The organism is Qipengyuania sp. JB2-7 (assembly GCF_055693485.1).
Genome location: NZ_CM146335.1, coordinates 2487843 through 2718528 on the forward strand (window position 1 = coordinate 2487843; position 230686 = coordinate 2718528).

General features: G+C 57.0%; 189 protein-coding genes, 4 tRNA genes, 31 pseudogenes and 2 riboswitches (1 of these 226 running past the window's edge). Of the genes and pseudogenes, 98 read left to right on the forward strand and 126 right to left on the reverse strand.

Translation table 11 applies throughout. The features are described 5' to 3' along the window. A pseudogene (gene lysA, locus ACZ1GM_RS12540) lies at positions 1-995 on the forward strand (diaminopimelate decarboxylase) (it extends 268 nt beyond the left edge of the window). After that, the gene (locus tag ACZ1GM_RS12545) at positions 992-1783 is read left to right on the forward strand and encodes a precorrin-2 dehydrogenase/sirohydrochlorin ferrochelatase family protein (RefSeq protein ID WP_472676755.1); all 792 of its coding nucleotides are present in this window, start codon (positions 992-994) and stop codon (positions 1781-1783) included. The pseudogene lysA and the gene ACZ1GM_RS12545 overlap by 4 nt, the downstream one beginning before the upstream one ends. A gap of 25 nt (positions 1784-1808) precedes the next feature. Here the strand turns inward: ACZ1GM_RS12545 and ACZ1GM_RS12550 are convergent, their stop codons facing one another. The 3 genes from ACZ1GM_RS12550 to ACZ1GM_RS12560 form a co-directional block, all read right to left on the reverse strand. Further along, entirely contained in the window at positions 1809-2801 is a 993-nt protein-coding gene (locus ACZ1GM_RS12550; protein WP_472676756.1) for a winged helix DNA-binding protein, read from the reverse strand. Positions 2802-2923: 122 nt separating this feature from the next. Continuing rightward, positions 2924-3439 (reverse strand): L,D-transpeptidase family protein, encoded by a 516-nt coding sequence (locus tag ACZ1GM_RS12555; protein WP_472676757.1) that lies wholly within the window; start codon positions 3437-3439, stop codon positions 2924-2926. Positions 3440-3484: 45 nt separating this feature from the next. Further along, positions 3485-4774, reverse strand: coding sequence for an adenylosuccinate synthase (locus ACZ1GM_RS12560; RefSeq protein ID WP_472676758.1), 1290 nt, complete (start codon positions 4772-4774; stop codon positions 3485-3487). A 462-nt stretch (positions 4775-5236) separates the two neighbouring features. Here ACZ1GM_RS12560 and ACZ1GM_RS12565 point away from each other — a divergent pair. Beyond that, positions 5237-7029, forward strand: a pseudogene (locus ACZ1GM_RS12565) (DUF1800 domain-containing protein). 75 nt (positions 7030-7104) lie between these two features. Continuing rightward, positions 7105-8244, forward strand: a pseudogene (locus tag ACZ1GM_RS12570) (DUF1501 domain-containing protein); the annotation flags it as partial. Positions 8245-8466: 222 nt separating this feature from the next. On the opposite strand, the pseudogene ACZ1GM_RS12575 reads toward ACZ1GM_RS12570, so the two are convergent. From ACZ1GM_RS12575 to ACZ1GM_RS12585, 3 genes and pseudogenes are all read right to left on the reverse strand, one after another. Beyond that, positions 8467-9601: pseudogene (locus ACZ1GM_RS12575) on the reverse strand (ATP phosphoribosyltransferase regulatory subunit). A gap of 28 nt (positions 9602-9629) precedes the next feature. Next, entirely contained in the window at positions 9630-11213 is a 1584-nt protein-coding gene (serA, locus tag ACZ1GM_RS12580; RefSeq protein WP_472676759.1) for a phosphoglycerate dehydrogenase, read from the reverse strand. A 57-nt stretch (positions 11214-11270) separates the two neighbouring features. Further along, positions 11271-12401, reverse strand: a complete 1131-nt coding sequence (locus ACZ1GM_RS12585) for a phosphoserine transaminase (protein WP_472676760.1) — start codon at positions 12399-12401, stop codon at positions 11271-11273. 170 nt (positions 12402-12571) lie between these two features. Here ACZ1GM_RS12585 and ACZ1GM_RS12590 point away from each other — a divergent pair, with 170 nt between their 5' ends. After that, positions 12572-13729, forward strand: coding sequence for a glycosyltransferase family 4 protein (locus ACZ1GM_RS12590; protein WP_472676761.1), 1158 nt, complete (start codon positions 12572-12574; stop codon positions 13727-13729). A 2-nt stretch (positions 13730-13731) separates the two neighbouring features. Here the strand turns inward: ACZ1GM_RS12590 and ACZ1GM_RS12595 are convergent, their stop codons facing one another. The 3 genes from ACZ1GM_RS12595 to ACZ1GM_RS12605 all read right to left on the reverse strand — a co-directional run bounded on the left by ACZ1GM_RS12595 (position 13732) and on the right by ACZ1GM_RS12605 (position 14872). Next, on the reverse strand, positions 13732-13887 hold the full coding sequence (locus ACZ1GM_RS12595) for a hypothetical protein (protein WP_472676762.1): 156 nt from the start codon (positions 13885-13887) through the stop codon (positions 13732-13734). Positions 13888-13956: 69 nt separating this feature from the next. Continuing rightward, complete coding sequence (locus ACZ1GM_RS12600) at positions 13957-14160, reverse strand: hypothetical protein (RefSeq protein ID WP_472676763.1); 204 nt, start codon at positions 14158-14160, stop codon at positions 13957-13959. Between the two features lie 76 nt (positions 14161-14236). After that, complete coding sequence (locus ACZ1GM_RS12605) at positions 14237-14872, reverse strand: PadR family transcriptional regulator (RefSeq protein WP_472676764.1); 636 nt, start codon at positions 14870-14872, stop codon at positions 14237-14239. Positions 14873-14975: 103 nt separating this feature from the next. On the opposite strand from ACZ1GM_RS12605, the pseudogene ACZ1GM_RS12610 reads away from it, so the two are divergent. Next, a pseudogene (locus ACZ1GM_RS12610) lies at positions 14976-16293 on the forward strand (replication-associated recombination protein A). Further along, positions 16290-17176 (forward strand): annotated as a pseudogene (locus ACZ1GM_RS12615) (hypothetical protein). Before ACZ1GM_RS12610 ends, ACZ1GM_RS12615 begins: the two co-directional pseudogenes overlap by 4 nt. 10 nt (positions 17177-17186) lie before the next feature. On the opposite strand, the gene ACZ1GM_RS12620 reads toward ACZ1GM_RS12615, so the two are convergent. Further along, the gene (locus ACZ1GM_RS12620; protein ID WP_472676765.1) at positions 17187-18395 is read right to left on the reverse strand and encodes an NF038122 family metalloprotease; all 1209 of its coding nucleotides are present in this window, start codon (positions 18393-18395) and stop codon (positions 17187-17189) included. 308 nt (positions 18396-18703) lie between these two features. On the opposite strand from ACZ1GM_RS12620, the gene ACZ1GM_RS12625 reads away from it, so the two are divergent. Next, positions 18704-18780: transfer RNA gene (locus tag ACZ1GM_RS12625), tRNA-Thr, on the forward strand. 23 nt (positions 18781-18803) lie between these two features. On the opposite strand, the gene ACZ1GM_RS12630 is transcribed toward ACZ1GM_RS12625, so the two are convergent. Next, positions 18804-19610, reverse strand: coding sequence for a DUF1499 domain-containing protein (locus ACZ1GM_RS12630; RefSeq protein WP_472676766.1), 807 nt, complete (start codon positions 19608-19610; stop codon positions 18804-18806). After that, positions 19607-20080, reverse strand: a complete 474-nt coding sequence (gene queF / locus ACZ1GM_RS12635) for a preQ(1) synthase (RefSeq protein ID WP_472676767.1) — start codon at positions 20078-20080, stop codon at positions 19607-19609. The genes ACZ1GM_RS12630 and queF overlap by 4 nt, the downstream gene beginning before the upstream one ends. A gap of 160 nt (positions 20081-20240) precedes the next feature. Here queF and ACZ1GM_RS12640 point away from each other — a divergent pair, with 160 nt between their 5' ends. The 9 genes and pseudogenes from ACZ1GM_RS12640 to ACZ1GM_RS12680 all read left to right on the forward strand — a co-directional run bounded on the left by ACZ1GM_RS12640 (position 20241) and on the right by ACZ1GM_RS12680 (position 28662). Continuing rightward, complete coding sequence (locus tag ACZ1GM_RS12640) at positions 20241-21362, forward strand: hypothetical protein (protein WP_472676768.1); 1122 nt, start codon at positions 20241-20243, stop codon at positions 21360-21362. Positions 21363-21392: 30 nt separating this feature from the next. After that, positions 21393-22073, forward strand: a complete 681-nt coding sequence (locus ACZ1GM_RS12645; RefSeq protein ID WP_472676769.1) for a sulfurtransferase — start codon at positions 21393-21395, stop codon at positions 22071-22073. A 251-nt stretch (positions 22074-22324) separates the two neighbouring features. Next, positions 22325-23530: a cystathionine beta-lyase gene (gene metC / locus ACZ1GM_RS12650; protein ID WP_472676770.1), complete on the forward strand. Its 1206-nt coding sequence runs from the start codon at positions 22325-22327 to the stop codon at positions 23528-23530. Then, complete coding sequence (locus ACZ1GM_RS12655) at positions 23527-24639, forward strand: mechanosensitive ion channel family protein (protein ID WP_472676771.1); 1113 nt, start codon at positions 23527-23529, stop codon at positions 24637-24639. The genes metC and ACZ1GM_RS12655 overlap by 4 nt, the downstream gene beginning before the upstream one ends. Positions 24640-24736: 97 nt before the next feature. After that, positions 24737-25507 carry a uroporphyrinogen-III C-methyltransferase gene (gene cobA, locus ACZ1GM_RS12660; protein WP_472676772.1) on the forward strand — a complete coding sequence of 257 codons (771 nt, stop codon included), beginning with the start codon at positions 24737-24739 and terminating at the stop codon, positions 25505-25507. Beyond that, complete coding sequence (locus ACZ1GM_RS12665) at positions 25504-25800, forward strand: DUF2849 domain-containing protein (protein ID WP_472676773.1); 297 nt, start codon at positions 25504-25506, stop codon at positions 25798-25800. The genes cobA and ACZ1GM_RS12665 overlap by 4 nt, the downstream gene beginning before the upstream one ends. A 2-nt stretch (positions 25801-25802) precedes the next feature. Continuing rightward, entirely contained in the window at positions 25803-27437 is a 1635-nt protein-coding gene (locus ACZ1GM_RS12670) for a nitrite/sulfite reductase (protein WP_472676774.1), read from the forward strand. Continuing rightward, entirely contained in the window at positions 27430-27879 is a 450-nt protein-coding gene (locus ACZ1GM_RS12675; protein ID WP_472676775.1) for a DUF934 domain-containing protein, read from the forward strand. Before ACZ1GM_RS12670 ends, ACZ1GM_RS12675 begins: the two co-directional genes overlap by 8 nt. Then, positions 27876-28662: pseudogene (locus tag ACZ1GM_RS12680) on the forward strand (phosphoadenylyl-sulfate reductase). The gene ACZ1GM_RS12675 and the pseudogene ACZ1GM_RS12680 overlap by 4 nt, the downstream one beginning before the upstream one ends. Before the next feature lie 84 nt (positions 28663-28746). On the opposite strand, the gene ACZ1GM_RS12685 reads toward ACZ1GM_RS12680, so the two are convergent. The 28 genes and pseudogenes from ACZ1GM_RS12685 to ACZ1GM_RS12820 form a co-directional block, all read right to left on the reverse strand. After that, a complete protein-coding gene (locus ACZ1GM_RS12685) occupies positions 28747-29697 on the reverse strand; it encodes an NAD-dependent epimerase/dehydratase family protein (protein ID WP_472676776.1) in 951 nt (316 codons plus the stop codon). Then, positions 29694-30818: a glutamate 5-kinase gene (gene proB / locus ACZ1GM_RS12690; RefSeq protein ID WP_472676777.1), complete on the reverse strand. Its 1125-nt coding sequence runs from the start codon at positions 30816-30818 to the stop codon at positions 29694-29696. Before proB ends, ACZ1GM_RS12685 begins: the two co-directional genes overlap by 4 nt. A gap of 4 nt (positions 30819-30822) precedes the next feature. Further along, positions 30823-31881 carry a GTPase ObgE gene (gene obgE, locus ACZ1GM_RS12695; protein ID WP_472676778.1) on the reverse strand — a complete coding sequence of 353 codons (1059 nt, stop codon included), beginning with the start codon at positions 31879-31881 and terminating at the stop codon, positions 30823-30825. 105 nt (positions 31882-31986) lie between these two features. Further along, positions 31987-32781: a hypothetical protein gene (locus tag ACZ1GM_RS12700; protein WP_472676779.1), complete on the reverse strand. Its 795-nt coding sequence runs from the start codon at positions 32779-32781 to the stop codon at positions 31987-31989. Positions 32782-32965: 184 nt separating this feature from the next. Continuing rightward, complete coding sequence (locus ACZ1GM_RS12705; RefSeq protein ID WP_472676780.1) at positions 32966-33709, reverse strand: Bax inhibitor-1/YccA family protein; 744 nt, start codon at positions 33707-33709, stop codon at positions 32966-32968. 110 nt (positions 33710-33819) lie between these two features. Beyond that, complete coding sequence (locus ACZ1GM_RS12710; protein ID WP_472676781.1) at positions 33820-34623, reverse strand: pyrroline-5-carboxylate reductase family protein; 804 nt, start codon at positions 34621-34623, stop codon at positions 33820-33822. A 44-nt stretch (positions 34624-34667) separates the two neighbouring features. Continuing rightward, entirely contained in the window at positions 34668-35168 is a 501-nt protein-coding gene (locus ACZ1GM_RS12715; RefSeq protein ID WP_472676782.1) for a type III secretion system chaperone family protein, read from the reverse strand. A 164-nt stretch (positions 35169-35332) separates the two neighbouring features. Beyond that, positions 35333-36808, reverse strand: a complete 1476-nt coding sequence (locus tag ACZ1GM_RS12720; protein WP_472676783.1) for an SPOR domain-containing protein — start codon at positions 36806-36808, stop codon at positions 35333-35335. A 135-nt stretch (positions 36809-36943) separates the two neighbouring features. After that, positions 36944-38857 carry a cell division protein FtsZ gene (gene ftsZ / locus ACZ1GM_RS12725; protein ID WP_472676784.1) on the reverse strand — a complete coding sequence of 638 codons (1914 nt, stop codon included), beginning with the start codon at positions 38855-38857 and terminating at the stop codon, positions 36944-36946. A gap of 136 nt (positions 38858-38993) precedes the next feature. After that, positions 38994-40275, reverse strand: a pseudogene (gene ftsA, locus ACZ1GM_RS12730) (cell division protein FtsA). Beyond that, positions 40275-41204, reverse strand: a complete 930-nt coding sequence (locus tag ACZ1GM_RS12735; RefSeq protein WP_472676785.1) for a cell division protein FtsQ/DivIB — start codon at positions 41202-41204, stop codon at positions 40275-40277. Before ACZ1GM_RS12735 ends, ftsA begins: the two are co-directional and overlap by 1 nt. After that, complete coding sequence (locus ACZ1GM_RS12740) at positions 41197-42168, reverse strand: D-alanine--D-alanine ligase (RefSeq protein WP_472676786.1); 972 nt, start codon at positions 42166-42168, stop codon at positions 41197-41199. Before ACZ1GM_RS12740 ends, ACZ1GM_RS12735 begins: the two co-directional genes overlap by 8 nt. Beyond that, on the reverse strand, positions 42165-43022 hold the full coding sequence (murB, locus tag ACZ1GM_RS12745) for a UDP-N-acetylmuramate dehydrogenase (protein ID WP_472678571.1): 858 nt from the start codon (positions 43020-43022) through the stop codon (positions 42165-42167). Before murB ends, ACZ1GM_RS12740 begins: the two co-directional genes overlap by 4 nt. 116 nt (positions 43023-43138) lie before the next feature. Next, positions 43139-44580: pseudogene (gene murC, locus ACZ1GM_RS12750) on the reverse strand (UDP-N-acetylmuramate--L-alanine ligase). Next, positions 44577-45865, reverse strand: a pseudogene (gene murG, locus ACZ1GM_RS12755) (undecaprenyldiphospho-muramoylpentapeptide beta-N-acetylglucosaminyltransferase). Before murG ends, murC begins: the two co-directional pseudogenes overlap by 4 nt. Next, positions 45862-47124, reverse strand: a complete 1263-nt coding sequence (locus tag ACZ1GM_RS12760; protein WP_472678572.1) for an FtsW/RodA/SpoVE family cell cycle protein — start codon at positions 47122-47124, stop codon at positions 45862-45864. Before ACZ1GM_RS12760 ends, murG begins: the two are co-directional and overlap by 4 nt. A 47-nt stretch (positions 47125-47171) precedes the next feature. Next, on the reverse strand, positions 47172-48521 hold the full coding sequence (gene murD / locus ACZ1GM_RS12765) for a UDP-N-acetylmuramoyl-L-alanine--D-glutamate ligase (protein WP_472676787.1): 1350 nt from the start codon (positions 48519-48521) through the stop codon (positions 47172-47174). Further along, complete coding sequence (gene mraY, locus ACZ1GM_RS12770; RefSeq protein ID WP_472676788.1) at positions 48518-49588, reverse strand: phospho-N-acetylmuramoyl-pentapeptide-transferase; 1071 nt, start codon at positions 49586-49588, stop codon at positions 48518-48520. Before mraY ends, murD begins: the two co-directional genes overlap by 4 nt. Before the next feature lie 11 nt (positions 49589-49599). Next, positions 49600-51080, reverse strand: a pseudogene (locus ACZ1GM_RS12775) (UDP-N-acetylmuramoyl-tripeptide--D-alanyl-D-alanine ligase). Continuing rightward, the gene (locus ACZ1GM_RS12780) at positions 51077-52567 is read right to left on the reverse strand and encodes a UDP-N-acetylmuramoyl-L-alanyl-D-glutamate--2,6-diaminopimelate ligase (RefSeq protein ID WP_472676789.1); all 1491 of its coding nucleotides are present in this window, start codon (positions 52565-52567) and stop codon (positions 51077-51079) included. Before ACZ1GM_RS12780 ends, ACZ1GM_RS12775 begins: the two are co-directional and overlap by 4 nt. Further along, positions 52564-54264 carry a peptidoglycan D,D-transpeptidase FtsI family protein gene (locus ACZ1GM_RS12785; RefSeq protein ID WP_472676790.1) on the reverse strand — a complete coding sequence of 567 codons (1701 nt, stop codon included), beginning with the start codon at positions 54262-54264 and terminating at the stop codon, positions 52564-52566. The genes ACZ1GM_RS12780 and ACZ1GM_RS12785 overlap by 4 nt, the downstream gene beginning before the upstream one ends. Positions 54265-54294: 30 nt before the next feature. After that, positions 54295-54867, reverse strand: a complete 573-nt coding sequence (locus tag ACZ1GM_RS12790) for a hypothetical protein (RefSeq protein ID WP_472676791.1) — start codon at positions 54865-54867, stop codon at positions 54295-54297. Next, positions 54867-55838, reverse strand: coding sequence for a 16S rRNA (cytosine(1402)-N(4))-methyltransferase RsmH (gene rsmH, locus ACZ1GM_RS12795; protein ID WP_472676792.1), 972 nt, complete (start codon positions 55836-55838; stop codon positions 54867-54869). Before rsmH ends, ACZ1GM_RS12790 begins: the two co-directional genes overlap by 1 nt. Beyond that, positions 55835-56326 (reverse strand): division/cell wall cluster transcriptional repressor MraZ, encoded by a 492-nt coding sequence (locus tag ACZ1GM_RS12800; protein ID WP_472676793.1) that lies wholly within the window; start codon positions 56324-56326, stop codon positions 55835-55837. Before ACZ1GM_RS12800 ends, rsmH begins: the two co-directional genes overlap by 4 nt. Before the next feature lie 386 nt (positions 56327-56712). Then, on the reverse strand, positions 56713-57459 hold the full coding sequence (locus tag ACZ1GM_RS12805) for a Gldg family protein (RefSeq protein ID WP_472676794.1): 747 nt from the start codon (positions 57457-57459) through the stop codon (positions 56713-56715). Positions 57460-57466: 7 nt separating this feature from the next. Beyond that, positions 57467-57868 (reverse strand): hypothetical protein, encoded by a 402-nt coding sequence (locus tag ACZ1GM_RS12810; RefSeq protein WP_472676795.1) that lies wholly within the window; start codon positions 57866-57868, stop codon positions 57467-57469. A gap of 36 nt (positions 57869-57904) precedes the next feature. Then, a pseudogene (locus ACZ1GM_RS12815) lies at positions 57905-58913 on the reverse strand (cysteine synthase A). Positions 58914-58954: 41 nt separating this feature from the next. Continuing rightward, the gene (locus ACZ1GM_RS12820) at positions 58955-59272 is read right to left on the reverse strand and encodes a 2Fe-2S iron-sulfur cluster-binding protein (RefSeq protein ID WP_472676796.1); all 318 of its coding nucleotides are present in this window, start codon (positions 59270-59272) and stop codon (positions 58955-58957) included. 74 nt (positions 59273-59346) lie between these two features. On the opposite strand from ACZ1GM_RS12820, the pseudogene ACZ1GM_RS12825 reads away from it, so the two are divergent. Together ACZ1GM_RS12825 and ACZ1GM_RS12830 are read left to right on the forward strand one after the other, a co-directional pair. Further along, positions 59347-59965, forward strand: a pseudogene (locus ACZ1GM_RS12825) (DNA-3-methyladenine glycosylase family protein). Positions 59966-59977: 12 nt separating this feature from the next. Beyond that, positions 59978-60800: pseudogene (locus ACZ1GM_RS12830) on the forward strand (SDR family oxidoreductase). A 110-nt stretch (positions 60801-60910) separates the two neighbouring features. Here ACZ1GM_RS12830 and ACZ1GM_RS12835 read toward each other — a convergent pair. Further along, entirely contained in the window at positions 60911-61219 is a 309-nt protein-coding gene (locus ACZ1GM_RS12835) for a 4a-hydroxytetrahydrobiopterin dehydratase (protein ID WP_472676797.1), read from the reverse strand. A gap of 53 nt (positions 61220-61272) precedes the next feature. Here ACZ1GM_RS12835 and ccmA point away from each other — a divergent pair, with 53 nt between their 5' ends. Further along, positions 61273-61866 (forward strand): heme ABC exporter ATP-binding protein CcmA, encoded by a 594-nt coding sequence (gene ccmA / locus ACZ1GM_RS12840; protein ID WP_472676798.1) that lies wholly within the window; start codon positions 61273-61275, stop codon positions 61864-61866. After that, positions 61863-62516: a heme exporter protein CcmB gene (locus ACZ1GM_RS12845; RefSeq protein WP_472676799.1), complete on the forward strand. Its 654-nt coding sequence runs from the start codon at positions 61863-61865 to the stop codon at positions 62514-62516. The genes ccmA and ACZ1GM_RS12845 overlap by 4 nt, the downstream gene beginning before the upstream one ends. A gap of 238 nt (positions 62517-62754) precedes the next feature. On the opposite strand, the gene map is transcribed toward ACZ1GM_RS12845, so the two are convergent. Next, complete coding sequence (map, locus tag ACZ1GM_RS12850; RefSeq protein WP_472676800.1) at positions 62755-63585, reverse strand: type I methionyl aminopeptidase; 831 nt, start codon at positions 63583-63585, stop codon at positions 62755-62757. A 15-nt stretch (positions 63586-63600) separates the two neighbouring features. Then, complete coding sequence (locus ACZ1GM_RS12855; protein ID WP_472676801.1) at positions 63601-64452, reverse strand: DUF4163 domain-containing protein; 852 nt, start codon at positions 64450-64452, stop codon at positions 63601-63603. A 41-nt stretch (positions 64453-64493) separates the two neighbouring features. Between ACZ1GM_RS12855 and ACZ1GM_RS12860 the strand changes: the two genes are divergently transcribed. The 6 genes and pseudogenes from ACZ1GM_RS12860 to ACZ1GM_RS12885 all read left to right on the forward strand — a co-directional run bounded on the left by ACZ1GM_RS12860 (position 64494) and on the right by ACZ1GM_RS12885 (position 69900). After that, entirely contained in the window at positions 64494-65885 is a 1392-nt protein-coding gene (locus tag ACZ1GM_RS12860) for a leucyl aminopeptidase family protein (protein WP_472676802.1), read from the forward strand. A gap of 86 nt (positions 65886-65971) precedes the next feature. Next, on the forward strand, positions 65972-66325 hold the full coding sequence (locus ACZ1GM_RS12865; RefSeq protein WP_472676803.1) for a hypothetical protein: 354 nt from the start codon (positions 65972-65974) through the stop codon (positions 66323-66325). Beyond that, positions 66322-67250, forward strand: a pseudogene (gene argC, locus ACZ1GM_RS12870) (N-acetyl-gamma-glutamyl-phosphate reductase). The gene ACZ1GM_RS12865 and the pseudogene argC overlap by 4 nt, the downstream one beginning before the upstream one ends. Positions 67251-67485: 235 nt before the next feature. Beyond that, a complete protein-coding gene (locus ACZ1GM_RS12875; protein ID WP_472676804.1) occupies positions 67486-67824 on the forward strand; it encodes a P-II family nitrogen regulator in 339 nt (112 codons plus the stop codon). A gap of 114 nt (positions 67825-67938) precedes the next feature. After that, complete coding sequence (gene glnA, locus ACZ1GM_RS12880) at positions 67939-69348, forward strand: type I glutamate--ammonia ligase (RefSeq protein WP_472676805.1); 1410 nt, start codon at positions 67939-67941, stop codon at positions 69346-69348. Positions 69349-69474: 126 nt separating this feature from the next. After that, positions 69475-69900, forward strand: coding sequence for a DUF3592 domain-containing protein (locus ACZ1GM_RS12885; protein ID WP_472676806.1), 426 nt, complete (start codon positions 69475-69477; stop codon positions 69898-69900). A 71-nt stretch (positions 69901-69971) separates the two neighbouring features. Here the strand turns inward: ACZ1GM_RS12885 and ACZ1GM_RS12890 are convergent, their stop codons facing one another. Next, positions 69972-70883, reverse strand: coding sequence for an OmpA family protein (locus tag ACZ1GM_RS12890; protein ID WP_472676807.1), 912 nt, complete (start codon positions 70881-70883; stop codon positions 69972-69974). A 413-nt stretch (positions 70884-71296) separates the two neighbouring features. On the opposite strand from ACZ1GM_RS12890, the gene ACZ1GM_RS12895 reads away from it, so the two are divergent. Next, positions 71297-71905, forward strand: coding sequence for a lysozyme (locus ACZ1GM_RS12895; protein WP_472676808.1), 609 nt, complete (start codon positions 71297-71299; stop codon positions 71903-71905). 153 nt (positions 71906-72058) lie between these two features. On the opposite strand, the gene ACZ1GM_RS12900 is transcribed toward ACZ1GM_RS12895, so the two are convergent. The 4 genes from ACZ1GM_RS12900 to ACZ1GM_RS12915 all read right to left on the reverse strand — a co-directional run bounded on the left by ACZ1GM_RS12900 (position 72059) and on the right by ACZ1GM_RS12915 (position 80798). Continuing rightward, entirely contained in the window at positions 72059-76264 is a 4206-nt protein-coding gene (locus tag ACZ1GM_RS12900; RefSeq protein ID WP_472676809.1) for a translocation/assembly module TamB domain-containing protein, read from the reverse strand. Beyond that, the gene (locus ACZ1GM_RS12905; RefSeq protein WP_472676810.1) at positions 76264-78465 is read right to left on the reverse strand and encodes an autotransporter assembly complex protein TamA; all 2202 of its coding nucleotides are present in this window, start codon (positions 78463-78465) and stop codon (positions 76264-76266) included. The genes ACZ1GM_RS12900 and ACZ1GM_RS12905 overlap by 1 nt, the downstream gene beginning before the upstream one ends. A gap of 25 nt (positions 78466-78490) precedes the next feature. Then, positions 78491-79339 carry an arginyltransferase gene (locus ACZ1GM_RS12910; RefSeq protein WP_472676811.1) on the reverse strand — a complete coding sequence of 283 codons (849 nt, stop codon included), beginning with the start codon at positions 79337-79339 and terminating at the stop codon, positions 78491-78493. Between the two features lie 193 nt (positions 79340-79532). After that, positions 79533-80798 carry a threonine ammonia-lyase gene (locus ACZ1GM_RS12915; protein ID WP_472676812.1) on the reverse strand — a complete coding sequence of 422 codons (1266 nt, stop codon included), beginning with the start codon at positions 80796-80798 and terminating at the stop codon, positions 79533-79535. A gap of 84 nt (positions 80799-80882) precedes the next feature. Between ACZ1GM_RS12915 and ACZ1GM_RS12920 the strand changes: the two genes are divergently transcribed. The 4 genes and pseudogenes from ACZ1GM_RS12920 to ACZ1GM_RS12935 all read left to right on the forward strand — a co-directional run bounded on the left by ACZ1GM_RS12920 (position 80883) and on the right by ACZ1GM_RS12935 (position 84172). Further along, the gene (locus tag ACZ1GM_RS12920) at positions 80883-81779 is read left to right on the forward strand and encodes an NAD(P)-dependent oxidoreductase (RefSeq protein ID WP_472676813.1); all 897 of its coding nucleotides are present in this window, start codon (positions 80883-80885) and stop codon (positions 81777-81779) included. Beyond that, positions 81776-83454: pseudogene (locus ACZ1GM_RS12925) on the forward strand (amidohydrolase). The gene ACZ1GM_RS12920 and the pseudogene ACZ1GM_RS12925 overlap by 4 nt, the downstream one beginning before the upstream one ends. A 154-nt stretch (positions 83455-83608) precedes the next feature. Beyond that, a complete protein-coding gene (locus ACZ1GM_RS12930) occupies positions 83609-83833 on the forward strand; it encodes a hypothetical protein (RefSeq protein ID WP_472676814.1) in 225 nt (74 codons plus the stop codon). A 126-nt stretch (positions 83834-83959) separates the two neighbouring features. Continuing rightward, the gene (locus ACZ1GM_RS12935) at positions 83960-84172 is read left to right on the forward strand and encodes a hypothetical protein (protein WP_472676815.1); all 213 of its coding nucleotides are present in this window, start codon (positions 83960-83962) and stop codon (positions 84170-84172) included. A gap of 123 nt (positions 84173-84295) precedes the next feature. Here the strand turns inward: ACZ1GM_RS12935 and tatC are convergent, their stop codons facing one another. The 9 genes and pseudogenes from tatC to ACZ1GM_RS12980 all read right to left on the reverse strand — a co-directional run bounded on the left by tatC (position 84296) and on the right by ACZ1GM_RS12980 (position 91924). Next, a complete protein-coding gene (gene tatC, locus ACZ1GM_RS12940; protein ID WP_472678573.1) occupies positions 84296-85114 on the reverse strand; it encodes a twin-arginine translocase subunit TatC in 819 nt (272 codons plus the stop codon). Between the two features lie 10 nt (positions 85115-85124). Next, entirely contained in the window at positions 85125-85670 is a 546-nt protein-coding gene (gene tatB, locus ACZ1GM_RS12945; protein ID WP_472676816.1) for a Sec-independent protein translocase protein TatB, read from the reverse strand. A gap of 20 nt (positions 85671-85690) precedes the next feature. Then, entirely contained in the window at positions 85691-85933 is a 243-nt protein-coding gene (gene tatA / locus ACZ1GM_RS12950) for a twin-arginine translocase TatA/TatE family subunit (RefSeq protein ID WP_472676817.1), read from the reverse strand. 84 nt (positions 85934-86017) lie between these two features. Then, entirely contained in the window at positions 86018-86689 is a 672-nt protein-coding gene (gene scpB / locus ACZ1GM_RS12955; protein ID WP_472676818.1) for an SMC-Scp complex subunit ScpB, read from the reverse strand. After that, positions 86686-87465 carry a segregation and condensation protein A gene (locus tag ACZ1GM_RS12960; RefSeq protein ID WP_472678574.1) on the reverse strand — a complete coding sequence of 260 codons (780 nt, stop codon included), beginning with the start codon at positions 87463-87465 and terminating at the stop codon, positions 86686-86688. The genes scpB and ACZ1GM_RS12960 overlap by 4 nt, the downstream gene beginning before the upstream one ends. A 44-nt stretch (positions 87466-87509) precedes the next feature. Continuing rightward, a pseudogene (nagZ, locus tag ACZ1GM_RS12965) lies at positions 87510-88530 on the reverse strand (beta-N-acetylhexosaminidase). Positions 88531-88651: 121 nt separating this feature from the next. Further along, entirely contained in the window at positions 88652-89401 is a 750-nt protein-coding gene (locus ACZ1GM_RS12970) for an SPOR domain-containing protein (RefSeq protein ID WP_472676819.1), read from the reverse strand. Between the two features lie 16 nt (positions 89402-89417). Beyond that, entirely contained in the window at positions 89418-91157 is a 1740-nt protein-coding gene (gene argS, locus ACZ1GM_RS12975; RefSeq protein ID WP_472678575.1) for an arginine--tRNA ligase, read from the reverse strand. Between the two features lie 104 nt (positions 91158-91261). After that, a complete protein-coding gene (locus ACZ1GM_RS12980) occupies positions 91262-91924 on the reverse strand; it encodes a hypothetical protein (RefSeq protein ID WP_472676820.1) in 663 nt (220 codons plus the stop codon). Between the two features lie 356 nt (positions 91925-92280). Here ACZ1GM_RS12980 and ispH point away from each other — a divergent pair, with 356 nt between their 5' ends. The 3 genes from ispH (at position 92281) to rnhA (ending at position 94748) form a co-directional block, all read left to right on the forward strand. Beyond that, on the forward strand, positions 92281-93261 hold the full coding sequence (gene ispH, locus ACZ1GM_RS12985) for a 4-hydroxy-3-methylbut-2-enyl diphosphate reductase (protein WP_472676821.1): 981 nt from the start codon (positions 92281-92283) through the stop codon (positions 93259-93261). Between the two features lie 20 nt (positions 93262-93281). Next, a complete protein-coding gene (thrB, locus tag ACZ1GM_RS12990; protein ID WP_472676822.1) occupies positions 93282-94262 on the forward strand; it encodes a homoserine kinase in 981 nt (326 codons plus the stop codon). Positions 94263-94343: 81 nt separating this feature from the next. Beyond that, positions 94344-94748 carry a ribonuclease HI gene (gene rnhA / locus ACZ1GM_RS12995; RefSeq protein WP_472676823.1) on the forward strand — a complete coding sequence of 135 codons (405 nt, stop codon included), beginning with the start codon at positions 94344-94346 and terminating at the stop codon, positions 94746-94748. A 38-nt stretch (positions 94749-94786) separates the two neighbouring features. Here rnhA and ACZ1GM_RS13000 read toward each other — a convergent pair whose 3' ends face one another. The 3 genes and pseudogenes from ACZ1GM_RS13000 to ACZ1GM_RS13010 form a co-directional block, all read right to left on the reverse strand. Continuing rightward, positions 94787-94963 carry a YegP family protein gene (locus ACZ1GM_RS13000; RefSeq protein WP_472676824.1) on the reverse strand — a complete coding sequence of 59 codons (177 nt, stop codon included), beginning with the start codon at positions 94961-94963 and terminating at the stop codon, positions 94787-94789. A gap of 92 nt (positions 94964-95055) precedes the next feature. Then, positions 95056-96150: pseudogene (locus tag ACZ1GM_RS13005) on the reverse strand (NAD(P)/FAD-dependent oxidoreductase). Positions 96151-96155: 5 nt separating this feature from the next. Continuing rightward, the gene (locus tag ACZ1GM_RS13010) at positions 96156-97109 is read right to left on the reverse strand and encodes an alpha/beta fold hydrolase (protein ID WP_472676825.1); all 954 of its coding nucleotides are present in this window, start codon (positions 97107-97109) and stop codon (positions 96156-96158) included. Between the two features lie 116 nt (positions 97110-97225). On the opposite strand from ACZ1GM_RS13010, the gene ACZ1GM_RS13015 reads away from it, so the two are divergent. From ACZ1GM_RS13015 to ACZ1GM_RS13045, 7 genes and pseudogenes are all read left to right on the forward strand, one after another. Continuing rightward, positions 97226-97927 carry an A24 family peptidase gene (locus ACZ1GM_RS13015; protein WP_472676826.1) on the forward strand — a complete coding sequence of 234 codons (702 nt, stop codon included), beginning with the start codon at positions 97226-97228 and terminating at the stop codon, positions 97925-97927. A gap of 92 nt (positions 97928-98019) precedes the next feature. Then, positions 98020-99075 (forward strand): Flp pilus assembly protein CpaB, encoded by a 1056-nt coding sequence (gene cpaB / locus ACZ1GM_RS13020; RefSeq protein ID WP_472676827.1) that lies wholly within the window; start codon positions 98020-98022, stop codon positions 99073-99075. A 43-nt stretch (positions 99076-99118) separates the two neighbouring features. Beyond that, a pseudogene (locus tag ACZ1GM_RS13025) lies at positions 99119-100791 on the forward strand (type II and III secretion system protein family protein). 26 nt (positions 100792-100817) lie between these two features. Beyond that, a complete protein-coding gene (locus ACZ1GM_RS13030) occupies positions 100818-101462 on the forward strand; it encodes a CpaD family pilus assembly protein (protein WP_472676828.1) in 645 nt (214 codons plus the stop codon). 3 nt (positions 101463-101465) lie between these two features. Beyond that, a complete protein-coding gene (locus ACZ1GM_RS13035) occupies positions 101466-102755 on the forward strand; it encodes a pilus assembly protein CpaE (RefSeq protein ID WP_472676829.1) in 1290 nt (429 codons plus the stop codon). 81 nt (positions 102756-102836) lie between these two features. Continuing rightward, positions 102837-103808: a type II secretion system F family protein gene (locus tag ACZ1GM_RS13040; RefSeq protein WP_472676830.1), complete on the forward strand. Its 972-nt coding sequence runs from the start codon at positions 102837-102839 to the stop codon at positions 103806-103808. A gap of 19 nt (positions 103809-103827) precedes the next feature. Continuing rightward, entirely contained in the window at positions 103828-104832 is a 1005-nt protein-coding gene (locus ACZ1GM_RS13045; protein ID WP_472676831.1) for a type II secretion system F family protein, read from the forward strand. Between the two features lie 81 nt (positions 104833-104913). Here ACZ1GM_RS13045 and ACZ1GM_RS13050 read toward each other — a convergent pair whose 3' ends face one another. The 4 genes and pseudogenes from ACZ1GM_RS13050 to ACZ1GM_RS13065 all read right to left on the reverse strand — a co-directional run bounded on the left by ACZ1GM_RS13050 (position 104914) and on the right by ACZ1GM_RS13065 (position 108610). After that, positions 104914-105444, reverse strand: a complete 531-nt coding sequence (locus ACZ1GM_RS13050; protein ID WP_472676832.1) for a MarR family winged helix-turn-helix transcriptional regulator — start codon at positions 105442-105444, stop codon at positions 104914-104916. A gap of 24 nt (positions 105445-105468) precedes the next feature. After that, positions 105469-106341 (reverse strand): crotonase/enoyl-CoA hydratase family protein, encoded by an 873-nt coding sequence (locus ACZ1GM_RS13055; RefSeq protein WP_472676833.1) that lies wholly within the window; start codon positions 106339-106341, stop codon positions 105469-105471. 167 nt (positions 106342-106508) lie between these two features. Beyond that, positions 106509-107295, reverse strand: a pseudogene (locus tag ACZ1GM_RS13060) (SDR family NAD(P)-dependent oxidoreductase). 143 nt (positions 107296-107438) lie between these two features. After that, positions 107439-108610: pseudogene (locus ACZ1GM_RS13065) on the reverse strand (acetyl-CoA C-acetyltransferase). A 169-nt stretch (positions 108611-108779) separates the two neighbouring features. On the opposite strand from ACZ1GM_RS13065, the gene ACZ1GM_RS13070 reads away from it, so the two are divergent. From ACZ1GM_RS13070 to ACZ1GM_RS13085, 4 genes are read left to right on the forward strand one after another with little or no spacing between them, the layout of a single operon-like run. Then, positions 108780-109517, forward strand: coding sequence for a 2OG-Fe(II) oxygenase (locus ACZ1GM_RS13070; RefSeq protein ID WP_472676834.1), 738 nt, complete (start codon positions 108780-108782; stop codon positions 109515-109517). Next, entirely contained in the window at positions 109517-109987 is a 471-nt protein-coding gene (locus tag ACZ1GM_RS13075; RefSeq protein ID WP_472676835.1) for a tetratricopeptide repeat protein, read from the forward strand. The genes ACZ1GM_RS13070 and ACZ1GM_RS13075 overlap by 1 nt, the downstream gene beginning before the upstream one ends. Continuing rightward, the gene (locus ACZ1GM_RS13080; RefSeq protein ID WP_472676836.1) at positions 109974-111212 is read left to right on the forward strand and encodes a putative 2OG-Fe(II) oxygenase; all 1239 of its coding nucleotides are present in this window, start codon (positions 109974-109976) and stop codon (positions 111210-111212) included. The genes ACZ1GM_RS13075 and ACZ1GM_RS13080 overlap by 14 nt, the downstream gene beginning before the upstream one ends. Continuing rightward, positions 111209-112132 (forward strand): class I SAM-dependent methyltransferase, encoded by a 924-nt coding sequence (locus tag ACZ1GM_RS13085; RefSeq protein ID WP_472676837.1) that lies wholly within the window; start codon positions 111209-111211, stop codon positions 112130-112132. Before ACZ1GM_RS13080 ends, ACZ1GM_RS13085 begins: the two co-directional genes overlap by 4 nt. 220 nt (positions 112133-112352) lie before the next feature. On the opposite strand, the gene ACZ1GM_RS13090 is transcribed toward ACZ1GM_RS13085, so the two are convergent. From ACZ1GM_RS13090 to ACZ1GM_RS13100, 3 genes are read right to left on the reverse strand one after another with little or no spacing between them, the layout of a single operon-like run. Next, positions 112353-112793 carry a hypothetical protein gene (locus ACZ1GM_RS13090; protein WP_472676838.1) on the reverse strand — a complete coding sequence of 147 codons (441 nt, stop codon included), beginning with the start codon at positions 112791-112793 and terminating at the stop codon, positions 112353-112355. Next, the gene (locus ACZ1GM_RS13095; protein WP_472676839.1) at positions 112732-113301 is read right to left on the reverse strand and encodes a TonB-dependent receptor domain-containing protein; all 570 of its coding nucleotides are present in this window, start codon (positions 113299-113301) and stop codon (positions 112732-112734) included. The genes ACZ1GM_RS13090 and ACZ1GM_RS13095 overlap by 62 nt, the downstream gene beginning before the upstream one ends. Beyond that, on the reverse strand, positions 113270-115375 hold the full coding sequence (locus ACZ1GM_RS13100) for a TonB-dependent receptor domain-containing protein (protein WP_472676840.1): 2106 nt from the start codon (positions 115373-115375) through the stop codon (positions 113270-113272). Before ACZ1GM_RS13100 ends, ACZ1GM_RS13095 begins: the two co-directional genes overlap by 32 nt. Before the next feature lie 240 nt (positions 115376-115615). Between ACZ1GM_RS13100 and ACZ1GM_RS13105 the strand changes: the two genes are divergently transcribed. Beyond that, positions 115616-116182, forward strand: coding sequence for a hypothetical protein (locus ACZ1GM_RS13105; protein ID WP_472676841.1), 567 nt, complete (start codon positions 115616-115618; stop codon positions 116180-116182). A gap of 119 nt (positions 116183-116301) precedes the next feature. On the opposite strand, the pseudogene ACZ1GM_RS13110 reads toward ACZ1GM_RS13105, so the two are convergent. From ACZ1GM_RS13110 to clpB, 4 genes and pseudogenes are all read right to left on the reverse strand, one after another. Next, a pseudogene (locus tag ACZ1GM_RS13110) lies at positions 116302-118295 on the reverse strand (alpha/beta hydrolase family protein). A 107-nt stretch (positions 118296-118402) separates the two neighbouring features. Next, entirely contained in the window at positions 118403-118885 is a 483-nt protein-coding gene (locus tag ACZ1GM_RS13115; RefSeq protein WP_472676842.1) for a hypothetical protein, read from the reverse strand. Further along, on the reverse strand, positions 118836-121847 hold the full coding sequence (locus ACZ1GM_RS13120; protein ID WP_472676843.1) for a TonB-dependent receptor domain-containing protein: 3012 nt from the start codon (positions 121845-121847) through the stop codon (positions 118836-118838). The genes ACZ1GM_RS13115 and ACZ1GM_RS13120 overlap by 50 nt, the downstream gene beginning before the upstream one ends. Positions 121848-122116: 269 nt before the next feature. Next, positions 122117-124696, reverse strand: a complete 2580-nt coding sequence (gene clpB, locus ACZ1GM_RS13125) for an ATP-dependent chaperone ClpB (RefSeq protein ID WP_472676844.1) — start codon at positions 124694-124696, stop codon at positions 122117-122119. An 88-nt stretch (positions 124697-124784) separates the two neighbouring features. Between clpB and ACZ1GM_RS13130 the strand changes: the two genes are divergently transcribed. The 4 genes from ACZ1GM_RS13130 to ACZ1GM_RS13145 all read left to right on the forward strand — a co-directional run bounded on the left by ACZ1GM_RS13130 (position 124785) and on the right by ACZ1GM_RS13145 (position 130302). Then, on the forward strand, positions 124785-126365 hold the full coding sequence (locus ACZ1GM_RS13130; protein WP_472676845.1) for a penicillin acylase family protein: 1581 nt from the start codon (positions 124785-124787) through the stop codon (positions 126363-126365). Positions 126366-126370: 5 nt separating this feature from the next. Further along, positions 126371-127042 carry a penicillin acylase family protein gene (locus tag ACZ1GM_RS13135; RefSeq protein WP_472676846.1) on the forward strand — a complete coding sequence of 224 codons (672 nt, stop codon included), beginning with the start codon at positions 126371-126373 and terminating at the stop codon, positions 127040-127042. Positions 127043-127090: 48 nt separating this feature from the next. Next, on the forward strand, positions 127091-129925 hold the full coding sequence (locus tag ACZ1GM_RS13140) for a M16 family metallopeptidase (protein WP_472676847.1): 2835 nt from the start codon (positions 127091-127093) through the stop codon (positions 129923-129925). Between the two features lie 77 nt (positions 129926-130002). Then, a complete protein-coding gene (locus tag ACZ1GM_RS13145) occupies positions 130003-130302 on the forward strand; it encodes a hypothetical protein (protein ID WP_472676848.1) in 300 nt (99 codons plus the stop codon). 81 nt (positions 130303-130383) lie between these two features. On the opposite strand, the gene ACZ1GM_RS13150 is transcribed toward ACZ1GM_RS13145, so the two are convergent. The 7 genes and pseudogenes from ACZ1GM_RS13150 to rpsU form a co-directional block, all read right to left on the reverse strand. Continuing rightward, positions 130384-131100 carry a DUF4197 domain-containing protein gene (locus tag ACZ1GM_RS13150; RefSeq protein ID WP_472676849.1) on the reverse strand — a complete coding sequence of 239 codons (717 nt, stop codon included), beginning with the start codon at positions 131098-131100 and terminating at the stop codon, positions 130384-130386. 82 nt (positions 131101-131182) lie between these two features. Then, the gene (gene gatB, locus ACZ1GM_RS13155) at positions 131183-132679 is read right to left on the reverse strand and encodes an Asp-tRNA(Asn)/Glu-tRNA(Gln) amidotransferase subunit GatB (protein WP_472676850.1); all 1497 of its coding nucleotides are present in this window, start codon (positions 132677-132679) and stop codon (positions 131183-131185) included. Continuing rightward, the gene (locus tag ACZ1GM_RS13160; RefSeq protein WP_472676852.1) at positions 132672-132833 is read right to left on the reverse strand and encodes a hypothetical protein; all 162 of its coding nucleotides are present in this window, start codon (positions 132831-132833) and stop codon (positions 132672-132674) included. The genes gatB and ACZ1GM_RS13160 overlap by 8 nt, the downstream gene beginning before the upstream one ends. A gap of 1 nt (position 132834) precedes the next feature. Next, positions 132835-134317: pseudogene (gene gatA, locus ACZ1GM_RS13165) on the reverse strand (Asp-tRNA(Asn)/Glu-tRNA(Gln) amidotransferase subunit GatA). A gap of 115 nt (positions 134318-134432) precedes the next feature. Next, a complete protein-coding gene (gatC, locus tag ACZ1GM_RS13170) occupies positions 134433-134735 on the reverse strand; it encodes an Asp-tRNA(Asn)/Glu-tRNA(Gln) amidotransferase subunit GatC (protein WP_472676853.1) in 303 nt (100 codons plus the stop codon). Between the two features lie 60 nt (positions 134736-134795). Next, positions 134796-135371 (reverse strand): FKBP-type peptidyl-prolyl cis-trans isomerase, encoded by a 576-nt coding sequence (locus ACZ1GM_RS13175; RefSeq protein WP_472676854.1) that lies wholly within the window; start codon positions 135369-135371, stop codon positions 134796-134798. A gap of 151 nt (positions 135372-135522) precedes the next feature. Next, positions 135523-135729 carry a 30S ribosomal protein S21 gene (gene rpsU / locus ACZ1GM_RS13180; RefSeq protein WP_006834591.1) on the reverse strand — a complete coding sequence of 69 codons (207 nt, stop codon included), beginning with the start codon at positions 135727-135729 and terminating at the stop codon, positions 135523-135525. Positions 135730-135976: 247 nt separating this feature from the next. On the opposite strand from rpsU, the gene crcB reads away from it, so the two are divergent. Genes crcB through ACZ1GM_RS13205 form a run of 5 tightly spaced genes read left to right on the forward strand, consistent with a single transcriptional unit; the run spans position 135977 to position 139172 of the window. Beyond that, a complete protein-coding gene (gene crcB, locus ACZ1GM_RS13185; protein ID WP_472676855.1) occupies positions 135977-136384 on the forward strand; it encodes a fluoride efflux transporter CrcB in 408 nt (135 codons plus the stop codon). A gap of 11 nt (positions 136385-136395) precedes the next feature. After that, on the forward strand, positions 136396-137577 hold the full coding sequence (locus ACZ1GM_RS13190; RefSeq protein ID WP_472676856.1) for an RluA family pseudouridine synthase: 1182 nt from the start codon (positions 136396-136398) through the stop codon (positions 137575-137577). Continuing rightward, on the forward strand, positions 137574-138227 hold the full coding sequence (locus ACZ1GM_RS13195; RefSeq protein ID WP_472676857.1) for an HAD-IA family hydrolase: 654 nt from the start codon (positions 137574-137576) through the stop codon (positions 138225-138227). The genes ACZ1GM_RS13190 and ACZ1GM_RS13195 overlap by 4 nt, the downstream gene beginning before the upstream one ends. Then, entirely contained in the window at positions 138220-138480 is a 261-nt protein-coding gene (locus ACZ1GM_RS13200; protein WP_472676858.1) for a hypothetical protein, read from the forward strand. Before ACZ1GM_RS13195 ends, ACZ1GM_RS13200 begins: the two co-directional genes overlap by 8 nt. Then, positions 138477-139172 carry an ATP12 family chaperone protein gene (locus ACZ1GM_RS13205; RefSeq protein WP_472676859.1) on the forward strand — a complete coding sequence of 232 codons (696 nt, stop codon included), beginning with the start codon at positions 138477-138479 and terminating at the stop codon, positions 139170-139172. The genes ACZ1GM_RS13200 and ACZ1GM_RS13205 overlap by 4 nt, the downstream gene beginning before the upstream one ends. Positions 139173-139384: 212 nt before the next feature. Here ACZ1GM_RS13205 and ACZ1GM_RS13210 read toward each other — a convergent pair whose 3' ends face one another. The 8 genes from ACZ1GM_RS13210 to ACZ1GM_RS13245 all read right to left on the reverse strand — a co-directional run bounded on the left by ACZ1GM_RS13210 (position 139385) and on the right by ACZ1GM_RS13245 (position 146000). Beyond that, positions 139385-139597: an EAL domain-containing protein gene (locus ACZ1GM_RS13210; protein ID WP_472676860.1), complete on the reverse strand. Its 213-nt coding sequence runs from the start codon at positions 139595-139597 to the stop codon at positions 139385-139387. Then, the gene (locus tag ACZ1GM_RS13215; protein ID WP_472676861.1) at positions 139524-140525 is read right to left on the reverse strand and encodes an EAL domain-containing protein; all 1002 of its coding nucleotides are present in this window, start codon (positions 140523-140525) and stop codon (positions 139524-139526) included. The genes ACZ1GM_RS13210 and ACZ1GM_RS13215 overlap by 74 nt, the downstream gene beginning before the upstream one ends. Positions 140526-140761: 236 nt before the next feature. Then, complete coding sequence (locus ACZ1GM_RS13220) at positions 140762-141697, reverse strand: CHASE2 domain-containing protein (RefSeq protein ID WP_472676862.1); 936 nt, start codon at positions 141695-141697, stop codon at positions 140762-140764. Positions 141698-141805: 108 nt separating this feature from the next. Then, a complete protein-coding gene (locus ACZ1GM_RS13225; protein WP_472676863.1) occupies positions 141806-142357 on the reverse strand; it encodes a DUF7146 domain-containing protein in 552 nt (183 codons plus the stop codon). Positions 142358-142422: 65 nt separating this feature from the next. Further along, positions 142423-143010 (reverse strand): ABC-type transport auxiliary lipoprotein family protein, encoded by a 588-nt coding sequence (locus ACZ1GM_RS13230; RefSeq protein WP_472676864.1) that lies wholly within the window; start codon positions 143008-143010, stop codon positions 142423-142425. Between the two features lie 8 nt (positions 143011-143018). Next, complete coding sequence (locus ACZ1GM_RS13235; RefSeq protein WP_472676865.1) at positions 143019-143966, reverse strand: MlaD family protein; 948 nt, start codon at positions 143964-143966, stop codon at positions 143019-143021. A 3-nt stretch (positions 143967-143969) separates the two neighbouring features. Beyond that, complete coding sequence (locus tag ACZ1GM_RS13240) at positions 143970-144815, reverse strand: ABC transporter ATP-binding protein (protein WP_472678576.1); 846 nt, start codon at positions 144813-144815, stop codon at positions 143970-143972. Positions 144816-144887: 72 nt separating this feature from the next. Further along, positions 144888-146000, reverse strand: a complete 1113-nt coding sequence (locus tag ACZ1GM_RS13245; protein WP_472676866.1) for an ABC transporter permease — start codon at positions 145998-146000, stop codon at positions 144888-144890. A 226-nt stretch (positions 146001-146226) separates the two neighbouring features. Between ACZ1GM_RS13245 and ACZ1GM_RS13250 the strand changes: the two genes are divergently transcribed. Genes ACZ1GM_RS13250 through ACZ1GM_RS13260 form a run of 3 tightly spaced genes read left to right on the forward strand, consistent with a single transcriptional unit; the run spans position 146227 to position 150169 of the window. Further along, on the forward strand, positions 146227-149055 hold the full coding sequence (locus ACZ1GM_RS13250; protein WP_472676867.1) for a valine--tRNA ligase: 2829 nt from the start codon (positions 146227-146229) through the stop codon (positions 149053-149055). Between the two features lie 4 nt (positions 149056-149059). Then, positions 149060-149419 carry a VOC family protein gene (locus ACZ1GM_RS13255; RefSeq protein ID WP_472676868.1) on the forward strand — a complete coding sequence of 120 codons (360 nt, stop codon included), beginning with the start codon at positions 149060-149062 and terminating at the stop codon, positions 149417-149419. Between the two features lie 3 nt (positions 149420-149422). Continuing rightward, positions 149423-150169, forward strand: a complete 747-nt coding sequence (locus ACZ1GM_RS13260) for a 7-carboxy-7-deazaguanine synthase QueE (protein WP_472676869.1) — start codon at positions 149423-149425, stop codon at positions 150167-150169. Between the two features lie 256 nt (positions 150170-150425). Here the strand turns inward: ACZ1GM_RS13260 and ACZ1GM_RS13265 are convergent, their stop codons facing one another. The 6 genes from ACZ1GM_RS13265 to ACZ1GM_RS13290 form a co-directional block, all read right to left on the reverse strand. Beyond that, the gene (locus tag ACZ1GM_RS13265) at positions 150426-152345 is read right to left on the reverse strand and encodes a helicase HerA domain-containing protein (RefSeq protein WP_472676870.1); all 1920 of its coding nucleotides are present in this window, start codon (positions 152343-152345) and stop codon (positions 150426-150428) included. Between the two features lie 104 nt (positions 152346-152449). Next, complete coding sequence (locus ACZ1GM_RS13270; RefSeq protein ID WP_472676871.1) at positions 152450-153202, reverse strand: TIGR02186 family protein; 753 nt, start codon at positions 153200-153202, stop codon at positions 152450-152452. Continuing rightward, positions 153199-154107 (reverse strand): sulfite exporter TauE/SafE family protein, encoded by a 909-nt coding sequence (locus ACZ1GM_RS13275; RefSeq protein WP_472676872.1) that lies wholly within the window; start codon positions 154105-154107, stop codon positions 153199-153201. Before ACZ1GM_RS13275 ends, ACZ1GM_RS13270 begins: the two co-directional genes overlap by 4 nt. A 58-nt stretch (positions 154108-154165) precedes the next feature. Further along, positions 154166-154657, reverse strand: coding sequence for a hypothetical protein (locus ACZ1GM_RS13280; protein WP_472676873.1), 492 nt, complete (start codon positions 154655-154657; stop codon positions 154166-154168). After that, positions 154632-155330, reverse strand: a complete 699-nt coding sequence (locus tag ACZ1GM_RS13285) for a hypothetical protein (protein ID WP_472676874.1) — start codon at positions 155328-155330, stop codon at positions 154632-154634. Before ACZ1GM_RS13285 ends, ACZ1GM_RS13280 begins: the two co-directional genes overlap by 26 nt. Next, complete coding sequence (locus tag ACZ1GM_RS13290; protein ID WP_472676875.1) at positions 155327-156745, reverse strand: glycosyl transferase family protein; 1419 nt, start codon at positions 156743-156745, stop codon at positions 155327-155329. Before ACZ1GM_RS13290 ends, ACZ1GM_RS13285 begins: the two co-directional genes overlap by 4 nt. Positions 156746-156831: 86 nt before the next feature. On the opposite strand from ACZ1GM_RS13290, the pseudogene nhaA reads away from it, so the two are divergent. Next, positions 156832-158056, forward strand: a pseudogene (nhaA, locus tag ACZ1GM_RS13295) (Na+/H+ antiporter NhaA). A 6-nt stretch (positions 158057-158062) separates the two neighbouring features. On the opposite strand, the gene ACZ1GM_RS13300 reads toward nhaA, so the two are convergent. Continuing rightward, entirely contained in the window at positions 158063-158500 is a 438-nt protein-coding gene (locus ACZ1GM_RS13300) for a VOC family protein (protein ID WP_472678577.1), read from the reverse strand. A gap of 90 nt (positions 158501-158590) precedes the next feature. Here ACZ1GM_RS13300 and ACZ1GM_RS13305 point away from each other — a divergent pair, with 90 nt between their 5' ends. Beyond that, positions 158591-159349, forward strand: coding sequence for an SIMPL domain-containing protein (locus tag ACZ1GM_RS13305; protein WP_472676876.1), 759 nt, complete (start codon positions 158591-158593; stop codon positions 159347-159349). Positions 159350-159426: 77 nt separating this feature from the next. On the opposite strand, the gene ACZ1GM_RS13310 is transcribed toward ACZ1GM_RS13305, so the two are convergent. Continuing rightward, complete coding sequence (locus tag ACZ1GM_RS13310) at positions 159427-160176, reverse strand: TorF family putative porin (protein WP_472676877.1); 750 nt, start codon at positions 160174-160176, stop codon at positions 159427-159429. A gap of 261 nt (positions 160177-160437) precedes the next feature. On the opposite strand from ACZ1GM_RS13310, the gene ACZ1GM_RS13315 reads away from it, so the two are divergent. Further along, positions 160438-161244 (forward strand): metallophosphoesterase family protein, encoded by an 807-nt coding sequence (locus ACZ1GM_RS13315; RefSeq protein ID WP_472676878.1) that lies wholly within the window; start codon positions 160438-160440, stop codon positions 161242-161244. Beyond that, complete coding sequence (locus ACZ1GM_RS13320; protein ID WP_472676879.1) at positions 161241-162632, forward strand: UDP-glucose dehydrogenase family protein; 1392 nt, start codon at positions 161241-161243, stop codon at positions 162630-162632. The genes ACZ1GM_RS13315 and ACZ1GM_RS13320 overlap by 4 nt, the downstream gene beginning before the upstream one ends. Here ACZ1GM_RS13320 and ACZ1GM_RS13325 read toward each other — a convergent pair. From ACZ1GM_RS13325 to ACZ1GM_RS13335, 3 genes and pseudogenes are all read right to left on the reverse strand, one after another. After that, positions 162619-163230, reverse strand: coding sequence for a hypothetical protein (locus ACZ1GM_RS13325; RefSeq protein WP_472676880.1), 612 nt, complete (start codon positions 163228-163230; stop codon positions 162619-162621). The genes ACZ1GM_RS13320 and ACZ1GM_RS13325 overlap by 14 nt on opposite strands. Before the next feature lie 165 nt (positions 163231-163395). Further along, positions 163396-165217 (reverse strand): annotated as a pseudogene (locus tag ACZ1GM_RS13330) (DUF885 domain-containing protein). A 137-nt stretch (positions 165218-165354) separates the two neighbouring features. Then, positions 165355-166638 carry a metal-dependent hydrolase family protein gene (locus ACZ1GM_RS13335; protein WP_472676881.1) on the reverse strand — a complete coding sequence of 428 codons (1284 nt, stop codon included), beginning with the start codon at positions 166636-166638 and terminating at the stop codon, positions 165355-165357. Between the two features lie 153 nt (positions 166639-166791). Here ACZ1GM_RS13335 and ACZ1GM_RS13340 point away from each other — a divergent pair, with 153 nt between their 5' ends. Together ACZ1GM_RS13340 and ACZ1GM_RS13345 are read left to right on the forward strand one after the other, a co-directional pair. Next, positions 166792-167268, forward strand: coding sequence for a hypothetical protein (locus ACZ1GM_RS13340; protein ID WP_472676882.1), 477 nt, complete (start codon positions 166792-166794; stop codon positions 167266-167268). Further along, positions 167192-168856 carry an alpha/beta hydrolase family protein gene (locus tag ACZ1GM_RS13345; RefSeq protein ID WP_472676883.1) on the forward strand — a complete coding sequence of 555 codons (1665 nt, stop codon included), beginning with the start codon at positions 167192-167194 and terminating at the stop codon, positions 168854-168856. The genes ACZ1GM_RS13340 and ACZ1GM_RS13345 overlap by 77 nt, the downstream gene beginning before the upstream one ends. Before the next feature lie 168 nt (positions 168857-169024). Here the strand turns inward: ACZ1GM_RS13345 and ACZ1GM_RS13350 are convergent, their stop codons facing one another. Then, the gene (locus ACZ1GM_RS13350) at positions 169025-169957 is read right to left on the reverse strand and encodes a MipA/OmpV family protein (protein WP_472676884.1); all 933 of its coding nucleotides are present in this window, start codon (positions 169955-169957) and stop codon (positions 169025-169027) included. A 107-nt stretch (positions 169958-170064) separates the two neighbouring features. On the opposite strand from ACZ1GM_RS13350, the gene crtY reads away from it, so the two are divergent. The 6 genes and pseudogenes from crtY to ACZ1GM_RS13380 all read left to right on the forward strand — a co-directional run bounded on the left by crtY (position 170065) and on the right by ACZ1GM_RS13380 (position 177263). After that, a complete protein-coding gene (gene crtY / locus ACZ1GM_RS13355) occupies positions 170065-171282 on the forward strand; it encodes a lycopene beta-cyclase CrtY (protein WP_472676885.1) in 1218 nt (405 codons plus the stop codon). Then, positions 171269-172840, forward strand: a complete 1572-nt coding sequence (locus ACZ1GM_RS13360; RefSeq protein WP_472676886.1) for a phytoene desaturase — start codon at positions 171269-171271, stop codon at positions 172838-172840. The genes crtY and ACZ1GM_RS13360 overlap by 14 nt, the downstream gene beginning before the upstream one ends. Before the next feature lie 11 nt (positions 172841-172851). Further along, on the forward strand, positions 172852-173433 hold the full coding sequence (locus ACZ1GM_RS13365) for an LOG family protein (protein WP_472678578.1): 582 nt from the start codon (positions 172852-172854) through the stop codon (positions 173431-173433). 176 nt (positions 173434-173609) lie between these two features. Continuing rightward, on the forward strand, positions 173610-174629 hold the full coding sequence (locus ACZ1GM_RS13370) for a phytoene/squalene synthase family protein (protein WP_472676887.1): 1020 nt from the start codon (positions 173610-173612) through the stop codon (positions 174627-174629). A gap of 16 nt (positions 174630-174645) precedes the next feature. Beyond that, positions 174646-175566: an aldo/keto reductase gene (locus ACZ1GM_RS13375; protein WP_472676888.1), complete on the forward strand. Its 921-nt coding sequence runs from the start codon at positions 174646-174648 to the stop codon at positions 175564-175566. Positions 175567-175711: 145 nt separating this feature from the next. Next, positions 175712-177263 (forward strand): annotated as a pseudogene (locus ACZ1GM_RS13380) (acyl-CoA carboxylase subunit beta). A gap of 15 nt (positions 177264-177278) precedes the next feature. Here ACZ1GM_RS13380 and ACZ1GM_RS13385 read toward each other — a convergent pair. Beyond that, positions 177279-178502 carry a multidrug effflux MFS transporter gene (locus ACZ1GM_RS13385; protein WP_472676889.1) on the reverse strand — a complete coding sequence of 408 codons (1224 nt, stop codon included), beginning with the start codon at positions 178500-178502 and terminating at the stop codon, positions 177279-177281. Between the two features lie 90 nt (positions 178503-178592). On the opposite strand from ACZ1GM_RS13385, the pseudogene dinB reads away from it, so the two are divergent. Continuing rightward, positions 178593-179733 (forward strand): annotated as a pseudogene (gene dinB / locus ACZ1GM_RS13390) (DNA polymerase IV). Here the strand turns inward: dinB and ACZ1GM_RS13395 are convergent. The 3 genes from ACZ1GM_RS13395 to ACZ1GM_RS13405 all read right to left on the reverse strand — a co-directional run bounded on the left by ACZ1GM_RS13395 (position 179728) and on the right by ACZ1GM_RS13405 (position 181362). Beyond that, positions 179728-180201, reverse strand: coding sequence for an NUDIX domain-containing protein (locus ACZ1GM_RS13395; RefSeq protein ID WP_472676890.1), 474 nt, complete (start codon positions 180199-180201; stop codon positions 179728-179730). The pseudogene dinB and the gene ACZ1GM_RS13395 overlap by 6 nt on opposite strands. Before the next feature lie 36 nt (positions 180202-180237). Next, positions 180238-180699 carry a Dps family protein gene (locus ACZ1GM_RS13400; protein WP_472676891.1) on the reverse strand — a complete coding sequence of 154 codons (462 nt, stop codon included), beginning with the start codon at positions 180697-180699 and terminating at the stop codon, positions 180238-180240. Between the two features lie 99 nt (positions 180700-180798). Next, on the reverse strand, positions 180799-181362 hold the full coding sequence (locus ACZ1GM_RS13405) for a TMEM165/GDT1 family protein (protein WP_472676892.1): 564 nt from the start codon (positions 181360-181362) through the stop codon (positions 180799-180801). A gap of 149 nt (positions 181363-181511) precedes the next feature. Here ACZ1GM_RS13405 and nfsB point away from each other — a divergent pair, with 149 nt between their 5' ends. Beyond that, a complete protein-coding gene (gene nfsB / locus ACZ1GM_RS13410) occupies positions 181512-182204 on the forward strand; it encodes an oxygen-insensitive NAD(P)H nitroreductase (protein ID WP_472676893.1) in 693 nt (230 codons plus the stop codon). 11 nt (positions 182205-182215) lie between these two features. Here the strand turns inward: nfsB and ACZ1GM_RS13415 are convergent. Beyond that, a tRNA-Gly gene (locus ACZ1GM_RS13415) sits at positions 182216-182289 on the reverse strand. 150 nt (positions 182290-182439) lie between these two features. Here ACZ1GM_RS13415 and ACZ1GM_RS13420 point away from each other — a divergent pair. From ACZ1GM_RS13420 to mmsB, 7 genes and pseudogenes are all read left to right on the forward strand, one after another. Further along, complete coding sequence (locus ACZ1GM_RS13420) at positions 182440-183936, forward strand: CoA-acylating methylmalonate-semialdehyde dehydrogenase (protein WP_472676894.1); 1497 nt, start codon at positions 182440-182442, stop codon at positions 183934-183936. A gap of 5 nt (positions 183937-183941) precedes the next feature. Beyond that, on the forward strand, positions 183942-184256 hold the full coding sequence (locus ACZ1GM_RS13425; RefSeq protein WP_472676895.1) for an I78 family peptidase inhibitor: 315 nt from the start codon (positions 183942-183944) through the stop codon (positions 184254-184256). Positions 184257-184266: 10 nt separating this feature from the next. Next, entirely contained in the window at positions 184267-184665 is a 399-nt protein-coding gene (locus ACZ1GM_RS13430; RefSeq protein WP_472676896.1) for a RidA family protein, read from the forward strand. Beyond that, complete coding sequence (locus ACZ1GM_RS13435; protein WP_472676897.1) at positions 184662-185807, forward strand: acyl-CoA dehydrogenase family protein; 1146 nt, start codon at positions 184662-184664, stop codon at positions 185805-185807. Before ACZ1GM_RS13430 ends, ACZ1GM_RS13435 begins: the two co-directional genes overlap by 4 nt. A gap of 43 nt (positions 185808-185850) precedes the next feature. Further along, positions 185851-186882, forward strand: a complete 1032-nt coding sequence (locus ACZ1GM_RS13440) for an enoyl-CoA hydratase/isomerase family protein (RefSeq protein WP_472678579.1) — start codon at positions 185851-185853, stop codon at positions 186880-186882. Between the two features lie 135 nt (positions 186883-187017). Beyond that, positions 187018-187812: an enoyl-CoA hydratase-related protein gene (locus tag ACZ1GM_RS13445; protein ID WP_472676898.1), complete on the forward strand. Its 795-nt coding sequence runs from the start codon at positions 187018-187020 to the stop codon at positions 187810-187812. 335 nt (positions 187813-188147) lie between these two features. After that, a pseudogene (gene mmsB / locus ACZ1GM_RS13450) lies at positions 188148-189026 on the forward strand (3-hydroxyisobutyrate dehydrogenase); the annotation flags it as partial. 6 nt (positions 189027-189032) lie between these two features. Here the strand turns inward: mmsB and ACZ1GM_RS13455 are convergent. Then, positions 189033-189782: an Nmad3 family putative nucleotide modification protein gene (locus ACZ1GM_RS13455; protein ID WP_472676899.1), complete on the reverse strand. Its 750-nt coding sequence runs from the start codon at positions 189780-189782 to the stop codon at positions 189033-189035. 75 nt (positions 189783-189857) lie between these two features. Here ACZ1GM_RS13455 and ACZ1GM_RS13460 point away from each other — a divergent pair, with 75 nt between their 5' ends. From ACZ1GM_RS13460 to ACZ1GM_RS13475, 4 genes are all read left to right on the forward strand, one after another. Beyond that, the gene (locus ACZ1GM_RS13460; protein ID WP_472676900.1) at positions 189858-190658 is read left to right on the forward strand and encodes an NTP transferase domain-containing protein; all 801 of its coding nucleotides are present in this window, start codon (positions 189858-189860) and stop codon (positions 190656-190658) included. Between the two features lie 18 nt (positions 190659-190676). Beyond that, positions 190677-191954, forward strand: coding sequence for a lipopolysaccharide biosynthesis protein (locus tag ACZ1GM_RS13465; protein ID WP_472676901.1), 1278 nt, complete (start codon positions 190677-190679; stop codon positions 191952-191954). Between the two features lie 399 nt (positions 191955-192353). Further along, on the forward strand, positions 192354-193550 hold the full coding sequence (locus ACZ1GM_RS13470; RefSeq protein ID WP_472676902.1) for a S8 family peptidase: 1197 nt from the start codon (positions 192354-192356) through the stop codon (positions 193548-193550). A gap of 27 nt (positions 193551-193577) precedes the next feature. Next, positions 193578-194432, forward strand: a complete 855-nt coding sequence (locus tag ACZ1GM_RS13475; protein ID WP_472676903.1) for a DUF6065 family protein — start codon at positions 193578-193580, stop codon at positions 194430-194432. Here the strand turns inward: ACZ1GM_RS13475 and ACZ1GM_RS13480 are convergent. The 3 genes from ACZ1GM_RS13480 to rimO form a co-directional block, all read right to left on the reverse strand. Then, complete coding sequence (locus ACZ1GM_RS13480) at positions 194350-194784, reverse strand: hypothetical protein (protein WP_472676904.1); 435 nt, start codon at positions 194782-194784, stop codon at positions 194350-194352. The genes ACZ1GM_RS13475 and ACZ1GM_RS13480 overlap by 83 nt on opposite strands. Positions 194785-194913: 129 nt before the next feature. Continuing rightward, positions 194914-195633: a transglutaminase-like domain-containing protein gene (locus ACZ1GM_RS13485; RefSeq protein WP_472676905.1), complete on the reverse strand. Its 720-nt coding sequence runs from the start codon at positions 195631-195633 to the stop codon at positions 194914-194916. Positions 195634-195640: 7 nt separating this feature from the next. Continuing rightward, a complete protein-coding gene (gene rimO, locus ACZ1GM_RS13490) occupies positions 195641-197017 on the reverse strand; it encodes a 30S ribosomal protein S12 methylthiotransferase RimO (protein WP_472676906.1) in 1377 nt (458 codons plus the stop codon). 199 nt (positions 197018-197216) lie between these two features. On the opposite strand from rimO, the gene ACZ1GM_RS13495 reads away from it, so the two are divergent. Both ACZ1GM_RS13495 and ACZ1GM_RS13500 read left to right on the forward strand, forming a co-directional pair. Next, a complete protein-coding gene (locus tag ACZ1GM_RS13495; RefSeq protein WP_472676907.1) occupies positions 197217-197594 on the forward strand; it encodes a DUF1761 domain-containing protein in 378 nt (125 codons plus the stop codon). A gap of 76 nt (positions 197595-197670) precedes the next feature. Continuing rightward, on the forward strand, positions 197671-197946 hold the full coding sequence (locus tag ACZ1GM_RS13500) for a hypothetical protein (RefSeq protein WP_472676908.1): 276 nt from the start codon (positions 197671-197673) through the stop codon (positions 197944-197946). A 25-nt stretch (positions 197947-197971) separates the two neighbouring features. On the opposite strand, the gene ACZ1GM_RS13505 is transcribed toward ACZ1GM_RS13500, so the two are convergent. Genes ACZ1GM_RS13505 through serS form a run of 3 tightly spaced genes read right to left on the reverse strand, consistent with a single transcriptional unit; the run spans position 197972 to position 201121 of the window. Then, complete coding sequence (locus tag ACZ1GM_RS13505) at positions 197972-199063, reverse strand: potassium channel family protein (protein WP_472676909.1); 1092 nt, start codon at positions 199061-199063, stop codon at positions 197972-197974. 13 nt (positions 199064-199076) lie between these two features. Beyond that, a complete protein-coding gene (gene surE, locus ACZ1GM_RS13510) occupies positions 199077-199841 on the reverse strand; it encodes a 5'/3'-nucleotidase SurE (protein WP_472676910.1) in 765 nt (254 codons plus the stop codon). Beyond that, positions 199841-201121: a serine--tRNA ligase gene (gene serS / locus ACZ1GM_RS13515; protein WP_472676911.1), complete on the reverse strand. Its 1281-nt coding sequence runs from the start codon at positions 201119-201121 to the stop codon at positions 199841-199843. The genes surE and serS overlap by 1 nt, the downstream gene beginning before the upstream one ends. Positions 201122-201565: 444 nt before the next feature. Here serS and ACZ1GM_RS13520 point away from each other — a divergent pair, with 444 nt between their 5' ends. Then, positions 201566-202621 (forward strand): sulfotransferase family protein, encoded by a 1056-nt coding sequence (locus ACZ1GM_RS13520; protein ID WP_472676912.1) that lies wholly within the window; start codon positions 201566-201568, stop codon positions 202619-202621. Between the two features lie 20 nt (positions 202622-202641). After that, on the forward strand, positions 202642-202878 hold the full coding sequence (locus ACZ1GM_RS13525) for a hypothetical protein (protein WP_472676913.1): 237 nt from the start codon (positions 202642-202644) through the stop codon (positions 202876-202878). Positions 202879-203501: 623 nt separating this feature from the next. Here the strand turns inward: ACZ1GM_RS13525 and gcvPB are convergent. The 10 genes and pseudogenes from gcvPB to ACZ1GM_RS13575 all read right to left on the reverse strand — a co-directional run bounded on the left by gcvPB (position 203502) and on the right by ACZ1GM_RS13575 (position 214292). Beyond that, positions 203502-205089, reverse strand: a pseudogene (gene gcvPB, locus ACZ1GM_RS13530) (aminomethyl-transferring glycine dehydrogenase subunit GcvPB). A gap of 94 nt (positions 205090-205183) precedes the next feature. Continuing rightward, entirely contained in the window at positions 205184-206551 is a 1368-nt protein-coding gene (gene gcvPA, locus ACZ1GM_RS13535) for an aminomethyl-transferring glycine dehydrogenase subunit GcvPA (protein WP_472676914.1), read from the reverse strand. A gap of 41 nt (positions 206552-206592) precedes the next feature. Further along, on the reverse strand, positions 206593-206964 hold the full coding sequence (gcvH, locus tag ACZ1GM_RS13540; RefSeq protein ID WP_472676915.1) for a glycine cleavage system protein GcvH: 372 nt from the start codon (positions 206962-206964) through the stop codon (positions 206593-206595). A gap of 4 nt (positions 206965-206968) precedes the next feature. After that, positions 206969-208105 (reverse strand): glycine cleavage system aminomethyltransferase GcvT, encoded by a 1137-nt coding sequence (gene gcvT / locus ACZ1GM_RS13545; protein WP_472676916.1) that lies wholly within the window; start codon positions 208103-208105, stop codon positions 206969-206971. Positions 208106-208155: 50 nt separating this feature from the next. Beyond that, positions 208156-208266: riboswitch (glycine riboswitch) on the reverse strand. Continuing rightward, a riboswitch (glycine riboswitch) is annotated at positions 208267-208369 on the reverse strand. It lies immediately after the preceding riboswitch. A 52-nt stretch (positions 208370-208421) separates the two neighbouring features. Then, positions 208422-211073 (reverse strand): methionine synthase, encoded by a 2652-nt coding sequence (metH, locus tag ACZ1GM_RS13550; RefSeq protein WP_472676917.1) that lies wholly within the window; start codon positions 211071-211073, stop codon positions 208422-208424. After that, positions 211074-212120 (reverse strand): homocysteine S-methyltransferase family protein, encoded by a 1047-nt coding sequence (locus ACZ1GM_RS13555; RefSeq protein WP_472676918.1) that lies wholly within the window; start codon positions 212118-212120, stop codon positions 211074-211076. Continuing rightward, a complete protein-coding gene (gene metF / locus ACZ1GM_RS13560) occupies positions 212117-213073 on the reverse strand; it encodes a methylenetetrahydrofolate reductase (RefSeq protein ID WP_472676919.1) in 957 nt (318 codons plus the stop codon). Before metF ends, ACZ1GM_RS13555 begins: the two co-directional genes overlap by 4 nt. After that, positions 213070-214062, reverse strand: coding sequence for an ArsR/SmtB family transcription factor (locus ACZ1GM_RS13565; RefSeq protein ID WP_472676920.1), 993 nt, complete (start codon positions 214060-214062; stop codon positions 213070-213072). Before ACZ1GM_RS13565 ends, metF begins: the two co-directional genes overlap by 4 nt. Positions 214063-214099: 37 nt before the next feature. Next, positions 214100-214175 (reverse strand) — tRNA-Thr (locus ACZ1GM_RS13570). A 43-nt stretch (positions 214176-214218) separates the two neighbouring features. Next, positions 214219-214292, reverse strand: a tRNA-Cys gene (locus ACZ1GM_RS13575). Between the two features lie 133 nt (positions 214293-214425). Here ACZ1GM_RS13575 and ACZ1GM_RS13580 point away from each other — a divergent pair. Then, entirely contained in the window at positions 214426-215205 is a 780-nt protein-coding gene (locus ACZ1GM_RS13580; RefSeq protein ID WP_472676921.1) for an acyl-CoA thioesterase, read from the forward strand. A gap of 124 nt (positions 215206-215329) precedes the next feature. On the opposite strand, the gene ACZ1GM_RS13585 is transcribed toward ACZ1GM_RS13580, so the two are convergent. From ACZ1GM_RS13585 to ACZ1GM_RS13595, 3 genes are all read right to left on the reverse strand, one after another. Then, on the reverse strand, positions 215330-216127 hold the full coding sequence (locus ACZ1GM_RS13585) for a crotonase/enoyl-CoA hydratase family protein (RefSeq protein ID WP_472676922.1): 798 nt from the start codon (positions 216125-216127) through the stop codon (positions 215330-215332). Continuing rightward, the gene (locus ACZ1GM_RS13590) at positions 216114-216824 is read right to left on the reverse strand and encodes a winged helix-turn-helix transcriptional regulator (protein ID WP_472676923.1); all 711 of its coding nucleotides are present in this window, start codon (positions 216822-216824) and stop codon (positions 216114-216116) included. The genes ACZ1GM_RS13585 and ACZ1GM_RS13590 overlap by 14 nt, the downstream gene beginning before the upstream one ends. A gap of 203 nt (positions 216825-217027) precedes the next feature. After that, a complete protein-coding gene (locus ACZ1GM_RS13595) occupies positions 217028-218206 on the reverse strand; it encodes an LL-diaminopimelate aminotransferase (RefSeq protein ID WP_472676924.1) in 1179 nt (392 codons plus the stop codon). A gap of 226 nt (positions 218207-218432) precedes the next feature. On the opposite strand from ACZ1GM_RS13595, the pseudogene ACZ1GM_RS13600 reads away from it, so the two are divergent. The 7 genes and pseudogenes from ACZ1GM_RS13600 (at position 218433) to ACZ1GM_RS13630 (ending at position 225269) form a co-directional block, all read left to right on the forward strand. Continuing rightward, positions 218433-220272, forward strand: a pseudogene (locus ACZ1GM_RS13600) (PHA/PHB synthase family protein). A 108-nt stretch (positions 220273-220380) separates the two neighbouring features. After that, complete coding sequence (locus ACZ1GM_RS13605; RefSeq protein ID WP_472676925.1) at positions 220381-221229, forward strand: phasin family protein; 849 nt, start codon at positions 220381-220383, stop codon at positions 221227-221229. A gap of 207 nt (positions 221230-221436) precedes the next feature. Then, complete coding sequence (clpS, locus tag ACZ1GM_RS13610; protein WP_472678580.1) at positions 221437-221814, forward strand: ATP-dependent Clp protease adapter ClpS; 378 nt, start codon at positions 221437-221439, stop codon at positions 221812-221814. A gap of 57 nt (positions 221815-221871) precedes the next feature. Next, on the forward strand, positions 221872-222237 hold the full coding sequence (locus tag ACZ1GM_RS13615; protein ID WP_472676926.1) for a DUF427 domain-containing protein: 366 nt from the start codon (positions 221872-221874) through the stop codon (positions 222235-222237). 172 nt (positions 222238-222409) lie between these two features. Next, positions 222410-223639 (forward strand): LptF/LptG family permease, encoded by a 1230-nt coding sequence (locus ACZ1GM_RS13620; RefSeq protein ID WP_472676927.1) that lies wholly within the window; start codon positions 222410-222412, stop codon positions 223637-223639. Between the two features lie 65 nt (positions 223640-223704). Then, the gene (gene lptG / locus ACZ1GM_RS13625; protein WP_472676928.1) at positions 223705-224751 is read left to right on the forward strand and encodes an LPS export ABC transporter permease LptG; all 1047 of its coding nucleotides are present in this window, start codon (positions 223705-223707) and stop codon (positions 224749-224751) included. After that, a complete protein-coding gene (locus ACZ1GM_RS13630; RefSeq protein ID WP_472676929.1) occupies positions 224748-225269 on the forward strand; it encodes a GNAT family N-acetyltransferase in 522 nt (173 codons plus the stop codon). The genes lptG and ACZ1GM_RS13630 overlap by 4 nt, the downstream gene beginning before the upstream one ends. 1 nt (position 225270) lies before the next feature. On the opposite strand, the pseudogene ACZ1GM_RS13635 reads toward ACZ1GM_RS13630, so the two are convergent. Next, positions 225271-226382: pseudogene (locus ACZ1GM_RS13635) on the reverse strand (fatty acid desaturase family protein). 127 nt (positions 226383-226509) lie between these two features. On the opposite strand from ACZ1GM_RS13635, the gene ACZ1GM_RS13640 reads away from it, so the two are divergent. Both ACZ1GM_RS13640 and ACZ1GM_RS13645 read left to right on the forward strand, forming a co-directional pair. Beyond that, a complete protein-coding gene (locus ACZ1GM_RS13640) occupies positions 226510-227685 on the forward strand; it encodes an N-acetyltransferase (protein WP_472676930.1) in 1176 nt (391 codons plus the stop codon). Positions 227686-228025: 340 nt separating this feature from the next. After that, a complete protein-coding gene (locus ACZ1GM_RS13645) occupies positions 228026-228820 on the forward strand; it encodes a response regulator (RefSeq protein ID WP_472676931.1) in 795 nt (264 codons plus the stop codon). Between the two features lie 23 nt (positions 228821-228843). Here the strand turns inward: ACZ1GM_RS13645 and ACZ1GM_RS13650 are convergent, their stop codons facing one another. Next, positions 228844-229881, reverse strand: coding sequence for a sensor histidine kinase (locus tag ACZ1GM_RS13650; protein WP_472676932.1), 1038 nt, complete (start codon positions 229879-229881; stop codon positions 228844-228846). A 25-nt stretch (positions 229882-229906) separates the two neighbouring features. Beyond that, positions 229907-230470 carry a CHASE domain-containing protein gene (locus ACZ1GM_RS13655; protein ID WP_472676933.1) on the reverse strand — a complete coding sequence of 188 codons (564 nt, stop codon included), beginning with the start codon at positions 230468-230470 and terminating at the stop codon, positions 229907-229909. Positions 230471-230686: the final 216 nt, after the last annotated feature.

The following is a 230686-nucleotide window of genomic DNA, read 5'->3' on the forward strand; positions in this document are numbered from 1 at the left end:
CACTTGCGGCTGGGATGGAGCCGGACAAGATCGTATTTTCCGGTGTCGGCAAAACTCGCGACGAGCTGTCGCTTGGCCTCGATAAGAAGATCGGCCAGTTCAACATCGAATCGCGCGAGGAAGGTCGCGAGCTGGCTGAGTTGGCCGCTGCGCGCGGTGAGGAAGCCCAGGCATGCCTTCGTATCAATCCTGACGTTGACGCGAAAACGCATGAGAAAATCTCGACCGGCAAGGCTGAAAACAAATTTGGCATTCCCCTGGTGCACGCACGCGAGGCATTTGCCGAACTCGCTGCGCTTGAGGGGCTGAACCTGCGCGGTGTTGCCGTACATATCGGCAGCCAATTGGGCGACCTTGAACCGCTGGAAACCGCGTTTGGAAAGCTTGCAGAGCTCGTGGCGGATCTGCGTGCAAGTGGTCACGCAATCACTCATGTCGATTTGGGTGGTGGGCTTGGCGTTCCTTACAAGGCGGGCGACAACCCGCCCTCCCCCGCCGATTATGGCGCAATGGTTGCCCGCGTGACCGCCGATTGGGATGTACACCTAACGTTTGAACCCGTACCGCGTTATTGCTGGTAATGCGGGCGTTCTGCTGACCCGCGTGATCCGCGTGAAACGCGGGGGCAACGGGCCACCCTTTGTCATAGTGGATGCGGCTATGAATGATCTCGCGCGCCCCGCGCTGTATGGCGCGTGGCACGATTTTGACGCGGTTACGCCAACTGGTGAGAGTATGACCGCCAATATCGTTGGCCCGATCTGCGAAACCGGCGACACCTTCGCGCGCGACCGGGCGTGCGACGCTGTCCAGACCGGCGACCTCGCGGTTTTCGAACCGCAGGCGCATACGGAGCGACCATGGCATCGAGCTATAACTCGCGCGGGTTTGTCGCCGAAGTACTGGTTGATGGCGACAAGTTTGCTGTTGTCGCAGACCGGATCGCGGCCGCCGCAATTATGGACGCAGAACGCGTTCCCGAGTGGCTCGAATGAAAAGCCTTCCGCTCTTTCACAAGCTAGCAGGCACTAAAGTGGTGGTTGTCGGTGAGGGTGAGGAGGCGGAAGCGAAGAGCAGGTTAATCCGGCGCGCGGGTGGGATGGTGTGCAGCGAGACCGAAGCGCACCAAGCCAAGATCGCATTTGTCGCGCTGGAAGATGAGGCTCAGGCAAAACGCGCGGCAGAGCGGCTGCGGCGACTGGGCTTATTGGTGAATGTGGTGGATCGCCCGGAGCTATGCGAATTCACCACCCCCAGCATTTGCGACCGTGACCCTGTGCTGATTGCCGTGGGCACTGGTGGTGCGTCGGCGGGATTGGCGAAGCATGTCCGCTTGAGAATTGAGAAGTTGTTGCCTGCCTCTTTGAGCAAGCTGGCCGCAAAGCTGAGCAGTAGCCGCAATGCCATGCGCGAGCGGTTTCCGGATGGTGGTGACCGGCGCCGGAATCTCGATATGGCATTGAGCGAAGGCGGTGCACTAGACCTCACTGATGCGCGTGCTCACGAGAAGGTCGATTTTTGGCTGGCCGAAGGCGGACAGTCCACTAGCGCCCGTTTTGAGACCATTGAACTTAGCAGCAACGATCCGGATGATCTTACCCTACGGCAAGCGCGCTGGCTGGGCCAAGCTGATGCCGTCCTGCATGATCCGGACGTTTCAGAAGCCATTCTGATCCGTGCTCGCGCCGATGCAGAACGGCATGTCATCAGGTCACAAGAGGACTTCGATGCCTCGCGCCAAAAGTCGGACGCCAAGCTGACAGTAATCATTCGGCGAAATTAATTCGCTCAGCCAGCAATACGCGGGACTAGATGGGCCCGATCTCATCAATGCCGAAGCTATCGAAATAGCGCGCCATCGCGTCTGCGGCGCTGTCGGTCAGGGCGATAAAGGCGCGCCGCCGATCCGTGTCATCCTGAACGCGCTCAAGTATTCCAGCATCGACCATTTGCGTAATCCACCGCAATGCGGTCGTGGGGGGTACATTGGCGGCGATACACAAAGACGTAACTGAAACGCGCCGATGCTCCGCGCGCGCAGCCGTCAGGTCAAGCAGGATATCCCAGGCTGGATCAGCAAACAAATCACCATCAAAAAACTCTGCGCGCCTCTGGCGTTCACGAATAATCGATTTCACCAATCGCGGATCGGGCAGCGGGGTACGCGGCTTGCGTGCCATATCCTCTTGCCGATCAAGATAACGGAACCCTTGCGTGGGCGAGGCCACTCTATGCGGCGTCGCCTCAATCAGATCGCTTCTCTCCGCCTTGGGAACACCATCTAGTTTTCGCGCCAGCCGCGAGACCTCATCAGTCAAACGAACGAGAGCCGCGCGTTCCCCCTCATCCATTTCGCGTACTTGGTTTCCAGGCAGCATAGCCAATGCACTGGCCAGAGCCACCAATCGCTCAGCCCGGGAAGCGGACACGAGTATCTGCCCGCGTGATTGGTCAATGCAGCCAAAGACATCGTCGAGCGCATCCTGCTGTGTCGAGACAATCAACGACGCCCCCGCCTTTGCAACATGTCCATCGATCCATGCAAGCGCCGCCAGATTAGCCGCAGAGGCACGCCCGCACTCGACCAGAACCACGTCACCTATCGTGGCTTTCGCCGCATCGAGAGCGCTAGAAAGAGCGCGAGTTCCAGCAACGCCAAAGCCAGCAAACTTAACATCTTCGGCCAAGACGCGCAGCGCGCTCAGATCTTCGCCGAAGAGGGTTACTCTCCCGCGCATCTCGGTTCCTACATTTGCATGCGCGTTGCTGTTGTCGTTTGAAAGATAGGCAAGTTGAGTCATAGTCGCACCCCTAAATAACAAGACAAGAGTAGAACAAATGTAGATCAGGTCAGGAATAAACGGTGTGAAGACTGTGCAATGTGCGTATTTTTCTCAGTTCCTCGCGGAACAAATCGTAGATATTAGGGCTGAATCTCTATCGGCGTGCCATCGGGCACTGTCTGCCACAACTCCGCCATCTCAGCATCGCTCAATGCGATGCAGCCATCAGTCCAATCGCCGCGCATTCTACGATTGCTGGGTAAGGCATTTGGCTGTCCATGAATGAATATATCGCCACCGGGCGAGCGGCCATGTTGTGCTGCATATGCGCGATCTTGCGCATTCGGGTAAGAGATATGCAGGCTCAGGTAAAATCGGCTGTTGGGATTACCGTAGTCAATAGTATAGCGGCCCTCTGGCGTGCGTTCATCACCTTGAAATCGCTTGTGACCCTGCGGCTGATCACCAAACTGCAGGCCGGTATATGTGCGCGTCAGACGTCCGCCGGAATATATCTTGAGTGTTCGATCTGATTTATCGACAAGCACAAAGTCAGCAATCGACAGGCCTGCATCGCCGGTTTGCGCAAAACTGTGCGGCCCAATGCCCAGCATCAGGACGGCAGCGAGCAAAATTGAAAAGGCTCTGTGCATCATGGTTAGATGCCAAGCGATGTGCAGCAAATCAATCGCGAGATAGAATCAGTCCAAAAACGGATCACGTACAAGGATGGTATCTTCACGTTCCGGGCTGGTGCTAACCAGCGCAACAGGCGTCTCGATCAGCTCCTGCACACGCTGAATGTACTTAATCGCCTGAGCTGGCAAATCGCCATAGCTGCGCGCGCCAGCGGTGGTTTCGCTCCACCCTTCCATCTCTTCATAGATCGGCTCGACAGCGTCCTGATCGCCTGCGTGACTGGGGAAATAATCAATCACATTATTATTAAGGCGATAGCCAGTGCAGATTTTGATGGTGTCAAAACCGTCAAGGACATCGAGTTTTGTGAGGGCGATCCCGGTCACGCCACTAATCGCGCAGCTTTGGCGGACCAGCACGGCATCAAACCAGCCGCAGCGTCGCTGGCGACCGGTCACAGTGCCGAACTCATGGCCGCGCTCACCCAGTTTCTGGCCAACATCGTCGTCGAGTTCGGTCGGGAACGGGCCACTGCCCACGCGGGTCGTATATGCCTTGACGATCCCGAGCACGAAACCGGTGCTGCTCGGCCCAAGGCCAGAGCCACTGGCCGCCGTACCGCTGACCGTGTTCGAGCTGGTGACAAAGGGATATGTCCCGTGATCGATATCCAGCAGCACGCCCTGCGCGCCTTCAAACAGGATTTTGGCGCCTGCTTTGCGGACTTTTTTGAGCCGCTTCCAAACCGGCTGAGCAAATTGCAGAACAAAATCTGCGATCTCGCGCAGTTCGCTCAACAGAGCCTCGCGATCCACGGGCGGTTGATCAAATCCGGCCCGCAACGCATCATGATGGGCACATAGTCGATCGAGCTGCGGCTCCAGATGGTCGAGATGCGCCAAGTCGCAGACCCGGATCGCGCGGCGGCCAACTTTATCCTCATAAGCGGGGCCAATGCCGCGGCCCGTGGTGCCTATCTTACCCGTGCCCGCAGCTGTCTCGCGCAGTCCATCCAAATCGCGATGAATAGGCAGAATGAGTGGGCAGTTGTCAGCGATCGCAAGATTATCATCGTTGATTGTGACCCCTTGCCCCTCAAGCTTTTCAATTTCAGCCTTCAACGCCCACGGGTCGAGCACGACACCATTCCCGATCATGGACAGAGTGCCTGAGACGATCCCGCTGGGCAGCAGACTGAGTTTGTAGGTCACGTCACCGACAACCAGCGTATGGCCGGCATTGTGGCCGCCTTGAAAGCGAACAACCGCGTCGGCACGGCTCGCGAGCCAATCAACAATCTTACCCTTGCCCTCATCGCCCCATTGGGCGCCGATCACGGTGACGTTGGCCATTCGCTGTCTTTCTCACTCTGATGGTTTAATTGAGCGTGTAAATCGGGAACACAAACCGGGCGGCGGTAGGCGGTGAAAAGCCGGAGAGCAAGCCGTCTGGCAAGAGTGACCACGCAAAAGATTTCACTGCCATGCAACGCTTGTGCGTTCTCCCACGACGCCATTTGTCGCAAATTCGCCACGGCGCCCGTCAGAATGTGCTGAAAACGACGCTCAAACGATTTTTCATCGGCTTGATTTCACAGGCTTTTACCTATCCTTAACAGGTCGTTAGCGATGCATGTAAAAAATTGGTGAACCATCGGGGGGTAGTGCACCAAATAAGAAAGTCGGGCCGCGAACTGGTTCGGGTGCCGCTTTGTTTTAAATTTTGGGGTCGGAGGACTGAGGGTGACAACGACAATAGTCGATGATGTGGTTCCGCGCGAGAGCACGGAAAAATCTCAGAACGAAGTCAAGGCTGTGCCGAACGACAGGGCGGCACCCGACGGCCCTACAACCAACTTCAAGCATATCGGCGTTTCGGCGCTAGCACTTGGCGTTGCGGCATGCGGCGGTGGAGGTGGCAGCGCCCCGGCAGCAGGTGGCGGTGGCGGTCCCGCAACAGGCGGTGGCGGCACTCCCGCTCCAACGGCAACAATTCCACAATCCGACGAAGAAGCCACTCGCTTCCTGTTGCAGACAAGTATCGCCGCATCACCCACCGAAATCGAGCGCTTACGCACCGACGGACTCGAGCCTTGGCTCGACAGTCAACTAAACGCGCCAATGGCTCAAAGCGGCATGGAATGGCTTGATGCGAGGGGCTTTAGCCGCGTTGACGATAACGATTGGTTTTTCCGCAGCGACCCAGGCGATTTCATGATCTGGAATCAGCTGATGAGCGGATCGGGTGAGGTGCGCAAGCGCGCCGCGCTCGCGCTCTCGGAATTCTTCGTTGTCTCGTTGAATGCGCTGAATCTGGCCTGGCGCAGTGAGGCGATAGCCCGGTATTGGGATATTCTAAACGAACGGGCCTTCGGCAACTTCCGTGATCTTTTGGAAGATATCACTTTGAACCCGGCTATGGGCGTGTGGCTCAACACACGTGGTAATCGTCGCGGAGACCCTCGCACAGGCCGCGCACCAGATGAAAACTACGCCCGTGAGGTGATGCAGCTTTTCACCATTGGTCTTTTTGAACTCAATGCCGATGGTACCGTTCAAACTGATGCCAGTGGAAATGGCATTGAGACCTACACCAATGAGGACGTGACGGAGCTGGCGAAGGTATTCACCGGCTATGATTTCGATCACAATGGTGTGGCGGAAATAAACCTGCCCGGTCGGACTTTCACAATCCCGGAAATCGAATACATCCGTCGGCCAATGACTGCAGATTCCTCGGTCTGGCGCTGGCCTCAGAATGAGCGATTTCATTCCCTGAAGCCAAGAGCTTTCTTGGGACGACGATACCCGAAGGCACCGAGGCAGAAGAATCTCTTCGCATTGCACTGGACGCTCTGTTCAACCACCCTAATGTCGGGCCGTTCTTTTCCAAACAAATGATCCAGCGGCTTGTTACGAGCAACCCGTCACCTGCTTATGTGCAACGGGTCGCATCGGTCTTTAACGACAATGGCTCGGGAACGCGGGGCGATCTGCGGGCTGTTTTCCGCGCAATCTGGCTCGACCAAGAGGCAATTTCGTCGGCCAATTTGACCAGCACCACTTACGGCAAGTTACGCGAGCCCATCCTGCGGTTGGCGCAGTGGGCGCGCACTTTTGGCGTCACGTCTGAAAGTGGGAACTGGGAGGTCCGCAACACTTCTGATGCCAGCAGCCGTTTAGGTCAAAGCCCGCTGCGATCACCATCAGTGTTTAACTTCTTTCGGCCTGGGTACGTCCCGTCGAATTCGAATGCCGGGAATAACGGGCTGGTCGCACCGGAGTTTCAGCTGCTCAACGAAAGTAGTGCCCCCGGATACATCAACTTTATGTCGCGGGTGATCGAGGATCGCCAGTTTGTGACCCGCGATCTTCAGACGGGATATACCGAGGAGTTGGCCCTCGTGACCGACTCCGCGGCCCTTGTCGCAAGGCTCAACCTGCTGCTCGCGGCGGGCCAGTTGAGCGACGAGAGTGTCGCAACGATCCGAGCCGCGCTCGATGATCGTGGGATCACCGACACAAGTAGCGATGATGACAAACTACGTCAGGTGCACACAGCCATCCTCCTGGTGATGGCTGCCCCTGAATATCTGGTTCAAAAGTAAGAGAGGCACGCGGACATGTTTATCGGAAAAAGCGAAGAAATTTCCCGCCGCGCCTTCATGCGCCGATCAAGCCAAATGGCTGCGGTTGGTGCTGCATCTAGCTATGCAGTGGGCCTTGCCAGCATCGGTGAACTCGCGGCCTTCAACGCGGGCAACGATTACAAAGCGCTGGTTTGCATCTTCCTTTATGGCGGCAACGACCACGCGAACCTGTTCGTGCCATTCGATGCATCGAACTATGCGGCATATAGTCAGATCCGCGGCGGTAATGGCGAAGCCGGGGGTGGTGTTGCGCTGCCCCGTGCTGATCTCGTCGACACAGTACTCAATCCGGCCAACAATCAGACGCTGACAAACGACATTCAATACGCGCTCGCGCCGACCATGCCGCGACTAAAGGCGCGGTTCGATCAGGGAGCGATGGCGCCGTTGCTGAACGTTGGACCGTTGCAAGCACCTACGTCTCGCGCGCAGTACGACCAGCAAAGCGTCCCGCTTCCGCCGAAGCTGTTCTCACACAATGATCAGCAGTCGACCTGGCAGTCATCCCACCCGGAAGGCGCGACGACTGGTTGGGGCGGCAAAATGGGCGATCTCGCTCAGACCGCCAATACCAATGCGCTGTTCACCAATGTTTCTGCTAGCGGAAACACTGTCTTCTTGGCAGGCCAGAACACGCTGACTTATCAAATTTCGACTAATGGAGCGGTCAGGATCAACGCTCTGAATCGTTTGTATAATTCGAATGCTGCAGGAGATGCTTTGCGCACACTGCTGACGAAAAATAGCAATCACTTGCTCGAGGCAGATCATACCAACGTGACCCGTCGGTCAATTGAGGCGGAGCAATTCGTCACCAATGGCCTCGACCAAGTGGCGCTCAGCACCAATTTCACGCCGCCCGAGGGCAATGGCCGACTGGCAAGCCAGTTGGAGGTTGTCGCTCGCCTGATCGCCGCTCGTCAGGCTCTGGGTGTGCGCCGACAGGTGTTCTTCGTCGGCACCGGCGGATACGATAACCATGATGGACTGATTGGTCAGCATGGGGGTCTGCTACGTGATCTCGACTTCGCGATGGACGCCTTCTATCAGGCCACAGTAGAGCTGGGCGTAGCCGACAAAGTCACTGCGTTCACCGCATCAGATTTCGGTCGTACTCTCGCCTCAAATGGTGATGGTTCTGATCACGGTTGGGGCGGCCACCATATGATCCTCGGCGGCGCTGTGAATGGCGGCCAGTTCTTCGGCCAAGCACCAGCCATTTCGCTGGACACTGACGATCAGGTTGGTCGTGGACGCTTGCTGCCGACAACGTCGGTCGATGAATATTCTGCTACGCTTGCGCAGTGGTTTGGTGTTGAGGCAAGCGAACTTCCAAACATTGCCCCCAATATCGTACCGGTTCAATGCGCCAGATCTGGGCTTCCTCAGAGCCTCCTAAACGGGAGTTACATCCTCGCCATTGAGCACATGCGTGCACCCGAGGCTGGCTGGATCATCGGCCTCGGACAGTGCAGCAATCGTGCGCTTGCCATCCGCTCTAATCCCTGCGGCAATGGCGCGGTTATGGCCCAGCGGCAGGAACACCGTGTCAACGCTCGGCGAAATCGCATCCGCAAGAGCTTCCAGCATCGGTTCCATGTAAAGTGACACGCCGGTGGCGGCTTCATCGGTACCACTGATGGAGTAAGTTCCGCCGCGCCCCAATGCACCGCGGGCACTTTCGGCATAGAGCGTAAATCCGAACCATGTCTGATACTCAAATCCGTGCCGTTCGCTAGGATCGAGCGTAACGCGCGCACGGGATCCTATCGCCTTCGCAATCTCTCTCAGCCCGGCAATACGGCTCGCAAGCGCACCCTTCGCATCAATCGCGGCCAAGCGTTCAATCGCATCATCAAATGGCCCGGCAGCATAAAGCAGCGGCAGATACGCCTCACCACCCTCGATAGCGGCCAGCCCGCCCGCATCCTTGGTATCGAGTTCGCGCCGCACTTCCGGTTTGGCAACGTCCGACAGAGGGAGCGCCTCTTGGGATAGAACATCCACCAAATCGGGCAGAGTGAAGTCCACCGAGACATTGGTCACCCCCGCTGCCTCAAGCGCCTCAATCGCTACTGTCACAACCTCGCATGCCGCCGCGACTGTATCGCTACCGATAAGCTCCGCGCCCAATTGCAATCGCTGGCGTGCAGGGTCCAATTGGTCAGACTGGATACGTGCAACTTCGCCAGCGTAGCACAACCGCAACGTACCGCGCTGTTTCACTGAGGCTGGTGGCCGCAATACGCCCGATCTGCACGGTCATATCGCTGCGCAGGGCCAGAGTCCGCAGGCTTGCCGGGTCAGTGAACCGAACCATTCGGCGGGTCATGACCCCGTCCATACGCCCGGCGAGCGATTTCTCGAACTCTATCAGCGGTGGGCGCACACGGTCATATCCGTGGTTATCCATCGCCTTTAGAATTGCGCGCATGGCGTCGGTCACAGCCGCCGCTTTTGTCGGCAGTGCGTCTTCAAGGCCCTCTGGTAGAAGATCATCAGGGGGCAGGAGATCGTCGGTGTTCGTCATACCGTGCGCGCCCCTGCCCTATGCCGCGTCAGAATGCCAGAGGCATTGCGATTTTCACGCCTTCCAACGCCTGAGCCTGAGCGACAACGTCGGCAGGGATTGCCGCGTCCACGCTGAGCAGCAGAACCGCCTCGCCGCCCGCTTGACGGCGTCCAAGGTGGAAGGTGCCAATGTTAATGCCAGCTTCGCCCAGAAGTGTGCCGATCCGACCAATAAAGCCAGGAGCATCTTCGTTGACGATATACAGCATGTTGCCGTGCAGATCGGCCTCAATGCCGACGCCAAATATCTCAATCAGGCGCGGTGCTTCACTGCCGAACAACGTCCCAGCGACCGAACGATCGCCGCTGTCCGTGCCGACAGTAACGCGAAGCAGCGTGTTGTACGCTCCCTCACGCTCATGTCGTACTTCACGCACATCAAGACCGCGCTCTTTCGCCAGATACGGCGCGTTGACCATGTTCACCGTGTCTGAATAGCGACGCATCAATCCCGCCAGTACCGCGCCTGTAATCGGCTTACCGTTGAGTTCAGCCGCCGCACCTTCACGCTCAATACTGATATTGGTGAGATTGCCATGCGCAAGCTGGCCGACAAGGCTACCCAGTTTTTCTGCCAGAGCCATATATGGCTTGAGCTTGGGCGCTTCCTCAGCGCTGAGAGACGGCATATTGAGCGCATTCGTCACTCCGCCGTTCACCAGATAATCACTCATCTGCTCAGCCACCTGCAGCGCAACATTGACCTGTGCTTCGGTGGTCGATGCACCAAGGTGAGGCGTACAGATGAAATTCGGCTTGCCAAAAAGCGGGCTTTCTTTCGCTGGTTCGGTTTCGAACACATCCAAAGCCGCGCCAGCTACATGTCCGCTATCAAGCATGTCAGCCAGCGCTGCCTCATCAATCAGGCCGCCGCGTGCGCAATTGACGATCCGGACGCCAGGCTTCGTCTTGCCCAGATTCTCGCGGCTCAAGATATTGCGCGTTTCATCGGTCAGCGGCGTGTGGAGGGTGATGAAATCCGCTCGCGCTAGCAGTGTATCGATATCCACTTTCTCAACGCCGATTTCTACCGCGCGCTCTTCTGTGAGGAACGGGTCAAAGGCGACGATCTTCATCTTGAGGCCCAGCGCGCGGCTCGCCACGATTGAACCGATGTTGCCCGCGCCGATCAGGCCAAGCGTCTTTCCGGTGACCTCGACACCCATGAAGTCTTTTTTGGGCCATTCGCCCTGCTGCGTACGCGTGTTGGCCGCCGGAATCTGCCGAGCCAGCGCCAAAGTCATCGCGATGGCGTGCTCTGCTGTCGTGATGGAATTTCCGAACGGGGTATTCATCACCACCACGCCTTTGCCGCTGGCGTAAGGGATATCGACATTGTCGACGCCGATCCCGGCCCGGCCAATCACTTTCAGATTGGTCGCCGCGTCAAGAACTTCAGGTGTCACTTTGGTAGAGCTGCGGATCGCAAGGCCATGATAATCACCAATACGGGCAATCAGTTCCTCTGGTGTTTCGCCCGTGATTACATCAACGTCGCAGCCTCGCTCCTCGAAAATACGCGCTGCGTTCGGGTCCATCTTGTCGGAGATGAGTACTTTAGGTTTGGTCATAGAAGATTCCTTTGGTCGCCCGCGCTGGATCTCGCGCTTGGCGCAAAAAATTAGAAGTCACGCTTTGAGCTGAGCCCACGCCCAGTCGAGCCATGGGCCGAGCGCCTCAATATCAGCAATATCGACGGTCGCGCCGCACCAGATACGTAGACCAGCCGGAGCATCGCGATAGCCCGCAATGTCATAGGCCGCATCCTGCTCTTCCAGCAGCTTGGCAAAACTTTTGATGAACGCGGCATCGGCACCTTCAACCGTCAGACATACGCTGGTGTTTGAGCGTGTGGCGGGGTCCGCGGCCAAATGGCCAAGCCAATCGCGCTCCTGCACTATTGCATCCAACGCCGCCGCATTCGCATTCGCGCGGGCCTTCATGCCATCAAGGCCGCCAACCGACTGCGCCCATTCAAGTGCGAAGATCGCATCCTCAACCGCCAGCATGGACGGGGTGTTGATCGTCGCGCCTGTAAAGATCCCCTCAATCAGCTTTCCAGCTTTTGTCAGGCGGAAAATCTTAGGCAACGGCCATTCGGGCGTGTAGCTTTCCAGCCGATCAACCGCACGCGGTCCCAGGATCAGCACGCCATGCGCCCCCTCCCCGCCCAGCACTTTCTGCCAGCTGAAAGTCAGCACATCGACTTTATCCCAGGCAATATCCTGAGCAAACACGGCGCTGGTAGCGTCAGCAATCGCCAGACCTTCTCGATCTGCCGCAATCCAGTCGCCATTGGGAACACGCACACCAGAGGTAGTGCCATTCCAGGTAAACACCACGTCATGCGACCAATCAACCGCGTCAAGATCAGGTATCTGGCCATAATCCGCGCGCAGGACCGTGGGATCAATTTTCAACTGCTTGACCGCGTCGGTGACCCAGCCCTCGCCAAAACTTTCCCACGCGAGCGTAGTTACCGGTCGATCACCCAACAGCGACCACATCGCCATCTCAACCGCGCCCGTGTCGGAAGCTGGAACGATACCGATGTGATAGTCATCAGGCACTTGCAGCACTTTGCGCATCAAGTCGATGCAGTGCTTCAGGCGCGCCTTGCCGACCCCCGAACGGTGAGAGCGCCCGAGCGCTTGCGTATTGAATTTATCAGGGGACCAGCCCGGCGGTTTCGCGCAGGGACCGGAAGAAAAGTGCGGACGTGCCGGCTTACGCGCCGGTACGCTATTCAAGTCAGTCATGTATTCTCTCCTTGCAGAGAGCACGCGCGGCGTTGGGACCGCGTGGCCCGTCGGCTGCACTAATGATGCGGTGCAACAAGTCAAGTAAGGGCGTGCCCTTGTCGACAAAGTGACCTCTAAATCTGTTGATTGCCCCGAGCCTCTTGCTCGCCTAATGCGAAGGTAAGACAATGGATATTACCGACCTTCGCATCGCTCTGTTCAGCGGCAATTATAACTACACGAGAGACGGGGCGAACCAGGCGCTAAATCGTCTGGTGGGCTATCTGCTGTCGCAAGGCGCACAGGTCAGAGTTTATTCGCCTACGGTTGCGAAGCCTGACTTTCCTCCCACAGGCGACTTGATCGACGTGCCCAGCATCCCGGTACCGCTGAAGGGTCGCGGAGAATATCGCATCCCGATGGGTTTCAATGATGTTGTTCGCGCCGATTTGAAACAGTTCGCGCCCAACACAGTGCATGTGTCGTCGCCTGATCCCACGGGACATGCAGCACTCAAATGGGCAAAACAGCGAGACATTCCCGTATTGGCGTCAGTGCACACCCGATTTGAGACGTATCCGCGTTATTATGGTCTTGGCTTTATCGAACCCGCAATCGAGTGGATTTTGCGGCGCTTTTATAATCGCTGCGATGCCTTGGTCGCGCCATCGGCCAGCCAGATCGACGAGTTGATGGCGCAGGGAATGCATAACGATATCACCATCTGGTCACGCGGGGTCGATCGCGAGCTTTTCCACCCGTTAAAGCGTGATCCCGAATGGCGGCGATCACTTGGGATCAAGGATGATGAGGTCACAATCGCCTTTCTTGGTCGGTTGGTTATGGAAAAGGGCCTCGACATGTTTGCCGAAGCCATAGTGCAGCTCCGCAAGAAACAAATCCCGCACCGGGTACTTGTGATCGGCGATGGTCCCGCGCGTGGCTGGTTTGAAAAGACATTGCCAGGCGGCGTCTTTGCGGGCTTTCAGACGGGGTCTGACCTCGGACGGGCACTTGCCAGTTCAGATGTGTTCTTCAACCCCTCCATCACTGAGACATTTGGCAACGTCACGCTTGAGGCGATGGCGAGTGGGCTTCCAGTGGTAGCAGCGGGGGCAACTGGCAGCGCCAGCCTGGTGACTGACGGCAAGACCGGCACGCTGGTACCTGACGGTACCCCTGCGTGCTTCGCGAAAGCGCTTGCGTCGTATTGCACCGACGATGCACTGCGGCGCGCACATGGCGACGCTGGGTCCGCTCGCGCTGAAGAATATAGCTGGGATGCAATCAACAGCGCCGTGGCGGAGACATATTTACGGCTCCATCACCAGCGCGCCAACGGTTAGGATTACTTCAAAACGCCCTGTTTACGCATACGAAGGGCGTACCACAGCATAAACAGCGTGGTCACCCAGATCGCCACATTGAGCCCGATACTCTGCAAATCCTCAGGCACAGCCGTAAGGAAGTTCTGGTAAATCGTCGAGCCGACCATCCCGATCACGGAAATCACCAGTGATGTGACCGCCCAACGCGACCGCAGTAAGATCAGTATTGAGCCGAAAAATGCGCCCTACACACCCAGCGCCCAAACGGCATTTGCCCAAACCGGGAATGAATCGAAAAACGCAATCTGATCGCTTGTCATGCCGAGATCAGCGAGCTTGCCGAGCCGGGTCATCATATAGCTGAAAATACCGACTGAATTCCATAGTAGCGTCAGCACACCTACCACCCACAGGTGCCATGGTGTTTTAGCTGTTGAGCCTAAATTCATATGTGTCCTCCCCCGAGTTAACGAGGGAGGGTTAGCACTTTCAGGTCATTGCGCCAAACGCAACTCTGACATTGCCTCAGAGCCGTTCGATTTTCTTCGCAAGATCATCAATCAGATCGACGATCTCTTCCAGATCATCCCGCTTGAAATTGCCACCGCGATATTTGTGCTTCAACACACCAGCGAGGTTACCCATCGCGCGGAACAGTTCGGGTGCCCCCTTCTGTTCTTCATCGCCGCCCTGCATCGCCGTGAGCTTGGCAATGATGGCGGCGATTTCTTCCTCACGCTCGGCCAGCTCTTCCTTGCCTGACTTTGTGATTTCAAAGGCCTTGCGCGTGTCGTCGCCTTTTGCCTTCGTTTCTTTGATGGCGCCTTCATCTGCGAGCAGTGCAAGGGTCGGATAGACGGCGCCTGGACTTGGCTCGTAATTACCGCCGGTGGCATCGCCGATGGCCTTAATCAATTCATAGCCATGGCGGGGTTCGTCACCAATCAGCATCAAAAGCGTGAGGCGCAATTCGCCTGAGCCGAAAACACGCCCTCTGCGGCGGCGGCCACCGCCGCGACCAAATGGACCGCCCGGTCCAAAAGGCCCGTCCGAACCAAACGGACCCTCTGCGCCAAAGCCACGTGAATTGGAGGCCATCATGGCGATGAAGGGCCAAGCGGGGTTTCTGCGCATTTTTCGCCATTTGCGAGCTGAGTACATGGGGGTTGCTCCTAACGTTTCGATAGCTCTAAGATATATCTTAAGTAAGTCTTTGCAAGAGTGATATGGCATTATCCGCCGAACTGCTTACTTGATCAGACGAATGGCTGACTTGTTTGGAAATGATGCACCCTCGACCTCGCGACCCGAGCCGCTACGTGATGACGCGCCGCTGGCGGACCGCCTTCGTACCGGCAAAGCTTGGCGATGTTATTGGGCAGGATCATCTGACCGGCCCGGACGGTGCGATTGGCCGTATGGTGTCAGCGGGCAAGCTATCCAGCATGATCCTGTGGGGGCCGCCTGGGACAGGCAAGACAACTATTGCCCGCCTACTCGCAGACGCCGTTGGAATGCGCTTCGAAAGCGTCAGCGCAGTCTTCAGCGGGGTTGCCGACCTCAAGAAAGCCTTCGCCGCAGCCGACAAAGCCGCCGAAGCTGGGCAACGCACCCTGTTGTTCGTGGACGAGATCCACCGGTTTAATCGCGCGCAGCAGGATGGATTTCTCCCTTTTGTCGAACGCGGCACAGTCACTTTGGTGGGGGCGACCACGGAGAACCCCAGCTTTGCGCTGAACGCCGCGTTGCTCAGCCGCGCGCAGGTGCTGATACTGCAAAGGCTCGATCATGAGGCGCTCACCGAGCTGCTGGTTCGAGCAGAAGCTCTTGAAGGACCGCTCCCCCTTACCGACGATGCGCGCGAAGCACTTGTCGCAAGCGCGGATGGCGATGGCCGCTTCCTGCTCAATCAATCCGAGACGCTATACAACGCCAAGATTGAGGAACCCTTGGGACCCGCAGAGTTGGGTCAGTTCCTGCAGCGCAGGGTCGCGGTTTATGACAAGGATCGGGATGGTCATTACAACCTGATCTCGGCTCTGCACAAATCGCTGCGTGGTTCTGATCCCCAAGCTTCGCTTTATTATCTCGCACGGATGCTAACTGCGGGTGAAGAGCCGCTTTACGTGCTGCGCCGATTGGTCCGCTTTGCGAGCGAAGATATTGGCTTGGCCGATCCGCAGGCACTCACGCAATGTCTCGCCGCCAAGGGCGCTTACGAATTCCTAGGCTCGCCGGAGGGTGAACTCGCAATCGTTCAGGCCTGCCTCTATTGCGCAACTGCGCCCAAATCGAACGCTGCTTATGCCGCGCAGAAAGCCGCGTTCAAATCGGCGCGCGAAACAGGTAGCCTCGCGCCTCCTAGCAATATCCTCAATGCCCCAACCAAGCTGATGAAAGATATTGGTTATGGCGCAGGCTATTCGTACGATCATAACTCCGAGGAGGGCTTTTCCGGCGACAATTACTGGCCGGAAGAGATGGAACCGCAGACCTATTATGAGCCGGTTGAGCGTGGGTTTGAGCGTAAGGTGCGCGAGCGGATGGAGTATTGGGATCGCCTGCGACGAGAGCGCAATTGAAGCCTGTCCGCTTTTCAAATTTCCTCGCGATTGATTGGTCAGGCGCGAAAGGACCACGGCAAAGGGGCATTGCGCTCGCCTTGGCCAATGCGGATGGTGGACCGCCTGTCTTGGTCAAACCACCAAAGGGTGGCTGGGGACGTCAGGACGTCTTCGATCTGCTGCACAATGATCTGCCAGATGACACGCTTGTCGGGTTGGATCTGGGCATCGCTCTGCCCTTCGTCGATTGCGGTGCCTTCTTCCCAGGTTGGGGGAAAGCCCTACTGATGCCAAGTCCCTGTGGGCGCTCATTGACGAGATCTGCAAGAATGACCCCTATCTGGAAGCCCAGAGCTTCGTCGATCATCGTGATTTAAACACGTATTTTCGTCGTCACGGTGGACGAGAGGGAGTACAGTTTCGGTGTGATGGTGCGGCCCATGGACGCGGGAGACTGCGCGTCACTGAGCATGCGCAGGCTGCCCTCGGTCTCCGCCCCTATTCGAATTTCAATCTCGTCGGTGCCGCGCAGGTAGGTAAGAGTTCGCTCACCGGGATGCGAATGCTCCATCGCCTGAGCGGGAAGCTGCCAGTCTGGCCGATCGATCCGCTGCCTGATAAAGGTTGCGTGGCAGTGGAGATCTATACGTCACTCGCAGCGCTGGAGGCTGGGCGTACCCCCGGCAAGGCAAAAATCCGCAATCTTGAGGAACTTGATGTGGCGCTCGACGCCCTTGGCTTGCCGGCACTCGGCAAGACTGGGGCGATCGATGACCATTCATCTGACGCGCTGCTTTCCGCTGCATGGTTGCGCGCAGTCGCGCATGAAAAGCCCCGCTGGAATCCAGCGGGGCTTTCCGAAGACACAGCCAGAACCGAAGGCTGGACCTTCGGCGCCTGACTAAATGAGCTTACGCGATGTCGAAGTTGACCCGCATCCGGCGACGGCCGGTTTTTGAACGCATCAGACCGCCGAGCAGACCAAAGCCAAGGATCATTTGCAGCCATGTGCCTGGTTCTGGAACCGGAGCTGGCGCGAAGAAGTTGAAAATCTCGCCAGTGGTGATCCGAAGGTCAGGATTAGCGAGAACGTCAAAGTTAAGGTCGTAACCAATAGCATCGAACACCGCGAGGTCAGCCGCGGTGACTTCGCCATCAAAGCCAGGGCAAAGGAACGGGTTCAGAATACCGATGAAGTCTTCACAAGTGCCGTTATTCAACCAATGTGAAGCCTGCCAGCCACTGCCGTTGAAATCGCCGGATTCAAAGCGCGAATTGCCGAACAATTCAGTCGCACCGCCATCAATGGAAAAATAGGTATCCGCACCGGGAGCCCAGTTCAGCACGCCTTCTTCAGAATAACGGAAGTGGTCGATATTCTCTGAAACGACAAAGTTATTGAGATTGACATCATCAACTGGCCCACCGCAACCCGGGCCGTTGGGGCAACCCAAAAAGTCATAAGTGTCAACACCCGAGGTGAAACCAAGTGCATGACCGATTTCATGAATCGCCACACCGATAAAGTCGAAGCTGCCTGCATCAATCCCGTCTGACGGGTCAAAGTCCCAGGAAATTGCGTCACTGAATTGAATATCCGCGTCAGGTCCGTCATCAAGGATCGCACCCAGCGCCTTTGCATTGGCGCGGTTCAGTGCCGTCACCGAGTTGTTTACTGAGCCATCATCGTCAACGACGGTAACACTAGTATCAACGCCCAGCTGGTTCACTGGATCCAGATATCCTGCCGTAATCGCGGTTACGCCACCATTGGCATCCAATGGCTGAAGGTTTGCCACTGCAATGGCATCAAGGTTGGATGATGTATCAAAAGCAAGAGCGCCGTAGAAAGAGGCAGTATCGACCAGAAACGTGTTGCTCGCAGCACCGCCCAAGATACCAGGGCCCAGGTCACTAAAGCCGACATCGAGATTAATGGTAATGTTATCGGCGAGAACCGCGCCCCAGAATGCAGCGGCAATCTGGAAACCCTGTTGAGCAGGCGTGCCGGTAACACCGCCGATATCATTAAGAACGATTGTTGCAGAATTGGCCGGCACAGCCATTGCAGCCATCGCTGCAGCTGACGCCGTCAAGCTAAGCTTGCGAAATCTCGTCATATCTGAGTCCCTCACTAATCCGCCGGAGCCGCATCCCTCATGCGATCCTTTGGCAGTCCGGGTAGGACACTGGCTCTCGTTAACGTTTTGTCAAGCATTGTTGCCGGGTGTTAAATGATTATCGTTAACGTCGCTCGACTTTGTCTTGTTTCGGGACAGAAATTCGCGCCACTTTCACTAAAACGACAAAATGGGCGCCAGCCGATCGTAATTTCGCAGCACAACCATAGCTTCCTGATTCGCAGACTAGACAAGGGCTTCGTTTGCTGCCAATGGCGCGTCCGCATCAGCACAGATGCGGCTGGAGTGCCGGCTTAGCTCAGTTGGTAGAGCAGTTGATTTGTAATCATCAGGCCGCGCGTTCAGAATCGTGCAGCCGGCACCACTCCACCCAAGCATTACCAAGACCTATTGACCGATGCGGGCGCGGATCGCGTCTGATAATGCCTCGACCCTATCTGCATTGTAGCCGAGATCGCTCATGCCAACGCGGCTGACCGAGCGGATGTCGATCTGATTTTCGTCGACGCGTGCGACAACATCATCGCGAAAGCCAAAGGCAAACGTCTCTGCCACACCCTCAACCCGGCCACTTTCTGCATCACGACGCACATCTTGCAGACCAATCTCACCCATCGCCGCAACGATCGCATCCAATGCGTCTTCGCGCGATGTTGCGCCCAGTATAATGGGCTGCAGCTCGGTATATTCCTCAGCAATAATATCCGCGTGATTCTTGGCAGCAAGCTCCGCATCAACGCGTTCTGCCCACATTTCCATCTCACCGAGCGGCGTGCCATAATCCGACAGCGGGTTCGCCCCCCACTCCTGGCGTGCGGCAAGCGTTTCGGAGGAAAATGAAGGCGGATTGCGCAAATCCGTCGACACATCATGGATTGGCGGAACAGATGCACCTTGCGCGCGCACGATCATGAGGCCGCCGAACAAGATAGCTGGAATTGCCAAAGCTATGGCGGCTTTCCACCATGCGCCGCGTGGTTTCCGAAAGAACGCAAGGGCAAGCGCAATGATCGAAAAAAGTGCGACAATACCAAGCAGGATCGGACCAACGCCCACAACCATGGTCAGAAATCCAGTTTGCCAACCAATAATCCCCAGCTTTGGGGCGAAGACAGCAAAGGCGAACCACAATAAAGAAGCAAGCGCTGCCCACAGCGAATATTTCGGCAGATTTGCCAGAAAGTTAGACATCATCCTCTTCCCCTATATGGCGCGACACCTTGGTCAGGCAGCCACAAATCAGCAGGCGGCGGACCGCTTTGCCAGAATACATCAATCGGGATGCCACCGCGCGGATACCAATATCCACCGATCCGCAGCCAGCGTGGCTTCATTTCTTCGGTGAGACGCTTGCCGATCCCGACCGTAACATCTTCGTGAAACCCGGAATGATTGCGGAAACTGCCCAGAAACAGCTTTAGCGACTTGGATTCGACAATCGTCTCGCCGGGCGCATAATCCAGCACCAGATGCGCAAAATCAGGCTGGCCCGTAACCGGGCAGAGCGAAGTGAACTCAGGCGCAGCAAAACGCACCAAGAACAGCTCACCTGCTCGAGGGTTAGGCACGTAATCGAGTTCTGCATGGTCCGGATCAGTTGGCAGGGCGCTATCCTTACCCAGAAACTTGGGCAGTCCGTCAGCGCTTGATGGTGTGTCACTCATGCCGCGCATCTGCCCCGAAAGGCGTTTCGGCGCAAGCTGATGCTTGGGTTTGCCTGCTTCAGTACCTATTCAGCGCGAGGCGCAAATTGCGCTGCATCACCAAAAGCACCCATTGCAGATGTATTCTCGTAAACTCTTTTCTCTATCAGCTTGCTTATGCGTGACCCTGGTCTCCGCACCTCTGACTGCGCAATCGGTGCAGGAGTTCGAGCTACCTCCATCGCCGCAGGAAACTTCGACGCCCAATGTCCAAGGACCGGTGGATACCGACAGGCTCGTACCGATAGCACCGCGAGAGATTGTCTCTGGAAGCACGGCAGCAGACGAAGCGACAGAGGCCTCCACATCCGAAGCTCAATTGCCCTTTGAGCCAATACTCACCGCGCCCGATCCATCATCCGCCGATGGTGTCGATCGTGCAGAGCCGGCGGTGCCTGCTCAATCAGTGACCAATCGCCAGACCGTCCCTGAGCCGAGGCAAGAATCACAGCCGCAGGCAATTTCCAATGAGGAACGGCTGCCTGAATCGTCGGCGACAGCGCCGATAGCTGAACTGTCATTGCCTACTTCGCAGGGTGTTCCTTCACAGGTGCCACAAGCTGAGGGCGCGGCAGTGTTCGGCGTGCCGACACTATGGCTATGGCTCGGCGGTGTCCTGATGCTTCTGTTGCTTGCGCTGGGGATTTGGCTTCAACGCCGCAATGCGGCATCAGTCGACGCCCCTACGATCCAGCCCCCCATACCGACACAACGGGACGCATCGCAACCGCAGGCAAGGCCGTCCACTGCGTCACATCGCCCCAGCGCAACGCCCATTGGCCTGAAAGTCGAACCGATCAGCCTAGATCGCAGCTTTATGAACGTGACGCTGACATATCGGGTCACAATACTAAATCAGACCGATAATGCGCTGAAAGACGTGCAGCTCGAGGCCGAATTGGCCTCCGCAGGTAGCGCTTCGTCCATGGAGACACAAACGGCCTCACCCGAAGCAGCTTTGCCAGTCCAGCAATCCTATGCTCGCATGTCCGCGCGCCAATCCTCCCGTTTTGAAGGCCAAATCAGGTTGCCGGTGGCACAGGCGAATATCATCCGGCAGGGCAGCGCGGCACTTCTTGTCCCGCTCCTAAAACTGCGCGTGACCGCCCAGAACGAAAAACCGGTTGCGAAGACCTACGTGGTCGGACAGCCCAGCGAATTTGGCAGCGCGCGTGTGCAGCCCTTTGCCCTCGATGAAGGACCGCGTAGCTGGAAGCCGATTGCGCAACGAGAGTTGGACTAGGGTCAATCTGCTCGCTAGGGCTGTGAGCCGATGGATAGTTTGATTTCAACCCAGTCGCTTGCCGAAAGCCTCAGCGCGCAGGATTGCATTGTACTTGATGCAAGCAAGCATTTGCCAGGTGCCGGACGCAATGCCGCGCTGGAATTTGAGGACACGCACATTCCAGGCGCGCGCTTTCTCGATATGCCCAACCTGCATGATGCGAGCGCACCAGTCACCAATACGATGCCCAGCGCCGACCATGTGGCGGAGCATATGGCTTCGCTGGGCGTACGAACGTCCGATGCAATCATCCTGTATGATGACAGCGCCATCCGCAGTGCGGCCCGGGCATGGTTTATCTTGCGCGGCTATGGTTTTCGGAACGTCGCGATTTTGGATGGAGGTCTGGGTAAGTGGCGGGCCGAAGGCAGGCCACTCGAAAGCGGCAAGGTCGCGGTTGAGGCTACTTCAACGGCGCAATTAACCGACCAACCGGCTGCGCGCACTCAGACAGACATGCTGGCCAACATATCATCGGCTGTGGAACAGGTAGTCGACGCCCGCGACGCCGCGCGTTTTGGCGGGGTCGAAGCAGAAGGTGGCCATATCCCCGGTTCGCGAAACTTGTGGTTTGGAGCGCTCTTCAAGCAAGACGGGACTTACAAAAATAGTGCTGAGATCACGCAGATGTTTGCCGATTCCGGGATCAATACTAAACGGTACCGGTGATTACTACATGCAATAGCGGGATGACAGCGGCTGTTTTGCTCTTTGCACTGCATCTGTGCGGTCGCAATGATACGGCGCTGTATGATGGTAGCTGGCAGGAATGGGGCAATGATCCCGCAACGCCAAAGAATACCACTAGTAGCACTTGACCCATTCGCCCTGAGCTTGTCGAAGGGCTGCTCTTCTTCTTTGCCTATGCGCCGCAAACCAAATACGGTGCGTCGACAAGCTCAGTACGAACGGAAAACTCCTTGGCCGCGAAGAACAAAGGTAAGCTCAGCTCCAGCACCAAGCTAGTTGCGAGCGGACGCAGCGATAACCCGCATGTCGTCAATCCGCCAATCTATCGCGCGAGCACGCACTTGTACGAAGACTGCGCGGCTTTGCGCAATGGCGTCAAGAGCAACTCGGATGGTCAATTCTTCTACGGCAGGCGCGGTTCGCCAACGCAATGGGCGCTAGCAGATGCTCTGACAGATCAGGAGCCAGGCGCATTTGGCACCGTCTTGTACCCGAGCGGTGTCGCGGCAATTGCGGGCGCGATGTTGACTGTTCTGCGGCAGGGCGATGTCCTGCTAGTCACTGACAATGCCTATGATCCCACACGGACCATGGCCATGGGTCTGCTAAAGCGCTTTGGGGTGGAGCACCGGTTCTACGATCCGCTTGATCTGGATGATTTTGCCGATCTGTTTTGTGACAAGACCAAAGCGGTGATGATTGAGTGTCCGGGCAGCCTGACCATGGAAGTCTGCGATGTGGCAGCATTGGCGGCGATTGCGCGCAAAAAGGGTGCAGTCAGCCTGCTCGACAACACATGGGCAACGTCGCTTGGTTTTCAGGCTTTAGATCACGGTGTCGACATCACCATTCAGGCTTTGACCAAGCATGTCGTAGGTCATTCAGACGTAATGCTTGGTGCATGCACAGCCGGAGAGGCGTGGTATAAACGCCTTCGTGCGCGCAGCCAGCAATTGGGTCAGGTCGTATCGCCCGACGATGCATCGTTGGCTCTGCGCGGCCTTAGAACGATGGGCGTGAGGTTAGAACGGGAGACTGCAACTGCGCTCAGACTTGCCGCATGGCTCAATGCGCGTGACGAAATTGCTCACGTGCTGTGCCCGATCCTGCCCGGCGCCCAGGGTTACGACCTTTGGCGACGCGACTTCACTGGCGGCTGCGGCCTGTTCAGCTTCGTTATCAAGGGCCGTGACGATGCCGCGAGATGCCGCCTTGTGGACGCGCTTCAACTGTTCGGCATCGGCTATAGCTGGGGCGGGTTTGAAAGCCTTGCCTTACCCTTTGACGTACGCCCAGTACGCGACACAATGACTTGGCCAAGACCCGATTGGGACCAAAATGATCAATTCGGCGTTAGGTTATCTATCGGCTTGGAAGATGCCGACGATCTGATTGCAGATTTGGCCCAGGCTCTTGAACAAATGGACGCATCATGACTGCAGTGGCACCTACAGCGACCGAAACTGCTGACACGCAAACAGACGAGGTGTCGGCAAGCGTCGAACTTGTGCCTGGTCAGGCAGTGACCGTGGAAGCAGCCGAGACCGGCACCACCAGTCAACCAGAGCCAGAGCCGACTGAGGCTGTCGCCGCTGCGGACGAAGCGAAAGAGGCAGTTAGCGAACGCAGCGAGACGATTGGCGGAATGGTCGAGGGTCTCGACGCGATGGCCATCGAGATGGGGTCGATGCGGATTTCCCTTTGGGATGTTCTGTTTGCCTCCGCCACGCTTTTGCTTGTCATAGCCGGAGCGTGGCTTGTCTCGCGTCTATGCGCCTCGCTTCTTCGCCGCGTCACAAAGCTCGATGAAACTCAACATCTGCTGGCGGAAAAGATCAGCACCATTATCATTTGGGCAGCGGCGTTCTTTCTAGGCATAGATTTGCTTGGGATCGACCTGACCGCACTTGCCGTGTTCTCCGGCGCATTCGGCCTCGCCATCGGCTTCGGCCTGCAAAAGACATTCGGCAACCTGATTGCCGGGATCATCCTGTTGATGGATAAATCGATCAAGCCCGGGGACGTCATCGCCGTGGCCGATACAGCCGGCAACGAAACCTTTGGCCAGATCCGCAAAATTGGTATTCGAGCAGTATCGGTAACCACCCGTGACCAGCGCGAATACCTCATCCCGAATGAAAATCTGATGATCAATCAGGTTGAAAACTGGTCTTACTCTTCAAGAAATGTGCGTATGCAGGTTCCTGTCGGGGTTAGCTATGACGCTGATATGAAGCTCGCCGAAGAACTGATGATGGAGGCGGCACGTCAATCCGATCGCGTGCTCAAATCACCACCTCCGACAATCTGGATGGCAGAGTATGGCGATAGTTCGGTCAACTTCGTGATCCATTGCTGGATCAACGATCCAGAGGATGGCGTAGGCAATGTACGCAGTCAGGTCCTGAAGAATTTGTGGTGGCTGCTGAAAGAGAACAACATTGAAATTCCATTCCCGCAGCGTGACATCAACTTGCGCAACAACGGACAGTTTGAGCAGCTTATCGCGGCGCTTGCTGACAAGGATTTGCCGGCGAAAGACTAACTTCGCGATTGGCTACATCGGCTTTCAAAACAAATCCTGTCTGACCCGACACGCATTCTGATTGGCGGATTGCGGGGGCAAGGCGCATCTGCCCGACATGGCAAAGTATGGCACAGTATTTTTGGTCGGTGCAGGGCCAGGCGATCCGGAGTTGTTGACCGTGCGCGCTGCGCGATTGCTTCAAGAGGCCGCAATCATTGTTCACGATGGTCTGGTTGATCCGGCGATCCTTGCGTTGGCGCGCGAGGATGCGACGCTGATCTCAGTGGCAAAGCAACGTTCGAAACACACGCTCCCGCAAGATGACATCAACGCACTTTTGGTGCGAAAGGCGAAGAATGGTCACGATGTCGTTCGCCTAAAGGGCGGCGACCCCCTGATTTTCGGACGCGGCGGAGAAGAGGCTGAAGCTCTGCAAGCGGCGGGAATACCGGTCGAGATTATTCCAGGTATTAGCGCCGCAAACGGTGCCGCCGCAGCCTCTCAAATCGCTCTCACTCACCGCGATGCGTCCAGCGTGGTCAGCTTCGTTGCTGGCCAATGCAAGGGACTGAAGGATCAGAATTGGGCAGGCCTCGCGGGCAAAGGGCGCACTCTGGTCATCTATATGGGTGTCAAGACAGCGCCCCAAATCGCCGAAAAACTGATGGAAGATGGTTTGTCGCCAGACATGCCAATCGCGGTGATTGAAAACGCTGCGCGACCCGAAATGCGTGTATTGCGCGGCCTGCTAGCGGGGCTGCCTGAACTGGTGAAAGCTCACACAGTTGTCAGCCCGGCGCTCATCGTGATTGGGGAGGTAACCGCCCGAGACGCGACGGTGAATGATGCGCAAATTGCCGCTCTGGCTCAGGAGGTATCCTCATGAAATTGCTCACCGGCAATGACCTAAAATCTGGCGCGGTTGTCTGGTGGACCGGGCAAGACTGGTCCATTCACATCGAAGATGCCGCTGAAGTCGGCGATGATGCCGACGAAATCGCCCACCGCGAAGAAGCCGCACGGCGTGTAAACATACCCTACGCGATTGATGCAGAGATGCAGAACGGGACGCCCCGCCCTGCCCACATCAAGGAACGTATTCGCGCGCTCGGCCCGACCGTGCGGCCAGACTTAACTCTCAAACCAGCTGATCCCGAAATCGGCAATTGGGTGATCTAGCGATGTACCAATATGATTCTTACGATCAGGCGATGGTCGACACGCGCGTGGAGGAATTCCGCGATCAGGCCCGCCGCCGGCTGGAAGGGAAGCTGACGGAGGATCAATTCAAGCCGCTGCGGCTAATGAACGGCCTCTATCTGCAATTGCACGCCTATATGCTGCGCGTCGCGATCCCTTATGGCACGCTCAACTCGCGGCAAATGCACGTGCTCGCCGACATCGCCGACAAATATGATCGCGGATATGGGCACTTCACCACGCGGCAGAACCTTCAGTATAACTGGATCAAACTGGAAGACGCCGCCGACATTCTGGCAGATCTCGCCAAGGTTGAGATGCATGCGATCCAAACCAGCGGTAATTGCATCCGGAATATCAGTTCCGATCATTTCGCTGGCGCCGCCGCCGATGAACTGGTCGATCCGCGTCCCTATGCGGAGATTCTGCGGCAATGGTCGAGCTTCCACCCGGAATTCAGCTATCTGCCGCGCAAGTTCAAAATCGCAGTCATCGCTAGCGACACGGACCGCGCCGCAATGCGGCTGCACGATATCGGCATTCAGATCGTGAAAAACGATGCGGGCGAGCTGGGCGCAGCCTTTTACGCCGGCGGCGGCATGGGTCGGACCCCGATGATCGCCCACTGCATCCGCGATTTTGTGCCGCTGGATCACCTGATCACGTATTCAGAGGCCGCTTTGCGGGTTTACAACCGCTATGGCCGCCGCGACAACAAGTACAAGGCGCGGATCAAGATCCTGCTGCATGAACTGGGCGCGGAGGAATACGCGCGGCAGGTCGAAGAAGAATTCACGCACATGCTCAATCAGGGCATTGAACCGCCACTTGAAGAGCTGGAGCGGATCAAACCGTACTTCGCAGACCCTGCGTTCGAAACCGGGCTGAGCGACGAGATCGATCGCAGCGACCCTGACTTTGCCCTGTGGGTCGACCGCAACACCCATCCGCACAAGCAGACAGGTTATGTCTCGACGGTGATCAGCCTCAAACCGGTTGGTGGCATTCCCGGAGACGCGACCGCAGAACAAATGCATCTGATGGCTGATCTGGCCGAGAAATACAGCTTTGACGAACTGCGCGTGATGCACACGCAGAATGTGGTTCTACCGCACGTCAAGATCGCTGATCTGTACGCACTTTGGACTGCGCTAGAGGGTGCCGAATTAGGCGCACCCAACCTCGATACGATTGAGGACATTATCGCGTGTCCAGGCCTCGACTATTGCAGCCTCGCCAATGCCCGTTCGATCCCACTGGCTCAGCGAATTTCGGAGCGTTTCGCAAAGAGCGGCAAGACCGAAGAACTCGGGCAGCTTAAGCTCAAAATCTCTGGCTGCATCAACGCCTGCGGACATCACCACGCTGGCCATATCGGTGTATTGGGCGTCGATAAGAAAGGTGTCGAAAATTATCAGCTTTCGCTCGGCGGCAGCGAGGCAGAGGACACTGCGCTGGGCAAAATCACCGGGCGCGGTTTTGACGAGGATGGTGTAATCGACGCGATTGAAACCGTCACTGATCTCTATCTGGAGCATCGTAAGGACGGGGAACGTTTCCTCGATACCTATCGCAGGATCGGAATGGATCCGTTCAAGGAGGCGCTGTATGGCTAATCTAATTCGGTTCCGCGAGGATGAAGCCGTGGATCATGCGGCAGTTACGGTCGACGCATTCCTTGATCAAACCAACGCCAACGCGGTTCGGATCGAACCCGGCGATGACGCGCGCGCGTTGCTCGATCACCTTGACCGTTTGGCGTTGATTGAGGTGAACTTCCCTGCTTTTGGCGATGGCCGTGGCTATTCCTCAGCCCGCATTCTGCGCGAGGCAGGCTTTCCAGGCGAAATCCGTGCAGTCGGCGACGTCCTCGTCGATCAGCTTGCCTATATGCGGCGTTGCGGATTTGATGCGTTCGAACCCGATCAGGAACTCAACGCCGCTGATGTAGAGGCCGCCTTTGCACGCTGGCCCGACGTCTATCAGGCGACCGTGGATGGGCGTCGCCCCATTTGGGCAAAGCGGCATAGGATTGCTGGCGAAGGAACATCAGCATGACGGCAATGCGCGCGATTGACCGGATCGATTCTGGACCAAGCTTCGCTGCTGACGATGCAGTTGCGCTCAATGCACAGTTCGCGAATGCGAGCACGCAAGAACTGCTCAATGCTGTGCTTACACAGGGCGTCGCTGGCAACGTCGCCATGGTTTCGAGCTTCGGCGCGGAAAGCGGCATCCTGTTGCATCTGGTCGCGCAAATTGATCCCGGTGTGCCGGTCTTGTTTCTGGAAACGGGCAAGCATTTTCCGGAAACGCTGGCCTATCGTGATGAGCTGGTCGAACGATTAGGCTTGGCAAACCTCGTCAATCTCTACCCTGATCTGGGCGAGCTAGAGGCGAAGGACGAGACGGGCCTGCGCTGGTCGTATGATCCCGATGGCTGCTGCGAAATCCGCAAGGTAAAGCCGTTGGCAAAGGCGCTCGCCGGTTTCGATTCCAGCCTGACAGGCCGCAAGTCCTTTCAAAATGCCACGCGCGCCGATCTGCCCCGTTTTGAACTGGATGTGTCGGATGCGCAGGGTCGCTTGAAAGTGAACCCGTTGATCGATTGGGATGCGAGCAAGATCGAGGGATACTTTGAAGAGTATGATCTGCCCCGCCATCCGCTGGTAGAGCAAGGCTATCCCTCAATCGGGTGCTCACCCTGCACCAGCAAAGTGAAGCCTGGTGAAGACCCACGCTCCGTACCGCTGGAAGGGCTGGGACAAAACCGAATGCGGTATTCACACCCCGCTCACCGATGATGGCGAATTGCCCCCGGGCTACGAGCCTTTCCTTTAGCTGGCTGCACCACCCGCGCCCTCCACCCCACCACCCGGAACATACTCCGGTAGAACCTGGGTGGCTCGGTGCTTCAAAACAAACTTACAACCAACCTTGATCGCGGTACCATTTGGCGGTCTGTGCGAGGCCATCGCGCCCCGAGATATCCGCCTGCCAGACAGTCGCTGGCAAGCGCCTGTCAGATCGAGACACCCAATTTGGGTGGCACATATAGCCGACTCTGTCTGGCGTCAGTTTGGCGCCATCACCTCGCAAAAGACGGTCAAATCCAGCGGACATATGGAGGGCAAATGCTGGCAGATTGGGCGCAAAAACACGACGCCCCATGGCTGTACCGATGGCCTGCGCAAGCTCTTTATGGCTCCAACCACCCACGCGGCCATCATCAGGCTCGATCAGAGTTTTTCTGCTCGGTCCTACGACTTCGTTACTTGAAGACACGGCCAAGAAGAGAAGCAACTTCGCCAGATCATCGACATGAATGATCGATGTCGCGCCACTCGGCGGCAACGGCACGAAACCCCACTTCGCTGAGCGAAACAGTTCAAACATATCACGGTCGCGCGGGCCATAAACAGCAGGTGGCCGCACAATCGTCCAACCAAGGCCGCTATCCTCTACCAGCGCCTCTGCTGCCGCCTTTGATGCGCCATATGCCGACAAGCCCGGTTCACGCGCCGCCAAGGACGAGACGAACACGAGTCGTTTCACGTTCGCCGCTTTACATGCCGCGATCACATTCGCTGTCCCGGCGATGTTGGCCGTCTCAAATTCATTGATGTCAGGCGTGTTCGTGAGGCCAGCAATATGCACCATCACATCGCAACCAGTCGTCAGTTCGTTGAGCGCATCTGTATCGTTCAAATCGCCGATGACCCATTCGACGCCTTGGCGAGGTTCCTGCTCGCGACGGGTCAATGCACAGACCTGAAAATCGCTGTGCCTGTCCTCACGTAGCGAAGCGGTAGGACAAACACAGTCAAGGAACGCCTGACCGACAAAGCCAGTCGCGCCAGTCACCGCGATTTTCACGACAGCACCATATGGTCGCGGTGCACCACCGCAGCGCGCGGTGCGTGACCGAGGATCTTCGCTTGATGATCCTCACGCATCCCAGCGATCCGGCGGCAACTTACCGCGTCATACTCTGATAAACCTTGTCCCAGCCGCTCGCCGTCAGGTCCGCAGATGGTCACCAGATCGCCGCGTTCAAACGCGCCCTCTACCGCTGTCACACCGACCGCAAGCACGCTAGCGCCCTGCTCCATCAACGCCCTTGCGCACCCTTCATCCACACTAAGCGAGCCGGCAGGTGCCAATCGCCCGCTCAGCCAGCCTTTGCGCGCCCCATCATTTCGTTGAGGCACAAACACAGTGCCGTGATTTCCTGCAATCGCCCTGGAGATTGGCGCATTATGTTTGCCATTGATGATCGCCAGCAAAATGCCCGCGCGTTCAGCAATCTCCGCAGCCTGCAGCTTAGATGTCATACCGCCGGAACCAAGCCCAGACGAGGACGTGTCCGTTGCCATCGCCAATATCTCCGGCGTGATGCCCTCCACCCGCTCAATCAGCTTGGCCCCACCATGCCCCGGATCGCGATCATACAACCCGTCAACATCAGAAAGCAGCAAGACTACGTCCGCGTCCGCAGCCTGCGCGACGCGCGCCGCCAGCCGATCATTGTCACCAAAACGGATCTCTTCTGTGGCCACGCTGTCATTTTCATTGATGATCGGAACAATACCCGCCTCAAGCAACCGGTCGAGCGTGGCGGACCCGTTGAGATAACGCCGCCGATCCTCAAGGTCATCAAGGGTCAACAGCATTTGCGCCGCATTGAGACCCTCCTCGCCAAGCGCACGCGACCATACATTCGCGAGTGCGATCTGCCCGACTGCCGCCGCCGCCTGAGCATCAGCGAGACTTCCTCGTCCGCCCTTCTCCAGTTCGAGCTGCGCCGCACCTAATGCAATCGCACCAGAGCACACTACGATAATTTCGCAGCCGTGCTCTCTCAATGTAGTGATATCTTGCGCCAAGGCCGCAAGCCAATCCTGACGCGGATATCCATTTTCAACCAGCAGCGCGCTGCCGATCTTTACGACAACGCGCTTTGCCTGAGGGATATCCTTGAGGGCCGCTATTGTCATTAGACTAGATTGGTGACCACTCGCTGCTTGCCTCATCGGCATCATCGACTTCTGCGGCCTTGGTCTCGGTTGATGTCTGATCAGGCAGATAGCTCAACACTGCATCCAGAAGCGGTTCAATCCCGGCACCAGTTGTGCCAGATACCGCAAATACCTCGTCCGCGCCTGCGTCCAACAGCTCCGCAGCAAATCCAGCAGCGAGTTCCTCATCCGCGAGGTCCAGCTTGTTCAGCGCAATCAGTTGCGGTTTGTCACCCAATCCCGCCCCATATGCCTCAAGCTCTGCATTTATCGTACGAAAAGCTTCCGCAGGATCATCACCCGCAATATCGACCAGATGAATGAGTACGCGGCACCGCTCGATATGACCCAAAAAACGGTCGCCAATACCGGCACCGTCCGCCGCGCCTTCAATCAGGCCGGGAATATCTGCCAGCACGAATTCGCGTCCCTTATGATGAACCACGCCCAGTTTCGGCACCAGCGTGGTAAAGGCATAATGGCCAACCTTAGCCTTGGCATTGGAAACCGCATTGATGAAAGTCGATTTGCCGGCATTTGGCAGGCCGAGCAGGCCGACATCTGCGAGCAGTTTGAGCCGTAGCCACACCCACATTTCCTCGCCCGGCTCGCCAGGTTGGTGTTGTCTGGGTGCGCGGTTGGTTGAGCTTTTATAGCTTGCATTGCCGCGCCCGCCTGCACCGCCCCTAAGGAACACTTCGCGCTGACCCACTTCGGTGAAGTCGGCCAAGACCTCTTCCTTATCCTCTGACAGAACCTGAGTTCCGACAGGCACCTTGACAATCATATCGTCGGCGCCTGCGCCCGTGCGATCGCGGCCCATACCATGGGAGCCACGGCTGGCCTTGAAATGCTGAGCATAGCGGAAATCGATCAGCGTATTGAGGCCCTGAACAGCCTCAAAAATAATGTCACCGCCTTTGCCGCCATTCCCGCCATCAGGGCCACCATATTCGACATACTTCTCGCGGCGAAAACTCACCGCGCCAGGGCCTCCAGCGCCCGATTTCAGATATATCTTTGCCTGATCAAGGAAGTGCATGAGCGCGACCTAGTCTCTAACGCAGCACAAAGGGAGGCTTTTTTGCTACGCTAGGTAAAAGACTGAGCAATTAGCCCGTCCGGCTAGTCTGCGATTGGCTATTCGCTAGCCGCCCTCATCGGTGCCCTGCACCGTGGGGCTTGGCTGAAAGATCGGCCCCTCTGTCGGCAGCGGCGTTGGCGTTGCACCCGGCACCGACTGAGCGGTCATGGGTTTCGGACCGTACTCCGCGTCCCAAGCTGCCAGATCAACACGATATTGCTCGTAAGAACGGTAGAAGTTCTCGAAGACCGCTTCAATCCGACCGAGTGCGCCTAACGAAAATACATCAAGCCCGCCAACAGGCGCGGTTGCGGCCTCACCACTTACTATCACGGCGGCATCGCAGAAATCATCAAGCGCAGGTGGCAGCGCAAAGTAGTTATAGACTTGGGTCATGTAGGAATCTTGCACATTGCGATAGCTGCGCCCGTGCTTATCCCGAAATTCACGGCCAACCGCGCGATTTGTGGTGCGTAGCTGGCGTGAATGCGCGTTCAGAAAGCTCTTATAATTGGGCAGGATCGATGCATGTCTAGTGTCCAAGCAGTTCAACGCCGCAACATTGAGCGCTGAGCGCAGGTTCCAGATCGTCTGCGCCTCCGAGATTCCCGCATTCACCGTCTGCCGCGTCCCGTCGACACCAATGGTCGGTATTACCATGTTGGCTGTCGCACCACCGGGTGGCAATGGCCGCGCTGGGATGACTTGTACCGGCGGCGGTGGTGGAGGTGGCGGCGGAGGAGGAGGCGGCGTTGCACATGCAGCCAGCGTTGCCAGCCCGCCTGCTACCGCTACAATACGGATTTTCTGAGCGATGCTCGCCCGTTGCTGATCCCGATCAATTTGCTTCCCGCTCATCGCAATGCGCACCCTTCTACCCGCGAATATCCCTGATACATTACGGGTAAAGTATTGACCCGCAATGAAGCGATGAGACTAGCGCGGGGATTGCGCAAAGAAAATGCCCGGAGCGCTCAAAACGCCCCGGGCACGATAAAGCGATTCTCAGCTGCGACCATCCGTCGCAACTAAGTAAGTTCCGTCACTCGCGCGAACCCATAAAGCGAAGCAGGAAGAGGAACATGTTGATGAAATCGAGATACAGGCTCAGGGCGCCGAGAATAACGGCCTTGCCTGCGAACTCTGTACCGCGAAGATAATCGTATTCGCGCTTCAGACGCTGCGTATCGTAAGCCGTCAGACCGGCAAAGATAAGCACACCGAGGAAGCTGATCGCCAGACCAAGTGTGCTCGACCCGATGAAAATGTTGATGACAGATGCGATGATCAGACCGATCACGCCCATGACCAGAAAAGTGCCGAAGCCCGACAAATCTTTCTTAGTGGTGTAGCCAAAAAGGCTGAGTCCAGCGAACGCGCCAGCCGTTGCGAAGAACGTCGCGGCAATCGATTCACCAGTGTAGACCACGAAGATCGATGAAAGCGAAAGCCCCATGGCGATCGCGAAGGCCCAAAACATCACTTGCAATGTGCCCTGGCTGAACTTGTTCGCGCCAAAGCTCATCGCAAAAACAAAGCCGAGCGGTGCCAACGCCACCAGCCAGAACAATGGACCTTGCATCAGCGAGTATACCAGCCCACTTTGTGCAGTGAGTAGTGCGACAATCCCTGTCAGTAATACGCCTGAGCACATATAATTATAAATCTTCAGCATGTGAGCCCTGAGGCCCGCATCAAAAGTTTCCTGACGAGCGACGGCATCCCCGGCACGCGGCACTGAGCCGAAGCCCGTCTGCCTATTATTCGTGTCGTTCCAATCAGCCATAGTAGTCATAACTCCTCTGCGCAGGGCACAAGCGCCCTGATACATTGTCAATATCGGTGTTTTTCGGGCAATTTTCAAGTAAAACCGGACAGCCAGTCCACGGCGACCGATTAACCCTTGTCGCGCGCCTGTTCAGCCAATTCTGTACCGCGATCGCGCGCCGCCCTTAACGTTTTGCGCAGTAATTCGTTAAGAATATTGTCCGCATCAAGCACGTCAAGACCCTGCTGAGTCATGCCACCAGGACTGGCGACACGGGCCGCAAGAGTGCGCGGGGAATCGGCAGATGCGGCGGCGAGAGCACCCGCCCCCTCAACCATTTGCACCGCCAGTCGCTGCGCCTGCTCAGCATCAAGGCCCAGGTCGCTAGCGCCAGATGCCAGCGCGTCGATGAAGCGATACACAAAACCAGGGCCAGATCCGGCAAGCGCGGTCACGAGGTCAAACTGCACCTCTTCTTCGAGCCACTCAGCACTGCCAAGCCGATCCGCGAGATCAGCCATCAATTCCCGTTGCTCATCGCTCAGGCCCTCCGCGATCAGCGCATTGGGCGATTTGCCCAACGCGACAGCAAGATTGGGCATGAAGCGCACCACCCCGCCTGCATGAGGATATGCCGCTCGCAAAGTGGCAAGTTCGACCCCCGCGAGCACTGACACAACGGTCGTATCAGGCCCTACGCAGCTCTGCATATCCGGCGCAATCCCGCCGAGCATATGGGGCTTGAAGCCCAGCACCACGACTTCGAATGGTGCCAATGGTATGATATCCGTGAAGACTGCGCCTGATGGAACAGCTTTTGGCCGCGGATTATAAATGGTGAATCGATCCGGCTCGATACCAGACGCGATCCATCCCTCGACCATGGCGGCGGCCATATTGCCAAAGCCGAAAACAAGAATGCGTTTGTCCATGGATTGCTTGTGCGCCAGTCAGCCGGCGGTATCAAGCAATCTGATCAAGCTTCGCCGGCGGCGTCGACCATCGCAGCTTCAAGCGCCGCAGCGGGTTCCTTGTCACCCCACAACACAAACTGAAACGCGGGATAGAACCGATCGCATTCTTCAACGGCGATCTCGATCAAAGCCTGTGCTTGAGTAAGGCTCAGACGACCATCATCGCCGAGCATATTGCCATTGCGATAAAGCAGCACGCCGCCATTTGACCAGATGTCAAAATGCCCCATCCAGACCTGCTCATTGATCAGCGCAACTAACTCATGAGCCGCAGAGCGTTTGTCCTCCGCGATGCGGATATCGGGGAGACACAACACCTGAAGAACGTTGTCTTCCGGGCGCCAAATACCTTTCACATGATACTTCGCCCAGCTCCCCTGTATCTCGCCAGAGATCTCATCATCCGCGCACGATGCCGGCCAACCCCGCGCCTCAAACAAGGCCGCAAGCATATCAATAGGGGCAGCCTCGTCAGCTGAAAACTGTTGACTGACGCTAGGCATCGTCGCGCCGCGTGGAATGGGGGAGGGTCCAAATCATTGAGACCGGGATGCACTCCGCCGCAGGCATTTGGCAATTACAGACCGTCGCACGATTGGGGAGAAACTGACTTGCCTGTTCAAACCCTGTGAACAAGCATTTCAAGTGGGGACAAATCCGACCCTGATCAGCTTAGTGGATCGATCGCTTGTCCCTCAGGGCTATTGAAGGCGAATGTATCGAGACCTAAACCACTTAATTCATTGATTATTTTTCGTGCATCTGCTGCTGTCTCAAATGGGCCAGCCAGCAAACGGTTTGCCTGCCCCCATGGCGTCACGAAAGGCCCCTTGTCGGAAAGGGCCCCGCCTGCCTGACGCGCAATCCGTCGCCAATCGAAGCGTAAAGCAGACCGATCTCGCCCAGTTGCAACTTGCACCCAATACCTCGCCGGATGTGCTGGCGGGCCCGGTTCTGCCTGTTCTTCTTGCTCTACCTCCCGAGGGGGGACGATGGAGGCAATATCAACCGCACCCTCTCGCCTCTCAGCACTGTTCGCTGATGCACTGGCAAAGTCAGAGAACGCGTTCACAACGCTCGGCCTGACCTGCTGTGGTTGCGCGCCGGCCACCGCGCTTTCACCGGTCGCAGCCTGTTCAGCTCTTTCCAAAGCTGAAACTGGCCTAGGGGCAATAGTCCGTTCAGCACCCCCTTTCTCAGCGGCATTGGCAGTACGGTCGGAACGTCTGCTTCGCGGATCATTGCTTGCTGGCGTCGCCAATTCGCTCGTGTCAGTGCCCATCGCCGCACCGCTTGGCGTCAGGGAAGCGCTGGCCTGTGCCGCAATCTCCGCCCCCCGCGCCGCATAGTTGGCGATGGCGGGTTCGTCACGCCCGATACTGGCCGCGCGAGGGAAAACGCCCAAATTCGCAGCAGCCGCCTGTTGCGCCTTAGTCAGTCGCGGCATGTATCGTAGATAAGGCGCCATACGCAGCGCCAAATCAGTGGGCATCAGCGCCTCCGCAATTTTCACCGCTTCCTCTGGCTCCCCCAAAATGGCGAGGCCGAATGCTCGGGTCCGAAACCCAGCCTTTTCGGAGCGTTCAAGCTGCGAATACAGAACACGCTCAAAGGCATTGCGATTACCAGAAATCGCGTGACTCAATGCAAGTCGGCGGCTCAGTTCTGCGTCATCGCCCCGCGCTAAAGCGCTTTCATACAGGGTCTGCGCTTTGGCATTGTCACCAACCAGATCGAAGGCAAGTCCGCGATCCGCCTCCATAAGTTGGGAATTCACACCAGCATTTTCCGCCTGCTCAAATAGATTCAAAGCCTCGACAGGACGACCGGTGGCCAGCTGTGCCTGAGCAAGACCCAACAGCATTTGGGCGTTGCCAGGCTCAACTTCGCGCGCGCGCAGGAAAAAGCCCACTGCTGCGTCATTGTCATTGAGATCGAGCGAGGCATTGCCAGCCGCCAGAAGCGCTTCAAGATCGCGGGGCCGACGAGCCAGCCGCTGCAAAGCGCGGTTAAGCGCACCCGACGCCGCCGGCGGAATTGGTTGCACAATTTCACGCGAAACCGCCTGCGCCGTTGCTGGCGCATCCGGGATCAATACGGCGGCCAAGCATGCCAGGCCGAAACAAATCGATGGGGTTCTCAAATTGAGATCAAACACAACAAATCTAAGCTGCCAACAAACGCGATAACACGAGAGCTATACGCGATCACAGACCGCGAGTCAGCAGGTCAAGACAACAAATTTACCTCGGCAACTTACGTCCTGCTGGTTGTTCTCTTATTGGTTGTTCTGGCGACCAAGGAAACGAGGGATGCTGAGACCGGACCCGCCAGAATCGCCATCATCGTCCTCATCTTTGTCCTTATCGTCATTCTCGTCATCTGAGCCAGAGCCACGAGAGAGTCGCGCCATCCGTTCAAACAATGTGCTGCCTTGCACACCGCCGGCGGCAGCCCCGCCTGCGGCTGCTGCACCGCCGCCGGTTGCAGGTGCACTCTCGCCAGTACCAGTACCGCCGGGCGCCGGTGCCGGGACAGCAGGACCAGCATCACCGCCGAGAGAATCATCCACAACAAGATTACGACGTCGCCCACCTTCAGGTGCATCGTCGCTCGCGGGCGCAGCCATATCGTCCACGCCAAGCTGAAGTTCGTCCTGACCTGCGCCGCCTTCCTCGCTCAAGTCATCACTGATGGGGTTGGACAGATCAAGTGGCTCCGCGCCATCAGTCGCGGCGCTATCCTCAGAGCTCCATCCGCCATCACCGTCGTTGACCTGAGCAGCCTGGCTATCATCTGCGGGTTCATCAAGACCATCGCCATCAACCGATTCAAAGCGCTCTGTATGTTCGTTGCGAAGCCCCTCTAACGGGTCGACGATGCCATCGACATCGTCATATTCGTCATCATCATCGCCCTCTGCATCGACATCTGACATTGCGCTCAGGCCCAATGATGCAGCAACGCCGCTTTCGGCGACTTCATCTTCGACCTCAGGATCTGGCGCCTCTTCCGAAAGCTCTATAGGGGACACGTCCCCCATCAGGCCGAAAGGTGCTTCCTCGGTTTCCGACACTTCCTCTTCAGGTTCTGCGGACAAGCCTTCATCAAGTTCGAACGGCTCGTCTTCCATCTCCGCTTCCCGAGGAAGATCCATCGCTGGTCGACGGAGTGGCTTTGCATCGGCGAGCGAGAATGGACGCGTCTGTGCTTGCGCAGGCATAGCACCTTCATCGATGCCAGTCGCGACCACGGAAACTCGGATACGTCCTTCAAGGTCAGGGTTGAATGCCGAACCCCAAATGATGTTCGCATCTTCATCCACCAGCTCGCGGATATGGTTGGCGGCCTCATCAACCTCAAGCAGCTTCATATCCTCTCCGCCGAGGATTGAGATAATAACGCCCTTCGCGCCAGCCATACTAACACCGTCAAGCAAAGGATTGGCAATTGCCCGCTCAGCTGCTTCGAGAGCGCGATTGTCGCCCTCACCTTCACCGGTCCCCATCATGGCCTTACCCATCTCACTCATCACGGAGCGGACGTCGGCGAAGTCCAAATTGATTAGGCCAGGCATGACCATGAGATCAGTGATCGACCGCACACCTTGCTGAAGCACCTCATCGGCGAGCTCGAACGCCTCCTTGAAAGTCGTTTCAGCCTTCGCCACCAAAAACAGGTTCTGGTTCGGAATGACAATCAGTGTGTCGACATGTTTCTGCAGCTCTTCAATGCCAGCTTCCGCCGCACGCATCCGCCGCGTACCTTCGAACAGAAACGGCTTCGTCACCACCCCAACGGTCAGAACACCTTTTTTGCGCGCAGCCTCAGCAATAACAGGCGCAGCGCCAGTGCCCGTACCGCCGCCCATACCGGCGGCGATGAAGCACATATTTACACCATCAAGAGCATGGTCGATCTCATCAACGGTCTCTTCTGCGGTCGCCTTACCAACCTCTGGCCGCGCACCCGCGCCAAGGCCACCTGTAATATCCGGCCCCAATTGAATGCGCTTTTCCGCCGATGCGTTACTCAATGCCTGCGCGTCGGTGTTGGCAACGATAAAATCTACGCCCTCAATGTCAGCCGCCATCATATTGGCGATGGCGTTCCCGCCAGCTCCTCCGACACCGATGACAGTGATCTTGGGGCGGAGCTCGTCCGTTGAAGCGGGGCCGATATTAATGCTCATGATGCTTCCCTCCGGGGAAAAGGATAATATTTGTGTGCTTTAACCCAAAGCCTTAGCACAGTTTGACACAAAGCGAATCGTTGAAGCAGGGTGCGGAGTGTCTTTTCCACAAAGGCTTAGCGAACCCATCACCATGCTAGAAATACTCTTTAGCTGCTTGAAAAACACGATTTACCAGGCCTAAACCTGAGTAACGCCGGGTTGGTTGATAGCTGGGACCAACCGATCGAATGTCGATTGGATCATCGGCTGCATACAAACACAGGCCTGCCAGAGTTGCAAAACCGGGCGTCGAATGGGCGCTGGGCAGCCCTGGCAGGTTCGGCGGTTTGCCGACCCGAACTGGCATGGCCAAAGCACGCTGCATAAATTCGTACCGCACCATGCAGCTCAGCGCCTCCGCCGCACAGAACCATTTGACCGCCATTTGCACCAGCAAAACCCATCTCCTTCAGGGCCCTGCCAATTTCATCGGTCATGTGAGCAAGCTGCTGTGTAACAACGGCGACCAGCTCTGCGCGCGGTATGCGGTTATGTTCATCCGCACCGCGCGCCAATGGACCATCATGCGGTTCGTCTGGGCCGTTAACGGGAATCATTTCGCGGTGATCGGTCGGCGTTGCAATTGCCGATCCCGACACGCATTTTAGCCTCTCCGCCTGATCACGCCGAATGCCGAAACTCGACGCAAGGGCATCCGTGATATCGTTAGATCCGACCGCGATTGAGCGCAGCCCCAGCAGCATGCCGCCTGCGTGGACCGAGACATTTGTCACTTGCGCACCGATCTCAATCAACGCCACACCCAAATCGCGCTGCTCACGCGTCAGACACGCATATGCACTGGCAAGGGGAGAAGCGACGACCGCTTCGACATCAAGATGCGCCGATTGGACCGCCTCAATCAGGTTCTTGACCGGCGCGCTCTCGGCCAGCGTTACGTGAATATCAACACCCAGCGTTTCGGCATGAAGTCCTTTTGGATTGGCAATGCCATGTGCGCCATCGAGCGTATAATGCGCTGGCTGAGCATGCAGAACTGTGCGGCCATCTGGCTGAATATGATCTCGCGCCGCAAACAACAGATGCTCGATATCATCCTCTTCGATACGGCGTCCGCCGATTGCGGTTTCGACACTGGCCGTGCGGCTAGACAGGCCCGCGCCAGCACAGCCAATCCACACACTCGAAATGCTGGTGTTGGCGTTGGACTCTGCCTTTTCGACAGCTTGCCGAATGGCATAGCTGGCGGCGGACATTTCAGTGATATAGCCGCGCTTCACCCCTTCCGCTTTGCGGTGCGTGGACCCGAGCACCTGCATCTGTCCGTTTTCGTCCTCGCCCATAATCATGGCCGAGACGCGGAAAGAGCCGACATTGACTGCACCGAATGCGCGGATGATCCGTGGCCCCGCCATCAGTTGTTCGCTCCCTGTCGATTTGCATTGCTGCGGCCAAGATCGCTTAACTGGCATGGCCCGCCTTTGCATCGAAAGTATGCCTGTTCAGGAACGCGCAGATCAATGGCTAACGCTTTTCCTCCAAGCAAGCGATAGTGCCCGTCCATTCTGGCGAATGCGACGAGTGCACCAGCCGACGTTTTTTCACCTTGTGGAAGCGCCAGCATTTGCCCGGTCTTGAAAGTGAGGTTCCAGCGACGATTACCCACCCATTCGGCCTGCGCCACTTGCGGTTTCAACGCAGGCGCGGCGTCGAGCAAATGGTCAAGCGCCTCAACCTGGCTTTTGGCGCCCGGCCCAGCGATCAACAGTTTACCTTCGGCATTTACCTCTGAAATCGGTTCGAGCTCATATCCTTGCGGATCAATCAGCATCAACCTGTTGGGCTTGCGCAAAACCGCGTGCTCTTCACGCTCAATAATATCAATTATGAGCGTATCGGGCAGCTGCCGCGAGACGCGCGCATCCTTGACCCAGCTGAGTTCCAGCATGCGTTCGCGCAGCGCCTCCAGATCAACCAGCGCCATCGGGCGATCGCGTTCCGAAAGCGCGCGCTCGTAAACCTTCAGCTCGTTCATGCGCTCTACGCCATTGACCTTCACGCGGCGAACTTCAAACCCGGCATCTGCGGCAGCATAGGCCATGCGCGTCTGCGCCATGGCGGGCAAGCCGGCGAGGCTTGCAACAAACCATGCAGCAGCAAGCACGCTTGCAATAATCACAAACAGGAAAAATTTGTGCAGTTGTTCGTCAGTGAATGGCAGCATCGCCAAGACGTGATCGATGAAGCCAACGGACTTTTTCTTTGCATTGCGCGCCTTCTGACTGCGGCCCCGCGCCGCAGCCGAGCGGCGCACGCCCTTTGCTGCGCGTTTGACCTTAGCCATGAGTATCCGCCCCCTTTTTGGCGTCATTCAATGCTGCGATGATGATTGCTTCAACCAGCTCGCCATATTCCATGCCAGCATAACGCGCTTGTTCCGGTACGAGGCTGAACGGCGTCATACCCGGCTGTGTATTGGTTTCGAGCACAAATAAACCCGCCTCGTCCTGCTCTTCATCCCAACGAAAATCGGTGCGACTGGTCCCCCGGCAACCAAGAACCTGATGCGCCTTCAAGGCGATATCGAGGCACATCCGTTCGATGTGTTCAGGGATAATAGCAGGACAAATATGCTCAGTTTTGCCGTCGGTATATTTGTTTTCGTAATCGTAGAAACCTGATTTTACGATCAGCTCTGTGACTGCAAGAGCGCGTGGACCGTCTGGCCCGTCAATCACTGCAGTGGTCAACTCACGCCCCTTGATAAAAGGTTCGGCGAGAAGTTCGGGAAACTTCTGCCATGGTCCCGCCACATCACGGGCAATCGGATTGCCGTAATTGCTTTCATGAGTGACAATTGCGACGCCGACTGACGAACCTTCATTGACCGGTTTTAAGACATAGGGGCGCGGCAATGGATCGGCATCATACAGATCTTCGCTATGAACGATGCGTCCACCGGGCATAGGGACACCATGCGGAATGAGCGCCTGTTTGGTCAGTTGTTTATCGATCGCAATAACCGAGGTTGCGAGACCTGAATGCGTATAGGGCGCACCCATGAGATCGAGCATGCCCTGCACAGTGCCATCTTCGCCGGGAACGCCGTGCAATGCGTTGAACACCACATCAGGTTTTGCCTCGGCAATGCGTGCGGCCACATCCCGGCCCATATCGATCCGGGTAACTTGGTGCCCGCGCTCCTCCAAAGCATCAGCGACGCCATTGCCGGACATCAGCGAGACTTCCCGTTCATTCGCCCAGCCGCCCATCAGGACCGCGACGTGTGTTTTGGGCAAACCGCTCATGGTCGCCCCACCCGCTGGATTTCCCATTCCAGCTCGACGCCAGAACTCTCGTAAACACGCCGGCGCACTTCTTCGCCCAGTGCCTCGATATCTGCGCTGGTTGCATCGCCGGTATTGATCAGAAAATTGGTGTGCTTCTCGCTCACCTGCGCGCCGCCGATAGCGAGGCCACGGCAACCCGCCGCATCGACCAATTGCCAAGCCTTGTGGCCTTCAGGATTCTTGAAGGTTGAACCGCCAGTTTTGGTCCGCAGTGGCTGAGAGTCTTCACGCGCCTGCGCAATCTGGTCCATCTCAGCACCGATATCCACCGGGTCACCTGACGTGCCCTGAAAGCGCGCCGAGACGACAACGGCACCGTCAGGCAAAGCGGAATGGCGATAGGTGTACCGCAGATCAGCCGCAGGAAGTGTCGCCAGTTCACCATCAGGCAAGATCACATCGCAATCGATCAGAATGTCAGCAACTTCGCGGCCATAGGCCCCGCCATTCATGCGCACAAAACCACCAACGGTACCGGGGATACCACGGAGAAATTCCAGCCCCGCAATGCCAGCGTCTCGCGCAGTGCTAGAAACCAGAATACCGCTTGCCCCGCCGCCGCAAGTGAGAATGTTCTCTCCGGTGATTTCCACCTTGGCAAACGGCTTGCCCAGCCGGATCACGATGCCCGGCACGCCGCCGTCGCGAACGATCATGTTGGACCCCAGACCCAGCGCCATAACGGGGACCTTGCCCTCCAGCCCATCGAGAAACTGAACCAAGTCGTCCCGATCTGCAGGCTCAAACAGCCAATCCGCCGCGCCACCGGTCTTGAACCAGACCAACTTAGCCAGCGGCGCTTTCTGCGTCATTTTGCCGCGAATATTTTCAATCGGGATGAACCCATCAAGGCCGCCCTCAACTTCGCAGTCAGGTGCCATGCCTGTATCGTATTGTGGCCAGTCGGATTGGGCGGGCGCGTGGCGGGTCATGCCGCACCGCCTTCCGCGCGGATCGCGTCTGCCAAATCCGCTGCCCATTTGGTAATGTCGCCCGCGCCTAGGCAGACGACATAGTCGCCCGGTTGCAGGTCCTGAGAAAGGTCAGCAGCCAGCGCATCTATATCAGCGACCTGCGACGCATCACGATGACCGCGCGATTTGAGGCCAGCGACCAAAGCTGCAGAATCCACGCCCTCAATCGGGTCTTCACCTGCTTCGTACACGGGTGTCACCAAGACGCGATCAGCATCGTTAAAGCAATTCTGAAAGTCTTCCATCAGATCACTGAGGCGCGTATACCGATGCGGTTGCATTACCGCGATCACGCGTCCATCGCCCACTCCAGCCGTCACTGTCTCGCGCGCCGCGCCCAGAACTGCGCTGATTTCCACCGGGTGATGGGCATAGTCATCGATTATTGTCGCTGTGCCACCAGCGCGCGCAACGTGGCCCACTTTGGTAAAGCGTCGGCGAACTCCGCTAAAGCTGCCAAAGCCGCTTTGGATAACCTCATCAGAACAGCCCATTTCAATCGCCACAGCTATGGCCGCCAGCGCGTTCTGAACATTGTGTCGTCCGGGCATGGGCAGATCGACATTCTCGATCCGGCGATCCTCTGCATCCCGCTGCCTCACGATCACATCAAAGCGATTGCCCGCATCATGCGGACGAATGTTCACTCCGCAAATGTCCGCCTGTAGCGAGAAGCCATAAGTCAGCACGCGCCGGTCACGAACCTTGCCGATGACAGCTTGCACTTCGGGGTGATCAATGCACAAAATCGCTGCACCATAGAACGGTACGTTGTGAATGAACTCAACAAAGGCGCGTTTGACGCCGTCAAAGTCGCCATAATGATCGAGATGCTCGGGATCGATATTGGTGACCACGGCAATCGTGCCATCAAGCCTCAGGAAGCTGCCATCGCTCTCATCAGCCTCGACCACCATCCAATCGCTGTCACCCAGCCGCGCATTGGAACCGTATTGCTCAATGATACCGCCATTGATGACGGTCGGATCGATACCGCCCACATCAAGCAGCGCCGCGACCATACTGGTAGTCGTCGTTTTCCCATGCGTCCCCGCGACCGCGATGGTCGATTTGAGCCGCATCAGCTCGGCCAGCATCTCAGCGCGACGAACGACGGGAATGCGGCTTTCCAGCGCGGCTGCAACTTCGGGGTTGGTTCTGCGTACAGCAGTTGAGGTCACCACCACGGAAACGCCATCTACATTCTCGGTACCGCATGCCCGATCGCCACATCAATACCGCGCGCGCGCAATCGCTCCACGCTTGCGCTCGCCGACAGATCGCTGCCCTGCACACTATAGCCGAGATTGTGCATGACCTCGGCAATGCCGGACATGCCGATCCCGCCAATACCAACAAAGTGGATCGTCCCGATATCGGTTGCGACACCCTTCATGACATCTGATCCCGCGCGGCTGGCTCGCGCGTAGCGCCTTGCCCTTTGGCCACGCTTTGCACGCTCAACTTGGCATCGCCTGACCCCACACGGATCACATCCATCATATCCGCGCCACCGAAACTCTCCACCAGATCAGCCAGATCTTTCACAGCGTCAGGACGTCCGCAATTCCACGCCGCATGAGCCGCACGGGCCAGCCCATCGGGTTTGTCTGCCAGCGCCTTAATCTGCAGCGAGATCTCCTTGGCGAGCTTCTGGAAATCAGCCGATTGCTTCATCCGCTGGCTGTTGGCTTCTTCGCCCTTGTCCGACAAATCGGCGACAGTGCTGGGAGGCTGGCGGATCATGCGCGCACCGCCAGCCGCCGCCATCTCGCGCGTATTCGCGGCCTGATGGTCATCGGTGGCAATCGGCAGAGGGATCAGGATTGCGGGACGGCCAACTGCGGTCAGCTCCGCAATGGTCGAAGCGCCAGCGCGACCAATAAACAGATGTGCGTCGGCCAAGCGGTGATGCATATCCTGGAAGTAAGTCCCAAGCTCTGCGGGAATATCGTGATTGCGATAGCGCTCGCGGACCTTCTCTAAGTCCGCTTCCCTGCATTGCTGCGTGACCTGCAAACGCTGACGCAAAGCAGGTGGCAACATCGACAAAGCGTCCGGCACAACCTCTGACAGTATGGTCGCCCCCTGACTACCGCCGGTTACCAGAACGCGGAACAATCCATCTTCACCAAGCGGAGGGAAATCCTCGTCGCGCAAGGCCAGCACTTCTGCACGCACAGGGTTGCCGACCAGTTCGACCTTGCCTGCGTATTTGGGCTTGAGCCGTTCAATATCCGGATATGCTGTGGCAATTGCCTGAACCCGCCGCGCGAGCAAGCGGTTAACTCGGCCAAGGACCGCATTCTGTTCATGCACAACGCTGGGGATTTTTGCCGAGGTTGAGGCCGCGAGTGCCGGAAACGCCGGATACCCTCCAAAACCGACCACGGCGCTTGGCTGAAAGCTATCGAACAGGCGCAGCGCCATTTGTCGCCCCTGCCAAATGGCGCGCACTCCGCCGATCCATTTCAGGGGATTTTTCCGCCAAGGCGCCCGGCGGGCAGCACATGCGTCGTCAGGAAATCTGGGCGACCTGGAATAGCCTCGCCGCGCTCATCCGTGATCAACGCGATATGATGTCCACGCCGCTCCAACTCGCTCGCCAAAGCAAAGGCGGGCAACAAGTGCCCACCCGTCCCGCCCGCCGCGAGCACATAATGGCGGCTTGACCCGGTCATGTGCGCTTGTGCCTCGGCGCAGCAACAACTCCACCGAACTTGTCGGTTTCCGACATAGGCCAAGCGATCAAATCCCTCAGCCCGCGCGTATCACGTTTAAGATATGGATTGCGCTTTGTGATCGCCAGCAGCAGGCCCAGCGTCAAGCAAATTGCGATAGTTGATGAGCCACCATAGCTGACCAGTGGCAAGGTCATGCCCTTCGATGGGAACAGTTGCAAATTGACCAAAATGTTGATGAAGGCCTGACCGCCAAACAGCGCAGCGAGGCCAGAGCCAGCCAGCACTGCAAACAGATTTTCCTCGTCAATCAACCGCATCAAAACCCTACCCACAATCGCAAGATACGCGATCACGACCAGTCCGCATATAATCAGGCCAAATTCCTCCCCAATCACGGAGAAGATGTAATCCGTATGAGCCTCTGGCAGGTTCATCTTTCGAATGCCAAGGCCATAGCCGCTGCCTGTCCATCCACCGGCAAGCAATGTGCGTTCGGCCAGATCAACCTGATCAAACGCCGTGCCGCCGCCCAGAAACGCATCGATCCGGTGGCGCGCATTATCATACAGGAAATAGGTTGCCGTCAGTCCGGCCATGCCTGCACCGACCAGTATTGAGAGACGCTGAACCGGCACGCCCGACAGCAGGATCAACACAAACCAGACGCCGCCGAACAGGATCGTGCCGCCAAGGTTAGGCTGCATCATCAGCAGGATCGCGACAATGCCCAGACTAATCGCGGTGAGCGACACCACAGGCAGATTGGGATCACGCAATCGCCAGGACAGTATCCATGCAACAAAGATTGCAAAGCCCGGCTTCAGAAATTCAGACGGCTGAAACCGCATTCCGATTTCGAGCCAGCGCCGCGCGCCATTTACCTCAGTGCCAATGATCGGGACCAGAAACATCGCACCTGTCATACCGACCGTGAGGATGAGACCAAGCCTACGCGCATTCTCACGGTTGAGCATGGAAACGGCGAGCATCACGGCAATACCCAACGCTTGCCACACCATATGACGATAGAAGAAATAGAGATCAGGGAGCGTTTCGGTACTCGTTGACAGGCGCCGCGCGCTTGCGGCGGAACCGGTGGCAACGGCAATCGCCCCAAAGGCCATCATGCTTAGGATCAGCCCAATCAGCACGCGGTCCACCTCGCGCCACCAGATTTTGATCTGTGACCAGCGATTGAGACCTGGATGCTGATTGTCGCCCCGTTTCGCAGAGCGCGGCACGTATGGCCGCGGCATGGGAGTGCGCACAGCTGGGCTGCGATTGCCGCGGAAAAGATGCCCGCTCATGCTGCGCGTCCTTCCTTGAGACGGTTTACAGCGTCGCGGAATGCGTCGCCGCGCTCCTCGAAGTCGCGAAACTGGTCAAAGCTGGCGCAAGCAGGCGAGAGAAGGACTGTGTCGCCTTGTGTTGCCGCGTTGGATGCACTTTTGACCGCGCGATCAAGCGTGCCGCACTGCTCGACAGGGACACGCCCCTCTAGCAGCGCTGCAAAGTCCGGTCCGGATTTACCGATGGTGTAGGCTGCTTTGACGTGGCTTAACTCAGCTTCGCATTCGCCCAAAAATGATTCATGGGGCCCCGGTTCTTTCGCCAGCCCGCCAAGTATCCAGTGGACATTGTCAAAAGCGGCAAGAGCCGGCGCAGACGCGGCGGTGTTCGTGCCTTTGCTGTCGTTGACATAGGCGACACCGTCAATCTCGCCGATCCGCTCCATCCGGTGCGGGAGGCCGGGGAATGTTTGGAGACCTTCGCGGATCTGATCAGCAGAAAGATCGAGCGCGAGCGATGCAGACATGGCAGACTCAACGTTCTGTAGATTGTGTAGACCTTGAAGACTTGTCCAACGATGCTGCTCAGTCATCCCAATCGAATTGGGTAAATCTTGACTTTGGAAAAAGATATCGTCCGATACTTCGAGATAGCCGCCACCCGCTCGCCTTCCAATCTTCTGATCAAAAAACCAATTCTGGGCACGTGCTACAGCGGTATGCTGTGCCGACTGCATCTCAAACAACCGCGCTTTCGCCGCTGCGTACTTCTCAAAATCGCCATCATAGCGATCCAGATGATCCGGTGTAATATTCAGCAAAACCGCGACGTCGCAATCGAGGCTAAAGGTCAGGTCAATCTGATAACTCGACAGTTCCAGGACATAGACCCCGCCTTCCGGCAAAGGATCCTGCCCCAATATCGGCAGGCCAATATTGCCGCCCATCGTCGTCGGCACGCCAGCGGTTTTCAGAATGTGATGCGTCAGCGCAGTCGTAGTTGATTTGCCATTGGTGCCGGTGATACCAACCACCTTGTGTGGCGGTAGTTCGCTGCGTGCCTGGGCGAACAGCTCAATATCGCCAATCACAGGCACACCGAAGCCGTCCGCATGCGGCTTTATCGGATGCGTATTGAGCGGCACGCCGGGTGACACCAAGACGCCAGCATAGCCGGTCAGGTCTACCTCCAACGGGTCGGCGATCACGGCGCGGCCCGCAAATGGCTCGCGCAGCTCCGGCTTGTCATCCCACACCAGCAATTCGGCGCCGCTCGCGAGCAGCGCCTCTGCCGTCGCCTTGCCCGAACGCGCAAGGCCAAGAATGGCGTATTTCTTTCCAGACCAGGAGCGGGACGTAATCATCTGAGTTTCAGTGTCGCCAGCCCCAATAGCGCGAGGACAATCGCGATGATCCAGAAGCGGATCACGACCTTGCTCTCGCTCCAGCCCAATTGTTCAAAATGGTGATGGATCGGCGCCATGCGGAAAATCCGCTTGCCCGTTCGCTTGAACCAGAACACCTGAATGATGACACTCGCGGTTTCGACCACAAACAGCCCGCCAACGATCAGCAGCACAATCTCGTGATGGCTCGCCACGGCAATTGCGCCGAGCGCGCCGCCTAACGCAAGACTACCCGTGTCGCCCATAAACACCGCCGCTGGTGGCGCGTTAAACCATAGGAAAGCAAGTCCGCCCCCCATGATCGCCGCGCAGAAGATGGCTAGTTCACCCGCCCCTTCGACGTGCGGGATGCCGAGATATTCGGAATAGTCGACGCGGCCCACGAGGTAGCAGATCAGCGCAAACGTCCCCGCAGCAATGATCACTGGCATGATGGCCAGCCCATCGAGGCCGTCGGTGAGGTTCACGGCATTGCCAAATCCGACGATGATCGTGGCTGCGAACAGATAATAGAACGGCCCCAGAGGGATCGACACATCGCTGACGAAGGGCACGTAGAGATTGGTGCTGACTTGGCCGACAATGATCCATGCGGCGATCCCTGCAACGATGAATTCGGCGAACAAACGCACTTTGCCCGAAACGCCTGCATGGCTGGCCTTGGACACCTTGTCATAATCGTCGAGGAAACCGATCAGACCAAAGCCCGCCGTCACCGCGAGACACGCCCATACAAAGGGATTGCGCAAATCCATCCAAAGCAACAGCGACAGCGACAAGCTGACCAAAATCAGCAACCCGCCCATGGTCGGTGTTCCACGCTTGGCAAGGTGGCTTTCGGGCCCATCCTCGCGGATTGGCTGCCCCTTGCCCTGCCGCACACGCAGCATATCAATCATGCGCGGCCCGATCACAAGGCCTATGAACAGCGCAGTAAGCAGGGTCGCACCAGCCCGCGCTGTCTGATAGCGGACCAGATTAAATAGACCTTCGAATTGTAGCCATTCGGCCAAGAGGTAAAGCATCTCGTGTCCGTTTAACCTTCCTGGCGCGTTAGATGATCGACCAGCTTGCCTAGCCCCATAAAATTTGATCCCTTCAATAAGATCACATCGCCCGCCACCAGACCGAACTCTTCGAGCAAAACAATAGCCTGTTCAGCGTTATCGCAATGCGCATAGCTAGGTGGAATGCCAAGCGATGGTACCATCCCTTTCCCCAGCTCGCGGGCTAGTGCATCCATGCCCTCGCCCACCAATATGGCATGTTCGACATTCGCGTCTTTCAAGGGTTCAGTAAGCTGGACGTGAAACGCTTTCGCCATGTCTCCAAGCTCACCCATTGTCCCGAGCACAGCGATACGGCGGCTGGCGGGCGTCGATCCAAGCTGTGCCAAGGTCGCGCGCATGCTTGCAGGGTTCGCGTTATAGCTCTCATCAATGAGCAATGCCTTGCCGCCCGGCGCCGCAATCTGATGACGCGCACCTCGGCCTTTCAGCCCACCCATTTCAGCAAGCGCCAATCCAGCAGAGCCGAGATCACCACCAGCAGCACCTACCGCCGCGATGACGCACAGAGCATTCATAACCCAATGCTCGCCTGGCTCAGCAACCGTGAAGCACATGCGCCCTTTCGCGTCACCTGATCCGTATTCACAGGTGACCAGCGCCCCCCATGTTCGCGTGGGATAGCATCCAGCAAACGCACATCAGCATACCTGGCAGCGCCGAACGAGACAATCTTCGCCCCTGCCTGCTCAGCATGTTTGCGTAGCCTATCATAATGAGGGCTATCGGCTGGAATGACGGCGGTGCCGCCCTCTTGCAACCCAACAAATATCTCCGCCTTGGCATCGGCAATGGCTTCTTCCGAGCCAAGATTTTCGATGTGCGCAGGCGCGATTGTCGTGATCACGGCGACATTTGGGCGAACCTGGCGCGTAAGTACGTCGATCTCTCCGGCATGGTTCATACCCATCTCGAAGACGCCGAATTCACTTCGCGCCGGACACCGCGCCAGACTCAGCGGAACGCCAACGTGATTGTTGTAACTCCGCACAGAGCGATGCGCCTTGCCTCTGCTCGATCGCTCCAAGGCCGCAAAGATCGCCTCTTTTACCCCAGTCTTGCCAACTGAACCAGTTACTCCGATAATTTGCGCGTCAGTGCGAGCGCGCGCCGCAGCCGCTAGCGCTTCGAGCGCTGCAGCCGTATCGTCGACAAGCACATGCGGATAGGGAACGGGCCGATCGACGAGCGCAGCACTTGCGCCTTTTGCGAACGCCGCATCAATGAAGCGATGACCATCCATCGCTTCGCCCTTCAGCGCGACAAACAAATCGCCGAAGCGCACATCGCGCGAGTCCATCTCGACGCCAGAAAGCAGAAAATCGCCGCTGGCCTTGCCGCCGGTAGCGCCAGCGATTTCGGATGCACTCCATAGCGCCAGCGGAGTATGATCGCTGAGCTGAACTGGCCAGCTTCTCAGTGCGGGATGGCGGAGAGCGGCGAGCGTCATTCGCCAACGCATTCTGCGGCGCATTCACGCGCCACTTCTACATCATCAAATGGAAGAATTCGCATGTCATCCCCAGCACCAATGATTTGCCCTTGCTCATGTCCTTTGCCCGCAATCAACACGATGTCGCCCGCTTTCGACAGCTTGATCGCATCAAGGATCGCAGCACGGCGATCACCGACTTCACGCGCATCATCCCCCGCACCGGTCAGGATATGCCTGCGGATCGCCTCTGGATCTTCGCTCCGCGGATTGTCGTCCGTCACGATGACAATGTTCGAACCTTGCGCTGCTGCGTGGCCCATTTCCGCGCGTTTGCCATGATCGCGATCACCCCCGGCGCCAAGCACCGTTATCAAACGGCCTTCCGCATCTTCTGAGACGTGCGGGCGCAAAGCGGCGATGACTGCGGCAAGCGCGTCTGGCGTATGCGCATAGTCGACATAAACAGGCGCGCCGCTGGGTGCGATCACCGCCCGCTCTAACCGCCCGCGCACCGGCTGAAGCCGAGCGACCGCGTCCCACACACGGTCACGCTCAGTTCCAGTCGCTAAGGCGAGTCCTGCGGCGGTCAGTGCATTGGCGACTTGATACGCCCCGATCAGCGGCAGCTCTATGGCGCGCTCCTGCCCATCATGAACAATCTGGATCTTTTGCCCCAATTGGGTCGGCGTATGGGCGGCGAGACGAATGCCTTCGCCCCGCTCGCCCACGGTGAACACGCGCAATGGTCGTTTTTCCGCGTGTTCGATGGCTCGGCGCGACCACTCGCTCTCGGTCGCGCCAGTCCAGATAACAGCTGTAGCATTCTCGCTCGCCACTTCGTCAAGCAGCCGCATCTTGGCGAGGAAATATTCCTCCATATTCGCATGATAATCTAAGTGATCGCGGCTCAAATTGGTGAAGGCCACAGCCTCAACCGCGACACCCTCATTGCGATGTTGCGCCAATCCATGGCTCGACGCCTCGTACGCAATATGTGTAACACCCTCACGCGCTAAACCGCTGACATTGCTTAGGAAGGTAACAATGTCCGGTGTGGTCAGCCCGGTGGAAACACTCTCATCCGGCGTCGTCACACCTAGAGTCCCAATACTGGCTGCGCGCTCGCCCGCCATCCGCCAGATTTGGCGCGTCATCTCCGCTGTGGATGTTTTTCCGTTGGTACCGGTTACGGCCACGATATGCGGCGGGACCGGCGTGAAGAACGCGGCAGCCAGCTTAGCAAAAGCTCTGCGCGGTTCAGCATGTGCAATGTGAATAGCACCTTCAACTGTTGCCTCTGGCCGCGCAACTATGGCCACTGCGCCAGCAGCAATGGCGGCAGAAATGAAATCTTCGCCGTTAACCTGCGTGCCTTGGAAAGCGCCGAAGACGGTGCCCGGCGCAACCTTGCGACTGTCAATGGCGAAGCCAGTCACATCTGCCACAGCAGCTGCTTTTACCACAGGCATCAGTGCTGCCTCCAGAAGGGATGCCAGCTTCACCGATTGGCCTCAGGAATAAGTGGTTTCAGATCCGAGATGTCGACATCACGATTCTCATCCGGGCGCACGCCCAGCATAGGGCCGATACGCGGAACCAGACGACCAACAATAGGTGCTGCATTCCACGACGCTGTCCGCTGAAAGCTGCTGGCCACTGTGCCGCGCGGCTCATCCAGCATCGCAACCACTACAAATCGTGGGCGATCCATCGGAAATGCAGCGGCGAAGGTCGAAACCAACGATGTGCGGCGATAGCCACCGCGCCCCGGTTTCTCGGCAGAACCAGTCTTGCCACCGACCCGGTATCCGGGCGCATCAGCATTCCTGCCTGTACCATAAATGGCGATCGCGCGCAGCAATTGGCGCATCCGGCTAGAGGTTGATTCCTTGAACACGCGCCGCCCCTTCGGCGCTGCTCCGGGATCCAGCCGGTGCATCGTCGCCGGACGCCAAATACCGCCATTCACCATGGCGGCATAGGCGCTGGCCAAATGAAGCGGTGTAACCGCAATCCCGTGACCATAGCTGACTGTCATATTCCTTAAGCGCGGCCATTTGCCACTTGGCCAGATTGGATGACCGCGCGCAGGAAGTTCAATATGAGGACGCTCGTTCATGCCCAGATCGATCATCGTCTCGCGCATTCGTTCGGGCCCAAGCTCGTCAGCGATACGTGCGGTGACCGTGTTGGATGAGTGAATAAGGGTGCTCGGCACGTTGAGGTAATTGCCGATAAAGTGACTGTCCTTGATGGAAAACCTGCCCACCTTGACGGGTTTCGCATCGTATAACTTACCGAAATCACGAACGACACCGGCATCAATGGCGGCAGCGACTGACAATGGCTTGAACGTCGAACCGAGTTCATACACCTGGTTTGTGACGCGATTGAACATCAGTTCCTGACCGCGCCCATCAATCTTGTTCGGATCAAATTCTGGCAGCGATGCAAGCGCCATGACCTCGCCAGTATCGACATCGAGCACAAGGCCAGCCGCGCCCTTCGCATTCACAAGCTTCATGCCGCGGCGCAGCTCATCCTCCAGCGCGCCCTGCACCCGCATATCAATGCTGAGTGCGGTAGGTTCGCCGCGCAAGGAAGGATCAGTCAGACGGTCATTAAGCACCGCCTCCATGCCGACACGTCCAGAGCCATCCGCAGCAACAAAGCCAAGCACATGCGCGGCCATCGATCCTTGCGGATAGTGCCGGTCAATCTCCTGCGGCATCTCAAGCGCCAGCTCGCCAATGTCCTGAATCTGATTGGCTTCTTCGGGCAAAACGCGGCGGCGAAGATAGCTACCCTTTCCGCTCTCCAAACGCTTCAGCGTCTTTGCGTAGTCCAGCTCGGGGAAAATAGCCTGCAACTCGCGAGCAACCGTTTCCGGCTTTTTCACCAGCGGGGTACCGCTATCGCCCATCGCCTTGGGATTGAACCAAAGGGCATAAGCAGGGAATGCCCGCGCAAGCGGAACGCCGTTACGATCGGTAATTTCTCCTCGATCCGGCAGCAGTGCATCTTCCAAAGAAGTTGCTGCAATGGCGCGATCAGATAGACCCAGAAAGGCAATCTGGATCATCGCCACAATGGTGATGACAGCGAAACCCAGCACAACCCAAAGCACGCGGATCTTTGCGAGCAACAATGTACGTTCGCGGATCGTAGCGAGTTGCACCCGTACCGGTCGGGCGCGCATTGCCTATCGCGCCGAAACCGGCCGCCGCATTCATTGGCGCGCCTCGGTTTGTCGTGTTGTCGGCGTCGTGGGTCGCGTCAATCGACGCGCCAGTTCTGATCCAGCGCCTTCAAGTTCTCCGGCAAATCCGGCAAGCTCAACAGACTGATCAGCCACAGCTGCTTGGGTGGTCACTTCCCGCGCATTGGCGGTCCGCGCGATTACATCGCCCCAACGATCCAGCAGGCCGGGTTCTTCAATCGGCGCAGCTGCCATGGCCACGCGAATGGGTTCTGGCGACCCGGGCGCACGCGGTGTGCCGAGCCTTGCCAATTCCTGGCGACCTTCAAGATATTGGTTCGCGCGCGGTGCCTGATACCCGAATTCAACCGCATTCCATGCGGCCAGCTGACGTTGGCTGGCGCGCGTCTGGAATTCGGTTTCCAGCATCAGCTTTTCCCGTTGCAGGGAAATGATCTGCCGCTCGGCCAAACGCACTTCGCTTCTCACAGCGTTCACATGAAATGTCAGCGCAAGGAAAACGGCCAAGCAGACACCCAGCACGGCGGCCCAGCCAATCTGTCGCAGGCGGCTACCATTGGGAATGGGGGTGTTATTTGCCATTATGCTGCCTCCCTCGCTGGTGCTGCGCTGCGTGTGGCGTGCCGCAGGATTGATGAACGTGCGCGCGGATTGCGCGCCAGCTCCGTCTCGCCCGGACGGATGGCTTTGCTGACTCGCGTAAAAATGGGGGCCGAAACGTCGGCCAGCGGCAGGTGCCGCGAACCAGAGGCGGTCGCAGATGCGTCGCGCAAAAACCGTTTCACAATACGGTCTTCAAGACTGTGAAAGCTCACCACCGCTAAGCGGCCAGTTTCCTTGAGCAAAATCTCCGCAGCGCGCAGCCCTTCGGTCAGCTCGTCCAGTTCGCCGTTCACATGAATGCGGATCGCCTGAAAACTGCGCGTCGCAGGATCTTTTGGCGCACCAGCGCGATACCCCAGGGCCTTGCGCACCACGCGAGCCAGCTCGCCAGTAGTCGTTAACGGACGCGCGGCAACAATCGCCCGCGCAACACGGCGTGACTGACGCTCTTCACCATAGTGATAGAGCACATCGGCAATCTGCGCTTCGCCTGCGGCATTCAGAAAATCGGCAGCACTTTCGCCTTCTTGACTCATTCGCATATCGAGCGGCCCGTCGGACGAAAAAGCAAAGCCACGCTCTGCCTGATCAAGCTGCATGGAGGAAACGCCGATATCCATGACTACGCCGTCCACCTGAGCAACGCCGACATCGCGCATGGCGTCAACCATTTCGGAGAAACGGCGCGCATGAAGAGTCAGGCGAGCAGGATTCTCCCGCGCCTCCGGCCATTTACGGCCCATCGCAATGGCATCCGGGTCACGGTCAAAAGCGTGCACGCTTGCGCCACGCTCCAACAGCGCGCGCGTATACCCGCCCGCACCAAAGGTTGCGTCGATGATGACGTCGCCAGGCTGCGGGTCAAGCGCCGCAATCACTTCGTCGAGCAGAACCGGAACGTGCGGGGCATCGCCAGAGTATGAAACAGGGGAAGTGGAAGCGGAGGTCATTTTTTGCCCCCATCTTCAAGTTCTGCAACGAAATCAGCGCACGCCTCTTTCGCATCATCCCAATCAGAGCCCATCTTCGCCAGTTGATCCGGATCCCATATCGTGAAGAATGCTCCGCCGCCCTGAAAATAGAGCCGATCTTCAATATGTCCGCGGCGCTTCAGGTGCGGCGGCATCACAAATCGGCCACTGCCATCGAAGGGACGTTCAACAAAACCGAAGAGCTGCGACGCGCGTGTATCGCGGTCAAATTCCCGATCAGCGCGATAGGCCAGCTCTTCCTCGCGGTCGAGCTGCTCAGCCAGAGATTTCTTTCGCGAAAGGCCGAAACCCACAAGGCACGGCATGTTCGGGTGACTGCTGAGACAGACTATGCGGTCGCTAGAGCTTTCCTTCAGCGGATTGCGGAATACCGGCGGCAGGACATACCGACCCTTATCGCTCGCAAGCGACAAAGCCTGTCCACTATATCCGCCAAACTCCACCATAACTCCCCAACACGACCGCGCCCAAAACCCCTGCGCCAACCCCTTACATCAGACACAACACCTCTGGCCCGCCCACGCATGCGCAGACGGCTCGCATTGCCAAGGGCAATACGCAGCACAGAATCCTCTGTCTGATGGAGCACTGAAATAACGCGCCGATCAGAAGGATGGAAGGAAAATCTAGGGAATTTTGGGGATTTGTTTGTATCTTATTGTTATATATGTATTTTATTTCATGTAAAAACGTTTACCAAACCTCGATTTGGTCGAGTTTCCGAGAGATGGAGTGTCAAAAAACCAGAAATCCCCAAATTTCGCACCATGAGAGTCGCGCTCGCACCAAAAATCCCCAATCTTTGAAACGCATGACCGTCCGACGGCAATGACTAGCGCGAAAAGGCGTTTTCCAAGAGCGATCGGAGCGCCTGAGAACCAGCAACCTCATCATGCGCTGTGAAGTCGAGAATATCGGCATCTGCGATTAACATCGCTCGCCCCTCTCCAACAATGCAACGTGCGACCAACCCATTGCCAGAAATATCGCATTGCGTTTCGAAGCCGTTCCCGCTGATCTGGAAAGCCCCTGCGAGATTGACCGGTATGACATCTTCAAACGCAGGTTCAAGTCTAGCCGCAGGCTCCTGAGCAGGATCGAATGTCAGCTCCAATCCCCAACGCGCAAAGATCGGTGACAGGAGAGCCACAGCCTGCGGTCCGCGGGCATCACCAAGTGCGAAGCGGGATTCCTGTGTGATGAGAGGATCAGCAAAGATCGTAACGCGCCCTCCCGCCCGAACCCATTGATCCAGAGCCAGATTTTCTTCCGGAGACAGGCCTCGCGGTTGCGCCAGCAATAGCAGATCAAGGTCGGACAAAGCATCCGGCGTCAACGCGTCCAATGGGACCAGATCAAAGCTATCATCGATAGCCGCACGCACCCAATGTGGTTCGCTCTCACCTGAAATGAGATCACCAAAAGTCTCTGTTTCCTGCCAGTAGATTGGCAGGCTTGTCATCAGTCCAAGCTCGACGCGCTCAGAAGGCGTCTCGACACGGTTCTGTTTATCGTCGTCACACGCGCTAAGCACCAGCGAAGCGCAAACCAAAGGCCAGAACATCTGTGTTTTCTGCATTCGCGGATTACTGCTCTTTGGTAGTCGGCCCTTCAGGCTCGGCCAAATCGCGGCCCTCAAGAACATCCTCACCGAGACCCTGTTCCGGTAGGATCGGCGCGTCAGGCTGCGCTGTCGGCGTTGGCGTTGCAGGCAAATCTGGTACGACCCCAGCCTCGACCAAAGGATCGGACCGCGTAGGCTCCTCGACTGGCTCGGTCGTCGCCATTGCTTCAGGCACCGCGTCTTCATCGGCAAGCTTGGCCCGCCCTTCGATCAGGCTCGCAAGACCAACGAGCAAGGCAATGGCCACAACGCCGCCAATGCCCATTTGCAGACGCTGCATGGCCTGCTCGCGCGTGCCGCCAAGCGGCGCGACGTCTTCTTGCGGCGGATCGATTACGAACCGTTCGTCTTCGGATAGGGCCATGGCTACAAAGTAAGCATCACCGAGATTGGGTCAATGCTACTCTAACCACTCAAACACCGGCAGCTCTTTGCTTGCAAGCCACTCCGCATTGTAAAGCGTTGAAAGATAACGGAAGCCCGTATCACAAAGAATTGTCGCCACGCGCGGGTTCTCGCGTCCATCGGCGACGAGCTTTCTGCCTAGTTCCACGGCCCCAGCGACATTGATGCCGCTGGAAAGGCCAAGACAAAGCCCCTCTTCACGAAGGAGCCGTGCAACCCATTGCAAGCCAACTTCGTCAGAAATACGAAACTGTGTATCAATCGGCGCACCTTCCAGATTAGCGGTGATCCGACCCTGCCCGATACCTTCGGCAACCGAGGACCCTTCTGACTTCAGTTCGCCCTCGGCAAAATAGCTATAGAGCGCCGCGCCATGTGGGTCGGTAAGTGCGATCTGCACATTTTCGTCGCACTCTTTCAAGCCCAAACCAACACCTGCAATCGTACCGCCAGTCCCCGCTGCGCAGGTAAAGCCATCAATGCGGTACGTCCAGTTGCTCCCACAATTCCACCGCCGTGCCTTCGATATGCGCTTTACGATTGGCAGTGTTGTCAAACTGATTTGCCCACACTGCCCCCTCAGTTTCCTCGGCCAGACGGCGTGAGGTGTGCACAAAGTGATTGGGGTCAGCAAATTTGGTGGGCGGAACGAGAACAAGTTGCGCACCCAGTGCCCGCAATGTGTCCATCTTTTCCTTGGACTGATTGTCCGGCATCACAATAATCGTGCGATAGCCCAAAGCGTTCGCCACCAACGCGATCCCGATACCAGTGTTGCCAGCCGTGCCCTCAACAATGGTTCCGCCAGGCTTTAGCTCGCCGCGCGCCTCAGCATCGCGAATGATGCCCAGCGCCGCACGATCTTTTACGCTCGATCCCGGATTGGCAAATTCACATTTGCCATAGATGTCGCAGCCAGCCTCTTCACTGGGGCCAGCCAGGCGCACAAGCGGAGTGTTGCCGATCAGATCAAGCGTCTGACCGAAGGGGGAGGTGATGTTCATGATGCCGAGTTAGGCGGCGCTGCGCTCATGCGCAAACAACATCAATCTTCCGGTGCGATAGTTACCTTCAGGCCATCCAGTTCAGCCGTTAGCGGCACCTGGCAGGAAAGGCGCGAGGTCTCACTGCGATGATCGCTGCTTTCGAGCAAATCGTCCTCGTCCTCAGTCATTTCTGGCAGTTTGGCCGCAAATTCCGGGTCGACATGGATATGGCACGTAGCGCAAGAGCAGCACCCGCCGCACAGGGCGAGCAGTTCGTCAAATCCATTGTCGCGAATAGCCTCCATCACGGTCAGGCCATCGTCGGCTTGAACTTCGGATGTTTCGCCTTCGCGCGTCGTGACGATCAGTTTGGGCATTGCGAATGTGCTCCTGTTTGTGCTTTGCGGGCGGCTGCTAAGGCGATTAGGCCTGTTTGGCAAGCGAGGTGGAGATGGGTTTGACGGTTGATCATATCAAGACTGGCGTCGATGCAGTTGGCGCAATGGAACCAAAGATTGCCAGCGCTGCCGCCATTGCTGGCTATCCGGAACCGCGCATCCGCCCAACCGGCTATAAGACTTTGCTGCGCACAATTGTGGGGCAGCAGGTCTCCGTCGCGGCGGCGGCATCGGTTTGGAACAAGCTGGAGGCGGAGTTGGGTGAAGAGTTCACACCGCAATGTGTTTTGGACCGGGATTTCGACACGCTGCGCGCTTGCGGTTTGTCACGCCAGAAACAAGGCTATGCGCGTTCATTGTGCGAGCTGGTGGCAACCGGTGCAGTCAATTTCGACAATCTGCCCGAGGATGATGAAGAAGCGATTGAGCAGCTCACCCAGATCAAGGGCATAGGGCGCTGGTCTGCTGAGATTTACCTGCTGTTTGCAGAAGGGCGCGGCGATATATGGCCGGTACGGCGACCTGGCCGTGCAGGCCGGTTTGGCAAAATTGCTGGAGCTCGACGAGCGTCCAAGCGAGAAAGAAACGCGCGTCCTTGCGGAACCGTGGAGCCCGCATCGAGGGGCCATGGCGATCTTCACATGGCACGTCTACAACAACCCGGCACTATAACAGTTTGGGCGCATGAGGGAGAGATTTGTGAGCGAGAAGAAGGCCATCTTCATCACCGGCGGCGGCTCGGGAATCGAGCCGCGCAATCGCTCAGCACTTCGGCGCAAAGGGTTGGTTTGTGGGCCTGGGCGATATTGATGAAGAGGGCATGCGCGAAACGCAAGCGCTTCTGCCTGATGGGTTTCACTACAGCCACGCATTCGATGTTCGCGAACGCGCCGCTTGGGATGAAGCACTGTCAGGTTTCTCCAAAGCCGCTGGTGGCCGGGTCGATGTGCTTGCCAACAATGCTGGCATTCCGCTGGGGGGTTCGCTGATCGATAATACGCCTGAAGAAATTGAGCGCTGCCTTGATATCAATTTGAAGGGCGTCTTGTTCGGAGCGCAGGCGGCTTATGAGCATCTTGCGAAAACCGCACCTGGATCGTGCCTGTTGAACACTGCAAGCGCGGCAGGGATCTACGGCACAGCTGGCGCTTCGGTCTATTCCGCCACCAAATTCGGTGTGCGTGCGATCACCGAAAGCCTTGATGCTGAATGGGCACCAGAGGGAATCAATGTGCGTTCGCTTTGCCCCGCTTTCATCGACACGCCGCTGCTCGATCACACGCCCAACACGCAAGCGAATGATCTAATCCGCGCCCGCGTGAAAGAAGCCGGTTTGGAAATCAGTCCAGTGGGTGACGTTGCTGACGCCGCGTGGGATGCCGTGCATGGTGATCGGCTTCACACGCTTGTCGGCAAGACGGCGAAAAGGATCGCCTTTGCCAGCCGATGGATGCCTGGCCGGGTCCGCAAGCAAGGGCGTGAGAGCTTTAGGCCGCTGGGTAGATAAAACACTATGTGACTACCTGGCCACCCGCACCCTCCGCCCTTCCACCCGGAGCCTGCCCGAGTAAACTCTGGGTGGAAGGCCGGAGGGTGCGGGTGGTACAGGGAAGCTAGTTACGCCACCAACGCATCGATACGCTTGGCGAGTTTGGCATCCTTCAGCGACAACGCCCCGCCTTCGTCCGGTGCGGCGTCATGCGTAGTCAGCGTGATTTCAACACGATTATAAACGTTGAACCACTCCGGGTGGTGATCGCTTTTCTCCGCCAGAATCGCCACACGCGTCATAAAAGCGAAGGCTTCGCTAAAGTCGGCAAACTCGAACTTGCGCTCCATCGCCGCGCCATCGCGGGCCAGGCTCCATTTGGGCAGGCTCGCAATCCAGCTCTCGCGCTCAGCTTCTGTCAGTTTCTCAACCACCATCGAGATCGCTCCTAGCTTGTCGTGTGAAGTCGTTTTGCCTATCGCCTTGCGCCATGCAAGGGCGGCTCATCGCAAATAATCTGGGGTGTCAGAGAGGCGGTCGTCTGCTGTTTGCTGGCGTGTCGTTGGCGCTGGACGCTGGCGATGCGCTACACGTGACCGGCGCAAACGGGATCGGTAAATCGAGCCTGCTGCGCCAGTTAGCCGGTTTGTTACCGCCATTTGCCGGAGAGATTGAACGCGACGGTTCGCTGGCTTTGCTCGATGAACGATTGGCCTTGGACGCCCATGCGACTCTGGCGGATGCCTTGCGCTTTTGGGAGCGGGTCGATGGTTGCACCGATCCAAAGCCTGCGCTGGAGGCAATGGCGATCACTGACCTGCTCGACATTCCGGTTCGGTATCTGTCGACGGGCCAGCGCAAGCGCGCTGCAATGGCGAGACTGATCAATTCGAGCAGCGACATCTGGTTGCTTGATGAGCCGTTGAACGGGCTTGATACCGCCGCGCAAAGAGCGGTTGAAGAGCAAATCAGCGCACACTGCAACAACGGTGGGATTTGCGTTGTTGCCTCACATCAGTCGATCGACTTACCAGCTGAAGAGACACTCGCACTGGAAGAGTTCGTGCCGGAGTTTGCGGAATGATGAGCGCACTGCTCCGCCGCGATTTGGCGACCTTGCTGCCAGGTGGACGCGCGGGTGGCAGCCTCCTGCCACTGCTGTTTTTTCTCAGCGTGGCGATGCTTTATCCGTTTGCGGTGGGGCCGGAGCCGCAATTGCTCGCGCGCACGGGCGGGGGGATTGTGTGGGTCGCGGCATTGTTGGCCGCGATCTTGCCGCTGGAAAAGCTGGTGACCACTGATCTGGAAAACGGTGTTTTTGATCAGCTGCACTTACGCGGATGTTCGGAGGAACTCGCGATGATAAGCCGGTTGATCGCGCATTGGCTGGCCTTTGCGCCACTGCTGATTTTGGCGGCATTTCCGGCCGCTGTGCTGCTTAATCTCGATGGGCCGACGCTGCATGTCCTGTTGCTGGGGCTGCTTGCGGGAACGCCAGGCTTGGCTGCGATTGGACTGGCTATCGGAGCGCTAACTGCGGCGCTACGCGGCGGCGCGGCTCTGGCCGGGCTGATGGTGATCCCGCTAGCGGTGCCGATCCTGATTTTCGGAGCAGGTGCTCTGTCCGATCCTGATGGGTCTGGGCTGTTGCTGACCGCGGCAATCAGTCTGGGGCTGGTAGCGGTGACACCGTTTGTGGCCGGAGCGGCGATACGAGCAGCGCGAGAGGGGTAGGATATCTTTCTTTTTCCGCACGGCCTCCGCCGTGCGATATCCTCGCAGCTTGCGGACAAGTCCGCGCTGCTGCGGGCGGCCTTTGGCCTTGCGATCACCTAGTCGGTGATCGTGCTCCGCGACCAAGCGGAGATTCTTCATCAACCCAGCGCAGCATGCGTCGCAAGGGCGACTGCCCGTCTAGCCGGTTAGGCCGGAAACCAAGCGAGCCGGACGGCTCGCGCCCAGCGTTTGAGGGTCAACACAAATAAGGCGGCTGATGCAGGCCCTTTTCGCTCAGCGTAAAGATCTCATTGCCGGTTTCGGTAATGCCAATCGAGTGCTCAAATTGCGCGGACAGTGACTTGTCTCGGGTCACTGCGGTCCAGCCATCGCGCAGCAGCTTCGCATGCGGACGCCCCAGATTGATCATTGGTTCAATAGTAAAAAACATGCCGGGTTTCAGGATCGGCCCGGTGCCCGCCTTCGCCGCATGGATCACCTCTGGCGCATCGTGGAACAATCGCCCCAACCCATGCCCGCAAAATTCGCGGACGACGCCGTAACGGAACTGCCGAGCATGCGCCTCAATCGCGGCACCAATATCGCCCAGATTGGCTCCGGGTTGTGCCGTCTCAATTCCGAGCATCAGGCATTCATACGTCACATCAACCAGCCGCTTGGCCTTAAGCGAGGGCTCGCCAGCGAAATACATCCGGCTCGTATCGCCATGCCACCCATCCAGCAGTGGGGTGACGTCGATATTGACAATGTCGCCTTCCTTAAGCGTCTTCTCACTGGGAATACCGTGACAAATCACATGGTTGATCGAGATGCAGCAGCTATGCGTATAGCCGCGATAGCCGAGCGTTGCGGGCACAGACCCGCCATCGAGCATCAGCTCGCGAACCTTGTCGTCAATCGCCGCAGTCGTAACGCCAGGCTGCACCATGGGCGCAATTTCATCGAGAATACTCGCGGCAAGCTTGCCCGCACGGCGCATTCCCTCAAACCCATCCTCGCCATGCAGCTTGATGGTGCCATCGCGATATACGGCATCGCGGCTGTCGATCACTTGATATTCAGTCATGCGTGCAATGTAGCGTCACACCGGCGAAAATGCGAGAGCACTTAATTGGTCGCGGTGATCGAGAAACTCTCGGCATATTCGGGCTTCACAGCATCGATAACGGTACGATGTGACAGGCAGCGTGAATTCGTAAGCCCCCTCTGCATAAGGACCAGCCACATAAGGCGCGGCGAGCAAACCAATCCGATCAAAGGTCGCGCCATTGCCCGATCCGAGCAGGATCGTGAGCTCCTCCATGGGCGGACAAGCTTCAAACAATTCCTCCGACGACGCATCGACCGGCTGACCGCGTCGTTCTTCGCGCTCGGCGTTCAGCATCGTGCAGAATGTCCCGCCAAGCGCGTTTTCAAGCGCAGACGCAGAGCGAAACAGGGCCGTCGGCTCCAGCGCTTTGCCCTTGGCTTTGTCCCACACCAGGCTATCAAAATCGTAATTTGGATGCGCGCCGCCGGTGTACGTGCTGATCTCAGCCGACAGACTTAGCCAGCCCGGCAAGTCAGCGACCACCTGCCACTCAGCACCGTAGCTGTGCGGACGAAACGTGTAGTCATTTTCTTCGGCAGTCTTGCGGTCTTCCGCAGCAAAACGCTCAACCTCAGACTGCGCCTGTGTGACGCGAGCATCGAGTAATTCCGCCAGTGCAGCGATCTGGCCAGCCTCTGCTGGATAGGCATATTCAAACTCAATCGCATCATTACTGATCGCGACGGATCTTGCACCGCCGCTACGCGCCTCTGCGATTGCGCTCGCGGTCGCGCCATCCGCCTGCGAAGGAGCCTCCACCCCAATCTCATCATCGAAATCCTCAGCAGGAGTGCAGGCAGCACTCGACAGAGCCACAGAAATGAGGAACAGATTGATACGCATGGCAGGCCTCCTGCCCATAAAAACTAGGACACTTGTAAACTATGGCCAAGGCAGAACCGCTAATCCAGCCCGACCGGGGACAAGACGCGATAGATATCCACCTTATTGACCGAGGCGGCTTCGACGAATGGGCAAAAAAGCTGTCTGCCGGGCAACGTGCGAGCTTGGATGCGCAGGGTTTCGAAGGGGCTGCCAACTCGCATGCGATCGTGCCTGACGGTGATGGCTGGTTCGCTGTGGGCGGAGTGGCTGATCCAGCCGATCTGACCAGCTGGTGCCTTGCAAAGCTGGCCGATGTTTTGCCTGCTGGTTTATATCGACTCGCCGCCAGCGATGCGGGTCGCGCGCTGCATGGCTGGCAGACCGCGCAGTACGCCTTCACCCGTTATTCGAAGCCTGACAAGCCGAAGGGTGAGCGAATTCTGCTGACCAAGGAACCGGGTAAGGTCGACGCTGCCATCGCGGAAGCGAAAGCGGTGAACATGGTCCGCGATCTGGTAAACACGCCAGCGGAGGACATGGGACCAGCTGCTCTGGAAGCCATCGCAGAAGATCTGGCAAAAACGCACAAAGCCGAATTGAAAGTCATTCGCGGCGATAACCTTGAACAGGATTATCCGATGGTACACGCCGTCGGTAGAGCCGCTGCGCGCAGTCATGCGCCACGCCTAATCCACCTCACTTGGGGTAAGGAAAGCGATCCCGTGTTGGGCGTTGTGGGCAAAGGCGTCTGCTTCGATTCTGGCGGGTTGGATGTGAAATCAGCAGTTGGCATGAAGCTGATGAAAAAGGATATGGGCGGTGCAGCGCATGCGCTGGCTCTGGCTGACCTTATCATGGGAGCGAGATTGCCCGTCAGACTGCATCTGCTGGTTCCAGCGGTTGAGAACGCGATTGCAGGCAATGCTTTTCGCCCGGGTGATGTGCTGAGCACGCGCAAAGGGCTGACTGTTGAAATCGGCAATACTGACGCTGAGGGACGGCTGATCCTGGGTGATGCCCTGACGCGCGTAAGCGAGGACGAGCCTGATCTGATCATAGATTTTGCCACGCTGACAGGGGCCGCACGCGTGGCGCTCGGGCCGGATTACCCTGCGCTGATGACGCGGCGTGACTCGACTGCGGATGCGCTGATCGAAGCGGGCAAGACTTGCGATGATGAGCCTTGGAGACTGCCGCTGCCAGATGCCTATCGCGAATGGCTTAACTCCGACATCGCCGACCTCAATAACATTTCAGGCAATGCCTATGCCGGTGCCAGCGTCGCCGGACTGTTCCTCGACCGGTTTGTTGGCGATGGCATAGATTGGGCGCACTTCGACACATTCGCGTGGCGCCCCTTTGCCAAACCAGGTCGCCCGAAAGGTGGCGAAGCATATGGGTTGCGCGCCAGCTGGCACATGCTCAAGGCGCGCTATTCCGGCACAGGGTAATCCGGTCAACTTGCCGCACAGGCATGCCAACGCTACACGCGGGCTAATTGCTTATCTGGGGCAAAATTGAGGAACAACAGACGCTAGTGAGCGACGCAGCACGCTATACATTACCATCCGGCATTGTCGGCTTGACCGGCGCGGTTAAAAAACCTGCGCCGGGCACGCTGCCGCTGCGTGGTGATCTGGCGCATATTGCGCTGGCGGAGCAGTTTCTCGCTGCGCATTATGTGATCCCTATGGCCCGTACGGTTGGGGCTGCGCCTGCGATTATGCTGATGATGCCTCGCGACGATGCGGACCTACTGATGCATTTGGATCCCGGCACCGAGATTGAGGCGCTGGATTATGCGGGGCCTTGGTGCTGGGCCTGTCTGGGGCCGGATGGGCCAAGCGGATATGTGCCTGTTGCCGCACTCACTCCAGAGGGCCACGGATGAGCGCCCGCATATTTATCGATGGGGCAGCCGGTACGACTGGGCTGGAGATTCTTGATCGGCTAGAGGGGCGCGAAGAGTTCGAGCTGATCCGACTGGATGACGCTCAGCGGAAAGATGCTGGCGCGCGGCGGGATGCGCTGAATGCCGCAGATGTCGCGATACTATGCCTGCCCGATGATGCAGCGCGCGAAGCGGTCGCGATGATCGATCCCGAAGGCAAAACCCGTGTGATCGACGCCTCTAGCGCGCACCGCGTCGCCGATGGTTGGACCTATGGATTTCCAGAGATCATTGGCCACGATCGGGTCGCCGAAGCGCGCTTTGTCAGCAATCCGGGGTGCTATCCAACGGGGTTTTTAGCACTGATTGCGCCGCTTGTTCGTGCGAAGCTGTTGCCCGCCGACTGGCCCTACACCGTCAATGCGGTCAGCGGATATTCGGGGGGCGGTAAGGCTCTCATTGAGCGGTTTGCCCGCGAACCCGACATTGCGTTTCGTGCTTACGGCCTGACGCTTGAGCATAAGCATAAACCAGAGATGAAAGCACATGCGGGCCTTGCACATGGCGTAATCTTTGCCCCTTCAGTCGTTCCGGCATATCGCGGGATGCTGGTCGAGGTGCCGCTGCATTTAGGTGCGATGGCAGGTGACCCGAGTGCCGATACGCTCAGGTCGGCATTGAAGAACCACTACGCTGGATCTGATGTCGTGCAGGTCAGTGATGGTGAGGCACCGACAGAGCTTTTGCTGACCGACACGATGCCAGCCAATGACGGCATGCAGCTGAGTGCTTTTGGCAATGAGGGGGTTGGAACGCTCGCCTTATCGCGCGGCTCGATAATCTTGGAAAAGGCGCGAGCGGCGCGGCAATCCAGAACCTCAATATCATGTGCGGTATACCGGAAACCACGGGCTTGCGCCTGTAAGGCTTGTTAACGAATCTGCCTAAAATTTAGGCAGTCAGCGATTGCCAATTGGGCAACACCTGCCAATCCAACCAAATCCAGCTTCACCCGGCGCAAGATTTGTGCGCAATTGCACCCTTTGACGAATCTCTTTCATTGGCTACCCATCATATACGTAGTTGGCACGATTCTTGGATCGCGCGGGGTATAATTCGCGAGCGGTGACGACCATTCGCCAGGGGAGACCAAAAAGCCCGTGAAAAAAATCGAAGCAATAATCAAACCGTTCAAGCTCGATGAAGTCAAAGAGACTCTGCATGAAATTGGCGTGTCCGGGATCACTGTCACCGAGGCGAAAGGTTTCGGCAGACAGAAAGGACATACAGAGCTCTATCGCGGCGCGGAATATGTTGTCGACTTTCTGCCCAAGATCAAACTCGAAGTGATCGTGAGTGACGAGATCGCCGAGCGAACCGTTGAGGCTATCGCATCTGCTGCAGAAACAGGGCGGATCGGCGACGGCAAGATTTTCGTCTCTTCCATTGAAATGGCGTTGCGTATCCGCACCGGAGAGAAAAACGACGACGCTATTTAGGTTCCATCTGACTTACCCAAAACCGTTCGTGGTGAGCCTGTCTAACCATGAACACAATGTAATCCGTCCTTCGACAAGCTCAGGACGAACGGAAAATCAAGGAGAATACCAATCATGGCGAGTGCAAGCGATGTCCTTAAACAGATCAAGGACCACGATATTGAATGGGTGGACCTGCGCTTCACCGACCCTAAGGGCAAATGGCAACACCTGACCATGAGCGCGTCCGTAATGGACGAAGACGCACTTGAAGATGGTCTGATGTTCGACGGCTCTTCGATTGAGGGCTGGAAGGCCATCAACGAATCCGACATGATCCTGAAGCCTGATTTTGACAGTGTATACGTCGATCCGTTCTCAGCAACGCCGATGATTTCGATCTTCTGCGACATTGTCGAGCCATCAGACGGCAATCTGTATGCGCGTGACCCGCGCTCTACCGCGAAACGCGCCGAGGCCTACCTCAAATCAACTGGCATTGGTGACACCGTCTATGTCGGGCCAGAGCCTGAATTCTTCATGTTTGACGATGTGCGTTTTGAGGATGGCTATGCCGGTTCAGGCTACGCGATTGATGACATCGAGCTGCCGACCAATACCGGTAAAGAATATGAGATGGGCAATGCGGGCCACCGCCCACGTGCCAAGGGCGGTTATTTCCCCGTCGCGCCGGTCGATAGTGCGGTAGACATTCGTGCAGAGATGGTTTCCACGATGATGGAAATGGGTCTCAACATGGATAAGCACCACCACGAAGTGGCGGCGGCTCAGCACGAACTCGGTATTACCTTCTCTTCACTAACGACTGCGGCTGACCAGGTTCAGGTCTATAAATATGTCGTGCAGCAAGTTGCGCATGCATACGGCAAGACTGCGACCTTTATGCCAAAGCCAATCAAGGAAGATAACGGTTCAGGCATGCACAGCCACATGTCGATCTGGAAGGATGGCAAACCGACATTCGCCGGCAATGAGTATGCTGGCCTGTCTGAGAACTGCCTCTATTACATTGGCGGCGTCATCAAACACGCGAAGGCGGTAAACGCGTTCACCAATGCAACGACGAACAGCTACAAACGCCTCGTCCCAGGCTTTGAGGCGCCAGTGCTGCTGGCATATTCTGCGCGTAACCGTTCCGCGTCTTGCCGCATTCCGTATGGTGCGGGTGAGAAATCCAAGCGTGTCGAATTCCGTTTCCCCGATGCCCTTGCAAACCCATATCTCGCCTTCTCAGCTCTGCTGATGGCGGGCCTTGATGGGATCGAAAACAAGATTCACCCGGGCGAGGCAATGGACAAGAACCTGTATGATCTGCCGCCAGCAGAGCTTGCCGATGTTCCGACGGTTTGCGGCAGCTTGCGTGAGGCTCTCGAAGCTCTCGAAGCCGATCACGAGTTCCTGCTGAAAGGCGACGTGTTCTCGAAAGATCAGATCGAGGCTTACATGGAGCTCAAGTGGGAGGAGGTTATCCGCCTCGAAACTACGCCAGCGCCGGTCGAGTTCGATATGTATTACAGCGCGTAAGCAACTGAAAGTTAATTGATAGCGGTCAATAGGCCGTAATCACCGAGTGGGGCGATTGGGAAACCGATCGCCCCTTTTTGTTTGTCTCAAAGGAAACGATAATCTTTAGTCTGTAAAACGTCCTAAATGTTCGACCTGACTGTCATCGCGGAGCGTTTGTTCGCCAGTGGGCCGGCGATCATCTTCTCATCCATCGGCATGGTCCTGACGGTGATGGCGCTTTGCCTGGCCTATCGCGCTGTGCGTTTGCTGTACGGTGCCCGCGCTGGCGGCACGATCGTCGCATGGCATAAGCGGACCATGGATAGCGTTACGTCCTATGCCCCGATCTTTAAGTATCGTGCCGGCATGGATGGCGAGTTCGAAATACAAAGTTCGACCATCTGGCGGGATCAGCCCGGCGATATCGGTGTGCCGGTATCAGTGCTTTATGACGCAAAGAATCCCGAGCGCGCCGACATCGAGACTGACCACCATCCTTGGAGACCAGTGATTGCCATGCTCGCGCTGGCAACAGGGGCTCTTGCGGTGGCATGGCAAGCTGGGGCGTAACGCACTTCGCCCAACCGAACACAAAAAAGGCGAGCCGCAGCCCGCCCTTCTCTTGCTGGGTTAGCTCGACGTTAGCCGCCTGTCGCTTCGTCCACAGCCTTGCTGACCAGAATGTTCACCGCAACGCGGCGGTTCTGAGCCTTGCCCGCTGCGGTGTCATTGCTCGCAGCTGGATCAGCCTCTGCCATGCCTGTTGGTGTCAGCATGCGATATGGCTTCCAACCGCACTGCTGCTGCAGATAGTTCACAACACGGCTTGCACGCTTTTCACTGAGCGTCTGGTTGATCTCATAGCTGCCCGTCGAATCGGTGTAGCCGACGACGAGCAACAGCGCATTGTCCATTGCTTCTGCCTGAGAGGCCGCACCGCACAGTTCGTTACGAGCCTGAGCGGAGAGGTTGTACCGACCGGTGTCGAAATACACGTTGGTCGTTCCCTTGAGGTTATACTGGTCAATGTCACCAAAACGGCCACGCAGCGCTTCGGTTGCGGCAGCATTCGACGCGATCGCTGCACCCTGCTCACCAAAACGCTGATCAGTACCGTTGCGGATCATCGCAGCGGTTTTGAGGTCCTTGTTTTTCAGCTGGATGCGCGTTGCGACAAGGCCGCCATTCCAGCGTACAGTCTTGGCGCTGACGGGCAGACCATTCAGCAGCGAGTCCGCACCCAATCGATCGCGGTTAAGGCCCAGGAAACCACCACTGGCTTTGATCTCTGTGCCCTCGCTAATGCGCAGCATCGTGCCTTCGCCGCCAAGAGTGGTCACCTGAAGCTCATCACCGTTACGAGCTGAGATGAAGCCATCAACTTCTGGCCCTTCTGGCAGACCTTCAAGGTCAGCAGGCGCAGAACCGTAAACTGTGGTCAGCACTTCACCCTCTGCAGGCTCAAGTTCTTGTGCAACCACGCCAACTGGCGCGGCAATGGACGCTACAGCTAGCAGTGCAAGCGTCCGTGATGTGTTGGTACTAAATCGCATTATAGTCTCCTTCAATCGTAGACAATCGGTCCTTCGCGCTCACAATCCTAATATCGGCAGTTTGCAGTCCCGCCGCCCCTGTATTGTGGCCCTATGTGAAAGTTCTTCCGTCTGCCTTAACCCCCGAATTCCTGTTCCAATGCGCTGCAAAAAGACACAGCGCGCGTTGCGACGAGTTGAGTGTTAATCTTCACCTGTCTCATTTATGAACGTATTCAGCAGACTGCCAGTATGTGTGGCTGATTAGGGCGCAAGTTGCGACGAACCGTTGAAAGGCAGCTCGCCACAACGCAATTTTATTATGCCCGAATCTGTTGGGATTGCACCTCAAGATAGGCGATGCGCCTAACATATTTCCTACCCGTTCAGTTTATGTTCTCAACCCCGGCTCGATATTCGATTCGGAGATATCCATGGCACGAGCATCCCTCTTCCAACTTATCCGCGAGCTTCTTAAGCGCGGCCTTACTCAGGATGAGACCAACGCGATTGACGCTGAGCTGGATGCGCTGGGAGTTGCGCGCGCACTCCCAAGCACCAATCTGCCGATTGAGATCGGACGGGCAGGCATCAAGCTGATCCAGGATTTTGAAGGGCTGGCCAGACAACGGCCTGATGACATGATCGAAGCGTATCCCGACCCTGGCACGGGCGGCGATCCATGGACGATTGGCTGGGGTGCGACGGGGCGCGACACCTTCAACGGTGGGGCGATTGGTCCTGGCACGGTCTGGACTCGCAAGCAGGCCGATGAACGCCTGAAAGAAGATTTAAAGCGCTATGCCCGCGATGTCGCGCAAGCACTTGGCGATCACTCGCGCAGTCAGGCTCAGTTCGATGCGATGGTGAGCTTCCACTACAATACTGGCGCGATTGCGCGTGCGACTCTGACCAAGAAACACAAAGCCGGTGACTATGTCGGCGCAGCGGCGGAGTTCGCACGTTGGAACCGGGCTGGTGGACGCGTATTACGCGGCCTTACGCGGCGCCGTGCAGCAGAGGCGGCGCTGTATCGTAGTTGAACGTTATTTGTTTAGCCCCTCAAACGCCCGGCGCAGCGCCTCCGCGCTGCTTGGCTTTCCTCCATCGCTTCGCTCCTACGGGCGGCCAGTCGGCCTTGCGGTCGCTATGCGACCGTGACAGCTCGATACCACGAGGCAGCAAAGCCATGCCCGCTAATAATTCCGACTAGCCTCGACAACCACACTGTTGCGACCAATTGTCGATACCGCGCCCAGCAATGACAGCCAGCTTGTAATCCGGAATTCAGCCTCTGTCGCGCTGTAACCGCGCCCGTCAGTAATGATCTCGACGTAGAAACGTCGCCCGATATTCTTGCCCAACGCGACGCCCGTTCCGCGATCCAGCGCCGGGTCAGCCCCGACAATCCGCAAACGGTCAAGCCCGATCGCACTGCGCAGCTGGTTGATCGGATCAAGCCCGCCACCACCGCGCAAGCTCGCAAGCGCCGCACCCAGTTGAAGGGCATCGGTGGCAGAAAGATTGGTGATTGAGCCGCCAAACAACAGCTGCGCCAAAATCTCTTCCTCTGGCAACGCAGGCTCTGATGTAAAGGCGATCTCAGGCTCAAGCGCATTGCCCGTCACTCGCACAATAACATCAATGCCGTTTTGATCCGTTTCCGCGCGGATATCGAGACGGGGATCAATCGGTACGCGATCATCGAATTTGATGATTCCGCGAGTGAGTTCGAAACGCGTACCGGCGAAGGAATAGGTGCCTCTCACCACATTCGCCTCTCCACCGATGCGGGGATCATCAGTCGTTCCGCGCAGTATGATGTCAGCGCCCCATTCGCTATCAAGCCCCAGCCCATCGACATCAATGCGGCTTCCGCCCTTTGCATCGATCAGATAGCGCCACGGGCGGCTGCCAGCGGCGCGCGGCGCGCGATCATCAGGCGCATTGATCTCTCGCGTCGCGACGCGAGGCAGGCTCACATCCTCCGCCGCAGTACCAAGCGACCAGCTCGCACGGTCAATCCGCACACGACCGGCAATCGTGCCGCCAAGGCCATTCGATACGATGCGCAGTGGCCCGGTAATCGTGGCGGACAAGCCATTGCCATCGAGCAGTTGAGCATTGTTAGCCGCCGCACGCAGATCCAGCGTTGGCCCTCGGATTTCCAGAAAGCGCCCGCGCACGGTCTCACCCAACCCGGCCAGATCGACAATCCCGCTGCCGCTTACCGTGCCGCCATTCGGCGTGGTTCCGGCAAAGCGCGTAAGGCGCAGGCGCGATCCCGCAAATTGCCCGCGTGCGCTGACCGATCGTATGTCTGTGCCTGATAAAGAGCTCCGCACGCGCAAATTATCGCTGCTCAGATTGCCGCGGACGCTGGGATCCGCCAGCGAACCACCGGCATCGGCAGAGACCGACACCGGTCCGGTCAGATCAAACGCGTCAATCGCAGCAAGCCGCCAGAGGCTTTCCGCCGCACCTTCATAGCGCAGGCGACCCGCCAGCCTGCCTGCTCGCAACCGATCCCACAAGGCGCCATCTGCAGGCAAACCAGAGATGCGTGCTTGCAGCCGGCCCTGCTGAATGTCCTGATTCTGAAACCGCGCCCTCAACGCCAACCGCTCGGCAGACAAGTCGCCAACCAGCGCGACATCAACTGGCCGCGACGTCAGGACGAGGCCAGAGCGGGTGAGATTATCGATCTTAATCTTTGCGCTGCCCGCAGGCGCGATGCCCGCACCCGTGTTGTAAGCGACCTCACCCGATATGGTACCGCCCAGACCGAGATCAGCCGATACAAGATCAATGAGCGCCAACGGCATATCTGCGAGTTTCAGCTCGATCTCTGTAGTCTCGCCGCCAAACTGCCCACTCGCGATCATTCCGCCGCGCCCAAAATTGATTTGCGAGCGTTGCAGTTCCCACCCGCCATTGTCGAGCCGCGTTAAGACCGCACGGCGCGGCATGCTGATATCGCGCCCGGCAAACTCACCACGCGCGGCCAGCGAAATCGCATCGGGATTGATGTTCGACGTCAGGTCCAGCCGGAAACTGCCCCCACGCCGCCCGGCGAGCGACGCATCGACAGTACCGGTGCCGTTCTTCAGCGCGCCCTCTGCGGCAAAACGCCCGATAAATAGCGTCCCGAACGATAATCCCTGCCCATTCGCCTCGCCGGTGAAGTCTGTTTCGCCATCGGTAATGACACCCTGTAGATCAATGTCGGCTCGGGCGATCCGCAAAGGCGTATCTCCGCCAAAGCTGGCATTGCGTGCTTGCAATGACGCCTCGACACCCTGTCCGCCCGCAACCGGATCAAGCGCAATAACACCGTTAGTACCGCCGCCATTCAATGTGAGCTCGCCGGAAATACCGTTATCAACCAATGCGAGGCTGCCCTGAACCAGGGTGTCCGTCACAGTCAGCCGTTCGACATCGATCAGCGTATCGCCCTGAGCCGGCACCACCAGGCCAAGAACACCGTCAAACGGGCCAAGCAGTGATTGCCCCTCGGTTTCGATACGGAAACCATCGTCGCTTGGCGCGAGCGCCAGGCGGACATCACGCAGACCAGCCGCTGGCAATGGGTCGGCCAAGACAAGCGTTGCTGTCGGGCCATCGGTGCCAACCTCCGCCTGCAGTGAGAACGGGCCATAATCGTTGTGGCGGCCCTGTCCGGCCACAACGGTCCGCCCATCGACATATCGCCCGGTGAGATTTGCGGACAGTTTCGATGCGCCGATACGCAGATTGTTGAATGATATCGGCGCGGCTGGCCCAAGCGCAATCGGGCCACGCACCAAAATTACTTCACCCGCGAGATTAGCGATTGTCGCGTTGGTGACCGGGGCCAGACGAGCATCAATATCACTGCGCAGTGACCAGCTTTCACCGATAGCCAGATCGATCCGCGCGGAGCCATTGGCAACGCCAACATTGTCCAGCGCAAGCTGCTGTGCGCGCACATCACCGGACACACCATAAAGCCCGCGCGTCAAATCTCCGCGCACCGCCAGGTCGGCGCTGGTCGCCGGGAATGCTATCCGTAAGGCGTCGGAGCGCACATCGTTGCCATCCAGAATGATCGTGCCGGTCGCGCTACCATCGGTCAGCCGAGGGTCGACGATTTCGCTGCCAGTGATGACGCCAGCAATCGCGACATCAATGGGGAAATTCCAAATTCCATCAGACAGGGTCGCCGTGGCCGTCTGCTGCACATCAGCAATCTCGGTCGTCCCAAAAATCAGTCTCTCGACGGTCAATCTATGGTCGACCACAAGCTCTGACATTGCGCCATCAAGCGTTGCATTAAATTGCCCGCCACGAAGCTGAAATGCGCCGCCAAATGCGTCGGGATCACGCGAGATTGCATTGAGAGTGAGGTCGTCGAACCGATTGTCCGCCAGATCGATTACACCGTCAGCCTGCGCAAAAATACCCCGCGTCACCAGCGCATAACGACCATCAATCGCGCGCTCCTCAATCCGCGCCTCAGCATCAAACGAAACGGTTTCACCGAGTACTGACTGGATGATACCGGCAGTCACCGAAGCCGGATTGACCTGCCCCCGAATTCCAAACAGCCCACCGCGATTGGTCAACTTGAACGCGGCAAAACGCTCGTCATCCCGGCGAATGAGGAGACCGCCGTCCCACTCAGACCAAGTGCCATCACCGACAATGCGCGCACGATAGCCAGCCTCGCCGCCTAGCATCAGCGCAACAGCACCACCCGGCGCCGTCTGATAGTCCATTGCTAAATCAAAAATATCGCCGTCTGGCTCTGCGTCGAGTTTAAGTGCGAAGCTGTCCTCTTCGCTCACAGACCCGCTTCCGTCGAACATCAAGCGACGGTCTTCGATCAATAGGCTGGCAGATAAGTCGACTCGCTCTTCGCGCGTTCCGGTGACAGCCTCGCTCAAGCTCAATTGCTCAATTTCAAGCTGATCAATCGCAATATCGAAACCGGGAAGGATCGGACCATCTTCCTCGCTAGGGAGAAATTCAGGTAGGCGTTCCAGCCGCGCGCGCTGCGCGATAAAGGTATCAACATCAAGCCGATAAGACAGCCAAGCGCCCGGATTCCAGTCGACCTCTGCGCGCGGGATCGTCATAAAGGAGCCCTGCGGATCGGACAGGATCACATCATTGAGGACCGCCGCACCATAAAGATTGCCCTCGATCCGCCCGATCTTGATATTGAGACCATTGGGCAGCGTTTGCGCAGCGATCCGGTCTGCCAGAAAGCGCTCACCCAGGGACGTGTTGAGCAAGGCCGCAGCTGCGACGATCAGCAGCAGGAATGCAGCAAGCCCTCCAAGAACCCATCTCGTCCATCGACGCTTGGGCTTTGATGAGGTCTCGCTCTCAAGAGAGACATCTTGCGCGCTATCTGCCATCAGAAGGCCTGACCCAGCGACAGATAGACCGCGACCGGGCTGTCATTCGGCCCCGGATTGAGCGGTACGCCGACGTCCAGACGAAGCGGACCGAAGCCGGTGGCGTAGCGCAAACCGATACCCGCCCCGACCTTGATCTCATTGAAGTCAGGCGTAGTGGAAGAGCTCACTGATCCTGCATCAATGAACGGCACAACAGACACCGCCCCGTCCAGAAAGTTTGTCCTAATGCGCGCTTCGACAGCAGTTTCGACCAGGCTGCGACCGCCGCTCGGCTCGTCCGCCTCATCACGCGGACCGATCTCGCGGAAGCCATAGCCGCGTACTGAACCACCACCGCCCGCATAGAGCCTGCGTGAAGGTGCGATTGAGTCCAGATCAGCGCCCTGGATTGAACCGAAGGCAAACCTCCCTGCCAGAACAATGCGGTCGCTCAACTGGCGATAGCCGCTGCCATCCACGCGTCCACGCAGATAAAAACTCTGGGTTCCATCATTCCGTGACACTTCGGGCGAGAGCCGCCCGCCGAGGCGAAAACCCTCGGTCGGGTCGAGCAGATCGTCCGTCGTATCAATCTGCGCATATCCAGGAACTGCCGCAATAAAGAATGTCTCGCGCGGAACAGTGTTGTTCTCAACATCTGGCGGACGCTCTCCGGTGGCGATCAGTTCAAGCCCGATCGACCAGCTCAGCGGCTTTTGAAATAGCAGCGTCGATTGCCGCTCATATGTCGTCACGAAAGCGACGGTGCGCGCATCAAAGGCCGGGCTGTCGATTGTGCTGGCAAACAAATCCACGTTGAGGATCTTGTCGCGTCCACCAAAATTGTTGCGGCGGAAACTCACGCCAGCGAGTTGTTCCTGCGTACCGGCGATCCCGCGGAACTTCAGCGCACCTTCGGGCGGGAAGAAATTGCGATGCTCCCAGCTCGCTTGGACCCGCACGCCTTCTTCAGTGCCGTAACCAATAGCTCCCGCAATTGTCCGCAGCTTGGCGCGCTCAATCCCCACATCCAGATCAACTACGCCGGGTTCGTCGCCTCGTGGGGGCTCGACTTCGCGCGGTGTGATTGTGACCGATGAGACCAAGCCAGTTGCCGTCACCGCGCGGCGAAGGTCGGTTTGCAGGCTCCGCTTGTACCCTTCGCCCGGATCGAACCGGGCAATGCTGCCAATGTGTCTGCCTGAGAGAAATTCTGGATCGCTGCTGGTGACGGAACCAAAGACATATTTCCCATTGGGTCGCACCGGCATGGTAAGGTCGCCCTTCAGCCGATCGTGATCGATCAACAGCTCAGGCGCATCAATCTCGGCGAAGGGATAGCCTGTTTCGCCAAGGGCAATGTCGAGGTCAGCCTGCTCAGCGACGAGCGTGTCATTCTGGAGAAAGTCACCAGACTTGATTTCAAACGCAGCCCGCAGGGTATCGGCGTCTTGAGCCTGATCCAATGCACCAAGATTAATCGCGCCATAACGGTAGCGAACCCCCGGAATTACGTTAAAGCGGACCTGTGGCTGGTTGTCAGCGCCACCCTCAGGCGCATCATCGCCGCGCCCCGCGATTGAGCGGACGATCTGACCGTCATAGTAGCCGTATACGCGCAAAAGCTCAGTCAGAAGTTCTTCATCAGCTTTGGCCCGTGCGGCCAATTGCGCGAAGTTTTCTTCACCATTATCGAGTTGCTCGATGGTCGAGAGTGCAGCGAACCGCTCCACAAAATCACCGCGCTCCGAGAATGGCGGATCAGCCTGCGGGAAAGCGAGAATGAGCTCATTAGAGATCGTTTCGGTTTCTGCCTCAGCAAACTCAAGCGTCGGGCCAGCAACATCAATGTCGGCGAACTCAATCGTCTCGTCTGGCTCCAGCGGCTCGAGCGGCGACAATTCGAGATCTTCCGGAATGGCGAGATCAATTTCACCAATGGTCGGGTCAAAAATTGGATCATCTGACGGCGGCATGTTGAGAGCGGGCTCAGTCTCAGGCGCGCCCTGCGTCGCCCAGCTTTCAGGATTTTCGACGGCGGCATCGGGAATGAGGTCATCCAGCCGCAGCGGTACCGGCGTAGGCTCTGGCGGTGTCTCCGATATCGCGTCTTCGGGAAGCTTAACCTGTTCCGGCTGGTCTTGGGTTTGCTCTTGCCCCTGCGCGAGGGTCGGCGTCCACGCAGCGCTCAGCATCAATGATGCAGCGACAGATCGCACCAAGTGCTTACATCCAGGAGAAGAGCTACTCGGCTCCGGCAATCTGATAGTCGGCTGGACTACCGTCTTTGCTTGGACTCTCGAGAGAGTTGCTGCGGTCACGCGGCGCAGTTGCACGGGCGATAAGCGCAGATTGCTCATCATCAGGCATAACTTCCCATCCGCTGCGCGTGAGCCGTTCGAGCGGTCGGAACCGAACCTTGTACTGCATCCGATCCGACCCATCGACCCAATATCCGAGATAGACATAGGGCAGGCCAAGATCAGCCGCGCGGCGGATGTGATCCAGGATAATGAAATTTCCAAGTCCCGCCCGGTCCTCATGATCAGGGTCGTAAAAGCTATAGATCATTGACAGCCCATCACCCTGAAAATCAGTGAGACAAGCGCCAATAAGGCGGCCAGGCTGCGACCCAATGCCCGGTTCCCTATACTCTATGACATAACTTGAGACCGGAGAATGTTCCACCATGTCAGCAAAATCAGTCTCTTCCATGGCGTTCATCCCGCCACCGGGGTGCCTCACCGCGAGATAACGCTGGAGCAGCTCGAACTGTTCTGCCGTCGCCCATGGGCGGCATTCAGTAGCGATGAGATCGCGATTGCGCTTCTCAATCCGTTTCTGGCTGGAAGATGCCTTGAATTCTTTCGCGACAACGCGAACGGACACGCAGGCCTGGCAATCGAGGCAGCTTGGCCGGTAAGCCACCGTCTGGCTTCGCCGGAATCCGATACGCCCCAACGCCTCGTTCAGGTCATCAGCGTTGTCGCCGCGCAGCTCAGTAAAAACCTTCCGCTCGCTTTTGCCTGGCAGATAGGGACAAGGCGCGGGGGCTGTGACGAAAAAGCGCGGAAAACGAATTGGGGCCGTCACGGCTGGGGTCTCACCTTTTGAATGCTTGCGGACAAACCATGAATCGCCCGCTCGTTATGGCGAATATATGCCGATCCAAAGCAAAAGGTAAAAGGTTCTTAACTATGAATGATCAGCTTTTGTCGACAAGATGCAGGCAAACCGCTGATCTGTAACGCATTTGATGGTTAACGTTACGCAATTTTACTGCTGGCTAAGCCAGCTCGACCAGTTCAGCCTTGTAACCCTTGGCCAGCAGCGATGCGAGAAGTGCGTCCAGCTGTGATTTATCACGCGCTTCACACTCAATATCGGTGATCAGTCCCTTGGCCGGTAGCGATGTGAAAATGCGCTGATGGTAGATCTCGATAATGTTGACGTTATGCGCATCGAACTCACCCATGACTTTGTACAGTGCACCCGGGCGATCCTGTAGCCTGACCCGGACACGTGCCAATCGGCCACCGCGCGCCAAATCGCGCAACAGAACGTTCGCCAGCAACCGCGTATCGATATTGCCGCCGCACAACACCAGCCCGATGGTTTTACCCTTGAACCGGTCAGGATTGGCAAGAATAGCGGCAAGGCCCGCCGCGCCAGCGCCCTCAACCACCGTTTTCTCGATCTGAAGTAACAAAGAGACCGCATGTTCGAGCTCAGTCTCTTCGGCGAGCAGTATCTCATCGACCCGTTCATTGATGATCTGGCTGGTGAAAGCGCCCGGCTGCTTGACCGCAATGCCTTCTGCAAGCGTATCGCCACCGCAAGGCAAACCCTCATCATTCAGCGAGTTGTACATGGATGGAAATAGCGAAGCCTGCACCCCGACCACGTCAATGCCCGGTGCTAGCGCTTTCGCGACTGTCGACATGCCGGATATGAGGCCGCCACCGCCAATCGGCACGACAATGCAATCCATTTCCGGGCCATCTTCAAACATCTCAAGCGCGACCGTGCCCGCACCAGCGGCCACATGCGGATGGTCGAATGGAGGTACAAACGTCAGGCCTCGGTCGACCTCCATTTCACGAGCATGAGCGTTGGCCTCGTCAAAGGTCTCGCCAAACAAGACAACATCGCCGCCTACGCTTTCGGTCTGCATCACTTTTACCGTCGGTGTAGTACGCGGCATCACGATTGTGACCGGCACGCCCAGACGCGTTCCATGATAGCTCAGGCCCTGGCTGTGATTGCCCGCAGATGCCGCAATGACCCCGCGAGCCCGCTGCTCCTCTGGCATCAGCAGCAATGCATTAAGCGCGCCGCGCTCTTTATAAGCCGCAGTAAATTGCAGGTTCTCAAACTTCAGCCAGATTTCCGCGCCGGTAATGGAAGATAGAGTTTGTGAATGCATCATCGGCGTACGCACAACCTGGCCAGCGATACGCGCCGCTGCTGAGCGCACATCGTCTAGGGTAAGCTGGTCTAGCGCCGCTTCATTCGTGCTCACGGCGCGCTGTACTGATGATCCCGTATCCATAGATGCGCGTTACGGGCTGCGCTTAGTCAGCGCAATCACGGAAAGGCTTTGCGCGCACAAAGCTTTGCACTACCCAGCCCCAATATGACTAAGACATTCTCTATCGCATTTCTGGGCTTAGGTGTGATGGGCGGCCCTATGGCCAGACATTTGTTGGCTGCGGGCCATCATGTGACGGCCTATAACCGTACAACCAGCAAGGCCGAGGCGTGGTTGGAGCGGGTGGATAGTAACCGCGCACGGATCGCAATATCGCCTGCAGAGGCTGCCAAAGATCAGAACGTGGTGATCAGCTGCGTTGGCAATGATGATGATTTGGCTGATGTGTTGCTGGGCGATGCGGGTGCGCTTGACGCCATGACGGCAGGTAGCCTGTTAATCGATCATACCACAGTGTCGGCGGATATGGCACGACGAGTCGATGAGGCCGCGGCCCTACGTGATATTGATGCGCTCGACGCTCCAGTGTCCGGCGGGCAAGCTGGCGCAGAGAATGGAGCGCTGGCGATCATGTGCGGCGGTAGCGCAGAAGCCATGGCACGCGCTGAACCCATCATGCAGGCCTATGGCAAAACCATCGTGCATGTCGGACAGGCTGGCGCAGGCCAGACGGCGAAGATGGCAAACCAGATGTGCATTGCCGGGGTTCTAGGCGGACTGTCAGAAGCAATTCGCCTCACGCAAGCAGCGGGTCTTAATACCAATCGCACTCTGGAGGCGATTTCGGGCGGCGCGGCGCAAAGCTGGCAAATGGAAAACCGCTGGCCCACCATGGTTGAGGGCGAGTTTGATTTTGGTTTCGCGATTGACTGGATGCGCAAGGATCTGGGCTACGCGCTCAATGAAGCGCAAAGGCTTGGCCTGTCTGCCCCGATCACTGAAATGGTGGATCAATTTTATGCCGAGCTGCAGGCGACAGGCGCAGGCCGCCAAGATACAAGCGCGCTGATTAAGCGCCTTCCGAAAGGACACAATACATGATGTTTCGTTCAACGTCTCCTCTTACAACGCTTGCCGCGCTGGCTTTGCCAGCACTTGCTATTTCGACCCCGGCGCTCGCCGATCAGCTGATCGAGAATGTTGAAGGTGTGCGGATTGATGAGGACGGCAAGATCGATCGCTTTAACGCGCTGGTGATCGGAGACGGCGGTAAAGTGGTGGCCGTACTCGACCGTGAAGACGAAAGACCGGGTGATATCGACTATCAAGTGGATGGCGAAGGCCGTGTGATGATACCCGGCCTGATTGACGCGCATCTGCATGTGATGGGCGTTGGCTTTGGCGCGCTCACTCTTGATCTGTCGGACACTACTTCGCTTGAGGAAGCTTTGGCGAGGATCGCCGATTTTGCGCGCGACAATCCTGCGCGCCCGTGGATTTTGGGCGGCGGCTGGAATCAGGAAAAGTGGGGCCTTGGGCGGTTCCCCACAGCGGCTGAATTGGACACGGTACCGTTTCCGACCGGCCTGTCTATCTAACGCGTGTTGATGGCCATGCAGGCTGGGCCAACACGCTAGCCATGCAAACTGCTGGTGTTACTGCCGCCTCACGCAGCCCGGATGGCGGGCGTATTGAACGTCAAGCGGGTTCGCGTGAGCCGTCAGGCGTTTTCGTTGACGCAGCTGAAAATCTGGTTCGCAAGGCAATTCCCGCTCCCCGTCCGGCAGAACGCGATCTCGCGCTGGCAGAGGCGCAGAAGCTGCTGCATTCGCAAGGTATTACGACCGCTGCGGACATGGGCACGACCATAGAGGATTGGCAGACATATCGCAGGGCGGGTGATCGCGGCACGCTCACGCTCAGAATCATGGCCTATGCTGGTGGCGCGGACGCGATGGAACTGATCGCGGGCAGTCGCCCGACCCCGTGGCTTTATGGCGACAGGTTACGGCTGGGCGGTGTAAAGCTGTATCTTGATGGTGCCTTGGGGTCACGCGGTGCCTGGCTCAAACGCCCTTATGCGGACGATCCTGACAATATTGGTCTGCCGCTGATGAACCCGGCGCAGTTGCGCAACACACTGGTGCGGGCATCGGTTGGCGAATTCCAGCCGGCGGTCCATGCCATTGGCACCGCTGCAAATGCCGAAGTGCTTAACGCCATTTCCGAGATCGCGGAGAGCTTTCCCGGCGACCGCCGGTGGCGGATTGAGCATGCCCAAATCGTCGATCCTGCCGATATTGCACTGTTTGGAAAACATGGGATCATCGCCTCGATGCAACCTGTGCATCAGACCTCTGACCGTAAGATGGCAGAGGCACGACTGGGCATGGACAGGCTGGGCGGTGCCTATGCGTGGCGCAGCATCAGGAACGCTGGATCGCAGCTTGCTTTCGGGTCAGATGCACCTGTCGAATCCGCCGATCCCTTTGCGGGTCTGGCCGTCGCCTTCACGCGCAGCGATGCCACTGGCGAGCCCTTTGGCGGATGGCTCCCGCAAGAGCGGATCACGCGCGAGGAGGCTTTGAAAGCCTTTACCGCTGATGCGGCTTATGCAGGATTTGCTGATGGCAAATTTGGTAGACTTGTTGTTGGCGAGCGCGCCGATTTCCTGATTGTTGATCGCGATCCCATGCTGGCCACACCGAAAGAACTGCGCGAGACCGCTGTCTTGGAAACATGGGTCGGCGGCGTTCGTGTTTTCACCAAGGAATAGCGGTCAGCGTGCAAAGCGCGGCCAAGCGTGTTGTAATTACGTCACAATCTATCGCCAAACTCGTGAAATTCGGAACATTAATGGGACGGCAACGATTGTATGGTTAAGGCCCCTTACGAATAGTGAGATGCCTATAACGGATGAGGGTTTGATAATGCGCAAAATCGCACTTTATGCAGGGATGGCAACGTTGATTGCTACTCCGCTCGCAGCACAACAAGCGAGTGCTGAACTCGCGCGTACTTCCGCGCCTGTCGAAGGCGCAAGCGAGATTGGCGGTAATCAAAACACCATCTTCTTTATTTTGGGCGTTGCTGCGGTCGCCGCGGCTATCGCATTCCTGTCGGAAGATGATGATGACGCGCCCGTAAGCGCCTAACCAGTTCAAAGACATCCGTATTACACCACGAGCTGACCCAATTGGGTTGAAATTTTTGTTGCTTTGTCTCGCAGCTTTTCCTATCCGGGGGAGGAACGAGACGAATACAGTTCTCGAAGGAGATAAATGATGAAGTTCCGTATTCTTGCTGCTGCTGCCGCTGCTACAACAATGGCTGTTGCACCTGCTGTTGCTGCCGACCGTGCTGCCGCACCTGCTGAAGGTGAGTCAGAAGTTGGCGGCGTTTCAATCATTATTGCTATCCTGGCTGCTGCTGCAGTCATCGGCGGCATCGTGATTGCTGCTGACGGTGGCGACGACAACCCGATCAGCGCGTAAGTCGCTTCGGAAAATCGAAATTGAAAGCGGGGCCTTCGGGCCCCGTTTTTTATGTGCGGGTTGTTTTTGACAGGGTCGAGATAATCGGCAAGCTCACTGCGCTAGCACGCAGCCCGGGATACCCTATCCCAGTTCGGGAAGGTCATCGTCAGTTGCGCCGTCACCCTCCTCAGCCTCGCTTTCGTCCTCACCTTTCTCAATGCTGCCAGCCTCGCTGAAACGCATCAGCAAGAGCGAACCCTCAAAGAGCAGGACCAACGGTATGGCGAGCAGCAATTGCGAACCAGGATCCGGCGGCGTGATAATCGCTGCGACCGCGACCACCAGGACAATCACATAACGGCGCGCTCCTGCGAGCTGGGCGCGCGTGACTATACCTGCCTTGTGCAGCAAAAGCAGCAAAACCGGCAGTAGGAAGCTGATCCCGAACGCCAGAATAAATTGCATCACCAGGCCGAGATATTCATTCGCCGCGGGCAAGGCCTCGATCTTCAAGCCGCCACTTTCCCCTTCGAAGCTGAGAAACCAGGCAAACGCCGTCGGCATAACTACGTAATAGGCCAGCGCCGCCCCAAGGCCGAACAAAACCGGCGTCGCGAACAGAAATGGCAGGAATGCCTTCTTTTCGCGCGCATAGAGCCCCGGCGCAACAAAAGCCCATAACTGGTTCGCGATGACCGGGAAGCTAACGCAAAAGCCCGCGAACAGTGCGACCTTCAGCTCGACGAAGAATACCTCATACAACTTGGTGAAGATCAGCTGGCTATTGCCATCAGACGCCTCTTTCAGGGGCTGGATCAAAAAGCCGAGGATTTGGTCGGCGAAAAACAAGCATATTATGAAGGCGAGCAGGAGTGCGAAAACACTGCGCACCAACCGCGCCCGCAATTCGACCAGATGTTCAATCAGCGGTGCCTGGGTATCATCAATGTCGCGGATTATATTCACGGATTTACGCGCCCTTCGAACCGCTATCTAGCGGCAATTCAGGCTCCGAAGTTGGGCTAGCTCCACCATCCTTGCCACCGTGCTTGCCACCATGTTCAGGCGCTTTCTTCGGCGCGGCACGGGCAATCGCCGCCTCCGCCGCCGCATCGGGCGTTTCTGGTGGAGGGGGCGGAATGTCCCCTGCCCCTGCGGGCTTTAGCGGCGGCATTTCTGTCGCCTGCATTTCTTCTTCTGGGAGGAGGTTTTGCGGCTCAGCCAGCTTGTCAGGTCGATCGGCAGGTGCGGTTTTTGCCTCTCCCTTAACTGAATCCGCCTTGCCCGATTTCGCCATAATGTCGGCGTTGCGTTGCTTCCATTCCTTCTCGGCTTCTTCCAGCTCCGCCTCACGGATCATCGCATCAATTCCAGTGCGAAACTGTGCGGATATACGGCGCGCTTTGCCCATCCATTGCCCAGCGGTCCGCAGAGCGCGCGGCATTTCCTTGGGGCCGATGACCAAAATGGCCACCACCACCACCAGCAACAACTCTGCCGCGCCGATATCAAACATGCGCGCGGGCGCCTTTCTGCTTATTTGGAGTTTTCAGAGGGTTCCGCCGACTTCGTTTCGGCAGGAGCAGGATCTTTCGCCGGAGCCTCTATCTGCCCCGCAGGCTTAGCGTTATCACCGCTAACCTCATCCTCATTCATGCCCTGCTTGAAGCTTTTGATTCCCTTGCCGAAATCGCCCATCATCTCAGAAATACGGCCACGTCCGAACAAAACCAGAATGACAATCGCGATAATTATGAGCTGCCATGGACCGAGCGACATGAGAGATACCTTTCCGTTCTTTCTTCCGCCAATATAGGCGTAAGGCTGGCAATGCGCCAGTCACGAGAGTGAATTGCCGGCGTCTTAGCCGATTTCGCTTTCGTCTTGGTGAAGATTAGGGTGAAGATCGCTTCGCTCCGGGCTCGACCCGTCCGAAGTCTGTTGACCTTCGTCATCGCCATCGCCTGTATCGTCAATCAAAGCATCATACGCGTCATCAACCGGATCAAGCAGCCCGGTCGCGCGCAATTCGGCGATGCCCGGTAGATCCTTACGCGAAGAAAGCCCGAAATGATCGAGGAATTCAGGCGTTGTTGCGTAAATCGTCGGGCGGCCCGGGACTTCGCGACGGCCAGCAATCTTCACCCAGCCCGCCTCCATCAACACGTCCAGCGTACCGCCAGAGGTCTGTACACCGCGAATGGATTCGATCTCCGCGCGGCTGACCGGTTCGTGATAAGCGATTATCGCAAGCACCTCGGTCGCGGCACGGCTCAGCCGCCGGACCTGCTCCCGCTCTCGGCGCAGCAAATGGGCCAAATCAGGCGCAGTTTCGAAATGCCAACGCTTGCCGCGTTCCACCAGATGAATTCCGCGTTCGGCATAGTTGTCGACAAGCTGCATCAGCGCGGCGCGCACATCGCCAAGCGGTGCATCGCCAAGAAACCCCGCCAGCCCTTCCGCGGTCATGGGTTCTTCAGCCGCGAACAACGTCGCCTCCACCGCGCGGACAAGATCGTCAGGCTTCTCGCTCATCCGCGCATCCTCCGCACTTTGAGCGGCCCGAACGTATCTTCCTGATCGATCTCAGCCTTGCCCAAACGGGCGAGTTCCAGCGTCGCTACAAAGCTCGACGCCATGGCGGAGCGGCGCAGTTGCGCATCGGCATGCGGGGGTAGGAAATCCTCCAGCAGCATCCAATCCAGCGTCACGCCAAGCATCGAAGACACCCGGTCCAATGCACTATCGAGCGTCATGACAGGGCGTTCACGGACCATGTGCACCGCCGGAGCCGTGCGTGCCTTCACCCGCCCATAGGCCTCGATCAGCATGAACTGATCGCAGGACCAGCGCGTTTTCCGGTCGATCCGCAGACCTTCTGGCGTTCCGCGAGCAAAGATGTCGCGCCCAATCCGGTCGCGGCCCATCAATCGCGCCGCCGCTTCGCGCATTGCGCCAAGTCGCTGCAGCCGCAATTGCAGTTTGAGTGCAAGCTCCTCTGCAGATGGCTCGTCCTGCTCTTCCTTCGGCAGAAGCATTGAGGATTTAAGGTATGCCAGCCACGCCGCCATCACGAGATAGTCAGCGGCAAGCTCCAGCCGTAACGCCTCGGCTTGCTCGATATAAGTCAGATATTGGTCAACAAGGGCGAGTATCGAGATTGAGCGCAAGTCGACCTTTTGCCGCCGCGCAAGATCGAGCAGCAAATCAAGCGGCCCCTCCCAACCGTCCAGCTCAAGATAGAGCGCATCTTTATTCTCAGGGTTTTCGCCAGCTATACCCATCCAATCATCCGATTGGTCGGATGCCATCGCCCCACCTTGAAGCAGGAAACTGTCTTCAATCGTCTCAGGCGTCATGCAGCCTCCTGCGCGATGTTGAGCAGTGCATCGCGCTTGGCAATCAGTTCAGCCACATCAACCTGATCCGGCAGATCACCCATCTTGGCCTCAACCGCCGCCAAACGCGCCCTAGAGGTGTCACTGATGCGGCCAACTGATTCAACGATGCCAATCATATCGTCCATCTTGGCCCAACAGTTGAGCACAAGATCGCACCCCGCCTCAATCGCTTGGACAGAGCGTTCGGGGATCGTCCCATCCAGCGCCTCCATATCGATATCATCGGTCAGCAGCAGGCCATCAAAACCGATTTCACCGCGGATTACATTATCGATGATCTTTGGCGACAGTGTAGCAGGATTGTCCGCATCCCATTCGGTGAAGAGCAGATGACCCGTCATCCCGATAAGCGCTTGATTTAGAGACCTAAACGGCGCAATATCTGCTTCGAGTTCGGTCGCGTACCGCGGTCACTGTCGGCATCGATTTGTGTGTGTCAGTGGTTGTGCGGCCATGTCCCGGCATATGCTTCACGCAGCCCGTGACCCCGCCAGCATCCAGGCCGTCTAGAATGGCTCGCCCCAATGCCGCCACCTGCATCGGATCGTCACCGAGTGCACGGTCGCCGATCACATCATGCGCACCCTCTTGCCGCACATCCAATGGTGGATGGCAATCGATCGTGATGCCCAATTCCGCCAATTCCAGAGCCATCGCATGGGCATTGGTTCGCGCCGCCTCAATCGCACTGGCTGGCGCTATTTGATACAATTTATCAAAGACTTCGCCAGCGGGGAAAGGCGACCAGATCGGCGGGCGCAATCGCGCGACACGGCCACCCTCCTGATCGATACAGATGAACAGGCGATCTTTCCCGTGCAAATCACGCAGCGAGTTCGTCAGCGCCCGAATTTGCGCCTTGCTCTCGCAATTGCGCCCAAACAGGATGTAACCCGCAGGTTCACACGCCTTGAAGAAAGCGGCTTCCTCGGCTGACAGCGTCGTGCCGGATATCCCGAAGATTGCGGGTGTCATAGATGTAGACGTCGCAATATACTCGCCGATGCGCAAGCGAGCCGTCCCCTGCAAATGTGGAAATTAACGCACGCCAGACTCGCTTCGCCGCACGCGACCGCTTTGCCTGTGCCTCGCGCCGCTATTTCACCAAACAGGGTAAGCCATCCGCCTTGAGCGCGGCACATAGACGATTTGCAGTCGCATTGTCGCCGCCAACCGCCTGAAGTCGGTACACCGTGCCGATGTCAGCCTGGCCGCGAATAACGCGATAACGCACACCCGAAAGCGCCTCCGTTTGACGAGTCAATGTGCGCCAACCAGCCTCCGCTGCCTCGCGTGTCGGAAAGGCCCCGACCTGAACAGCTGTGCCGGTCGGCAGTGCTGCGTCCGCGTTGCCACTTGATTGCGGCGTCGGAGTCGGAGCTGGCGCGCTGGGTGGTTCTGTCGTCGCGTCGCCAGAATCAGCGGCAATCGCCGCTGTCGCTGCTTCGGTTGATTCAGCCAAGCGGCCCTCGCGCGTCTGCCCTTCACCAACGGCAAAGCTGGTGTCGCCAGTACCCGCAAAAGTCTTGCCACCCTCGTCCTCTGGACGTGTTTTATACGGCTCTTCCGGAGCGGCGATCAGCGAACCATCAGGTTCCGGACCGGACTGGGTAGCGCGGTTGCTCACCCACCAGATCGCGCCGACCAAAACAACCAGCGCAGCGAGCATCAGCAGACCAATGCCCACCAGACGCGATGCGTCAAAGCCTGCGGGCTCTTCCTCCTCATCCGACTCCAGCCACGGCAGGCTCTCTTCGCTCTCGTCGAACGCCAACTCGTCATTGGCCTCGGCCTCATACGCATCGGATTCATAATCCTCGTCGCGCTCATCGCCCCAATTGCTCATGATGTAAGCCTTCCCCTTACATTTCTTCGACGGCTTCAACGCCCAAGACGCTCAAACCGTTTCGAATGACTTGTCCGATTTGCGCCGCAAGAAACAGCCGCGCGCCTGAAACTGTCCCATTTTCGGACCGAATGATCCGCTTGCTCGGATCGTCATTGCCGGCATTCCAATAGGCATGGAACGCCGCCGCCAGATCGTTGAGATAGAACGCAATTCTGTGTGGTTCGCGCGCCTTCGCCGCCGCCTCGACAATACGCGGAAACTGTGCTGCCTCGCACACCAGTGCCAAGTCGTCGGCCCCAAGTTGACCGAGATCCTCCGCAGACGGCGCCAAGCCTTCCGCTGCTGCCTTGCGCATGGTCGATCTGATCCGGGCATGGGCGTATTGCACATAGAACACCGGATTATCCTTCGACGCCTCCACCACTTTGGCGAAATCGAATTCCATTTGCGCTTCGGGTTTGCGGGTCAGCATGGTGAAGCGAACCACGTCCTTGCCCACTTCCTCGACCATATCAGCAATAGTGATGAAGTTGCCCGAACGTTTGGACATCTTGACCGGCTCGCCAGCCCGCATCAGCTGGACCATCTGCACCAGCTTCACATCAAACGGTACTTCACGACCTGCCCCCTGGGTCAGCGCCGCAACCGCTGCCTTGATCCGCTTTACCGTGCCGGCGTGATCCGCACCCCAGATATCGATCAGCGCGTCTGCTTTGTCTGCCTTTTGGAAATGATACGCCAGATCCGCACCGAAATACGTCCACTTTCCATCGGATTTTTTGATCGGGCGATCCTGATCATCCCCAAACTGTGTCGACCGGAACAGCGGCAGCTCAACCGGCTCCCAATCCTCTGGCGGAGCTTTGCCCTTCGGTGCCTCCAGCACGCCATCATAGACGAGGCCTTTTTCGCGCAGCCACGCCTCAGCCTCAGCTGGCTTGCCCTTGGCTTGCAGCTCTGCCTCAGACGAAAACAGATCGTGATGAATGCCGAGCAGAGCGAGGTCCGACCGAATCAGATCCATCATGCCATCGACGGCATGCTTACGGAATTCGACGAGCCACTCGCTCTCTTCCGAGCTCACATACTGATCGCCGTACTTGGCTGCCAAGGCCGCGCCAATCGGTTTCAGATAATCGCCGGGATACAGCCCCTCAGGGATTGCCCCGATATTCTCGCCCAGCGCCTCGCGATACCGCAAATGCGCCGACCGGGCGAGTGTATCGACCTGGCTACCGGCATCATTGACATAGTATTCACGAATGACCGTGTGGCCGGCAAATTCGAGCAGGCTCGACAACGCATCGCCAACCACTGCCCCACGGCAATGGCCCATATGCATCGGACCAGTCGGGTTGGCCGACACGTATTCGACATTCACCCGCGTGCCGGTGCCCATGGACGATCGGCCATATTCGGCGCTGAACCGCGCGATAGCGCTCAGCTCCGCCCGCCAAACATCGTCGTTCAGCCGCAGATTGATAAAGCCGGGTCCTGCGATATCCACCGCAGCCACATCGGGATCAAGCTCAAGCCTGGCGGCAATCGTTTCAGCCAGCCCGCGCGGATTGGTTTTGGCTTGCTTGGCCAGCACCATCGCTGCGTTGACCGCCAAGTCACCGTGGGAGGGATCACGAGGTGGCTCGATCGCAACATTCGTGCGAACGACGCCTTCAGGCAAAGTGCCGTCAGCCTCTAAAGCATCCAGAATCGTGTTGAGTTTCGCCGCAAATCCGGCGTGAAGAGTATGCATATCCACCGCAGCATTTCATTGTGTGTCGCCCGACATTGCGGGCGGGCGCGCCAATTACAAGTCCAATTGCAAACTCAATCAGTGGCGCGGAATATCAGACGGGATCAGCGGGTCGCGTTGTACGCTAGCTGCTGCTCAGTCAATTGGAAGCCAATCAGCAGCTCGAACGTCGCACGCTGAACAGCGGCACGAACGGCTGGATCGGCCAGCGGGTCAAGCGCCGCATCGGGATCACCCGGCTTGCGTCGTTTCGTGATCTGTCGTCGGATGTCCTCTGGTAAAGTCGCTTCTGAACGATTCACAAAAGCACCGGCCGTCGCGCTTGCTTGCGCACGTTCCTGACCATCAGCAAAATCGAGAGTGACGGTGCCAACCCGCTTCGTCACGACCGCGCTGCCGCCGCGCAGGACCGTCGAAAAATAAGGCAGCGCAACTTGCCGCGCACCTCGTGTATCGCTGCGCCGCGCGACCACGTCAAAGCTCGCCTCTGAATAAACCCGCTCACCCTCTTCGTTGCAGGTGGACCGGACATTGGTCATCGCCGCAGTCACGTCAATGTCACTCGCCAGACGAGAATCGACAGCTCGAAACACGGTGACATCGCCGGTGTAATCCGGAACACCAACCGCCGGGCAGACGGTGCGAACCGCAGTCACGCCAACGCCCTGGTTCAGAACCAGCTCACCTTCGCTCGCGCATCCAGCCAGCGTTACGCCCAGCAATACCGCAAGAGCTTTTTTGGTAGAACGAAGAGATTGGATAGGCATTCGCTACTGAGTTCCTGAAAATTGCATCACACATCTGCGCTTCACTTGCGCTCTAGCTAGGTCCGAAACAAAGCGCTAGGCCGCAAACTCATAAACCGGACGGATGTGGCGATGAAATGGCAAAGAGATGGCGCGAAGCAGGCTGAAGAGCATAGTGGGCCTGTGAACGAAGACTGTTTTTGCGCCAGATCACAGCCATTTCATCGTCCGCAGGATATGGTCTATTTTGCGACACAATGCGTCGAAAAACTTGCACAATGTTCGACATTGCGCTGCGTTTACCTCCTATTGTCCCGCCAAATCCATCCATACCAAATCTCTTCCTGTTTACGAGTTTACGGCCTAGAGGTTGAGACATGAATGCCCCATTGCAATCCACGCCTGCGCCATCTGGTGGCGAACTGCCCGCTCTGAAATTGATGATCGCTGCACCCCGCGGTTTTTGTGCGGGTGTCGACCGCGCAATCGAAATCGTTGAGCGCGCGATCGAACGCTATGGTGCGCCGGTCTATGTGCGCCATGAAATTGTGCATAATCGCTATGTCGTTGACAGCTTGAAAGCCCAAGGCGCGGTTTTTGTCGAAGAGCTGGATGAAGTTCCTGACGAAGCCCCGGTCGTGTTCAGCGCACATGGTGTGCCCAAATCCGTCCCGGCAGAGGCGGATCGCCGCAACATGCTGTATGTTGATGCGACCTGCCCGCTGGTCAGCAAGGTACACCGCCAGGCCGAGCGGCAGATCGAAAAGGGGCAGCATATCCTGTTCATCGGCCATGAAGGCCACCCCGAAGTTATCGGTACAATGGGGCAGGTTCCCGAAGGCAAAATCACTCTGGTTGAGACGGTGGAGGACGTTGCGAAACTCGAATTTTCGCAGAAAGATGACCTTTCTTACCTTACCCAGACGACCCTCTCGGTTGATGACACTGCGGAGGTAATCGCAGCGCTGGAAAAACGTTTCCCGCAGATCGTCGGACCAAAGGCAGAGGACATCTGCTATGCGACCTCCAACCGGCAGGCGGCGGTCAAGATCATCGCGCCGCAATGCGATCTGGTGCTGGTAATTGGCGCGCCGAACTCGTCGAATTCCTTGCGTCTGGTTGAGGTTTCGGAGCGTCTTGGGACTAAAGCCCTACTGATCCAGCGGGCGACTGACATTGAGCCGGAATGGCTTGAGGGTGTCACCACTCTGGGCCTCACCGCTGGTGCCTCGGCACCGGAAAAGCTTGTGCGCGAAGTCGTTTCCCTGATGCGTCAATGGCGCGATGTTAAGGAAGAGACCGTAGCAGCAGCTGAGGAAAAGATGGTCTTCAAACTGCCACGCGTTCTGACTGAGTAGTTTTCTACAGGGCCGGCCCATTGGCAGTTTACACGCATCTATCCGCTGAAAAGCTTGCAGAGTTAATCGGCCAGTATGATGTCGGCACGCTGATTTCGGCCAAGGGCATTGCCGAGGGCGTATCCAATTCGAACTGGTTGATTGAGACCACGGGCAAGGATGGCTCAGGGGCTCGTTTCATCCTCACCATGTATGAGCGGCGGATCGACATCACTGAATTGCCGTTTTTTCTCGGCCTGCTCGACCACCTCGCAGCGAAAGGCTGCCCTGTGCCCGCGACAATTCATGATCGTGCCGGGGCCGCGCATCGCGAGATTGATGGCAAAGCGGTTGCGCTGATCGAATATTTGCCGGGCGTGTCAGTAGATCATCCGACGGCGGAGCAGGCCCGGTCAGTCGGTCGTGCCCTCGCCGCCAACCATCATGCGGTGGCCGATTTTCCGCAAACCCGCGCAAACGCACTCGGCCTTGATGGCTGGAGCGACACAATCAACGCGCTCGGCAGGAACGCGCTTACATCCATCAATCCCGAGCTAGCCCAGATCACATTCGACGAACTGGACCAATTGGCACGCGAATGGCCCGCCGCATTGCCAAGCGGCGTGGTCCATTGCGATCTCTTTCCGGACAATGTCCTCATGCTTGGCGACGGCGTAACCGGCCTGATCGATTTCTATTTCGCAGCAACGGATTTCTTCGCCTATGATTTGGCCGTAACGCACGCCGCGTGGTCATTTACCCCGGGCGGCCATTTGTTCCGGGATGACGTTGGTCAGGCTCTGCTATCAGGGTATCAAGACGTCAGAAGCCTTAGCGAGGCGGAGAGAAAAGCCATGCCATGGCTGGTACGCGGAGCATGCATGCGCTTCATCGCGAGCCGTGCGGAAGACTGGATCGAAACGCCCGCAGATGCGCATGTGACCCGCAAAGACCCGATGGATTTCGTCCGGCGGCTAAAATTCTATAGACAAGCGGGCAAAGACCTCTTCGCGAGCAGCTAAGATGGCGCTAGGTACCAAACCAATGAAACGCGTTGAATTGTACACTGATGGTGCCTGCAAAGGAAATCCGGGGCCAGGCGGATGGGGCGCACTCTTGCGACTCGGTACCGTCACGAAAAAGAATTGTCTGGCGGAGAGCCTGATACAACTAACAATCGCATGGAAATGACAGCCGCGATCAAGGGTCTTGGCGCACTGATCGAACCGTGCGAAGTCGACCTCTACACGGACAGCAAGTATGTCATCGATGGAATCACCAAATGGGTTGATGGCTGGAAACGGCGCGGATGGGTGAACGCCAGTAAGAAACCTGTTCGCAACGCTGATCTATGGCACGAGCTGATCGAGGTAACTGCGCGTCACGAGGTCAACTGGAACTGGGTAAAGGGCCATTCGGGCCACCCCGAAAATGAGCGTGTGGACCGTTTGGCAAGCGATGCTGCTGAACAAGCGGGCATCGTCGAAGAGGTGAGCGACGAGGATTAGGGTAAATGCCCTAAGCGCCGCTCACCCTCATCAGCAAATCAGCTGTTATCTTCAACCGGCGCGTCTGGGCCGTTTTTCTTGATCGAATCGATGGCGTTCTGAGCGCTCGATTTGTTGGAATACCCCTGCGTTGAGAACATCACTTCAGAATTGTAGCTGAACCGAACGCGATATTCCTCGGCCTTGTCTTTGTAGATTTCAAATTTGTGAGCCATTGTAAGGCCTCCCCGCAAAAACTTGGTTAGAGCGCGAACATCAAGCGACCGACACCCGCACTGGTGCACCCTAACAAACGAATTCGCTTTTTCTACACAAACCTTTGCGGAGAATAGAGTTTCGCGTCGATTGCAGCAGTCATCGCGTCGCGTTCCAGCCCGAGAAATAGCTGCGATGCCAAACGAGCAGCGGTACGGCGCAGTTTGAATCCCGAAGCCGCCCTGCGCCGCAAACCACGCAAATCCGGGGCATTGCGGATCCATACCATAAACAGGAAGCCGATCCGGCGCGAAACTGCGCAAGCCTGCCCAACGCCGTTCAACCGCTTCGATCCGCCAATTGCAAACACTGGTAAACCGATCAATTGCATGGGCGATATCCAGTTCCTCCGGGGCTGCATCGCACGGCGCACTAGGCGTCTCATCATGGGGGCTAAGCCAAAGGCGCCCGGATTCAGATTTGAAATAAAATCCGCCATTGATGTCGAGCACGAGCGGGAGGTCGCCGGGGGGGCAGGATCTGTCCGCAATTGCACGACAGTCCGGCGAAGCGGCTGAACACCAACGGGGTTGGCGCCAGCTATTTGCGCGATCCCATCGGCCCAAGCACCGGCTGCATTGACGAGGAATTTGGCCTGAAACCGTTCACCAGCTTCCGTTTCAAGATGCCATGTCTCGTCACTGCGCACCGCCGCGCTCAGCCTTGCGCGTGTTCTCAAATCGACTTGGCGCCGCTGCGCAAGCTTGAGATAATGCGCATGGAGGCCCGCCACATCAATATCTGCACAGGCAGGTTCCCAGATTGCGCTCGTCCAATCCTCAGAAATCTGAAGGACGCGTTGCTGTATTCCCGACTGATCTATCCGCTCAAATGTCGCACCGGATCCTGTAAAACGCCGTTCAAATTTATCGAGCGCGCCCGCATCTTCATCGCGCCCTATATATAGGGCACCGCGCTGCGACAGAAATCCGTGCTCTTGCAGGTATTGGCCCGACGCCAATGTCAGCGGAACGATTTCTGGCCCGCCATAGCATTCTTCCCAAAAGGCGGCAGAGCGACCAGTGGCATGATACCCGGGCCGATCCTCGCCTTCCAGCACCAGAACGCTGGCATACTCGGCCAATTCCGCCGCTAGGCTGGCCCCGGCCATTCCCGCGCCAATTACTGCAAAATCATAGATCGGCATATGCGCTATTGAACCGGAGCCACCCGGTCGAGAAACTCGAAAATAGCGGACATGGCGCGCCCGCGAACCGCATCAGTCTCTCGCAGCAACTCGTGATGGGTGTCCGTACCAAAGGTGACCAACTCCCCTTTTGGAAGTCGACTGGCCGACCGCTCTGCCGCATCATGCGAGACCAGCTTATCGTGTTTAGTTGACAGGATCAGCACGGGTGTCTGAACCTTCTCCATTGCCCCGGGCGCTTCCAAGACCCGCGTCGACGCATACGCTCGCTCAACCCACCCCCAGCTACCCGGCCCCATGACCAGCTCCGGTCGCTCAGCGCGCCACCATAACTCATCCTGATAGCGGTCATCATCATGCGTCAGCAGCTCTTGACGATCTGCGGGAACTTCACCTGGTTTCTCGCTCCATTTCCATGCGGGTCGCATAGGGTCGCCAATCTTGGTCATGAGCTTCGCAGCGCCGTGAAGAAGCCCCAGCGGGAGCGGCGGCCCCGACATACCCAGCATCGGCGCGGACAAGAACATGGCGTCGGGATCAACCCGTTCTTCCACCAATGCACGGGTGACCAGATGACCGCCCATCGAATGACCAGCAAGAATATGCGGTCCGGGAGTGGACGCTTTCCATTCTTTCCAAAGTTGCTCCAGATCATCGAGCCAGATGGAAAAATCGGCGATGTGCCCAGTTACCGCGTCATTGCCCAGACGCCCTGATCCCGCTTGCCCTCGCCAATCTGACGCGGTCACAGCCCAGCCTGCGCGATGAAGCTCTTCCAGCGTTTCGAGGTATTTTTCGTAATTATCCCCGCGCCCGGGAAAAAACAGAATTGAGCCGCGGGGTGACTTCGCTCCAGGCCAATCGATCCGGCGCAGCTCATGCCCGTCCACCGCCCTCCATATCGACTCAGACGCATGAGGAGGGATCGTCCGGCGGTCAATTACTTGATGTGATTGCATCGTGTTTGCGTCAGCCTGATCCATGCGTCCCCGGAAACTTGGTTACTGTTTAGTAAGTCATACTCTGTAGCGATGTTCGACAAGGGCAATCGATCATTGGCCCCTTGAGGACAAACATGCTGCAAGAGAACATTTCCTACGTATTGCTTGGCGGGTTGGCAATTCTGCTGATCGTCGCAGCTTTCACCGATCTGCGCGAACGGCGCATCGCCAACTGGCTCAACATTACTATTGCAGTGGCGGCACCAGCATTCTGGTGGTCTAGCGGACTTTCTCTCTGGCCAGGGGTCGCGATACAAATCGGGATTGGGTTAGCTTTCTTCGGCGTTACATGCGCTCTGTTTGCAATGAAGCAAATGGGCGGTGGCGATGTGAAACTGATGTCGGCCCTAGCGCTTTGGATTAGTCCAGAGAACATTCTCGCCTTTATCGCGATATTCGCATTGTCAGGTTGGCTGCTGACAATCGTCGGCGGCACTTTAGAAGTTGTACGAAAGGGGACCATCACCCATTCGCGTGCGCATCTGACAATTCTGATAAGTGCAGCTTTGTTCGCATTGTATTCTACGAACGTTTACCTTGGTGGGCCGCGCGCGAGCATTCCGCAACTGTTCCCTGATGCCATGCATCAAGCCGTAGCGGTGTATCTGATCGGTATGATACTACTCGCCTGCGCCACTCTGGGACCTGTTCGCATCATCAAAAAGTACAATCGCAAGCTACAGACACCATACGGTGTTGCAATTTCATTCGCGGCGATCTGGTTGATCGTTTCCGAAGGTCCAAGCTGGGCCGCTCACACAATTCCAGTCGGATAACAACCTGATCTTAACCAATCTGGTCGTAATCCGATGAACCATAGATTCCCGCAACCTGATCCAGCGGGTCCAACGAGGGGGCTTGTATAGCCATGGATAAGAAAAAGCTGATTCTTTTGGTGGGCGCATTAGTGATCGCCATTGGCACCGCACTTGTCGCGCGCAGCATGTTCGCAGGAGCTGCCGCTCCAGAGGCAGAGGCGGCTGTCGCACCGGTTCCAGAAGGCCCGAAGGTTCTTGTTGCGCAGCGTGCGCTGCCGACCGGCACGATCATCACTGCTGATGCGCTGGGCTATCAGGAATGGCCAGAAGAGATGGTGCAGAACGTCTACTTCATTGAAGGCGAAGCCGACATCAATTCTCTCATGGGCACTGTTGTACGTCACCCAATCACTGCGGGCGAGCCCGTCACACAAGGATCATTGGTAAGCCCCGGGGATCGCGGCTTCCTCGCGGCTGCGCTTACTCCGGGTATGCGCGCCGTCACTGTACCGGTCGACGCACGATCAGGTGTTGCAGGCTTTATCTTCCCAGGCGACCGTGTGGACATGGTGCTAACTCAGGGCGTCGATGGCGCTCAGGGCACAGTGCAAACGTCTGAAACGATCATGCGGAACCTGCGCGTGCTGGCAACTGACCAGCAAACGACGCAACAGACCAATGAAGCCGGCAAGACTGTGGTCAAGAAGTTCAAGACCGTAACGCTGGAAGTAACCCCACGTATCGCTGAGCAGGTTGCAGTTGCCCAAACGCTTGGCGCGATCAGCCTGACTTTGCGCTCGCTCGCAGATAACCAGTCCGAGCTGGAAAACGCTCTCGCTCGCGGTTCGGTCGTTATTCCAGACGATGCAACTCCCGAAGAGGAAGAGCGTCTGCTTCGCCAAGCGGTTGCTCAACCAAGGACCGGGAACAGCACGTTCCAGACTGGTGGCAACGTATCACGCTTTGAGCCAAGCTCAACCGAGAAAGCACCGGGACCAAAAGGCCCAAAGATCAACGTCAACCGTGCTGGTCGCGTCGAACCAGTCCAGCTCAATGACAATGGTACAGGGCTCGTCAGCGCTGGCGAAAACCTGACGGGAACGACTGCACAGGGTGTTCGCGCCGCCGGTGAAACTGCACCGATCGGCCTGAGCACTCTTCGCTAATTCAAACTTTAATCTTCCGATCAGCCATTAGGGGGCAAGATCAATGAAACGTCGTCTACTCACCAAAACGCTGCTTGCCAGCCTGGCCTTGGCGCCGTTGGCAACTGCGCCGACGACCGTCGCTAACGCGCAAACTGTCGTTAAACCATCTGGCGAGATCGTCTTGTCAATTGGCCGCGGCGAACTGGTCAAGGTGCCAGGCGCGATGGCAGACATCTTCATCGCCAACGATGCGATCGCAGATGTCCAGATCAAGTCGCAGAACCAGCTTTACGTGCTGGGTAAATCGGGCGGTGAAACCACGCTTTATGCCAGTAATGCGCGTGGCGACATCATCTGGTCGACCACGATCCGCGTAGGCAGCAACATTGGCAGCATTGATCAAATGCTCGCTCTGGCGATGCCCGATGCAAAGATCGGCGTTGCTACGATGGGCACAAACACGATCCTGCTAACGGGTACAGTTGCTACTCCGGAGGACGCTTCGGAAGCTGAAAATCTGGTGCAAGCGTTTGTCGGCAACGGCCAGAACGTGATCAGCCGTCTCAAAATGGCGACGCCTTTGCAGGTAAACCTGCGCGTCCGTTTTGCCGAGGTGAGCCGTAACTTTGTTCGTGCGATGGGCGCTAACCTCCAGACCGCTGACACCACCGGTGGCTTCCGATTTGGCATCTCGCAGGGCCGAGGACCGATCAACCAGTTCGTCCCCTCAGCCAACAATCCGCTGATTGATCCAGCGACGGGCGGTATCTTGGTGAATCCCGCAACCGGACTGCCAGTACGCGGTATCCCTTTGATTGATGCGACAACTGGTCTGCCTCTCGTTGATCCAACAACCGGTCTGCCGGTTACTTCACGTTCACCTAACTCACCGGTAGCAGTTGGGTCTAACCTGGAGGGTGACGGATTCAACTTAATCGATGCCCTCAACACAGGCTCCACTATCGCCGGTTTTGGGCGGTTCCTTGGCCTCGACATCGGTAGCGCGCTTGACGTCGCTGAGCGTCAGGGTCTGGTTACGACGCTTTCGCAGCCAAACCTGACCGCCCTGTCTGGCGAAACCGCAGAGTTTCTGGCTGGTGGTGAGTTCCCAATTCCGCTGGCCCAGGGCCTCGGTCAAACCTCCATCGAGTATCGCAACTTCGGTGTGAGCTTGTCTTACACCCCGACGGTGCTTGCGAACGGACGCATTTCGCTGCGAGTGCGCCCGGAAGTGTCTGAACTGTCGTCGCAAGGTGCCATTACCCTGAATGGTTTCCAGGTTCCTGCGCTGACAACACGCCGCGCCGAGACGACCATTGAGCTCGGTTCGGGCCAAAGCTTTATGATTGCTGGTTTGATGAGCAACAATGCGCAAAGTACATTGGACAAGACGCCTGGAGCCGGCGATCTGCCTATTCTTGGCAGTCTGTTCCGCTCTACGGACTTCCGTCGGGGTGAAACCGAACTGGTGATCGTGGTCACACCATATCTGGTCAAGCCAGTGAACGATCGTGACATCGTCCTACCTACAGACGGTTTCCACACGCCGAACGATGCACAGCGTCTGCTGCTGAACAAAGAGAACTCGAAGGGCCCAAGTCAGCGTCCATTGCCAAGCGCACAAGAAACCGCCCCGAGCTAGGACCATCGGTCTCACAAAACGCACCTGCTTCTGCACCGCGCCGCAAAGAGCGCAGTGCCGAGGCTGCCGCTCCTGGCTTCAGCTTTAATTGATAAGGACGAGTACCATGCGAAACGATATGAAACGCAATCTGGCAAGCACGCTTGCCATCTCGCTCGGCCTTAGCCTTGCTGCCTGCGGCGGCGGTGACGGTTCGTCTCTGAACCAGACGGTCTACAGCGTGCACCAGCCGGTGGTTGAACGCAGCACAATGACGCTCGACGTCATGACCAATGCCGCCGGCTTGCCAGTGAATGAGCAACAACGTCTCAACGGTTGGTTCGAGACTATGGAGCTTGGGTATGGAGACCGGGTGTCAATCGACGATCCCGCTAACAATCCGGCGACTCGCGACGCAATTGCAGCCCTGGCCGAGCGCCACGGAGTGTTGCTTGCTGAGGGATCGCCAGTGACCGCAGAGTTTATCAATCCGGGACAGGCGCGTGTCTTGATCATCCGATCAACCGCCTCAGTACCGGGTTGCCCCGACTGGTCTCACGACACCGATCGCAACTACGCCAACAAAACGCACTCCAACTATGGCTGTGCAACAAATGCTAACTTGGCTGCGATGATCGCCAATCCCGAAGATCTGCTTGAAGGGCAGGAAGGCACTGGCGTGACAGTCGTGTCGACGTCTAACAAGGCAATCCAGTCTTATCGAGAGCAAACACCAACAGGCCAGGGTGGTCTGCAGGGTGGCGGCACCACAGGAGGAAACTAAGTCATGAACGCTCCATGGAAAGCCGGCATGCCCGGAAATCGTGATCCCTTCGCAGCCTTTATCTGCGACGAGAATGCCTTGGATGTTCTGCGTCCAGTAGTCATCGAGCTGGGTTGGGCGCCGGAGAAATGCAACAAGGGCGGCCTACGCAATGCGATCCAATCGCTCTCTGTCAGCGCTAGCCCGAACATCCTGCTGGTTGACTTGTCAGAAAGCGGCGACCCGCTGAATGACATCAACGCTTTGGCTGAGGTTTGTGAACCCGGCACAGTTGTTGTTGCGATCGGTCAGGTGAACGATGTTCGCCTCTATCGCGACCTGCTGGCCAGCGGCATTCACGACTATCTGCTGAAGCCATTGTCAGCGAGCGCTCTGCGCGATGCATTGAACCAGGCACAGACTGTGTTTGCTGCGCCAAAAGCAAGCGATGGTGACACTGTTCAGCGTCACATCTCGACGGCAGTTGTCGGCACACGTGGCGGTGTTGGTTCATCGACCCTCGCGACATCATTAAGCTGGCTCTATGCGACACAGCATAACATGCCAACTGCTCTGCTTGACCTCGACATTCACTTCGGAACAGGCGCTCTAGCGCTCGATCTGGAGCCGGGTCGTGGCCTGACAGATGCGATCGACAATCCCAGCCGTATTGACGGACTGTTTATTGAGCGGGCGATGATCCGCGCACATGACAATCTGGCAATCTTGTCAGCAGAGGCACCGATCAACTCACCTCTGATGACAGATGGTGCGGCCTTCCTCCAGCTGGAGGAAGAGTTCCGTCACGCGTTTGAGATGACGATGATCGATCTGCCGCGCAACATGCTGATCAACTTCCCACACCTGTTGGGTGATGTGAATGTTGTTGTGGTTGCAACGGAAATGACGCTGGCATCTGCTCGCGATTCAATCCGCATCTTGTCATGGCTCAAAAGCCACGCTGCGCATGCGGTTCCGATTGTTGTTGCTAATAAGGTGCAGTCCGGCACTGCCGAAATCAGCAAAGCCGATTTTGAGGCATCGATCGAACGGTCAATCGACTTCACGATTCCTTTCGACGCGAAAGCTGCGTCAAACGCTGCCAAGCTGGGACAACCATTTGTCGAGGCAAACCCACAAGCGAAGGCCACAAACCAAATCAAGGCTTTGGCTGAGCGGATCATGGGTGCGTCGGACGAGGATGGTGATGAAGGGAGCGAAGGTGGCAAGAAATCGCTGCTGGCCGCATTCGACATCAAGTCACTGCTCGCCAAAAAGAACAAGGCAGACGCTGAGCCGGCTGCTTCCGAGTAACGTTGTTCGCACTAGCGACGGCTTCGTTTGCGAAGCCGTCGCTAGCCGGACAACCTGAATGATTTAGGACGGAGATAAGGCATGGGTATCGCTCAGGTCGCGTTGATAGCAGCAGGCGTTTTGGCGCTGCTCGTGATCGGATATGTCGTGGTCACCGCACCATCGCCGGGCAAGGCTGGCAAGCGGCGTCTCGACTCTCTGCGCTATCGCCACTCCGAAAGCACAGATACGAAGGTCGAATCGCAGCTCAAAAAAGCGATCGCCGCTCGTAAGCCGAAATTGAATGCTGCAGCGGGATCAACATCGCGCATCGATGCCTTGGCCATCCGGCTTGATCGGACGGGCAAAGGCTGGACAGTTTCGCAGTATGCCTATGCCTCTGGAGGATTGGCCCTCGTCATAGCGGTGCTCATCTTTTTGCAGACCGGCGCACTAGCACTCGCACTTGGTGTGGGCGGTGTAATCGGTCTCGGCATTCCTCACTTGGTCGTCGGCTTTAACATTGGACGCCGAACCAACGGATTTAACGCGAAGTTTCCAGACGCTATCGAGCTTCTGGTGCGCGGTTTGCGGTCTGGTTTGCCTGTGACAGAAACGCTGGCGGTTGTTGCACAGGAAGTGCCTGGACCCGTTGGAGAAGAGTTCAAAGGGATTGTGGAGCGGATCAAAATTGGCCGCACCATGGAAGAATCTCTGCAGGAAACCGCTGACCGTCTTGGTATCCCAGAGTTTAACTTCTTCTGCATCACGCTCGCCATTCAGCGCGAAACAGGTGGTAACCTGGCGGAGACGCTATCGAACCTCGCGGACGTGCTGCGCAAACGTAGTCAGATGAAACTCAAGATTAAGGCGATGAGTTCGGAATCAAAGGCATCAGCCTATATCGTTGGTGCCCTCCCCTTCATCGTATTCGGTATGATCTGGTGGATTAACCCGGGCTATATTGGCGGGTTCTTCACTGACGACAGGTTGATTGTAACTGGCCTTGGCGGCCTTGTGTGGATGGGCATCGGGGTCTTTATCATGGCCAAGATGGTCAGTTTCGAGATTTGATCGAGGAAGGACCAGACCCATGCTAGATACACCACAGGGGCCTACCCTTCTCGGCTTTGATGTCATCCTAGTCGGCTCGCTGCTCGCCGGCATCGCCGCCATGGCAGTGATGTTCGCCATTTATACGGCGGTGACCATCAAAGATCCGATGGCGAAACGCGTCAAGGCGCTCAATGAGCGTCGCGATGAACTGAAAGCAGGTATTGTGACGGCGACGGCGAAGAAGCGCCAAAGCCTGGTTCGCAAAACCGAAACGTCCGACAAAGTTAAAGACTCGCTTGGCAGCATGAAACTGCTTCAGGATTCTCAAGTTGAGGATATGCAGCAGAAGCTCGCCTGGGCAGGTAATCGGAACAAAGAGCTTGCTCCGATCCTCATCGCCCTGCGCCTCGTATTGCCAGTCATTTTTGGCGGTCTCGCGGGTGTCTTGCTTTATGTAGTCGAGATTTATCCAGACTGGGAGTTCAAACGGGTCGCTGCATTGGCTGTCGTGACATTCCTGGCCTATAAAGGCCCGGAAATCTACCTATCAAACCAGGCAAGCAAGCGCACTGACGCGATCCGTAAAGGTCTGCCGGACGCGCTCGACCTGCTGGTGATTTGTGCCGAGGCAGGTTTGACCGTCGACGCCGCATTTAACCGGGTCGCAAAGGAATTGGGGCGCGCATATCCGGAACTGGGTGATGAGTTTGCTCTTACCGCGATTGAGCTGTCATTCCTGAACGAACGTAAAAAGGCCTTCGACAATCTGGCCTATCGCGTCAATCTGGAAGCGGTCAAAGGCGTGGTCACTACCATGGTTCAGACCGAGCGTTATGGTACGCCGCTGGCGAGCGCGCTACGCGTGCTCTCGGGCGAGTTCCGGAACGAGCGGATGATGCGCGCCGAAGAAAAAGCCGCGCGTTTGCCGGCGATTATGACTGTCCCACTGATTATGTTCATTCTGCCGGTGCTGTTCATCGTCATTCTCGGCCCAGCGGCGTGTTCGATCTCGGACGCATTCTCTGGCGACGGATTGGCATAGTAACTGTCACACGAACAAAAAAGGAGCCCGGTCGACCACATGGTCTTCCGGGCTTTTTATGATTATGTACCAGACGCTGAGTTAGTCTTGCAGCGCGTCGGCATCGAATTCGCCAGCGTTTTCCCGAACGCGCACCAACAGCTTGCGTAACTGCTCACGATCCTTGTCGCCAAGGCATGCAAACAACTCGGCCTCAATCGCCTCAGCCAAGGGCATGACCTGATCATGCATGTGACGCCCATCCTTGGTCAGTTCCAATATGTGGGAGCGCCCGTCACTCTTGTTCGGGCGTCGCACGGCAAGGCCGCGATCTTCCAACGCCTTGCAAGCGCGATTGACGGGAACTTTCTCCATGAGCGTCAGCGCGCTAATCTGGCGTTGCGTAACGCCATCATTGTCGCCAAGAACCGCCATGACACGCCATTCCATCGTCTTCAGCCCAAACCGTTGGCGATATTGCTGCGCGATGCGAACCGAAACGGCATTAGAAGTAACCGACAACTGGTACGGCAAGAAATTTGCCAGCTTGCTGATCGGTCCGGAGTTAGTTGGTTTGCGGCTTCCATGCATTCCAGAAGGCGTAAACGCACCGACTGGAAAATCAAGTTTCAACCGATACTAAATGCCATCGGTCGATCACTTGTAAACCGGTTCATCCCACCACGGATAGAAATCTGGCATGTCCTCAGAGACCTTGCCCGGATAGTTCGGTGCGCGCTTTTCCAGAAAGCTTGCAATGCCTTCTTTCGCGTCAGCGCCCCGGCTGAGACGATAGATTGAGCGGCTGTCGATGCGGTGCGCCATCATTGGATGGCTCTCACTGGGGATGCGCCACATCATCGCGCGCGTCATGGCAACCGATACCGCCGACGTATTATCCGCGATCTCGCTGGCAAGCGCTCTCGCCGCTCCCATCAACTCAGTTTGCGGATGCACCGATCGCACCAATCCTGCCGACAAAGCCTCCTCTGCGCCAAAGACGCGGCCCGTCATGCACCATTCCAAGGCGGTTTGCGTACCGACCAGCCGCGGCAGGAACCAGCTTGAGGCTGCCTCCGGCACGATCCCGCGCCGCGCGAACACGAACCCGAACCGCGCATTCTCGCTCGCAAGACGCATATCCATCGGCAATTGCATGGTCGCGCCCACGCCCACGGCTACGCCATTGCAGGCCGAGATTAGCGGCTTCTTGCTGTTGAACAGGCGCAGGGTCAGCCGCCCCCCACCGTCACGAACCACCTCGTCCGACAGATCGTCAACCTGATCAGGCGCAGAGAAGACGTGGCCGCCATCCTCTGGCGTCAGGTCAGCGCCTGCGCAAAACGCCTTCTCGCCCGCACCGGTGAAGATGACCGCACGCACATCATCATCGGCGTCGGTGATGTCGATTGCCTCGATCACCTCCGCCATCATGACACGCGTATAAGCATTCATCTTTTCCGGACGATTCAGCGTAATTGTCGCGATCTTGTCAGCGACATCGAATGTGATTTGCGTGAAGTCAGTCACGTTGGATTCTCTCCCGGTCTATCCGTCAGGATGGAACACATGGAACACGGTCCTGACGATGAAAAGAAAACGCCCCCGATGCGAACCTGAAGGCGCGCAATCGGAGGCGTTTCAAAAACATGCATAAAGCGAAAACTAAGCGCACAGCCTTGGGTAGGAAAGCGCCATCAACGCGGCGCCATCCGGATCGCACCATCAAGGCGGACATCTTCACCGTTGAAGTATCCGGTTTCGATCATGGTCATGGCGAGACGTGCATATTCTTCAGGATAGCCAAGTCGTTTCGGGAATGGCACCGATGCGGCGAGCGCTTCTTTCACCTGAGGCGGGGCTGCATTCATCAGCGGCGTGTTGAAAATACCCGGCAGGATCGTGTTCACCCGAATACCCTCGCGCATGAGATCGCGTGCGATGGGCAAAGTCATTCCGACCACACCGCCCTTGGACGCGGAATAGGCAGCCTGCCCCATCTGGCCGTCCTCAGCAGCAACCGAAGCTGTGTTAACGATCGCGCCGCGATTGCCCTCTTCCGTCAGAGGATCGAGTGTCATCATTCCAGCAGCCGATTTGGCAATGCAACGGAACGTGCCGATCAGGTTTACCTGAATAACGAAGTCAAACGCGCTGATCGGGAAGTGCTTGATTTCGCCAGTTTGCTTGTCGCGGCTGGCGGTCTTGATCGCATTGCCGATGCCTGCGCAGTTCACCAGAATGCGCTCTTGCCCGTGGGCCTCGCGCGCTTTGGCAAAACCTGCATCAACGTCTTCGTCGCTCGTTACATTGACCTTGCAAAACACACCGCCAATGTCGGTACGCAACGGCCTCGCCCTTTTCCTCATTCATGTCGAAAATCGCGACCTTCGCGCCTTTCGCGGCGATGGCGCGCGCGGTTGCCTCACCAAGGCCCGATGCACCGCCCGTAACAACGGCGGGGGTATTTGCTGATACTTCCATTTTGCTCTCCTAACTCTCAAAATCCGTTCACCCTGAGCTTGTCGAAGGGTGTGGTAGTGATCGTACGTACCTCGACAGGCTCAGCACGAACGGTGTTTCGCTAAGTGACTACAAGCTCTCAACGCCAATAAGCGTGAATACGCTTACAGCGATTCAACGATTGTGACATTGGCGACACCGCCACCCTCGCACATCGTTTGCAAGCCATATTTTTTGTCATGTCGCTTAAGCGCATGGACAAGTGTTGCCATAAGCTTGGTTCCGCTCGCACCCAGCGGGTGCCCCAACGCGATCGCGCCGCCATGTACGTTGAGCTTTTCCGGGTCCGCACCGGTGTGCTTGAGCCATGCCATCGGCACCGGAGCGAAAGCCTCGTTCACTTCGTAAAGATCGATATCGTCGATTGTCAGGCCCGCACGCTCCAACGCCTTGTCCGTTGCGAAAAGCGGCTCTTCCAACATGATGACGGGATCACCAGCGGTTACCGTAAGGTTGTGAATGCGCGCCATAGGCGTAAGGCCATGCTGCTTCAGCGCTTCCTCCGACACCACGAGAACAGCACTGGAACCGTCGCAAATCTGGCTGGCGGATGCGGTACGTCACCATGCCATTCGGGTCGATCAGCTTAACTCCAGCGATCCCTTCAAGTGTCGCATCGAAACGGATGCCCTCATCCACCGTGTGCATCTCAGTGCCTTCGGGCGTTTCAATCTCAATCGGAATCACTTCGTTTTCAAATGCGCTCGCCTCGGTCGCCGCGATGGCCCGTTTGTGGCTTTCAAATGCAAACGCGTCGAGCTGGTCCTTGGTAAATCCATGCTTCTTGGCGATCATTTCCGCGCCCATGAACTGGCTGAATTGAACGCCTGGGAATTTCTCCTGCACGCCGGGCGACATGTAGTGGCCTAGCCCCTCTTTCATGTGCAGCGTCATGTTCGAACCCATCGGAACACGGGTCATACTCTCAACGCCGCTGGCGATTACGACATCCTGCGTCCCGCTCATCACAGCCTGCGCAGCGAACTGGATCGCCTGCTGTGAGGAGCCGCACTGGCGATCAATTGAGACTGCTGGCGTGCTTTGCGGAAGCTTTGATGCAAGCACACCCATGCGCCCAACCTGACCACCTTGTTCACCAGCCTGACTGACGCAGCCAGTTACCACGTCGTCAATCGCATTGGGGTCGATGCCGCTGCGATCCACCACCGCGTCCAGAGACTTGGCGAGCAAATCAACCGGGTGAACACCAGCAAGGCGGCTCGCCCCGCCGACCGCCAGCGGTTCTAACAGCGTCGACAATGTAGGCGGTGGTCATATCTCTCTCCCGAATTACTTTCCGTTTGCGTAAGCGTTAGGCTGTCGCCGATGGCCGGTCAACAGATCATGCCTGCTCGCGTCTGGGGCGTGCCTTCACGCGCCGCTTGCCAATCAGAATGGCAGCATCGTAGAGAGCTTGCACACTTCGAGGTTCATTGCCGGATCGCATGAAAAAGCTGTTTGAAATCAACCCCAATTTGGATCGTGGAGCGCTAGCAAAACGTTTTGCTCAGACCACGCGAGTGCAAATCCGCGACGTTCTGACTGACGAGACAGCGCGCGAGCTGCAGACAATCCTGATGAAGGGAACCCGCTGGGCAATGGCGTTGCGCGGTGGCGACAGTGCGGAAACACCGCCGGTTTCCATTTCGAATACCGAAATCGCGACGCAGGCGGGCGCGCAACGGGTCAACCAGATGGCCAAGGAAGCGCATGAGGCATCGGCGCGCGGGGACTATGGATTTCGCTACGCACACTATTCTTTGGTCGAGGATGTTCAGGAGAAACGGAACCCGGACGGCCCGCATCACTTGCTGCTGGAGCATCTCAATGCGCCGGAGTTTCTTGACCTTGCACGCGAGGTGACGGGGATTCCCGATCTTATGCGCGCAGATGGGCAGGCAACGCTTTACGCTGCCCAGCATTATCTGGGGCGGCACTCTGACAGCCATGTCGCCGAAGGCTGGCGTGTGGCCTATGTGCTCAACCTCGCGCGGGAGGACTGGCATCCGGACTGGGGCGGCTATCTGACTTTCCTGAATGATGATGGCGACATCGTGGAGGGGTTCCGTCCGCGTTTCAATGCGCTGAACCTGTTCGCTGTCCCGCAAGCCCATGCGGTTAGCTACGTACCACCTTTCGCCCCGGCAGGCCGCTATGCCGTAACCGGTTGGCTCCGCGATTGATGACTGCGACGCCGTTTGACATTCATAACAAGGCGATAGCCGCCGAACAGGCTGGCAATCGCGCAGAGGCTCAGCGAATTATGGCGGAGGGTCTCGCCGTGTATCCGCAGGACGCTGCACTGGCGAGCAGCGCTGGGTCGTTGACGATACGTGCAGGCGATGCGGCAGCCGCGGCTAAACATTTCGAGCGAGCGCTAGAACTGGAGCCGGGCAACCTGGAATTCGCGATCAATCTGGCAATCGCGCTCGATAGCAGCGGGGCATCAGCCGAAGCTGCGACGCTCTTGCAACGATATGAAGAGGCGGGGAAGTCGCTCGCGCGTTACTGGTCTGTACGCGGCACTGCCCATCGCAATGCGCGCGATCTGACAGCGGTACCGCCAACGCATATGACCGCTGCCTCTCTCTGGAACCTCAACATGCAAAGGCGCTGCACGGTACCGGGCACGCATAGCTTTGGATCGGTGTGACGATGATGCGTTACCACGGTTCGACCGTGCGATAACAGTCAATCCGGGTGAGCCAGATCTATGGCTGGGCAAGGCACAAGCGCTTGATCTGGCAGGCGACCATTCTGGCGCACGCACGATCATGGAGCAGGTCGCCGCACAGGCGCCGGGTTGGACTGAGGGGCTGAGGTTCCTCGCGCAACTCAGGCTGGCGGCTGGTGAGAAGGATTTCACCGGGCATTACACAGATGCCGCGGCGAAACATCCGCAAGACCCAAACATTCCGGTCGAACAAGCCGCAACCTTGGCAGGGCTTGATTATGCCGCCGAGGCTGCGGATGTGGTGGCAGATGCACGCAAACGCTTTCCAACTGAGCCATTTTTCGAATTTCTCGAGGCGCTCCATGCCGGCGCTGCTGGCCAATGGGATCGAGCCGAGACAATCTTCCAGGGTTTGTCACTTGATACCGGCGAACGGGCCCTGCATGAGGCGCGGCACAGGATCAGAGCCGGGCAGACAGATCGCGCAGAAAGCTTGCTTGACCGGGCTTTGACGGATGACCCGTGGAGCGTCTCAGCCTGGGCTTTGCGCGGAATCGTGTGGAGGCTGACCGGCGACGCCCGGGCGGAATGGCTCCATGGTCAGGATGACCTGTTCTGCAAGCGCGCGCTTGTCTGTGATGGTACGTTAATCGAGCGGGCAACAGAGCATTTGCGCGGGCTGCATGAGGGATTGCCGACGCCACTTGGTCAATCGCTAAGAGGCGGCTCTCAAACTCGTGGACTGCTGTTCGATAGACCCGCGCCGGTCTTGCAAGAGTTGAAGGGCGCAATTCTGGAGACGTTGGAGACCTATCGCCGCGATTTGCCGGCTGCAGATCTGACCCATCCGCTACTGCGTCATCGAGACATACCGATTGGCCTGGCGGGATCGTGGTCAGTGCGCCTGAACGGCGGCGGCGATTATCACACGTCGCATATCCACCCGCAGGGTCTGGTGTCCTCCGCGCTGTATCTTGTGGTACCGGATGATGCCTCCGGCAGTCAGCGAAAGGGATGGCTGGAGATTGGACGCCCTCCACCAGACCTCAATCTCGACCTCCCCCCACTGGAGGTTTTTCGACCTGAGCCTGGCTATCTCGTATTGTTTCCCAGCACATTGTATCATGGCACAACACCATTTGGGGATGCGGAGCGTATGACGGTAGCTTTTGATGGGGTCCCCATGGCACAAGTGATCGCATGAGCAGTACCGCGAGCAATGAGGTTTGGGACGCATTCTGGGCGCAAAACGCACGGACACCCGGCGGCGTATCAGCAGATGGCGGTGGATGTTTGCCGCAACGTTGGGCCGCGATTGAGGATGCTCAACGCGAAGCTTGGGCCTCATTTGTGGAACCTTTGCCAATCGAGGCAAAGCTGCTCGATTTGGCGACGGGCGACGGGCGGGTGCTGCGATGGATAAAAGAACTACGCAGCGACTTGATGCTGACTGGCACGGACCTCGCCCCGCAATTGCCGCCCGCTCCAGCAGGTATCTCGATACATCCGGGCGTTGCGATGGAAGAATTACCCTTCGATGACGCCAGCTTTGATGCCGTCACCAGCCAGTTTGGGTTTGAATATGGAGAGATAGGAAAGGTCGTTGCGGAGATCGCCCGTGTCTTGGCGCCTCAGGGACAGGTTGGCCTCATGATGCATCGCGGCGATGGCCCTATTCTAGAGCACAACGCGAAACGGCGCGATGAAATCGATTGGGTTCTGGGCAGCGCCGAGGTGGTGCGCCGAACACGTGACAAGATGAAGAAGAATGCAGACCTCGCTAGCATCGTCAACATGGCCGCGAAAATCGCTGACGAAGGCGCAAAGCGTTTTGGTGAAAGCTCGCCAGCCTGGGAGATTGCCGAGGCGGTTCGTAGAACCCTGATCATGGGTGCCCGCAGTGGAGTTCAAAGTGTCTTGAACACGTTGAGCGCGATCGAAAACCAGGCGCAAAACGAAATCGGCAGGATCAACTCTCTGCAGAATGCCTGTAAAACTGCCGATGCTAGAGAAGCTATTCTTGCCACATTTGCGGCCAATGGCATTGTTGCGCAAGAAACCCGGACAGTATGTGAACCATCTGGCCGCGCGTTCGCGGATATTGTGACCTTCGCTCAAAGCTAGCGCCATATGCGGCTAGCTTGCTGGCGCTAGGCACCAATGAGCCCGATATCCTCGACGTGTAGGTTATCCATAACCATCGAAAATTCATATAACTTGGGGCAAGCAAGCCGAAGCCCAAATGTGTTATCGCACAGGCTCATAAGAACAGGCACATAAGAAAAGGGCGGCGAACCGAAGTCCACCGCCCCTTCTTTAAGTCTGTCTTCCGACAGGCCCGTTCTTAGAACTTGAACGAACCTGAGAGGAAGTAACGACGACCCAGCACGTCATATGTGCTTGGGTAAGTGTTCGCCTGCTCCTGGTTATCACCGAGCAGTAGGAACGTACCTTGTGACTGGTCAACCAGACCCGCCGCATCGAACTGAGGCGTGTCAGGCAGCGTGTCGAACACGTTGTTGACGCCCATGTTGATGGTGACGTTCTCGTTCACTTCGAAAGCGAATGAGAGGTCGAAGTTGTCATATGAGTCAAGCTCAAGGATACCGTTCAGTGGCTCAAGTGATGATGGATCATCATCCTCAAGACCGCTCAGGTGACGCCAGCGGATCGATGTAGTTACCGGACCATCTGTGAATGACAGACGGCTGGTCCATTTCCACTCAGGTGTTGGCTCGCCACATGTCCGGTACGAAGAAACCGGCACAAACGTTGACTGTGTCAAAACCCTGCACAGGCGTGAAGTTGTTCGTATCGGTGTAGGTACCGAGGAAGTTGAAGTTCACGCGCTGCTCACCAGTGTCAGTGAAGAGCGAGAATGGAATTGAAGTCGTGTAGTTGACTTCAAGGTCCACACCCTTGGTCTCAAGGCTAGCAATGTTGTCGAACGGAACCAGAGGTGCCGTTGCGGTTGTGATTGCACCGCTGCCATCACGTCCGATACCGCCCGCAAAAGGCGCACAGATCGGATCATTGATATCCTGAACCTGATTGAAACACAGGTCGAGCGTGTTGTTGAAACCGCCACCGAAGGTCGCAATTGCGTCTTCGATTTCGATATCAAAATAGTCGACTGTGAGCGTCAAGCCAGGAATGAAGCTCGGCTGCAGAACAACGCCAACGGTGAAGCTGGTTGAGGTTTCTTCCTGGAGGTTCGGGTTGCCACCAAATGTCGCAGGGATCTGAGCATTCGGCTGAATGTTACCGCCACCGACTTCGGTACGCTGGAACACCACTTGCGATACAGGTCGCAGTCAAACCGGCTGCATCAACACCATCAGTAGGTGCGTTGTTACATGGATCAATCGCACTTGGGAAACCAATCGACAGACCACGGGCCAACTCGTCCACGTTCGGCGCGCGAATTGCACGCTGGTACTGAGCACGCAGGATCACATCCGGAATTGGTGAGAAAGTAGCACCACCGGCATAAGTCCAGACGCCGCCAACGTTATCGAGCGAGTAATCAGAATAGCGCGCCGCGCCATTCAACTCGAGACGAGCCTGACCGAACTCGACAGGAATGTTAAGCTCCGCAAAGAGCTCCTTCACATCGTAGCTAGCTTCGGTTGACTGACCAGCGTTAAAGCCAATCACGTCGCCTGAAGATAGGGCGGTATCAGGAAGGAACTGCGACGCAGTCTGGCGGTACTCTGTACCAACCGCGAATGCGATTGGATCGGAATCACCAATGGCGAAGTCGCCAAAAGTACCCGACACCGTAGCGTTAGCCACTTCCAGAGTTGAGATATCACCGTTCTGTGCCTGGATCGAAATCGCAGCCACCTGAGCCGGTGTCAGCGTGTTCGGGCCGAAGATGTTGATCGGTGTTGCGCCTGGAGTGCCATCAAGGCCAGCCTGGAAAGCTGAGCGCGAGATGTTACCCTGCTGAACGTTGGCGTTCCGTGTACGCGCATAGAAATAGTGCGCATCGTAGGTCAGGTAGTCGCCAATTGGGCCAGTAACACCGCCGAGTACGCGGAAAGCGTTGCGCTCGTCGAGCGTGTTACGCGCACCGGTCTCGATGGTACGACGCTGAACGAAGAAGTTCACTACGCCCGGATCGTCAACCTGAGGTGTAAATTGAACACCGGGAGTGTCGGGATCCTGGTCAGCCATAGCAGCGTTGAACGCTGCGACGGAAGCCGTCTCTGCAGCGTCAATTGCCTGCAATTGAGCAAAATCTCCGCCGACAAGGAACGGTTGCGCAGTTGCAAGGTCAACATTGAAGTTGCCAGTCACCGGAGTGGCGGCCAGTTCCTGCGCTACGCGGTTATTCACATAGGCGATTTCGGTGTAGAAGCTGTGGCCGCCACCGATATCGTAGTCTGCATAGCCGCCAAGCAGATAACGCTCTTGCGGGATCTGAAGGTAGTTAACCGGTGCATAGTTGTACAAATCACCAGTACGGCGACGGAAATCGCCAGGTGTGTCGTCAAAAACAACACCAGTGCCAAAACCACTCGCACCTGCATCGCCGAATTCAGTACCAGCTGGCAGACCAACATCGCCATTGGCACCACCAAGATAGCGCAGAACGCCATTTGGCAGAGTTGACGAGCCTGACAGGCTGTTCGGGATGTTGAAGTTTTCACCACCAATGGCATTGCGTGAGAAGTCACGGTCGCCCTGGAAGATGTCTCCACGGTTGAAGTATTCAGCGAACACAGTTGCACTACCGCGACCGTCATCAAACGATGTGCCGATTGCGCCGTGGAGCTGATATGTCTCGCCATCACCACGTTCGGTGAGTGAGTACTGACCACCGAACTCAACGCCATCAACTTCGCGCAGGCGGAAGTTAACAACACCGGCAAGCGCGTCAGAACCATAAACAGCTGAAGCACCACCGGTCACAACATCGACAGAGTCGATCAAGAATGATGGGATGGTGTTGAGGTCAACCACTTGGGTGGTATCAAAGAACATCCAGCGACGGCCATTGACCAGCACGAGGCTACGAGTCACGCCGAGGCCACGCAGGTTCAGCGTGGCTGTACCGTTACCTGGGTTGTTTGAGAACGAGGTGTTGCCTGGGACAACCTGAGGCAGCGTGTTCACAACGTTTTCAACGTTGACCGTACCAGACAGCGAGAACTCTTCGTCGGAAACAACTGCGATCGGTGCAGCGGTATCGACAGTACGGCGCGCGATGCGCGAACCGGTAACAATAATCGGCGCGCCTTCTTCGACGCCCTCTTCTGCTTCCGGTAGATCTGCATCTTGTGCCACAGCTGGCGATGCGATCAAGGCACCCGCCATGAACGTGCCAGCAAGCAAAGATGCTTTGCTAAAGCGTGTAGACATTTCAATCCCCTAACGTTTCGGGAGCAGTTCGCACCCGATAAAGGTTGGCATCAGGCACTACACCTGAATGTTGCCGCCAATAGGACAGGCCAATCCACCGCTGCAATGCAACAATGTTAAGATTCCTCGGGATGATCAGCAGGTGTGGCAATCCTGTTACAGTTGTGACTTGTGGTTGCAATGATGCTCAAGATGCTCGAACCATCGCTTTCAACTCACTCAAATCTGGAGCTGTTAACCGTGCTGCGACATATTCTTATCGAAATTCAGCCAGAGAGTTTGAGAAAATTGCATATCTTTGCAGTGGGAATTGCGGCGGCAGCCATTTTCGCCCTCCCCTCACCCGCCTTCGCTCAATCAGAAAATCCCGATTTTCTAGCCAATTTGCGCGAATGCAGCGCCATTCAGAACGATGGGGATCGTCTTGCCTGTTACGATCAATCTGTCAGCGCTGTCGTCGCAGCCAGCGATGCTGGTGAGGTGCAGATCGTCGATAAGGAAGACGTCGAGGAGACGCGGCGCGGCCTTTTCGGCTTCACCCTGCCTAAAACGGGGTTGTTTGGTGGAAACGGAAAGGATGACGATCTCAACACGCTCGAATCCGAAGTGACCTCGGTGCGTCGGCTCCCGCGCGATACTTATGTTTTCAAGATCACAGAAGGCAGCGTCTGGCGCATCGCAAACGCGCCTATGCGTCTGCGCCCGCCCCGCACGGGCGATAAGGTGGTTTTTAAGAAAGCGGCGCTCGGCTCATACTTCATTCGCATTGCGGGACAGACCGGGGTCAAAGGTCGCCGGATTGAGTGACCGCTGTTGGGCGATCCCGCCCGGAATTACGAAGACACATATTCCAAAGACATATATTGAAGAGCCCCGCTTCTCAACACTGAGAAGCGGGGCTCGTTCTTGTCAGCTAGAGCCGTTTCTTACAGACCGCCTGGCCCGCAGTCATTCTCGAGGAAATCGAGCATCTTGGTATAAAGCGCCTGCTGGTGCTGATACGTCAGCGTGTTTCCAAAGTGATCGGCACCCTTCAGTGTCAGATATTGCGCATTCGTCTGACCGGCCTTCTCCATCGCTTTTTGATAGTCTTTGAGGTTGAAGTAACGGACACGGCGATCAACATCGCCATGTACCATCAGCAGCGGAATGTTGACCTTGCCGACCTCGTCGATTGGATTGATGCCAATCATGCCGCGGCGCTGCGCCCAATCATCGATCGCCTTAGGGGTATCCGGTCCGCTTCGCTGCTTATAGGTCTTTTCAGCATCCGCAACCGCAGCCACGGCGATGGTGCATTGATAAAGCTGATCTTCCCGTGAAGCAGCGACCAAGGCTGCGTACCCGCCATATGACCAACCAAAAAGGCCACACGGTCCGGATCTGCCAAGCCTTGCTCGATGAGGTACTTCACACCGTCATCTTTGTCGTCCTGCATCGCGAGACCATGCTCACCATAGCCAGCGTCAAAGTGCTTCTTGCCCCAACCGGTCGAGATGCGGTTTTGCGGATAGAGTACCATATAGCCGGCATTGGCAAGCATCTGGCCCATCTCAGCCCAACCTTGAACAGCATTAACATGCGGGCCGCCATTATGTTGAACGACAAGCGGGAAAGGCCCCTCGCCTTTGGGGATCGTGACATAGCCTGGGATAGTGAGGCCATCACGCGCCTTATAACGAATATACTTTACATCCGCGAGCTTCTCTGGGTCGATTAGAGGGTTTCTGCTTCCCAGTTTGGCCATCCCGCCATCTTTCACCAGCCAGTACGATCCAGGATCGCGTGGCCCCGTATTCTGCACGATCATGGTCTTCCCATCACGAGAACGGCTGGTGATGGAAACCTGATGCGCATAGGGGATGTTCTTGGACACCGCTTCGTGAAGCGCCTTCTCTTCCTCGTCGAAATAATGGCGCTCATATTTGGCGCCAGGATACACGGCGAAAGCCAGTTTGTCGTTCCCGGGAATGGTATTGAGGCCGATTCCCAGCACGTCAGACTCTTCGCTCTCGAACAGCTTGGTGCCCAGCTGGCCAGTCCTGAAATCAAATTCATATAGCGCGGCTTTGTCACCACCGTTTCGATCCAGGAAGTAACCGATGTTCGGGTCGTCATGCTTGTAGCCAACTACGCCCCAAGGTCCTCCGAGAAACTGATAGAGGTTCTCATGGTCGTCTTGGTCAAACGTTTCGGGATGCTTGATCCAGCCGCCACCATCTGCGGCTTGGAACCATGGCTGAATCTCGTTGGTATTCTGATCAAGAGAAACACGGAAACGGGGATTGCCCTTATTGTCGAACTGTGTCGTTGGAAACTTCTCACTGCCCTTAACGACGAGCGAGCGGGTGCCCCTTTGCAGGTCAAACTTGTAGTAGGAGCGTGGGCGAAACGCCGCAAAAGGGTCGACTCCCGTCGCATCAGCAACAGGGCGACCGCTGGCAATAAGAACTTTGTTCGGCTCGCTGGGTAGGGTTTCGATGATTTCAAAGTTGCCATCCACCTCGGCAAACTTGTTATCTTTCAGGCTGTAAGCAAAGCTTTTATACTCTCGTACGTCTTCTTCAGGTCCGGTCACACGGCTGCGGACAACCTTCCATGCCTGACCATAAATATAATTGTCGCTGACCCAGCGTGCATTAATAATTTCCATCGGATCAGCGTTAAGTCGGCGCAGCGGCTTACTCAGATCGTCGCTCTTGTAGATCTCCATGACATAGTCGCCTTCGCGGCTTTCTGTCTTATGCACCAGAATGTGCTTCCCATCAGGTGAAACCTGCACCGCATTGACGACAGTGCGAAGCGACCAAACCTCGACTGGAATGGTAGCGCTGTTTTGCGCGGAGCTGGTGGCTAGGACACCGGTTAAGGCTGCAAAGCCAGCCGCCGCAGCGAAGACTGATTTGGTCAAAATTTTCATTTTTGCGACTCACTAGAAAGATTTGAATTCTGCGATGATAAAAAAAGGGCGGCGCGATGCAAGTGCACCATGCCGCCCTCCTTCTAATTCATTGAATATGAATGGAATTAGAACTCTTTACGGATCGACATAAAGAACTCGGTTCCGTCATAATCGTATCCAGCACCGACAGCAGTGTTTGAAATGTCAGTAATGCCTGTTGCGAATGGGCTCACCTGAGGTGGTGCAGTGTCGAACAGGTTGTCGACACCAGCGATAATAGTCAGGCCATCCTTACGGTAACGCAGCGACACTGTGTGCAAAAACTGCTCATCAGCAAAGCCAACCGGGCGGCAGAAAACACCGTCCCCTGCGACAACACCATCTGGAACATCGTTCGCATCCCGTGAACCGCCACCGAGGCATGTGCTTCCGTTGGCACCAACGAAGGCTCCGTTCTCATCGAAACCGAATACGTCAGAGAACGGATCGATATTGTCCGGATCTTGATCAACAGGTCCGGTGTACCTGACCTGCCAAGTCAGGCGCCACTCATCGAGATCAGCTGTGAAAGTCGTACGGTACGGTCCAGCGTGGGAATGCGAACTCACCCGTATCTTCATCGAAATCCGGCGTGCCATCATCGCCAATAAACAGCGAGCTACGCTCAATCAGATGGTTCGCACGGAAATTGATCCCGAAATCGACCAGTTTGCCAAACATATCGACCTCTTTGCCAAATGTGGCATTTAGATCGATACCGCGGACGCTTTCTTCGTTCAGGTTAATGAACCCGGCAAACACATCAGACACAAGCCGAGTCGTCGTGGTTGATACACTGATCCGATCACAGAATGTGCTGCGGTTGGTATCTTCGCGCGCGTAGCAGTCGTTGAGGATAAACTGAGCAGATGGTGAAACGATCGAGTCTTTCACCTTAATGTCATAGTAGTTCAAGCCGAGGCTAATGTCGAAACCATCACCAAAGGTCTCTTCGAATGCGAAGCCAGCGGTGATTGAACGCGATGTTTCAGGATCAATGTCTAGGCTACCGCCACGAGCGACTTCAACACTGGTCAACTGCTGCGGCGGGAGCGAAACGCCCGTGGCTGGGTCTGGCTGCAGTCCAGCAGCGGTCGGGTCACGACCCTCGCGAATACAGTTATCAAGCGTCGATTGATTACGCGTTTCAAGCGCCGGATTGTATGTGTTCGTGTTTGTGTCGAACGCATCATCTGGAACTGCGCATGGATCAAACAAAGTGTTAAATCCAGTTTGTGAGCCAAGGAAGTTTTCACGCAGGTTTGGCGCACGGAACGAAGTACCATAGCTGAACTTGAGCAGCAGTGGATCAATCGGACGCCAGCCGGCCTTCACAGCATATGTGAAGTTAGTGCCGTAAAACTCCTCATCAGTGACACGGCCAGAAAGGTTCAGGCTGAGCTCGCGCACCCAAGGCTTGTCTGCCTGCAGCGGAATATCGATCTCCGCAAACGCTTCTTTAATGTCTTTGCTGCCGACTGCGCCGCTGTCAGCGAAGAAGCCGAAGAAGAGACCGTTCGAAGCAACGCTATTCGCGATAGAACGAATTTCGTCACGGCGGAATTCCGCACCGATCACGGCACCAACTGGGCCAGCTGGCAGATCGAACAGATTACCAGTCGCAAAAGCACTGAACACCGATTGCTCATAAATCGTATCGAAGCTGCGGTTGCCGAACACGTAATCACGTTCTGCAGTCGTAGCGAAGTCACCCAGTGCAACACCAAGAACGCTCGGCGCGAAGAGGTTCACTGGGACACATCCCTGCGTTAAATCAGCCAATGCTGCGTTCGGATTCGCAAGAGCAGACGCGTCACAAGGCGTGATCGAAGAAGGATCGCCCACAATTTGCGAGATAAGACCGGTGCCGACCGACTGACCTGAAATGTAGTCGTCAGCGATGCCGTCACCATTGTTATCAAAGATGCCGTCACCATCAAAGTCAGCTGTCGGGTCGATACCGAGCGCGAAAGCAAGCTTGTCTTCGCGAATACCACGAGTAAGCGACGTCCCCTCAGAACGCGAGAAGAGAGCGGATGCTTCAAAGCTCCAACTTGGCGCTATGAAGGGCAGATCGCCTTTGATGCCAATTACACCACGATATTGCTCTTGGACAACATCAAAGTTGTTCCGATCATCTTGAATGGCAAATACTGGTCGAACCGAGATAGGTCCGAGTCCGCTACGGCCTGAGCCGGGAAGCGCACCCTCTGTGTCGGCACGACAATCGATGCCGCTAACAGCAGTGTTACAGGGGTTGAACGGGTTGTCGTCCGGTACGAATGGAAACACCTGCGCGAAGAAAGTGTTATCAGCAGCAACTTCAGCGCGGCTGTAATTCGCTTCGAAGAAAGCCGTGATGTTAGCGTCCCCCGGGAACGCATACTCACCATAAGCCATGACGTTGAACAGTTCTTGCTCGCTCAAGAAGATTTGATCCTCTTGAACGCCGTTAGTGTTCTGATCATTCAAGAAGTCAACGTCGCGAACACCGTCGCCATCACCGTCGACTGGTGAGCCGTTGAAGAATGATTCGAGGAAGTTTGGAATACCCGAGTTACTCTCGCCTTCGCGGAAGTAGACGGAACCAACACTCGTGAATGGAATGATAATCCGACCATTGAAGCCTGATTGAATACACTCACTCGTCGATGTGGTGATCGTACCGCCGCTATCAGCCAGTGCGTTTGCTTGCTGGTTAATACCAAGCGTGCGGATCTCGCCCGTGTTAGTAATGTCGAGGTTGGTCGTACAACCGCGGAAGAAGTCGCGATCCCGCAGACGAATTTCATCGCGATAATCGTATTCCACACCAATGCCGAAAAAGGCGCGGTCCGTATTGAAGCCGTAGGCACCGCTAAGCGTATAGTCTTCACCGGAACCTTGTGGGTTTAGTTCACCGCGCGCGAACAGCTCCAGACCATCAAAGTCTTTCCGCAGGATAACGTTAGCCACACCGGCAACAGCATCAGAGCCGTAAATCGATGACGCGCCGTCCAGCAGGAGGTCTGTACGGTCAATCAGTGAGCCGGGCAACAGGTTCAGCGATGGCGCGGTCGGGGCACCCTCAACACCTGCCGGTGCAAGGCGGCGACCATTAACCAGCAGCAACGTTCTATCTGCACCCAGGCCACGAAGGTTCAGCGTTTGCGAACCAGGGCCGTTATCCAGAACAAAGCCCTGGAACGTTGCGTCAATCTGAGTACCAGATGCTGACTCCGAACGCTGAAGGATCTGCGAAGGATCAAACAAACCGGCTTCGTTCTCTTGCTCGGTCCTCAGAACCTGCAGCGGTGAGATGCTGTTGAATGTATCGCGAACAATACGCGAGCCGGTAACGACGATGCCACCTTCGGGCTCGGTCGATTGCGCACCGCTCTCTGTTACGTCTACCTGCTCTTCTTCCTCTTCCGCCTGAACCTCATCAGGCTGCCCCTCATCCTGCGCCAGCGCAGGCGCAGATACTGCAAGGGCAAATGCAGACACAGTGCAGGCGAGACCCGACACCGCGGTGTTGCTAAATTTTTTCATGTTTTCTCCAGTCGCGACAGTCCGACACTGGAGTTCTCCGCCAAAGTGCGGTGCGCGCCCCCACGACGCGCTGCCATCCGATGGCAAGATCGAACGACAATCAGAGACCCCCAGTCCCAACGATGTCGCTGTCATGCAACGCGTACTTGGCGCTTGTCAAAGCACTTTCATAAATTTGCCATTAATGTTGCCTAAATCCCACATTACCTGAATGTTACCGACATAAACTGTCGCGATCCGGCATGTTTAACGCATGAATATTTCCCGAATCACTTTGCGGTAATTTTCAATGCCCCATCGCCTTCATCAATTGTGACGGTAGACCCATCTGGAACATCGCCCTGGAGAATCAGATCGGCAAGCGGATCCTGCACATATCGCTGCACCGCGCGCTTTAGCGGACGAGCTCCGTAAACCGGGTCATAGCCCACGCGGTCGAGCCAGCGCAGCGCCGCGTCAGTAAGGTCGAGCGTGATCTTGCGATCAGTCAGCAGCTTCTGCACGCGCCTGACCTGGATCTCGACGATAGGCGCCATGTGCTCCAGCGCCAGCCGGTGGAACAGGATGATTTCGTCCAAACGGTTGAGGAATTCGGGCCGAAAGTGCCCGCGCACCACATCCATCACCTGCGGTTCAACATCGGCCACCTTCTGATCATCCTCCATATTGGCGAGGAACTGGCTGCCGAGGTTCGACGTGAGAATGATCAGGGTGTTGCTGAAGTCTACGACCCGGCCTTGCCCATCAGTAAGTCGGCCATCATCAAGCACTTGAAGAAGCACGTTGAATACGTCGCTATGCGCCTTCTCTACCTCATCAAACAGCACCACCTGATAGGGGCGCCGACGGACGGCCTCCGTCAGCACGCCGCCTTCTTCATAACCGACATAACCGGGAGGCGCGCCGATCAACCGCGCAACCGCGTGTTTCTCCATGAATTCGGACATGTCGATACGGACCATCGCCTGATCATCATCGAACAGAAACCCGGCGAGCGCTTTCGTCAGCTCTGTCTTGCCGACCCCGGTGGGGCCGAGGAACAGGAACGAGCCAAGGGGGCGCCCTGGGTCCTGCAACCCGGCGCGCGCACGACGCACCGCCTTTGACACACTCTCGATCGCCTGCACTTGCCCGATCACGCGTTTGCCAATGATCTCCTCCATCTGGAGGAGCTTTTCGCGTTCGCCCTCAAGCATTTTATCAATCGGAATGCCGGTCCAGCGGGAAACGACGCTGGCGATATCGTCTTCGGTCACTTCTTCGCGCAGCAACGCGTTTTCTGTGTGCCCGGCAGCTTCATCGAGCTTCTTTTCCAGCTGGGGAATCGTACCGTAAGAAAGCTCGCCAGCCTTCGCTAGGTCTCCTTGCCGCTCTGCCTGTTCCAGTTCGATCCGCGCAGCGTCCAATTCTTCCTTAATCCGGCTCTCGGCATGAATCTTGTCACGCTCATTTTGCCACCGCGTCGTGAGTTCACTGCTTTCCTGTTCAAGCTCGGACAATTCCTTGCGCAGGTTCGCCAGGCGATCCTTCGAGGCATCATCGCTTTCCTTGCCTAGCGCCTGCTCCTCAATCTTCAGCTGGATGATCCGCCGATCCAGCGCCTCAATCTCCTCTGGCTTGCTTTCGACCTCCATGCGGATGCGGCTCGCGGCCTCATCCATCAGGTCAATCGCTTTGTCGGGCAGGAAGCGGTTCTGAATGTAGCGATTGGACAGCTGCGCTGAGGCTACGATCGCGCCGTCTGTGATGCGCACGCCGTGGTGCAATTCGTATTTGTCTTTAATGCCGCGCAGGATCGAAATGGTGTCCTCCACGCTTGGCTCATCAATATAGACCGATTGGAACCGCCGCTGCAGCGCCGGATCCTTCTCGACATATTTCTGATATTCATCGAGCGTGGTCGCGCCGATGCAATGCAGCTCGCCGCGCGACAGCGCAGGCTTCAGAAGATTTGATGCATCCATGCTGCCTTCGCTTGCGCCAGCGCCGATCAGAGTGTGCATCTCATCAATAAACAGGATGATCTGCCCATCCGCGCCCTTCACTTCATCCAGAACCGATTTCAGGCGCTCTTCGAATTCGCCGCGATACTTCGCCCCGGCAATGAGCGCGCCCATATCAAGGCTCATCAGCGTGCGTCCTTTAAGGCTGTCCGGCACGTCACCGTTAGCGATCCTCAGCGCGAGCCCTTCGGCGATAGCCGTCTTACCCGTGCCGGGCTCACCGATGAGCGCAGGGTTATTCTTGGTCCGCCGTGCAAGAATTTGGACCGTACGACGAATTTCTTCATCGCGTCCTATCACGGGGTCGAGTTTGCCATCACGCGCCGCCTGCGTCAGATCGCGGGCGTATTTTTCCATCGCGTCATAGCTTTCTTCGGCGCTCGCGCTGTCGGCGTTACGACCGCCAGTTACGTCTTGGATCGCTACCTCGAGGCTTTTCACATCGACGCCCGCCGCAGCCAGCGCTTTACCTGCATCGGTATCGCCAGCGAGCGCCATCGCCTGCAACAACCGCTGGACGGGCACAAAGCTATCGCCCGCCTTTTCCGCGACTTGCTGCGCGCTGTCCAATATCCGCACGGCGTTATTGTCGAGGCCCGGCGTCTGCTGCGCACCGCCGCCGCTGACCGCTGGAACTTTGGCAAGCGCAGCGTCAATCTCGTCGACAGCAAGCTTGGCATTGCCACCGGCTTTCTGGATCAACCCGCTCGCCATGCCTTCATTGTCTTCAAGCAGCGCCTTCAACAGATGCGCAGGCCCAATCCGCTGATGGTTCATGCGGATCGCAATCGTCTGTGCGGCTTGGAGGAAGCCTTTCGCGCGGTCAGTGAACTTTTCGAGGTTCATCCAGGGATCCTTACGTCATCAAATTCGGCATTCGCCGAGGTGTGTTAGTCGCATATAGGACCCCATCTCGAACCGACAAGACTTTGCAATGACTGAGCGCCGTGCCATGACTGCGGTTAATAACAGGGAGAGAGCGTTGATGAAGTGGCTGGGCCGCATCGGGTTTGCTGTGTTGGGGCTTGCCCTGGTTGCGTTTGTCGCTCTCGCCAGTTGGGAGCCGTTCTACGCCAATAAATCCCGGGCGCAGGCGAATGCTCCAGCCTATTCCGCCGAAATAATCCGCGATGAATTCGGCGTACCGCATATTTATGGCAAGACTGATGCCGATGTCGCATACGGCGTGGCGATTGCGCATGCAGAGGATGATTTCTTCACCCTGCAAGATGTCGCGGCAATGGCGAAGGGACGTTACGGCGCGATTGCCGGACAAGACGGCGCGGTGGTCGATTATGTCTACCATCTACTTGACGCGCGCGGCACGGCGGAACGACACTATCCAGAACTGCCAGCGGATACCCGCGCCTTGTTTGAGGCTTACGCAACAGGCCTCAACGATTATGCGCGGCAGAACCCGGAACAGGTCAAACTCGCCAACCTGTTCCCGGTCAATGGGGTAGATATTGCAGCCGGATTTTCGCTGCGCCAGCCATTCTTTTTTGGTTTGAACAACGTCATTCAACCCTTGGTCGAGGGCACCGAACTGCGTCCGGAATTTGGCCCCGACATCCCGGGCTTCCCGCGCGGAGAAGCGGCAGAACAAGACGAGCAGACGCAGCCTGAGCAAGCATCCAGTACCGCATTCCCGTTACCTTGGGGCGAGGACGGCGCTCTGTCCGGTTCAAATGCTTTTGCTGTGACCCCGGCTAAGTCTGGCGGGCCAACGGTTCTTATATCTAATTCGCATCAGCCATGGCGCGGCGGAGTAGCGTGGTATGAACTCGTCGTCGAAAGCGAGGAAGGCTGGCACTATGCTGGTGCGAACTTCCCCGGCTCGCCCTTCCCCTTCCTGGGGCATAATCGCCATCTTGGCTGGACCAATACGGTCAACCGGCCAGACATGGTTGATGTCTATCGATTGGAGACCAACGAGACGCAGACCGAGTACAAGCTCGGCGACGAGTGGCTTCCACTGAAGCGCAAAACCGTCACGCTGCCGGTCAAGGTTGGCCCGGTCGTCCTTCCAATCCAGCGCACGGTGCATCGCAGCGTCCATGGCCCAGTGATTGTCAACGACGATGGCGCCTTCGCGATCCGCTATGGAGGGATCGACAACCTCGATCAGCTTGATGTCTATTATCGCCTCAACAAAGCAACCAATCTGGTTGAATGGGAAGAGCAACTTGCGCGGATGGCGGTGCCCAGCACCAATTTCATTTACGGCGATGAGGAAGGCAACATCGCCTATGTCTATAACGCGGCCCTGCCCAACCGGCAGGCTGGACCGAACTGGCGCGGCATTCTGGATGGTAGCGACCCAGACCTGATCTGGGATGGCCCCGTCGATTACGAGAAACTGCCGCGCTATGTGAATCCGGCAAGCGGCTGGCTGATGAATGCCAATAACCAGCCCTATCGCGCAGCTGGCCCCGGCAGTGATTTGTCGCCTGATGGCTTTGCGCCGGAACTGGGCGTGGAGCTGAAATCTACCAACCGTTCGCGCCGCGCCTGAAGCTGATGAGCGAGGCGGAGACACTTGATCGCGCCACGCTGGAACGGATCAAATATGACACCGCTTACGAACGTGAAGGCTATGTAGCTGATCTGTATGACGCGTTAGAGCAGGATCGCTGGCGGCGTGGCACCAAGGAGCACGACGCCGCGCAACTTTTGCTGTCATGGGATTTCACAGCCGATAATCAGGGGCGCGCCGATGCTATCGCTTTGCTGATGATCCGCGATTTTATGTCAGCGGAGTATCAGAACAAGGCACTTCCCGATGTCGGCGCGATGCTGATTGATGCCCATGATCATCTGATGACCTATTTCGGACGGCTCGACCCACCGATGAGCGAGCTGTTGCGATTGCGCCAAGGCGAGGTCGACCTTCCTCTCGATGGCGGGTCAGACACGCTGCGCGCCTCGACCTTGTGGCATGTGCATGAGGATGGACGATTGGCGGTGCGCCATGGTGACAGTTTCATCCAGTGGGTCGAGTGGGAAGCTGGTAAGCCCGTCAGGTCAGAATCCATCCAGCCCTATGGATCGGCCACTACGCGGGCCGATTCAAAGCATTACGCCGATCAGGCCACGCTGTTTGTCCAACACAAGTTGAAGCCCGTCCATTTCTGGCGCGAAGACGTGGAAGCTAATGCAAAGTCACGGAAATTCGTGACGCATCGCCCCTGATTGCCTATCTAGCGTTTAACACGAGTCCATATATCTACCGGAGAGACCATGAAGTTTCGTCTTATGACCGCCAGCATCACTGCGCTGGCCATTGCGACAGCGACACCTGCATTCGCTGATGACCACACCACCAGCACAAGCGAAAGCGGGGCCATTGCTCCGCTGACCTCCCTGATTGAAGAGGTCAGCATTCCGAACACGAAATTCGTGCTAGACAACGGACTGACAGTGATTGTGCACGAGGATCGCAAGGCACCGATTGTCGGCGTCGCGGTGTGGTACAATGTCGGGTCAAAAGACGAGCCAAAGGGCCAAACCGGCTTTGCGCACTTGTTTGAGCATCTGATGTTCAACGGATCGGAAAACGCGCCGGGTGACTACTTCCAGTATCTTCAGGAAATGGGCGCAACCGACTATAACGGCACGACCAGTTTCGACCGTACCAATTACTTCCAAACTGTTCCGCGCGGCGCATTGGAACAGGCACTGTGGCTCGAAAGCGACCGGATGGGCTATCTGCTTGGCGCGGTTACACGCGAAAAGCTCGATAATCAGCGCGGCGTTGTCCAGAACGAGAAACGTCAGGGCGACAACCAACCGGGCGGTCTGATCTTTTACGAAATTGTCAAAACGCTCTTTCCCAAACCGCACCCCTATGGCCACACGCCGATTGGCTCGATGGCTGATCTTGATGCCGCAACGATGGATGACGTGCGCGCCTGGTTCCGTGACAAATATGGGCCCAACAATGCCACGCTGGTGCTTGCTGGCGATATCTCGGCGGAAGAAGCCCGCCCACTGGTAGAGAAGTATTTCGGGGCCATCGAACGCGGCCCGGTCAACACGCCTGCATCCGCCGAAATCACCGAGCTGTCAGAAGACGTGCGCGCGGTGATGAAAGACCAGGTCGCAGCGACCAATCTGACCCGCTACTGGACCGCTCCCGGTATTCAGAGCCGCGACCTCGTGGCGCTGACTGTTGGTGCCGACATCCTCGGCGGGCTTTCGTCCAGCCGCCTCGACAACATTCTGGTCCGTGATGAGAAGATCGCTGTTGGCGTCAGTGCCGGCAACTTTCCATTTCAGCGCGTGGGCGTTCTGACAGTGGGCGCGACCGTTAAGCCTGGCGTTGATCCGGAAACGGTTGAGGCACGCATGGACGAGATCATCGCTGAGTTCATCGCAGAAGGTCCAACCGAGGATGAGGTACGTCGTGCGGCGACCCGCTCCGTCTCGCAAACGATCCGCGGCCTCGAACAAGTCGGCGGTTTTGGCGGCAAGGCGGTGACGCTCGCGCAGGGTCAGGTTCTTGTTGGCTCGCAAGACTTCTACGCTGATCAGCTTGAAATCCTTGCGACGCTGACACCTGCGGAAGTGCAGGCTGCGATGCAGAAATGGATGACGCGCCCCGCGCTTACCATTCAGTTGGAGCCGGGCGAACGCGAAGACGAGTATGAAGAAGCAGTCTCCGTTGGCGGCGGCGAACCTGCCGAGGCGGAGGCGACTGAGTTCGTCGTAACTAAAGAACGCCCCGCACCGGAAATCTCTGAACTGACCTCGCTCGATTTTCCCGATGTAACCGAAGTCACGCTCTCTAACGGTATCAAGGTCCATTACGCTCAGCGTGATGCGGTGCCTGTGACCCGTGTGACCCTGTCGTTTGACGCAGGCCCGGCTGCTGACCCAATCGACAAGCGCGGATTGGAAGGCTTGGCGCTCGGTCTCTTCGATGAAGGGACCGCCACGCGTTCATCAAAAGACATCGCCGAGGCGACTGAGCGTTTGGGCGCGGTGATCTCCACAGGTGGTGGTCAGGATCGGTCCAGCTTCACGCTCACTTCCTTGTCCGCAAACCTTGCACCATCGCTTGAGTTGATGACGGACATTGTCCGCAACCCGGCATTTGATGAAGGTGAGCTGGAACGTGTCCGCACGCAGACGATTACCGGCATTGAACAGCAAATGCGCACCCCTCGGGGTATCGCTCGCATGACGCTGACGCCGATCCTTTACGGCGAAAGCAACCCCTATGGGGACACGGGCAGCGGCACTGTCGAATCCGTCAGTTCCATTACGCGGGATGATCTGATCGCGTTCAAGGATGCATGGATCCGACCGGACAATGGCACGCTGTTCGTGGTGTCAGACATGGCTCTGAGCGAGTTGACGCCGCAGTTAGAGGCAGCGTTCGGTGCTTGGGAAACTCCGACGGTCGCCAAAGGTACCAAAGACTTTTCCGCAACAGCGGACGCGCCGGACAGCCCGCGCATCATTCTGGTCAACCGGCCCAACTCACCGCAAAGCTATATCTATGGCGGCATGGTGACCGACGCCCGTGCACAGGACCCCGGTATTGTCGATCTGCTCAATGCGAACAATGCGCTTGGTGGCAGCTTTCTCGCCCGGCTCAATATGAACCTTCGCGAGACGAAGGGCTGGAGCTACGGCGTGCGTGGTGGGTTCCAGCAGCGCGAAAATGCCGTGGCCTATCTGGTCCGGGCCCCTGTGCAAGCGGATCGGACAGCCGACTCCCTGACCGAGCTAACGCGCGAGATTGGCACGTTCCTATCCACCAACGGAGTGACCGAAGAAGAGCTGACCCGGATCGTGAACAATGAAATTCGCGAGCTACCCGGACAGTTTGAAACATCGGGCGCAGTGCTCGGCGCGATGCAGAGCAATGCGCGTTATGGCCGCCCAATGAATTATCACGAGACACTGGCCGACAAGTACCGTGGGCAAACAACCGCCAGCCTGGACGCAGCAGCGCGTTCGGCAATCAAGCCCAATCAGTTTACTTGGGTGATTGTCGGCGACGCAGAGCAAGTTGGGCCGCAATTGGAAACCTTGGGCATCGCCTTCGAACAACGCGAGATCAACTGAATTATTGACACAGGTGTAAGTAGCGGCGATGCCGCGCTCAACGCATTTTACCTAGGACTATAACATAGGAGATTATCATGTCTGTAGCAGGTTCATACAACACAACCGTCAAAAGCCCGATGGGCGATCAGAGCGGCACATTCACGGTTGTCGATAATGGCGACGGCACATTCAGCGGTAATATGGCCGGCGGAATGGGCTCAATGGATGTCGAAAATGGCAAGGTCGATGGCAACACACTGACCTGGGACATGAATATGACCGTCCCGATGCCGATGAAGCTGGAATGCGAAGCAACTGTTGAAGGCGACACACTCGCTGGAAACGTAAATGCAGGCGCATTCGGCGCGATGCCACTGACAGGGACTCGCGCCTAACAAAGCTTCCGCCTTTGCATACAGAAAAGCCGCCAGAGTTCGCGCTCCGGCGGCTTTTTCATATCGACATGACGAGCCAAACTAGCGCAAAACGCGGCCTAAAATACCGCCCGCTTTCTCTAACGGATTATTGCGAAACGCGATCTCTTCACTGCCGATGTAGCTAAAGATGCCGTCGAGTGCCCTTTCTGTAACGTGCCCGCCCACGCGATCACTGGTCAGACCGGCCTGCGCAACGAATTCAGAACGTTCGCTCAGATCATCGATTTCGTTGTAAACGCCCAGTTCGCCAAGAGCTGTATCCACCAACGGGCGCAGTTTCCCTAACAGCGTGTCACCCGCGCTCTCCCGCAAATAGCGCGTGCCGCCATCGTTCTGGCGAATGATGCCTGGGGCATCTGATAGCGAAAGCTGGCCGATAGAATCGCGGAATATCGGTTTTGCTTCACCAGCCGCGACGCCAGCAGCATCGTTGATCTTACGCGTCACGCCGCTGAGAAGGCTAAGACCTCCGCCCTCACTGCCGCCACCCAGCAGGCCACCCAATGCTCCGCCTACACCGCCACCAAGCAGCTTGCCGGGTAAGTCGCCGATCAGAGGTAAATCGATGCGGATCGCCTCATCATCATAAAAGGCGTCAGGCTTAGCGAGCTTATCGAGCGCGCTGTCCGATGCGAGCGCCAGAAGATCGGTCAGTCCTTGCGCCTGCGCAGGGCGCGCAAACGCCAGAGAAGTCAAAGCAACGCCCGCACCTGCCAAAAACACGCGTCGTTCGATTGATTTACTAGTCCGCTGCATCACGAGTCTCCCATTCGGTCTTAGAGGGAGTATCTCACGCAGCATGTCGGATTGGCAAATCAACTCTTGTTAAGGTTTGCCCTCAGGCGAGTTTGTCCTTGAGTATCTGGTTCACGACCTGCGGGTTTGCCTTGCCCTGCATCGCCTTCATGGTTTGCCCCACGAAGAAGCCAAACAGCTTGTCTTTCCCGTCCTTGTATTGCTCGACCTTATCCTGGTTATTGGCAAGGATTTCGTCGATGGCTGCCTCAATCGCGCCAGTATCGCTGACCTGTTTCAGGCCCTCTGCCTCGGCGATCTCATCCGGCGCGCGGCCTGTCTTCAGAACGATTTCGAAGATCTCTTTCGCCTGACCGCCGCTAATCTCGCCCGCATCCTGCATTTTGAGGATTGCCGCCTGAGCGGCTGCGGTCGCGTTGGCAGGATTGGCCTCGTCACCCAGCGATTTGATTACGCCGGGAGCGACAGATAGCGCCCAGTTCGCGACTTGTGTGGCGACCTTGGCCTCTGGCTTGCCAAGCGCACTTGCAACTTCGCCCAACAGCGTTTCAAACCGACCAAACGTTTCCACCTCAGCGGTCAACACGCTGGCGTTGTAATCGCTTAGCCCGAGCTCCTCGATATACCGCTTGCGCTTTGCATCAGGCAATTCGGGCAGGGACGCGCGACATTCCTCAAGAAAATCATCTTCCAGTTCAACCGGCAACAAATCGGGGTCTGGGAAATATCGATAATCATGCGCGTCTTCCTTGCTGCGCATGGTGCGGGTTGTGCCGCTCGCGACATCGAACAGGCGCGTTTCCTGATCAACCTTCCCGCCATCCTCGATCAGATCGACCTGACGGTTCGCTTCATATTCGATGACCTGCATCACAAAGCGCACGGAGTTGACGTTCTTTGTCTCAGTCCGCGTCCCCAGCGGATCGCCGGGCTTGCGCACGCTGACATTGACGTCGGCCCGCATCGAACCCTCTTCCATGTTTCCGTCGCAAGATCCCACATAACGCAGGATAGCGCGCAGCTTGCGAACATAGGCGCCTGCCTCTGCGGGGCTGCGCATGTCAGCCTTGGAAACGATTTCCATCAGCGCAACGCCGCAACGGTTCAGGTCGACATAGGACATGGTCGGATGCTGATCATGCATCAGCTTGCCCGCATCCTGCTCCACGTGAATGCGCTCGATCCCGATCACCTTGTCTTCGGGAATACCGCCCTTCTCATCCTTTTCAAGCAGGATCTGACCTTCGCCCACTATGGGGTGGTAAAGCTGCGAAATCTGATAACCCTGCGGCAAATCGGCATAGAAGTAATTCTTGCGGTCGAACCGGCTGTATTTGTTGATCTGCGCCTCAATCGCCATGCCGGTGCGCACGGCCTGACGAATGCATTCTGCATTGGGCACGGGCAGCATGCCGGGCATCGCCGCGTCGATCAGGGAGACGTTGGCATTGGGCTCCGCACCGAACGTTGTCGACGCGCCGCTGAACAGCTTGGCGTTGGACGTGACCTGCGCGTGCACCTCTAGGCCAATTACGACCTCCCACTCACCCGTTGCGCCTTGAATGCGGTAATTACTCATCGTCTTGTGCCTGTTTTTCTACGGGGCGTTTTTTGGTGTCTAGTTTCTTCGTCGTGTCAAAGCGTGCTTCGCCATGCTCGATCGTTTGCGACAGGTAGAATGCGAACCCTGCCAGAGCGATCATCGCCACAGTGAAGATGATGACAAAGAGCATCCTACCACCACTTCTCCGGCGCATGATCGAACCCGGCGCGTTCCTGGATCGCGAGGCCAGCATTGAGCACGCCCTGCTCGTCAAATGGCTTGCCGATCAGTTGCAGGCCCAGCGGCAGGCCATCTTCTGTCAGCATCGCCGGCACGCTCATCGCGGGCAGACCCGCCAGTGAGGCAGGCACCGCAAACACATCGTTCAGATACATGGCCAGTGGATTGTCCGACTGCGCACCGGGCGCAAAAGCCGCCGTTGGTGTGGTCGGCGCAAGGATCGCGTCGCACTCCGCCCAAGCGCTTTCAAAGTCCTGTGCGACCAGCGTGCGGACCTTCTGCGCCTGATTGTAATAGGCGTCGTAGAAGCCCGCGCTCAGCACATACGTGCCGATCAGAATACGGCGCTTTACCTCATCGCCAAAGCCCTCTGCGCGGGTCGCGGCATACATATCCTGCAAGCCTGCACCTTCCGGTAGATCACGAAGGCCGTAGCGCACGCCATCATAGCGCGCGAGGTTGGAAGATGCCTCCGCCGGGGCGATAATGTAATAAGTCGGCAGCGCATATTTGGTGTGCGGCAGGCTGATATCGACGATCTCGGCACCCGCATCGCGCAGCCATTCCTTGCCGCGCTCCCAGCTGGCGAGGATTTCTGCATCCATACCATCCATCGTGTACTCTTTGGGGATGCCGATTTTCTTGCCAGTCAGGTCGCCTGAGAGCTGCTCTCCCCAAGCGGGCACATCCATTTTAAGGCTGGTGGAATCCTTTGGATCAAACCCGGCCATCGCCTCCAGCATGATCGCGCAGTCTTCTACGCTGCGCGCCATCGGCCCAGCCTGATCAAGGCTACTCGCAAAAGCGACCACGCCCCAGCGCGAGCAGCGCCCATAGGTCGGCTTGATGCCGCAAATGCCAGTGAAGGCCGCAGGCTGACGGATTGAGCCGCCCGTGTCCGTGCCGGTCGCAGCCGGTGCAATCCGCGCAGCGACCGCCGCCGAGGAACCGCCGGAAGAACCATGCAGGAACCGTATCGGTATTGCTGCCCGATTTGCGCCATGGTGATGTGACATTACCGAAATAGCTCGTCTCGTTGGACGAGCCCATCGCAAACTCGTCCATATTGAGCTTGCCCAGCATGCCCGCGCCCGCATCCCACAAATTTTGCGAGACCGTACTTTCATATTGCGGCTTGAAGCCTTCGAGGATGTGGCTGGCCGCTGCGCTCTGAACGCCGCGCGTACAGAAGAGATCCTTCATGCCAATCGGCACGCCAGCCATCGGTCCAAGATCCTTGCCATCAGCCCGCGCGCTATCCGCCGCGTCCGCCGCAGCCAGTGCGTGATCAGGTGTCGCGACAATATATGCGTTTAAAGCGCTCGCTGCCTCGACCGCCGCGTTGAAGCTTTCCGCCACTTCGCGCGCCGTGAAATCGCCGCCAGCAACACCGTCGCGAATGGCCTTCACGCCTAGCTGAGTGAAATCAGTCATTATACCACCATCATTCCCGCACAGGCGGGAAACCAGTTGCGTTTATTGTTTCTGGATCCCCCACGGGTGACCGCTACGCGACTCTCGGGAATGCTCGACTGAAATCCTGCGGTTTTCATTCGATCACCTTGGGCACGCCAAAGAAGCCATGTTCGGCAACAGGCGCATTGGCGAGCACATCATCGCGCCGGTCACCGCCGGTTTTGGGATCCGCATTCACTTCATCCGCGCGCAAGCGCAGCTCGTTCGAAATGACGGCGGTCATGGGCTGCACGTCGCTGGTGTCGACCTCGCCCAATTGCTCGACCCATTCGAGGATGTTGTTCAATTCCGGTACCATCCGCTCGAGCTCTTCATCGCCCATTTTCAGACGCGCGAGCGAGGCGATTTTCGCCACCGTTTCTTTATCAACTGACATACTAATTCCGTACCTTTGCAGAATGGCCCCTGCAAGAATGAGGTTACGTGATCGCGAAAATTACTGAGGCGGTCCTTGCGGCGCACCCTCGCCACCCTGCTGCAATTGCATCGCTTGCTGCAATGTTTGCAGGCGGCGTTGGAAATCATCCTCACTCATAAAGTCAACCAACTCAATCTCGAATACGAGGTCGGCATTTGGGGGGATGACGACCTGCCCGGTTTGCGGATCGGTCTGGCCGCTCTCGCCGTACCCCTTTTCTGCCGGGATATTCAGGATATACCTGCCGCCCTTTTTCATTTGCACGGCGCCCTCGCCAAAACCAGGGATCATGCGCGTCAGTGGCAGCGGTGTACCCTCTGGGAAGATACCTTCAACCGGCAAAGGCACAGGCTGCGATTCGTCAAAGACTTCGCCGGTTGATGCAAGACTGCCCTTGTAATTCACAAAGACCACATCGGCTGGGCCAGGGTTCGGTCCAGTCCCTTCTTGTACGACATCAACCGTCAGGCCCTTCGGCATACTGAGCCAAGCCAGCCCCGCGCCAATCACGACAGCGACAATGACGCCCAACCAAAGTTTGGTCAGCGAACCTTTGGCGATTGGTTGGAGAGGGACACGAGTGACTTCAGTCATAAATCAGTTCCTGCACTAACTTTCTGTATGTGGAGAGCGCCTTGCTGCAAGCCCACAAAAATACGTCCCTGAAATGCAAAGGGGCGCGGAAAATTCCACGCCCCCATGGCTTAGCTTTGAAGGCTTAGCAATAGCCCGTGAACCAATGCGATCACTTGATCCCGTCACGCTCCATGCGCTTACGCTCGAGCTTGCGAGCACGGCGAACAGCGGCAGCCTTTTCGCGAGCGCGCTTTTCGCTGGGCTTTTCGTAATGACGACGCAGTTTCATTTCGCGGTAGACGCCTTCGCGCTGCAGCTTCTTCTTAAGCGCGCGCAGAGCCTGATCTACATTATTATCGCGAACCATGATTTGCATACAGTATTACCTCATTCCAACGAGACCTATCCCGCATCAACACGGGTGCGTCTCATCATAAATTGCCAGTTTTCGTCAGAAAGAATCTCAGCCCATTGGCCGGTCGCCTAAACAACGAAGAGTGCGCCGAATCCCTCACGGGTCGGCTTTCGTGACGCGCCAATAGGTCAACGCGCGGAAAATTGCAACCATTCTTAGCCTGCTTCTGCTCCTTCCAACATGGCGAGCTTGTCGCTAAGATAAGACCATGTCTTCGCTCTCCCCGCTCGCCGCTACACTGCATGTCGCCATTGGCGGTGCCTTTGGCGCTGCATTGCGGTATCAACTCGGCCGCGCCATGACCTCTTACATGGGGTCGCAAACGGTTATGGCATTCCCGTTCCCCACATTGGCAGTAAACACGATCGGCAGCCTCTTGATCGGTTTGCTCGCAGGTTGGCTCGCGCGCCATGGCGGGGGCAGTGACCAATTGCGGCTTTTGCTGGGCGTTGGGTTGCTTGGCGGATTTACTACATTCAGCGCCTTTAGTCTGGAAGTGGTCATGATGATTGAGCGCGGGCAGTTCCTGTTCGCGGGCCTTTATGGGATACTTTCAGTGTGCCTGGGTATCACCGGATTCATGGTGGGCATTGGCATTATGCGAACGCTCTCATAAGGGCGGCTGACATGACACAAAAAAATTCCAACGATGATAATGTGCGTCAGTTTACCGTCGGCCCGGATGACAATGGCATCCGCGTGGACCGCTGGTTTAAGAGGAATCTGCCCCAGGTCGGCTTTGGCACAGTCAGTCGCTGGGCGCGGACGGGTCAGCTGCGGGTCGATGGCAAGCGTGCCAAACCAGAGGACCGCTTGGAAACGGGGCAGGTGCTGCGTGTGCCACCGGGCGGCAATGATGCGCAGCGTGGGCCAAAACCTCGTAAGCCCTTGACTGAAGAGGAAATCGCGCAAGCACATGCGATGGTCATCAAGCAGACTGAGTCGGCCATCGTACTTAATAAGCCACCCGGTCTAGCCACACAGGGAGGTACAAAAACCACTAAGCATGTCGATGGCCTGCTTGATGCTTTTGTTGATGGCGAAGAAGATCCGCGCCCTCGCCTCGTTCACCGGCTCGATAAAGACACCAGCGGCGTTCTGCTGATCGCGCGGACGCCGGGCAGTGCCGCGACATTTTCGCGCAAATTTTCCGGGCGCAGTGCCAAGAAGATTTACTGGGCGCTGGTCGTCGGTGTGCCCGATGTGCGCGAAGGGACCATTGACGCGCCGCTGGCGAAACAACCGGGCACTGGCGGCGAGAAAATGCATGTTGATCTGGAGAATGGTCAGCCTGCCAAAACCCGGTATCGCGTCGTCGAAACGGCGGGGCAAAAGGCGGCGTGGCTGGAACTGCAACCTCTAACCGGGCGCACTCACCAACTGCGCGTGCATTGTGAGGCGATGGGCCATCCGATTGTAGGTGACGGAAAGTATGGTGGGCAGGACGCGTTTCTGACCGGCAGCATCAGCCGCAAAATGCACCTGCATGCGCGCCGCCTGATTATCGATGGCGGAGATGGTAAAAAGATCGACGCAGTTGCGGAACTCCCCGAACATTTTGCAGGATCGATGGAGCAGCTCGGCTTTGACATGAGCCTTGGCGTTGCCGAGCCGATGCGCGATGATCCGCCCGAACGCAGCCGTGCAGAAAAGAAACAGGCTGCCCGCGCCCATGCCAAGCAATATCGCAAAAGCCGCAAAGGCGAACGGCGCAGCAGGACCAAAGGTCCACCGAAGAAATCAGGCGGCGGACCTTCGAAAGGCAACGCACGAAGTGCTCCGCGATCATCGAAGGCGAAACGCAAGTGACCCGCCTCGCGGTATTTGATTGCGATGGCACGCTGGTCGATGGGCAGGCATCAATCTGCGAGGCGATGGAGGCGGGTTTTGGAGCAGCTGATCTGCCCATCCCCGACCGGAACCAAATCCGGCGGATCGTCGGCCTAAGCCTACCCATGGCTTTGTCCGAACTCGCGCCCGAAGCGAGCGAAGAGCAACGCGCTCTCGCAGTCGATGCCTATAAAGAGAACTTCTTCACTGCCCGCAATGAAGGCCGCGTCGAAGAACCGCTTTACGACGGTATGAAGCAGCTGTTGTACGCGTTGCGCGATGACGGCTGGCAGCTGGCCGTTGCGACGGGCAAAAGTGATCGGGGATTGACCGCAGTGCTCGCAGCGCACGGCATCACCGACCTGTTTGTCAGCCTGCAAACCGCCGACCGCCACCCGTCGAAACCTGATCCCACTATGCTGGCCGCGGCAATGTTTGAAGCAAGCGCGATGCCAAGCGACACGGTGATGATCGGCGACACCACTTTCGATATCCATATGGGGCGCGCGGCAAGCGTAAGATGCGTGGGCGTGGCATGGGGTTACCACGAGCCAGAAGAGCTGACCGAAGCCGGGGCGGAGGCCGTCGCTGATACGATGACAGAACTGGAGGTATTGCTGCGTGGCTGATCCAAACAGGCCACAATCAGGCGATCCGACCGCAGCGCGTCATGCCATTTTAACGCTGTTACGCTTTGTCAGCGTCGGGGCGGTGATGCTTGGCATCGCGATCACCTATGGCGCGATTGATGCTCCATTACCATTGGGGTTTGTGCTCGCATTTGGCGGGATGGGCATGTTCTTTTTCGGCGTGCGTCGGCTCGCACGACGTTGGAAAAGCGAAGATTCTGCACCTCTGCCGGACGACAGCGCAAACCCATGAAACGTTTCTATTCGAAAGTCAGCGTCAGCGAGGCTGCTGGTGGCTGGCAGGTGATGCTCGATGATCGTGCGCTTGAAACGCAGGGGGGCAAACCGCAGATCGTGCCAAGCGAAGCGCAGGCTCAGATGTTGGCGCACGAATGGGATGATCAGCCTGCAAAGATCGACCCGACGTTGTTCAAGGCGCGGGACCTCGCGGACTATGCCTTGGATGTGATCGCCACTGACCCAGCAAGCGTCGCGGACAAGTTGGTGGCATACGCCGATACCGACACGCTGTGTTATCGCGCAGACCCGGATGAACCGCTTTTTGCACGCCAGAACGAGGTTTGGGAGCCATTGCTGCGAGCCTTTGAAGCACGCGAGGAGGTGGTGATTCAGCGGATCAGCGGCGTGATCCATAGTCCGCAAAGCCAGGAAACGCTGGACAAATTGCGCGAGCGTTTGGCTGCGCTCAATCCATTCGCGCTGGCAGCGTTGGAGGTGATGACGTCACTCTCTGCATCGCTTTGCATCGGCTTGAATGCGCTGGAAGCGGATGCGGATGGTGAAAAGTTATGGGATGCCGCCAATCTTGAGGAAGATTGGCAGGCGGAACTGTGGGGCCGCGATGCTGAGGCAGAAGCCCGCCGCGCGAAGCGTAAGGGTGATTTTACGTTTGCCGCCGAATTCGCCAAGACGGTGAAAAACTGAAACCATCTGCTAAACAGCTTTTGAAAGCGGCGGATAGGATAAGAGCCGATCCGCAGAAGACACAAAAAAGGGGGCCCCAAGGCCCCCTTACGTGCTTTTGGTCAATTTAAGCCGCAATCAACGCAGCCAGTCCCAAAAATTCCACATAGCAACCTCCTGTTTTGGTTAACAGCAGGTATTACATGTCCTCAAGGAAATGTAAAGGATTTCTCCTAACTCATTTTTAACCATCCAAACTCATTGTTTTCAAAGGAATTTAGGTCGAAAAACGGTTTTCCGAACAGATATCCTTGGGCGAAATCGCAGCCCATCGACTCGAGAATCGTTAAGGTTTCCTGATCCTCAACCCCCTCACAAATGACCCGTACGCCAAGTTGACGGTACGAGATTGATAGTATTCTGGATAATCGCTCGCGACTTTTCACTGGTTGTGGCCGTCGCGGTGAATAGTCGATCAATTTTCAGTTCAGTAAATGGCAGGCGATAAAAGCTTTCAAGTCCGGCGCTTCCCGTGCCAAAATCATCAAGCGACAAGCCAACTCCGAGGTTGGACAAGGCTGACAACACCGCGAAAGCCGTCTTATGGTCATGCACCCTGGCAGTCTCAGTAATTTCAAGAACCAGGCGATCTGCGGCGAAGCCTGTGTCTTCCAAAACTTGTGCGACGAGTTCTGTCAGCCATGTATCGGCAAGCAGCGTGGCAGACACGTTAATCGATAGCCATGCGTCCGTTTGCATTGCAGTAGAAGCCTGAAACTTTGCGATGCATTCGCGCAGCATAAATTGCTGCAGCTTCTCCATCCGCCCTGCCTGCTCGCACTGCTCGACGAAATAGGACGGGCTGATGAAACCACGCTCGCTATCATTCCAGCGCACGAGGCCTTCGAAGCCCACAATGCTACCTTCGCGGATATCGACCTGCGGTTGGAAAACGGGGAAAATCTCGTCAGACTCGAGCGCCGCGTCAATCTTGGATTGGAGCGACACGCGCCATTCCTCATCCGTCGTATTTGGCTCATCACCAAAGATGATCGGCTGTGCTGATAGCGAAGTTTTGTCGGTAAGAGCCTCTGCAAGACTTATTCGACGGTGCGCCTCACCGATGAAATTGAAATCTGCCCCAAAGGTGATCGAGATATCAATCGGCTTGTCATTGAGGCGCAACGGATTCTTGAAGATCGCCAGCAACGCTACGAGATGCGAGCGCATGGTCTCTTGAGACTCAAACTCCTGCAACCACAACAGACGGTCACTGGAGTTCGAGTATACCGTCAGATCGCTATCGCCCACACGCAAACGCTTAACGATCCCATCAAAATATTCAGCTTTCGCAGACGACGGAAGTGTCGCCATAACTTCCGAGAAGTTATGAATTTTGGCAGCTATCAGGACCATTCGTGAGGTGTCCGGTGAACTAGCGATATCACGCTCTAACCGCTGAAGAGTGGGCAGGCCGGTCTCTTCTGACTCAAGCGTGATCTCGGAACGCCAACGATAGAACAGGCACCGCAAAGCATAGATTCCAAGGCACAGCAGCCCGGGAGCCACACTGGTTCGGTAAGGCAAAGTAACTGGCGCCAGTAGGACTGTTACGGTACCGCAACCGACACAACAGCGTACGATGCGCGACGCATCCGGCCTCCGATCAATATGCCAAGCAACAGAACAGAAACGCAAAAACCAAGAAATGGTAGGTAGTCAAAGCCAGGTCTACCGATCAGTTTGAAGCCGCCGTTCTTTTGAGTTTCTGCAGCGAACACCGCAACATAGCTCTTTGGCGCCGCGCGTGAACCAGGCAAATCGATCGACGCGCGCGATCCAGCTGCAGAGTAGCCGAAGACGAAGGTTCGCCCCTTTATCAGTGTCGCGAGTGGCGACGCATCAGAAATATGCTCAAGCTGGATCACTTCGATATCGCGAGCATTGAAGCGATAGTCGATTTCTATGTCCGATAACGCACGGCCAGTTGATTGCGCCAAGCTTCCTGCGAAGGTTGTGTAACCAACCCCACCCTCTTCTGCCATTGTAGGTACACGCCAAATCAGTCCACGGAACCCCGGTTCCTCGTGGGCGATAACCCGGTTAGCCTTTCCGATCAGGTGCAACTCAGGGAAGATAACCTTCTGAGTATTGCGATCATCAAACAACCGCCCGACGACAAACAGATTATCAACTTCTTCGATTGTCTCTCGAAACCTCTCAGACCCGTTTGCATCGGTGGCGTCGGACCCTGCCAAATCTAGGTAGATTGAAGTGGCTCCCAGCTCTTCCAAGCGCACGATTGAATAGCGAAGCTGTTCCAAATCTGACGGTTCGCTGAGCGCGGTGTCAGGCACCTCAACATAGACGATATCGCCTGATGTTTCTTGGTGTCCAAGTTTGGCTTGAATAGTCCAAAAAACTACGTCAATCGGGTATAGCAAATTCGGCAGCGAGATGAGCACTGTCACAACAGCCGCGATCGCCAGGTAGCGAACACGGCGCAGTACGTCTCTATCCCCAAACTTTAGCCGCATAAAACCCATTCAACGCTGCAGTGGTGTGTGATCCATCGCAGAACGCGGCTAAATAATGGTTAACAGAGCCCTTGCAGCCACCCTTAACCCGGGGTTGGAGCCGATTTCAGATTATGGTCAGATAACCGAGCAGAGATAGGCTTTGGCGCGCAAACCACCGAGAATTTCCCGCATGGTGCCGTCATCAAATCCTTCGCCATCAATGTTCAGTCGATAAATGCCCGACGCAAACGTCATGCTGCGCAGACTAGCAATGTCATGAACCGCAGCAGTGACGCAGCCTAGGCGACTGCCCAGCTCAAGGGCGCGGTTTACACCCTGGGTTACACATAAAGTGCCAGTAAAATTCTGCTGCGCAAGCGGGCGCGCGACCCAGTATCCCGCAGTCGCCGAGCCGACGAAGTCTTGCCGCACGAATTCCCCAGTGTCTGGATCGAGAAAGTGTCGCTCAACGCCGGCAACCGTCTGACCTTCGTCAATGTCGCTAAAGAACGGGAAAACGACGGCGGGAAGGCTGCTGATGCTCGGTGCGCCAGCGGGACGACTGGAAAGATTGAATCTCAGCAAGTCCTTTGCAGGATCGAGTCCCAATTTGGCGCAATAAGGCCCAGCGAGAGTCCGCTCGGCAGGCCTGGAATTGTCCCATAACTCGATTGCTGTTGCCGCCACGCGCCACGCGCCTCCTTGTAACGAAGGTCATATCAGTTGCGTGTTAAAACCGAGTAAGTTCTCGACTAACGACTTAACCAGTCGGCGATTTGTCCTGCCACGTCGTTCGCGCCCTCGTTCAAAGCGCGCCCGACGGGCGCCACTTCTGCGGCAACGGCCGGTACAATCGCCTCAAACCGCTGGGTTTCGACCGCGCCGCCAGCTGTACTCCGCGTCATATCAATGCGCACGACCACAGAGCTGCTGCGTGCGTCGTATCCGAATTCACGAACGGTACCGCGCAGGCGGGTGTTGGCTGCGACACCGGGATCATCGCCATCAATGACCACCCGACCAGAGCGGGTACGCACCGTTTCCGCAATCAAGCGACGCAACAAACGCGCAGGCTTTTCCACCCACACCGCATCTTTCAGATACGCAACTTCGCTATCGCTCACTTGTACGGGGACGCGGACAACGTTCAGCCGTTGCGGCGCTTCAAACGGGATCAGAGCAATCGCTTCACCTTTGGCTGCGCTCGCCCCTGCACCGGCAGGAACACTGTTCGCAGGCGTGAGCGTCAACAGACTGGGCGGCGGATCTTCACCAAAGCTGACACATCCAGCAAGGACAGCTAAAGGGGCAATCGCCAGCAGGCGCGAGCTGATATTCATGGGAGACCTCATGGCTCATATTCCGGCAGGGTGTTTCCGCCAATCAGTGCGCCAGCCCCTTCATTCTCGATCTTCTCCGTGACCGTACGAAGCGCTTTGCTGGTTGCACGCAAATCCTGCAGCGTTGCTTCGGCTGCTGGCAGCGTGCTTTCCGTCAACTGACGCGCAGCCGGCCTGGCATCCTGTAGTGTTTGATCCAGAGCCTGCGCGGCTCCGCTTGCCGAGTCCAGTGTTTCTCGCAATTGCTGCGCCAGCTGCGCACCTTCCTGATTGATCAGTGCGTCGGTTGATTGCGTTGCTTTTTCAAATGCGTCCAAAGCCTCACCCGCCTCTTTCAGGGTGGTTTGCAACTCGCCCATAATGGCTTCCATTTGCGGGGACGCCTGCGCCAAATCAGCAGAAATGCGGTTGGTGTTGGCCAAGATACCCGACAACTGCTCCTGGTTCTCGTCCGACAGGACCTGTGTGAGACGCTCAGTCAGCGTGGCAAGCCGCTCCAACAAAAGCGGCGCGTTCGCCAGGATTTCGCCAAAGCCTCCCTTTTCAGGAGGGATTACAGGCACGCCTTCGGTGCAAGCGGTCGTCTCACAGGTGATGGGTGGCTGCCCACTGCGCGCACCATCGAGCAGGATGGTCGATACACCCGTAAAAGAGCTTTGAATCGTCGCTGTGGTGCCCACCAGAATCGGTACATCGCCCTGAACCTTGATCCTCACACGCACGAACTCAGGATCTTTCTCCCACAGACGGATTTGATCAACCTGGCCCACGGGGACGCCTGCAAACGACACCTGTGACCCATTGGCCAACCCAGAAACCGATTGCTGGAAAAAGATGTCATATTCTTGCTGGTTGGAATTTCCCAGTCGCGCGATCCAGACAATGAATGCCGCGAGGGCAGCAAGCAGCAACAAAGTGACTGCCCCCACCCAGACGTGATTTGCCCGCGTTTCCATCAGCTACCCTCTATCCTCGTCTTGTTGCGCTTTGTCCAACGCTTTGAGCGTTTTGGCGATGTCCGGATCATCATCACGCTGGCGCAACTCGTCGAGTGCCTGCGCCGTCAATGCGGCACGGCCTCGTGGTCCGCAGAAATATTCCTGAATCCAGGGATGATCGCGCTGCATCAGATTAGGCACGGTATCGACCGCGATAACCTGCTTGTCTGCCAGCACCGCAACCCGGTCGCAAATCTCGTGCAAGGTATCGAGATCGTGCGTAATCAAAAACACAGTGAGCCCCAGCGTTTCTTTCAGCTCGCGCGTGAGGTCGTCGAAAGCAGCCGCACCAATCGGGTCAAGACCCGCCGTCGGTTCGTCAAGAAACAACAGCTCCGGATCGAGCGCCAGTGCACGCGCCAAGCCTGCACGCTTACGCATCCCGCCCGAAAGCTCCGATGGATATTTATTGACTGCCTCTTCTGGCAGGCCGGACAGACGCACTTTGTATCGCGCGATATCGTGGCGCAAGCCCGCAGAGAGTTCTGGATAGAACTTCTTGAGCGGGACCTCGACATTTTCGCCAACGGTGAGCGTAGAAAACAGCGCCCCGCCCTGAAACAGCACACCCCAGCGATCGCGCACGCCCAGCACTTCATCGGGTTCGGCATCAGTTATTGAGCGACCAAAAACGTCGATATTGCCCTCGGTTGGAATTTGCAGGCCAATGATGGAACGCATCAGCACTGATTTGCCAGTGCCCGATCCGCCGACCACGCCTAGGATTTCGCCGCGCCTGACCTTCAAATCGAGATCGTCATGGACAGTCTGTTCGCCAAAACGATTGACGAGCCCATCAACAACAATGGGGTATTCGCCACGAAAACGCTCGTGGCGGTACGGGCAAACCGTTGCCGGGTTTCTCTTCGCCTTGTGCCATCAGCCCCACCCAATCTCGGTGAAGAACACCGCGAAGAACGCATCAAGCACGATGACCGCAAAGATTGCAGTGACCACAGCCATCGTGGTCCGCAGGCCAACTTCTTCCGAGTTACCCTTCACCTGCATCCCATGGTAACAGCCCGCAAGCGCCACGATCAGGCCAAAGAATGGCGCCTTTATCAGGCCGACCCAAACGTCATAAATCGGCACAACATCCTGAACACGCTCTAGAAAATTCCAAAACGGAATACCCAGCGCGAGGTCAGAAACCACCGCACCGCCGACTATGGCGACCACCGCCGCGTAGAAGCCCAATAACGGCATCATCAAAACCGAGGCGAGGATGCGCGGGATCACAAGCCGTTCCATCGGTGAGATGCCAATCGTGCGCATGGCATCGATTTCCTCAGTCAGTCGCATGGTGCCAATTTGCGCCGCAAAGGCAGAGCCTGAGCGGCCTGCGACCATGATTGCCGTCATCAACACACCAAGTTCGCGCAGGGTGATCCGGCCCACCAGATTGACGGTCAGGGTTTCTGCACCGAATTGCGCGAGCTGCACCGCGCCCTGCTGCGCGATCACAATCCCGATGAGGAAACTCATCAGGCCGACAATCGGCAGTGCAGACACCCCGACCAGCTCCATCTGACGCACAAGAGCCTTGCCCGGAAAAGTACTGGGGTTGCGGATCAGCCGCCCTGCCGCGAACATGATCGCACCGAGGAAGCCTACCGTACCGCGTACGCCATCACCGGCATTGTAGACTTTTTCACCAATGCTGCCGGTAACCCGCTTGGTCAGATCATCGCGAGGCGCGGCAATCTCTGTATCAAAGCCGACGCCCCGCACGGCATGGATCAGCCGCTCGGCGCGCTCGCTCGCTCCTGTGATTTCCGCTTCATGACGTCCAGCAAGGCATACCGTCATCCAAGCGCCAGCAGTATCAATCTCGCTTACGTCGGACAGGTCCACCACGGTGATCTGTTCATCAATCTCGTAAAGCGGTTTCTCAGCGAAACCAATCGTCGAGACCAGATAGGGGCCGCTAAGTGAAAGGGTCGTGCCCCCTTCATCATTCTGCTCGGTCGCGAATTCGGCCACCCTGTCCATGGCTTAGACCTATGCTAGCAAAACTGCGCAGTCACAAGCGCGAAGTCGAGAAGTTGTGTTGCACTGCGAAAGTGGGGCTGGCATTGGGGCACAGAGTCTTTGTCGATTGTACCTAGCCTCCCGCACCCTCCACCCTTCCACCCGGATGGTATCCCGGTAGGCTCCGGGTGGAAGGGTGGAGGGTGCGGGAGGCTAGGTATGCGAGCGAATGCGAGCCAAAAACAGAATGTCCAATACACAACTACCCACAACCTTTGACCCGGCGCAGATTGAGGCGCGATGGTATTCCCATTGGGAGGATAACGGCCTGTTCCGGCCAGAACGCCCCGATGCAGAACCCTATACCATCGTCAATCCGCCGCCGAATGTGACCGGTAGCCTGCATATCGGCCACGCGCTCGACAACACACTGCAGGATATCGTCATCCGCTATGAGCGGCTGCGCGGCAAAGACGCGCTGTGGGTCGTCGGTACCGACCATGCCGGCATTGCGACACAAATGGTGGTCGAGCGTCAGATGGAGGAGCGTCAGGACAAGCGCACCAATTATTCGCGCGAGGAATTCGTCGATAAGGTCTGGGAATGGAAATACGAGAGCGGTGGGACCATCACCACTCAATTGCGTCGGCTGGGCTGTTCAATGGACTGGTCACGCGAACAGTTCACGATGGACGAGCATTTCACCAAGGCGGTGCTCAAGACCTTCGTTGATCTGTACAATGATGGCCTGATTTACCGCGACAAACGGCTGGTGAACTGGGACCCCAAGCTGAAGACCGCGATCAGCGATCTCGAGGTTGAGCAGCAGACTATTCCCGGCAGTTTCTGGCACTTCAAATACCCGCTCGCCGACGGGGTGACGCTGGATTCGGGTCAGGACTTCATCGAGGTCGCCACAACGCGGCCCGAGACAATGCTCGCCGATATGGCGGTCGCGGTGCATCCCAACGATGAGCGGTATGCGAGCGTAGTTGGCAAGCATGTTGTCCTGCCGATCACGGGGCGTCGCATTCCGATTGTGGCGGACGAACATGCCGATCCGGAGCTTGGCTCAGGCGCGGTGAAGATCACGCCGGGCCACGATTTCAACGATTTCGAAGTCGGCAAGCGCGCAGGGATCGCGGCGGGCGGTATGCTCAACATGCTCGATGGTGACGCCAATGTCTGTCAGGTCAACGACGACGCGAAAATCCCAGATGAGTTCATCGGCCTGCACCGCTTCAAGCGTGACGGCACGCCAGGCGCACGCGAGCTTGTGGTTCAGAGGCTAAAGGAACAGGGCCATCTGATCCCGCATATCGCCAAGACCAAGAAAGGCGAAGAGGTCGAGCACGACGCCGAGCCGCGCAAGATCGCGACCCCGTTTGGTGATCGCGGCGGAGTGGTGATTGAGCCGTGGCTGACCGACCAATGGTATGTCGATGCGGAAAAGCTCGCCGCGAAACCAATTGAGCAGGTGAAGTCAGGCGAGATCGAAATCATCCCACAAAGCTGGGAGAAGACCTTTTTCAACTGGATGGAGAATATCCAGCCGTGGTGTGTTTCGCGCCAGCTGTGGTGGGGTCACCGGATTCCGGCCTGGTTTGGACCGGATGGAGCAGTCTTTGTTGCTGAAAGCGAACCGCAAGCTATCGAACAGGCCTTTGAGCACTACAACCCAGCTAAGCCTGAGGACTTGCCTGAGCTGACTCGCGATCCCGACGTCCTCGACACATGGTTCTCATCCGCGCTGTGGCCTTTCGCGACGCTTGGCTGGCCGGAGGACAATCAGCCGTTGCTCGAAAAGCACTTCCCCAACAACCTGCTGATCAGCGGGTTCGACATCCTGTTTTTCTGGGATGCGCGGATGATGATGATGGGGCAGTACAATATGGGTGAGGCCCCATGGCCCAAGCTGTATCTTCACGGGCTAGTCCGCGCGGCAGATGGCGCAAAAATGTCCAAGTCCAAGGGCAATGTCGTCGACCCGCTCGGTCTGATTGACCAATATGGCGCGGATGCGCTGCGGTTCTTCATGGCGGCGATGGAAAGCCAGGGCCGCGACATCAAGATGGATGAGAAGCGGGTTGAGGGATACCGTAATTTCGCGACCAAGCTCTGGAACGCGACACGGTATTGCCAGTCCAATGGCATCGGCGCGAGCACCACGCTTGCCGCACCAGAGGCAAAACTTGCCGTCAACCAATGGATCATCGGTGAGGTGCAGAAGACGGTCGGTGAGCTTGATAAGGCCATGGCTGACCTGCGGTTCGATGCAGCGGCCAATACGATTTACCAGTTCACCTGGTCACGTTTTTGCGATTGGTACCTGGAGCTAATCAAGCCTCTCTTGATCAAGGATGATGAGCAGGCACCGGCCCCAGAAGCGGCGGTTCGCGAAACTCAAGCTGTTGCCGGATGGGCGCTCGACCAGATCCTCGTGATGCTGCACCCATTTATGCCGTTTATCACGGAGGAGCTATGGCATGCCCAAGGCGATCTCGCCGGGATTGATCGCAGCAATTACCCGCTAATCACCGCCAAATGGCCTGATCCCCGTGCAAGCGTTTCCAAAGATGCGACCGATGCGATTGATTGGACGATTCAGTTTACTAGCGCCGCGCGAACAGCTCGCAATGAGCTGGGTATTCCACCCGGCGTGGAACTTCGCGGGATGATCAAGGACCCATCCCCAATCGCCATGCAGGTATTAACGGGCAATGGGGCAGCCGCGATCTCACGACTGTCGAAGATCGGCCCATTTCTGATCACTGGCAAAGTCGGCGACAATATCGTCGAAGCACCGACCTTCAGGCCAGCGATGGAGATTGCGATCGGCGAGGATGTGATCCTCGTCGACCTTGAGGGGGCTATTGACTTGGAGGCTGAAAAAGCGCGCCTGACCAAAGCGCTCGAAGCATCCGAGAAAGAGGCGAAGTCGCTCGAAGGGCGGCTTTCCAATGCCAATTTCGTCGAACGCGCCAAACCTGAGGCAGTGGAGAAAGCCAAAGCCGATTTCGTGCATCATTCGGCAGAAGTTGAGCGTCTGAAGGCCGCTCTGAAACGGTTGGGATAACGCTATGAAACTCGATCACATGGTTATTCTGGTTCGTTCGCTTGAAATCAGCCTGCCATGGTATGCGACACTGCTAGAGCTGATCGGGTTCCACAAAACGCGCAGTCATGTGTGGTTGAGCGATGATGGCCTAGCCATCGATCTCATGCAAGCCGACGAAGGGACTGTGGACTATGCGCGCCGTGCACCCGGCCTTAATCATCTTGGCTTTACTGCACCCGATCATGCCGCGCTTGATGCAGTGCGCGAGGGAATGGCGAAGGCCGGCTTTGAAGTCCCGGACAAGCAGGAATTTGAAGGAATGACGGCCACTTTCTTCCGAGATCCGGAAGGCATGCGGGTTGAGGTTACGGTTTATGAGTGACGAATGAGCCTGATCCTCGCCACTGACGACACCGGAGCACCCGAGATTTTCGCCAGCCTGCAAGGCGAAGGACCAAGTGCCGGGATGCCGGTCGCGTTTGTGCGCTTGTCCCGCTGCAACCTCGCCTGCACATGGTGCGATACGGCCTATACATGGCGTTTTGGCCAGAACGGCGAAGATGATGAGCGCCCGCATCGCGATGGCGTGACTTATGATCGCAAGGCCAATCAGGTTGCGGTCTCGCCAGAGAAAGCCGCCGCCAAGATCGCGGCTTTAGGCCAGAAACGCCTCGTCATTACGGGCGGCGAGCCGCTGATGCAGTGCGGGCCATTGGCCGACATGCTGGCGATATTGCCGGATATCGAGGTGGAGATCGAAACGAACGGAACAACACGGGCGAGCGCTCATATCGATATTCGGGTTGACCAATATAATGTGAGTCCCAAACTCGCACATTCCGGCAATGATGCTGAATTGGCTCTAATTCCAGAAAGGCTCGATCACTACGCGGCTGATCCGCGCGCTTTCTTCAAGTTCGTGATCGCAAAACCGAGCGACGTCGATGAGGTCCTGACGCTACAGCAAAAATACCGCTTTAAACCCGATCACGTTTTCCTGATGCCGGAAGGGACGGACAGCGCGACCCTTCGTGAGCGATCAGAATGGCTCGCGCCGTTATGCCTCGAACATGGCTTCCGCATGTCCGACCGCCTGCATATTCATCTCTACGGAGATGAGCGGGGGACGTGATTTGTTTAGCCTCAAGCGCCGGCGTTCGCGTCCGCTCACTTAGGGTTGGCCTTTGGCCAGCTTCGCTTCCCGGCCTAACGGTACCGACGGGCAGTCGCCCTTGCGGCTCGCTGGACGCTCGCCGGATTAGTGCAAGCTCGGTGCGTAGCACCGCAAGCGCTACCGCGCGTCCGCAGCGATGCGACCTTCAGGTCGCGAGAGCGAGGATATCGCAGCACGGATGTGCTGCGGACAACAAAATCAAGGATAACGAATGTTATCCTTGAGCACGCCAGCGTTGGACAACGCGTTCCACTTGCTCTTCCTCGCCGCCGGTCTCGTTCCACAGCTCAACAAAGCTGGGGTCTTCCGATGCGGGTCGCTTGGCTTCTTCCAGATTATCAAAAGTAACACGGATAGGGATCGCCACGCCCTCACCGCAAATGATGCATTCGCGGTTACGCAAGGCAGGGATCGAATCGAGGAAGCCGCGCGCGCCCTCTGGCATCGCGCCACGCACAAAGGCCTGGTCACGATCGTTGTTCAAGCGCATGGAAATGATTGTGCCGCACTGTGAGAGAACACCCTCGGCCAAATCGGATGGGCGCTGCGTGATCAGGCCCAGTGAAATACCGTATTTACGCCCCTCTTTTGCGATCCGGCTAAGCACGTTGCCGACGCTAGAGCCGTCCGCATTTTTCTCACTCGGAACGTAACGGTGCGCCTCTTCACAAACCAACAGGATTGGCCGCGTTTTCTCTTCCCGACCCCAGATCGCAAAGTCGAACACCAAACGGCTGAGAACCGCCACAACGGTCGAGGTGATGTCTGACGGAACGCCCGAAACATCAATGATAGAGATCGGCTTGCCATTGCTAGGCATGCGGAAAATCTTGGCGATAAAGTCGGCCATCGTGTCGCCAACCAGCATTCCGGAAAACATGAACTGGAAGCGTGGATCGCTCTTTACCTCTTCGAGCTTGTTCTTGATCCGCATGTAGGGCGCAGAGTTGGTCGCCTTGTCGAGCTTACCCATCGCGTCTTGAATCGCGTTTGAGAGGTCTGACAGCAGATAGGGGATTGGTGAATCCACGGTAATCTTGCCCAGATTCTCAGCCAGGCGGCTCTTGCTGCGCGCCTGTAGCAGGCAACGCGCGAGAATATCGGAATCGACCTGCCGCTCATTGCCGCTGCTGGTCAGCAGGATTTCGCAATGTTCCTCAAAGTTCATCAGCCAATACGGCATTTGCAGGTTGGAAACGTCGAGGATCAAGCCTGTCTGGCGAAACGCAGCGGAATATTCGCCGTGCGGGTCAATCATGACGATATGACCGTCAGGCGCCGCCTCACAAATCCGGTGGAGGATCAGCGCGGCACTGGTCGATTTACCCGTACCCGTCGAACCAAGCAGCGCGAAGTGTTTGCCCAGCATCGCATCGACATAGAGACCGGCGCGAATGTCTTTGGTCGGGTAGACCTTACCAATAGTGACAGCTGAACGACCATCGCTCGCATAAACCTGCTTCAGGTCATTAGTGGTAGCTGGGTAAACAAGCGCTCCCGGCACAGGATAGCGGGTCACACCACGCTTAAAGCTGTGCAGCTTACCGGTCAGCTTCTCTTCCTGACCTTCGCCCAGAAAATCGATATTGGCGATGATGCCACCATCAGCCCGGCGATCCTGTTTCTGGTTGCGAACATTGGCGAGCAGCCAGCTATTGCCGACACGGATCTTGATCTGACTACCAACCTGACCGGCGAGAGCGATGGATGGATCGTCACTCTCCATGCATTCGTTCAGACGTTGCAGGTCAATCGCGATTTGCGAGCCGGAACCGGCGATCTCAAGCACAACTCCAATCGGATCAAGCGGTTCGGTCTTCGCCTCTGGCTTGGGTTCAGCCGGGGCCTCAGGGGCAGGCTCTGGAGGTTTCGCCAGCGTAGTGGGCGCCGGGCCACGAGGGGCCTGATCTGGGTTGGTAGTAGGTGATTGCTGCGCGCTCGGACGCGGTGGTGCCCCATTTGGTTGAATATCGCTGGGCGGAGCAGTCAATTCCGCTGGTGGAGGAGCCCGGCGAATGCGATCGCCCAATCGTGTTCCCGTCGTTTGCCCTGCCGCCTGGCCGCTCGGCGGAGTGGCCCCCACCTCACCAGCAGGATCAAATGTGCGGAAACTCTCGCGATTCATATCACTCATGGCTGTATATCCGTGCCCTCAATTAGAGGGTGGACATACGCAAAAAGCGGTTAAGATGGCGTCAACGATGCTGCGATTGATGAGGGATCGGTTGGCTTTTGTGACTACAGCAAGTCGTAGAAACGCCCAGCGGCCCACCCCATGGTGATCGAAAGGCCAACCGCCAGCAGCCCATATAACAACGACATATCTTGCGCAGAGCTCTCGACAAGCCGCTCAAACCCAACCTTCTTTACCTCGACCTCTGCCAAGGCAGAAGCGATCACCCGGCCATCGGTTACGGCGAACGTCTCCGCTGTATAGGTCCCGGTCACAACGTTGGACGGCAATGCGATCCGCGCCTGATAGAGAACCTGTTCACTTATCTGAACGCCGCCAATATCCTCTACATAGAGATCCTGACGCGTTTTGAGATCGACCAGCCCGGTCGCGAACCTCTCCTGTTCAGCCGGGTCTATCACGCCGCTTGGTGACAACTGTATATAACGCGTGCCGAATTCATAAATGGCGGCCGTTTTATCATCAACAATGTCATCGATGGGGCGCGACGATGCGACGGCAAAAAAGGAAGGCACTGACCGATAGTCCGTACTATCCGCATTGACCCAAATCCCGGCAAACCGTTCCTTCTCACGCAGACGGATCGGCGTGGAAGGCCCCTTGAGCACCACCACAATATCATATTGTGCCCCGGCGGCGAGACCACGCGGATCGAGGATCGCACCGAAAAGCAGTAACTCAGTGCCAATGAATCCCTGGCGAACCTGCACCTCTTTTTGCGAAACCTCTGGCACAAGGATCGGGTCGCGTTGTCCCATCACCATCAGCGCACACACTATGAGGAGAAATGCCCTCATAGTGGTGTCACCGTGTATATCTCGTCAGGCTGCACAAACAGGCCAAACAACATGCGCAGCGCAATCAGCAAAACGATGGTTGCGAGTATCACGCGCAGCATTTCAGGCTTCACCCTGCCCGCCAATTGCGTGCCCATCTGTGCGCCGGTCACTGACCCGATCAGCAGCAAGACAACCAGCACAATATCGACCGCTTTGGTGGTCAATGAGTGTGTCATCGTCGCGGCAATGGTGACGAAGAGGATATAGAACAGGCTCGTTCCCACCACGACATTACCGCTCATGCCCAGAATATACAGCATGGCCGGGACCAGCAGAAAGCCACCGCCCACCCCCATCAGCATCGTCAAAATGCCGACAATCACACCAAGGATAAGCGGCGCGAGCGGCGAGATATACAGACCCGAGCCATAAAATCGCCAACGCCCGGGCATAGCCGCCACCAGCGGGTGATGACGCCTGCGCTTCGGCTGAGATTGCGCCGTTGTGCCACGGATCGTCTGGATCGCCTCTCGCATCATCATCGCGCCGATGGAGCCGAGCAAGACAACGTAAAGCGAGTTGATCACAACATCGATCTGGCCAATCGCGCGAAAAAAGCGGAACAAAAGCGCGCCAAGGCCCGCGCCAATTATCCCTCCACCCACCATCACCGAGCCCATACGGAAATCAACGCCCGCACGCTTGCGGTGAGCAAGAACGCCCGAAACGCTCGCCCCGGTCACCTGTGTCGATGCGGATGCAGCCGCCACAGTGGGCGGCACACCGTAGAAAATGAGGAGCGGAGTGGTGAGAAACCCTCCGCCTACGCCGAAGAGACCAGAAAGAATGCCAGTTACACCTCCTAGCGCGACAATCCACAAGCCGTTTACGGCAAGGTTCGCGATGGGGAGGTAAACGTCCATGGTTTAGCCCTATCCCAGCAGCACGGGGGATAAAAGGCCAGTGAAGCTAGAAACTTGGCTAGAAGCCCGTCGAGAGGGTGAGTGCAGCGCCTGAGCCCGGCTCGGCGTCACCGGCGACCCTCACGCGATAATCAATCGAAAGCCGCGCGGGAACTTCGCCGAGACGAACCGTAACATTTGCTGTCGGACCAAGATCAAGCCGGGCCGCGCCCTCTTGCGCGCCGCCCCACACACCTGCACCGGCGCTGATCTTGCCCAGATCGAACTGTGCGACTTCGCCCTCTGCAATAAGATTGCCATCGGCGAACGCGGTGGCGAAGTCGCCGCCTACATAACCCGCCTGCGCGTAGCCACGCAGCTTGAGCCCCAGTGGCAAGCCAGATCGCTCGCCGCCTGTGGTCACAAACGCGGCTGGTCGAATTTCTTTGCGGCCTGACTGTTCGGACAGGCGCGCTTCGCCGTGTAGCGTCACCGGCACACCGGATAATGGACGTGCGCTAAGGCCCAAAGCCACATCGCGGTCATCAGGTCCGGCAAGCGCTTGTGTCACCCGCGCATAGACCTGCGGCTGGAACCGAGATTGTGGGCGCAAGCGATAGCGCAACACCGCACCGGCCTGACTCCGTACCGTAACTAGGTGCCGCAAAGTTACCCGTACCGACTATTTGGCTATCCTGACGGAAGAATAGCCAGCTATCCACGCTCAGTCGTGAACCACGGTCTTGAGCCGTCCTTGGCACTGCGCTGGCATGACCTGCGCTCGGGTCGGTTTGACGCGATGCCTTGGCCAAGTGCTGCTGAACAGGTTTCGGTAGGGGCACATGCGCCATTGCTGCCATCCAGAGCAGGCTATGCGATGCCGCCGTTTCTGCCTGCTCTTCCGGGCTTGTAACCGTTACGCCTGGCTGCTGTTCAGATGTGGGCGCATCCCATATCTCCCGCATAGGCAGATCAAAGACAGGTGCCTGGATTTCTTCATTGGTGGCTTTCGAGAAGGCTGCGCCAGTTCGCGCTTCGTCGAAACCGACGGAGAATGTAACATCCCGCTGCCGAGCCTCAGGCTCAACCATGCTCGCTTCTTCACCAAGTGATGCGCTGGCGAAAGCCGGAGTCTCCGTTGCAAAGGAATAATCCCAGAATGCCGAACGCACTATTACCCAGCCAGCGAGCACCGCACACAGGACTATCAGCGGTTGTCCCTGCTTTCGCGTAGCGCCACTCATGTCGTGGCCCCCATTGGTTTCAGGATTGACTGATCCGTAGTCGCCGGGTGCAATGCATGTTCAGTCTTATCCCAGAGAACGGGTGCCCCGCGCAATGACCGGACATAGGCAAACAAAGCGCGACGTCCGGCAAGTATTGCGATCCAGTTCGAGACAAACGTTCTGGGGATCGAACAGAGCCCCTCCACGATACCGAACTCACGGGTGGTAAAGACGAACCGCATCGCAAATCGCCATCCCAGCGCCGCCATATTCGCCACGAGCAACATGGTAACGGTTGGGGAATAGTCAGGCGGGCTGATCCAACCCAATTGCGAGGCAATGATCGATACACCGAACAGGGCAATAAGCAGATATGCGATGGAAAGCAGAATGGCAGCGAAAGGGCCGCGCCGATCACGCAATTGCATCCACATCTGCACTGGCCCGCCTTGCCAACCAATGCGGTCCCAGCCCTGCAACGCAATACCCTGAACCCAGCGGGTCTTTTGTCGGACAGCCTGATCAACCCTGGTCGGAAAGTAAGACCGCGTCGCTACCAGCGCTCCCTCAGCCGTCCGTACACGCAAGAACCGGTCTCTGCCGCCAAGCGCCTTGATCTGAAGGCCGAGTTCATAATCCTCAGTCAGCGAATCAACCTGAAATGGCCGAGCATCCGGCGCATGGTCAACGATGACCTCCAGCATATCGCGAGCAATGGCGCAGCCGACCCCCGCCCCCGGAATCCCCGCACCAAGCGCGTTGCGTACCACCATGGTCTTGCCATGCGCCTCGGCAAACTCATCTGAATAATGTCCGGCTATCCATCGTGATTGCCTGCGAGGCAGCGCTAAAACCGGGATTTGAACAAACTCAGCGGAATCGATGGCGCGGTCCATCGCGCTAAGCGCATGCCTGTCGACCATGTCCTCTGCATCGTGAAGGATCACCATACGCGCCTGCTGCCCAGAACGCATTTCATCAACGCGCAGCGCATCATACAATCGATTCAGACAATCAGCCTTTGATGTCGGGCCTTGCTGATCGTGAATGACAAGGCGAACTCGCGGATCACCGCCAACAGCCTCCATCGCCGCAGTAAGGGTCGCGGGATCATTGCGATAGCACCCAACGTAGATTCGTAATTGTTCATGCTTCCATGCCTTCAACGCATGAGCCAGAGTTTCCCCGATTACTTTCGACTCTTGCCACGTCGGAATGAACACCGCCGCCATACCTGTCAGTCGCGCCCCGCGACGATCGTGCTCTGGGATATGATGCGTGCGTACACGCCCGGTCAGGCGCAGAAAAATGTAGGTGATGTCGACGGCAAGCTCGTCGATTGCACCGATGAGGAAGAAGACCGCTGCGAACAACAGCAACTCGTTCTGTATAACAGAAAGCCAACTGCCCAAATCGGTCTGCAACAGTGTCATGACTGGGTTCCCCACTATTTCGAAGCGTAACTCAGTAAAACCGTACTTGCAACGGCGGGGAGTTTCCTAAAGAGAGCGTTGCCAAGATGAATCAGTCAAATTCCCCAATTCGGTCAGTTTTCGCGCCCGTTCGCGCTCTTTTTGTGGGCGACGCATCTGCAGGCATCCTGCTTATTCTGGTGGCAGCAGCCGCCATGATTGCGGCCAACTCGCCGCTTGCCGATGAATATCGTGACCTCTTCTATGGCAAGTTGCCATGGACACCGATCCCCAAACTCAAGGATCTTCATCTGTGGATCAACGATGGTTTGATGGCGGTCTTCTTTTTTGTTGTCGGCTTGGAAGTAAAGCGCGAGGTGGTCTGTGGTTCTTTGGCGAACCCTGCTGCACGCCGCCTGCCGATGGTGGCCGCTCTGGCCGGCATGTTGGCCCCGGCGGTACGTGTACTTGCTGGTATCGGGCGGTGGGCAATATACCAACGGGTGGGCGATCCCTGCGGCGACCGATATTGCGTTCGCGATGGGCGTGCTGGGCCTGCTGGGCAATCGCGTACCAGCCTCGTTGCGCCTGTTCCTGCTAACCGTCGCAATTGTCGATGATATCGGTGCTGTGCTGGTCATCGCCGTGTTCTACACCCCTGCCATCAAGATGGTGTGGCTTGTCGCATCTATCGTGGTTGTGGGGTTAATGTTCGGGCTGAACAGGATGAAGGTTGGCGTGTTCTGGCCCTACATCCTGCTCGCACTCGTGCTCTGGTACTGTGTTCTGCACAGCGGTGTGCACGCCACCATTGCTGGCGTCGTCGCTGCGCTGACCATCCCGCTACAACGCTCTGACGGCAATTCCATGCTTGAAAAGCTTGAGCATGGCCTCGCCCCGTGGAGCGCTTATCTGGTCGTGCCGATATTCGGGTTTGCCAATGCAGGCGTATCATTCGCTGGAATGGGCGTCGGCGCATTGCTGGAACCGCTGCCGCTGGCGATTGCCGCTGGTTTGGTGATTGGCAAGCAGTTGGGAATTTTCTCAATCGTGTATATCGTCGACAAGATCGGATTTGCGGCCCGGCCCGCGAATGCGAGCTGGGCAGAGGTTTGGGGCATCTCCATCCTGTGTGGGATCGGCTTTACGATGAGCCTGTTTATCGGCGGGTTGGCATTCCCCGGGGCGCCATTGCTGGTTGAGGAGGCCAAGATCGGCATCCTCACTGGCTCAGCCATATCGGCTGTGCTGGGCTTTATCGTACTGCGACTGACCACCACGCACACAGCGGCAGAATGTGACGATCAGGGCAATCAGCCGAGCCAAGCCTAAACCGCATCACCAGCTGCCAGTATTCTCCATGCTGGCCCATGGCTCTTTCGGTTCAAGGTGCCCATCCTGAAGCAATTCCACCGACACTCCATCAGGTGATTTGACGAAGGCCATATGTCCATCGCGCGGCGGGCGGTGGATCGTGTGCCCGGCATCTGCGAGCCGCTGACACGTCTCGTAGATATTCTCCACGCGGTAGGCGAGATGGCCGAAGTTACGTCCGCCATCATATTCTTCAGGTTTGCTGCCATCCTCCGGCGGCCAGTTGTAGGTCAGCTCTACTTCTGCGACGCCTTCTTGGCCGGGGGCAGCAAGGAAAATCAACGTAAAGCGCCCTTGCTCGACATCGAACCGACGCACCTCTTCAAGCCCGATCAGATCGAAGAAATCAACCGTCGCGTCCGGATCGGACACCCGGATCATACTGTGTAGATATTTGACCACCTGAAATTCCATTCATCTACGTTAAAGCACAGTTCATCGCTATTCTTGCATCAGCTCGCCTCATCATACTGATGCGAAGGGGATGCCACCATGTCACACACAAACGAACCACCGCAAAGCACAAACGATCCAATTGAAACGACTTCGGCCAAAACAAAGCGATGGCTTGGTAGTGCAGGAATTCTGGCAGTCGGAATGATGGTCGGCGGTTTTGTGCTGGGCGATGGTCTGGTGCGCATGAAGGGGGCAGAGCGGTCGGTAACAGTCCGCGGGCTGGCGGAACGTGAAGTGACGGCGGATTTGGCGACGTGGACGATCTCTTACTCCAATGTCGCGCTGACCCTGCCCGAAGCACAATCAGGTGCGGATCGTGACGATGCAGCGATTCGAGAGTTTTTGGGTGATCTTGGTTTCCCTGAAGAGGCGCTCAGTCCGGCGGGGATCAATGTATCGAGCTATACCGACCGCAATGGTGTGACCCGTTACACTGTGCGGCAACGGCTGATCCTGCGTACTAACGATATCGAACGAGCGCAGAACGCCGTCCGCAAACAATCCGATCTGGTCCGTAAGGGCGTTGTTCTGGAAGACGGATCGTCGATGCAGTTCACCTTCACAGGCTTGAATGCAATCAAACCCGAAATGGTGGCAGAGGCGACCCGCGATGCCCGCGCTGCCGCGGAGCAATTTGCGCAGGATAGCGGCGCGAATGTCGGAGCGATCAAGTCTGCAACGCAGGGATACTTCTCGATCAACGCGCGCGATGGTGAGGCGGGTGGCTGGGGCATTGGCGACACCCCGCACAAGAAAGTGCGCGTGGTGACGACTATCGGCTTTGGACTAGACTAGACCGCACAAAAAGGCTGCGTACCCTTGACGAGCACGCAGCCTGAGATGTTTGTATCATGCCCCGAAAGGCAATCCGCTTAGAACGAAGCGCTGACCGTTACGACCAGAGCATCATCGACAAAGTCGTAAGCTGGGGCGACAATGTCGCCTTCCGCGCCAACATAAGAGACGCCGAGTGTGAGAGGTCCATAGATCGGCATCTCTGCACCAACCGACCAGTCAAGCGCGCTTCCGCTATTGGTGAAGGTGAGGAAGCCGTCTGTGGCACCAAGGTGACCCGTCAGGCTGACCGGTGTTCCAGGAATGCCGACGCCGACATCGGTATAGAGATACAGGTTATCGGTTCCACCGAGCGAATCCTGCTCTGGCGCATACGCAACACCGGATGTGACGCTGGCAGGACCGAGGTCGAAGCTGAGCGAGCCATAAAACTCTATATAGTCCGTTTCACCAGCCGCAGCAGGTGCATCGGGATAAAGATAGCCAATGACCCCAACATCGACTGACAGGCCCTCGCCCACGTCGCCGCTCCAGCCGCCGTATACGTCAAGCTCTGTTGAGCCGAAACCGACGGTATCTTCGTCAAGCGAAGAGGCCCAAGTGCCGACGTAAAAGCCAGATTTATGTGAAACGTCGAAACCGCCCTGAATGGCGAGCTCGCCACCGGACAAGTCAACGCCGCGGAAGCGGTATTCGCTGGTGATGGCCACATTGGCCGAAACTGTGATGGGACCTGCCTCTTCTTCTTCCTGCGCATAAGCAGGGGCGGACAGAGACAGAGTAACAAATGCAATAGTTGCGGCGAGGCCGCGAGAGGACGTGAGCATGACACACTCCATTAAATGGTTGTCGCTTCGTCCCACCTGCGATTTCGCAGGGCCCTTATTTTATGCGGGTTCCTCATGCGAAAGCACATCTTCATTTCACCATCAGCGCCAAACTAGCAAGTCTATTTCCCACAAGCTTTATCTGTCACGACAAAAGAGTGACTATTGTGCAACTGCGAAGGAATGCCCACATCGCTGGCGTGTTGCGGCACCCTCTGCACTCGCCTATGCGCTCGACACCAACCAAATCATACAAACCTAATGCTTAACTCGATCAAAAAATTCATCGGTGCTGACCGGCCAAAAAAGTCACTTCCTCAGGTTCCTGAGGGAGAGCGTATCTATTGCATCGGCGATATTCATGGCCGCTTGGACCTGTTCGTCGCTTTGGCCGATGCGATTGAAGCTGATGATAAAAACCATGGCGCAGCGAAAACAACAATCATCTTGTTGGGCGATCTGGTCGATCGCGGGCCAGAGAGCGCCGGCGTCATTGCAAAAGCGCGCAGCTGGGGGCAGCGCAGAAACCTGCGCTATCTCGCGGGCAATCACGAGGAAATGTTTCTCGAAAGTTTCTCAGACCTCGAAATGCTGCGCCATTTCGTGAAACATGGCGGGCGCGAGACGATCCTGAGTTATGGCATCGCGAAAAAGGACTATCGCGAACTCTCCTTGGAGGATTTGCAGGTCGCGATCGCAAGACTTGTTCCGCAAGAGGATCGGGATTTCCTAGAGAGCTTTGAGGAAATGATCATCGCGGGCGACTATGTTTTCGTCCATGCCGGGATCGATCCCAAGCGCCCGCTGGACGAGCAAAAACGCAAGGATATGCTCTGGATTCGCGAACGCTTCTTGCGCAGTACAGAGCCGCTGAGCCACGTCATTGTGCATGGCCATACGATCTTCGACGATGTTGAGGATTGCGGCAATCGTATAGGAATCGACACAGGAGCGTTCCGAAGCGGGATGCTAACGGCGCTGGTACTTGAGGGTACGACGCGGCGCTATATTCAGGCCGTCGATAATGACGGATCGATCGAGATTCGAAATACGGAAGGTAAATCATGAAAATTGCAATGGTAGGATCAGGCTATGTCGGCCTGGTATCCGGAGCCTGTTTCGCCGATTTTGGCCATGATGTGGTGTGCATCGACAAGGATCAGTCAAAGATTGATCGTCTGCATGAAGGTATCATGCCGATTTACGAGCCTGGTCTCGCCGAATTGGTCGAGAACAATGTGAAATCTGGCCGCCTGCGTTTTACCACTAGCCTGCCGGAAGGCATTGCAGGCGCCGACGCCATCTTTATCGCCGTTGGAACACCTAGCCGTCGTGGCGATGGGCATGCGGACCTCTCCTTTGTCTACGCTGTCGCAAAAGAAGTTGGCGAAAGCCTTTCTAATGACGCAGTCGTTGTGACCAAATCCACCGTGCCAGTGGGGACTGGTGACGAAGTAGAACGCATCATCGCCGAAACCGGAACCAAATATAAGGTGTCCGTCGTTTCCAACCCGGAATTCCTGCGCGAGGGCGCTGCAATCGGCGACTTCAAGCGCCCTGATCGTATTGTGATTGGTGCCGAGGATGATTTCGACCGCGACGTCATGCGCGAAGTCTACCGCCCTCTGTTCCTTAACGAATCGCCAATTCTCTTCACAGAGCGGCGAACATCGGAATTGATCAAATATGCGGGCAACGCATTTCTCGCGACGAAAATCATGTTCATCAATGAAATCGCCGATCTTTGCGAAAAAGTCGGCGCGAATGTGCAGGATGTCAGCCGTGGCATCGGCCTGGACAATCGTATCGGCTCGAAGTTCCTCAATGCTGGCCCGGGCTATGGCGGCTCATGCTTCCCCAAGGACACGCTGGCATTGCTGAAAACCGCAGAGGATTATGACAGTCCAATCCGCATTGTCGATGCGGTCGTCAAAGCCAATGACACCCGCAAACGCGCGATGGGCCGCAAGGTCGTCGATGCCTTGGGCGGGCCAGAAGCTGCGCGCGGAAAACGCGTTGCGTTGCTCGGTCTTACGTTCAAACCCAACACGGACGACATGCGCGATTCACCTGCAATTGCCGTCGCACAAACACTCACCGATGCAGGGGTTGAGGTTACCGCCTACGACCCAGAAGGCATGGAGCTTGCCAAGCCGCTGATGCCCGACGTTGAGATGAAGGACAGCCCCTACGCAGCGATTGAGGATAGCGATGCAGTCGTGATCGTGACTGAGTGGGATGCGTTCCGCGCGCTTGACCTCAAAAAGGTCAAGGGGCTGGTTAAGGCGCCAGTGATGGTCGATCTGCGCAACATATATCGCCCCGAAGATATGCGGGAAGCCGGCTTCACCTATGTGAGCATCGTACCGCGCTTGATCTGTCAGGCGGGTCTCGTCAATCGCGACCCGCCGCAATTCTGCGATGCCCCAATGAGCCTGCGCGTTATCTTTCCTTAGCCACCTGCCCAAGCGCCAGAGCTGCGAATAATGTGGCAGCCGTTCCCGCTGCACCTGCGGCAAACGGGGCCGGGAATCCAACCGCCATGCCTGCGATGTTAGTGACAATTGCTGCCAGTCCGGTGAGCGCTGCGAGGCCGCCGAGTGCTTTTGCCAACCCTCCCTTGCGCCGTAAAATAGCCGCGCCCAGAGACAGACCAGCAAGGCCAATCAATGCTTTTGCCGCGAAATAGAAGAAGAATGCACCGCTGACGAAGGTGTAGAACAGCGCAGGATCGTCTCCGCCAACGCGCGCAGCGGGCTCAAACATGGCCAGACCAATACCGATCTGAACCGTGTTGAATATGCCCGATAGTCCCAGAGTGACTAGCGCCAGCTTATGCGCCGCACCCTTCGCCAGCGTCAAAAACGATCCGATCGAGATCGCCAGAAATGCGACCGCCTCGATTGTCCAAACGGTGGTTACTTCGCTGCCCCGCTCATCGAAATATCGGATGACATCGCTTCCCATAGTCGGTGCCCCAGCTTCAGCGGGCTGTGGACCGCCCAAAGAGACCATGTAAACGATTTGCAGCACTACGGTGGCAATCAGAGCCACTACTATTATTTGCTGACTTCGCATTGCGTGCATCACTTCCACCCCTTTATTCGAGCGAGCATCCCCGCTTCATTAAGAAGATGTGATGCGATCTGGAAGTTCGCCGCTCAAACACCAATCCACCAACGGTCAGTCTAGCCCGCCCAGTGGTCAGACAGCGCGCAGTTAACTATCCGTCTGGGCCGCGATCCAGCGATCAATCTTGGTCTCAAGCACCGGCAATGGCAGCCCCCCAGTGTTGAGAATTTGAGCGTGGAAATCCTTAATGTCGAAGTCGTCGCCCAGCTTATCCTCGGCCCGCGCGCGCAATTCCTGAATTTTCAGCGCACCAATCTTGTAGGCCAAAGCCTGACTGGGTATCGCAATATACCGATCAACCTCAGCCACAACTTCGGTGCGGGTCATGCCCGAATTGTCGAGCATGAAGTCAATGGCTCGCTCGCGACTCCAGCCCTTGGCATGAAGCCCGGTATCAACCACCAGCCGCATCGCGCGAAGCTGTTCGTCCTGTAGCGTGCCATAACGATTCCATGGGTCGTCATAGAAACCCATTTCATAGCCCAATGTCTCTGCATAAAGCGCCCAGCCTTCGACAAAGGCGGTCGTCCCGCCAAAGCGCATAAAGGCGGGCAGCGCCTCATTCTCCTGCGCCAGACTGATCTGGAAATGGTGGCCGGGGGCGCCTTCGTGAAGGTAGAGCGTCATATTTCCCGTCGTCAGTCGGCTCGGCAGATCATAGGCATTGAAATAGAACGTGCCGGGGCGCGACCCGTCCGGTGTGCCGACCTGATACGACCCGCCTGCGCTAAACTGCTCAATCGCCGGGTCATAGGGTTTGATGACCAGCTCTGACTTGGGCAGCAAAGAGAAATACTCGCCGATCTTTTTGTCGACCTCTTCGCCGATGTCATAATAGCTTTGCGTCAGCGCCTCACGGCTCTTCGGCTTGAACTGTTCGTCTGTACGGACATAGTCGAAAAATTCGTTGACCGTGCCGTCAAAACCGACTTCGGCCCGCAGCTTGTCGAGCTCGCTCTTAATGCGTGCCACCTCAGTCAGGCCAAGCTCGTGAATGTAGTCAGCCTCCAGCGGTAGCGTCGTCGATCTCTCGATGAGCTGACGATACAGCGCATCCCCGCCCTTCATCTGGCTTAGTCCAACTTCCTCGCGCGCAACCGGCAGGTATTCTTCTCTCAAGAAGGTGCGAAGCTGAGCGTGAACATCGTAGATTTCCTGGGTTTTGGCCTCGTAGGCGGCGGTCAGGCGGGCTTTATCTTCGTCCGAGAAATCCTCTGGAAAAGCCTTCGTCGGTCCCATGAACTGGGATTCATCAATGGGTTGATCCAGCTGGGTTGTGAGCTGCTCGATAACGTTGTTGATTGTCAATTTGGTCTCGACAACACCGCTTTCCATTCCCTCGCGAAACTTGCCAATCGCCCGCTCTGTCAGGGTGATGTAGTCATCGTGTCGTGACAGATTGTCTTCATAATTCTGGATCGTCTTGAATGGCGCTGCGCCCTGCCCGCTGGCGAAGGTTGGGTAGAATGTATGGAAACCGCTGAAGTGGTTAATCGTACCGTACTTCGGTGAGCGCGCGGATTTCATCAGTCGCGCCAAGCATCGACTGGTCCTGATTATATTTGAACACATCGTAAGCGAGCTGATCGGTTGAGTTCAGCTTATCACGATCAATTTGCGCCAACAGGGCGAGATTGAGCATCGTGTCCGTGCGCCCGGCGAGAAACTGAGCATCGGTAAGAAAATCACCAAGGCGGTCTGCACCTTTGTCGTCTCCGCGAAAGAGCCGTGAGATCGGGCTTAACTGCAATTGGCGCGCATCAGCATCTTCGAACAGCGCGAACAGCTTGTCATGCTCCGACTGTGCGGCCTCGGCAGGAGCGTCTTGCGCCTGATCCTGCGCGAATGCGGCAGTTGGCGCGCAAATAAATGCAGCAGACACGAGCAGAGCGGAATGGAGAATTTTCATGATTAGACCCTTTGGAACATGGCGCGCGGCATTAACCATGGTAAACGCCAGCGCAAGATCGCGTTCTGCGAGTGAGATTTCGCGCTCGACGAACTGACTTTCCCGGAAAGCTCCTTAAGCGCTGGTGGATCGGACCTTCACTCGATCACGCTTCCGCGTACCATCACGAAGTCGACATCTTCGAGCACCGTCACATCCCGAAGGGGATTGCCGTCCACCGCAATGATGTCTGCTGAATAGCCCGGCGCGATCCGGCCAATACTGTCTTGCATGCCAAGGATCTCTGCCGCGCCGGTCGTGGCGCTGGCCAATGCCGCGCGCGGCGTCATTCCTCCCTTCACCATCAGGGCAAACTCGCCCGCATTTTCGCCATGGGGAAATACCCCTGCATCGGTGCCAAAAGCGATTTTTACATCATATTGTAGAGCACGCTGAACGATGGTGCCCGCAAACTCGCTGACCGCACGGATCTTATCCTCGACAACGGGGGTGTAAAAGCCTTTGCCGAGGTTCTTCTTGATCCCCTCAAAAGCCATGAGCGTAGGTACAAGCGTTGTGCCGCTGGCATTCATAGCCCTGGCCGCCGCCTCATCAATATAAGTGCCATGCTCAATCGTATGCACACCTGCCCGCGCCGCCGCCTCAATACCGCGCGCGCCATGCGCATGCGCTGCGACCTTCAGGCCAAGTGATTCTGCCGTGGTAACAATGCTACGCATTTCTTCGTCGGTGAAGTGTGCCTCCAAACCACGCCCCTGTTGGCTGAGGACACCGCCGGTCGCGGTGATTTTGATAAGGTCGGCACCATATTTGGACGCATCGCGCACCTTCTCTGCGCATTCGGTTGCGCCGGTACATGTAAATCCAGAATCGAGCACATCATTCACATGCTTGTGAAAGCCATTTGTATCGCCATGCCCGCCAACAATGCTGATCGTTCGGGCGCTGGTGACCACACGCGGCCCCGCGACAATGCCTTCAGCAGTGGCACGACGCAGCATTTGTGTGACCTGATCCGTGCGTGAGCCCAAATCGCGCACTGTGGTGAAGCCCGCCAATGCCGTGATCCGCGCATTCTTCGCCGCGATTAGCGTGAAATATTCGGGCGGCGTCGTCGCCGCGCGCCAGAACTCGCCGCTGGGATCGCCTGAGAGATGCGTGTGGAGATCGATCAGGCCGGGCAGGACCGTTTTGTCGGAGAGGTCGATAAAGATCGTACCTTCGGCCCGCGGGTAAATTGCCGCCGGGTCTTTCTCATAGACCGAAACGATCTTGCCATCTTGTACGATAACATGAGCCGGCCCTGTGGGTTCTGCGCTAGCATCCAATATGACGCTGCCAGCTTCGATTACGATGGTCTCAGCAGCCACGGGCGCGCAGACCATAGCTGCGATGGCTGCCAACAAAGTCTTGAAACGCATCACTAACTCTCCCTTTGGGAGCTGTATTGGACTTTATGCGTTATTGAGACAAGTGCGATGCGGTGCCGCCATGCCCGCGCTGCATGAGTTGCCAAGGGCGCTACCTTTGTTATGAATGCACGCAATAAGTCGCCTATACAGGGAAACAATCGAATGACACGCGGACTGCTTACCGTCGCCACTCTTCTGGCTTCAGCTTCCATCAGCGCCACAGCGATGGCGCGTCCAATGACCCCGGAAGACGTGGCCAAACTGGAAAACGTTGGCACAATGGCGGTGTCTCCAGACGGTAGCCGGATCGCCTTCACCACCTCCAGCCTGCCCGATGTAACGGAGGGCGAAGACAATGGCGGATCAACCTCTGAGCTGAAAATCGCAACCGGCCCGAACACCTATCGCGCGTTCCTGCCAGAGGATGTCAGCCCGCGCGGCGTCGCATTCTCACCCGATGGCCGCATGGTCAGCTTCGCATGGGCCAAGGACAAAGAGAAACGTGCGATCTGGGGTGTTCCGGTAGATGGCGGGACATATCGCAAACTCGCGGGCGTCGAAGATGCCAACGTCAATTCCTATCGCTGGGCCCCTGACGGGCAAAGCATGTACATGCTGGTCGGCGCGGCTCGAAGATAAACAACGCAAAGAACAGAAAAAGGCCGGTTTCAACTCGGTAGTTTACGAGGAGGAGTTCAAGCCCAACCGGCTGTTTGTGGCAAGCGTTGGCGAAGAAATTGATGAGGAGCCGCGTGAGATATCGCTGCCGGGCTATGTGACGGCATTCGACATTGCCAGAAATGGCCGGATGGGCGTTGTCGAGACTGCCCCCACCCCGCTTGTCGATGACAGCTATACGAAAAAGCGGGTCAACATCATCGACCTCAACTCTGGCAACGTTACGGCTGTTGTCGAAACACCCGGCAAGATCGGCGACGTCGAAATTTCGCCCGATGGCGGTTATTTGTCGCTCATCGCAGGTGTGGATGAAAACGATCCGGCTGCCACAACACTTCATATTGTGGACACTGCAACCGGCGAATACCGCGCGCTCAATGCGGGCGCAGCAGAGGCAGCGGTCGATGCCGAATGGCTTTCCAGCGGAGAGTTGGCAGCTGTTATCCATGTCGGTGCGCAATCCCGCCTGCGGATCTACACCGATGCTGGCACCAGCACTGATGATATCGATCCAGGCGATCTGATCCTGACACGGGTAGAGGCCGCTGGCGACACGGTTGCTTTCGCCGCGAACAGTCCATCCCATCCAACCGAGATGTTCGTGTGGAATGACGGCGACTTTGACCGCTGGACCAGCCACAACCCCTGGCTGGCCGATATCGATTTCGGTGAGCAACGCGCCTATACCTACACTGCGCGTGATGGTCAGCGGGTCGAGGGTGTTTTAATCGAACCTGTTGGCGGGGTTCCGCGCGGCGGCGCGCCGACCATTATGGACGTGCATGGCGGCCCCGAAGCGCACGAAAGCAATGGCTGGGTCACCAATTACAGCGGCCCGGGTCAGGTTGCCGCCGGTAAAGGCTATGCCGTGTTCCTGCCCAATTATCGCGGATCCACCGCTTACGGCACCGCCTTTTCCAAGCAGCATCAGAACGATTACGCCGGTAAAGAATTCAACGATATCGTTGATGCAAAGCGTGCGCTGGTGGCTGACGGAATTACTGACGCGGATCGCACCGGAATCACCGGCGGTTCCTATGGGGGCTATGCGACCGGTTGGGGCGCCACAGCGCTATCCGCTGAATATGCCGCAGCCGTCATGTTTGTCGGTATCTCCAATCAGATCAGCAAGTTCGGTACGGGCGATATCCCTTACGAAATGTACAATGTGCACAGCCGTAAATGGCCGTGGGATGACTGGCAGAAGATGTTGGAAGTGTCGCCGGTGTACCACGTGGACAAGGCCAACACGCCGATCCTGATCATGCATGGCGAGGAAGACACTCGGGTCGATCCGGGCCAAAGTCTGGAGCTGTATCGTTCGCTCAAAATCCGTAAGCCTGACCTGCCCGTACGGATGGTATTCTATCCGGGTGAAGGTCATGGCAACCGCAAAGCTGGCAGCCGGTATGACTATAATTTGCGCATGATGGGGTGGTTCGACACTTACCTGATGACGGGTGATCGCGGTGCCGCAATGCCCGCCCCACGCCCACAACTGGCGGACGGCGCAAAAGGTGCCGAAATGCCAGAGGATGACGAGGACTGAGGGCTAGCCCAACTTTTTATTCAAGGGGTCGCCAGTCGGCGGCCCTTTTTCCTTCCTGATCAAGAATGCACGGCTGCATTGCAGCCGCAAGCGCGACAGCGCGCCCGCAGCGTCGCGGATTTATCCGCAAGCCGCGGGGATATCGCAGCACGGAGGTGCTGCGGAAAACTAAAAAGTATACCCAACACCAATGCCGCCGAAGAACTGGTCTGCGCTGCCACGGATCGCCGTATACGGCGTGTCTGCCGCATCACCGACCAGCCGGGAATAGCCTCCGATCGCGTAAACGTTCCAACCACCGTTCGTCAGGCTTCCGTCGAGATCGAACGTGCTGATGACCGTCGCACCCAGGCTATTGAGTCCGCCATCTGCGGTAAATTCCGGCAATCCGCTGTCCGCACTCTGCTGTGCGCTGACCGAGTAATAGTAGTCGGCAAAGCTATCGTCGATGAACTGGGCTGACGCCGCGATCTGAATGGCCGACCCAAGCCCCATTGGCGTAAAATAGCCAAGACTAGGCTCCATAACCATCCCGTCATGAGCGCCCAGGACATCCCATCGCACAGAGGTTGATACCGTGACCCGGTCAAAACGGTTCAGGACACCGGGAAACGTTACTCCGGCATTTGCCCCCACCTCAAGAGCGGTATCGAGTTCGCCTGCAGCACGCACGACCTCGTCTTCGATTTGAGATTCGCGATCATTGCGCAACCGGAACGAGGGACCGAAGGATATGCTGGGCTTGTCCGAACCTGCGCCGGGAGGGCCGTCTGCTGGTGGTTGTGACAGCAAATCAAGGTTCAGACCGGGGCCATTAGGGCTGATCCCCACTCCGCCCACGCGCCCGACAATCAGCGGCAGCGGGAAAAACACATAATCATCTGATCCAGAATAGCTCGGTACCAGCCCCGCACCGATACCCAGGGTGATCCACGTATCATCGAAGACGATGTCGTTCATCGGAATTCCAGCAGGAGGGCCTGCGACCGGTCTTTCCGCTGGTGGGACTTGTTGTTCATCGCTGCTGTCCTGCGCCGACAAAGGGTTGGCAAATGCGGCACCGGTGGCAGCAATGATTGAGGTTAATCTTGAGAATTGCATTTACTGACTTTCGTTTTCGTTTCTGTATCAACGGGGTGATTCAGTTCCAGTTCCTAAACAGGCGCCAAACCATTGCTCCGAGGCGGTTTGAACTATAGTGCCATTGCATGACTGGGCGCATGATTGATGTGGCAATAGTGGGCGGCGGCCTCGCCGGCGGTCTCATCGCACTCGCGCTGTTTCGCAAGCGCCCCGAATTGCGGCTCGCGCTGATCGAAAGCGGCAACGCGCTGGGCGGCAATCATCGCTGGAGCTGGTTTGAAAGCGACTTGTCCGAGGGAGGCCGCGATCTTTTGTCGGCGCTACGCCAGACAGAATGGAACGCGGGCTATGACGTCGTGTTTCCACGCTATCGCCGTACTCTGAAAGCCGGCTACCGCTCTATGAGCAGTGCCGATTTTCACGAGGGGATTTCGCGGCTTTTGCCCGATGAGCACTTACGACTGAAAAGGCGCGCAGAGCATATCGATGCGGAGGGCGTCACGCTCGACAATGGTGAGCGCATTCCCGCACGGGTGGTGATTGATTGCAGGCCCTTCGTACCGAGTGAGCATCTCGATGGCGGGTGGCAGGTCTTTATGGGGCGCCACATGCGCCTCCCCGAACCTCATGGACTGGAGCGCCCGGTCATCATGGATGCGGCGGTCGATCAGCACGCGCCATACGGAAATGGCGGCGCATACCGGTTTGTCTACACGCTGCCGCTGGGGGCACACGATGTTTTTGTGGAAGATACGTATTACGCCGACAGGCACGATCTTGATCGAGGCGCGGTGTCATCTCGCATCGACGGCTATAGCCGTCAGATGGGTTGGGAGGACGCCGATCTTGTCGGTTATGAGGTGGGCTTTCTACCTGTCATCACCGGCGGCAACTTCAAGGCGCATCAGGCGCAGGTGAGCATTCCCGGGGTCACGATCGCGGGCGCACGCGCCGGCTTCGTTCACCCACTCACCAGCTATACTTTGCCAATAGCGGTCGAGAACGCGATCGCCATTGCCGAGAATGGCGATCTCGCAGGGGACCAGCTCGCGGCCTTGTTCGAAGCGCGCGCAAGGACCCATTGGAAGAGTATGGGTTATTACCGTGCCTTGGGCAGGACACTGTTCGATGCAGCAAAGCCTGAGGAACGGTACCGCATCTTTCAGCGGTTCTATGGTCTGCGCGAACCGTTGGTCGAACGTTTTTACGCGGGACACTCAACTTTGTTCGACAAAATCCGCATCCTTGTTGGTCTACCGCCCGTAGCTTTCGGCAAGGCACTTGCCGCACTGCTTGGCAAAGGCGATCCACTCGTCCAAGGAAAACCAGATGAACGCTCCTGATATCGACATTACCGCATCCTCCGAAACGCCGATCGGCATCGCACCATCGGGCCGCACAGCATGTGTCATCGGCGCGGGCTTTGGCGGGCTGGCGCTGGCAATCCGCCTCCAATCAGCGGGTGTCGCGACAACGGTGGTTGAAGGGCGCGACAAGATTGGCGGACGCGGATATTATTGGGACAAGGAAGGCTTCACCTTCGATGCTGGCCCCACCGTTATCACCGCGCCGGAATCGCTGCGCGAATTGTGGGAACTGACCGGCAGCGACATGGCCGAAGATGTCGAACTGATGAAGGTCATGCCGTTCTATCGGCTCAACTGGCCCGACGGCACGAACTTCGACTATTCCAACGACGAAGAACAGCTCTTCGATGAAATCGCCAAGCTGAACCCTGCCGACGTTGCGGGCTATCAGCGCTTTCTCGAATACTCAGCGGGCGTTTATGAGGAAGGCTATGTGAAGCTGGGCCACGTCCCCTTCCTTGATTTCAAAAGCATGCTGAAAGCCGCCCCTGCGCTCGCCAAGAAACAGGCTTGGCGCAGCGTCTATTCCATGGTCAGCAAATATATCGAGGACGAAAGGCTGCGGCAGGCATTCAGTTTTCATACCCTGCTGGTCGGTGGCAGCCCGATGAAAACCAGCGCAATCTACGCGCTCATCCATAAGCTGGAAAAAGACGGCGGCGTGTGGTGGGCGAAGGGCGGTACCAACCGCCTGATTGCTGGCATGGCGCGGCATTTTGAGCGGCTTGGCGGCACTTTGCGCGTCGGCGATGCGGTGACGCAGGTCCACACGGTCGGCACGAAAGCGAGCGAGGTGGAAACCGCCTCTGGCTGGAAAGAGCGTTTTGACGCGGTCGCCAGCAATGCCGACATCATGCACAGTTACAAGGACTTGCTCAGCGGTTCGAAGCGCGGCGGTGACTATGCCAAGTCATTGTCGAAAAAGAGCTTCTCACCCAGCTTGTTCGTGGTTCATTTCGGCATCGAAGGCACATGGCCCGGCATTCCGCATCACATGATCCTGTTCGGCCCACGCTACAAAGGGCTGGTCGATGACATCTACAAAAACGGCGTGCTGCCGCAGGATTTCTCAATCTATCTGCATCACCCAACCGTGACAGACCCCAGTGTCGCCCCAGAAGGGATGAGCACATTCTATGCGCTGGTCCCGGTGGCGCATATGGGCAAGTTACCACTCGATTGGGACTCGGTAGGCCCAGAACTTGAAAAGCGTGTTCTGGACGAAGTAGGCCGCCGCCTGATCCCGGATATTCATGACCGTATCGTGACCAAGTTCAGCTATACGCCGAAGGACTTCACGCAGGATCTCAACGCTCACCTAGGCAGCGCGTTTAGCCTTGAGCCGGTGCTGTGGCAGAGTGCCTATCTGCGCGGCCACAATCGCGATGACGTTATCGAGAATTTCTACCTCGTCGGCGCGGGCACGCATCCGGGCGCAGGGATCCCCGGCGTGGTCGGCAGCGCGAAGGCAACCGCCGGTATTATGCTGGAAGATTTGGGTGTTGAAACGGCGCAGCAAGAGGCGGCTGAGTGAGCAAGACAACAATGAAACGCCTCGCTGTCTATTGCGGCTCAGCCACGCCCGACGATCCGCGCTATATCGAGCTGGCGCGAGAGATCGGCCAAACTCTGGCGCAGCGCGGGATTGGCGTCGTTTATGGCGGCGGGAGGCTTGGGCTGATGGGCGCAGTCGCGACCGGCGCTCTCGATGCAGGGGGTGAGGTCATCGGCATTATCCCGGAAGCGCTCGCCAATTCCGAAGTCGCCAATCACGATTGCACCGAGCTTTACACCGTTTCGGGCATGCATGAGCGCAAGCAGCGCTTCACCGATTTGTCGGATGGATTCATCACCATCCCCGGCGGGGTCGGAACGATGGATGAGTTGTGGGAAGCGGTCAGCTGGGCGCAACTTGGCTATCACTCGAAGCCCGTCGGTCTGCTCAACGCGTTCGGGTTCTTCAACCACCTGATCGCGTTCAACGCGCATATGGCCGATGTCGGCTTTGTCCGCCCCGCGCATCAGGGGATCATTCTTGTGGAAGACACCCTCCCCGCGCTGTTGGACCGGATGGCGGAGTATCAACCGCATACGCCCATTTTCCAGATGAAGGCGGATGATTTGTGAGGAGTGGAGCCGACCGCATCTGTACTCGTCATTCCCGCGAAGGCGAGAATGCAGAGCGAAGCCAACCCAAGTTCCTTTTTCTAAGCACGGTACCGTCTGTCGACTCCGCCCTTGCGGCTCGCTTATCGCTCGCCGGAGCAGTGATCGACAGATACGCATGACCAAGTAACCGACTAATGTCTTCCACTCCCATCACCCCCGCGAAATCATTCCGCACCACCCCACAATCGGCTGGTGGTGGGCGGCATCGCCATGCGCTGGTCGAAAAGGCGCATGCCAGCATCAAAAAAGGCTCAAAGAGCTTTTCCGCCGCGTCAACCCTGTTCGACCGCACCACGCGCGAGCGGGTTTGGTTGCTATATGCATGGTGCCGCCGCTGTGATGATATTGCCGATTGTCAGGATCATGGTGGCGACCTGAATGTTGCAGGCTGCGATTCTGACAATGCGCAGGACCGTATCAATGCCATTCGCGTGCTCACGCGTCGCGCGCTCGACGGCTTGCCCACCGCTGATGTCGCGTTTGATGCGTTCGGTCTGGTCGCCAAGGAATGCGGGCTGACCATGGAGATGGCGGAAGATGTCATTGCAGGCTTCGATTTGGACGCAAAAGACTGGCGCCCCCGCAACGAGGATGATCTGCTGCGTTATTGCTATCACGTCGCTGGGGCGGTCGGTGTCATGATGGCGGTGATGATGGGCGTTGATCGTGATGATCAGGATACGCTCGACCGTGCTTGCGACCTGGGTCTCGCATTTCAACTCGCCAATATCGCCCGTGACCTGACCGAGGATGATGCGGCTGGCCGATGCTATTTGCCGGTTGAGTGGCTCGTCGAAGAAGACATAGAGCCCGGCCAACATGCCAAGCCGCACCACCGGCAGGAACTGGCCGACATGGCGGAACGCCTGATCACACTGATGGATCATCACGCGGCTGCTGCACGGGTCGGCGCGGCGCGCCTGCCCTTCCGCAGCCGCTGGGCAATCCTGTCGGCGGCCCGCATTTACACCGCGATCGGCCACGAGGTGCGCGCGCGCGGCACTGCCGCATGGGACCACCGCATTTACACCAGCAAGGCCGCCAAGGTGGGCCATGTCGCAGCCGCGTTTTGGGAGGCGCTGGTGAACAAGCCAGAGACCCCGCCCGAGATGCCCCGTTGGACGCGCAAGCTGCTTCCCGAACGCGCCGCTTAGCCTTACTACGCATCGTATGACTGATTCTTATCTGCCCGCCCCACCCGCACGCCGCGTGCTGGGAAAATCGGGCATCGAAGTTAGCTCCATCGCATGGGGCATGTGGCGCACAACGGACGATGCCAATGGCGCATCAGGTCTTTCCAGGTTGGTGCATACCGCACTCGATGCGGGGATCGACCTGCTCGATACTGCCGACATTTATGGCTTCAACGGCACAGACGGATTTGGTGATGCGGAGGGGCTTTTTGGCGACGTGTTGCGCGCCGAGCCGGGCCTGCGCAATCGGATGGTCTTGGCCAGTAAGGGCGGGATCATGCCGCCGCTGCCTTACGACCAATCGCGCAGCTATATGGACAGCGCGCTAGAGGCATCGCTGACGAGGCTAGGGGTCGAGCGGATTGATCTTTACCAGATCCATCGGCCCGATATTCTTACGCATCCTCAGGAGCTTGCGGGTTTTCTCGAAGAGGCGGTCAAAAGCGGCAAGGTCGGCGCGATTGGCGTGTCGAACTTCACCACTTATCAGATCGAGACACTTACCAGCCTGCTCGATACACCGCTCGCAACGACACAGCCGGAAATCAGCCCACTACGCATCGCCCCGTTCGAGAATGGCGAGTTGGATCAGGCAATTCGTTTGAGCTTGTCACCGATGGCATGGTCGCCGCTGGGCGGTGGTCGGCTGATGCGGCCAGAGAGCGAACATGATCGCGCAGTTGCCCGTGTGCTGGGCGAGATAGCGGAAGCAAAAGGCATTGATCGCGCGATCGCGGCCTATAGCTGGCTGATGGCGCATCCCGCCAGCATCATCCCAATCATCGGTTCCCAAAATGCGGAACGAATAACCGAGGCGGCTGGCGCGCTGTCTGTGCGCTGGACCCGCGAGGAATGGTATAGGGTGTTTGCGGCGGCACGCGGGAGCCCTTTGCCGTAATACGGTATTCGCAAGAATGGGCTTCATAAATTGCTCTGTCATTGCGAGCGTAGCGAAGCAATCCAGCTTTTGCGGTTTCTTGATTGCCGCGTCGCCCCAAAACGAGCTTGGGGCTTCTCGCAATGATGTGGGTGTGGAGATGTAAATGACCTGGGCGAAAGAACTCAAAGAGCTGCGTGCACGCGAAGCGCTCGCCGAAAAGATGGGCGGCGCGGAAAAGGTCGCGCGTCAGCATTCTCGCGGCAAAATGGATGCGAGGGCGCGTCTCGCTGCTCTGACGGACGAAGGTTCGTTCCGCGAGATTGGCAAGATCGCTGGCAAGGGCGTGTACGACGAAAATGGCGATCTGCAGCATGTAACGCCCGCCCCGTTCCTGTTCGGCAAAGCGCTCGTCAACGGCTAGCCCGGTGGTCGCCACGGCTGACGATTTCACCATTCGCGGTGGTGCGGGCGATGCGGCGATTTATCGCAAGATGCTCCAAGCGGAAATGATGGCGCACCAGCTGAAATTGCCGATCATCCGCATGATTGATGGCACGGGTGGCGGCGGGTCTGTTAAAACGCTGGAACAGATCGGTGCGACCTATATTCCCGCTGTGCCGGGTTGGTCTGATGTGGTCACCAATCTCGACACTGTTCCTGTCGTCGCATTGGCGCTCGGCCCCACTGCGGGTCTTGGCGCGGCGCGCGTCGTGGCAAGTCACTATTCAATCATGGTGCGCGGCCTGTCACAGCTTTTCGCTGCCGGTCCTGCCGTCGTCGATGGTCTGGGCGACAGCTACAAAGGCCCGGCGAACCACACTGAGGCGAAAGAGAGCCTCGGCGGGGCGGACATTCACACACGCAATGGCGTGGTCGATGATGAGGTCGCCAGCGAGGCCGAGGCGTTCGCCCGCGCGCGGCACTTCCTGTCATTTATGCCCGAACATGTCGGACAGCTTGCGCGGCGCACTGAACCGACCGACCCGGTTGATCGGCGTGAGGACGCATTGCTCAGCCTAGTCCCGCGTGACGAGAAACAGGTGTATTCCATGCGCCGCTGCCTCGACATGGTGCTCGATAAAGGCACTGTGTTCGAGATTGGCCGCAACTGGGGCCGCGCGGCAATAACCGCCCTCGCCCGGCTTGATGGCTGGCCCGTGGCCGTGGTGGCGAGCGACCCCAGCTATCTGGGCGGATCGTGGGAAGCGAAAACCAGCGAAAAGGTCGAACGCTTCGTCAAGCTTGCCGATCAATTCCGCCTGCCCATCGTGCATCTGGTCGACAATCCCGGTTTCATGATCGGGCGCGAAGCCGAAATGGCAGGAACAATCCGCTATGGCGTGCAGGCGATGAATGCGATTTACAAGGCCAGCGTGCCACTCGCCAGCATCGTCCTGCGCCGCGCCTATGGCATTGCCGGAAGTGCGATGAGCAATGCCGACCGCTTCCAATACCGCTATTGTTGGCCATCGGGCGATTGGGGCAGCTTGCCCATCGCTGGCGGGCTAGAAGTCGCGTACAAATCTGAATTAGAAGCAGCAGATGACCCTGCGGCGGAGCTGGGGGCCATCAAGGAACGGCTCGGCAAAGTCACCTCACCCTTTCGCAGCGCCGAACGCTTCAATGTCGAGGACATTATCGATCCGCGCGACACTCGGCCCTTACTGTGTGAGTTTGCCGAGCTGGCGTGGCGCGTTCTCGGATCGAACACCTAGCCGCTCACACCTTTGTCACCCATTCACCCGGCGAAACAGTTTTCCCCGTTCGCTGAACAACACGATCGCTAGCGCGAGCAACGCGCAGGTCAGCATCCAGGTGGCCAGTGGCAATGCCGTGCCGTCATATTGACTGCCAATAAACGCACCAAGAATTGCTCCGGTGCTCATCCGCACCGCCGTTTGAACAGAGCTCGCCGCACCGGCGATATGAAAGAAGGGCTGCATCGCGATGCTGGAGAAATTTGCACCTACAAAGCCAAGACACGCCATCGACATGCTCATCAGGACGATAAACTGATAAAGCGGCTGCTCAGCCTGATTGGCGCTGAGATATTGCACGACCGCCACAAGGATAAACACCATCAAAGCGGTGTGGCTGACCCGCCGAGCACCAAAGCGTTCCACAATGCGCGAATTGGTAAAGTTGGCGAGCACCATGCCAACAACTGCCCCGCCAAAAATCAGCGCAAAGTAATTGCCCATACCGAATGTCTCGCTGATCAATTGCTGCGAAGAATTGAGGAAGCCAAACAGGCTGCCGAATACCAGCGCGCTGCCAACTACATAGCCAATCGCACCGCGATTTATGAGAGCCTTCGTCATGTTACGCATGATCGTGAGAGGGTCGATTTCCTGCCGGTTTTCCGCCTCCAGTGTCTCTGGCAGACGCAGCCACGCCCATGTGCCAACCACAATACCCATCACAGCCATCGCACCGAAAATTGCGCGCCAGCTCGCCAGATACATGATCCCCTGCCCCACGGCCGGTGCAAGCAGCGGTACAATCAGAAAAATCATCATGATCAGGCTCATCAGCCGCGCCATCCGGTCGCCGCCCACCTTGTCGCGCACAATGGTGGCAGGAACAACGCTCAGCCCCGCACAGCACAGCCCCTGTGCCAGACGCATGAGCAATAGCAGATCATAATTTGTGACAAGCGCACAGGCGAGCGAAAAGCCAACATAAGCGATCAAGCCCAGGGCCAGAATGGGTCTGCGTCCAAACCGATCCGCGAATGCGCCGGGAAAGAATGCGCCGATCCCGGATCCCAGAAAATAGGCTGCGATCACCAATTGCCGGTCATTGCCACCGGCGCTCATATCTTCAGCTATTTGGCCAAGCGCCGGCAGCATCGCATCAATGCCGAAAGCCTGCAGGCTCATCAAACCAGCCATCATGACGATCAGTTCGCGCTCGGATAGCGGCGCTCTGTGCGTAGATGCTGCTGTGGCCATGCACACCCATTGGGGGTTGCGGCCTCAAAAGGGAAGGGATGATTGTGCTTCATGGTTTATAATTGAGCGCACTCTTTATAGATTGGAGAAATGTCCGATACGACGCCCGAAACAGATCAGGATGATGACGAAGTCGCCAGTGGCGTAAGCGGCCTGCGCAAGATCATCCACGTCGATATGGATGCGTTTTTTGCCAGCGTAGAACAACGTGACAATCCAGAGTTGCGCGGAAAGCCGGTTGCCGTGGGCGGGTCATCTGGGCGCGGCGTAGTGGCAGCGGCTAGCTATGAAGCACGCAAATTCGGCGTGCGCAGCGCCATGCCGTCGGTCACCGCCAAGCGGTTATGCCCCGATCTCATTTTCGTCCGCCATCGGTTTGATGCGTACAAGGAAGCATCACGGACCATCCGCAAAATCTTTGAACATCATACGCCGTTGGTCGAACCTCTCAGCCTTGATGAGGCCTATTTGGATGTGACGGAGGATCGTCTGGGTATCGGCTCTGCCACGCGCATTGCCAAACTGATCCGGCAGGAGATCAAGGCCAAGACCAAACTGACCGCGAGTGCAGGCGTATCGTACAACAAATTCCTCGCCAAAATTGCCAGCGACCAGAACAAGCCAGACGGGTTATGCGTAATCAGGCCGGGCCAAGGCGCAGACTTTGTGGCCGATCTGCCCGTGCGCAGATTTCATGGCGTTGGGCCGAAGGGTGCGGAGAAGATGGCGAAGCTCGGCATAGCAACCGGGGCTGACTTGGCCGCAAAAGACCTGGAGTGGATACGCGCCCATTTCGGCAGTTCGTACCGATTATCTGTACCGCGCGGCACGGGGGATCGATTTGCGGCCTGTAAGGTCAAGCAGAGTGCGCAAGTCTGTCGGCGGAGAACGCACTTTTTCAGAGGACATCTCAAGCGGTCCTGCCCTGCGCGACACGCTTGAGACCATTATCGACACTGTGTGGACCTCAATCGAGCGGGTCGAAGCCAAAGGCCGCACGGTCACGTTGAAAATGAAGTACACGGATTTTCAATCGATGACGCGGGCAAAGTCTGTGCCGCATCTGATCACAACGAAGCGGGAATTTAGCGATCTCTCGCGATCCCTGCTTGAGGAGGCACTACCACTGCCCATGCCCATTCGCTTGATGGGGCTAACGCTGTCCAAGCTGGAAGGGGCGCAAAACGATGAAAACAACAAACGTCCTGACGCGCAACTATCACTGCTATGATCCGTTCTGCTTGAGCCAGAAATCGAGACGAGTACGGGTCTGACTGCTCAGGTCCTCAGGAAAATCTGAGGGCGCAAAAAAGCGCGCCTCCAGAATCTCGCGTTTGTCTGGCACGGGAAGGTCGCGAGTCAGGCCCGTAAAGACATAGGCGGTGTGTGGGCTCCCGGAAATCTGATCGGCGATCGTGCCGACAAGCTCCACCTGCTCAACCGCGCATTGCGTCTCTTCCATCAATTCGCGAGCCGCCGCGTCCTGCGGATCTTCACTGGGGGCCATTCCCCCGCCGGGCAGATACCAACCTGGCGGGCCATAGCTATGCCGCACGAGCATTACGTCGCCAGCAGGATTGCGCGCAACCATCGTGACGCCGCGCAACGGAACCTTGCGCCATTTCCTCCACCTGTGACGAAGCCGGTGAGCAATCCGCAAAGCGAACTGCGCCACCGGCTTCGGAATAATGTCAATCATGCGTGGTGACTACGGCAGCAACGCAATGTTGCCAAATCACTGGAGCATCGAGGTCAGAAACCAGACGCGTTCTTCAGCCATATCTGTCCAATCGTCCAGCAATCCATCAGTTGCATTGTCTCCAGCAGTTTCCGCGAGTGGCTTCATGCCTTTGAGACGCTTCACCAGTCTCGCATTGTCATCACGCAATTCAGTGATCATCCCCTCTGCATCCAGCGCTGCGTCGTCCTGGTCGGCAATTTGTGTGTGCGATGCCACCGAGCCAATCGATGTTAGGGTGTTCGCACCCAATTTCCGCACCCGCTCGCCGATGACATCAATCTGGTCACGTACCTCGATAGCCTGTTCGTCAAACAACAGGTGAAGATCGCGAAAACGCGGGCCTTTCACATGCCAGTGAAAGTTTTTCGTTTTGAAATACAGCGCCATATGATCGGCCAATAAGCCGTTCAATTCGGATACTAACGGCGCGGTCGAGTTGCTTCCTGTGTCAGACATGGTGAACCTCTTTCGGTAATCTGTATGTGTCCATCTAATGACTGAGAACACATTTGTTTCCGAGAGATCTACCATCAGAATAATCGACTCAGTCGATCACTAGATAATCTGACGAACGGATAATCCGATATAAATCGCGGTGAGCACCAGAAGAACAGCGAGCAAGACCCGGATGGTTTTTAGCGGGAGGCGCTCTTGCAGTTCCTCTCCAACCAGCCATCCCACAAACACCGCCGCGCCGCCGCCCATTGCACCCCCCACGCCGGCCAGAACCGGCGAGACCGTGGCCGCCGCGAGGGCAAACACCAGGAACCGCGGGGCATCGCTGATCTGACGAAACACAAGCACGAGAAATACCGCGCCCAGTGACCGCGTCGGCTCTGCCATGGACGATGTTCGCACAGGCCAGAACAATTCAACGCCGGCAACCAGCATGGCAATGGCGACCAGCATGGTTTCCGCCGAATCTGAAACCATTGCCTCTATCCGCCAACCGCCCCACGCCATGGCAGCTGCCGTCACTGTGCACGACAGGAACGCAACGACGAGCAGCGGCACAGATGGCCCAAGCGAGGCTCTCAGGCTTGCAACAAGACGCTGATCCCGCCCCCCAATTGAGGCGAGAAAACATGCGATCAGTGCCAGGAATAGTGATGCGCTCATGACTTACGTTCTGACTGAACTGCAAACTCTTTCAAGACCAGTCGCGAAAGTTTCATCAGTGTGTCTGGAACGTTTGACCGGAATGCTGAGTTGTTCGTGCATATCTGCCGCCACTCGGAATAGCGGCCAGTCAATATGGAGAATCAGCAATGACCGCAGCAACCATGACCTCGCTCAATGAAGCCGGCGACATCGTAGAGGCCGCAAAATCTCGCTACACAACAAAGGAATACGATGGCGCGCGCACAATTTCCGATGCCGATCTGAAAAAGCTCAAAGAGCTACTGCAGTTCAGCCCATCCAGCACAAACGCGCAGCCATGGCATTTTATTCTGGCAACAACTGACGCGGGCAAGAAACGGGTCGCCAAAGGTACGGAGGGACCATACGATTTCAACACGCCTAAAATCTTGAACGCAGGTGCGGCGATCGTCTTTGCCAGCAAGACTGAGCTGACCGATGAATTTCTGGATCGTATTCTGGAAGTCGAGAAAGAAGATGGCCGCTTTGCAGAAGACCCGGAAAAACTCGCCAAGCAAACGGATGACGTTCGTAAGATGTTTATCAATATGAACCGGGACGCCGGTAATCTGTCTGAATGGAATGCAAACCAGACATATCTCAACATCGGCCAATTCATGCTGGGTGCTGCCGCACTAGGGCTGGATACGACGCCAATGGAAGGCATTGATCGCGACGCTCTCGACAAAGAATTCGGCTTTACCGACAAGGGTCTGCGCAGCCTGTGTATCGTTTCCGTCGGCTATCGCGGCGAGAATGACTTTAACGCTGAACTGCCAAAATCGCGGCTTCCCCTGGATGAGATCATTACGGAAATCTGACCGAAATGAGGTGGAGCGGGTGAAGGGAATCGAACCCTCGTCTTAAGCTTGGGAAGCTTCTGCTCTACCATTGAGCTACACCCGCATTATCATCACCGCCGCGCATCTGCATCAGCCGCGATGGATCGTCAATCCTGCGCGCCCTCTGCCCAAGGGCCGAAAGCTATGGCTTGGCGGGTGACCGTGACGCGCCTAAAGTCGTATTATAAGATTCGCAAAGCGGAGAGGAATAATCATGCGTCAGGTCGATCACTTCATTGTTGGAGGTGCGGGTGGCTCCGGCGGTCGTACCCATCAGATATGGAACCCCTCTACCGGCGAAGTGCAAGCTGAGGTTGCCCTCGGCGATGCGGCCCTGCTGGACAAGGCGGTCGCAACCGCCAAGGAAGTCCAGCCCGCCTGGGCGGCCACCAATCCGCAAAAACGCGCGCGTGTGATGTTTCGCTATAAGGAACTGATCGAAGCCAATATGCAGGAGCTCGCCGAGCTGCTGTCGAGTGAGCATGGCAAGGTCGTTGATGATGCGAAGGGCGATGTGCAACGTGGCCTTGAAGTCATCGAGTATGCGTGTGGCATTCCTCAGGTCTTGAAGGGCGAATATACGCAAGGGGCCGGCCCCGGCATTGATGTCTATTCCATGCGGCAACCACTGGGCATTGGCGCGGGCATTACCCCGTTCAACTTTCCAGCGATGATCCCGATGTGGATGTTCGGCATGGCGATTGCGGTCGGTAACGCGTTCATCCTCAAGCCATCGGAACGCGACCCCAGCGTGCCGGTGCGTCTGGCAGAATTGTTTGTCGAGGCAGGCGCTCCGGAAGGCCTGCTGCAAGTCGTGCATGGCGACAAGGAAATGGTCGATGCGATCCTTGACCACGAAGATATCAGCGCAGTCAGCTTCGTAGGATCCTCGGACATCGCACATTACGTGTACAAACGCGGTGTTGCCGCTGGCAAACGCGTACAGGCAATGGGCGGCGCAAAAAACCACGGCATTGTGATGCCGGATGCAGACCTTGATCAAGTGGTCAACGACCTGAGCGGCGCGGCATTCGGTTCAGCAGGCGAGCGCTGCATGGCTCTGCCCGTCGTGGTGCCTGTTGGCGAAGATACGGCGGACAGGCTGAGAGAGAAGTTAATCCCGGCGATCAACGCACTGCGCGTCGGCGTATCGAATGACCCCGAGGCGCATTATGGCCCTGTGGTAACGCCTGAGCATAAGGCGCGGGTCGAGGAATGGATCACGACCGCCGAGGAAGAAGGCGGAGATATCGTCGTCGACGGACGCGGCTTCACACTTCAGGGGCATGAAAAAGGCTTCTTTATCGGCCCCACCCTGATCGACCGCGTGACTCCGCAGATGGAGAGCTACAGGCAAGAGATTTTCGGTCCTGTGCTCCAGATCGTCCGCGCCAATGACTTTGAAGAGGCAGTGAAGCTTCCCAGCGATCACCAGTATGGCAATGGCGTCGCAATTTTCACGCGCAATGGCCACGCCGCGCGCGAGTTTGCCAGCCGCGTCAATGTCGGCATGGTCGGGATCAACGTGCCGATTCCGGTCCCGGTCAGCTATCACAGCTTTGGTGGATGGAAACGCTCTGGCTTTGGCGACACAGATCAATACGGCATGGAGGGTCTCAAATTCTGGACCAAGGTCAAAAAAGTGACTCAGCGCTGGCCCGATGGCGGCGGCGACGGATCAAACGCGTTCATCATTCCGACGATGGGGTGATCACAATGCGACATACAATTCTTACCCTTGCATCTATTTCTCTCGCCAGCTGCGTGACAGGCACTGACGCCGCCGCTGATCTCTCCTACATTCCCGAGCGCGAGGTTTCCGAACAGGGAACATGTAATGCACGCATGCTTGAGCCATTTTTGAACGAGTATGCGACGCAAGACCTTGGTGCGGAGATGCTCCGGCAGAGCGGTGCGCGCACGCTGCAATGGATCCCGCCACGCACACAGGTCACCATGGATATTCGCAAGGATCGCCTGCGGGTCCACTATGACGACAAGAAATCGATCAATCGGATCGTCTGTCAGTGAGCGCCAATAAATGACCGAGGGACGGCAGCACGCTTTTACCGGCTCCCCCTATGAGGCGAAGTTTGGCTTTGCCCGCGCGGTGAGAGACGGCAACCGCATCATCGTCGCGGGCACCGGCCCAGTCGAGGATGATGGCTCAACCACACCGGGCGGCGCGACAGAACAGGCAGACCGGTGCTGCACCCTGATATTGCGCGCGATTGAGGAATTGGGTGGCAGCGCCAACGACGTTGTACGCACACGCATGCTGCTGACCGATCCTGCTGATCAAGATGCGGTTGGTGAGGTTCATGCGCGATACTTCGGCGATGCTCAGCCTGCCGCGACAATGGCCGGTGTTGCCTGGCTATGCCGCCCCGAATGGAAGGTGGAAATAGAAGCCGAGGCAGTGCTAGGGCACATCGCATGACGACTCAATTCGACCTCACAGAGGATCAGCTGGCTATTCAGGAAATGGCCCAGCGCTTCACCGCAGACAACATCACACCCCATGCAGGCGAATGGGATGAGAAGCACATTTTCCCCATCGACACGATCAAGCGAACCGCAGAGCTTGGCTTTGGCGCGATTTACGTGTCGGAAGAAAGCGGCGGCATCGGCCTTGGTCGGCTTGAGGCGGCGTTGATTATGGAGGCGATGGCCTATGGCTGCCCGTCCACCAGTGCGTTCATCTCGATCCACAATATGGCCGCGTGGATGATTGACCGGTTTGGCTCGCAGACCGTGAAAGACAAGTATCTCCCCGATCTTGTCGGCATGAACAAAATCGCCAGCTATTGCCTGACAGAGCCATCTTCCGGCTCTGACGCAGCTGCGCTCAAAACAACCGCGCGCAAGGATGGCGACCATTATGTGCTGAACGGGTCGAAGCAATTCATCTCCGGCGCGGGCTCGAACGAGATTTATGTCGCGATGGTCCGCACCGGTGAAGACGGCCCCAAAGGCATCACTTGCATGGTGATCGAAAAGGACATGCCCGGCGTATCGTTTGGCGCGAATGAGAAAAAGCTGGGTTGGCATTCGCAGCCCACCGCGCAGCTAATCCTGGAGGATGTCCGTGTACCGGTCGAGAATCTGGTCGGCGGCGAAGGCGAAGGGTTTCGCATCGCGATGATGGGCCTCGATGGTGGCCGCCTGAATATCGGCGCGTGCTCGCTCGGCGGCGCGCAGCGCTGTCTCGACGAAGCAATCACCTACACTAAAGAGCGCACCCAGTTTGGCCAGCCCGTTGCTGAGTTTCAGAACACGCAGTTCACGCTGGCCGATATGGCCACGGATCTGGAGGCCGCACGTGCCCTCCTCTACCTCGCAGCGGCAAAAGTCACTGCAAACGCACCCGACAAGACCCGCTTCTCCGCGATGGCGAAACGGCTTGCGACGGATAATGGCAGCGCGATTGTCGACCGCGCGCTGCAGCTCCATGGTGGCTATGGTTATTTGCAGGACTATCCGATTGAGCGGTTCTGGCGCGACCTTCGCGTACATTCGATCCTGGAAGGAACCAATCAGATCATGCGTATGGTGGTAGGCCGGGATTTGCTGAGACAGTGACAGACCACATCAAAACCCAGATAGACGGTACCGTGTAGGTCGCATCACACTCAACCGGCCCAAGGCGCTCCATGCGCTGACGCTGGATATGTGCCACGCGATGAGCGCGGCACTGTCTGAATGGGCGCAGGATGATGCAATTGAGGCAGTCATTCTTGATCATGCTGAGGGCACACGCGGCTTTTGCGCGGGAGGCGACATCAACCTGCTGCGGGAAAGTGCGTTGAATGACGGCGGTCTCTCGGGCCGCAAGTTCTTTCATGACGAGTATCAGCTGAACCATCAGATGTTCACTTATGCGAAGCCGATTGTGGCCTTCATGGATGGCATCACCATGGGTGGCGGCGTTGGAATTTCCCTCCCCTGTAAATTTCGCGTCGCGACGGAAAATACCCGCTTCGCGATGCCCGAAACGGGCATCGGCCTATTTCCCGATGTTGGCGGTGGCTGGTATCTCTCGCGCCTTGGCGGGCGCATTGGGCAATTCCTCGCGCTCACCGGTGCTCGTTTGGATGGTGCGGAAACGCTATGGACTGGTCTCGCCTCGCATTATGTGCCGAACGAAATGCTGGACGATATCAAGGCTCGTATCGTTGAGCGCCCTGCACGCATCTCGGGCATTCTGTCTGAGCCGGTGGGCACACCGCCAGAGGCAAGGATTGAGAAAAACGCGCTGAGGATCGCAAAACACTTCGCCAGCGATCACTATGAAGACATTCTCGCCAGCCTCGAAGCCGAGATCGAAAGTAATGAGAATGGCGGCGCTGAATGGGCGCAGAAAGAGCGTGACACGCTTGGCACCAAGTCCCCGCAAACGTGCAAGGTTGCGCTGCGACAGCTCGCTACCAGTCTCACCCTGCCCACATTTGCCGACAATATGGCAATGGAATATCGCATCGGTAGCCGCGTGCTGCTGCGCCCGGATTTTGCCGAGGGCGTTCGCGCAGTGATCGTCGACAAGACACATGATCCCAAATGGAACCCGGCAAACCCGGAAGAGGTGAGCGAGGAATTGCTCGACAGCATCTTTACCCCCCTGCCGCCCGAGGAGGAATGGCGGTCGCTAGAGAATTAGGCTTGGGGTTGCTTCCTTCGTCATTGCGAGCGTAGCGAAGCAGTCCAGAGAATCGGAGCACCACTGCCCTGGATTGCCGCGTCGCTCCAAAGCGAGCTTGCGGCTCCTCGCCATGACGAGAGAGAAAGACCGACTATGAGCTACGACACCATCACCGTCGAAACCAATGCGCAGGGCAATGACGGCGTCACGCTGATCACGCTCAACCGGCCCAAGGCGTTGAACGCGCTGAACAGTCAGGTGTTGGCCGACTTGATCGCGGCATTTGCCGACTATCAGGCTGACGATAGGCAGCTATGCGCGGTGCTAACCGGGTCAGGCGAGAAAGCCTTTGCAGCGGGTGCCGACATCAAGGAAATGAGCGAGAAAGCGGCTGCTGACTTCTACTTGCAAGATTTCTTTTCGCCATGGACCAGCGAGATCGTGAAGAAAACGCGCAAGCCGTGGATTGCGGCAGTTAATGGCTTTGCGCTGGGCGGCGGATGCGAGCTGGCCATGATGGCCGACTTCATCATCGCCAGCGACAATGCGAAATTCGGTCAGCCGGAAATCAAGCTGGGCGTCGCGCCCGGTATGGGCGGATCGCAGCGGCTGACCCGCGCGATTGGCAAGTCCAAGTCGATGGAAATGTGCCTGACCGGGCGGATGATGAGCGCCGACGAAGCCGAGCGTGCAAACTTGGTGGTGCGCGTAGTGCCTCAGGCCGATCTGATCGCCGATGTGTTGAAATCCGCGAGCACTATCGCCAGCATGCCGCCCATGGCCGCGATTGCGAATAAGGAAATGGTCAACGCCGCGTTTGAAAGCACGCTCGATCAGGGCCTGATTATGGAACGCCGCATATTCCAGATCCTCACCGCGAGCGAGGACAAGACCGAGGGCATGGCGGCCTTTGTCGAGAAGCGTGAGGGCCAGTGGAAGGGGAGATAGTTTGCTGTCGAGCCAGAGCCACCCGCTCCCTCTACGTGTTTTCTGCATCCTATCGCTTCGCTATTTGAGGACTTTTTTGCGTCCTATCGCTTCGCTATTTGAGGACTTTTTCGCGTCCTATCGCTTCGCTATTTGAGGACTTTTTCGCGTCCTATCGCTTCGCTATTTGAGGACTTTTTCGCGTCCTATCGCTTCGCTATTTGAGGACAATATCACTCGGATCGCCAAGCCAACCGACACAATGCCAAACCCCAACCGTTCGTCCTGAGCTTGTCGAAGGGCGAACGCAGTACTAGGCAAGTCGTACTTCGACAGGCTCAGCACGAACGGAGCACTCTAATATGAAAATCGCCTTTATCGGCCTTGGCAATATGGGCGGCGGGATGGCCGCAAACCTTGTGAAGGCTGGCCACGAGGTCCGTGCTTTTGATCTCAGCGAAGCAGCTCTGGCCGCTGCTAAGGATGCGGGCTGCGCGACATTCACCAGCGCCTCAGAGGCCTGCACCGGTGTAGACGCGGTCGTTTCCATGTTGCCCAATGGCGCGATTGTGAAAAGCGTCTACGAAAGTGACGTGATCGGCCATGCCCCGAAAGGCGCGGTCTTGCTCGATTGCTCCACCATCGATGTCGCGACGGCACGCGAAGTCATCGAAGCGGCAACAGTAGCCGGATACGATATGGTGGATGCGCCCGTTTCCGGCGGGATCGCTGCGGCCAATGGCGGCACACTAACCTTTATGGTCGGTGGCACGGCGGGCGCATTTGAACGCGCCGAACCGATCCTTGACGCAATGGGCAAGGCGGTGATCCACGCGGGCGATGCGGGCGCGGGGCAGACCGCCAAAATCTGCAACAACATGCTGCTCGCCATAACCATGATCGGCACCGCCGAGGCGATGAAGATGGCGGAAAAGCTGGGCCTTGATCCGCAGAAATTCTACGAGATCAGCTCGCAATCATCCGGCTATAACTGGTCCTTGAACGCCTACACACCGATGCCCGGCGTGGGTTTCGAGAGCCCGGCTGACAATGACTATGTAGGCGGCTTCGCCACGCCATTGATGGTGAAGGATTTGCGCCTCGCGATGGAAGCCGCCGAGACGGCGGACGCCGCAGTGCCACTGGGATCGCGCGCAGCCGGCTTGTACGAAGACTTCCTTGGCGCGGGAAACGAAGCACTCGACTTCTCAGCGATCATCAAAACCTATTCGTAACGTTCGTCACAGCGACCGGTTGATTTCCGCAATAATGCCGTCGAGCCATTCGCGAGGTTCGCGACGCTTCCCAACATCCGCCACAAATTCCTGACCTCGTGCCACAGACCTGATCTTTCCGCCGTGCAACCAGCGGTCCGCCCGGTCATGATAGCTTAGCCCACCACGTTTCAGCCAGGCCGGGCGATGCCAAAGGCTGGGCGGGCCACCCATCACGGTCAATCTCAGTACATCAGAGGCCAATGACGCCGTTTGCCCCTCGCCGCGATAGATCACATCGTTGAAGCTGTGCATCTTTAGTGCATGCGGGTGCCCCAACCGGACCAAATCGGGTGCCTCTGTTTCAACCACGGGGTCATCATGTTCAATCATGCGCATTATCTCGACTACTCTGAGATACCCGAAAATACGGTGATGCGGCTCGCCTGTCTGCTCCTCTCGGAACAGGCCGAAGAACACAAAAACATCATCAATTCCAACGCCTTGATTGGCAAGATGGGTCTGCGCGGCACCGCATTGTCCGAACAGGCACGTGCCGTCATCCACAAACATCGGGTCGTGGTGGCAAAGATCGCGACCGCCTATTTTTCCCCGGCTCGCAATCGCCGCTAACTCGCCCAAACCGAGATCGTCATACGTCGTTTGCGACGCTACCCCCGCTGGTATTGGCAGGCTGATCGGGCGCCCATCCACAATCGGCGAAGGCCCACCGCCCGCCGCGCTGTCAAACCCCTTACGTGAGAAGATTATTCGCATCTTCTCCCCGCTGGCGGACCACGTGTCGCATGACAAGACTTTGCGTTAACCAAAAAGGGGACTATCTGCACCTGTATGGACGGGAAAATCACAGCACTCATCATGGCCGGCAAGCGATCCGGCGTTCTGGACCCACTGGCGCAGCGCGCAGGCGTCAATCAGAAATGCGTTGTACCGGTTGGCGGCAGACCCATGATAGAGCACGTCGTCGAGGCAGTCTCGCAATGTGATCGTATCGGCGCCATACATGTCGTCGCACACGAACCAGAAGAAATTCGTGCTATCCCACTGATTGGAAAGCTGGAAAGCGAAGGCCGCCTGAAGTTCAAATCGGGCGCATTCAATATTGTCGACAGCGTTTTTGCAGGCGTCGACGGCGCTGATTTTCCGGTCATGATTACCACCGCGGACAACTGCCTGGTCACGCCTGAGGGGTATGCGGAATTTATCGATGGCGCGCTCGCCGAAAATGCCGATGCAGCTGCCGCGCTCGCCCGCAAGAACGACGTGATCGCCGCCGATCCGCAAGGGCAGGCAAAGTTCTATGAGTTTACCGACGGCGGCTATTCAAACTGCAACACCTATTGGATCGGCAATGCAGAAGCGCTTTCCGCTGCGGAAATCATGCGCGGCGGTGGTCAATTTGTGAAGTTCCCAAGCCGCATTGCCAAGGCATTTGGCGTTATGAACCTGATCCGCTTCTATCTGGGCTGGGGCACTAAAGAGAAACTTTTCGCGCAAGTCTCCAAGCGGTTTGGTTTTAAGCTTTGCCCGATTGTCATGTCGCGCGGCGAATTCGCAGTTGATGTCGACAATGAGCGGACGTTTGATGTCACCGAAAGGCTGCTGGCGAAGCGGGCCGCGAACGCTGGCTAAGGCACAGCATCAAGCGGCATGACGCGTCTTTTTCGCAATATTGGCTGGCTGCTGACCGGACGCGGCTTCAACGCCGTGCTCAGCCTGGTTTACCTCGCGCTCGCGACGCGAACGTTGGGCCTTGATGGGTTCGGCCATTTTGCCATCATTATCGCTCTCGGCCAGACAGTCACCGGCCTTGCCAACTTTCAGACGTGGCAATTTGTTGTGCGCTGGGGTGCGGGGAAAGACGGGCCAGGCGAGGCAACCGGATTTGCCATAGCGCTCGATCTGTTGTCCGTCGTCATGGGCAGCGTGCTGGCGGCTATCCTGGTCTCCACCGCACAATTATGGCTACCCCTGCCAGATGAGTTGCTGTGGCTGACATTTGGCTATTGCATCATCTCGCTTTTATCGATCCGCACCACCCCGACCGGCTTGCTGAGACTGCGTTTCAAATATGGCAAGGCGACCGCCGCCGAGGCAGTGCAGCCCACCATCCGGGCTGCGGGAGCTGTGCTCGCCTGGCTTTTTATGCCCACCGTTGCTGGCTTTATCCTTGCGTGGGCGGCGGTAGAGGTTGCGGTGGCAGCAACCTTGTGGATCGTGGCGGTGCGCGATGAACGCATCGATATGTCGCAGATCAGCTTGTGGCGCATCCCGCGTGATCACGCCGATGCGTGGCGCTTTGTCTGGTCGACCAATATGACCGGTAGCCTCAATATCGCTGGCAAGCAGGTCATGATCTTGTTGGTCGGCGCCATTGGCGGAGAGGCATTTGCAGGCGGTTTTCGCGTCGCGAGCCAATTGGGGCAGGCGCTGGTTCAGCTGGCACAGACAGTTTCCAAGGCGATTTATCCTGAGCTGGTTCACGCCCAGGACAATGCACATCAGATTGCCCGCCGCATGGCCAATATTGCTCTGATCGGCGGCGTGTTGGCTGTCATGTTCGCGATCTTCTTTGGTCGCTGGGGACTGGTGGCGATTGCAGGCCCTGAATTTCAGGTCGTCTATTGGGCGATGGTCATTCTTGCCATTGCAGGTGCGGTTGAACTGGTCGGGGCCAGCCTTGAATCGCTGCTGGTAAGTGCAGGCAAAGCGGGCACAGCATTCTTGGTGAGAGCCGTTCCGACACTGCTGGCACTGGGCCTGCTCGACGTCGCGATGGGGTGGAATGGATTGAAAGGCGCAGCGTTCGCAGTCCTCGGCGCAAGCGCGCTGTCCGTAGTCGGCTTCTGGGTTGCGATTATCTCGCTGCAACAGATCCGCATCACGGTCGGCACACCGGAGGACGAGCCCGATCCCAAAGCGAGCTAGCCGGCGCCAGGCAGTTCCGCTTCCGCAGAGAGTCTTTCAACCGCATCGGGATTGGCAGACTTTGCCTCGATACGCTGGCAGAATTTGGCGATTCCGCGGCATGACCCCTGACTCATCTGATCGCATGCAATAAACTACTCGACCACAAATATTAACCTTCGTAAATATTTCGTGCTATCAAATATATGATTCATCACGGAAATATTTTTGTACGAAATTGTACAATTCGTGATGGAGCATCGGTCATATCATGATGCCTCCTGAGTCGTTAGGCCAGTTATACATATAAACAGAAAATTTTAACTGCCCTGTCTCAGGCGGGTGTGGGAGAGTCCCGCCGTGCATCACACATTGTGAAGTAACGCGCATGATATAAGCCAACCTATATTGGAGTTTATCATGGCTACTACGAAAAATACTGACAGGCAGCCCTATATTATTACTTTCAAACCTAAGGATAAGCGTTCAACCAAGAAGGATAAGCAGGAGATTTTGTCCGCTGCATTGGATGATGAGATTACCTTCCTGACTGCCGAGGAGGTCTCTACCCGTGCGCGGCCGGTTTCATCAGGCCAAGACATGGCGATGTTGGGTTATGACGTAAACCGTTATTCCGCGCCGATCCTGATGGCCAATCTGACCAAGGCCGAAATGAAGAAGCTTGAGAAGGATGGCAATGTCCTGCGCGTCGAGGAAGATGGGCAGATGTTTGCGCTCGACGAACCGATTGCAGCCGCGCAGACCACCCCAACTGGCATCACTCAGGTCAAGGCACCAGCGGCGTGGCCAAGCAGCCAGGGTGAGGGGATCAAGGTGTTTATTCTCGACACTGGTATCGATTCTGATCACCCTGACCTCGTCGCCAATCTGAAAACTGGCAAGAGCTTTGTCCCCACGGAAAGTTCGACCGAGGATTTTAACGGCCACGGTACGCATTGCGCCGGAACCGTTGCCGCAGCGATGAACAATATCGGTGTGGTGGGCGTTGCGCCCTATGCTTATCTCTATCCCGTCAAGGTGCTGTCGAGCAGCGGTAGCGGGAACTGGAGCTGGCTAATCGCGGCACTCGATTGGATCATGTCCAAGAAAGGTGCACGCGTTGCGAGCATGAGTCTTGGCGGCGGCGGCGCCCCACAAGCACTCGGCGATATGTGCGAGGCCGCCTATGATGATGGCATCCTGCTGGTAGCGGCAGCCGGCAATTCTGGTCCCGGTAACAACACAGTCGGTTTCCCGGCGCAATATCCGCATGTGATGGCGGTTTCGGCAGTCGATTCAACCGATACGATTGCCAACTTCTCCAGCCGTGGGCCACAGATCGAGGTTTGCGCGCCGGGCGTATCCGTCCTCTCGACGACGCGAGGTGGCGGCTATGGCCGATTGAGCGGAACCTCCATGGCTTGTCCGCATGTGTCAGGTGTCGGCGCGCTCGCCTGGGGTTCGCATCGCGGTGCGAATAACAAACAGGTGCGCTGGATGCTCAACACCTTCGTTGATCGGGTGGGCGACCAAGATCCTGAAAAGTATGGCAAAGGCCGCGTGAATGCGAATACCGCCGCATTTTTCATCGGCACAGCGCCAGAATTCGTGATCTAATCACGCGCGTGTGATCGGGAGCTGGACATGAGCAAACAGGGCCTTGGAGTATCCATCCTTCCATTGACGGCGAAGCTACATGCGCCGGTTCCCGCATCACCAAAAACCCGCGACAAAGTCCCCAAGGGATATGGGCGGCGCGAACAGTGCCGCCCTTTTGTTGCTGCCAATGCTGTGGGTCTGATGATCCCGGCGCCGTTTAGTTGGGGGTATTGCCTGCCAACTGATGTGCCATCAGGCGCGCGGGCGTTTCGTTCGCCAGTGTCTGGAGGGTGCGCCAACAGAGTCTTCTATGTTCATGATGACCCCACGCACTTCTTCAAGTCGAACCGCTTTGCAATTGCCGAGCATGTCAAGGAGCGCGCAGGCGATGTTGTTGTGCCGGGGTTGAGCTTTTTTGAGCGGGAAGATCAGCAGGGCCAAGTCAAAGTTCACTTGCCCTATGTGTTCACAACAGAAAGCGGAATGGGCCTGCTCTTTGCGCCGCCCATCAATCGGTCGCGGCAAGACGGCCTGCACATGCTCTCAGGACTGGTCGAAACGGCGTGGTATGCCGATTGCGTGAATTTGGTTTTCAATCTGCCGACAAGCGAAAAACCGGTTCATGTGAAGGCTGGCGAACCGTTGGCACAGGCCATTCCAGTGCCGATGGCCGCGAGCGAAACCGATGCCAGATTGCTTGCTTCACACAGCCGGATGGTGCGCAATGGGTTGGATAAATTGGCCGAATGGAACCGACTGCATAACACGGACCGGTCGGCCTATAAGCGGCTTGCGAAAGCGAGTAGACTGACCTTGCCTAGTCTTCAGGGATGGGCTGAATGCGCATCTCACCATCAGGTTCGACCCGCTTCACCGTGTCACTTTCAGCAAGCGATTTGAGAGCCTTTGCATCAACATTGGCGACGATGATCGGCATACTGCCCATCGTATCAATGACATCCAATCCGTCCATCGCCTCCATGGCGGCCATATCGCCCATATCAGCCATCGTAATAATCACCCGCTCGCGATGATCGGCATTGTCGCTATGTGCGGCGAAGGCCTTGTGAAGATCGTTGGAAACTTTGTCTGACATAGTAACCCTTTCAGCTGATGGCTCAGCAGTCCCGCTCTTCGGACCTTCGCCGTCGGCTATGGCATGGGGATCAGTAGGGGCGCATGCGGCGCTCATAGCACCGATTGCCATGGGAACGACTAGGCTGAGCGAGAGCTTTTGCATGACCGAAAGCATACCATACCCCGCGCGAATAACCGAGGACGTTAATCTATCGTAGCCGCTCGTCAGAGGCGCTTGACGCTCACTTTACTCGACAGAAACGTTGCTGGTCCGAAGGTCGTGAGAAAGCTTACATCAGCAGCATCACGCCCAACGCCAATAACGGCACGTTTCTGAAGGTTTCGCCATCCCAGTCGCATCAATGAGTTGCCAAGAATGCCCGTTCGAATGGTTCGGGTCAGCTAGCAGAACTTCGGCAACGGCATGAAAATCCTGCGGTTTCACATCAGGGGCATAGCAAGCCACATAGCGCGCGGGGATCGCCGAAGCACGAGCCATAGCAATCACGACATGGGCGAAGTCCCGGCAAACGCCTTGCCGATCGACGAAGCTGTCCATGGCCGTGCTGCCGGGCCCGCTTGCGCCGGGGGCATACTCTAAATGAGCGCTTACCCAGTCGTGGTTGGCTCTCGCCCGCTCACCGCCGGATGTTCCGGCAAACTCTGAATCGACAAAATTTTGGAACCTACCAGCCTGGCAGAAACGCGATTCTAGTAAATACTCGACAGCATCGCCCGGAATTTCATGCGCTGGCAGCTGATCAAATCGCCCAACGTCTTCATCACGGCGATGTATTTCGGTTCTGGCGTGATAGCCCGCCTCAATACGTCCCGAACCGGTTATCCATGTGCGGTGACCGATTTCGCCATGCGCTGGCACGGTCTCCTCGTACTTGCGGCCTGATACCTGAACGTTGCCACTGGTTATGGTTTGCGATGACAGCGCTGCGGCCTCGAACTGCAGCAAAGCGTCACCCGGCTCATCAAGATGAAATGCGACTTCCGCCGTAATCTCAAGAATCATCGCCGGGTCAATTCTGGTCTATAACGCCATAAAGGTCATGCGCATCGGCATCCTCGACCGTGATGTTGACAATATCGCCGGTCGCCAGATCAGCGGGAACATCGCGGAGATAGACCGCGCCATCAATTTCTGGCGCATCAGCCTGAGATCGTCCCGTCGCTCCGACATCGCCATCTTCATCAGGCTCACCCACTTCATCGATAATCACTGGAAGGGTCCGGCCAATCTTGTTTTGCAGTTTTGCAGCCGAAATACGCTCAGTCAGTTCCATCAACCGAGCATAGCGTTCTTCTTTCACCGCTTCTGGTACAGGGTTGGGTAAATCATTCGCGCGCGCGCCTTCAACCGGCTCAAACCGGAAGCCGCCAACCCGGTCGAGCTGGGCTTCCTCCAGCCAATTGAGCAAATAGCGGAAGTCGTCCTCTGTCTCACCCGGGAAGCCGACGACGAAGCTGGATCGCACCGCGATATCCGGGCAGATATCGCGCCACTTCTTAAGTCGCTCGAGGACTTTCGCCTCATTCGCTGGACGCCGCATTGATTTGAGTACTGATGGTGCCGCGTGCTGGAATGGTATGTCCAGATATGGGGTCAGCAGCCCTTCCGCCATCAGGGGGATCACCGCATCAACATGTGGATAGGGATATACGTAATGAAGCCGTACCCATGGCGGTGCCCCCTGATCGGTGCGTAACTGCCCAAGTTCACGAGCAAGGTCAGTCATATGGGCGCGGACGGGATTGCCCTTCCATTCGCGTTCTTCATGCCGCGTGTCGACACCGTAAGCGGACGTATCCTGGCTAATCACCAGCAGCTCTTTCGTGCCCGCAGCGACCAGCTTTTCCGCTTCGCGCAGCACAGCATCAATCCGCCGACTGGCCAGTTTCCCGCGCAAGTCCGGGATGATGCAGAACGCGCAGGAATGATTGCAACCCTCTGAAATCTTGAGGTAACTGTAGTGGCGTGGAGTCAGCTTGATGTCAGGTTGTGGGATCAGATCAACAAATGGCCCCTGCGTTGGCGGCGCATGTTCATGCACGGCCTCAACCACCTGTTCATATTGGTGCGCGCCGGAGACAGCCAAAACCTGCGGGTGCGCGGCGCGGATCGCATCGGCTTCTTCGCCCATACACCCCGTTACAATCACCCGGCCATTTTCAGCGATCGCTTCACCAATGGCGGCAAGGCTCTCTTCCTTCGCACTGTCAAGAAAGCCGCATGTGTTCACCAGCACAACATCAGCCCCGGCATAATCCGGACTCATAGCGTAGCCATCGGCGCGCAAACGGGTCAGAATACGCTCAGAATCGACCAGCGCTTTCGGGCAGCCGAGGCTGACCATACCGACCTTCTTTTGGTCTGGGAGAATAGTTGCTTTGCTCATGATTTGCGGGCGCCTCTACACGTAGCCGCTCTAATAGGCTAGATATTCTCTGGGTCGGCCAAGCCACCCGCTCCCTCCACCCTACCACCGGGATTTGTGCCCGGTAGCATCCAAGTGGTAAGGGTGGAGGGAGCGGGTGGCTTGATTCAAAAGAAATCAGGGAGAGGCATAGTGTTCGACGTAAACTGGATAGGCATCATTGCGTACCGCTGTGATGGGATTTGTCGTTGGCGGCATTTGGTATGGGCCGATCATGGGCAAGAAATGGATGGGCGCTGTTGGCCTGACAGAGGATCAGATCAAAGAAGGCAATATGGGCTTAATCTACGGCGGTGCCTTCGCGTTTTCGCTGATCGCAAGCTGGACTTTGGCGCATACCTTCGCGAGCTATGATTACGAGCTATCTTTGATGGCTAAAGTGATGACTGCTCTGGGTGTGGCGGTGGGCTTTATCATCCCTGCATTGGGCACGAACTATTTGTTCAGCCAAAAAGGCAAAGCGCTGTTCTTCATCGATGCTGGTTATTGGATCCTGTTTTACATCGCCATGGGTACAGTCCACGCATTGTTACCTTAGCCGCCCATCTTCAACGTGCCTTGCGACTGCCACAGACAACGGGTAGCCTGATCTCGAACACGGTTGGAGGAACGTCATGCTCAAATATGCCGCTATTGTTGCTGTTGCGCTCACCGCCACTTCGCTCAGTGCGAAGCCGCCAAAGGTCTTTGCGAAAAACTCCGAACGTGCGGCCACCATGGACATCGAAGATCCCGAAACCCGAATATGCGTGCGGCGGCCAATGACCAACAGCCGAACGCGCTTTACCAAGCAATGCCTGACGCAGGACCAATGGAAGTCTGTACTTCTTGAAAAGGACGCTCAAGCACAGGACATGCGCGCCGCCGCAAGAGGGGTAGACGTTCAATAAGCCGGTATTTCGTGACAGATCCCCATCAGTGCGTGTCGCCGTTCGAATTGCCGTTTTCGGTTGGGACAATCTCGACCACCACATCGCCCGGTTGAAGATTCTGGCAGGCTTCCTCCCAGAAACCCAGAACCTTGCCATCGCGATAAACGCGCAAACCGCGCCCGCCTGATTTCAGGTCCGTAATCGCGCAGCCGCATTCCTCATCGGTGATGACACGCTCGACCAACTGAACACGGCCCGTGACAGAGGCGAGATCGGCGAGGTAATCCGCAATGTGTTCACCCTTTGCGCTACCCGCCAACAGCAAACCCGTGAAACGAACCGGATTGATGACATTGTCTGCGCCCGCTTGGCGGGCAAGGGATTCGTTGTCGTCTGCCCTTACGACCACACTAATCGGAATATCGGGAGCCATCGCACGCACCGTCAAAACGATCAGGATCGATGTGTCATCACGCCCCGCGGACACCAGAACGTTTTGCGCCTCGGAAATTCGCACGGCTGCCAGCGTATCATCGCGCGTGGCATCTGCTGCCATGACGTTGCAACCAAGCTTTTCCGCCTCAGCAAGGCGGTCTTCGCTGGGATCAATAACCACGATCGTGCTTGGATCAGTGCCGCGTTCAATCAGCTCGTCGACCGCTTCCGACCCTGAAATGCCGAAGCCCAAAACGACGATGTGATTGGACAATTGCTCTTGGATGCGGGCCATGCGCCACTTCTCCCAACTGCGCTTAATAATGAAATTGTATGCGGTGCCGACAAAGATAAAGAACACCGCAAACCGGATTGGAGTCACGATAACTGCCTCAATCAATCGCGCCCGGTCAGAAATCGGCGCAATATCGCCAAAACCTGTCGTGGTGACAGAGATCATGGTAAAATAGACAACGTCGAGAAAGCTGACCTCGCCATCGAGATTGTCGACCAAACCTTCACGGTCCCACCAATGGATCATGATCACGAGGAAGATCAATCCGAAGGCGAGACCAATGCGGATCGCAAGATCGCCCCAGACGGGAATTCTTACCGCACGGCGAATAGGCGTGAAGCGGGAACGCCGCGAACGGGCTGGCGGTTTGCGTGGCACGATACGATCGATCGGCTTCTCTTTCATCGCGCGTCTTGTGTCACTGCGCGAAGCGTTCCGCAAGCGTATCGAGCGAACTGTAATGCGTTAGATCAAGCTGTAAGGGCGTCACCGCGACATAGCCATCGGCAATCGCCTCCAGATCTGTCCCATGATCGAGAGTGTGTTCAATCGCATGCAGGCCGAACCAGAAATAGTCGTAGCCTCGCGGATCCTTGCCCTCGACAAGCGAACCACGCGAGTAATCATGAAACCCCTGCCGTACAACACGGATACCTTTGACCGCCTCGGCGGCGATAGGCGGAAAATTCACATTCACCAGCGTACGTTCAGGCAAAGGCACGTCGAGAAGTGGTGCAATGACTTTCGGTCCCCACACACGCGCTGCATCGAATGGTACTGTGTCCGCCATGCCTTCGCGCGAATAGACTTGGCTCAGCGCAATAGATCGGATACCCGCCAATGCGCCTTCAATCGCGGCGGACACGGTCCCCGAATAGGTGATGTCATCACCTAGATTGGCCCCGCGATTGACGCCGGAAAGCACCAGGTCAGGCTTGTCCGGCATAACTTTGCGAAGCGCCATCATGACAGAATCGGTGGGCGTCCCACTAACTGACAAGCGTCGCTCACTATGCTGGCGCAGGCGCACAGGTTCGTTAAGCGTCAGAGAATGCCCCGCGCCCGATTGCTCTTCTGACGGCGCGCACACCCAAATGTCATCCGAAAACTCGCGCGCGATCTCTTCGAGCACCTCTAACCCCGGCGCGTGAATGCCGTCATCATTGGTGACCAGAATACGCATCAAGCAGCAGGCTCAAGCTTGGTCACGCCACCCATATAGGGATGCAAAACCTCTGGGATCAGAACGCTGCCATCAGCCTGCTGATAATTTTCGATAATCGCCACCAGCGTGCGACCCACCGCGAGACCAGAGCCGTTGAGCATATGGAAATACTCGCTCTTCTTCTCGCCTTCTGGACGATAACGCGCATTCATTCTCCGCGGCTGATAGGTTCCGCCATTAGAACAAGAGCTGATCTCACGATAGGCGCATTGACCGGGAAGCCAGACTTCCAAATCATACGTCTTCATCATTGCCGAACCCATATCGCCCGAGCATAGAGCCATGACCCGATAGTGCAGCCCGAGACTCTGCAACAAACCCTCTGCAACGCCGGTAATCCGATCAAGCTCTTCCTCTGCCTTTTCGGGCAAAGCGGCCACGATCATTTCGACTTTTTCGAACTGATGCTGGCGGATGAAGCCGCGCGTGTCACGACCAGCCGCACCTGCTTCAGAACGGAAGCATGGCGTGAGCGCCGTCAAACGCATTGGGAAGTCGGTTTCGGCGAAGAGCTGTTCGCGAAACGAGTTTCCTAGCACCATTTCCGACGTTGATATCAGCAATCGGTCATCCGTGGTGCGGAACAGATCCTCCCCAAATTTCGGCAATTGACCGGTGCCGTACCCGGCTTCTTCATTGATCAACAGTGGCGGATTGCACTCTACAAAGCCATGCTCGCGCGTGTTGTTATCGAGCATGAACTGTCCGAGAGCACGATGCAGCCGTGCTATGTCCCCACGCAGAAATGTGAAACGCGCGCCGGAAATCTTCGCGCCGGTTTCAAAATCCATACCGAGCGCGGGCGCAATGTCGGCATGTTCTTGCGGTTCGAAATCGAACTGAGGTTTCTCGCCCCATTCGCGCAGATAGACATTGTCATTCTCATCTTCGCCATCAGGAACACTGGGATCAAGGACATTGGGGAGAACAAGCAACGCCATGCGAAGTTCTTCGCCAAGCGCCCGATCTTCCTCTTCAAGCGCTGGCATAGACTGCTTCAGCTCAGCAACTTCAGCCTTCAGCGCCTCGGCCTTTTCCGCATCACCCTGCCCCATCGCCTTACCAATGGCTTTGGAGGCTTCATTGCGGCGGCTTTGTGCCTCTTGCAGCTTGGTCGTCACCTCGCGCCGCTTGGCATCCAGCGCCAGAATATCTGCGGCAACCGGGCCAAGTCCGCGCCGCGCCAGCGCCGCGTCAAAGCCGTCCGGGTCGTCTCGAATTGTGCGAATATCGTGCATGCCAGCGCCTATGCCTTCGCCTGCCTCCAAATGCTAGTGAAGATCGCGCCTGTTGGCGAAGCAAATGGTCGCGCTTGATCGCGAGAGTTGTTTGTTTATTGCGGGATTGTTCAATCAATCTTTCCAATGAGTAAGACCCAGTTATAGTGCCGCATCCGCATGACCAGCCTCCACGCCGGACACCTTTTATTGGCGGCTTAGATCGCTTCATTCGTATAGGCAGGGCAGTTGGTGCGATCAGCCAGGCAAACTTGAAGAAAGATCATCTGCTGGCACGAGCCGTGGATGAAACAGGCCTCGACGATTTCGGCGACCGGTGGTTTGAACAACCTCTTGAAGTATTGCTAGAACTCTGTGCGCAGCGAAGCGCGCCTGAACGCAGCCGGTGATTGGTCGGCCATGGCGCAATTTCACCACGTGTTGCGCGACAGGTTGCGCGCGCAAATGTGGTTCTCGAAGCATCCTGAGATACTCGCCCGGCCCATCAAGCGTCCGGTTATCATCGTCGGCCCAATGCGTTCCGGTACAACGCGTCTTCACCGCCTGCTCGCAAGTGATCAGCGCTTTACGCATATGCGCAGCTTTGAAACGATCAGTCCCGTGCCGCGCCCTGATTTTGAGAGAGTGATGGCGGGCGAGAAAAAGGACTTCCGCCCGATCCTGGCCGCGCGCATCATGAAGGTTGCACGGCTTGCCAATCCGCGGACCCTGTCAATCCATCCCACCGGGCCTTATGAGCCAGAAGAAGAGCTGGGCCTGCTCGTCGCCAGCATGTGGGGCATGAAGCATGAAGCGCAGTGGCATGTGCCGAGCTATGCCGCATGGTGTGAGGGGCAGGACCCCACGCCAGCATATCGCTATATGGCCGATTTGCTGAGGCTCGTCGGCTGGTCACAACAGGTTTCGAGCCTCCGTCCGTGGATCCTGAAAACACCGCAGCACATGCTCGACCTGCCCGCGCTGCTCAGCGTGTTCCCCGACGCCCGAATCATCTTCAGCCATCGCGACCCTCAGCAAGTGGTTGGCAGTGCAGCCTCGCTCGCTTGGAATCAGACCATCATTTATTCCGATCACGCCGATCCGAATGAGGTTGGTCGCGAATGGCTGCGCAAAACGCGATTGCAAATTGATCGAATGATGGCCGCTCGCAAAGCTATTCCTGCTGAACGCATGATCGACGTTCGCTATGACGATATGGATCAGGATTGGCGCGGCACGATGAAGCGGGTCTATCGGTTCCTTGAATTGGATATGGAGCCCGCCGTGCCTGGTATGGAGGCGTTTCTTGAGCGATCCAAGCAGCTGAAGCGGCATCCGCACCGCTATACGCTTGAGCAATTCGGGCTTTCACCTGACGTTGTGAACGAAGAGCTCAGCCATTACGTCCGCGCGTTCGATATTCCTCAAGAACAGGCATTCGGTACGCGACCGAGCCAAACGGCGCGCTTGATCGCTGATATCTCCGGTAAATTCGGAACCTTTCGATTGAAAGACCGTTAGACTGTCAAAGGAGATTTACCATGTTGAACAAAGTCTTAGGGTCCGCCCTCGGTGCAAAAATCGCTCAGAAGACTGGCGCGATCGGCGGTCCAACTGGCGCGATGCTAGGCGCGGCAGCGCCATTCGTTCTTCGCAAGATGAGCATTCCCGCAATGATCGCTGTTGCTGCCGGAGGCTACGCACTCAAGAAGTATCGCGACAGTCGTGAGGCTGAGGCCGTGACCCCGCAGCCACCGGTCGTCAAACAGCCAGCGTAAAGACCGAGATTCTTAAAATAAGCGTCAGATATACCAAGTGAAAGGGCGTGATCCACGAAGGGTCGCGTCCTTTTTTCCTGCTCCAGTTTCCTAGAGCAGGCACCTCTTCGCGGTGCGCGGGATCAGCCGGTCGCGCCGCACCCACCCAGCTTTCGATGTCAGACTCATCAAAGACTTTCCAGGGAATGCCAGAACGCGTGAGGAACAGACGCTCCATCTCTCCGTGCGTAAATGGCCGCGAGCCAGGCCTTCAAAACACCGCCATCTGACCGCCGGTTTCGTTTGTTGCCCCTTCACGGTTCAACCCTTTGTTCATCCCCAATGTCCCCTTCCATTCGTGCCCCAACCACCATCTGATGGTTTGGCGCGGGGCTGAAACCATAAAAGTTCGGCTGGCTGGACCGTGAGGTAAGTTGTAGCACCTCCATGCGCTTAGAGAACGCCTGCCGAGGCGGGGGTTGGTGCCGTTAAAGCGGCAAGACCTAAACCACACCCGGCCAGCAATGCTGTCACACTCCTCATCGTCACACGCTCCTCCCGCATCGGATGATAAGATCAGTAAACCACGGCAAAGCAATCCGGTTTGTTCGAATGCGTCACGTGTCGATTGCGCAGCTCGGTGGCTACTCCTCGCTCCAGACCAGCTTTGGCTTACGCGCAGCCTGCGTTTCATCAAGGCGGCGACGCGGCGCGTAATATGGCGCTGCTTTCATGCTCTCATCACCAGCCTTGGCCCGCTCCGCCACACTGCGCAGCGCGGCAATAAACTGATCCAGCGACGCTTTGCTCTCAGTCTCCGTCGGCTCGACCAGCATGGCCCCATGCACAACCAGCGGGAAATACATGGTCATCGGGTGGTAACCCTCGTCAATCAGCGCCTTGGCCAGATCGAGAGTCGACAAGTCCTCGGCAAATCCGGCATCGCCGAACAGCGCCTCATGCATGCAGGGGCCGTACCGCACCAAAGGGTGCATGCAGCACATCCTCAAGGTTTCGTAGCAGGTAATTGGCATTCAGCACCGCGTCTTCCGCAACCTGTTTCAGGCCGTCTGCACCGTGGCTGAGCATATAGGTCAGCGCACGGGTAAACATGCCCATCTGGCCATGAAACGCCGTCATCCGGCCAAAGCTTTGCATCACGCCGTTGAAATGTTCTTCGGAAAACGCGTCCGCATCTTCTTCTTCGATCAGGTGGACAACACCGTCCTTGGTCCGGGCAGTGTAAGGAAGCGGCCCAAAGGGAGCCAAAGCCTCAGACAACACCACCGGGCCAGAGCCAGGGCCGCCACCGCCATGCGGGGTCGAGAATGTCTTGTGCAGATTGATGTGCATCGCGTCGACGCCGAGGTCGCCGGGGCGAACCTTGCCGACAATCGCGTTGAAGTTTGCACCGTCGCAATAGACAAAACCGCCCGCCGCATGCACTGCGTCAGAGATTGCTTTCAAATCAGGTTCAAACAAACCGCATGTGTTGGGGTTCGTGATCATGACCGCTGCGACGTCAGGGCCGAGACGCGCCTTCAATGCTTCGAGATCAACACGTCCCTCAGCCGTCGCAGGGATATCCTCTACCTCATAACCCGCGAAAGCAGCGGTCGCTGGGTTTGTGCCATGCGCGCTTTCCGGCACCAGCACGACCTTGCGAGCATCCCCCCGCGCCTCCAGCGCGGCTCGAATGCACAGAATACCGCACAACTCGCCATGCGCGCCCGCCTTGGGGCTCATGGCAACGCCGCTCATACCGGTTAGGTCGATTAGCCAGAACGCCAGCTCATTGATCACTTCCAGCGCACCGCGCACCGTATCAACCGGCTGCAACGGGTGCACATCGGCAAAACCGGGCATCCGCGCGACTTTCTCATTCAGGCGTGGATTGTGCTTCATGGTGCACGAGCCGAGCGGGAAGAAGCCCAGATCGATCCCGTAATTCTGACGGCTGAGGCGTGTGTAATGACGCACGGTTTCCGGTTCAGACAGTCCAGCCAATCCGATTGGACCATCGCGATCAAGACCGCCAAGCCGGTTGGTTGCATCCGCCGCCGGTTCGGGCAGATCAACACCAGTTGTGTCAGTGGTCCCAATCTCGAAGATCAGCGGTTCTTCCAGCATTAGCGCGCGATTACCTGTCACGGTCGCAGGGCCGGATTCGACAGCGAAATCGCCCGACACGGGGGTTCCCGGTTTCCACCCTGATGCGTTGGGAGCGTTCATTGCACATCTCCGCTCGTGCTTAGGTTGTCGAAGTACGAGCGCCCGCCAAACTGTCCTTCGACAGGCTCAGGACGAACGGTGAAACTCACGTTAGTCATGACAATTCCTCCTCAAGAGCGGTCGCGAGCGTCTCGATATCCTCTTCGCTGGTCGTCTCTGTCACGGCCACCAGCAGGCCATTGGCGAGAGCTTCGACGTTCGGGAACAACCGGCCCAGCGATACGCCAGCCAGCACTTTCTTCTCCGCCATATTGCGCACGGCCTTGCGCGCATCTGCATCGAGTAACAGCGTGAATTCGTTGAAAAAGCCGTTGTTGAGCACAGTCACACCCGGCACCTTCGCCAAGCGCTCGGCAGCAAGGCACGCCAAGCGGTGATTTTCCGCCGCGAGCTGACGCAGCCCCTTCTCGCCCAGCAACGTCATATGCACACTGAACGCCAGCGCGCAGAGGCCCGAATTGGTGCAGATGTTACTGGTCGCCTTTTCGCGCCGGATATGCTGCTCACGCGTCGACAGCGTCAGAACGAAGCCGCGCTTGCCCTCTGCATCGGTAGTTTCGCCGCACAGTCGGCCCGGCATTTGCCGTACATGCTTGGGATCGCGCACCGCGAACAGACCGAGATATGGCCCGCCAAATTGCAGGCCAACACCCAGCGCTTGCCCCTCGCCCACGACGATGTCCGCGCCCTGCTCGCCCGGCGATTTGATCGCGCCCAGAGCCACAGGCTCCGTATTTACGGCAATAACCAGCGCGCCCTTGGCATGCGCAGCCTCGGCTATTTCCGCGATGTTCGGCAGACGCCCGAGAATATCGGGATATTGCACAACGACGCAGGAAGTTTGCTCGTCAATCCGGCTGATCAGGCCCGCATTATCTGGCTCTGCCGTAAGGCTGGGTAAAGCATCGGCAATTTCGTCATCGGTGAACTTTGCCATCGTCCTGACGACTTCGGCATAATGCGGGTGCAGCGCGCCGGAGAGCACAACCTTAGGCTTCTTGCCGCGCGCAATGCGGCTGGCCATCGCCACCGCTTCCCAGCACGCGGTCGAGCCGTCATACATCGATGCGTTGGCAACCGCACAGCCATAGAGCCGCGCAACCTGCGTTTGAAATTCAAACAGCATTTGCAGCGTGCCTTGCGCAATTTCGGGCTGATAGGGCGTGTAGGCCGTCAGGAACTCGCCACGCTGAATGATGTGATCGACGCTTGCGGGCACATGGTGCTTATACGCCCCTGCCCCTAGGAAGAACGCAGCATCCGCCGCCGCCAGATTCTTTTTCGATAACGTGCGCATATGCTTTTCGACAGCCATCTCGCTGGCATGCATTGGCAGGCCGCGAATGGGGCCATCAAGCCGCGCCTCTTCGGGAACATCGACAAACAGATCATCAATGTTGCTCGCACCGATTTTGGCGAGCATTTCGCCGCGATCATTGTCGGTCAGGGGTAAGTAACGCATCAATTCACCTCTTCATGCCGGCACCTCACCAGCGCAACGGATCAAAGCCCGTCCACAAACGCCTTGTACGCCTTGGCATCCATCAGCCCTTCCAACTCGGACGCATCGCCAATGGTCATGCGGAAGAACCAGCCCTCTTCCTCGGGCGAGCTGTTCACCAGCGCCGGGTCGTCTTCCAATGCCGCATTCCCTTCAGTCACTTCGCCGGTGATCGGCGCGTAGACGTCACTCGCGGCCTTAACACTTTCGACCACAGCCGCATCGCCGCCTTTGTCGAGCATCGCGCCGCTTTCGGGCAGTTCAACAAACACGATATCGCCCAGCTGTTCCTGCGCGTAATCAGTGATGCCCACCGTCGCGCTATCGCCTTCGACATCAATCCATTCGTGTTCATCAGTAAAGTAACGCGCCATTCGTTCATTTCCCTCTGTAATAGCGATGCGGGACGAAGGGCATGGATGTGACCTTCGCGGGTAATCTCTTGTTGCGGACTTCGATTTCGAGCGCAGTGCCCTCTGCAGCATGCGTGGCATCGACATAAGCCATCGCGATCGGGTGGCCGAGTGTGGGCGAAAATCCGCCGCTGGTGACGGTGCCGATTTTCGTGTCGCCCGCGTAAACTTCTGCCCCTTCGCGTGCAGGCATCCGGCCTTCCAGCGTCAGGCCTACGCGACGCTGCGCCAAAGTGCCCGCCTCTACGTCCGCGAGCCGTGCGACAACTGCCTGATGCCCGAAATAGCCGCCTTCTGTCCGGCGTTTCTTGGACAAGGCAAAGCTCAAGTCCGCACTTACTGGGTCTGTGTTGATCGTCAGATCATGACCATAGAGCGGCAAGCCCGCTTCCAAACGCAAGCTGTCACGCGCACCTAGTCCAGCAGGGTTAACACGCTCATCGGCAACAAGTGCGTCGGCCAGCGCCTCAACCTTGCTGTTGTGAACAGCGATCTCAAAACCATCTTCGCCAGTATAGCCAGCGCGGCTGACCCAGATATGGCCGCCATCATATTCAAACAGAGCCGCCGTCATGAAGGTCAGGTCGCCCGCGCCCGGTATCAGCGCCTCCAGCACTTCGCCCGCTTTGGGGCCTTGCAGCGCCAGCAACGCAAAATCATCAAAATGAGTAAGTGTTATGTCATCGGGCAAATGCTCGCGTAGATGGGCAATATCATCCCACTTGCATGCACCATTGACGACCAGCGCGATATGCGGGCCGGTATTGGTCACCATCAGATCGTCAATGATCCCGCCCGCCTCGGTTAGCAGCATCGAATAACGCATCTTGCCGGGCTTTAGATTAGAGATCGCGCCGGGCAGCAGTTTCTCAAGTTCGTGCGCCGCGCCCTCGCCTTTCAGCGCGAGCTGGCCCATATGCGACACGTCAAACAGGCTGGCGGAATTACGCGTCCATTCATGCTCTGCAACGATGCCGCCATGCTCTCCGGCATATTGGATCGGCATTTCATAGCCAGCAAATGGCACCATCCGCGCGCCCTGTGCTCTATGCCAAGCATCAAGCGGCAATGTGCCAAGTTCTTCAGGTATTTCGTCGCTCAATCGGGTGCTCCCGCAAGGTGACGCGCAAGCCCGGCAAAGGCATGCGCAAACTCACCCCCTCTGTCGGGATACCTGAGAGCTTAGCCGGATTGCCTTTCGGCTATTCCGGCCTTCCCCTTCGGTGGCCCCAGCTATTCAGCCAAGGCGCTTTCCAGAGTGTCGATCATATCGCGGTCCCGTGTACCTGAGAGTTTCCGGGGTGGTTGCTCCTTCGGTGCCGTTACTGGGTTGGTCCCAGCTTCGAACTCTCCCGCTGATATGTCCGCAGAATCACTCCCGCGGCGACTGGTTTTTTTGCGCGTTTTGCGCTGCAGCGTCAATCCAGATTCGGCCTTAGCCAGCGCTCGGCAGTGGATAGATCAACTCCGCGCCGCTCTGCATAATCCTCCAACTGGTCACGGCCAATTCGCGCGACACCGAAATACTGCGCCTCTGGATGACCGAAATAGAACCCGCTGACTGCGGCAGTGGGCCACATCGCGAAACTTTCGGTCAGAGAAAGACCGACATTCTTTTCCGCTTCGAGCAGTTTGAATAGGATCGGCTTTAGCGAATGGTCGGGGCATGCAGGATAACCCGGCGCGGGCCGAATGCCGCGATATTCCTCTTTGATCAGCGCCTCATTGGTCAGCTGCTCGCCGGGCGCATAGCCCCACAAATCGGTGCGGACATGCTTGTGCAAACGCTCGGCAAAGGCCTCAGCAAAACGATCTGCCAACGCCTTTAGCAGGATGTCTGAGTAGTCGTCCTTATCTTCCTGGAAGCGAGCAATATGCGGTTCAATCCCGTGAATGCCAACGGCGAAACCACCTATCCAATCACCATCGGGATCAATAAAGTCAGCAAGGCACATATTCGCGCGGTCACGGCTTTTCTTCACCTGTTGGCGCAGAAACGGAAGCGTCACATGCTCTTCGCGGTTGACCCGATGAATGGTAACATCATCGCCATCGCGTGCGCAGGGCCAGAAACCTGCGACACCACGTGCAGTCAGCCATTTTTCGCTAATAATCTTTTCTAGCATTGCGTCGGCGTCTGCCTTGAGGCTGCGTGCGCTTTCGCCAACAACCTCATCATCGAGGATTTTCGGATAAGTCCCATGCAATTCCCATGCACGGAAGAACGGGGTCCAGTCGATGTAGTCGCGCAGATCCGCGAGATCCCAATCATCGAAGACATGCACGCCCGGCTGCGCAGGCGGAGCAGGCTTGTCACTCAGATACGCATCGTAATAGTTCGCGCGCGCTTCTTCGAGAGTGAGCAGCTTGCTCTGACCCTTGCCCGCGCGCGCATCGCGAACCTTGGTGTAGTCATCAGCAGTTTCGCCGACGAAATCGTCGCGCAGCGTGTCGGACAAGAGCTTTGAAGCAACCCCCACCGCGCGGCTCGCGTCAAGGACATGGATAACCGGCCCATCATAGGAAGGGTCGATCTTAAGTGCGGTGTGGACCTTGCTGGTCGTCGCGCCACCAATCAGCAGCGGCATGTTCATCTCAGCGCGCTGCATCTCTTCAGCTACCGTCACCATTTCATCGAGCGAGGGCGTAATCAGGCCCGACAGACCGATCATATCCGCATTGTTGTCATTGGCGGATTTGAGAATGTCCTGCCACGGCACCATGACCCCCATGTCCACCACTTCATAGCCATTGCACTGCAGCACCACGCCGACGATATTCTTGCCGATATCGTGCACGTCGCCTTTCACAGTGGCCATAATGATGGTGCCCTTGGCCTTGGCGTCATCACCGCCAAGCAGCGCCTTCTCCTCCTCGATAAAGGGAATGAGGTGGGCAACAGCCTTCTTCATCACGCGGGCAGATTTGACCACTTGTGGCAGGAACATCTTGCCGCTGCCAAACAGATCGCCAACGACATTCATGCCGTCCATCAGCGGCCCTTCGATCACTTCGATCGGGCGGCCACCGTTTTCGGCGGTTAGAGCGCGCATCTCTTCTGTGTCATCGACGACATGGGCATCAATGCCTTTAACCAGCGCATGCTCTAGCCGTTTCTCAACCGCCCAGCCGCGCCATTCCGCCGCCTGCTTTTCGTCTTCCTTGCTCTTGCCCTTGTAGCTTTCAGCAAGTTCGATCAGGCGCTCCGTCGCGGATTGCTCGCCTGCGACGGGCCGCATCAGGATCACATCTTCGCAGGCATCGCGCAGTGCCGGATCAATCGTGTCATAGACGTCAAGCTGGCCAGCATTGACGATGGCCATATCAAGGCCAGCAGGGATCGCGTGGTACAGAAAAACAGAGTGCATCGCACGGCGCACTGTCTCATTTCCGCGGAACGAAAAGGATAGGTTGGAGAGGCCGCCGCTGGTTTTCGCATGCGGACAAGCGGTCTTGATCGCGCGACACGCCTCAAGAAAATCGAGCCCGTAACGGTCATGCTCTTCGATGCCTGTCGCCACCGCGAAGATATTGGGATCGAAGATTATGCCTTCGGGCGGGAAGCCAATCCCTGTCAGCAGCTTATAGGCGCGGGTGCAAATTTCGACTTTGCGGTCTCGCGTATCAGCCTGGCCCGTCTCATCAAATGCCATGACGACCACTGCCGCGCCATAGGCCATGCATTTGCGCGCCTGTTCAAGGAACGGTTCCTCGCCTTCCTTCATCGAAATCGAATTTACGATTGGCTTGCCCGAAACGCATTTGAGACCCGCCTCAATCACGTCCCATTTGGAACTGTCGATCATCACAGGTACACGGGCGATGTCCGGCTCCGCCGCGATCAGCTTGAGAAAGGTCGTCATCGCCATTTCAGCGTCGAGCAAACCCTCATCCATATTGACGTCGATCACCTGCGCACCGTTTTCGACCTGCTGACGCGCGACCTCGACCGCAGCCGTATAATCATCCGCCATGATCAGCTTTTTGAACCGGGCAGAGCCCGTGACATTGGTGCGCTCGCCAATATTGACGAAGCGGGCGCCAGAAAGACTGGGGGAATTTTCGGTCATCTACGCTGCAATCGTGAACGGTTCGAGGCCCGCAAGCTGCATGGCTGTTTCGCGAGCAGGCGCCTTGCGCGGCGTAAGACCTTCAACCGCCTCTGCAATCGCTCGAATATGCTCAGGTGATGATCCACAACATCCGCCGAGGATATTCACCTGACCGTTGTCAGCCCATTGTTTGACCAGGGATGCTGTGGTTTCCGGTGCCTCGTCATACTCGCCCAGTTCATTGGGAAGACCAGCATTGGGATAGGCCAGGATCAGCGTATCCGCGAGATCTGAAAGCAGCTTTATGTGAGGGCGCAATTGCTCCGCACCGAAGCTGCAATTGAGGCCAATTGTCACTGGATTTGCATGGCGCACAGCATACCAGAATGCCTCGACAGTATGGCCTGACAGATTGCGGCCAGAAAGGTCAGTGAGCGTCATCGAAATCATGATCGGCACGTCGCGACCCAGCTCATCGCTCAGCTTCTTGACTGCGAAGACGCCAGCTTTCGCATTGAGCGTGTCAAAGACCGTCTCAATCAGGATGAAATCAGCGCCGCCTTCGACCAAAGCTGCGGCCTGTTCGTGATACACATCGACCAGAAAGTCGAAGTCGATCTCGCGATAGCCGGGGTCTTCGACATCTGGGCTAAGCGATAGGGTTTTATTGGTCGGGCCGATGGCGCCCGCGACAAAACGCGACTTGCCGTCTTTTGCCGCATATTCGTCTGCCATTTCGCGCGCGATCTTCGCGGATGCGATGTTAATGTCGCGCACTTTATCTTCAGCGGCATAATCCGCTTGGGAAATGCGGTTAGCGGAAAAGGTATTGGTCGACACCATGTCAGCGCCAGCGTCGAGATAAGCGCGGGTGATGTCACCGATTACATCGGGACGCGTAAGCGCCAGAATATCGTTATTGCCTTTCTGATCCGCTTTCAGGCCAAGCTCACCAGCATAGTCTTCCTCCGTCAGCTTACGGTCCTGAATTTGCGTGCCAAACGCGCCATCACAGATCAGGACACGCTCAGCTGCGGCGGAAAGCAATTGTTCACGCGCGCTCATGCCGCCTCTCCCTTAATAGCGGCCATGGCCGGACGCCGCCCGAGCATATGGCAAATCGCATAGCTTAGCTCGGCGCGATTGAGCGTGTAAAAGTGGAACTGTCGGACACCACCAGCGTAGAGACGACGGCACATTTCAGCAGAGATCGTTGCCGATACCAACTGGCGCGCCTGAGGGCGTTCATCCAGCCCATCGAAAAGCCCGGCCATCCAATCGGGTATTGCCGTCCCGCACAGGTTCGACATGCGCTGCACTGCGGCGAAACTCATCACGGGCATGATGCCGGGTGTAATCTCTGCATCAATGCCGCGCGCGACCGCTTCATCGCGGAAGCGAAAAAAACAATCAGGCTGGAAGAAAAATTGCGTGATCGCACGGGTTGCACCCGCATCAAACTTCGCGGCGAGATTCTCGAGATCAGCCTGACGATCGGGCGAATCGGGATGGACCTCTGGATAGGCCGCGACTGAAATCTCGAAATCGGCGACTTTTTTGAGCCCAGCGATCAATTCCACTGCGTTGGCATAACCACCGGGATGCGGTGTATAGCTGCCGTCGCCCTCCGGAGAGTCTCCGCGCAGGGCCACAATGTGGCGAACCCCTTGAGCCCAGTATTCACGCGCCACTGCATCGACCTCATCACGCGTTGCGTCAACACAGGTCAAATGCGCCGCTGCGGGCATGGATGTTTCTTTGACAATACGGTTCACCGCCGCATGCGTTCGCTCTCGGGTCGAGCCCCCCGCTCCATATGTGACAGATACAAAACGTGGCTCCAGCGGTTCCAGCGTTTTCACACTATCCCACAGCGTCTGGGCCATTTTCTCTGTCTTTGGCGGGAAGAACTCAAAGCTGACTTCGATATCGCCCGGAAGACCTGAGAAAAGCGGCGAGTCGAGCGCTGTTTGCGCCTCACGCATTTGATCGATCGTGGGTTTCGGGGTCGGGCTCATGCCGACATCTCCTTGGAGGTAGGGGGAAATGGCTGCGAGGTGGGCCGCCCGGGCAATCTCTCACCGACCCAGATCTTCACGACTAACTCGCCTTCATCAAAAGCAACCGGCTCAGCTGTCCTAAAACCTGCCTCACGCAGCATGTGATCGATCTGTTCATCTGCAAAACCGAGGCGCGCATGAGCAAATTTGTCGCGTAACTCTTCGCGATCATGTGCCGCAAAATCGACAATCACAATCCGACCCCCAGCCCGCAGGACCCGGCCCGTCTCTTGCAAAGCTATCGCTGGAACCTGCGCAAAATGAAGCACCTGATGCAGCATAACCGTGTCGAAGGAATCCGCTGCGAATGGCAAGTCGCTGAAGTCTCCTTGGACGAAGTCGAGCTTGTCAGTAGGGATATCTTGCAAGCGAGCACGCGCAATCCGCAGCATCTCCAGACTCTTGTCGAGCGCGACAATCTTGTCGGCAGCTTCAGCGAACAGCTCAACCATCCGGCCAGTGCCCGTGCCGATATCGAGAGTCTCGCCAACAGGGCCCGAACCGAGAATGTCGATCAGAGCGTTTTCGACTGTTTGATCCGGACTGTGCAGGCGGCGCAGTTCATCCCAATTCTCAGCATGCTGTGCAAAATAACCCTCAGCCGCCGCCTGACGAGATGAGCGAATGCGGGACAATTTATCTGCATCTTCCCGACATTGAGCCACGAATTCCGTGTCACCAATTTCGGCGATATTGACCAGTCGAAGCGCAGATTCAATTAATTTCGGGTTTTTCGTTGGGGCGCGCAGGAAAACCCAGCTTCCTTCTTTACGGCGCTCTGCCAAACCGGCATCGCATAAAATGCCGACATGGCGCGATACGCGCGGCTGACTTTGTCCCAGAACCTGCGCCAGCTCTCCGACGGCCAATTCCATGGCGCCCAATAGCTTCATAATCCGCAATCGGGTCGGATCGGAAAGCGCGCGAAAGATGGCCTCGGTCTTCATCGCGATAAGGATATAAAGATATTTTTATATCTGTAAATGGTGCCGCTTACGTGACTCGAACACGTGACCCCATCATTACGAATGATGTGCTCTACCAACTGAGCTAAAGCGGCACATTTTCAGCGCGCCATTCGCAAAATGCAGCAGCGCTGTGTGTGGAGGCCCGAGCCGGAATCGAACCGGCGTACAAGGATTTGCAGTCCTCTGCGTCACCACTCCGCCATCGGGCCGAATGCCCGAATGTGCATTTCCACATTCGAGAAGCGGCCCCCTAGCGAGTCTGGGGAGGCATGGCAATCGCATATCATCACTTGACGTAACGTCATGCTGGACGCTCCTCGTCAGCGCGCTATGCACCGTGGCATGTCAGCAGCAAAACTCATTGACCCTATTACTCAGGACGGCGGCCCTATTCACCTGCCGGACCATGCCGAATGGACGCAGGGCCGCACACTGTATGGCGGCGCGTCAGCTCTGATCGCATATACTGCGGCGATCCGGGCATTCCCTGATTTGCCGCCACTACGTTCTGCGCAAATCGCCTTCGTGGCGCCGACCGGGCCGGATATCGAGCTGCGCAGAGAGATCGTACGTCGAGGCCGCAATGTGGCGCAAGTCCGCAGCGAGATATGGTCAGACGGGCAATGTACAACAACCGCATTTTGGTTGTTCGGGACTGAGCGAGAGCCAAACGCTGTTCACCCGGCGGCAAAGCCAAGCGATTGGCCTGGATTGCCAACCGAGGCGGATCCTGTGATGGCGGGCAAAGGCCCCGCCTTCATCCAGAACAACTTTGAGCTGCGCCGGGCGCAGGATGCCCGCGGCAAGGGCGATCCGGTGGTTCAGCGCTGGGCGCGTCTTCGACCGCCAACCGGGCTAGATCCGATCAGTGAGCTTGTTTTGCTCGGCGATGTGATGCCACCGGGCGCGATGCGCGCGATGAAAAGGCAAGGGCCCATCAGTTCGATCAACTGGTCATTCAATATTCTGGATACGCAACCAACCACCGACGATGGCTGGTGGCTGTCACAAAATGCCAGCCAACATGCTGATGCTGGCTATTCGAGCGAACGTTTACGCCTTTGGAATACCGATGGTCAGTTGGTCGTAGATGGGCTGCAATGTGTCGCGGTGTTTGGGTAAGCTCATTCTGGTTTAGCATTACCTGAGCCACCCGCGCCCTCCACCCTTTCACCCGGATAGTATCCCGGTAGGTTCCGGGTGGAAGGGTGGAGGGCGCGGGTCAGCGGATTTCTACAAAATTTGGTCAAACATCGCTGAATTTCGGCGCACGCTTCTGCATCTCAGCCATCACCGCCTCAATCTGATTGGGTTTGCGCATAACGCTGGCCTGCTCAACGCTTTCTTCGACGAGGATTTCGTCAGTCTGTTGATCGTGCATTGCGCCTGACAACCGCTTTGCCGCGCGAATGGCTTCTGGGTTGCGCGCCGCAATCGTCTCCGCAATAGCGTTAGCGCGGGCCAGCGGATCCTCATCAAGATATGTCGCGAGGCCCAAACCTTGCGCTTCCTCTCCTGAAAACTCGCGGTTAGTATATACCAGTTCGCGCAGCACGTCGTCCCGCACGAGGCCCCGCCATAGTGCATACCCGCCCATATCCGGCACCAGGCCCCATTTCATTTCCATAATCGCCATCCGTGATTGCGGATGCGCAATACGGATGTCCGCGCCACTGGCGATCTGCATGCCGCCGCCAAAGCACACACCGTGAATGGCCGCGATCACCGGCACCGGGCATTTGCGCCATGTCATGGCGACTTCCTGAAACTTGTTGGTATTTCCAAAGGTACGGTCTGTCAGCGAACCATCACCCCCACCCTCGCCGCCGAAACTTGAAACATCAAGACCAGCACAGAAAGAGCGGCCCTCTCCGGACAGCACAACAGCGCGCAGACCAGCCATTGTGCGAAGTTCCTGCCCAGCTTCGATGATCGCCTCGAACATGTCCGGGTCAAGTGCATTCATTTTGTCGGCACGCGTCAGGCGAACTTGCGCGACGCCATTCTCGGCAAGGTCGATGGTTACACGATCAGGGTTTGGCATTGTCGGTATTTCCTGTGACTTCTCTATCGGCTTTATCGTTGCCGATTGCGCTGTGTGTGTCCAGCATCTCCTCGCGGGAAGACGAAAAATCAAAGGCCGGGTTTTCGCCGCGATGACCCAAACGATACCCGCCTTCTGGATCGGTCTCGATAAGCCAAGCGACTTTGGAAATTGCCAATTTGGCCCTTAGTCGGGATACGTGCACTTCTAACGAGTTCGTCTCTGGAACATGATCCATACGCCAGACTTGCATTATAAACTCTTCGCGCGAAACTCTTTGGAATGGCGTGGCGGCCAGCCGCCAGAGAAGCTCAAATTCGCGAGGATGCAGGCTCAGCCAACGGTGGTCGATTTTGCCATCGCGATGGAACAGATCAAGTGTCACTGGCCCGGCCTCCCGATAGCGCGGGAGCGCATCGATCGCGGCCATCATTCTCGATGCGCGCGCGCCTAGTTCGACGACAGCTGTGCGCGTTGGCACCGCATCACCGATGCCTGCTGCCATCATCTGCGCCCGCTGCTCCGCATCATCCACGCCGATCGCCAAATAGCGTTTCGGGTCAGTCAGATCACGCCAATCGCAAACTCGCGTGCCCATCCGATAGTCGATTAGAACTGCCGCATTTTCGAGGTCAGGATGATTCCCCACCTCCGCAGGATCTGTGACGCTGACCATCGACCACCCGAGCAGACTCAAATCCCATCGCCCGGGAGGCATGGGTTTTTGGGAAAGCCAGAAAAAGTAATGCATCAGTAATTCTTGAGCCTGAGGGACGCACCGTATTGGTGCAATACCAACCATAACTCACGAGTGACAGAAATTGCTCCGCAACAACCCAGCACCACTCACCCCCGAAACCCCCGAATTCCGCATAACATACCGAAAAATCGAAATGAAAATTATTTGCTCTCGAGGAAGCGTTTCACATTTCGCGCGGCCTGACGAAGGCGCTGTTCATTTTCAACCATCGCGATGCGGACAAAGCCTTCACCTTCTTCACCATATCCCACACCGGGTGCGACAGCGACATCGGCGTGCTCAAGCAACTGCTTGGAGAACTCCAGACTGCCCATTTCCTCAAAGCCAGGCGGAAGCGGTGCCCAGGCAAACATGGAAGCAGGTGGTGGTGGAATGTCCCAACCAGCCCGACCAAACGCCTCAACCATAACGTCGCGACGTTTCTGATACCGCATGCGGTTTTCCTCAACCACATCTTGCGGTCCGTTGAGCGCAGCACAGGCAGCGGCTTGTATCGGCGTAAACGCGCCGTAATCGAGGTAGGATTTCACACGCGTCAGCGCGGCGATCAGCTCTTTATTACCGACTGCAAAACCCATCCGCCACCCAGCCATTGAGTAGGTTTTTGACATCGACGTGAACTCGACCGCAACATCTTTTGCCCCCTTCGCCTGCATAATTGACGGTGTCGGTTTTCCGTCAAAATATAGCTCTGAATAGGCAAGGTCAGAGAGCAGCCAAACTTTGTTCTCCTTCGCCCAGTCAACGATTCGCTGATAGAATTCTACATCCACCACCTCTGCGGTTGGGTTCGATGGATAATTGAGGACCAGCATCGTCGGGCGAGGCACCGTAAACGACATCGCATTCTCAAGCGCTTGCCAATACCGCGCATCAGGCGTTGTCGGCACCGACCGGATCGTGGCACCTGCTATAATGAACCCGAATGTATGGATCGGATATGATGGGCTCGGTGCGAGGATCACGTCCCCCGGGGCGGTGACCGCCGTCGCCATACTGGCGAGCCCTTCTTTAGAGCCCATCGTCACGACCACTTCGCTGTCGGGATCAAGTTCCACTCCAAAGCGGTTTGCATAATAATTTGCTTGCGCGCGGCGCAAACCCGGAATCCCCATTGACTGAGAATAACCATGTGCATCAGGTTTCTGCGCGACCTCGCACAGCTTATCGATGACATGCTGCGGCGGTGGCTGATCTGGGTTGCCCATGCCCAGATCAATAATATCGCGGCCCGCCTGACGCGCCGCATGACGCATGGAGTTAACCTCCGCAATCACATATGGCGGCAAGCGTTTCATACGATAAAAGGTCTCGGACACTAGGTCGGCTCCGGAAACATGTTGTCTGCTGTCGCGTTGATGACGTATTCCCTTGTCATGCGCAATCGGCGCGCGAGAATCCCAGCGTGTTTTATTGTGGGCGAAGCCAAGCCAGGCTTTCTGGAAATGAGCGAAATTGATGAGCCAAGACGACAATCCTTCCGAATTCAGCAACAACCCATTTGCAAATCTGTTTGCTGGGCCTGAAGCGCTGGCAAAGACCATGATGGAGCCGCTCAGTCATTTCACCAATGTCGACGCTATCCCTGGAAGTGCGGAGGTCACGCCGGAAGACATGCAGCATTGGGCGCAGATCGCCGCACGCCTGCAATCGATGTGGATGGAGTTCCAAATCGAACAGCTGCGTGAATCAGGTCAGACGGTCGCAAAAGCAGGTGCCAACCCCAGCCCAGTTATGAATACAGAAAATTGGCAAGAGATGAGCGATGCGTGGTTCAAGCACATGCCGTTCGCCAATCCAGCCTGGCAGAAACAATTGTGGGACGACAGCTTAACGCTCTGGTCAAACGTGCTGGGGCAATTCGGATTGGGGCCGCAGGCCTCCGCGCCCTCTTCCGATGAAATGGAGTTACCGCATAAGGACCGCCGCTTTGCCGATCCGCAATGGCGCGCGCATCCGGTGGCTGCCTTGGTCCATCAGACCTATTTACTGCTGTCAGAGCGGCTGACCTCACTTGCCGACAACACGGCGGGCCTCTCGAAGGGACAGCGTGAGCAGCTGCGTTTCCTCACCAAAACCGTCGTCGAGGCGGCCAGTCCGTCAAATTTTGCCTTGGCCAACCCCGTCGTGTTGCAGCGCACCTTGGAAACGCGCGGCGAAAATCTAGTCAAAGGGATGGAGCATCTGCTTGCAGACCTCCGCCGCGGTCAGCTGACCCACACCGATCCCGATGCATTCACACTGGGGGAGAACATTGCGACGACCCCCGGCAAAGTCGTTTTGGAAACCGACCTTTTCCAGCTGCTCCAATATAGCCCAACCACGGACGAGGTGATGGAAACCCCGCTGGTGATCTTCCCGCCTTGGATCAATCGATTCTATATTCTCGACCTCAATCCTAAGAAGAGCTTTGTGCGCTGGGCAGTCGATCAAGGTCTGACAGTATTTATGGTCAGCTGGAAATCTGCACGATGCCAGCATGAAGGATGTGGTGTGGGATGATTATGTGCGCGGACAGATCGAGGCGATCGATCACATTCGTGACCGGCTCAAGGTACCTAGTGTAAACGCTATCGGATATTGCGTGGCGGGCACCACGCTTGCGGCAACCTTGGCCGTGCTGAAGCGTCGCGGCGAGGACGAGAAAGTTGAAAGCGCAACGTTCTTCACCGCGCAAATCGACTTCGAGAAGGCAGGTGAGCTGCTAAACTTTATCGATGATCAACAATTGGCAGCAATTAAAGCACTGTCAGCGGATGGTTATCTGGATGGCCGTTATATGGCGGCGGCATTTAATATGCTGCGCAGCAAAGACCTGATCTGGAATTACGTCGTCAACAATTACATGCTGGGCGAGGATTATCCGGCGTTCGATCTGCTGCATTGGAATGGCGACGTGACCAACCTACCCGCCACATGGCATCAGGATTATCTGCGCGATCTCTATCGCGACAACAAGCTGGTCCAGGCCGATGCGTTGAGCGTTGATAACACGCCAATCAATATCGGTCTGGTCGACACGCCAACATATGTTCAGGCCGGTCGCGAAGACCACATAGCGCCCGCCGCCAGCGTCTGGCGTATTCGCGAACATTTTAAGGGACCGCTGCGATTTGTGCTCGCGGGATCCGGTCACATCGCCGGCGTGGTTAACCCACCGGAGTCTGGCAAGTACCAATATTGGACCAATGACGCCGACGTCACTTCGCTTGCTAGCTTTGTCGAGGGAGCGACCGAGCATCCCGGCAGCTGGTGGCCTGACTGGATTGACTGGCTCAAGTCACAGGATGGGGCGACTGTCGCTGTAAAGGGCAAAAGGAGGCCCGGTGAGCGCGGTGACAAAGTGATCGAGGATGCGCCCGGTCGGTATGTAATGACGCGCTAAGGCGTTCAATAAACGTCATTTCCTCAATTATTGTGCACTGCACAAAAAATGCTTGACTTCGCAGCTGCAATGCCTATTTTGTGCATTGCAACATAAACGAGGTTTCCCATGGCTACCGCCACGAGCAAAATTGACGCGGCTGCGGAAAAGGCATTCGCCGAAGCAGCTGAGAAAAAGACGGCAGAAGCAACGAAAGCTGAAGTCAGCGAGAAAACTGTCGCTAAGGCAGTTGAGACTGACAAGCCAGCTCCAGTGAAAGCGGCGAAGGTCGCCAAAGCTGTTGCTGCTCCTGCGAAGAAGAAAAAGCCTGCTGCTAAAAAGGCGGTGAAGGCGAAGAAAGCTGCGCCTGCAAGGCGCGTAGTGAAGAAGACGCCAGCTAAGAAAGCTGCGACCCGCAAAGTTGCTGCCAAGAAAGCCCCGGCCAAGAAGATCGCTGCAAAGAAAGCTGCACCGAAGAAAGTCGCCAAGAAGGCCGCTTCGGACACCAACACCATTATCAAGCTGAAGGACACCATCATGGCCAAAGCAAACACAACCGACATGACCAAAACCGTCAAAGAAGCTGCTGCTGACATGCAGGAGCGCGTAAAAACTGCATATGACAAGGGCGCGGAAATCGCTTCTGACGTCACCGAGTTCAACAAGGGCAACATCGAAGCTCTGGTTGAATCAGGCAAGGTTCTCGCCGCTGGCGTTCAAGACATGGGCCGCGGTGCCATCGAAGACACCAAAGCAGCTGCTGAAACCGTCACGGAAGACGTGAAGAAACTAGCCGCTGTTAAGTCACCGACTGAGCTGTTCCAGCTGCAGGGTGAAATTGCACGTCGCAACTTCGACACAGCAGTTGCTCAGACTTCGAAGAACGCTGAAGCGATGATGAAGCTCGCAAACGAAGTTTTCGCGCCAATCTCAAGCCGTGCAAGCGTCGCTGCTGAGAAGTTCTCGAAAGCAGCCTAAGCCACAGGCTGACAGTTAGTATTCCGGGGCTCTCTCTCCTCTCTCCCAAAGCCCTGGAAGAAACAAGAACGGGTCGAATGGCATACGCTGTTCGGCCCGTTTTTCTATGGATCGAACAACTGGTCGCGTGCGATTAACCAATAAACTCGTCAGCAGACCAACCTTTGGGTTGCGAACCGCCAATCGCATACGATATTGTCCGACATGATGATCCAAACGGTCGCCCTTTTCGAACAAGCCACCCTACCCGTCTTCGCCGCAGAAGATGGTGATCAGGGCGATGACAGCGATAGCCAGACTGGCATCGCGACAAAAACGCTGACCAAGCCCAAAAAGCCCAGCCAGTACAAAGTTCTGCTGCTGAATGACGATTACACACCGATGGAATTCGTCGTGATGGTATTGAAGCGGTTCTTCCGTATGGATTTGGAGGAGGCGACACGGGTCATGCTGCATGTCCATCAAAAGGGTGTCGGCGTCTGCGGCATCTTCCCCTATGAAGTAGCCGAAACCAAGGTCAATCAAGTGATGGATTTCGCCAAGCAGAACCAGCATCCGCTGCAATGCACGCTAGAAAAAGCGTGAGCGGCTGACCATGCTGCCTCGCCCCAAACCAGATCCGGTTGGCGAAGGCAGGAAAGCGTGTGGGATTACCCGCGCCCCGCTATTGCTGAGCCAACCGACCGCCACATTGAAATTGTGCATCGCGGAGTGACGCTGGCCGACACATGCGGCGCATGGCGCACTTTAGAAACCAGCCATCCACCGACCTACTACATCCCACCCAACGATGTCGCTATGAAGCATTTCCATCCCAACCCCCGCCGCTCACTCTGTGAATGGAAGGGTCAGGCGAGCTATCACGACATTGTGATCGCAGATGAGAGGATTGAGGCTGTGGCGTGGTCTTATGCCAACCCAACCGCAAGCTTTCAGCCAGTAGCGGGCTATCTTGCATTTTACTGCGAGCCTTTTGACTACAGGTCACGATTGATGGCGAGCAAGTGACGCCGCAGCCCGGGCAGTTCTATGGCGGCTGGATCACCAGCCGCGAAGTTGGGCCATTTAAGGGTATCCCGGGCAGCCGTCTTTGGTGAGCTTTCGATCGAATTAAGGCGAAATACATGACGGGCGCGGAAATTGTCGTTAAGGGAGCGCAACCAATCAGAGGCCTGCCCGCGTGTTCAATTTCATACCGAGCATAGATCGCTACATCTTTCGGCTGGTTCTCTTGCCGATGCTAGGGATATTTGCGCTCGCGGCGTCGCTGTTGCTTCTCGACAAGATGCTGCGTCTGTTCGATTTTGTAGCGGTTGAAGGCGGGCCAATCGGCGTTGTGTTCAAAATGCTGGGCGCACTAATCCCCGAATATGCGAGTCTCGCAATACCTCTCGGGCTGCTGCTCGGCATTCTGCTGGCTTTCCGTAAGCTAGCCACAACCAGCGAGCTCGATGTCTTTCGCGCGGTGGGGCTTGGCTATGGGCGGATGCTGCGCGTACCATACATCATCACCGCAGTCCTGATGGCGGTGAACGTCGCGCTGGTTTTCTACATCCAGCCGGTCAGCCGGTATTACTACGAACAGCTGGAATATGAGCTGCGCTCTGGCGCGCTCGGCGCATCGATCAAGGTTGGTGAGTTTACCACGCTGGCGGACCGTATGGCGCTGCGTATCGAGGAAAGCGAGAATGATGGCCGCGATTTAAAAGGTATCTTTGCGCGCGTTTCAAATGAGAAAGGTCAGGTGCTGTCCATCTCCGCCCGGGAAGGATCCTTCCTCGCCACCAGCGATAGCCCGGATACAATCATCCTGCGCCTTAACGAAGGGACGATCGTACAGGATACGGGTAGCGATTCTCCGCGTGTTCTCACATTCACACGCCATGATTTGCCGATCGATTTGCCCGCGATCGAGGAATTTCGTGATCGAGGCGATGCGGAACGCGAATATATCTTACCCGAGCTACTCCGAGTTGGGTGGAGTGACAATGAAGATGAGGCCAAACGCGATGCTAGCCAGGCAAGCTTCAATTTCCGGATGGTTGAGGTGGTGATGATGGCACTGATGCCGCTGCTTGCGGTGGCGCTTGCTATACCGCCGAAACGATCCACCAGCGCCTTGGGCGTGTTCGTTTCCATTGTGATGGTGGTCTCCTATCACAAGATAAACCAATATGGCGAAGACGTCGCTGCCTTGGGGCGCGTCGACCCATTCTTCGCGTTGTGGGGGCCGTTCTTCCTTTTCGCTGCTCTCATCCTATGGATGTATTATCGCGTAGCCTTTGTTCCGGGCGGGCAAGCGATAGGGGCATTGGAAACATGGTTTGCCAAACTCGCCAAACGGATCACCAAGCTGTTCAAGGGACGTCGTAAATCTCGTGCTGATCTGTATGCGACACCGGCGGAATAGCGCGATCCCGGACCCATGCAGCTAGATTTTTCCCTTCCCGGACCCTGACGGTTTACCTCGCCAAAATGCTGGCGACCCGCATTCTGGCCGTGCTCGTCATGCTTGTGCTGGTATTGATGATGCTCGACCTGCTTTCGACGAGCGGTGAGATCCTGGCAGTCGAGGGCAACGGTCAGGCAGAGCTGTGGAGATACGCAAGCCTGCGCGTACCGCAGCTTATTGCTCGGTTTCTGCCCTATTCCGTTTTGCTGGCGACCTTGATCACCTTGGTAGCCCTTAACCAGAATAGCGAGGTTGTAGCGATGAAGGCGGCTGGCCTTTCCGCCCATCAGGTCCTTGCGCCGTTAGTGCTCACCGCAACGTTTGTTGCCGCCATCAGTTTTGCTTTTAACGAGCGAGTAGTGACCCGCGCGACGGCGACACTCAAAGCGTGGGAAGCGACAGAATACGGCCTAGTTCCGCCGGAATCGGATGTCCGCGCCAATATCTACGTGACCGATGGCACTAGCGTTCTGACCGCATCCAGCCTGTCGGGGGCCGGCAATGACCTGACGATGCGAAATGTCACATGGTATGAACGCAGCGAGAGCGGCATCATTGTCGAACAAATCCGCGCTCCATCGGCTCGCTTCGCCGACCCTGGCTGGGTGTTGACGGATGCACGACAGTTCGAGGTTCAAAGCGCAGGTGCCCGTCAGGTGGAGAGCGTGACCGTTGGATTGGATATCACCCCTGCCCAGGTCGATTTGAACAGTGTTGATCCTGACGCGCTCGACTTCTTCGCTTTGTCTCGATCAATTGACCGCTACGAAGATATTGGCCGCCGCACTGATGAACTACGCGCCAAGTGGTGGCACAAATTGTCGGGCCCACTGTCTGCGATCCTGATGCCTCTGCTCGGCTCCATTGCAGCCTTTGGCCTTGCACGGTCGGGTCAATTGTTCGTGCGAGCGATCATTGGCATGGCGCTGGGTTTTGCCTATTTTGTTGTCGACAATGCTGCCTTGGCAATGGGCAGTTTTGGCGGCTATCCTCCCTTCCTCGCGGCGTGGGCACCATTCCTGCTGTTTTTTCTGATCGGTGAGACTGTGCTGATCCGGACTGAGGAATGAACAATTGGAACATTCGCCTTGCGCGGCCCGAAGATGCAGAAAACCTGCCGGCGATTGAACTAGCCGCCAGCGAGTTGTTCAAGACTGATCCGCAACTTGCAGAGCTTGATATCTACCACGATGTTTGGGAACCCGGTGAACTGCGCAAACTGATCACGCGTGGGCATTGTCTGGTTGCTGATCGCGCTGGCGCACCAGTGGGGTTCTTGGCCAGCCAGCCTTTTGGGCGAGAACTGCATATCTGGGAAATGGATGTCATGCCCGATGCTCAGGGTCAGGGCATTGGCGCAGCGCTTCTCAGGGGATGTCTTATTGATGCTGGCAATGCGGGCTTCAGCGCGGTGACACTGACCACCTTTCGCGATGTAGCCTGGAATGCGCCGTTCTATGCCAAGCTTGGTTTTGAAGAAGTGACCGCGCTGGACGCCCATCCGCGTCTTGCGGGCGAACTTGCGATTGAGGCAGACCACGGACTACCTGCAGAGCGACGCTGTGCGATGATCCGTTTCCTCAACTAACCTAGTCAGACCTTTTACCGCCCATCGTGCTCTGCGCGATCCGGTACCGATCAACGGCATCATGCCTTTATGATTTGCACCCTGGTAGGTTGAGGCATGGCCCAACTCTGCATTCAGGCGCCGATGCGCTTCTGGCAGAGAATGATAGGGAATCGACGGCATCAGGTGATGCAGCGCGTGGTAGCGCAGCCCCACGGGCGCCCAAATCTCTGCCAACACACCTGGCGGCGGCACATTCACGCTGTCTAGGAATTGCGCAGTGACGGTCATCGCCTCACCCTCATTCTCCCACAAATGTGCGACAAGTGTGCGCAATTGATTGAGAACAGCGGTCAGCGACAAGATTGCCAACGCAATCAGCAGCGGTCGCCAGCCAATGAATTGCGTGCTCGCGATCAAGGCAATCGCCCATACAGATCCAAGCGTTTCCTGCCACAACACCCGTTTGCGCAAACGGTCTGTGGGCGCACCCCGGCGAAATTCGGGATTGATCGCAAGCGAGGAAAACCGTTCCCACACAAACTTGCGCAGCGGGGGGATAATCGCGCCTAAAGGCACCAGCACCGCAAAGCGGACAATCAGGGCAATTGGCAAGAGCATCGCCACCAGCACAAAGGCTGGCAGGCTCCATGGTTTCATCAACGCCAGAGGAAGGTATTCGGGGTCCGCGACCGTGCCATATTGCGTGCGCTTGTGATGCAGGGTGTGAACACCTTCATACATAAATGATGGCGTCAGCATCGGAACACCTACCAGCAAATTCCAGCCGAGCCGGAAGCCAGGGAGAGCGTCGCGATGTATGTGCGACAACTCGTGAATGAACATCAGCGCACGATAGAACGCCAGAGCCGAACCAATGCCCAGTAGAACAGCAATCGGCGCGCTGTTGATCAAGATTGCAGCAGTCATCAGGCCATAGCCTAGCCCAGCGGAAATCAGCATATCAGACCAGAAAACTAATCCTCGGGCCTCTGTTAAGTCCTTAGTCAAATCACGCGCCGCGCGCAGCATGGCCTTGTCATCCGCGATCTGCGAATGCCAACCACCGCTCCGTTCATTTACCGTAGCCGCCGCACTGTTTGCGTCGACGCTGATATCGTGTTGCACAGTCATTTGTCTCGTCTTTCGCGCAGCCCATACCGCAAAACCACCGCACATAACAAACAGGTCTTGTTGGCAAGAGTGATCGAGTGACTTGCTTGTTTGGGGGTGTTTGGCCCACATGCGGGCCAAGATTTGCATGTGTGGGGTATACCCGGTGAACCTGAATGAAATAGTAATTCGACCCGTCACCGACAAGAAGGGACGCTGCGCCTTTGTCGACTTGGGCAGGGAATTTGCAGCGCAAATTGAGCATTCAGTCCCTCAGCTAAGGTCAGAAATGCTGGAACTGATTGACCCGGCAAAGAACCCGTTTTTCGGCCATGCCCATGTTGAGTTGTTCATTGCTTATCAGGGTGGGGCACCCGTCGGCAGGATTTCCGCGCATGTCGATACGCTCGCCTTGGAGCTTCCGATCGAGCAGGGTTTTGGCCCGGGCACGGGCATGTTCGGATATTTCGACGCTACGGACGAAGAAGTCAGTAAGGCGTTGCTGCGCCATGCTGAGGAGGCCTTGCGAGCGCGCGGCATGAGCCGTGTCGTCGGCCCAATCTCGCTGTCAGTCTGGGAGGAGCCTGGGCTTCTGGTAAAGGGTCATGACCATGCACCAATGATCATGATGGGCCACCACCCCGCCCAATACCAAGCATGGATCGAAAATGCAGGATATACGCATTGCAAATCGTTGCTGACATTTGATCTTGATGTGTCTCATGATTTCCCTCTACTGATACAACGCATTGTGAAATCCGGGCATCGCAATGAACGGATCAGGGTCCGGGAGGTTCAGCTGGACAAATGGGACGAGGAAGCAGCCATCATTCTCGGCATCCTCAACGACGCATGGTCGGACAATTGGGGGTTCGTTCCATTTACCAAAGATGAGATTGCCTACGCCGGAAAAAAGCTCAAACAGATCATCAAACCTCAAATCAACATGATCGCGGAGTTGGATGGTGAGCCAGTGGCGTTCATGCTGACTTTTCCAGACATCAATCCCGTGTTGCAAAAGGTAAGAGGAAAACTGTTCCCATTTGGATGGTTTCACCTGCTTCGCTGGCTCAAAAAGCCGCGCAACGCCAATATGCGGGTGCCACTGATGGGCGTAAAAAGAGAGCTGCACAATTCTCGTCTCGCCAGCCAATTGGCATTCATGATGATTAGCCAGATCAGGGTGAATGCAGTTGAGAATTTCCAGACCAAACGCGCGGAAATTGGCTGGATACTCGATGATAATCAGGGGATGGTGGCCATCGCAGCGGCGATCAACAGCACTGTTAATCGTGAGTACGCTGTTTACGAAAAGAGCCTCTAGCCTGACCCAGAGTACGGGCACCCAAAAAATAAGGCCTTCGCCCTCTGGTATAAGGGCGAAGGCCTTGGGATCGTATCACCAGCCTATTGGACGGGAGGGGGTGTCTTGGCGGTGATGCTTTAAAAATGCGCCGGACGAAAAACGGTTCCTCAAAAATTATGCAAATTCTCAAGTTTTTTCCATGCTATGAAAATTGAATATGATTCAGTATGTTAGGGTGATTATTTTTTAGGCGCAGACGCGCCAAAAGGCTATTGAAAGAATACGCGGCATTCCCCATTAGGAACCGGTAAAGCGCATGAGCGAGTTTCAGTGCGCGCATGAAAAGAGAAACGAAGCAATGTCCCTAAGCGAAAGCCTTGCCAAGCAACTTCCCTATTTGCGCCGATATGCCCGCGCGCTCACCGGCTCCCAAAATGCAGGCGACAACAGTGTTCGCATGATGCTGGAAACAGCCTTGCAGGATGAGGATTTCAAGGCTGAGTTGGGCAAGGATCGTGTCGCTCTATACGCAGCCTTCACCAAAAGCTGGCGCAGTACCGCATCAGGATCGGAAATTGAGACAGCTGACAGTGGGATGACAGCCAGCGCAGCATCCGCGCGCATCGGCACAATCACACCGTCTAACCGACAGGCAATCTTGCTGACCACGCTGGAAGATTTCAGCAATGCAGACGCTGCCCAGATTATCGGTGTGAGCGAAGACGAAGTGGCTGACCTGGTGCGGGAAGCGATAGAGGAAATTGAGCGCGAAAACACGACGCGTGTTCTCATTATCGAAGATGAGCCGCTGATCTCGATGCAGTTGGAAGATCTGGTCAGTTCGCTGGGTCATGAAATTTGCGGAACCGCAGCTACACGGACGCAAGCTCGAGAAATCGTAGCCAAAGAAATCCCGGGATTGGTGCTCGCAGATATTCAGCTGGCTGACGGGTCATCCGGCCTCGACGCGGTTGATGATATTCTGGCGTTGGGCCAGATGCCGGTGATCTTCATCACCGCTTATCCGGAACGGTTGTTAACGGGTGATCGGCCAGAGCCGACCTATCTGATAACCAAGCCATTTAAAGAACGCGCAGTGCGCGCAGCGATCAGTCAGGCTTTGTTTTTTGATTCGGAAGAGTCAAAAAGATAGAGCAGTCGAGACAAGCGCTTACCTTAATTTGGGTCTCTCAGGTCGAAATCGTCCTGACCACGGACTGCAAACAAGAAAGTACACCGAACGCCTTCTGGTGAGAAATCCAGATCAACGGGATGGCGCAACTCATGCGCGGTGATTTTCGCGATAAGGGTAAGTCCAAAACCCATATTGGGGGATGGGCTTACCTTAGGCCCGCCGCTTTCAACCCAATGGAGTTTGGCCAGCCCGTCACCGACGCTGGACCAGGTCACGTCGACGGAACCGTCAGAGTTGCTGAGCGAGCCAAATTTTGATGCATTGGCGATCAATTCGTGAAGGGCCAATCCCAAAGACAGCGCGTCCTTCGGTGCCAAGTTGAGCTCAGGGCCATTTATGGAAATCTCATGCTGTGCATCATGGACATAAGGCGCAAGCTCAGCCTCCACGACTTTAGCGATTGGAACCAGTCCCCATTCCGATTCCGTCAAGAGATCGTGAGTTGCCGATAGTGCTCGAATACGGCCATCGATACCATCCGCAAAGCTATCAATATCTTCGGCCTGACGTCTGGTAAGGGCTATCATCGACAGAATATTTGCGAGGGTGTTTTTCACCCGGTGATTCAATTCGCGTGTCAAAGAATCGCGAATAGAGTTCTGCTCCGCGAGTTGTTCGAGAACCAGGATATCCTCGCGCGCCTGCCGCGCCAGCAGATGGAGAATATACGCCAACAAGGCGCCTGCGATAATGCCAGCGACAAGCGTGAACCAGGCAATTTCTGACAACAGTATTCGACGATCAGAATGTACGGCCAAGGTCATCGAGTGATCAGCTATGTTGATCTGCCGTTCAATGCCGACTTGGGTATCTAAAGCGTTCGCAGATGAGGCCATAACGGTACGGTCGGCGCTCGAACCGTCGTACAGACGAACACTCAAATGTTGGGCCGCCTCCGCCGCTGCGCCTTCAATCTGATCCAAAGAGACATCGAAGAATGTTTGCGCATCGAGAATGCTAAAGAGAAACCCAGAGGGTCTTTCAGATCGCGCAGAGCCAAGCATCACCGGGGTTATCACGATGAACTTGCCTGAGTCAGGACTATCAGCGTACCGCTAGGCTAAAATGGCCGCTAGCGACCGGACGATCTGTTAGCGCAGCCTTCTCAATAGCGTCGCGCAGTTCAGAGTGGTCCTTGAGGTCTTGCCCAAGCAGAACATGGCCTGCCGCAGAATCTGGATAAAGATACTCAATCGGTAAAGCGGGATTACCCGCCCCTTGCCCAATGCCTGACGTTTCGCCACCCGTCTCTGCACGTGCCCAACCAATTGCCGTAATGCCATGATTGGCCGGGTCGCTAATGATGGCTGCCGAAAATTTGCGAAACTCGTCTTCACCAAGAACGCCGTCTTCAGCCAGCAATACCGCCCCAGTCCTCAGCAGCGAGGCCGTGCCCCCGATCCCATGTGACAGGGCAGAGCTTTTTTGTCCGACGATTTCACTAAGCCATGCGGCTTCGCGATTTGCAGCGGCTTTCTCAATTGCGAGAACGCTGAGCAAAGAGAACGATACGATCAGAAAAAATGCGGCAAGCGGGAGCAACCGCGGATACATCACGAGCAGAGAACGCACACTACGCTTAGCTTGTCGTTCGCGCTTGTCGTTCACAATAAAACCCCCACCTTCCCTATGCTCATGCCAATTTCTCTTGGAAATTAAGCCGGTTAAAAGAAATTCGCGCCTGGATACTGCGACGCGCGATACTTGCCATTCAGATAGGGAACCAAATTGGGCTGTCTTCGTTCCAATTTTAGAAACAACAGCGCATGTAGTCGTAAGACATTGCAATTGCTTGCGATCACAAAATTTACATAGAAAAGCTTT

Excerpts from the sequence above, each read along its gene's own strand:
- ACZ1GM_RS12545 (WP_472676755.1), top strand. The coding sequence starts at position 992 with ATGAAAAGCCTTCCGCTCTTTCACAAGCTAGCAGGCACTAAAGTGGTG.
- ACZ1GM_RS12550 (WP_472676756.1), bottom strand. The coding sequence starts at position 2,801 with ATGACTCAACTTGCCTATCTTTCAAACGACAACAGCAACGCGCATGCA.
- ACZ1GM_RS12555 (WP_472676757.1), bottom strand. The coding sequence starts at position 3,439 with ATGATGCACAGAGCCTTTTCAATTTTGCTCGCTGCCGTCCTGATGCTG.
- ACZ1GM_RS12560 (WP_472676758.1), bottom strand. The coding sequence starts at position 4,774 with ATGGCCAACGTCACCGTGATCGGCGCCCAATGGGGCGATGAGGGCAAG.
- serA (WP_472676759.1), bottom strand. The coding sequence starts at position 11,213 with ATGACCAAACCTAAAGTACTCATCTCCGACAAGATGGACCCGAACGCA.
- ACZ1GM_RS12585 (WP_472676760.1), bottom strand. The coding sequence starts at position 12,401 with ATGACTGACTTGAATAGCGTACCGGCGCGTAAGCCGGCACGTCCGCAC.
- ACZ1GM_RS12590 (WP_472676761.1), top strand. The coding sequence starts at position 12,572 with ATGGATATTACCGACCTTCGCATCGCTCTGTTCAGCGGCAATTATAAC.
- ACZ1GM_RS12600 (WP_472676763.1), bottom strand. The coding sequence starts at position 14,160 with ATGAATTTAGGCTCAACAGCTAAAACACCATGGCACCTGTGGGTGGTA.
- ACZ1GM_RS12605 (WP_472676764.1), bottom strand. The coding sequence starts at position 14,872 with ATGTACTCAGCTCGCAAATGGCGAAAAATGCGCAGAAACCCCGCTTGG.
- ACZ1GM_RS12620 (WP_472676765.1), bottom strand. The coding sequence starts at position 18,395 with ATGACGAGATTTCGCAAGCTTAGCTTGACGGCGTCAGCTGCAGCGATG.
- ACZ1GM_RS12630 (WP_472676766.1), bottom strand. The coding sequence starts at position 19,610 with ATGATGTCTAACTTTCTGGCAAATCTGCCGAAATATTCGCTGTGGGCA.
- queF (WP_472676767.1), bottom strand. The coding sequence starts at position 20,080 with ATGAGTGACACACCATCAAGCGCTGACGGACTGCCCAAGTTTCTGGGT.
- ACZ1GM_RS12645 (WP_472676769.1), top strand. The coding sequence starts at position 21,393 with ATGGATAGTTTGATTTCAACCCAGTCGCTTGCCGAAAGCCTCAGCGCG.
- ACZ1GM_RS12655 (WP_472676771.1), top strand. The coding sequence starts at position 23,527 with ATGACTGCAGTGGCACCTACAGCGACCGAAACTGCTGACACGCAAACA.
- cobA (WP_472676772.1), top strand. The coding sequence starts at position 24,737 with ATGGCAAAGTATGGCACAGTATTTTTGGTCGGTGCAGGGCCAGGCGAT.
- ACZ1GM_RS12665 (WP_472676773.1), top strand. The coding sequence starts at position 25,504 with ATGAAATTGCTCACCGGCAATGACCTAAAATCTGGCGCGGTTGTCTGG.
- ACZ1GM_RS12670 (WP_472676774.1), top strand. The coding sequence starts at position 25,803 with ATGTACCAATATGATTCTTACGATCAGGCGATGGTCGACACGCGCGTG.
- ACZ1GM_RS12675 (WP_472676775.1), top strand. The coding sequence starts at position 27,430 with ATGGCTAATCTAATTCGGTTCCGCGAGGATGAAGCCGTGGATCATGCG.
- proB (WP_472676777.1), bottom strand. The coding sequence starts at position 30,818 with ATGACAATAGCGGCCCTCAAGGATATCCCTCAGGCAAAGCGCGTTGTC.
- obgE (WP_472676778.1), bottom strand. The coding sequence starts at position 31,881 with ATGCACTTCCTTGATCAGGCAAAGATATATCTGAAATCGGGCGCTGGA.
- ACZ1GM_RS12700 (WP_472676779.1), bottom strand. The coding sequence starts at position 32,781 with ATGAGCGGGAAGCAAATTGATCGGGATCAGCAACGGGCGAGCATCGCT.
- ACZ1GM_RS12705 (WP_472676780.1), bottom strand. The coding sequence starts at position 33,709 with ATGGCTGATTGGAACGACACGAATAATAGGCAGACGGGCTTCGGCTCA.
- ACZ1GM_RS12710 (WP_472676781.1), bottom strand. The coding sequence starts at position 34,623 with ATGGACAAACGCATTCTTGTTTTCGGCTTTGGCAATATGGCCGCCGCC.
- ACZ1GM_RS12715 (WP_472676782.1), bottom strand. The coding sequence starts at position 35,168 with ATGCCTAGCGTCAGTCAACAGTTTTCAGCTGACGAGGCTGCCCCTATT.
- ftsZ (WP_472676784.1), bottom strand. The coding sequence starts at position 38,857 with ATGAGCATTAATATCGGCCCCGCTTCAACGGACGAGCTCCGCCCCAAG.
- ACZ1GM_RS12735 (WP_472676785.1), bottom strand. The coding sequence starts at position 41,204 with ATGGCTAAGGTCAAACGCGCAGCAAAGGGCGTGCGCCGCTCGGCTGCG.
- ACZ1GM_RS12740 (WP_472676786.1), bottom strand. The coding sequence starts at position 42,168 with ATGAGCGGTTTGCCCAAAACACACGTCGCGGTCCTGATGGGCGGCTGG.
- murB (WP_472678571.1), bottom strand. The coding sequence starts at position 43,022 with ATGACGCAGAAAGCGCCGCTGGCTAAGTTGGTCTGGTTCAAGACCGGT.
- ACZ1GM_RS12760 (WP_472678572.1), bottom strand. The coding sequence starts at position 47,124 with ATGCCGCGGCCATACGTGCCGCGCTCTGCGAAACGGGGCGACAATCAG.
- murD (WP_472676787.1), bottom strand. The coding sequence starts at position 48,521 with ATGATTACGTCCCGCTCCTGGTCTGGAAAGAAATACGCCATTCTTGGC.
- mraY (WP_472676788.1), bottom strand. The coding sequence starts at position 49,588 with ATGCTTTACCTCTTGGCCGAATGGCTACAATTCGAAGGTCTATTTAAT.
- ACZ1GM_RS12785 (WP_472676790.1), bottom strand. The coding sequence starts at position 54,264 with ATGCGCGCCCGACCGGTACGGGTGCAACTCGCTACGATCCGCGAACGT.
- ACZ1GM_RS12790 (WP_472676791.1), bottom strand. The coding sequence starts at position 54,867 with ATGGCAAATAACACCCCCATTCCCAATGGTAGCCGCCTGCGACAGATT.
- rsmH (WP_472676792.1), bottom strand. The coding sequence starts at position 55,838 with ATGACCTCCGCTTCCACTTCCCCTGTTTCATACTCTGGCGATGCCCCG.
- ACZ1GM_RS12800 (WP_472676793.1), bottom strand. The coding sequence starts at position 56,326 with ATGGTGGAGTTTGGCGGATATAGTGGACAGGCTTTGTCGCTTGCGAGC.
- ACZ1GM_RS12805 (WP_472676794.1), bottom strand. The coding sequence starts at position 57,459 with ATGCAGAAAACACAGATGTTCTGGCCTTTGGTTTGCGCTTCGCTGGTG.
- ACZ1GM_RS12810 (WP_472676795.1), bottom strand. The coding sequence starts at position 57,868 with ATGGCCCTATCCGAAGACGAACGGTTCGTAATCGATCCGCCGCAAGAA.
- ACZ1GM_RS12820 (WP_472676796.1), bottom strand. The coding sequence starts at position 59,272 with ATGCCCAAACTGATCGTCACGACGCGCGAAGGCGAAACATCCGAAGTT.
- ACZ1GM_RS12835 (WP_472676797.1), bottom strand. The coding sequence starts at position 61,219 with ATGGTGGTTGAGAAACTGACAGAAGCTGAGCGCGAGAGCTGGATTGCG.
- ccmA (WP_472676798.1), top strand. The coding sequence starts at position 61,273 with ATGCAAGGGCGGCTCATCGCAAATAATCTGGGGTGTCAGAGAGGCGGT.
- ACZ1GM_RS12845 (WP_472676799.1), top strand. The coding sequence starts at position 61,863 with ATGATGAGCGCACTGCTCCGCCGCGATTTGGCGACCTTGCTGCCAGGT.
- map (WP_472676800.1), bottom strand. The coding sequence starts at position 63,585 with ATGACTGAATATCAAGTGATCGACAGCCGCGATGCCGTATATCGCGAT.
- ACZ1GM_RS12855 (WP_472676801.1), bottom strand. The coding sequence starts at position 64,452 with ATGCGTATCAATCTGTTCCTCATTTCTGTGGCTCTGTCGAGTGCTGCC.
- ACZ1GM_RS12860 (WP_472676802.1), top strand. The coding sequence starts at position 64,494 with ATGGCCAAGGCAGAACCGCTAATCCAGCCCGACCGGGGACAAGACGCG.
- glnA (WP_472676805.1), top strand. The coding sequence starts at position 67,939 with ATGGCGAGTGCAAGCGATGTCCTTAAACAGATCAAGGACCACGATATT.
- ACZ1GM_RS12885 (WP_472676806.1), top strand. The coding sequence starts at position 69,475 with ATGTTCGACCTGACTGTCATCGCGGAGCGTTTGTTCGCCAGTGGGCCG.
- ACZ1GM_RS12890 (WP_472676807.1), bottom strand. The coding sequence starts at position 70,883 with ATGCGATTTAGTACCAACACATCACGGACGCTTGCACTGCTAGCTGTA.
- ACZ1GM_RS12895 (WP_472676808.1), top strand. The coding sequence starts at position 71,297 with ATGGCACGAGCATCCCTCTTCCAACTTATCCGCGAGCTTCTTAAGCGC.
- ACZ1GM_RS12900 (WP_472676809.1), bottom strand. The coding sequence starts at position 76,264 with ATGGCAGATAGCGCGCAAGATGTCTCTCTTGAGAGCGAGACCTCATCA.
- ACZ1GM_RS12915 (WP_472676812.1), bottom strand. The coding sequence starts at position 80,798 with ATGGATACGGGATCATCAGTACAGCGCGCCGTGAGCACGAATGAAGCG.
- ACZ1GM_RS12920 (WP_472676813.1), top strand. The coding sequence starts at position 80,883 with ATGACTAAGACATTCTCTATCGCATTTCTGGGCTTAGGTGTGATGGGC.
- ACZ1GM_RS12930 (WP_472676814.1), top strand. The coding sequence starts at position 83,609 with ATGCGCAAAATCGCACTTTATGCAGGGATGGCAACGTTGATTGCTACT.
- ACZ1GM_RS12935 (WP_472676815.1), top strand. The coding sequence starts at position 83,960 with ATGATGAAGTTCCGTATTCTTGCTGCTGCTGCCGCTGCTACAACAATG.
- tatB (WP_472676816.1), bottom strand. The coding sequence starts at position 85,670 with ATGTTTGATATCGGCGCGGCAGAGTTGTTGCTGGTGGTGGTGGTGGCC.
- tatA (WP_472676817.1), bottom strand. The coding sequence starts at position 85,933 with ATGTCGCTCGGTCCATGGCAGCTCATAATTATCGCGATTGTCATTCTG.
- scpB (WP_472676818.1), bottom strand. The coding sequence starts at position 86,689 with ATGAGCGAGAAGCCTGACGATCTTGTCCGCGCGGTGGAGGCGACGTTG.
- ACZ1GM_RS12960 (WP_472678574.1), bottom strand. The coding sequence starts at position 87,465 with ATGGCATCCGACCAATCGGATGATTGGATGGGTATAGCTGGCGAAAAC.
- ACZ1GM_RS12970 (WP_472676819.1), bottom strand. The coding sequence starts at position 89,401 with ATGAGCAATTGGGGCGATGAGCGCGACGAGGATTATGAATCCGATGCG.
- argS (WP_472678575.1), bottom strand. The coding sequence starts at position 91,157 with ATGCATACTCTTCACGCCGGATTTGCGGCGAAACTCAACACGATTCTG.
- ACZ1GM_RS12980 (WP_472676820.1), bottom strand. The coding sequence starts at position 91,924 with ATGCCTATCCAATCTCTTCGTTCTACCAAAAAAGCTCTTGCGGTATTG.
- ispH (WP_472676821.1), top strand. The coding sequence starts at position 92,281 with ATGAATGCCCCATTGCAATCCACGCCTGCGCCATCTGGTGGCGAACTG.
- rnhA (WP_472676823.1), top strand. The coding sequence starts at position 94,344 with ATGGGGCGCACTCTTGCGACTCGGTACCGTCACGAAAAAGAATTGTCT.
- ACZ1GM_RS13000 (WP_472676824.1), bottom strand. The coding sequence starts at position 94,963 with ATGGCTCACAAATTTGAAATCTACAAAGACAAGGCCGAGGAATATCGC.
- ACZ1GM_RS13010 (WP_472676825.1), bottom strand. The coding sequence starts at position 97,109 with ATGCAATCACATCAAGTAATTGACCGCCGGACGATCCCTCCTCATGCG.
- ACZ1GM_RS13015 (WP_472676826.1), top strand. The coding sequence starts at position 97,226 with ATGCTGCAAGAGAACATTTCCTACGTATTGCTTGGCGGGTTGGCAATT.
- cpaB (WP_472676827.1), top strand. The coding sequence starts at position 98,020 with ATGGATAAGAAAAAGCTGATTCTTTTGGTGGGCGCATTAGTGATCGCC.
- ACZ1GM_RS13030 (WP_472676828.1), top strand. The coding sequence starts at position 100,818 with ATGAAACGCAATCTGGCAAGCACGCTTGCCATCTCGCTCGGCCTTAGC.
- ACZ1GM_RS13035 (WP_472676829.1), top strand. The coding sequence starts at position 101,466 with ATGAACGCTCCATGGAAAGCCGGCATGCCCGGAAATCGTGATCCCTTC.
- ACZ1GM_RS13040 (WP_472676830.1), top strand. The coding sequence starts at position 102,837 with ATGGGTATCGCTCAGGTCGCGTTGATAGCAGCAGGCGTTTTGGCGCTG.
- ACZ1GM_RS13045 (WP_472676831.1), top strand. The coding sequence starts at position 103,828 with ATGCTAGATACACCACAGGGGCCTACCCTTCTCGGCTTTGATGTCATC.
- ACZ1GM_RS13070 (WP_472676834.1), top strand. The coding sequence starts at position 108,780 with ATGAAAAAGCTGTTTGAAATCAACCCCAATTTGGATCGTGGAGCGCTA.
- ACZ1GM_RS13075 (WP_472676835.1), top strand. The coding sequence starts at position 109,517 with ATGACTGCGACGCCGTTTGACATTCATAACAAGGCGATAGCCGCCGAA.
- ACZ1GM_RS13085 (WP_472676837.1), top strand. The coding sequence starts at position 111,209 with ATGAGCAGTACCGCGAGCAATGAGGTTTGGGACGCATTCTGGGCGCAA.
- ACZ1GM_RS13100 (WP_472676840.1), bottom strand. The coding sequence starts at position 115,375 with ATGTCTACACGCTTTAGCAAAGCATCTTTGCTTGCTGGCACGTTCATG.
- ACZ1GM_RS13120 (WP_472676843.1), bottom strand. The coding sequence starts at position 121,847 with ATGAAAAAATTTAGCAACACCGCGGTGTCGGGTCTCGCCTGCACTGTG.
- clpB (WP_472676844.1), bottom strand. The coding sequence starts at position 124,696 with ATGAACCTCGAAAAGTTCACTGACCGCGCGAAAGGCTTCCTCCAAGCC.
- ACZ1GM_RS13130 (WP_472676845.1), top strand. The coding sequence starts at position 124,785 with ATGACTGAGCGCCGTGCCATGACTGCGGTTAATAACAGGGAGAGAGCG.
- ACZ1GM_RS13135 (WP_472676846.1), top strand. The coding sequence starts at position 126,371 with ATGAGCGAGGCGGAGACACTTGATCGCGCCACGCTGGAACGGATCAAA.
- ACZ1GM_RS13140 (WP_472676847.1), top strand. The coding sequence starts at position 127,091 with ATGAAGTTTCGTCTTATGACCGCCAGCATCACTGCGCTGGCCATTGCG.
- ACZ1GM_RS13145 (WP_472676848.1), top strand. The coding sequence starts at position 130,003 with ATGTCTGTAGCAGGTTCATACAACACAACCGTCAAAAGCCCGATGGGC.
- ACZ1GM_RS13150 (WP_472676849.1), bottom strand. The coding sequence starts at position 131,100 with ATGCAGCGGACTAGTAAATCAATCGAACGACGCGTGTTTTTGGCAGGT.
- gatB (WP_472676850.1), bottom strand. The coding sequence starts at position 132,679 with ATGAGTAATTACCGCATTCAAGGCGCAACGGGTGAGTGGGAGGTCGTA.
- ACZ1GM_RS13160 (WP_472676852.1), bottom strand. The coding sequence starts at position 132,833 with ATGCTCTTTGTCATCATCTTCACTGTGGCGATGATCGCTCTGGCAGGG.
- gatC (WP_472676853.1), bottom strand. The coding sequence starts at position 134,735 with ATGTCAGTTGATAAAGAAACGGTGGCGAAAATCGCCTCGCTCGCGCGT.
- ACZ1GM_RS13175 (WP_472676854.1), bottom strand. The coding sequence starts at position 135,371 with ATGACTGAAGTCACTCGTGTCCCTCTCCAACCAATCGCCAAAGGTTCG.
- rpsU (WP_006834591.1), bottom strand. The coding sequence starts at position 135,729 with ATGCAAATCATGGTTCGCGATAATAATGTAGATCAGGCTCTGCGCGCG.
- crcB (WP_472676855.1), top strand. The coding sequence starts at position 135,977 with ATGTCTTCGCTCTCCCCGCTCGCCGCTACACTGCATGTCGCCATTGGC.
- ACZ1GM_RS13190 (WP_472676856.1), top strand. The coding sequence starts at position 136,396 with ATGACACAAAAAAATTCCAACGATGATAATGTGCGTCAGTTTACCGTC.
- ACZ1GM_RS13205 (WP_472676859.1), top strand. The coding sequence starts at position 138,477 with ATGAAACGTTTCTATTCGAAAGTCAGCGTCAGCGAGGCTGCTGGTGGC.
- ACZ1GM_RS13215 (WP_472676861.1), bottom strand. The coding sequence starts at position 140,525 with ATGGCGACACTTCCGTCGTCTGCGAAAGCTGAATATTTTGATGGGATC.
- ACZ1GM_RS13220 (WP_472676862.1), bottom strand. The coding sequence starts at position 141,697 with ATGGGTTTTATGCGGCTAAAGTTTGGGGATAGAGACGTACTGCGCCGT.
- ACZ1GM_RS13230 (WP_472676864.1), bottom strand. The coding sequence starts at position 143,010 with ATGAATATCAGCTCGCGCCTGCTGGCGATTGCCCCTTTAGCTGTCCTT.
- ACZ1GM_RS13235 (WP_472676865.1), bottom strand. The coding sequence starts at position 143,966 with ATGGAAACGCGGGCAAATCACGTCTGGGTGGGGGCAGTCACTTTGTTG.
- ACZ1GM_RS13245 (WP_472676866.1), bottom strand. The coding sequence starts at position 146,000 with ATGGACAGGGTGGCCGAATTCGCGACCGAGCAGAATGATGAAGGGGGC.
- ACZ1GM_RS13250 (WP_472676867.1), top strand. The coding sequence starts at position 146,227 with ATGTCCAATACACAACTACCCACAACCTTTGACCCGGCGCAGATTGAG.
- ACZ1GM_RS13255 (WP_472676868.1), top strand. The coding sequence starts at position 149,060 with ATGAAACTCGATCACATGGTTATTCTGGTTCGTTCGCTTGAAATCAGC.
- ACZ1GM_RS13260 (WP_472676869.1), top strand. The coding sequence starts at position 149,423 with ATGAGCCTGATCCTCGCCACTGACGACACCGGAGCACCCGAGATTTTC.
- ACZ1GM_RS13265 (WP_472676870.1), bottom strand. The coding sequence starts at position 152,345 with ATGAGTGATATGAATCGCGAGAGTTTCCGCACATTTGATCCTGCTGGT.
- ACZ1GM_RS13270 (WP_472676871.1), bottom strand. The coding sequence starts at position 153,202 with ATGAGGGCATTTCTCCTCATAGTGTGTGCGCTGATGGTGATGGGACAA.
- ACZ1GM_RS13275 (WP_472676872.1), bottom strand. The coding sequence starts at position 154,107 with ATGGACGTTTACCTCCCCATCGCGAACCTTGCCGTAAACGGCTTGTGG.
- ACZ1GM_RS13285 (WP_472676874.1), bottom strand. The coding sequence starts at position 155,330 with ATGAGTGGCGCTACGCGAAAGCAGGGACAACCGCTGATAGTCCTGTGT.
- ACZ1GM_RS13290 (WP_472676875.1), bottom strand. The coding sequence starts at position 156,745 with ATGACACTGTTGCAGACCGATTTGGGCAGTTGGCTTTCTGTTATACAG.
- ACZ1GM_RS13305 (WP_472676876.1), top strand. The coding sequence starts at position 158,591 with ATGTCACACACAAACGAACCACCGCAAAGCACAAACGATCCAATTGAA.
- ACZ1GM_RS13310 (WP_472676877.1), bottom strand. The coding sequence starts at position 160,176 with ATGCTCACGTCCTCTCGCGGCCTCGCCGCAACTATTGCATTTGTTACT.
- ACZ1GM_RS13315 (WP_472676878.1), top strand. The coding sequence starts at position 160,438 with ATGCTTAACTCGATCAAAAAATTCATCGGTGCTGACCGGCCAAAAAAG.
- ACZ1GM_RS13320 (WP_472676879.1), top strand. The coding sequence starts at position 161,241 with ATGAAAATTGCAATGGTAGGATCAGGCTATGTCGGCCTGGTATCCGGA.
- ACZ1GM_RS13335 (WP_472676881.1), bottom strand. The coding sequence starts at position 166,638 with ATGCGTTTCAAGACTTTGTTGGCAGCCATCGCAGCTATGGTCTGCGCG.
- ACZ1GM_RS13340 (WP_472676882.1), top strand. The coding sequence starts at position 166,792 with ATGACACGCGGACTGCTTACCGTCGCCACTCTTCTGGCTTCAGCTTCC.
- ACZ1GM_RS13345 (WP_472676883.1), top strand. The coding sequence starts at position 167,192 with ATGCCAACGTCAATTCCTATCGCTGGGCCCCTGACGGGCAAAGCATGT.
- ACZ1GM_RS13350 (WP_472676884.1), bottom strand. The coding sequence starts at position 169,957 with ATGCAATTCTCAAGATTAACCTCAATCATTGCTGCCACCGGTGCCGCA.
- crtY (WP_472676885.1), top strand. The coding sequence starts at position 170,065 with ATGACTGGGCGCATGATTGATGTGGCAATAGTGGGCGGCGGCCTCGCC.
- ACZ1GM_RS13360 (WP_472676886.1), top strand. The coding sequence starts at position 171,269 with ATGAACGCTCCTGATATCGACATTACCGCATCCTCCGAAACGCCGATC.
- ACZ1GM_RS13365 (WP_472678578.1), top strand. The coding sequence starts at position 172,852 with ATGAAACGCCTCGCTGTCTATTGCGGCTCAGCCACGCCCGACGATCCG.
- ACZ1GM_RS13370 (WP_472676887.1), top strand. The coding sequence starts at position 173,610 with ATGTCTTCCACTCCCATCACCCCCGCGAAATCATTCCGCACCACCCCA.
- ACZ1GM_RS13375 (WP_472676888.1), top strand. The coding sequence starts at position 174,646 with ATGACTGATTCTTATCTGCCCGCCCCACCCGCACGCCGCGTGCTGGGA.
- ACZ1GM_RS13385 (WP_472676889.1), bottom strand. The coding sequence starts at position 178,502 with ATGGCCACAGCAGCATCTACGCACAGAGCGCCGCTATCCGAGCGCGAA.
- ACZ1GM_RS13395 (WP_472676890.1), bottom strand. The coding sequence starts at position 180,201 with ATGATTGACATTATTCCGAAGCCGGTGGCGCAGTTCGCTTTGCGGATT.
- ACZ1GM_RS13400 (WP_472676891.1), bottom strand. The coding sequence starts at position 180,699 with ATGTCTGACACAGGAAGCAACTCGACCGCGCCGTTAGTATCCGAATTG.
- ACZ1GM_RS13405 (WP_472676892.1), bottom strand. The coding sequence starts at position 181,362 with ATGAGCGCATCACTATTCCTGGCACTGATCGCATGTTTTCTCGCCTCA.
- nfsB (WP_472676893.1), top strand. The coding sequence starts at position 181,512 with ATGACCGCAGCAACCATGACCTCGCTCAATGAAGCCGGCGACATCGTA.
- ACZ1GM_RS13420 (WP_472676894.1), top strand. The coding sequence starts at position 182,440 with ATGCGTCAGGTCGATCACTTCATTGTTGGAGGTGCGGGTGGCTCCGGC.
- ACZ1GM_RS13425 (WP_472676895.1), top strand. The coding sequence starts at position 183,942 with ATGCGACATACAATTCTTACCCTTGCATCTATTTCTCTCGCCAGCTGC.
- ACZ1GM_RS13430 (WP_472676896.1), top strand. The coding sequence starts at position 184,267 with ATGACCGAGGGACGGCAGCACGCTTTTACCGGCTCCCCCTATGAGGCG.
- ACZ1GM_RS13435 (WP_472676897.1), top strand. The coding sequence starts at position 184,662 with ATGACGACTCAATTCGACCTCACAGAGGATCAGCTGGCTATTCAGGAA.
- ACZ1GM_RS13445 (WP_472676898.1), top strand. The coding sequence starts at position 187,018 with ATGAGCTACGACACCATCACCGTCGAAACCAATGCGCAGGGCAATGAC.
- ACZ1GM_RS13455 (WP_472676899.1), bottom strand. The coding sequence starts at position 189,782 with ATGCGAATAATCTTCTCACGTAAGGGGTTTGACAGCGCGGCGGGCGGT.
- ACZ1GM_RS13460 (WP_472676900.1), top strand. The coding sequence starts at position 189,858 with ATGGACGGGAAAATCACAGCACTCATCATGGCCGGCAAGCGATCCGGC.
- ACZ1GM_RS13465 (WP_472676901.1), top strand. The coding sequence starts at position 190,677 with ATGACGCGTCTTTTTCGCAATATTGGCTGGCTGCTGACCGGACGCGGC.
- ACZ1GM_RS13470 (WP_472676902.1), top strand. The coding sequence starts at position 192,354 with ATGGCTACTACGAAAAATACTGACAGGCAGCCCTATATTATTACTTTC.
- ACZ1GM_RS13475 (WP_472676903.1), top strand. The coding sequence starts at position 193,578 with ATGAGCAAACAGGGCCTTGGAGTATCCATCCTTCCATTGACGGCGAAG.
- ACZ1GM_RS13480 (WP_472676904.1), bottom strand. The coding sequence starts at position 194,784 with ATGCTTTCGGTCATGCAAAAGCTCTCGCTCAGCCTAGTCGTTCCCATG.
- ACZ1GM_RS13485 (WP_472676905.1), bottom strand. The coding sequence starts at position 195,633 with ATGATTCTTGAGATTACGGCGGAAGTCGCATTTCATCTTGATGAGCCG.
- rimO (WP_472676906.1), bottom strand. The coding sequence starts at position 197,017 with ATGAGCAAAGCAACTATTCTCCCAGACCAAAAGAAGGTCGGTATGGTC.
- ACZ1GM_RS13500 (WP_472676908.1), top strand. The coding sequence starts at position 197,671 with ATGCTCAAATATGCCGCTATTGTTGCTGTTGCGCTCACCGCCACTTCG.
- ACZ1GM_RS13505 (WP_472676909.1), bottom strand. The coding sequence starts at position 199,063 with ATGAAAGAGAAGCCGATCGATCGTATCGTGCCACGCAAACCGCCAGCC.
- surE (WP_472676910.1), bottom strand. The coding sequence starts at position 199,841 with ATGCGTATTCTGGTCACCAATGATGACGGCATTCACGCGCCGGGGTTA.
- serS (WP_472676911.1), bottom strand. The coding sequence starts at position 201,121 with ATGCACGATATTCGCACAATTCGAGACGACCCGGACGGCTTTGACGCG.
- ACZ1GM_RS13520 (WP_472676912.1), top strand. The coding sequence starts at position 201,566 with ATGTGGTTCTCGAAGCATCCTGAGATACTCGCCCGGCCCATCAAGCGT.
- ACZ1GM_RS13525 (WP_472676913.1), top strand. The coding sequence starts at position 202,642 with ATGTTGAACAAAGTCTTAGGGTCCGCCCTCGGTGCAAAAATCGCTCAG.
- gcvPA (WP_472676914.1), bottom strand. The coding sequence starts at position 206,551 with ATGCGTTACTTACCCCTGACCGACAATGATCGCGGCGAAATGCTCGCC.
- gcvH (WP_472676915.1), bottom strand. The coding sequence starts at position 206,964 with ATGGCGCGTTACTTTACTGATGAACACGAATGGATTGATGTCGAAGGC.
- metH (WP_472676917.1), bottom strand. The coding sequence starts at position 211,073 with ATGACCGAAAATTCCCCCAGTCTTTCTGGCGCCCGCTTCGTCAATATT.
- ACZ1GM_RS13555 (WP_472676918.1), bottom strand. The coding sequence starts at position 212,120 with ATGAGCGCGCGTGAACAATTGCTTTCCGCCGCAGCTGAGCGTGTCCTG.
- metF (WP_472676919.1), bottom strand. The coding sequence starts at position 213,073 with ATGAGCCCGACCCCGAAACCCACGATCGATCAAATGCGTGAGGCGCAA.
- ACZ1GM_RS13565 (WP_472676920.1), bottom strand. The coding sequence starts at position 214,062 with ATGAAGACCGAGGCCATCTTTCGCGCGCTTTCCGATCCGACCCGATTG.
- ACZ1GM_RS13580 (WP_472676921.1), top strand. The coding sequence starts at position 214,426 with ATGTCAGCAGCAAAACTCATTGACCCTATTACTCAGGACGGCGGCCCT.
- ACZ1GM_RS13585 (WP_472676922.1), bottom strand. The coding sequence starts at position 216,127 with ATGCCAAACCCTGATCGTGTAACCATCGACCTTGCCGAGAATGGCGTC.
- ACZ1GM_RS13605 (WP_472676925.1), top strand. The coding sequence starts at position 220,381 with ATGGCTACCGCCACGAGCAAAATTGACGCGGCTGCGGAAAAGGCATTC.
- clpS (WP_472678580.1), top strand. The coding sequence starts at position 221,437 with ATGATCCAAACGGTCGCCCTTTTCGAACAAGCCACCCTACCCGTCTTC.
- lptG (WP_472676928.1), top strand. The coding sequence starts at position 223,705 with ATGCTGGCGACCCGCATTCTGGCCGTGCTCGTCATGCTTGTGCTGGTA.
- ACZ1GM_RS13630 (WP_472676929.1), top strand. The coding sequence starts at position 224,748 with ATGAACAATTGGAACATTCGCCTTGCGCGGCCCGAAGATGCAGAAAAC.
- ACZ1GM_RS13640 (WP_472676930.1), top strand. The coding sequence starts at position 226,510 with ATGTGTGGGGTATACCCGGTGAACCTGAATGAAATAGTAATTCGACCC.
- ACZ1GM_RS13645 (WP_472676931.1), top strand. The coding sequence starts at position 228,026 with ATGTCCCTAAGCGAAAGCCTTGCCAAGCAACTTCCCTATTTGCGCCGA.